General features: G+C 48.0%; 189 protein-coding genes, 4 tRNA genes and 3 pseudogenes (2 of these 196 running past the window's edge). 96 read left to right on the forward strand and 100 right to left on the reverse strand.

What is annotated here, in order from left to right; translation table 11 throughout:
* The 4 genes from rapZ to yjgA all read left to right on the forward strand — a co-directional run.
* On the forward strand, positions 1-717 hold the 3' portion of the coding sequence (rapZ, locus tag P0078_RS08115; protein ID WP_282933906.1) for an RNase adapter RapZ. The gene continues 144 nt to the left of window position 1, outside the view; the window shows 717 of its 861 coding nt (coding positions 145-861); the start codon falls outside the window, past its left edge; it ends in the stop codon at positions 715-717.
* Between the two features lie 19 nt (positions 718-736).
* The gene (locus P0078_RS08120) at positions 737-1,006 is read left to right on the forward strand and encodes an HPr family phosphocarrier protein (protein WP_282933907.1); all 270 of its coding nucleotides are present in this window, start codon (positions 737-739) and stop codon (positions 1,004-1,006) included.
* A gap of 99 nt (positions 1,007-1,105) precedes the next feature.
* Positions 1,106-2,473, forward strand: coding sequence for a magnesium transporter (gene mgtE / locus P0078_RS08125; RefSeq protein WP_282933908.1), 1,368 nt, complete (start codon positions 1,106-1,108; stop codon positions 2,471-2,473).
* Positions 2,474-2,519: 46 nt separating this feature from the next.
* On the forward strand, positions 2,520-3,035 hold the full coding sequence (gene yjgA / locus P0078_RS08130) for a ribosome biogenesis factor YjgA (protein ID WP_282933909.1): 516 nt from the start codon (positions 2,520-2,522) through the stop codon (positions 3,033-3,035).
* Between the two features lie 59 nt (positions 3,036-3,094).
* Here the strand turns inward: yjgA and msrB are convergent, their stop codons facing one another.
* From msrB to P0078_RS08170, 8 genes and pseudogenes are all read right to left on the reverse strand, one after another.
* Positions 3,095-3,637: a peptide-methionine (R)-S-oxide reductase MsrB gene (msrB, locus tag P0078_RS08135; RefSeq protein ID WP_282933910.1), complete on the reverse strand. Its 543-nt coding sequence runs from the start codon at positions 3,635-3,637 to the stop codon at positions 3,095-3,097.
* A 62-nt stretch (positions 3,638-3,699) separates the two neighbouring features.
* Positions 3,700-5,856, reverse strand: a complete 2,157-nt coding sequence (locus P0078_RS08140) for a YhdP family phospholipid transporter (RefSeq protein ID WP_282933911.1) — start codon at positions 5,854-5,856, stop codon at positions 3,700-3,702.
* Positions 5,754-7,898, reverse strand: coding sequence for a YhdP family phospholipid transporter (locus P0078_RS08145; RefSeq protein WP_282933912.1), 2,145 nt, complete (start codon positions 7,896-7,898; stop codon positions 5,754-5,756). Before P0078_RS08145 ends, P0078_RS08140 begins: the two co-directional genes overlap by 103 nt.
* A 36-nt stretch (positions 7,899-7,934) precedes the next feature.
* Positions 7,935-9,421, reverse strand: a pseudogene (gene rng, locus P0078_RS08150) (ribonuclease G).
* On the reverse strand, positions 9,418-10,029 hold the full coding sequence (locus P0078_RS08155) for a Maf family protein (RefSeq protein ID WP_282933913.1): 612 nt from the start codon (positions 10,027-10,029) through the stop codon (positions 9,418-9,420). Before P0078_RS08155 ends, rng begins: the two are co-directional and overlap by 4 nt.
* Before the next feature lie 97 nt (positions 10,030-10,126).
* Positions 10,127-10,606, reverse strand: a complete 480-nt coding sequence (gene mreD, locus P0078_RS08160; protein WP_282933914.1) for a rod shape-determining protein MreD — start codon at positions 10,604-10,606, stop codon at positions 10,127-10,129.
* Positions 10,593-11,435 (reverse strand): rod shape-determining protein MreC, encoded by an 843-nt coding sequence (gene mreC / locus P0078_RS08165; protein ID WP_282933915.1) that lies wholly within the window; start codon positions 11,433-11,435, stop codon positions 10,593-10,595. Before mreC ends, mreD begins: the two co-directional genes overlap by 14 nt.
* A gap of 136 nt (positions 11,436-11,571) precedes the next feature.
* Positions 11,572-12,606 (reverse strand): rod shape-determining protein, encoded by a 1,035-nt coding sequence (locus P0078_RS08170; protein WP_020412569.1) that lies wholly within the window; start codon positions 12,604-12,606, stop codon positions 11,572-11,574.
* A 357-nt stretch (positions 12,607-12,963) separates the two neighbouring features.
* Here P0078_RS08170 and gatC point away from each other — a divergent pair, with 357 nt between their 5' ends.
* From gatC to cysZ, 5 genes are all read left to right on the forward strand, one after another.
* Entirely contained in the window at positions 12,964-13,251 is a 288-nt protein-coding gene (gene gatC, locus P0078_RS08175; RefSeq protein ID WP_282933916.1) for an Asp-tRNA(Asn)/Glu-tRNA(Gln) amidotransferase subunit GatC, read from the forward strand.
* A 71-nt stretch (positions 13,252-13,322) separates the two neighbouring features.
* A complete protein-coding gene (gene gatA, locus P0078_RS08180; protein WP_282933917.1) occupies positions 13,323-14,768 on the forward strand; it encodes an Asp-tRNA(Asn)/Glu-tRNA(Gln) amidotransferase subunit GatA in 1,446 nt (481 codons plus the stop codon).
* Positions 14,769-14,779: 11 nt separating this feature from the next.
* The gene (gene gatB, locus P0078_RS08185) at positions 14,780-16,231 is read left to right on the forward strand and encodes an Asp-tRNA(Asn)/Glu-tRNA(Gln) amidotransferase subunit GatB (protein ID WP_282933918.1); all 1,452 of its coding nucleotides are present in this window, start codon (positions 14,780-14,782) and stop codon (positions 16,229-16,231) included.
* 65 nt (positions 16,232-16,296) lie between these two features.
* A complete protein-coding gene (locus P0078_RS08190) occupies positions 16,297-16,593 on the forward strand; it encodes a PA4642 family protein (RefSeq protein WP_282933919.1) in 297 nt (98 codons plus the stop codon).
* A 51-nt stretch (positions 16,594-16,644) separates the two neighbouring features.
* Entirely contained in the window at positions 16,645-17,475 is an 831-nt protein-coding gene (gene cysZ / locus P0078_RS08195) for a sulfate transporter CysZ (RefSeq protein WP_282933920.1), read from the forward strand.
* A 53-nt stretch (positions 17,476-17,528) separates the two neighbouring features.
* On the opposite strand, the gene P0078_RS08200 is transcribed toward cysZ, so the two are convergent.
* The 9 genes from P0078_RS08200 to P0078_RS08240 form a co-directional block, all read right to left on the reverse strand.
* On the reverse strand, positions 17,529-18,677 hold the full coding sequence (locus tag P0078_RS08200; RefSeq protein ID WP_282933921.1) for a hypothetical protein: 1,149 nt from the start codon (positions 18,675-18,677) through the stop codon (positions 17,529-17,531).
* A 338-nt stretch (positions 18,678-19,015) separates the two neighbouring features.
* A complete protein-coding gene (locus P0078_RS08205; RefSeq protein WP_282933922.1) occupies positions 19,016-21,040 on the reverse strand; it encodes an acyltransferase family protein in 2,025 nt (674 codons plus the stop codon).
* Positions 21,041-21,073: 33 nt separating this feature from the next.
* Positions 21,074-22,582, reverse strand: coding sequence for an ATP-dependent RNA helicase RhlB (rhlB, locus tag P0078_RS08210; RefSeq protein ID WP_282933923.1), 1,509 nt, complete (start codon positions 22,580-22,582; stop codon positions 21,074-21,076).
* 47 nt (positions 22,583-22,629) lie between these two features.
* Entirely contained in the window at positions 22,630-23,247 is a 618-nt protein-coding gene (locus P0078_RS08215; protein ID WP_282933924.1) for an HvfX family Cu-binding RiPP maturation protein, read from the reverse strand.
* 167 nt (positions 23,248-23,414) lie between these two features.
* Positions 23,415-25,466, reverse strand: a complete 2,052-nt coding sequence (locus tag P0078_RS08220) for a CapA family protein (protein WP_282933925.1) — start codon at positions 25,464-25,466, stop codon at positions 23,415-23,417.
* Between the two features lie 51 nt (positions 25,467-25,517).
* A complete protein-coding gene (gene ggt, locus P0078_RS08225) occupies positions 25,518-27,269 on the reverse strand; it encodes a gamma-glutamyltransferase (protein ID WP_282933926.1) in 1,752 nt (583 codons plus the stop codon).
* Between the two features lie 26 nt (positions 27,270-27,295).
* Complete coding sequence (locus P0078_RS08230) at positions 27,296-28,618, reverse strand: type III PLP-dependent enzyme domain-containing protein (RefSeq protein WP_282933927.1); 1,323 nt, start codon at positions 28,616-28,618, stop codon at positions 27,296-27,298.
* Between the two features lie 97 nt (positions 28,619-28,715).
* Complete coding sequence (gene ggt, locus P0078_RS08235; protein WP_282933928.1) at positions 28,716-30,467, reverse strand: gamma-glutamyltransferase; 1,752 nt, start codon at positions 30,465-30,467, stop codon at positions 28,716-28,718.
* A 163-nt stretch (positions 30,468-30,630) separates the two neighbouring features.
* Positions 30,631-33,576, reverse strand: coding sequence for a TonB-dependent receptor domain-containing protein (locus P0078_RS08240; protein WP_282933929.1), 2,946 nt, complete (start codon positions 33,574-33,576; stop codon positions 30,631-30,633).
* 164 nt (positions 33,577-33,740) lie between these two features.
* On the opposite strand from P0078_RS08240, the gene P0078_RS08245 reads away from it, so the two are divergent.
* Entirely contained in the window at positions 33,741-34,634 is an 894-nt protein-coding gene (locus P0078_RS08245; protein WP_282933930.1) for a LysR family transcriptional regulator, read from the forward strand.
* Between the two features lie 65 nt (positions 34,635-34,699).
* Here P0078_RS08245 and P0078_RS08250 read toward each other — a convergent pair whose 3' ends face one another.
* Together P0078_RS08250 and gltS are read right to left on the reverse strand one after the other, a co-directional pair.
* Positions 34,700-35,188 carry a hypothetical protein gene (locus P0078_RS08250; RefSeq protein ID WP_282933931.1) on the reverse strand — a complete coding sequence of 163 codons (489 nt, stop codon included), beginning with the start codon at positions 35,186-35,188 and terminating at the stop codon, positions 34,700-34,702.
* Between the two features lie 23 nt (positions 35,189-35,211).
* Complete coding sequence (gltS, locus tag P0078_RS08255; protein ID WP_282933932.1) at positions 35,212-36,417, reverse strand: sodium/glutamate symporter; 1,206 nt, start codon at positions 36,415-36,417, stop codon at positions 35,212-35,214.
* 178 nt (positions 36,418-36,595) lie between these two features.
* On the opposite strand from gltS, the gene P0078_RS08260 reads away from it, so the two are divergent.
* The 3 genes from P0078_RS08260 (at position 36,596) to P0078_RS08270 (ending at position 40,508) form a co-directional block, all read left to right on the forward strand.
* Positions 36,596-37,309 (forward strand): alpha/beta fold hydrolase, encoded by a 714-nt coding sequence (locus P0078_RS08260; RefSeq protein ID WP_282933933.1) that lies wholly within the window; start codon positions 36,596-36,598, stop codon positions 37,307-37,309.
* A gap of 180 nt (positions 37,310-37,489) precedes the next feature.
* Entirely contained in the window at positions 37,490-38,920 is a 1,431-nt protein-coding gene (locus P0078_RS08265; RefSeq protein WP_282933934.1) for an MATE family efflux transporter, read from the forward strand.
* Between the two features lie 121 nt (positions 38,921-39,041).
* On the forward strand, positions 39,042-40,508 hold the full coding sequence (locus tag P0078_RS08270; protein ID WP_282933935.1) for a succinylglutamate desuccinylase/aspartoacylase domain-containing protein: 1,467 nt from the start codon (positions 39,042-39,044) through the stop codon (positions 40,506-40,508).
* Between the two features lie 41 nt (positions 40,509-40,549).
* Here P0078_RS08270 and P0078_RS08275 read toward each other — a convergent pair whose 3' ends face one another.
* The 4 genes from P0078_RS08275 to hemA are packed head-to-tail and all read right to left on the reverse strand — an operon-like array spanning position 40,550 to position 44,726.
* The gene (locus tag P0078_RS08275) at positions 40,550-41,449 is read right to left on the reverse strand and encodes a cation diffusion facilitator family transporter (protein WP_282933936.1); all 900 of its coding nucleotides are present in this window, start codon (positions 41,447-41,449) and stop codon (positions 40,550-40,552) included.
* 42 nt (positions 41,450-41,491) lie between these two features.
* On the reverse strand, positions 41,492-42,319 hold the full coding sequence (gene prmC, locus P0078_RS08280; protein WP_282933937.1) for a peptide chain release factor N(5)-glutamine methyltransferase: 828 nt from the start codon (positions 42,317-42,319) through the stop codon (positions 41,492-41,494).
* A 50-nt stretch (positions 42,320-42,369) separates the two neighbouring features.
* On the reverse strand, positions 42,370-43,452 hold the full coding sequence (prfA, locus tag P0078_RS08285; RefSeq protein ID WP_282933938.1) for a peptide chain release factor 1: 1,083 nt from the start codon (positions 43,450-43,452) through the stop codon (positions 42,370-42,372).
* Complete coding sequence (gene hemA / locus P0078_RS08290; RefSeq protein ID WP_282933939.1) at positions 43,449-44,726, reverse strand: glutamyl-tRNA reductase; 1,278 nt, start codon at positions 44,724-44,726, stop codon at positions 43,449-43,451. The genes prfA and hemA overlap by 4 nt, the downstream gene beginning before the upstream one ends.
* A 237-nt stretch (positions 44,727-44,963) precedes the next feature.
* On the opposite strand from hemA, the gene P0078_RS08295 reads away from it, so the two are divergent.
* The 11 genes from P0078_RS08295 to P0078_RS08345 all read left to right on the forward strand — a co-directional run bounded on the left by P0078_RS08295 (position 44,964) and on the right by P0078_RS08345 (position 53,768).
* Entirely contained in the window at positions 44,964-46,781 is a 1,818-nt protein-coding gene (locus tag P0078_RS08295) for a tetratricopeptide repeat protein (RefSeq protein WP_282933940.1), read from the forward strand.
* The gene (lolB, locus tag P0078_RS08300; RefSeq protein ID WP_282933941.1) at positions 46,765-47,412 is read left to right on the forward strand and encodes a lipoprotein insertase outer membrane protein LolB; all 648 of its coding nucleotides are present in this window, start codon (positions 46,765-46,767) and stop codon (positions 47,410-47,412) included. Before P0078_RS08295 ends, lolB begins: the two co-directional genes overlap by 17 nt.
* A gap of 57 nt (positions 47,413-47,469) precedes the next feature.
* Positions 47,470-48,393 (forward strand): 4-(cytidine 5'-diphospho)-2-C-methyl-D-erythritol kinase, encoded by a 924-nt coding sequence (gene ispE, locus P0078_RS08305; protein WP_353057055.1) that lies wholly within the window; start codon positions 47,470-47,472, stop codon positions 48,391-48,393.
* Between the two features lie 11 nt (positions 48,394-48,404).
* Positions 48,405-48,479, forward strand: a tRNA-Gln gene (locus P0078_RS08310).
* A 355-nt stretch (positions 48,480-48,834) separates the two neighbouring features.
* Entirely contained in the window at positions 48,835-49,764 is a 930-nt protein-coding gene (locus P0078_RS08315) for a ribose-phosphate pyrophosphokinase (protein ID WP_282934570.1), read from the forward strand.
* A gap of 189 nt (positions 49,765-49,953) precedes the next feature.
* Positions 49,954-50,574 carry a 50S ribosomal protein L25/general stress protein Ctc gene (locus tag P0078_RS08320; protein ID WP_282933942.1) on the forward strand — a complete coding sequence of 207 codons (621 nt, stop codon included), beginning with the start codon at positions 49,954-49,956 and terminating at the stop codon, positions 50,572-50,574.
* A gap of 5 nt (positions 50,575-50,579) precedes the next feature.
* Positions 50,580-51,176 (forward strand): aminoacyl-tRNA hydrolase, encoded by a 597-nt coding sequence (pth, locus tag P0078_RS08325; RefSeq protein WP_282933943.1) that lies wholly within the window; start codon positions 50,580-50,582, stop codon positions 51,174-51,176.
* A gap of 206 nt (positions 51,177-51,382) precedes the next feature.
* Positions 51,383-52,474: a redox-regulated ATPase YchF gene (gene ychF / locus P0078_RS08330; protein ID WP_282933944.1), complete on the forward strand. Its 1,092-nt coding sequence runs from the start codon at positions 51,383-51,385 to the stop codon at positions 52,472-52,474.
* A gap of 58 nt (positions 52,475-52,532) precedes the next feature.
* The gene (locus tag P0078_RS08335) at positions 52,533-53,486 is read left to right on the forward strand and encodes a DMT family transporter (protein WP_282933945.1); all 954 of its coding nucleotides are present in this window, start codon (positions 52,533-52,535) and stop codon (positions 53,484-53,486) included.
* A gap of 91 nt (positions 53,487-53,577) precedes the next feature.
* A tRNA-Met gene (locus P0078_RS08340) sits at positions 53,578-53,654 on the forward strand.
* A gap of 39 nt (positions 53,655-53,693) precedes the next feature.
* A tRNA-Gln gene (locus P0078_RS08345) sits at positions 53,694-53,768 on the forward strand.
* Positions 53,769-53,887: 119 nt separating this feature from the next.
* Here the strand turns inward: P0078_RS08345 and P0078_RS08350 are convergent.
* Positions 53,888-54,970 (reverse strand): sulfite exporter TauE/SafE family protein, encoded by a 1,083-nt coding sequence (locus tag P0078_RS08350; protein ID WP_282933946.1) that lies wholly within the window; start codon positions 54,968-54,970, stop codon positions 53,888-53,890.
* A 139-nt stretch (positions 54,971-55,109) separates the two neighbouring features.
* Positions 55,110-55,817: a SapC family protein gene (locus P0078_RS08355; RefSeq protein WP_282933947.1), complete on the reverse strand. Its 708-nt coding sequence runs from the start codon at positions 55,815-55,817 to the stop codon at positions 55,110-55,112.
* A gap of 428 nt (positions 55,818-56,245) precedes the next feature.
* Between P0078_RS08355 and P0078_RS24540 the strand changes: the two genes are divergently transcribed.
* Complete coding sequence (locus P0078_RS24540) at positions 56,246-56,398, forward strand: DUF5993 family protein (protein WP_353057067.1); 153 nt, start codon at positions 56,246-56,248, stop codon at positions 56,396-56,398.
* 16 nt (positions 56,399-56,414) lie between these two features.
* Complete coding sequence (locus P0078_RS08360) at positions 56,415-56,966, forward strand: disulfide bond formation protein B (protein ID WP_282933948.1); 552 nt, start codon at positions 56,415-56,417, stop codon at positions 56,964-56,966.
* A 152-nt stretch (positions 56,967-57,118) separates the two neighbouring features.
* Here P0078_RS08360 and P0078_RS08365 read toward each other — a convergent pair.
* Together P0078_RS08365 and P0078_RS08370 are read right to left on the reverse strand one after the other, a co-directional pair.
* Positions 57,119-57,193 (reverse strand) — tRNA-Cys (locus tag P0078_RS08365).
* A gap of 197 nt (positions 57,194-57,390) precedes the next feature.
* A complete protein-coding gene (locus P0078_RS08370) occupies positions 57,391-58,572 on the reverse strand; it encodes an MFS transporter (RefSeq protein WP_282933949.1) in 1,182 nt (393 codons plus the stop codon).
* 409 nt (positions 58,573-58,981) lie between these two features.
* Here P0078_RS08370 and P0078_RS08375 point away from each other — a divergent pair, with 409 nt between their 5' ends.
* From P0078_RS08375 to P0078_RS08385, 3 genes are all read left to right on the forward strand, one after another.
* Complete coding sequence (locus P0078_RS08375; protein WP_282933950.1) at positions 58,982-59,995, forward strand: Vgb family protein; 1,014 nt, start codon at positions 58,982-58,984, stop codon at positions 59,993-59,995.
* Between the two features lie 299 nt (positions 59,996-60,294).
* Positions 60,295-60,894 carry a class I SAM-dependent methyltransferase gene (locus tag P0078_RS08380; protein ID WP_282933951.1) on the forward strand — a complete coding sequence of 200 codons (600 nt, stop codon included), beginning with the start codon at positions 60,295-60,297 and terminating at the stop codon, positions 60,892-60,894.
* 51 nt (positions 60,895-60,945) lie between these two features.
* Positions 60,946-61,809, forward strand: a complete 864-nt coding sequence (locus tag P0078_RS08385; RefSeq protein WP_282933952.1) for a DUF4396 domain-containing protein — start codon at positions 60,946-60,948, stop codon at positions 61,807-61,809.
* A gap of 69 nt (positions 61,810-61,878) precedes the next feature.
* Here P0078_RS08385 and P0078_RS08390 read toward each other — a convergent pair whose 3' ends face one another.
* Together P0078_RS08390 and P0078_RS08395 are read right to left on the reverse strand one after the other, a co-directional pair.
* The gene (locus tag P0078_RS08390) at positions 61,879-62,262 is read right to left on the reverse strand and encodes a hypothetical protein (protein WP_282933953.1); all 384 of its coding nucleotides are present in this window, start codon (positions 62,260-62,262) and stop codon (positions 61,879-61,881) included.
* 51 nt (positions 62,263-62,313) lie between these two features.
* Positions 62,314-63,228 (reverse strand): zinc metalloprotease, encoded by a 915-nt coding sequence (locus tag P0078_RS08395; protein ID WP_282933954.1) that lies wholly within the window; start codon positions 63,226-63,228, stop codon positions 62,314-62,316.
* A gap of 798 nt (positions 63,229-64,026) precedes the next feature.
* On the opposite strand from P0078_RS08395, the gene P0078_RS08400 reads away from it, so the two are divergent.
* Complete coding sequence (locus P0078_RS08400; protein ID WP_282933955.1) at positions 64,027-64,500, forward strand: LabA-like NYN domain-containing protein; 474 nt, start codon at positions 64,027-64,029, stop codon at positions 64,498-64,500.
* A 750-nt stretch (positions 64,501-65,250) separates the two neighbouring features.
* Positions 65,251-66,267, forward strand: a complete 1,017-nt coding sequence (locus P0078_RS08405; protein ID WP_282933956.1) for a patatin-like phospholipase family protein — start codon at positions 65,251-65,253, stop codon at positions 66,265-66,267.
* A gap of 56 nt (positions 66,268-66,323) precedes the next feature.
* Here the strand turns inward: P0078_RS08405 and P0078_RS08410 are convergent, their stop codons facing one another.
* The 3 genes from P0078_RS08410 to P0078_RS08420 all read right to left on the reverse strand — a co-directional run bounded on the left by P0078_RS08410 (position 66,324) and on the right by P0078_RS08420 (position 70,288).
* Positions 66,324-68,270: an aconitate hydratase gene (locus tag P0078_RS08410; protein WP_282933957.1), complete on the reverse strand. Its 1,947-nt coding sequence runs from the start codon at positions 68,268-68,270 to the stop codon at positions 66,324-66,326.
* A gap of 621 nt (positions 68,271-68,891) precedes the next feature.
* Positions 68,892-69,548 (reverse strand): class I SAM-dependent methyltransferase, encoded by a 657-nt coding sequence (locus tag P0078_RS08415; protein ID WP_282933958.1) that lies wholly within the window; start codon positions 69,546-69,548, stop codon positions 68,892-68,894.
* Between the two features lie 344 nt (positions 69,549-69,892).
* Complete coding sequence (locus P0078_RS08420; protein WP_282933959.1) at positions 69,893-70,288, reverse strand: DUF4345 family protein; 396 nt, start codon at positions 70,286-70,288, stop codon at positions 69,893-69,895.
* 59 nt (positions 70,289-70,347) lie between these two features.
* Here P0078_RS08420 and P0078_RS08425 point away from each other — a divergent pair, with 59 nt between their 5' ends.
* Positions 70,348-71,115: a helix-turn-helix transcriptional regulator gene (locus P0078_RS08425; RefSeq protein WP_282933960.1), complete on the forward strand. Its 768-nt coding sequence runs from the start codon at positions 70,348-70,350 to the stop codon at positions 71,113-71,115.
* A gap of 1,226 nt (positions 71,116-72,341) precedes the next feature.
* Complete coding sequence (locus tag P0078_RS08430; protein ID WP_282933961.1) at positions 72,342-72,659, forward strand: cupin domain-containing protein; 318 nt, start codon at positions 72,342-72,344, stop codon at positions 72,657-72,659.
* Positions 72,660-72,851: 192 nt separating this feature from the next.
* Here P0078_RS08430 and P0078_RS08435 read toward each other — a convergent pair whose 3' ends face one another.
* Together P0078_RS08435 and P0078_RS08440 are read right to left on the reverse strand one after the other, a co-directional pair.
* On the reverse strand, positions 72,852-73,112 hold the full coding sequence (locus tag P0078_RS08435) for an isochorismatase family protein (RefSeq protein ID WP_282933962.1): 261 nt from the start codon (positions 73,110-73,112) through the stop codon (positions 72,852-72,854).
* Between the two features lie 231 nt (positions 73,113-73,343).
* Positions 73,344-73,667: an isochorismatase family protein gene (locus tag P0078_RS08440; RefSeq protein ID WP_282933963.1), complete on the reverse strand. Its 324-nt coding sequence runs from the start codon at positions 73,665-73,667 to the stop codon at positions 73,344-73,346.
* Between the two features lie 114 nt (positions 73,668-73,781).
* Between P0078_RS08440 and P0078_RS08445 the strand changes: the two genes are divergently transcribed.
* From P0078_RS08445 to P0078_RS08465, 5 genes are all read left to right on the forward strand, one after another.
* Entirely contained in the window at positions 73,782-74,744 is a 963-nt protein-coding gene (locus P0078_RS08445) for a GlxA family transcriptional regulator (protein WP_282933964.1), read from the forward strand.
* 168 nt (positions 74,745-74,912) lie between these two features.
* Positions 74,913-75,272: a hypothetical protein gene (locus tag P0078_RS08450; protein WP_282933965.1), complete on the forward strand. Its 360-nt coding sequence runs from the start codon at positions 74,913-74,915 to the stop codon at positions 75,270-75,272.
* 888 nt (positions 75,273-76,160) lie between these two features.
* Complete coding sequence (locus P0078_RS08455) at positions 76,161-77,180, forward strand: cytochrome-c peroxidase (protein ID WP_282933966.1); 1,020 nt, start codon at positions 76,161-76,163, stop codon at positions 77,178-77,180.
* A gap of 578 nt (positions 77,181-77,758) precedes the next feature.
* Positions 77,759-78,844 (forward strand): patatin-like phospholipase family protein, encoded by a 1,086-nt coding sequence (locus tag P0078_RS08460; protein ID WP_282933967.1) that lies wholly within the window; start codon positions 77,759-77,761, stop codon positions 78,842-78,844.
* 204 nt (positions 78,845-79,048) lie between these two features.
* The gene (locus P0078_RS08465; RefSeq protein ID WP_282933968.1) at positions 79,049-79,591 is read left to right on the forward strand and encodes an acyltransferase family protein; all 543 of its coding nucleotides are present in this window, start codon (positions 79,049-79,051) and stop codon (positions 79,589-79,591) included.
* 658 nt (positions 79,592-80,249) lie between these two features.
* On the opposite strand, the gene P0078_RS08470 is transcribed toward P0078_RS08465, so the two are convergent.
* Positions 80,250-80,870: a LysE/ArgO family amino acid transporter gene (locus P0078_RS08470; RefSeq protein WP_282933969.1), complete on the reverse strand. Its 621-nt coding sequence runs from the start codon at positions 80,868-80,870 to the stop codon at positions 80,250-80,252.
* Between the two features lie 130 nt (positions 80,871-81,000).
* Between P0078_RS08470 and P0078_RS08475 the strand changes: the two genes are divergently transcribed.
* A complete protein-coding gene (locus P0078_RS08475; RefSeq protein WP_282933970.1) occupies positions 81,001-81,903 on the forward strand; it encodes a LysR family transcriptional regulator ArgP in 903 nt (300 codons plus the stop codon).
* An 11-nt stretch (positions 81,904-81,914) separates the two neighbouring features.
* Here the strand turns inward: P0078_RS08475 and P0078_RS08480 are convergent.
* The 4 genes and pseudogenes from P0078_RS08480 to P0078_RS08495 form a co-directional block, all read right to left on the reverse strand.
* Positions 81,915-82,478 (reverse strand): annotated as a pseudogene (locus P0078_RS08480) (deaminase); the annotation flags it as partial.
* A gap of 17 nt (positions 82,479-82,495) precedes the next feature.
* Complete coding sequence (locus P0078_RS08485; protein ID WP_282933971.1) at positions 82,496-82,789, reverse strand: hypothetical protein; 294 nt, start codon at positions 82,787-82,789, stop codon at positions 82,496-82,498.
* Positions 82,780-82,962 (reverse strand): type 2 periplasmic-binding domain-containing protein, encoded by a 183-nt coding sequence (locus P0078_RS08490; protein WP_282933972.1) that lies wholly within the window; start codon positions 82,960-82,962, stop codon positions 82,780-82,782. The genes P0078_RS08485 and P0078_RS08490 overlap by 10 nt, the downstream gene beginning before the upstream one ends.
* Positions 82,963-83,105: 143 nt before the next feature.
* Positions 83,106-83,648, reverse strand: a complete 543-nt coding sequence (locus P0078_RS08495) for a LysR family transcriptional regulator (protein ID WP_282933973.1) — start codon at positions 83,646-83,648, stop codon at positions 83,106-83,108.
* Positions 83,649-83,738: 90 nt separating this feature from the next.
* Here P0078_RS08495 and P0078_RS08500 point away from each other — a divergent pair, with 90 nt between their 5' ends.
* Positions 83,739-84,239, forward strand: a complete 501-nt coding sequence (locus P0078_RS08500; protein ID WP_282933974.1) for a lactoylglutathione lyase family protein — start codon at positions 83,739-83,741, stop codon at positions 84,237-84,239.
* A gap of 100 nt (positions 84,240-84,339) precedes the next feature.
* Here P0078_RS08500 and P0078_RS08505 read toward each other — a convergent pair whose 3' ends face one another.
* A complete protein-coding gene (locus tag P0078_RS08505; protein WP_282933975.1) occupies positions 84,340-85,545 on the reverse strand; it encodes a multidrug effflux MFS transporter in 1,206 nt (401 codons plus the stop codon).
* Between the two features lie 280 nt (positions 85,546-85,825).
* On the opposite strand from P0078_RS08505, the gene P0078_RS08510 reads away from it, so the two are divergent.
* Complete coding sequence (locus tag P0078_RS08510) at positions 85,826-86,929, forward strand: glycosyltransferase family 25 protein (protein WP_282933976.1); 1,104 nt, start codon at positions 85,826-85,828, stop codon at positions 86,927-86,929.
* 11 nt (positions 86,930-86,940) lie between these two features.
* Here the strand turns inward: P0078_RS08510 and P0078_RS08515 are convergent, their stop codons facing one another.
* The 4 genes from P0078_RS08515 to P0078_RS08530 are packed head-to-tail and all read right to left on the reverse strand — an operon-like array spanning position 86,941 to position 90,293.
* The gene (locus P0078_RS08515) at positions 86,941-87,378 is read right to left on the reverse strand and encodes an ion channel (RefSeq protein WP_282933977.1); all 438 of its coding nucleotides are present in this window, start codon (positions 87,376-87,378) and stop codon (positions 86,941-86,943) included.
* On the reverse strand, positions 87,365-87,820 hold the full coding sequence (gene tadA, locus P0078_RS08520) for a tRNA adenosine(34) deaminase TadA (RefSeq protein ID WP_282933978.1): 456 nt from the start codon (positions 87,818-87,820) through the stop codon (positions 87,365-87,367). Before tadA ends, P0078_RS08515 begins: the two co-directional genes overlap by 14 nt.
* 35 nt (positions 87,821-87,855) lie before the next feature.
* Complete coding sequence (locus P0078_RS08525) at positions 87,856-88,659, reverse strand: putative RNA methyltransferase (protein WP_282933979.1); 804 nt, start codon at positions 88,657-88,659, stop codon at positions 87,856-87,858.
* Entirely contained in the window at positions 88,656-90,293 is a 1,638-nt protein-coding gene (locus P0078_RS08530) for a GMC family oxidoreductase (protein ID WP_282933980.1), read from the reverse strand. Before P0078_RS08530 ends, P0078_RS08525 begins: the two co-directional genes overlap by 4 nt.
* A gap of 84 nt (positions 90,294-90,377) precedes the next feature.
* Here P0078_RS08530 and P0078_RS08535 point away from each other — a divergent pair, with 84 nt between their 5' ends.
* The 3 genes from P0078_RS08535 to P0078_RS08545 all read left to right on the forward strand — a co-directional run bounded on the left by P0078_RS08535 (position 90,378) and on the right by P0078_RS08545 (position 92,483).
* Positions 90,378-91,067 (forward strand): class I SAM-dependent methyltransferase, encoded by a 690-nt coding sequence (locus tag P0078_RS08535; protein WP_282933981.1) that lies wholly within the window; start codon positions 90,378-90,380, stop codon positions 91,065-91,067.
* 344 nt (positions 91,068-91,411) lie between these two features.
* Entirely contained in the window at positions 91,412-91,900 is a 489-nt protein-coding gene (locus P0078_RS08540; RefSeq protein ID WP_282933982.1) for a hypothetical protein, read from the forward strand.
* Between the two features lie 88 nt (positions 91,901-91,988).
* Positions 91,989-92,483 (forward strand): RDD family protein, encoded by a 495-nt coding sequence (locus P0078_RS08545; protein WP_282933983.1) that lies wholly within the window; start codon positions 91,989-91,991, stop codon positions 92,481-92,483.
* Positions 92,484-92,496: 13 nt separating this feature from the next.
* On the opposite strand, the gene lptG is transcribed toward P0078_RS08545, so the two are convergent.
* Both lptG and lptF read right to left on the reverse strand, forming a co-directional pair.
* Positions 92,497-93,558, reverse strand: a complete 1,062-nt coding sequence (gene lptG, locus P0078_RS08550; RefSeq protein ID WP_282933984.1) for an LPS export ABC transporter permease LptG — start codon at positions 93,556-93,558, stop codon at positions 92,497-92,499.
* On the reverse strand, positions 93,551-94,684 hold the full coding sequence (gene lptF, locus P0078_RS08555) for an LPS export ABC transporter permease LptF (protein ID WP_282933985.1): 1,134 nt from the start codon (positions 94,682-94,684) through the stop codon (positions 93,551-93,553). Before lptF ends, lptG begins: the two co-directional genes overlap by 8 nt.
* A 189-nt stretch (positions 94,685-94,873) precedes the next feature.
* Here lptF and P0078_RS08560 point away from each other — a divergent pair, with 189 nt between their 5' ends.
* The 6 genes from P0078_RS08560 (at position 94,874) to P0078_RS08585 (ending at position 102,510) form a co-directional block, all read left to right on the forward strand.
* The gene (locus P0078_RS08560; RefSeq protein ID WP_282933986.1) at positions 94,874-96,340 is read left to right on the forward strand and encodes a leucyl aminopeptidase; all 1,467 of its coding nucleotides are present in this window, start codon (positions 94,874-94,876) and stop codon (positions 96,338-96,340) included.
* Between the two features lie 129 nt (positions 96,341-96,469).
* Positions 96,470-96,892 (forward strand): DNA polymerase III subunit chi, encoded by a 423-nt coding sequence (locus P0078_RS08565; protein ID WP_282933987.1) that lies wholly within the window; start codon positions 96,470-96,472, stop codon positions 96,890-96,892.
* Between the two features lie 24 nt (positions 96,893-96,916).
* Positions 96,917-97,807, forward strand: coding sequence for a hypothetical protein (locus P0078_RS08570; protein ID WP_282933988.1), 891 nt, complete (start codon positions 96,917-96,919; stop codon positions 97,805-97,807).
* Positions 97,808-97,980: 173 nt separating this feature from the next.
* Positions 97,981-100,755, forward strand: a complete 2,775-nt coding sequence (locus tag P0078_RS08575) for a valine--tRNA ligase (protein WP_282934571.1) — start codon at positions 97,981-97,983, stop codon at positions 100,753-100,755.
* A gap of 557 nt (positions 100,756-101,312) precedes the next feature.
* Positions 101,313-101,858 carry a hypothetical protein gene (locus tag P0078_RS08580; protein ID WP_282933989.1) on the forward strand — a complete coding sequence of 182 codons (546 nt, stop codon included), beginning with the start codon at positions 101,313-101,315 and terminating at the stop codon, positions 101,856-101,858.
* Between the two features lie 94 nt (positions 101,859-101,952).
* Positions 101,953-102,510, forward strand: a complete 558-nt coding sequence (locus P0078_RS08585) for a hypothetical protein (protein WP_282933990.1) — start codon at positions 101,953-101,955, stop codon at positions 102,508-102,510.
* 478 nt (positions 102,511-102,988) lie between these two features.
* Here the strand turns inward: P0078_RS08585 and P0078_RS08590 are convergent.
* A protein-coding gene (locus P0078_RS08590) for an IS3 family transposase (RefSeq protein ID WP_282932108.1) occupies positions 102,989-104,127 on the reverse strand; the annotation gives its coding sequence in 2 pieces (ribosomal slippage) (positions 102,989-103,878 and positions 103,878-104,127; 1,140 coding nt in all).
* Between the two features lie 1,186 nt (positions 104,128-105,313).
* Here P0078_RS08590 and P0078_RS08595 point away from each other — a divergent pair.
* The 4 genes from P0078_RS08595 to P0078_RS08610 all read left to right on the forward strand — a co-directional run bounded on the left by P0078_RS08595 (position 105,314) and on the right by P0078_RS08610 (position 110,054).
* Positions 105,314-106,669 (forward strand): ankyrin repeat domain-containing protein, encoded by a 1,356-nt coding sequence (locus P0078_RS08595; RefSeq protein ID WP_282933991.1) that lies wholly within the window; start codon positions 105,314-105,316, stop codon positions 106,667-106,669.
* 804 nt (positions 106,670-107,473) lie between these two features.
* Positions 107,474-108,394 (forward strand): hypothetical protein, encoded by a 921-nt coding sequence (locus P0078_RS08600; protein WP_282933992.1) that lies wholly within the window; start codon positions 107,474-107,476, stop codon positions 108,392-108,394.
* Between the two features lie 59 nt (positions 108,395-108,453).
* Positions 108,454-109,616, forward strand: a protein-coding gene (locus P0078_RS08605) for an IS3 family transposase (RefSeq protein ID WP_282931542.1) whose coding sequence is annotated in 2 segments (ribosomal slippage) — positions 108,454-108,712 and positions 108,712-109,616 — 1,164 coding nt in all. Because the reading frame shifts where the segments join, the coding sequence is not laid out codon by codon here.
* Positions 109,617-109,724: 108 nt separating this feature from the next.
* Positions 109,725-110,054 (forward strand): hypothetical protein, encoded by a 330-nt coding sequence (locus tag P0078_RS08610; RefSeq protein WP_282933993.1) that lies wholly within the window; start codon positions 109,725-109,727, stop codon positions 110,052-110,054.
* Positions 110,055-110,340: 286 nt separating this feature from the next.
* Here the strand turns inward: P0078_RS08610 and P0078_RS08615 are convergent, their stop codons facing one another.
* The gene (locus P0078_RS08615) at positions 110,341-111,327 is read right to left on the reverse strand and encodes a transposase (RefSeq protein ID WP_282933994.1); all 987 of its coding nucleotides are present in this window, start codon (positions 111,325-111,327) and stop codon (positions 110,341-110,343) included.
* Positions 111,328-111,562: 235 nt separating this feature from the next.
* Between P0078_RS08615 and P0078_RS08620 the strand changes: the two genes are divergently transcribed.
* From P0078_RS08620 to P0078_RS08650, 7 genes are all read left to right on the forward strand, one after another.
* The gene (locus P0078_RS08620; RefSeq protein ID WP_282933995.1) at positions 111,563-111,985 is read left to right on the forward strand and encodes a GIY-YIG nuclease family protein; all 423 of its coding nucleotides are present in this window, start codon (positions 111,563-111,565) and stop codon (positions 111,983-111,985) included.
* A 609-nt stretch (positions 111,986-112,594) separates the two neighbouring features.
* Entirely contained in the window at positions 112,595-113,137 is a 543-nt protein-coding gene (locus P0078_RS08625) for a hypothetical protein (protein WP_282933996.1), read from the forward strand.
* Entirely contained in the window at positions 113,134-113,310 is a 177-nt protein-coding gene (locus P0078_RS08630; RefSeq protein WP_282933997.1) for a hypothetical protein, read from the forward strand. Before P0078_RS08625 ends, P0078_RS08630 begins: the two co-directional genes overlap by 4 nt.
* Before the next feature lie 819 nt (positions 113,311-114,129).
* Positions 114,130-114,729: a DUF6630 family protein gene (locus P0078_RS08635; RefSeq protein ID WP_282933998.1), complete on the forward strand. Its 600-nt coding sequence runs from the start codon at positions 114,130-114,132 to the stop codon at positions 114,727-114,729.
* 178 nt (positions 114,730-114,907) lie between these two features.
* Entirely contained in the window at positions 114,908-115,306 is a 399-nt protein-coding gene (locus P0078_RS08640) for a hypothetical protein (protein ID WP_282933999.1), read from the forward strand.
* Positions 115,307-115,863: 557 nt separating this feature from the next.
* A complete protein-coding gene (locus P0078_RS08645) occupies positions 115,864-116,409 on the forward strand; it encodes a YcxB family protein (RefSeq protein ID WP_282934000.1) in 546 nt (181 codons plus the stop codon).
* Between the two features lie 37 nt (positions 116,410-116,446).
* Positions 116,447-116,785 carry a hypothetical protein gene (locus P0078_RS08650; protein ID WP_282934001.1) on the forward strand — a complete coding sequence of 113 codons (339 nt, stop codon included), beginning with the start codon at positions 116,447-116,449 and terminating at the stop codon, positions 116,783-116,785.
* A gap of 318 nt (positions 116,786-117,103) precedes the next feature.
* On the opposite strand, the gene P0078_RS08655 is transcribed toward P0078_RS08650, so the two are convergent.
* On the reverse strand, positions 117,104-118,090 hold the full coding sequence (locus tag P0078_RS08655; RefSeq protein ID WP_282934002.1) for a transposase: 987 nt from the start codon (positions 118,088-118,090) through the stop codon (positions 117,104-117,106).
* A gap of 322 nt (positions 118,091-118,412) precedes the next feature.
* Between P0078_RS08655 and P0078_RS08660 the strand changes: the two genes are divergently transcribed.
* The 9 genes and pseudogenes from P0078_RS08660 to P0078_RS24545 form a co-directional block, all read left to right on the forward strand.
* On the forward strand, positions 118,413-118,922 hold the full coding sequence (locus tag P0078_RS08660) for a Tse2 family ADP-ribosyltransferase toxin (protein ID WP_282934003.1): 510 nt from the start codon (positions 118,413-118,415) through the stop codon (positions 118,920-118,922).
* Complete coding sequence (locus P0078_RS08665) at positions 118,919-119,155, forward strand: hypothetical protein (protein WP_282934004.1); 237 nt, start codon at positions 118,919-118,921, stop codon at positions 119,153-119,155. The genes P0078_RS08660 and P0078_RS08665 overlap by 4 nt, the downstream gene beginning before the upstream one ends.
* Positions 119,156-120,367: 1,212 nt before the next feature.
* Positions 120,368-121,132, forward strand: a complete 765-nt coding sequence (locus P0078_RS08670) for a DUF2185 domain-containing protein (RefSeq protein WP_282934005.1) — start codon at positions 120,368-120,370, stop codon at positions 121,130-121,132.
* 505 nt (positions 121,133-121,637) lie between these two features.
* Complete coding sequence (locus P0078_RS08675) at positions 121,638-121,916, forward strand: hypothetical protein (RefSeq protein ID WP_282934006.1); 279 nt, start codon at positions 121,638-121,640, stop codon at positions 121,914-121,916.
* An 82-nt stretch (positions 121,917-121,998) separates the two neighbouring features.
* A complete protein-coding gene (locus P0078_RS08680; protein ID WP_282934007.1) occupies positions 121,999-122,274 on the forward strand; it encodes a hypothetical protein in 276 nt (91 codons plus the stop codon).
* A gap of 211 nt (positions 122,275-122,485) precedes the next feature.
* A complete protein-coding gene (locus P0078_RS08685; protein ID WP_282934008.1) occupies positions 122,486-123,001 on the forward strand; it encodes a hypothetical protein in 516 nt (171 codons plus the stop codon).
* A gap of 804 nt (positions 123,002-123,805) precedes the next feature.
* On the forward strand, positions 123,806-123,946 hold the full coding sequence (locus P0078_RS08690; protein WP_282934009.1) for a hypothetical protein: 141 nt from the start codon (positions 123,806-123,808) through the stop codon (positions 123,944-123,946).
* A gap of 251 nt (positions 123,947-124,197) precedes the next feature.
* Positions 124,198-124,392, forward strand: coding sequence for a hypothetical protein (locus P0078_RS08695; RefSeq protein WP_282934010.1), 195 nt, complete (start codon positions 124,198-124,200; stop codon positions 124,390-124,392).
* Between the two features lie 271 nt (positions 124,393-124,663).
* Positions 124,664-124,900: pseudogene (locus P0078_RS24545) on the forward strand (DDE-type integrase/transposase/recombinase); the annotation flags it as partial.
* A 203-nt stretch (positions 124,901-125,103) separates the two neighbouring features.
* Here the strand turns inward: P0078_RS24545 and P0078_RS08700 are convergent.
* A complete protein-coding gene (locus tag P0078_RS08700; RefSeq protein ID WP_282934011.1) occupies positions 125,104-127,260 on the reverse strand; it encodes a hypothetical protein in 2,157 nt (718 codons plus the stop codon).
* Positions 127,261-127,895: 635 nt separating this feature from the next.
* On the opposite strand from P0078_RS08700, the gene P0078_RS08705 reads away from it, so the two are divergent.
* The 5 genes from P0078_RS08705 (at position 127,896) to P0078_RS08725 (ending at position 132,216) form a co-directional block, all read left to right on the forward strand.
* Positions 127,896-128,042, forward strand: coding sequence for a hypothetical protein (locus tag P0078_RS08705; RefSeq protein WP_282934012.1), 147 nt, complete (start codon positions 127,896-127,898; stop codon positions 128,040-128,042).
* 630 nt (positions 128,043-128,672) lie between these two features.
* The gene (locus tag P0078_RS08710; RefSeq protein WP_282934013.1) at positions 128,673-129,938 is read left to right on the forward strand and encodes an amidohydrolase family protein; all 1,266 of its coding nucleotides are present in this window, start codon (positions 128,673-128,675) and stop codon (positions 129,936-129,938) included.
* 652 nt (positions 129,939-130,590) lie between these two features.
* Entirely contained in the window at positions 130,591-131,199 is a 609-nt protein-coding gene (locus tag P0078_RS08715) for a hypothetical protein (RefSeq protein ID WP_282934014.1), read from the forward strand.
* A gap of 155 nt (positions 131,200-131,354) precedes the next feature.
* Positions 131,355-131,789, forward strand: coding sequence for a hypothetical protein (locus P0078_RS08720; RefSeq protein WP_282934015.1), 435 nt, complete (start codon positions 131,355-131,357; stop codon positions 131,787-131,789).
* A gap of 82 nt (positions 131,790-131,871) precedes the next feature.
* Complete coding sequence (locus P0078_RS08725; protein ID WP_282934016.1) at positions 131,872-132,216, forward strand: hypothetical protein; 345 nt, start codon at positions 131,872-131,874, stop codon at positions 132,214-132,216.
* A 330-nt stretch (positions 132,217-132,546) separates the two neighbouring features.
* Here the strand turns inward: P0078_RS08725 and P0078_RS08730 are convergent, their stop codons facing one another.
* Complete coding sequence (locus P0078_RS08730) at positions 132,547-132,807, reverse strand: SDR family oxidoreductase (protein WP_282934017.1); 261 nt, start codon at positions 132,805-132,807, stop codon at positions 132,547-132,549.
* Positions 132,808-133,274: 467 nt separating this feature from the next.
* Here P0078_RS08730 and P0078_RS08735 point away from each other — a divergent pair, with 467 nt between their 5' ends.
* Entirely contained in the window at positions 133,275-133,805 is a 531-nt protein-coding gene (locus P0078_RS08735; protein ID WP_282934018.1) for a DUF2569 domain-containing protein, read from the forward strand.
* Between the two features lie 195 nt (positions 133,806-134,000).
* On the opposite strand, the gene P0078_RS08740 is transcribed toward P0078_RS08735, so the two are convergent.
* Together P0078_RS08740 and P0078_RS08745 are read right to left on the reverse strand one after the other, a co-directional pair.
* Positions 134,001-135,410: a YdgA family protein gene (locus tag P0078_RS08740; RefSeq protein ID WP_282934019.1), complete on the reverse strand. Its 1,410-nt coding sequence runs from the start codon at positions 135,408-135,410 to the stop codon at positions 134,001-134,003.
* A gap of 1,071 nt (positions 135,411-136,481) precedes the next feature.
* Positions 136,482-136,913, reverse strand: a complete 432-nt coding sequence (locus tag P0078_RS08745) for a DoxX family protein (RefSeq protein WP_282934020.1) — start codon at positions 136,911-136,913, stop codon at positions 136,482-136,484.
* Between the two features lie 112 nt (positions 136,914-137,025).
* Here P0078_RS08745 and P0078_RS08750 point away from each other — a divergent pair, with 112 nt between their 5' ends.
* From P0078_RS08750 to P0078_RS08830, 17 genes are all read left to right on the forward strand, one after another.
* Positions 137,026-137,895, forward strand: coding sequence for a LysR family transcriptional regulator (locus tag P0078_RS08750; protein ID WP_282934021.1), 870 nt, complete (start codon positions 137,026-137,028; stop codon positions 137,893-137,895).
* A 416-nt stretch (positions 137,896-138,311) separates the two neighbouring features.
* On the forward strand, positions 138,312-138,866 hold the full coding sequence (locus P0078_RS08755) for a hypothetical protein (protein WP_282934022.1): 555 nt from the start codon (positions 138,312-138,314) through the stop codon (positions 138,864-138,866).
* 58 nt (positions 138,867-138,924) lie between these two features.
* Positions 138,925-139,251, forward strand: coding sequence for a low molecular weight protein tyrosine phosphatase family protein (locus tag P0078_RS08760; protein ID WP_282934023.1), 327 nt, complete (start codon positions 138,925-138,927; stop codon positions 139,249-139,251).
* A 1,595-nt stretch (positions 139,252-140,846) separates the two neighbouring features.
* Entirely contained in the window at positions 140,847-141,260 is a 414-nt protein-coding gene (ndhC, locus tag P0078_RS08765; protein WP_282934024.1) for an NADH-quinone oxidoreductase subunit A, read from the forward strand.
* Positions 141,261-141,278: 18 nt separating this feature from the next.
* The gene (locus tag P0078_RS08770; RefSeq protein ID WP_282934025.1) at positions 141,279-141,926 is read left to right on the forward strand and encodes an NADH-quinone oxidoreductase subunit B; all 648 of its coding nucleotides are present in this window, start codon (positions 141,279-141,281) and stop codon (positions 141,924-141,926) included.
* 36 nt (positions 141,927-141,962) lie between these two features.
* Positions 141,963-143,768: an NADH-quinone oxidoreductase subunit C/D gene (nuoC, locus tag P0078_RS08775; RefSeq protein ID WP_282934026.1), complete on the forward strand. Its 1,806-nt coding sequence runs from the start codon at positions 141,963-141,965 to the stop codon at positions 143,766-143,768.
* Positions 143,769-143,913: 145 nt separating this feature from the next.
* A complete protein-coding gene (nuoE, locus tag P0078_RS08780; RefSeq protein ID WP_282934027.1) occupies positions 143,914-145,092 on the forward strand; it encodes an NADH-quinone oxidoreductase subunit NuoE in 1,179 nt (392 codons plus the stop codon).
* A gap of 137 nt (positions 145,093-145,229) precedes the next feature.
* Entirely contained in the window at positions 145,230-145,730 is a 501-nt protein-coding gene (locus P0078_RS08785; RefSeq protein ID WP_282934028.1) for an NADH-ubiquinone oxidoreductase-F iron-sulfur binding region domain-containing protein, read from the forward strand.
* Positions 145,731-145,799: 69 nt separating this feature from the next.
* Complete coding sequence (nuoG, locus tag P0078_RS08790; protein ID WP_282934029.1) at positions 145,800-148,643, forward strand: NADH-quinone oxidoreductase subunit NuoG; 2,844 nt, start codon at positions 145,800-145,802, stop codon at positions 148,641-148,643.
* A 2-nt stretch (positions 148,644-148,645) separates the two neighbouring features.
* Positions 148,646-149,602, forward strand: coding sequence for an NADH-quinone oxidoreductase subunit NuoH (gene nuoH, locus P0078_RS08795; RefSeq protein WP_282934030.1), 957 nt, complete (start codon positions 148,646-148,648; stop codon positions 149,600-149,602).
* A gap of 31 nt (positions 149,603-149,633) precedes the next feature.
* Positions 149,634-150,152: an NADH-quinone oxidoreductase subunit NuoI gene (nuoI, locus tag P0078_RS08800; protein WP_282934031.1), complete on the forward strand. Its 519-nt coding sequence runs from the start codon at positions 149,634-149,636 to the stop codon at positions 150,150-150,152.
* A gap of 37 nt (positions 150,153-150,189) precedes the next feature.
* Positions 150,190-150,699 carry an NADH-quinone oxidoreductase subunit J gene (gene nuoJ, locus P0078_RS08805; protein ID WP_282934032.1) on the forward strand — a complete coding sequence of 170 codons (510 nt, stop codon included), beginning with the start codon at positions 150,190-150,192 and terminating at the stop codon, positions 150,697-150,699.
* A 4-nt stretch (positions 150,700-150,703) separates the two neighbouring features.
* Positions 150,704-151,021: an NADH-quinone oxidoreductase subunit NuoK gene (gene nuoK, locus P0078_RS08810; protein ID WP_444892930.1), complete on the forward strand. Its 318-nt coding sequence runs from the start codon at positions 150,704-150,706 to the stop codon at positions 151,019-151,021.
* Position 151,022: 1 nt separating this feature from the next.
* Complete coding sequence (nuoL, locus tag P0078_RS08815; RefSeq protein ID WP_282934033.1) at positions 151,023-152,861, forward strand: NADH-quinone oxidoreductase subunit L; 1,839 nt, start codon at positions 151,023-151,025, stop codon at positions 152,859-152,861.
* Positions 152,858-154,456, forward strand: coding sequence for an NADH-quinone oxidoreductase subunit M (nuoM, locus tag P0078_RS08820; RefSeq protein WP_282934034.1), 1,599 nt, complete (start codon positions 152,858-152,860; stop codon positions 154,454-154,456). Before nuoL ends, nuoM begins: the two co-directional genes overlap by 4 nt.
* Positions 154,453-155,997, forward strand: a complete 1,545-nt coding sequence (locus tag P0078_RS08825; protein WP_282934035.1) for an NADH-quinone oxidoreductase subunit N — start codon at positions 154,453-154,455, stop codon at positions 155,995-155,997. Before nuoM ends, P0078_RS08825 begins: the two co-directional genes overlap by 4 nt.
* A gap of 72 nt (positions 155,998-156,069) precedes the next feature.
* Positions 156,070-156,528 (forward strand): hypothetical protein, encoded by a 459-nt coding sequence (locus tag P0078_RS08830; protein ID WP_282934036.1) that lies wholly within the window; start codon positions 156,070-156,072, stop codon positions 156,526-156,528.
* A gap of 115 nt (positions 156,529-156,643) precedes the next feature.
* Here the strand turns inward: P0078_RS08830 and P0078_RS08835 are convergent, their stop codons facing one another.
* The 8 genes from P0078_RS08835 to P0078_RS08870 all read right to left on the reverse strand — a co-directional run bounded on the left by P0078_RS08835 (position 156,644) and on the right by P0078_RS08870 (position 164,940).
* On the reverse strand, positions 156,644-159,007 hold the full coding sequence (locus P0078_RS08835) for a TonB-dependent receptor plug domain-containing protein (protein ID WP_282934037.1): 2,364 nt from the start codon (positions 159,005-159,007) through the stop codon (positions 156,644-156,646).
* Between the two features lie 879 nt (positions 159,008-159,886).
* Positions 159,887-160,594: an aspartate/glutamate racemase family protein gene (locus P0078_RS08840; RefSeq protein ID WP_282934038.1), complete on the reverse strand. Its 708-nt coding sequence runs from the start codon at positions 160,592-160,594 to the stop codon at positions 159,887-159,889.
* 181 nt (positions 160,595-160,775) lie between these two features.
* A complete protein-coding gene (locus P0078_RS08845; protein WP_282934039.1) occupies positions 160,776-161,597 on the reverse strand; it encodes an MBL fold metallo-hydrolase in 822 nt (273 codons plus the stop codon).
* Between the two features lie 166 nt (positions 161,598-161,763).
* A complete protein-coding gene (locus tag P0078_RS08850) occupies positions 161,764-162,267 on the reverse strand; it encodes a protein disulfide oxidoreductase (protein ID WP_282934040.1) in 504 nt (167 codons plus the stop codon).
* Positions 162,268-162,282: 15 nt separating this feature from the next.
* On the reverse strand, positions 162,283-162,909 hold the full coding sequence (locus P0078_RS08855; RefSeq protein ID WP_282934041.1) for a thioredoxin family protein: 627 nt from the start codon (positions 162,907-162,909) through the stop codon (positions 162,283-162,285).
* Between the two features lie 2 nt (positions 162,910-162,911).
* Entirely contained in the window at positions 162,912-163,310 is a 399-nt protein-coding gene (locus P0078_RS08860; protein WP_282934042.1) for a thioredoxin family protein, read from the reverse strand.
* Positions 163,311-163,354: 44 nt separating this feature from the next.
* The gene (locus tag P0078_RS08865) at positions 163,355-164,053 is read right to left on the reverse strand and encodes a protein-disulfide reductase DsbD family protein (RefSeq protein WP_282934573.1); all 699 of its coding nucleotides are present in this window, start codon (positions 164,051-164,053) and stop codon (positions 163,355-163,357) included.
* 5 nt (positions 164,054-164,058) lie between these two features.
* Positions 164,059-164,940, reverse strand: coding sequence for a protein-disulfide reductase DsbD domain-containing protein (locus tag P0078_RS08870; RefSeq protein ID WP_282934043.1), 882 nt, complete (start codon positions 164,938-164,940; stop codon positions 164,059-164,061).
* Positions 164,941-165,074: 134 nt separating this feature from the next.
* On the opposite strand from P0078_RS08870, the gene P0078_RS08875 reads away from it, so the two are divergent.
* Positions 165,075-165,932, forward strand: a complete 858-nt coding sequence (locus P0078_RS08875) for an alpha/beta hydrolase (protein ID WP_282934044.1) — start codon at positions 165,075-165,077, stop codon at positions 165,930-165,932.
* 31 nt (positions 165,933-165,963) lie between these two features.
* Here P0078_RS08875 and P0078_RS08880 read toward each other — a convergent pair whose 3' ends face one another.
* Together P0078_RS08880 and P0078_RS08885 are read right to left on the reverse strand one after the other, a co-directional pair.
* Complete coding sequence (locus tag P0078_RS08880) at positions 165,964-166,992, reverse strand: glycosyltransferase family 4 protein (RefSeq protein ID WP_282934045.1); 1,029 nt, start codon at positions 166,990-166,992, stop codon at positions 165,964-165,966.
* 92 nt (positions 166,993-167,084) lie between these two features.
* Positions 167,085-168,242 carry an NAD-dependent epimerase/dehydratase family protein gene (locus tag P0078_RS08885; protein WP_282934046.1) on the reverse strand — a complete coding sequence of 386 codons (1,158 nt, stop codon included), beginning with the start codon at positions 168,240-168,242 and terminating at the stop codon, positions 167,085-167,087.
* Positions 168,243-169,614: 1,372 nt separating this feature from the next.
* On the opposite strand from P0078_RS08885, the gene P0078_RS08890 reads away from it, so the two are divergent.
* A complete protein-coding gene (locus tag P0078_RS08890) occupies positions 169,615-171,243 on the forward strand; it encodes a di-heme oxidoredictase family protein (RefSeq protein WP_282934047.1) in 1,629 nt (542 codons plus the stop codon).
* A gap of 70 nt (positions 171,244-171,313) precedes the next feature.
* Here the strand turns inward: P0078_RS08890 and P0078_RS08895 are convergent, their stop codons facing one another.
* Positions 171,314-171,799, reverse strand: a complete 486-nt coding sequence (locus tag P0078_RS08895) for a GFA family protein (protein ID WP_282934048.1) — start codon at positions 171,797-171,799, stop codon at positions 171,314-171,316.
* A gap of 173 nt (positions 171,800-171,972) precedes the next feature.
* Between P0078_RS08895 and P0078_RS08900 the strand changes: the two genes are divergently transcribed.
* Positions 171,973-172,761 (forward strand): class I SAM-dependent methyltransferase, encoded by a 789-nt coding sequence (locus P0078_RS08900; protein WP_282934049.1) that lies wholly within the window; start codon positions 171,973-171,975, stop codon positions 172,759-172,761.
* Positions 172,762-173,003: 242 nt separating this feature from the next.
* On the opposite strand, the gene P0078_RS08905 is transcribed toward P0078_RS08900, so the two are convergent.
* The 36 genes from P0078_RS08905 to trmJ all read right to left on the reverse strand — a co-directional run.
* Entirely contained in the window at positions 173,004-180,641 is a 7,638-nt protein-coding gene (locus P0078_RS08905; RefSeq protein ID WP_282934050.1) for a beta strand repeat-containing protein, read from the reverse strand.
* Between the two features lie 48 nt (positions 180,642-180,689).
* The gene (locus P0078_RS08910) at positions 180,690-181,286 is read right to left on the reverse strand and encodes a hypothetical protein (RefSeq protein ID WP_282934051.1); all 597 of its coding nucleotides are present in this window, start codon (positions 181,284-181,286) and stop codon (positions 180,690-180,692) included.
* A 188-nt stretch (positions 181,287-181,474) separates the two neighbouring features.
* Complete coding sequence (locus P0078_RS08915; protein WP_282934052.1) at positions 181,475-181,930, reverse strand: DUF3592 domain-containing protein; 456 nt, start codon at positions 181,928-181,930, stop codon at positions 181,475-181,477.
* A gap of 398 nt (positions 181,931-182,328) precedes the next feature.
* Complete coding sequence (locus tag P0078_RS08920) at positions 182,329-182,889, reverse strand: hypothetical protein (protein WP_282934053.1); 561 nt, start codon at positions 182,887-182,889, stop codon at positions 182,329-182,331.
* Positions 182,890-182,937: 48 nt separating this feature from the next.
* Entirely contained in the window at positions 182,938-183,477 is a 540-nt protein-coding gene (locus P0078_RS08925; protein ID WP_282934054.1) for a hypothetical protein, read from the reverse strand.
* A gap of 480 nt (positions 183,478-183,957) precedes the next feature.
* Positions 183,958-184,479, reverse strand: a complete 522-nt coding sequence (locus tag P0078_RS08930; protein ID WP_282934055.1) for a tetratricopeptide repeat protein — start codon at positions 184,477-184,479, stop codon at positions 183,958-183,960.
* The gene (locus P0078_RS08935) at positions 184,479-188,813 is read right to left on the reverse strand and encodes an RHS repeat domain-containing protein (RefSeq protein ID WP_282934056.1); all 4,335 of its coding nucleotides are present in this window, start codon (positions 188,811-188,813) and stop codon (positions 184,479-184,481) included. Before P0078_RS08935 ends, P0078_RS08930 begins: the two co-directional genes overlap by 1 nt.
* A complete protein-coding gene (locus P0078_RS08940; RefSeq protein WP_282934057.1) occupies positions 188,810-189,055 on the reverse strand; it encodes a hypothetical protein in 246 nt (81 codons plus the stop codon). The genes P0078_RS08935 and P0078_RS08940 overlap by 4 nt, the downstream gene beginning before the upstream one ends.
* A 110-nt stretch (positions 189,056-189,165) precedes the next feature.
* On the reverse strand, positions 189,166-201,819 hold the full coding sequence (locus P0078_RS08945; protein WP_282934058.1) for an Ig-like domain-containing protein: 12,654 nt from the start codon (positions 201,817-201,819) through the stop codon (positions 189,166-189,168).
* Positions 201,761-203,716 (reverse strand): hypothetical protein, encoded by a 1,956-nt coding sequence (locus P0078_RS08950; RefSeq protein ID WP_282934059.1) that lies wholly within the window; start codon positions 203,714-203,716, stop codon positions 201,761-201,763. The genes P0078_RS08945 and P0078_RS08950 overlap by 59 nt, the downstream gene beginning before the upstream one ends.
* 101 nt (positions 203,717-203,817) lie before the next feature.
* Entirely contained in the window at positions 203,818-204,690 is an 873-nt protein-coding gene (locus tag P0078_RS08955; RefSeq protein ID WP_282934060.1) for a transglutaminase-like domain-containing protein, read from the reverse strand.
* The gene (locus P0078_RS08960; RefSeq protein WP_282934061.1) at positions 204,680-205,516 is read right to left on the reverse strand and encodes a hypothetical protein; all 837 of its coding nucleotides are present in this window, start codon (positions 205,514-205,516) and stop codon (positions 204,680-204,682) included. The genes P0078_RS08955 and P0078_RS08960 overlap by 11 nt, the downstream gene beginning before the upstream one ends.
* Positions 205,517-205,759: 243 nt before the next feature.
* The gene (locus tag P0078_RS08965; RefSeq protein ID WP_282934062.1) at positions 205,760-206,155 is read right to left on the reverse strand and encodes an MBL fold metallo-hydrolase; all 396 of its coding nucleotides are present in this window, start codon (positions 206,153-206,155) and stop codon (positions 205,760-205,762) included.
* A complete protein-coding gene (locus tag P0078_RS08970) occupies positions 206,152-206,580 on the reverse strand; it encodes an MBL fold metallo-hydrolase (RefSeq protein WP_282934063.1) in 429 nt (142 codons plus the stop codon). The genes P0078_RS08965 and P0078_RS08970 overlap by 4 nt, the downstream gene beginning before the upstream one ends.
* A gap of 164 nt (positions 206,581-206,744) precedes the next feature.
* Positions 206,745-207,428: a tRNA (N6-threonylcarbamoyladenosine(37)-N6)-methyltransferase TrmO gene (gene tsaA / locus P0078_RS08975; protein ID WP_282934064.1), complete on the reverse strand. Its 684-nt coding sequence runs from the start codon at positions 207,426-207,428 to the stop codon at positions 206,745-206,747.
* Between the two features lie 208 nt (positions 207,429-207,636).
* Complete coding sequence (locus tag P0078_RS08980) at positions 207,637-209,100, reverse strand: NAD-dependent succinate-semialdehyde dehydrogenase (RefSeq protein WP_282934065.1); 1,464 nt, start codon at positions 209,098-209,100, stop codon at positions 207,637-207,639.
* 167 nt (positions 209,101-209,267) lie between these two features.
* A complete protein-coding gene (der, locus tag P0078_RS08985; RefSeq protein ID WP_282934066.1) occupies positions 209,268-210,665 on the reverse strand; it encodes a ribosome biogenesis GTPase Der in 1,398 nt (465 codons plus the stop codon).
* A gap of 146 nt (positions 210,666-210,811) precedes the next feature.
* A complete protein-coding gene (gene bamB, locus P0078_RS08990; protein ID WP_282934067.1) occupies positions 210,812-211,975 on the reverse strand; it encodes an outer membrane protein assembly factor BamB in 1,164 nt (387 codons plus the stop codon).
* Entirely contained in the window at positions 211,975-212,682 is a 708-nt protein-coding gene (locus tag P0078_RS08995; protein ID WP_282934068.1) for a YfgM family protein, read from the reverse strand. The genes bamB and P0078_RS08995 overlap by 1 nt, the downstream gene beginning before the upstream one ends.
* Before the next feature lie 70 nt (positions 212,683-212,752).
* Positions 212,753-214,015: a histidine--tRNA ligase gene (gene hisS, locus P0078_RS09000; protein ID WP_282934069.1), complete on the reverse strand. Its 1,263-nt coding sequence runs from the start codon at positions 214,013-214,015 to the stop codon at positions 212,753-212,755.
* Positions 214,016-214,073: 58 nt separating this feature from the next.
* Entirely contained in the window at positions 214,074-215,186 is a 1,113-nt protein-coding gene (gene ispG / locus P0078_RS09005; RefSeq protein WP_282934070.1) for a flavodoxin-dependent (E)-4-hydroxy-3-methylbut-2-enyl-diphosphate synthase, read from the reverse strand.
* A 98-nt stretch (positions 215,187-215,284) separates the two neighbouring features.
* On the reverse strand, positions 215,285-216,253 hold the full coding sequence (locus tag P0078_RS09010) for a RodZ domain-containing protein (RefSeq protein WP_282934071.1): 969 nt from the start codon (positions 216,251-216,253) through the stop codon (positions 215,285-215,287).
* Complete coding sequence (gene pilW, locus P0078_RS09015) at positions 216,243-217,019, reverse strand: type IV pilus biogenesis/stability protein PilW (RefSeq protein WP_282934072.1); 777 nt, start codon at positions 217,017-217,019, stop codon at positions 216,243-216,245. The genes P0078_RS09010 and pilW overlap by 11 nt, the downstream gene beginning before the upstream one ends.
* Positions 217,020-217,340: 321 nt before the next feature.
* Complete coding sequence (locus tag P0078_RS09020; protein ID WP_282934073.1) at positions 217,341-219,242, reverse strand: cytochrome-c peroxidase; 1,902 nt, start codon at positions 219,240-219,242, stop codon at positions 217,341-217,343.
* Positions 219,243-220,077: 835 nt separating this feature from the next.
* Positions 220,078-221,973: a cytochrome-c peroxidase gene (locus P0078_RS09025; protein ID WP_282934074.1), complete on the reverse strand. Its 1,896-nt coding sequence runs from the start codon at positions 221,971-221,973 to the stop codon at positions 220,078-220,080.
* 542 nt (positions 221,974-222,515) lie between these two features.
* Entirely contained in the window at positions 222,516-223,634 is a 1,119-nt protein-coding gene (gene rlmN / locus P0078_RS09030) for a dual-specificity RNA methyltransferase RlmN (RefSeq protein ID WP_282934075.1), read from the reverse strand.
* 62 nt (positions 223,635-223,696) lie between these two features.
* Entirely contained in the window at positions 223,697-224,125 is a 429-nt protein-coding gene (gene ndk, locus P0078_RS09035; protein ID WP_108731991.1) for a nucleoside-diphosphate kinase, read from the reverse strand.
* A gap of 292 nt (positions 224,126-224,417) precedes the next feature.
* Positions 224,418-224,612 carry a Fe-S cluster assembly protein IscX gene (gene iscX / locus P0078_RS09040; RefSeq protein WP_282934076.1) on the reverse strand — a complete coding sequence of 65 codons (195 nt, stop codon included), beginning with the start codon at positions 224,610-224,612 and terminating at the stop codon, positions 224,418-224,420.
* A 24-nt stretch (positions 224,613-224,636) separates the two neighbouring features.
* Positions 224,637-224,975, reverse strand: a complete 339-nt coding sequence (gene fdx / locus P0078_RS09045; protein WP_108731989.1) for an ISC system 2Fe-2S type ferredoxin — start codon at positions 224,973-224,975, stop codon at positions 224,637-224,639.
* Between the two features lie 90 nt (positions 224,976-225,065).
* A complete protein-coding gene (gene hscA / locus P0078_RS09050; RefSeq protein ID WP_282934077.1) occupies positions 225,066-226,937 on the reverse strand; it encodes a Fe-S protein assembly chaperone HscA in 1,872 nt (623 codons plus the stop codon).
* Positions 226,938-227,000: 63 nt separating this feature from the next.
* Positions 227,001-227,528, reverse strand: a complete 528-nt coding sequence (hscB, locus tag P0078_RS09055; RefSeq protein ID WP_282934078.1) for a co-chaperone HscB — start codon at positions 227,526-227,528, stop codon at positions 227,001-227,003.
* Positions 227,529-227,664: 136 nt separating this feature from the next.
* Positions 227,665-227,976 (reverse strand): iron-sulfur cluster assembly protein IscA, encoded by a 312-nt coding sequence (gene iscA, locus P0078_RS09060; protein WP_444895049.1) that lies wholly within the window; start codon positions 227,974-227,976, stop codon positions 227,665-227,667.
* Positions 227,977-228,032: 56 nt separating this feature from the next.
* Complete coding sequence (gene iscU / locus P0078_RS09065; protein WP_108731985.1) at positions 228,033-228,455, reverse strand: Fe-S cluster assembly scaffold IscU; 423 nt, start codon at positions 228,453-228,455, stop codon at positions 228,033-228,035.
* A gap of 27 nt (positions 228,456-228,482) precedes the next feature.
* Positions 228,483-229,697: an IscS subfamily cysteine desulfurase gene (locus tag P0078_RS09070; RefSeq protein ID WP_282934574.1), complete on the reverse strand. Its 1,215-nt coding sequence runs from the start codon at positions 229,695-229,697 to the stop codon at positions 228,483-228,485.
* A gap of 62 nt (positions 229,698-229,759) precedes the next feature.
* Entirely contained in the window at positions 229,760-230,236 is a 477-nt protein-coding gene (iscR, locus tag P0078_RS09075) for a Fe-S cluster assembly transcriptional regulator IscR (protein ID WP_282934079.1), read from the reverse strand.
* 106 nt (positions 230,237-230,342) lie between these two features.
* Positions 230,343-230,686 carry the 3' end of a tRNA (cytosine(32)/uridine(32)-2'-O)-methyltransferase TrmJ gene (trmJ, locus tag P0078_RS09080; RefSeq protein ID WP_282934080.1) on the reverse strand. 448 nt of this gene lie beyond the right edge of the window, so only the last 344 of its 792 coding nucleotides appear in the window; its start codon lies beyond the right edge, outside the window; its stop codon occupies positions 230,343-230,345.

Consider the following 230,686-nt stretch of genomic DNA (forward strand, 5'->3'; position numbering starts at 1 on the left):
CCGAAAGAGAATACCCCTTTGGCCTTAGGTGTCGATGCCCGCAACCTTTGGCAAGACATCAGGCAGGCTCCCGGCGTAATCGAATCTTTGCGCGAGGCGGGAGTGCAATGCGATGTTATTTATCTCGATGCGCGAGAGCCAGTATTGGTACAGCGATTCAGCGAGACCCGACGAAAGCACCCCCTCAGCAATGACTGCACCCACCTACTAGAAGCCCTCAACCAGGAAAAAGAGCTGCTCACCCCCATCTCCACCATCGCGGATATGGTTATTGATACCAGCACCTTGAGTTTGCACCAGCTGCGTGAACTGATTAAAAATCGTGTTGTTGGTGAACAATCAAACAGCATGGCGATTCTTTTCCAGTCCTTTGGGTTCAAACATGGGGTGCCAGTGGATGCAGACTTGATTTTTGACCTACGCTGCCTGCCCAATCCCTATTGGGAACCTGCTCTAAGAGAAAAAACCGGTAAGGATATCGAAGTCGCTGAATTCTTGCGCTCTCACCCAGAGACCGCAAAGATGGAGGCTGACATCACCAACTTTCTGGAAAACTGGCTGCCCTCGTACCAGAAAAGTAATCGCAGCTACACCTGTGTCTCTATCGGCTGCACTGGGGGCCGACATCGATCAGTTTATATGGTTGAACAGCTGGTAAAGAAATTTTCCAAAGAGTTTGATAACGTCCAGATACGCCACAGGGAGCAACAAAAATAGATTTTTGTCGAGCAGCGCAATGCAGAAACACCAACTGACCATCATCAATAAACTCGGCTTGCACGCCCGCGCTGCAAGCAAGTTCGCGCAGACCTCCTCCAGGTTCTGCTCCAATATTAAAGTGCATTGCCAGGGTAAAGCCGTAGATGGAAAAAGCGTGATGGCCCTGATGTTACTAGCTGCAGGCAAAGGCACGGAGCTGGAATTGGAAATAGAGGGGACAGATGAAAATGCTGCCCTGGAAGCTATCAGCACACTGATCTCCGATCGATTCGGCGAAGCTGAATAGAGGCCGGTATACTATTGCCAGGAAAAGCTCACTCTAAACATTAAATCGCTAAGCTTTTACATCGCCTCCCAAATCCACCATTAGCAGTAAGGACTTGTTGTGCCCAGCTCTCCCCAAGCCGAAATCAAATTCCGCGCACAAAGTCAGCTGGGTGAGCTGTATGCCGCGCTGGATAGCGGTACGGGACAAGAAGTCCGGCGCATGCTCAAGACCCTGACTCCGCAAAGTGTTGCGCAATTGCTGGAGAGCTCTCCACCGCGTATCCGCCAGGTACTTTGGAATTTGGTGGACAGGGAAATAGAGGGTGAGGTCCTACAGGAACTCACCGACGATGTACGCAGCCTGATCCTCGCCACTATGGATACCGAGGAGATGGTGGAGGTGATGGAAGGCCTGGATGCCGACGACATCGCCGATATACTTCAGCAGCTGCCGGAGCGAGTTGTTGCCGAAGTGCTCTCATCGATGACGGAAACCGACCGCCTCCGGGTTGAAAGTGTTCTCGCCTATGATGAGAACACGGCTGGCGGTTTAATGGATACGGACACTATCTCTGTCCGCCCCAACCTGACTCTCGATGTGGTACTTCGCTACCTTAGGCGCCATGAACAACTACCGGAATCTACCGACAGCCTTTTTGTGATTAACCGGAGGGGCCAATATATCGGTCTCTTGCCACTATCCAAACTTCTCACCACAGACCCATCGGTGACAGTTCGCGAAGTGGTCAATACCGATGTGGAACCAATACCCGCAGATATGCCCGACACAGAAGTCGCGCGCTTGTTTGAGAAATATGACTGGATTACCGCACCAGTAGTCGATGAGGATAACCGCCTGCTGGGGCGAATCACCATTGACGATGTAGTGGATGTTATCCGAGAGGATGCAGACCACTCCCTGATGAGCCTTGCCGGCCTCGATGAAGAGGAAGACACCTTTGCCCCAGTAGGGCGCACTGCGCGGCGCCGGGCCGTTTGGCTGGGTATTAATCTGCTCACAGCTCTGCTTGCCTCCTGGGTGATCAGTTTGTTCCAAAATACCCTGGACAAGGTGGTAGCCCTAGCAGTCCTAATGCCCATCGTCGCCAGCATGGGAGGCGTGGCCGGTAGCCAAACGCTGACAGTGGTCATTCGCGGTATGGCCTTAGGCCAGATAGGACGCAGTAATTTAAGCTGGCTACTTTCCCGTGAGCTGGGTTCGGCGGCACTCAATGCTCTTTTGTGGGCGCTTGTGATGGGCTTGATAACCGCCATGTGGTTTGGCGATATATGGATTGCGGTCATTATCCTTGCCGCCATGATAATCAACCTATTAACCGCCGCACTCGCCGGAGCGATATTACCAGTAGCATTGCGTGCCATGAATATAGACCCGGCACTGGCCGGCGGGGTAGCGCTTACTACAGTCACCGATGTAGTAGGCTTTATGTCTTTTCTGGGCTTGGCCACTTGGTACTTTAGCTAAACCACCTCTGAACCAAGCCCCCTTATTTACCGAAAGCGAATCAAAGATGTACGAATACGATGACTACGATGACGACCTGCCGAAAAGTAAATCTCAGGTCAAAAAAGAAATGCACGAGCTGCAGGATCTCGGCAAGCAACTAACCGAGCTCTCCAAGGCCCAACTGGCTGAAGTCCCCATAGATGAGGACTTACAGGAGGCTATTGCTACGCTACATCGGATCAAATCCAATGAGGCTCGCCGGCGCCAGATGCAGTACATCGGCAAGTTGATGCGCAGTGCCGATCAAGAGGCGATAGAATCAGTGTTGAACCGTTTTAAAGAGCGAGACCACCAATACCTGCGTTTCGATAAAATGGCCGAAGACTGGCGCAAACGACTACTGGAGGAAGGCAGTAGTGCCCAGGGGGAGTTCTTTGACCAGCATACAAGTGTCGATCACCAACAGCTGCGCCAACTGATTAGGGACTCCCATCGAGAAATCAAAAACAATAAGCCTCCAACCAATCAACGAAAATTATTTCGCTATCTTCGCGACTTCTTTATCCAGGAAGCGGACTAGGGGCTCCGGGCGCTCCAGTGTGAACTGGCTGGCAGCGCCCGCAATCAAGTCATCAGAAGTTATTGCGCTTTCTTATCCCCAGAAGCCGGTACAAAGTCCAAAGCCAAAGAGTTTAGGCAGTAGCGCAAACCAGTGGGCTCCGGGCCATCTTTAAAAACATGTCCCAAGTGTTCCCCGCACTTTGATAACACCTCAGTCCGCTTCAAGCCCCAGCTGTAATCGTCCTTTAAGACAATATTTTTTGGGTAGGCAACATCCCAAAAGCTGGGCCAACCAGTACCCGATTCAAACTTCTGCTCAGAGCTGAAAACCGGTAAACGGCAACCTGCGGTAACATAAACCCCTTTCTCTTTGTTATTCAGAAGCTTGCCACTAAAAGCGGGCTCGGTACCTTTTTTCCAGAGAACTTTGTAGCGATCCTCTGGCAGGATCTGCTTCCAGACAGACTTAGGGATCTGATCGAGATCAGTCCCCTCTGCAATATGCTTTTCAGCTTGAGCGACCGTCATATTCTGATCGCGCTGGTGGTCATCGGCCTCAGAGCACGCCGAAAGGGTGGCGGCGCCACAAAGGAGGGTGAACAATATTGAATACCATGCCATCTGCTGTGCTCCTTCTACAGGGAATCAACACTAAGATTAGATGGCTATAGGGTAATTAAAGTTCAGGCGGCAGGCGGCAGCTGCTCCTCAGGGCGGGCCTCAACCTGCGACTCATTTCCCTCATCCTCCAGGACTGCTCCCTGGCGTTTAGCACCGTCACCATCGAATAACTTCTCAAATCGCATTTGTGGATCAGCCCAACCACCACTTATTCGGTAACTGACACTGGCGACTTTCTTAACTTGCTTTTTAAATGCCTTACTGATCAGGTAAACACCTGCCGCCGCAGGTAATCCCCCTGCCAAGGCTGCAACCAGAGCGAGGTTATTCCCCACCGGCAAGGTAGCCACTAAGGTCAAGTCCAAATCTTCACGGACTAAATTCACTCGTCCAGCCATCTGCAGTTCACTGGTCGGGCCCTCTACCTGGATCGGAACCGCAATAAGGAGCTGACCATCGCCTTCAAAGACCACTTCGCCCCTCACCCGATCAAAGGCCATACCACTTTTATAGAGATCTGAAAAATCAAGGCGTAAACGTCGAGCCCAAGTATCGAAGTTAAACAGCGACAATAAACGCAACACGGTAGAGCCCGTCGCACCAGTAGAGCGCAGAAACCGACCATCGCGAATATCAATTTTGAGCTCCCCGGATAGCAGGCTGCTTTTCACCTGCGTCGGAGATCCCGCCCACTTAAAAGCGGTTTCAAAACTCGCCGACTTGCTTTCAATCAACGGCTCATGTCCCATCTCCCGCTGAATATCCGCGAGATCATCAGCCACCAACCGACCGATAAACTGTGATGATTCCTGCCCCTCAGCATCCCTCATCCATACCAGCTCGGCACCCGCTTCATTTTTGCCTTTGCCCTGCCCTTCAAGGCGGAACCCCCTCACCGTACCAAAGATGTCACTCAGCACCAGACGATCTACAGATGGCCTTAATTTAAATGACCAAGGACCCAATGCTTCCTCACCTATTTGCAGGCTTTCAGTACTGAAGTCAATCTGTGGCAAACTGGTAAAGTCAAACCCGGCCAAAGGGTCTGATACCACCTCTTCTATAAAGGGGTCCAAGGGGAACGCCTCATCGCCCAGTTCAGGCTGTTTTTCAGGCATTGGCAAGCGCAAGTGAGCGAGCTTCAAGCTCAACGGTGCAGTGCCATCCAATAGTCCAGCCAGATCCCCCGCAACCATTTCACTGTCAATTTTAAGCTTCCAGTTTGCCCCGACTCCCTCACCTTTAACATGGATATGCTCAATATCCACAGAACCCAGCTGCAACTGGTCAGTGCTGAGATCCAAGCGCACCGGTAGCGGTTGACTAGAACTCTCCTCAGCATCTACCGGTTTTTTTGTGGCTGCCGCAAAGGTATTGCCTTCTCTGTCGCCCGTTGGCTCAGAGGACTGATAGATGTCCAACAACGACTTCCAACGAAGAAAATCTACAGTGGAAATATCTCCTGTGACCGTTAACTCTCGTTTAGAAGGCAAGTTAGCCTCCGAATTCAAAGCAATCGCAGCTCGATCCAACTCCCCATCGATCAGCCAAAACTGCCCTTGTAAGTGCTCACCGTAATCCATATGGAACAAGCTACCCTGCTCCCCGATAGGCACTCGTAATACAAAATTGGTTTCCGCTTCCGCTTCCTTGCCCAAGGGCTCAGGCAAGTTAACTGCGACGCCTGTCAGATTTGAGGTAAGTTCAAATATTGCGGCGTAGGGTGTTTCAGCTGATTTCGCAGGAATGGTCACCAGGGCCTGGTAATCCATCCCACCCTCGAGCCACTGCAGCTCCGGCCGTGAACTCCATGCATGTACCGACTCAATCAGCGCATTACCGTCAATAATCACCTGGGTTTCCCTCGCATCCCCCTCACCGAAGTGCTGGATACGTGCAGTCAGCGGGCGTCCCCACAATTTGCCTTTGACCTTGGTGCCCTCAAGGCCTGTAGTACTGTCATATTTAACCAAGCCATTGAGTGCAGTCGTATCAAGACGCAGCCCCTGCAACTGAAGACCACCGTGATTCAATTTGAGTTCAACATGCTGCTTAGGCGCTACAGTTGCTCCTCCCAATGGAAGAGACAGGGACACGGCGCCATCTAATTGGCCCGTCAGAGTCCAGTCATCAAAGGCACTTCCAAGGTGATCCCTGATTGGTGATTCACGCAACAGACGCAATCCATCGGCGGCAGGACCAGCCACACCAGTTCGCACGTCCAGGCGTGAGCCTCCCCCGCTTGAGGAGTTACTGCAACCTGGATATTTTTCGCATCCATGCTCCAAAGCTTGGCTTTATTGGCGTTGACCCGCACAATTTCATCATCGAGCAACAAGCGACCATCCACTTGTCGAACTCCAGGCCAGTCACTGGCGTAATCCAAGCTCGCATTTGAAAAATCGAGCGCCAACTGAATAGTCCGGCGCTTAGAGTGAACCCCGATCGCTCGAAGGGATTCATCCTTGCCATCTTTGCTATAACTACTGCCGCGATAAATAAAAGCTGCGCTCTCAACGCGCCCTTGATTGTTTTCACCCAAACCAGTTTTCAGCCATTTGCGCAAGTCATCACTGACAACAAATGGCACCAGCTCTTCTTGAGTAACAACACCCGCATCTTTCAAAGACAGGGACAGCACCAGATCCGCCGGTCGTGTCTGGGCGTAAAAAGGTAGTGAAAGCATAAACTGTCCACCGACCTCTCCGAGCTCACCATTCAGCATCAATGGGCCCGAAAAGACGGTAACTGCATTCTGCGCCTTATCGACATTCCAAGAGATGGTGCCGCTGGCTTGCTCAAACCCAAAGGCGTTTTTGTACAGGTTGGGAAAGTGTGCCCCCAGGGGAGTGCCATCGAGCTCAACCCGACCGCTGGCGCCCTCAACTTGTAAATATCCGCTCAGTTGGGCAATAGCCGGGGCTCCACGGAATGCTTCAGCGGTAATATCTTTCAGGTTTGCACTTATCTCTAACTGACGGCCCGCACCAGTCCGAAGACGCACGCTGTGTAATTGGCCTCGAGGCTTTAGAGCGCGCAACCACTCATCAGCAGCTCCCTCGAGCAGAGACAGGCGATTTAAAATACCGCTCCATCCTGCGAGATCAACCACATCAGCCACTAGGGACAACCCTTCTTGATCGCTTCTCACCTGCAGATTGAGCGGCGGCATTTGCAGGTCCTGCCAGTCAATTTGAATATTCTGCAAAGCTAATCGCCAGTGCTCACCAGGCAGCCAACGCCCAGACAAATCCCCAGAAAAAGCTCTCAGTGGGGCCAGGCTATGCTCCTCTATATCATTTGCCTTTTGCATATCGGCCAAGCTCTCAACTTGAGCCAGATCCACCTGACCGACTATGCGATAGCCACTGGCAGCATTACTGTGAAGCCATAAGCGGCCATCTGCCCATTTCTTCCCTTTCCAATGGAACCGGTCAGGCAACGGAGTAAGTTCGTGCAGCAAGTCAATGATATCTTCGTCGAGTAGCAACTCATTAAGCTGCATATAGCCCCGCAGTGAGAAGTGCTCTTTATCTTTCGGGTTGCCCCGCCCCTCTAGCACAACCCGCAGGGTCTCTTCATCAACTTGGCTACTCTCCCCTTCACGGGAAATAAAAGCCCGTGCAGTCAGTCGGTGAAAATCTCCACTATTTTCCAGCTGGATTTCAGGCAAATTAATTTCTGCCAGCTGCTCATCGGGAAGGCGCACAGTGATCGCTGCATCACTGATTTGGATTTTGGGGCTCAATTGGAACAGGCGGGCCGGATCTGCGGCTTCGGGATTAGGTGCAGTGCTGCCTTCAAGCTTAAGTGGGGCATCGGGAAACCCCTGCAGATACCAGAGGCCATTTTCATCGCGGTTGAGCCCGGCCGAAAACTGATTCATTTGCAGGTCTTTCCAGACCAACTCTCTATTCCATAGGCTGGAAAGCAAATCCAGCTGGAACAGACCGTGCCCCATTCTCAGCTCACCGTGTTCCCCCAGGCGCAGCCCATCCAGCTGCAATGCAACTTCAAGGGCCTCCCAACGCAGGGAAATACGATCCATCTGTACAGGAACACCAAGCTGCTCACTAAGCCAATGACTAATCTGTGGACGATAGTTCTCTACCTGCGGGGACAGCAATCGCCCTGTCTGCACGATGATTGCCAGGGCAATCACCAAGCTTATCGACAGCAACCAGAATTTTCTTGCAATCCAGCGTATTACAACCATCGCTATACCCTCACCAGCGAACAGGCGTAGACCGAGTGCTGACAATAAGCTCTCGTAGCTTGCGGGCGGGTGAATAAAGGATTACACAAGAACAATGTCATACTGCTCCTGGTTGTAAATGGGCTCTACCTGGAATTGGATAGGCCGACCAATAAATTCTTCAAGGTCGGCGACATTGGCCGACTCTTCATCGAGCAAAAGATCTATTACCACCTGGCTAGCCAGCACCATTATTTTTTCACTATCGTAAGAGCGCGCTTCACGAATAATCTCACGGAAAACCTCGAAACAAACCGTCTCAGCACTCTTTAGGGTCCCCCTACCACTACAGACTGAGCAGGGTTCACATAAAATCTGTCCCAATGACTCTCTGGTGCGCTTGCGAGTCATTTCAACCAATCCAAGCTCTGAGACCCCAGTGATGCTGGACTTGGCATGATCCCGTTCCAGAGCCTTTTCCAGGGTGCGCAAGACTTGCCTCTGGTGCTCAGGATCTTTCATATCGATAAAATCGATAATGATAATCCCCCCAGATTCCTCAAACGCAACTGGCGGGCAATTGCTGTGGCGGCCTCCAGATTGGTTTTGAAGATAGTCTCTTCCAGATTCCGGTGGCCAACAAAAGCACCGGTATTGACGTCAATCGTACTCATCGCTTCTGTCTGCTCTACGATCAGGTAGCCGCCAGACTTTAAAGTTACTTTGTTGTGCAGTGCTCTTCTTATCTCCTCTTCAACACCGTACAAATCAAACAGTGGGCGCTCACCGGGGTAGTGCTCCAGACGACCGGCAATCTCCGGCGCATATTTACCGGCAAATTCTGCCGCACGACCGTGAGCCTCACGGGAGTCTATACGAATCTTTTCTGTATAGGGGCGCGCAAGGTCACGCAATGCACGCATAAATAACGGAAGATCCTCATAGATAACCGAAGGCACCGGACGCTCCTTGATTCGCTCGTCCAGCTCGCCCCACAATTTGTATAGGAACGGGATATCCCTCAACAGCTCTTCCTCGCTCACCCCCTCGGCAACAGTACGTAAAATAAAGCCTCCGTCAGCAGACAAGCCATCCTCTGCGAGGCGCAGTGAAGCCGCTTCAACCAATTGGCGCAGCCGCTCTCGTTCGCTCTCATCTTCAATACGGTTGGAGATGCCGATATGGCGGGTTTGCGGCATATATACCAGATAGCGCGCAGAGACCGATAAATGGGTAGTCAGTCGAGCCCCTTTACTGCTGATCGGGTCTTTCACCACCTGTACAATCAGTGACTGCCCCTCCCTGACCAAAGCGCGAATATCTGCTACCTCAGCATCCCGCGCCTCCATGCCTTCATCATCGAGAGGCGCGATATCCGACGCATGAATAAAGCCTGCACGTTCAAGGCCAATATCGACAAAAGCCGCCTGCATCCCGGGTAATACACGAATCACCTTTCCCTTGTAGATATTGCCTACAATCCCGCGCCGCGCGCTGCGCTCCAGATAGACTTCCTGAAGCACACCATTCTCTACCAAGGCCACCCGGGTTTCGGTTGGTGCGACATTAATTAACAGCTCTTCGCTCAAGATTGGCCCTCCTGCCAATAGGGAATTCCCGCATGATCCAGCATCGGAATCAGAGCTTCCAGGGGGAGTCCGACAACATTGCTATAACTGCCACTAAAAGCTTCTACCAAGGCGGCGCCAAAACCCTGTATACCGTAACCGCCGGCCTTATCGACAGGTTCCCCGGTCCTCCAGTAATCTGCTATTTGAGCTCTGGACAGGTGGCGAAACCTCACTCGAGTTTCCACCACGCGGCTAAACTGGCATTCCTGGGAGCGCAAACACACTGCAGTAAACACAGAGTGCTCTACACCCGACAAAGTCAACATCATGGATTCAAAGTCAGTAAAATCTTCCGGCTTTTCCAGTAATCTGTCGCCCGCCATAACCACCGTATCCGCTCCCAAGGTCCAAAGCCCTTCTGGACAGCCAGCAGCGCGAAATCCAGCGATAACCTTGTCATGAGCCAGGCGCTCTATGTACTCAAGAGTACTTTCATTAGGTTGCTTTTGTTCTATAACAGAAGGTGATAATTGGGAAAAAGACACCCCAATTTGGGTCAATAGTTCGGCGCGACGCGGTGAACCCGAGGCTAAAAGAAGTCGATTGTCAGAAGCGCTTTTTGTCACTCTAATACATATTCCCTGTGGGCCAGCGGCTGATTATAGCGATACTGTTCGAAAAATGATCGATTTTTTACACTGATTTACAGTGCTGACGAGACGGTCAACGAACGTGTAAACGCCCGGAAAGGCTCCTCAGCCATGGGGTCACCCAGGGCCAGAGCAGGGCTGTGGTAAGAGCTGGCCACAGGAAGGTCAGCCCGGGTACCGACTTCCCCTCAAGGCCATGCACCCAATTGCCCACGACTTGGTGAATACCCACCAGAACAAATACCCACAATAATTGCTGGGCGGGGTTAAATGCTCGGGTACGCTGGTATGTAAGCAGACTGAAATAGGCGAGAACCGACAGGGCTAGGGCGTGAGTTCCCAGGCTCGCCCCAGTAGCCAAATCCTGGAATATACCGATCACCCAGGCGAACCCCACGCCAAAGCTCTGAGGCATGCGAGTAATCCAGAATATCACCAGCAAGGCCGGAAATGCAGGACGAAACCAAAGCCATTGTTGCGGCAAAGGCATAACGGCAAGCAGCAAGGACAGCAGAATCGTGACCGCAATAAACCAGCGGTTATTCGCTTGCAACAGAGCGTCCTCCATCGCCGATAACCGCTAATACAAATCGACTGCGATTCATTCGTCCCCTAGGTAGCACTTCGGCCTCCGCAAAGGGTTTCCCCGGATCTCTCTGCACCGAAATAACCTCTCCAACCGGATAACCCGCAGGAAACCGACTTCCCAGACCAGAACTGAGTAACAAGTCGCCTTCACGGATATCACTTGTATTGGCGAGATGACGCAACTTCAGACGATACAGGTCACCTGTTCCCTCAGCGACAGTGCGCATGCTGTTGCGTAAAACCTGGACAGGAATAGCATGACTTGAATCAGTGATCAGCAGGATACGACTATAAGAGTCACCAGCCTCAATCACCTGCCCCAGCAAACCGCTGGCATCCATTACCGGGGTGCCAATATCAACGCCGTCATCCCGGCCCTTGTCAATCAGCAGTACATGCTCCAGAGGGTCAGGGGTAACACCCACCACCTGGGCCACCAGTACTCGGTCGTCGACCATTTCCGCCGAATTCATCAGCTCTTTTAGCTGAGTATTCTCCGCTTTGACGGCAGCCAATAACTGGCTGCGTTGTTCCAGTAACAGTACCTGCCGCTTGAGGCGACTGTTCTCTTCTTGTAACTCCTCGCGAGAGCGAAACTGTTCATCCGCCCAATCACCCACACGCTCAGGGGCACCTGTCACCCAATACAGTGGAGCGATCACCCCAGATAAGCGTTCGCGAACAGGCTGAAACCAATTGGTGTAATGATCGGAGACGATCAGCAAGATTGCGAGTATGGCGAGAAAGCCCAAGCGGTATTCAGCAGAGGGACCGCGGGTAAATAGCGGTTTCACAGGCAATTCCCTCTTAGCAGGTCAATCAAAGACAATGAGATCAGCACAAGCTATAAAAGTGCTTGCTCTGTTTTTATTACAGGGAGCCCCCGGATAAAACCACAGGCTCCCTAACTATATTACGCAATGCCGTCTGTCAGTTAGACATCAAGTAGAGGCGGCTGCGGTCCAACATATCCAGTGCTTTGCCGCCACCGCGGGCCACGCAAGTCAGGGGGTCATCAGCAACAATTACCGGCAGACCGGATTCTTCCATTAGCAGGCGATCGAGATCGCGCAGCAGGGCACCACCACCGGTCAGTACCATGCCGCGCTCAGCGATATCGGAAGCCAATTCGGGGGGAGATTGTTCCAGTGCGCTTTTGACCGCTTGTACAATCCCGGTCAGCGGCTCTTGCAGGGCCTCGAGAATTTCATCGGAGTTCAGGGTGAAACTGCGGGGGACACCTTCGGCCAGGTTGCGGCCACGCACGTCGATTTCGCGAACCTCACTGCCCGCATAGGCGCAGCCAATTTCTTCTTTAATTCGCTCGGCGGTCGCATCACCGATCACACTGCCGTAGTTGCGACGCACATAGTTGACGATAGCCTCATCAAAGCGGTCACCGCCAATGCGCACAGAATCGGAGTAAACTACACCATTGAGGGAAATAATGGCAATCTCAGTGGTGCCCCCACCGATATCCACTACCATAGAGCCGCTCGCTTCCTCGACATTTAGGCCAGCACCTATTGCAGCTGCCATGGGCTCTTCGATCAGCGATACTTCGCGGGCACCGGCGCCCAGGGCAGACTCGCGAATAGCGCGGCGCTCCACTTCTGTGGACTGGCAGGGAACGCATACCAGCACTCTTGGGCTCGGGCGCATCCAACTATTTTCGTGCACTTTCTTAATAAAGTGCTGCAACATTTTTTCAGTCACCTGGAAGTCGGCGATAACACCATCCTTCAGCGGGCGAATAGCGGTAATATTGCCTGGGGTCCGGCCGAGCATGCGTTTAGCTTCTACTCCGACAGCCTCAACAATTTTCTGGCCATTGTAGTGACGGATTGCGACGACAGAGGGTTCGTCGAGTACTACGCCGCGATCGCGAACGTAAATCAGCGTGTTGGCAGTTCCCAGGTCGATGGAGAGATCACTGGAAAACATACCCCGCAAACGTTTAAACATGGAATTCGATTACCTTGTACTAATTATCAGCCCCCAGGTCGGGCACTGCGGGCGCGGCTTCTTTTATGGATACAAATCCTAATTAGTCCGCATAAATAATTCTGAGTTCCGAGCCGCATTTCGAATCGGATTCTACGCAAAATACCGGAGTCTCTCATCACTCGGCAGGTTTCGGCAAACTCTAACAACGGCTAGGCATCAGGGCAAGGCTGAAGGGAGGTCATTTGAGGCCCACTATTCATTACAGCCCCGGCCGGTGAGAATATACCCTCATTGTGCTAAATTTGCCGGTTCTGTCCGCCACATATCATACGGGCAGCTTTCGACTCGCAACTCAAGCTGGAGGAGTCCATCACCATGACAGTGGATACGCAAACTGTAGAAAAACTTGCGGAGTTGGCCCGAATCGCCATATCCAAAGAAACCATCGATGAAGTCAGCAACCGTCTCGGGGATGTTTTGCAATTGGTAGACCAGCTGCAATCCACCAATACCGATGGTATCGCCCCGATGGCGCACCCACTGGACGAAGTTCAGGAGCTTCGCACCGACACAGTAACAGAGACTGACAATCGAGAAGACTTCCTAACACTGGCTCCCCAAACCGAAGAAGGCCTCTACCTGGTTCCCAAAGTGATTGATTAACCGGTCCAACACCAACGAAATCCACCTAAATACCCAGCCCTCAGCCCGTCTAGAGCCTTTAAGGGAATAACATGCATCAGCTTACTATCGCCGAGATCATCCGTGGATTGCGGAGCAAAGAGTTCTCAAGTACAGAGCTAACCCGCCATTTACTCGGCCGCATCCAGCAACTGGACAGCAACTACAACAGTTTTATTACCGTCACCGAAGAGAGCGCCCTAGCGCAAGCCGCAGCCGCCGACCAACGCCTGGCCAACGGAGAGGCACCGGCACTGTGCGGTGTGCCCATCGCCCACAAAGATATTATTTGCACTAACGGCGTGCGCACCAGCTGTGCCTCAAAAATGCTGGATAATTTTATCCCTCCCTACGATGCCACGGTGGTAGATAACCTCAACGCTGCCGGCACCGTCTCCCTGGGCAAGACCAATATGGATGAATTCGCCATGGGCTCATCCAACGAAAGCAGCTTTTACGGCCCAGTAAAAAACCCCTGGAATACCCGCTGTGTGCCCGGCGGTTCCTCCGGTGGCTCAGCTGCGGCAGTTGCTGCACAACTGATACCCGGCGCTACAGCTACCGATACCGGCGGCTCTATTCGCCAGCCGGCAGCGTTGACAAACACCACCGGGCTGAAGCCCACCTACGGGCGTATTTCCCGCTACGGTATCGTTGCCTACGCCTCCAGCCTGGATCAGGCCGGCCCCATAGCCCGCAATGCGGAAGACGCTGCTTATTTGCTCTCCGCCATGGCCAGCCACGACCCGAAAGATTCCACCAGTCTGAAGCAGCAGCTCACTGACTTTTCCGCCGAACTGAATAACCCGATCGCCGGGCTGCGGATCGGAGTACCCCGAGAGTACTTTGGGGAGGGGCTTAACCCTGAAACCGCAAGCCGGGTTCAGGAAGCTTTGAGAGCGTTTGAAAAGCTGGGGGCTCAACTGGTCGATATCAGCCTGCCACATACCGAGTTAGCGATACCTGCTTACTATGTGATCGCCCCCGCTGAAGCCTCTGCCAACCTATCTCGATTCGATGGGGTGCGCTATGGCTACCGCTGTGAAGAGCCCAAAGACCTGCGCGATCTCTATATGCGCTCCCGTGGTGAAGGCTTCGGTGAAGAAGTGCAGCGTCGCATCCTGGTAGGCACCTACGCCCTGTCCGCCGGTTATTACGATGCTTATTACAACAAAGCCCAACAGGCCCGACGCCTGATCAAGCAGGACTTTGTCGAAGCATTCGAAAAAGTGGATGTGATTATGGGCCCCACGACCCCCTCCCCCGCTTTCGAGCTTGGCGCAAAGAGCGCTGACCCGGTAGCTATGTACCTGGAGGATATCTACACCATCGCCACCAACCTCGCCGGACTACCGGGCATGTCTGTACCCTGTGGCCTGGTGGACAATATGCCAGTGGGCCTGCAAATAACCGGTAATTACCTGGAAGAGGCGCGCATGCTCAATATCGCCCACCAATACCAACAGGTAACCGACTGGCACAAAGCCAGCGCCGTATAAGGAGATAAATTGTGGAATGGGAAATCGTTATCGGGTTGGAAATTCACGTCCAGCTCTCCACCCAGTCAAAACTCTTTTCCGGCGCTAGCATCCGCTTTGGCGCCGAGCCGAATACCCAGGCATGCGCTGTGGACCTGGCCATGCCAGGCACACTGCCGGTACCCAATGAGGAAGCATTTCGTTTTGCAGTAATGTTCGGCCTGGCGATGAACGCAGAGATCGGCAAGCGCTCTGTTTTTGAACGCAAGAATTACTTCTATCCCGACTTGCCCAAGGGCTATCAAACCACTCAATTGGAGCAGCCGATTGTCGGCCCAGGTGAAGTGGAAATTCACCTGGAAGATGGCAGCAGTAAGAAGGTGCGTTTGCACCACGCTCACCTGGAGGAAGATGCCGGTAAATCCCTGCATGAAGATTTCCACGGGATGTCTGGTATCGACCTGAACCGCGCAGGTACGCCGCTGATCGAGATTGTCTCTGAACCGGATATGCGCAGTGCCGCCGAGGCTGTGGCCTACCTGAAAAAAATTCACAGTATCGTAACCTACCTGGGCATTTCCGATGGTGATATGTCCCAGGGCTCACTGCGCTGTGATGCCAATGTGTCTGTGCGCTTAAAAGGCGAAGAAAAACTCGGCACCCGCACAGAGTTAAAAAACATCAATTCTTTCCGTTTTGTCGAGCGCGCAATTAAAGTCGAAGCTGAACGTCAGATCGACATCCTGGAAGACGGCGGCACTATTACCCAGGAAACCCGCCTCTACGACGCGGACAAAAATGAAACCCGCTCTATGCGCAGCAAAGAAGTGGCCAATGATTACCGCTACTTCCCCTGCCCGGACCTTCTGCCAGTTGTACTCACTGATGAATATGTCGAACAACTGCGCAGCATCCTGCCAGAACTGCCTGATGCAAAAGCAGCCCGCTTCCAAGCGGAATACCAGCTATCTGCTTATGATGCAGACCAGCTGACACAGGAGCGTGCCAGTGCAGACTATTTTGAAACTGTGAGTAAATCCTGTGGCGAATCCAAGCTTGCCGCCAACTGGATTAACGGTGAACTGGCAGCGCTGCTCAACCGTCGTGAACTTACTATTTCACAATCTCCGGTTTCTGCCGACCAGCTAGCTGGACTAATCGCACGGATCAAAGACAACACCATTTCCAGTAAGATCGCCAAACAGGTATTCGAGGCTATTGCCGACGGAGAGGGCAGTGCCGACGAAGTCATCGAAAAGCGTGGCCTGAAACAGGTTTCGGATACCGGCGCTATCGAAAAAATGGTGGATGAAGTGATTGCTGCAAGCGGTGCTCAAGTAGAAAACTACCGCAAGGCAGATGAATCAAAACGCCCCAAAATGATGGGGTATTTCGTCGGGCAGATAATGAAAGCGTCCAAGGGGCAAGCAAACCCACAGATGATTAATAAAATCCTCAAGCAAAAATTGGACGCACTACTTTAATCGTCAACATTCTCAACTTGGGTCGGGCTTCGCCCGTCCCCTATTTATGTAGCAAGGATATAGTTTTGAGCCTGAAAAAAGACAAACAAAAAGTACTCGGAGAAGTTTTTGACAAGGAGCGTATTGCTGGATTCTTGATTGGCGAAGCCCCCGCTGGCGTAAACCGGGATTTTCACCTGCTCGAGCGCGCCTACCGAAGTATGAAAGCAGAGAGCTTTGCCACATTTGTAAAGTTATTTCTCGCTGAAGGCCTGGATCTGAACAGCCCCGGCCCCGACGGAAAAACCCTGCTGGCCCGTATTGGCGAACACCGCCAGGGCGCAGAGTATAGCGAGATTTTAAAAGCCGCTGGCGCCAACTAGCAGCCTAGTAGCCTTGAAATTCCTGGAATAGTTCCAGCGAGAGGTGAGAATATGACTTCAAATCCCGTTCACGGTATCGATGCACTGGTGCGCGGTATCCACTTGATTACCCGGCGTGAATTGCGCCCATTTATCCTGGTACCACTACTAATAAACCTCGTACTGTTTATTATTATCAGCGGCATTATGATTTCCCAACTGGGAGGACTTACCGATTATATCGGCAGCCTGCTTTCCCACACGCCAGTAAATACAGAAAATATGTCCTGGTGGGAAGCCATGATGGCCAAGGGGGCCGCGTGGGCTGCCAGTGTTTTTCGCTGGCTCGCCTGGATTATTGCGTTACTTGTGCTTTTCCTGTTTTTTCTCGCCTACGGCTATTTATTTAGCGTTATTACCAACATTATTGCCGCCCCCTTTAACGGTTTGCTCGCCGAGAAAGTCGAGGAGCTACTAACCGGTAAGGCTCCCCCTGCCGAGCCGATAATGCAAATGGTATGGCGTACCCTGGGCCGGGAATTACGTAAGCTGGGTTACTTTATATTTTGGGGTTTGATCGTATTCATTATTGCCACCATCACCAGCTGGACCATTATTATCCCCGCAGTGCTCACTGCAGTTTGGGGTGCTTGGTGCATGGCCATTCAGTATGTTGACTACCCACTGGATAATCACCAACGGCCATTTGATGAATTAAAAACAGTTCTGCGCCGCCGCAAATTGACCAGCCTGACCTTTGGTGGAACTGTCATGCTTGCCAAAATGGTACCGGTTTTAAATATCTTTATTATGCCTGCGGCAGTTGCTGGCGGTACGGCTTTGTGGATTGAAAGACTGCGTATTGAAGGAGATCCCGGCACTCAAACTCCGGTACTTCAGTAACTTTACCTGTAAAACAGGAAGCCCTCTTATACAGAGGGCTTTTTATTTTGATACTACCTTCCCGATGTTTTCTTCTTTTTCAATGCTCGATACCAAGGTTGTTGGCCCTTGGCAATATAAGCGCTAGCCGATAAGCACTTTGCCAAATTCTCAAGCTCCTGGGTGAGTACATCTCCTGAAAACCTTTTTCTTAACATTTGTTGGAGTTTGTCTGCCAATAATGCATCCCTCAACCCCTCTGGCTTCTGGATACCGGCAGATAGAATTTCAGGAATCCACTCAGACAGATCTCGCACCGTTATCCAATCATTTCCCTGTTCAGGGTACACAGAAAAATCAGTATCGAATGCCAGGCCTGAATCGTTACTAAGAAAGGTACTATTTAACAACTGATTGGATGCTTTGAACTGCAGGAAGAACTGCCTGGCATCATCTCTTGATGGAAGTAACTGAGTATGATCTTCCAGCATCATTGGCTTCAGCTTAATCAATTCAGACTCCGCTACCCCCAACTCCAGTAATTTATGGGTCAGCAAGAACTCCTTTCTATCTACCCCTTCATTCACCCTGCGAGCAGAAAGCTTCACATCCCCATCAAGCAAAGAGAAAAAATCACTCACAATATCACCCCCGTTCAAAGCTTCCCGACCGAAAAGCCTCACCTTGAGGGAATCAGTCCCAAATACCGTCTCCCATAGCTTCAACTTGCTAAAATAATCGTAGTAAATCTCAATATCTTTATTGAGAGTGGGAAAAGCCCCCTCACTATGGCCAAGCAACTTACTAGAGGAGCTTCGATTGGAAGCGGCCCCACGAGCTCCTTGTTTTTTAAAAGATATTGCCTGTAAATCCTGCCTGCGCAGATAAACAATCACTTTAACGTTATCGAAGTACTTGGCACACACCTGCTGAACCAGCTCAATACTCTCATGTTGATGCAAAAAGCAAAGGTGCTCCGCCGATACAATGGTTTGCTTACTGCGACTAGCTGCAAGTAGCTCATCGAGCCGGGAATTGAGCTTAAAACGGACCAGCCCTTTCTCCCGCAAAACTTCAATACACCCAGAGGAGTTTCCTTTTTTTCCAAGGGAAAGGAATTCAAAGCCCGCCTTATTCAGGGCTTGTGTCTGCTCCTTCATTGCCAACTGGAGAGAGCTGGAGCCGGTTTTATGGAAACCGATATGTAAGTAGAGGGTGCGCATCCGAGTATTTACTTTAATTCTTATTGAGTAATGGATGTCAGAATGCAAGCTAGCCCCATACTATAGGAGCAATCTCAACCTGCAGAGTCTTGACTCATGCAACTGGCTAAATCCGTTTAATTTTAGGATAGAAATGGACATTAGAAAGAAATATAAGCCATTAATGGTACATTTGTCACAACTTTAACACTAACAAAGCACAGAAAGATTGAACAGAAAAGTGGATAAGAGCCACTGCTGTCCAATTCTGGGCAGTGGCTCATAATCACAAGTGGAGGGGAGCTGGTGTGTAAGAGAGGGGTGGCTTCGATGCCTACTATTTTGAGTGCTGGTATCAGCTAACCGCTTGGCCTTATATTCGAGTTCGCCATTAATAGTCGATTCATCAAGCCTGGTACCAGCATCTCTGAACCAAAAGTGCTCAGATGATTATCGTCGCGATACAGCGACCGACCCTCCATCTGTATTTGGCATTCTGATGGGCAAAGCTCCGACACAAGACTACCTCGCTGTATTTCAAACTCCTCCGACAAGGCCTCAAGAGTCGCCCTTACCCGACTGTTACGCTCCACCACCTGTTCTAGTGTCGGCGCCGCTTGTACCCGAGCCCCAATAAACTCCGCGCTGGCAATAGCCAATGGTACGGAAAAAGAAATCTCTGGAATCCCCTCAATAATCACCACGCTGCGGCCCGAAGCACGAATTCTGGCGATAGTTTGCCGAAGCCCATAATCAAATAACTCATAGTTTCGACTGGATTGGGCTCCATTTATCTGAGGGCCATCTTTATCTCCCGCCAACCCCAAAACTGCCGACAGCCCGCCTTCTCCAGGAGATCGTGTGCCCTCGGCCAATAGGGCCCAGCGAGCCACCAAAACAACTGTGCCTAAATCAGAGCGGCGCTCCAGCATCCCCATGACATCTTCATTAAAGCGGTCACACCCATGGGATGCACCCATTTCCAAACGAATTACATCCAGAAGCGGCGCACAAGCAGACTTTGCAGCTACAATTCCACTGTACCCCTCAGCCTCAAGCCAATGCTCAAATCCCGGAATAAAAGCACCCGCATGGGAATCTCCCCAGAGTAGATAGTCTACCTGAGAGTCGTCGTCGGGTGCCCCCACCTCACAAAGCCCCTCGGAAGGTGCAAGCTTCATACAGCGGCGCTCTTCGGGTGTGCGTGATCTAGCGCTCTCATAAGCTGCATATACCGGCTCTGGCAGCCTTGAGGGCACTCCTTTTTTTACATTGATAACCAGGGAAACACTCATGATAAGTGTTCCCACAGCTCCCAGTGACAAAGCCAGGCCCCGACGGGAAAGTCCCCTCTCAGATGCACGGCGAAATGGCGCCTCTACGAATCGCCAGCTGAACCAAGCGAGAATGAAAGAGAGCGCAATCGCGACCAATGCCATTGCCAGGGGGAGCTCAGCTGATCCATTGAGAAGGCGGAGTAAAACCAGGACTGGCCAGTGCCATAGATACAGAGAGTAGGAAATCAAGCCTATTGCTACGATGATCCGCAGCCGCAACAACCGAGCAATAATTGTTTCCCGATTCCCTCCAGTCCAAATGAGCACCGCAGCTCCGATACAAGGTAATAGTGCGGCAATTCCAGGGAAGGGCGTGGAGGAGTCATAAACAAAGACGCTATAAAGAATCATTGCGATTCCAGCAGCCGCCACCAACTCCAGCAACCAAGCTTTGCGCACTTGTGGAATAGCTCCTAAGGCCAGTAGAGCCCCAAGCCCCAACTCCCAAACCCGCGAAGGCGTCAGGAAATAATTGGCGAAAGGCTGGGCTTTAGTTGCCCAAACTGAGTAAACGAGAGAGAGTATCGATAACCCAGCCACAACCAGCAATTTCGAGCGCCGGCTACGAGAAGCTAGCAGGCAAAGCAACAGCGGGAAAAACAGATAAAACTGCTCTTCAACAGATAACGACCAAGTGTGTAGCAGAGGTTGCCAGTCTGCTCCCGAACCAAAATAGTCCTCGGTACTTTGCCAAAACCAGAAGTTAGATGCGAACAATAGCGTCGCCAATGCGGACTGCCCCAGTTCTTTAAAGGGGTCTGGTGGTAATACAAACCACCCTGCAACAATCGAAGTCGCCAGAACAAAGAATAATGCTGGCAAGATACGGCGAGCTCGACGCTCATAAAAATTAGCCAGGGAGAAGCGATATTCACCAATTTCCTTCACCAGGATACTGGTAATCAGGTAACCGGAAATAACAAAAAAGATATCGACCCCAACAAAGCCACCGGAGAAACCCGGTAACCCTGCATGGGCCAAAACAACAGGAAGAACTGCTAATGCGCGCAACCCATCGATGTCTCGACGGTACCCAATACTGCTCATAGTGTATAACCGTAAGTCCCTTTATCCCCAAACTTAATGTCTGCGGGGGCGACGGTTACCACCAGGGCCACCGCGTCGTCCGTCACGATCACCGTGACTGCGCTGGACCTTTACTTTAGGAGGCTCTACCAATAGCTCTTCGGGCGGAACTTCACACTTGAGCTTGCCACCGAGCAGCTGCTCAATAGGCTCCAGGCGCATGGCATCATCTTCACAGGCGAAACTGATAGAGGTGCCCGTTTTACCTGCTCGACCAGTTCGACCAATGCGATGAACGTAGTCCTCCGGCTCTTCAGGCAAGGTGAAATTCACCACATGGCTGATACCATCAATATGGATACCACGCCCGGCGACATCGGTAGCCACCAGGACCTTGGTTTTGCCGGACTTAAAGTCGTCGAGGGTGCGAACCCGCTTATTTTGTGCCACTTCACCAGAGAGCAGGCCGGCAGAAATACCGTGAGCGAGAAGCTGTTCGTGCAAGCGGCGACATTGATCGCGGCGGTTGGCAAATACAATCAGGCTATCCACTTCTTCCCGCTGCACAATGTTGTAAAGCAGGGTGTACTTTTCTTCACTGGCAGACAGGTAAACATGCTGCTCAACAGTATCTGTGGCAACCCTCTCCGGCTCAATCTCCACAACTACCGGATCATCTGTCCACTGCTCCACCAGATCATCAACTTCAGGAGTAAATGTCGCGGAGAAGAACATGGTTTGGCGATGGGTTTTACGCGGGGTCTGGCGGACAATGCGGCGTACCTGGGGGATAAAGCCCATATCCAACATACGATCCGCTTCATCGATTACCAGAACTTCTACTTGGTCCAGGTAGCAGTCTCGATTGCCGACGAAGTCCAGCAGACGGCCCGGCGTCGCCACCAGGATATCCACCAGCCGCTCATTCAGGTTTCTCTGCTGCTTGTCGTAATCCATACCGCCCACCAGGGTATGAATTTCCAGTTCGGTATGCTTACACAGTGCCTTGGCATCATCGGCAATCTGCATCACCAGCTCACGGGTCGGAGCGATAATCAGGGAGCGGGCTTCGCCAGCGTAGCGCTCACCTTCAAACGGGTGCTTAAGCAGATCGTCAATCACTGTGATCAGGAAGGCCGCCGTCTTACCGGTACCGGTTTGTGCCTTACCCACCAGGTCGTGACCATTGAGGGTGTGGGGAAGGGAGCGACCCTGAATAGGCGAGCAATACTGGAAACCCAAGTCGTGGATAGCGTGCATCAACTCATTGGGCAGTCCCAGGTCGTGGAAGCGGACCTTGCCCTCCTGTTCTGGAACCTGGAATTCATCCAGGGACCAGGGCGCTGCGGGTGCCGCTGGCTTTCTGCTGCGCTGGCGCCCTTTTTGAGCATTTCTGCTACCGCCCCGGCGCGACTTCCCCTCCGCCTGTGCGGATTTTGTACGCCCCTTGGCAGCCTTATCAGACGGCTTTTGCCCTTCTTTTTGGCGTCCGGAGCTGTCTTCTCCCCGGCGGGAGCCCTTATCCTCTTTGGAGGAGGATCGGCGGAACAACTTTCCTATCAAGTGAAATACTCGCTCAAATGTTCAAATAATCGGCGAGTATAACATCTCTATGGGGCTCCCTGCCCGCTATAGTGACGGCACAGCCAGTAATCCACACTGAAAAACCGCCCTGCCCCACTACAAAATAGCGCCAACAACATAATGAAGTAGGTAGCGGCAAACTCAATACCATTTTTCAGGATGGTCACTCCTCCAGTTTCCACCAACCACTCATAATTGCCGTGCTCCTTGAGTAAACCGACAATCTTCTCTTTGCGCACTGAGGCTTCATCAATCAGATCCTTGCGCCACTCCCAGGGCACACTCAAGGTTTTATCCGGCAATGCAGACCAACCGTTCTCCCAGTGGGCCGTATAAGCTGCCACTGCCATCACAAACATCAGTGGAAGCGCTACCAGGCGGGTCGCAAAGCCCAAAAGTATGGCAATACCGCCCAAAAACTCGGTCAAGGCCGCCAACCAGGCCATCAATAGTGGTGCCGGTAACCCTAGCCCCCAGTCCGGATTGCCAAACCAGGCTGCCACATCATCGATATTGTTCATTTTGTTGAGGCCGGCAAGCACAAGAATTGGCGCCAAGTAGATACGCAGGGCAAGGGGCCCCAACCAGTCAATTTTTCCGGCAGCCCGCAAGAAGCAGGCATACCAGCGGCTCAAGGTAGTCATCTGCACCCCACACTCGCTCTGTTTCGCTGTATTTGTTCACTGTAGTCGAGCCAGAGGCAACATTTCTTACAGTAGACCGGTCAGACTGCTGTGTCAGAGGGAGTAAAGAGGAGAAACCCAGCTTAAGAGCGCAAGACTCCAGCCTGCGTATCTAGCGCCGCCACGCCCTAGGGCTCCAAGGCCAGAAAATCAATATTGGCAACGTCATTGCCGAATTTTGCACAGGAAGTAGGCTTATCCCAAACCACCCAGGCCAAATCATCGAGGATAATATTCGTGCCCTCGGCAACCGCCCCCTGCAAACGCAGGCGATAGCCTTTAACCGCCTGCTTATCCAGCGGTGGAAAATCTACTCGAAACGCCTGCCAATCGCCCTTTCTGATTGCGACAGAACCGAAACACTCCTGCTCAGCAGACTCCAGCGATTGCGAAAAAGCACGCGCTCGGGGGGCATATTCCAAACAAACTTGCAGCGATTGTGCCTGTGTCGAGCGGGCGTAGCCGAGCAGTGAGTGAAGTGCCTGTGGCGGCGCCTCCACCAATCGATGAAAGCCGCGGGTGACTGCTTCGGCAAGACCCCGGCTGTTCCCACGCAGCACCATCGAGTGATCTCCCGAGCGGGCAATTCCCGCATCGATACTACTGGCGGGGGACAGACGCCAAGTGGCGGGCTGCCCGGGCAGCAGTCGGTCGGATTCAAAATCACCGGTCACCAACAGATCGCGACCACTGGTACAGCTCGCCTGTGGATCAATCCCCTCGAGCGCCGGCAATTGCTGTTGCCAGGTCAACGGCAGCTTGCCCACCCACGAGCCCGTTGTAGGTGCCAACGGGGCAGTACCGGCGCTCAGTGCCTTGCGGGCCCGTTTATCACTATCAGGCAAAATAACCCCGTGTCCGCCACTGGCCGACAGGGACAGTCCTTTTAGAATGGATTGATGCTGTAGGCGGCGGAGAATATGCTGCCGCACAGCCCCAACCGCAGGTGTGGGCTGGTAGTGCTGGATATAGAGCGGCGCCACCTCAGCCCGCACAAACTGCTCGCCATCCATCCATACGTACAACAGCGCAGATCGGTGGGTCTCCTGAAAATACTGGTCAAATAAAAAATTGCCCAGGGAGTAAGCGATAAGCTTACCCCGGTATAACTCAAAGCCGTGCAGCACATGAGGGTGATGGCCAACAACCAGATCGGCCCCCCGGTCAATGGCCAGCTTCATACGGCTCTGGCTTAGTTCAGTGGGCGCGTAACTGTACTCTTCACTGCCGTGATACTGCACCACCACCGGGCGCTGTTCAGCAGCTTCGCGGGCCACTGTGCGGGCTATATTCACTTCACTGCCCAAGGCAGCCCCGGCTTTTTCTCCCTCGGCCACCTGATTGGGGGAGAAGTTACCGCGCCAGCCCACAAAGCCCAATAGGCTGTATTGCTGTGAGCCTCCTTGCAGCAGAGCACTCTCGAGCGCCTGGGGCTCATTCAGCCCGCCCCCTGAAAATTTCAAGCCGCTCTGCTGCAAGGCGTCGAGCGTGCTCGTTACCCCGGCATCGCCAAAGTCATACAGGTGATTATTACCCAAAGTGACGTAATCAATGCCCGCCCATTTCAATGCTGTCAGGGTGAGAGGGCGGGAATAGAAAGTGACACTTTTCGGCGTTTCCGTACCGGGCTTATCACCAACCAGAACCGCTTCCAAATTGACTGAAGCGATATCCGCATCGACAAGGTAAGGTTTAATCGGGGCCAGCAGCTGTTTAAACTGTGCGGCATCACTGCCCTCACGCAGCAGGGGCAGGTCCCCCTTTAGCGGCTTGTAATAGCGCCGCCCTGTCATTAAATCGCCCGCAAAAGCCAACATAACCCGGCCGGGTTTTCGGGCGACCAGGGTAACGTCGGGAATTTTTCCATCGCTGAGCGTTAATTCATGGGCGGAAAAAGTATGGGTTAACGGGTAGTAGCCGGCCGCAGAAAATTTAAGCTGATAGATATTTTCGGCAGCCAGCGTCAGGCGGAAGCTCCCCTTGCGGGTAAAAACCACTCCATCATTATTATTGATCTCAACCCCAGCAATCGCCTTACCCTGCTCATCCACTACCCGGCCGGTAATAACCGTATTGGGCGCTGCGGTTTTGGCAGACAGCCCGGTTGAGAAAATTATGCCGGCCAGTAACAGGCTGAAACCCTTGATTAATTGGTGGCCCTTTCGCCCTATCCCGTTCATCTGTTCCCCGCAACCGATGGCTTTTAGAGTGATAAATTTGGCGCGCTGCGCTTACTGCACAGCGACTGTTCCAGCATCGGGACGGCGGGGGTCAGAGGCACCATAAAACAATCCCTCCTTCCACATAATGGACTGCACACTGCCCATGGTCCGCCCCTGTTTCACCTTCTGCCCTTTTTGCAGCAACAGTTTGATCGTATCCGGACTAAAGCCAGGCTCCAGTTCCAATTGGTCCGGCAGCCATTGATGGTGAATTCTGGGCGCGTGGACCGCATCGGCAATATTCATTTGGTGGTCCATAACATTGACCAACACCTGCAACACCGTAGTGATAATACGGCTGCCTCCCGGGCTGCCAGTTACCACATAGGGTTTGCCCTCGCGAAATATCATGGTCGGTGTCATTGAGCTCAATGGGCGCTTGCGCGCGGCAATGGCATTGGCCTCCCCTCCCACCAGGCCAAAGGCGTTGGGCACACCAGGCTTCGCGGAAAAATCGTCCATCTCATTATTCATCAAAATACCGGTACCTGGGATCACGATTCCCGAACCGTAGGAAAAATTAAGGGTATAGGTATTAGACACCGCGTTACCCTGCGCATCCATAACAGAAAAATGGGTGGTGTCAGGGCTTTCATAGGGCGCGGGGTTGCCCGCATGGATTTTTGCTGAGGGGGTCGCACTCGCCAGTGAAATACCCTCGGCCAATTCCCGCGCGTAGGCTTTACTGGTGATACCGGCAATCGGTACGGCAAAGTGATCAGGATCGCCGAGGTGTTCACTGCGATCCGCATAAGCGCGCTTCATCGCCTCCGCCAGCAGGTGGGTCGCATCGGCACTGCCCGCCCCCATTTTACCGATCGGAAACTGCTCCAGAATGTTGAGCATCTGAATAATATGAACACCGCCGGAGCTGGTTGGCGGCATCGATACCACTTGATAGCCACGGTAATCGGTAGCGACCGGCTCGCGCTCTTGCACCCGGTAGTTGGCCAGGTCATCGCGGGTAATCAGGCCACCCCCCTCTTGCATCGCCGTAACAATTTTATCGGCGATTGCGCCCTGGTAAAAAGCCTCCGGGCCGTCTTGCGCCAGCTGTTTTAAGCTCCAGGCCAAATCCTTTTGCACCAATACTTCGCCGGGCTCATAGGGAATACCACCGCGCTTGTAGTAGGCTTTTGCTGTGGCCGTATTGGCTGTGAGCCAGGCCTGACGACTTTTCAGGTTCTCCGCCAAATCATAGGAGACCACAAAACCTTTTTCTGCCAGTTCTATCGAGGGAGCCACAACTTCTTGCCAACTCATGGTCCCATACTTTTCCAGAGCATGGGCCAGTCCCGCCACAGTGCCAGGCACCCCTGATGAGAGGTGGCTGAAGCGGGCTTTTCTGGTATCCACATTTCCCTCAGAATCCAGATACATATCCCGGTGAGCTGCTGCCGGTGCCATCTCGCGATAATCGAGCGCCACCACCTTATTCTCTTTAGCGAGGTAGACCAGCATAAATCCACCACCGCCAAGGTTCCCGGCCCTGGGTAAAGTTACTGCCAAGGCAATCCCTGTGGCCACTGCCGCATCCACCGCGTTGCCGCCCCGACGAAGAATATCTGCACCAATTTCACTGGCCAACTCGCGTTGGCTTGACACCATTCCACCAGTACCGATTACCGGGTGATGAATACTGTCATAGCGGATTATCGCTGCACTTTCATCCACATGACTTGCCGCCTCACCCGTCACAGACACGATCAGCAGTGTTGTCAGCAGAAATGATGATATCAATTGTTTGCTTTTCTCAACCATCAACATAATTCTTCTCGCTCTTATTTTTAACCCACTACCTGCATCATCTCGCCAAGCGTTTGCGGAGCCCGATATTGTTCAAATTGCACTGCACCTGCAGCGCTAATCCGATAACCGTAAACCGCCGGTGCCGGTAGGGAGTTATAATAAAATGGGTTGGAAAAATAATATGCACCAGTATCGTGGAGCATTACATAATCGCCACTATCAAGTTTTGGTATTACCCTCCGGTTGGCGATGACATCCCCCGAGAAACAGCAGGGGCCAGCAATATCCTGCTCAATAAAGTTTTGCGTCTTACAGACACCGCTACTATCGAAAGAGGATAGGCGCAGAGGCCAGGCCTCCGGCATAAAAATAGTGCGCGCGGCAATTTGGGCACCGGCGTGAGTGGTGACGATATGCCTTCCGCCACTGTTTTTAGCGTATTCCACTCGAGATAAAATACAGCCATTTTTTGCCATCACCGCACGGCCAAATTCAGTTTTCACCTTAAACTCGCCGGTGAATAATTCGGGAACTTCCTCTTTCAGGAAGTCGGCGTACTGCAGGTAGGTGGGTGTCACTTTATCACTGTAAAAATTTACCCGTAGCCCCCCGCCAATATCAATTGAACGAATACGCTGCTCTCCGGCACGCTTGTTGATCTCCTTTGCCAACGCCACTACTTTGGCGATCCCCTCTGCCATTAAATAAAAGGGGCAGCCCTGGGAGCCAACATGGGTATGGATTGTATTGAGCCAGGGGTAGTTTAAATAGTCATTAATAATACGCTCGCGATTGCCGCGATCATCTAGAGCCACACCAAACTTGGAGTGTAGCCCTGCGGTACTCATCGCCTTAATCTGACCACTGCCCACTTGGGGATTAATTCTATACCCCAGCTCGCCGCGAGCATGGTCATCGCCGAGAATCTCTTGCACCCGCGACATTTCATCAAAATTATCGATATGTAAAGTAGCACCCAGCGATAAAACCCGGCGAATCAATCCGAAGGTTTTTGCCGGCTCATCAAACACAATCTGATCGGCAGAAAAACCGGCATTCAGGGCCTGCTGCAATTCACCGGGACTTGCCGTTTCGGCACTCATGCCAAGTTTTTTCAGCAGTTTTAATACCGCCGACATGCCGTTGGCTTTGACTGCAAAATGATGCGTAAAATGTTTTGGGAAAGCCTGATGTAAAGATTGTACCGTGTTCTCCACCCCGGCAATATCCACAAAACCGGCCAATGGCTCCTCCTCACTCAGAAGCCCCTGCTGAATTGCTGCTTTTGTCAGCAGTTCATTATCGAGGTTTACGGCAACACCATCAGTTGCATATTCATCAATAAACTCATAATCATTCATTGCAATTCGCTCCCCCGAATTAACGCTTTATAAAAAAGCAAAAATTATTATTCACTTTATATATTCCCAGGGATCTACCCCAACAAACTGCATTTATTTAATCCAACCCAACGGTTTTGGCATTGGGCCGGCGGGGGTCTGAGGCCCCAAAATAATAGCCATCGCGCACCATAATCGATTGGCTACTGCCCATAGTCCGCGTCTCCTCAACGGTATGCCCTTTAGCTCTTAACAGCGCCATACTGTCGCGATTAAAACCCGGTTCAACCTCGAGAACATCCGGCAGCCACTGGTGATGAATTCGCCGCTCATTGGTGGCCTCAGCAACATTCATTCCATGATCAATGACATTGCTAATTACCTGTGTCACCACATTGATAATGCGGCTGCCGCCAGGGCTACCTACCAGCAAAAAAGGTTTGCCTTCTTTCAGCACGATCGTAGGTGACTGCGAACTGACCGGGCGCTTACCCGGTTCCAACCGATTCGCCTTACTTGCAGAAAAACCCGTCGCCCCTTCAACATCCGCCTGAACAGAAAAGGTATACACCTGGTTATTCATCAATATCCCCGTTCCCTCAACCATATGGCCGGTGCCAAAAGAATTAGCCAAGGTGTAGGTATTGGATACTGCATTACCTTCAGCATCGATCACCGAAAAGTGTGTGGTCGAGGGGCTTTCCTCTGGCAAACTGTGTCCGCCGAGTTGCTCCGACGGCGTCGCGCGGTCGAGTTTGATCGTTGCTGCAAGCCGGCCTGCACGCTTTTTATCGATTAACCATTGCTGTGGAACCGGGTAAAAATCTGGGTCGGCCAAGTGCTGACCGCGATCGGCAAAGCTGCGCTTCATCGCCTCGGTCATTACGTGAAAAGTCTGTGCGGATCGCCCCCATTGCTCCAGGGGGAACTGCTCGAGAATATTCAGTGTTTCAATAATCGCCACACCACCGGAACTGGGCGGCGGCATTGAGACAACCTGATAGCCACGGTAATCACCCACCACCGGGGTTCTGTACTTCACGGCATAGCCGGCTAAATCTTCACGGTCAATATGGCCACCTTGCCGCTGCATGGCCGTAACAATTTTGTCAGCAATGGCCCCCTGGTAAAAAGCCTTTGGGCCGTGTTTGGCAATTTGCTTTAACGACCAAGCCAGGTCAGTCTGAAGCAGTATTTCTCCAGCTCGATAGCTGCTGCCATCCGCCTTAAAATACGCTTTTGCAGTAGCGGCATCCTGTCGCAGCCACTCACTTTTTGCCTGCAACAGCTGGGCCAGGTCGTAATTGACTGCAAAGCCCTTGGCTGCCAGCGTTATCGCCGGCTGTAACAACTGCGACCAACTGAGCTTACCACTACCGTGATCCCGCCATGCCCGGTGTAACCCGGCCACAGTGCCAGGGACACCTATAGCGTGCCAGCTGCGGCTGGTCTCACTATTTTTGCTGCCATCCCAGTGAAGAAAATCTGCGGCCGAAGCTCCACTTGGGGCTGTCTCGCGATAGTCGATTGCAACCGTTTTTTTACCGTCGGCGAGGTGAACCAGCATAAAGCCACCGCCACCCAAATTACCTGCTCGCGGCAGTGTCACCGCTAGCGCGAACCCGATTGCAACCGCCGCGTCTACTGCATTGCCACCGGCATCCAGAATCTGCACACCGACATCGCTCGCCAGTGCATTTTGTGTGGCCACCATCGCACTGCGACCCACCACTGGGTGAAAAACATCCTCATAGCGAACAATCCCATCCCGGCCCATATTGTAAGGACCACTGGCGGCAAAGCTGAGAGGAGACAACACGGCGAGCAGCGTCGATATCAAGCTGACAGCTGTGTGCTTACGAATGGTCAAAACTACAACCTCTTCTTATGTTGTCATCGTCACTGATTGTATTTAAAGCGTCGAAGGCTCTATCGGGTACACCTAAGAAGTCGCGGTAATAGTACCGACTCAGACAGAGCTTCGAGAAAAAAGGGGGGAGTTACCCCCCGTTAATATCCATCAACAAAGCGCGTTAAAAGTTCTTTGCCACATCGAGGTAGACATAGCGGCCGCGATTGGAATAAAGGCTGCCGAAATACCCCATTTGTTCATCGGCAATATCTGGCTCTTCGTCAAAGATATTATTCATACCCAAACGAATCCTTAAGCCATCCCTCATTCCACCGACAAAGCGATAGTCCACATTAGCATTAACCGTTGTATAGCTATCGACAGGCAGTGCGGTATCCGGTGCAGCAGTGTCGCTGTCAGCCAGGGTACTGGTATCCGTCACAGCACTGGTGTACTGGGCAAAAACACCTGCTCCCCACTGATCCTGACGCCAATTCATTGACAGCGTGGAGCGCCAGCGGGGACGACCATCCTCACCGATCAGGCTGCCGGCATTGGTGGCCACTTCTCCAGCATCAATCAGGATTTGCATTTCCTCACTGGGGTCCTGATCAAATTTGATGAGATAAGCACCATTCCACTTCAGGTCAAAGTTGCCGATGTCAGTATCGAAGGAATACATCGCGCTAAAGTCCATACCACTGATTTCGCGCGGGTCCAAATTGAGATATTCATCCAGGAATAAAATAGGCTCCCCCACTGAACCATCAGTGGTTTCTGCGCGAATGACATTGGGGTTGTATGAACCCTGCTCACGCAACACCGCATCCAGAGCCAAACCATTGCTCGCACCGAGAATGCCTACCACACCCTCTTGCCTAATATCCCAGTAATCAGCGGTAAAGGTGAAACCATCAAATGGAGTTAGAACAAAACCGTAAGTATGACTCCAGTTTTCCTCTGGCTGCAGATCGGCATTACCCAGGCGCTGCTCTTCCAAGCCCACCGATTCCCCGGTCACCGGATCGGTACGGGTATTCACTACGGATATAGCCCCCTGGTGCAATTGCATCAGGTTGGGTGCACGGAAGCCTTCGGAGTAGGCGCCGCGAATTTGAAACCAATCATTGACGTACCACGAGAGGGCTAACTTGGGCTTGGTCACACTGCCCACATCTGAGAAGTTTTCGTGGCGTAACGCTAACTGCATATCCAGGCTGTCTACCAGGGGAAGGTCGCGCAAGAGCGGCACCAACATTTCCGCATACAGGGACATCACCCGGCGCGAGCCATCGGCATCCGGCGATGCACTACTGCCCATAATGTCACTGACATTCACCAACTCACCGGTCACCTCATCGGTAAACTGGATAGTGCCATCGGAACGGTCATCGCGATTCTCATCAAAGCTCTCTTCGCGCCATTCAATACCTGCAGCCAGGCCCACATCCCCAGCCTGCAGGCTGAACAGGTTGGCATTAGAGACTTTGAAATCTGCCAGGGCCAGAGAGGTTTGACTCTGTCTTTTCACATTGATACGGAATGTATCCAGTACCGCCTCAGAGTTTGGCGTGGGATCGGTGAGACTGGTTGGGTCATCCACATCCAGACCGCTGAAGAGGTTGTAGGCATCTTCGGTGTCGAGCATCAGCGACTGTTGAAACAGGCTGTGACTGACCCGGTTATCGGTGCTGTCTATGGTCTCGGCCTCACTGTAAACCAAGCCAGTATCCCAATCCCAATCACCCCAGTTACCGCGCAAGCCACTCACAAACCGATAGCTGGTGTCCACCACATTAATCTTGCGCAGCCCAACGTCGTAGGGGGTGAAGGTTGTCAGAGTAAAACCGAGCCCCTCATCCGGTACATTCTCATCACCGGCAGGTACAATTCGATTGGGATTGAGAGTGCCATCATCAAAATATACGGGGCCAAAGGGGTTCCAGTAGTAATCCGCCGGCACTTCAAAACGACTATTCGAGAGCAGGCCGGCCGCTTCACGCACCCGATCAACTTCCGCTCTGTAATAGCCCAGCTCAGTATAAAATTCCGAGCCGTTTTCCAGTTCGTGGGTCAAGAAACTAAATAAATTGATCCGTTCAGAATCTGGTGACAACATCCGCACAGAGTTTCGGTTGCCGCGCAGTGCGCGATCTCCACTGCCATCATCCAGACAAATATCAGAATCACTCAGGGAATAGGAACAATCACTCTCACCGACACTCGAGCCATCGTCCTGCACCAAATCGGTTGGACGAACATGCAGCAGACCCAGATCATCAAAATCAAAGGCACCCCAACCGTGGATGCTCGAGCGGTTATCAAGGCTGGTATCCCCCTCAAACAGAGAGTCGCCGGTAAAAAAGCCGCGAAGATCGGAATTGGCTGAATAATCGCGTTCGCTCGCATAGAAACCATTTTTGCTATAATAGGTTCCGGTCAAATTCAGCTTGGTAGCACCGTCATTAAATTCAAAACCGTTAGCACCATTAACTGTGAATTCATCGAGTTCAGTACCCACTGAAGCACCGTAGCGCATATTGAGCATAGCGCCGTCATAGTCCTTCTTCATCACATAATTGACCACGCCGGCAACTGCATCCGCCCCGTAAAGTGCGGCGGCGCCATCGCGCAATACCTCTACCCGCTCCAGGCCATTGACTGGCAGGGTATTGGAGTTCACGGTCACCACTGGAATATAGTTTTCGGTCTGCGTGCCGGGGTGCAATACCATACGGCGGCCGTTTAGCAGCACCAGGGTATTGCCGGTTCCAATGCTGCGCAGGTTAATGGAATTTACATCCCCACGCGCCGCATTTACCCCGGTTGTCACCGATTCATTAAAACCAACTTGCCCCATCTGCGGGATAGAGCGCAACAACTCATCCCCGGAAGCCGCACCCATGAGTGCAATATCCTCTTCGCCAATAACCGATACCGGCAGAGTGCCTTCAACATCGGCTCCTTTGATTTGGCTACCGACGACAGCGACCTCCTCAAGTGCACTAGACTCAGTATTTTCCTCGGCTGCTGCCACCACTAACGGTGCCATTACCAGAAGTGAGCAACTGGATACTAGGTTTTGCCTGAAAAATGAACTGAGCTTAGATCGTTTTAAAAATGCCATTTCAATCCCCTCTTATTTTTTAGCTGTTGTGGGAAAGTGTTTTACTCGGCCCTTAACCCGAAATGTAATTATGCTGAAAATATCTTTATCATCTATTGACTTTAATTAAGGCACATATAACCTGTGTCTATCACCCAAAGCTTTTATAATAATATGGGTCTGAAATGCGCCTACGTCATATTGAAGTCTTCCATGCTGTATACAACACAGGCTCCATTTCCGATGCAGCCAAATTACTGAACGTATCTCAGCCATCGGTCAGTAAAGTATTGAGCCATGCAGAGATGCAGCTTGGATTCAAATTATTCTTACGGGTGAAGGGAAAACTGGTCTCAACTTCCGAAGCCCACTCGCTAATTGAAGAAGTCCGCAAGATTTACCAGCAAATCAGTGCTATCAAGAAAACAGCAGAAAATTTAAAAGAGCACACTCACGGTCATATTCGTGTAGTTTGTATGCCTGCACTGGGCCTGAATCTCCTGCCTGATGCGATTAAGCACTACCACAAAAAATTTCCTAATGTGACCTTCGATGTTAAAACGAAGCACTACGATCAAGCGATAGAATCACTCTACGAATACGAAAATGACTTAGCCTTGGTATTTACTGACCGAGACCACCCCAGTATTGAAGCCATAGAAATTGGCACCGGGCAACTGGTGCATATCGCTCCGGCAGACCCGGCCAGCAGCGAGCGAGAGCAAATTAAACTAAGCGATATCGATAAAGAGGGCTTTATCTCAATTTCCAATACCGGGCCCCTGGGCGACCTACTGAGCCAACGTTTTTCTGCAGAAAACATTATGCCCAAGACCTCCATTCAGGCACAGACTTATTACCTGGCCAAAAATCTGGTTGCGCGGGGACTCGGTTATTCCATTTTTGATGAGTTTACTGCTGCAGCAGATAATCGTGGCGAGGTGGTCTGCACACCTTTTAACCCACCGATTGAATTTAAACTGAAGTGCTTCCATCATGCCAACCAGCCGCTTTCCAAAACTGCAGCAGACTTTGTTGAAGACATCAAAAAGGCTTTTAGCGCTCTGCGGGCCAGCTAACCCTGCAGCCAAAAAATTACGATAGCTCCACGGTAATATCATCGCGAAAGGCTATCACCAAGACGTCAATCGGCTGTCTGCTCTATGCTAGAACTCAGTGCTACCTTCAGACCATCCACCGAATCGACAGGAACAGCAGACCACCCTTTGCCACCCTGCCGATAGAGCGCGAAACCGTGCACCGAAATACTATCTCCAGGCAGGTTGCCATTGGCCTCCAACCCCTCGACTCCCCTCTCCGCTGCGTTCAACAGGTGATGCAGAGGGCTGCGCCCCTGGCCATCCCACGCCGCAAAACGCCACTCACGGCGCAATTGCAACTCCGCATGATAATAAAACACCCATTGATCGCTCTCGCCATCAGAATTTCCCATCCATGGCTGGGAGCCGTAACGCTTAAAGCGCTGCACCTCCCACAACCCATCGCCAAAGGTGCTATCGAGCTGCGCCTGCAGGTTACCCTGCAACTCCGATATCGCAGGCCCTCTCGAGCAGCCAGGCAGTACCATCGGCAACAACAGGGTAAACACCAGTGCGACACAACGTTTTTTCAAAAAGCAAATCACTCGCAGCCCCTCTAAAATATCCACGACAAGCCCATAAAGAGCTGAATAACCAGGGCGTTAGTAATATCGATAAAAAATGCCCCTACCAACGGCACAACCAAAAAGGCTTGTGGCGATGGCCCGTGACGCGACACCAGAGCTTCCATATTGGCAACAGCCGTGGGAGTTGCCCCCATCGCAAAACCACAGTGCCCCCCGGCGATAATGGCCGCATCATAGGTTTTTCCCATGACCCGAAACGTCACAAAGTAACAGAACATCATCACCGCAATAGCCTGAACACCAATAATCAGCAACATAGGCCCGGCCAGACTGAACAACTCCCACACCCGCAAAGACATCATCGCCATCGCAAGAAAAATTGACAGCGACATAGTGCCCCACAGATCAACACAGGCTGTGCTGACCCGATAGCGGCCTGTAAAATCCAACAAATTGGTAACGAACACTGCCAGTAGCAACGGTATTAGAAAAGCTGGGATAACCAGCCCGGCCTCCACTAGCAAGCCGTGCAGGCCACCTCCAGCCAACATGCACCCAACAAGCAAAAACAGGGTCTCCATCATCCGTCGTGGAGTGACCGTATCTTTGTCGTCAACGTCGTAGGTCACCATATTATCGCTATGGTCTTTGCCTGCCGTGGGCTTGAGGTTGTGCTTGCGAATAAGACGCTCAGTGACCGGCCCGCCAATTAATCCACCTAACACCAGACCGAAAGTTGCTGTTGCCATGGCGATTTCCAGCACCCCCTGCAGGTTATAGATATTGCTGAATAAATCTGCATAGGTAGCTCCATTGCCGTGGCCGCCCGATAGGGTGACCGACCCCATCACCAAGCCAAACAGCGGGTGCATATCCGCCGACTTGGCCATCAGCACCCCGATTAGGTTCTGCACTATCAGCATCACAGTGGCCACGCCGAGAAACAGCACGACTTTAGGTCCACCCTTAATCAACAATTTAACACTGGCCGCCAAACCGACTGTGGTAAAGAACATCACCATTAGCAGGTTTTTCATGCTCATATCAAATGAGAAAGAAACATCAAACAGTGTGTAACCGAGCGCCGCTAACAGTGAAAATATCAGCCCTCCCACTACCGGTTCGGGAATACTATTGCGGTTCAAAAATGGAATAACGTGCGACAGGTAGTAGCCGACGATCAGGATTAGCATTGCAATTAGCAGGGTGCCGAGAAGAGATACCTCAATGACCATATTTTCATTATCTTTCTTATACGACCGAAGAAGCCAAAATGGCAACGATGACGCCATCTTACACGACCCCGGTACCCAGCAACCTTTCTAATTTCATCCCTCCCATAGCACCAGGTTATGCCCTCCCCAGAGGTGCACATCTATGCTTGCAGAACTCAAGTAATTAGAGAGTAATCCGGTGGGAAAAACTTACGTGCTGGTCCACGGGCTATTTCATGGAGGCTGGTGTTGGAGCAGGGTCGCCCACCTTTTGCAGGAGAATGGGCACCGAGTATTCACCCCCACCCACAGTGGCCTGGGAGAGCGCAAACACCTACTCTCTCCCTCTGTTGGTCTGGACACTTTTATCCAGGACCTTATCAATACAATCCTTTGGGAGGAGTTGCAGCAAGTGACCCTTGTGGGCCACAGTTTTGGAGGGATGGCCGCAACCGGTGCCGCCGACGCTCTGCCCGAGCGGGTGCACCGCTTGATCTACCTGGATGGCGCTGTTCCAGAGCCCGGGCGCCCATTCAGCAGCCAACTCCCCAGCGGTATTGAAGAGCAGCGGCTCAAGCAGGCACAGGATATCGACGGTACTCTCTGTATTATGCCTCCACCACCAGAAGCCTTGGGGATAACCCAGCCAGATGATATCAACTGGCTAAAACGCCGTATGACCCCGCACCCCATCAAAACGTTACTGGATCCCATCCACTTAAAACGCTCTCCTGAGCAGGGCCCGCCGTGTACTTTCATTCACTGTACCCAACCCGAATACCCACCAGCCGTCTACAGTAGCCACAAGGCTAAGCAGATATCCGGGTGGACATATCGGGAAGCAGAAATAAACCACGACTGCATCATCAATAAGCCCGAAATTGTGGCCAAACTACTTGAGGAAAGTCCGTAATCGGCACTGGGCGCAGGCACCGTTTGTGCCGTAGAATGTCGGACCTTTTTGCGGTGTTGTCCCGCCTGCTCCCAAGCAGACTGAAAGCCTTTCCGAACTTTGACCCTCCGACCGTTTTCAGCTGCCTGCGTGCATTGCGAAGGTTAAGGTCTGTTAACACTCCCCCGCAGGATTAATTTTTTGTCAAAATTAGCCCAACCCCCAGAACCCTCTATCGAAAACAGTAACAAGAGCTCAGGTTTTTCATTGTTCAAGCTTTACCGAAATGCCACTAAAACCGAATTGTCGCACCTAACCACCCTGGGAGGCCCTCTGGTGGTCAGTAACCTGGCCGTGGTAAGCATGGGAGTTGTTGATACTCTGGTAGCAGGACGCGCCGGGGAAGTGAGTCTTGCCGGCCTCGCGTTGGGAGCCAGTATTTGGGCTGTTTGCGCAGTGACATTAATCGGCCTGCTCGCTGCTATCTCCCCGGTTGTTGCACACTTGCGCGGTGGCCGCGATGAAGCTGGCTGCGCCAGGCAACTGCACCAGGCGCTGTGGATCGCACTGATCGGTGGCATTCTGGTGTTTTCCGCCCTGCTAGCGGTTCCTATCTGGAGTCACTGGATAGACACGGAAGAGCCTGTTCGCAAAGTGATGGAGGGCTATGTACTGGCCCTGACTGTCGGCACCCTGCCTTTTGCACTCGGCACGGCGTTGCGCGGTTACTGTGAGGGTATGGGACAAGTGCGCCCGGTAATGCGCATCTATATCACTGCCGCAATTTTAAATATTCCCCTGGATATTCTTTTGGTGTTTGGTGCTGGCCCCTTACCGGCAATGGGAGGAGCGGGATGCGGATGGGCTACCGCAGCGGTCAGCTGCCTGATCGCATTGGCACTCTTCTGGCACGCAAATACCGACCCGGTTTATCACAAGCTTAAACTTAGGCTACTGCCACCTCGCCCCCACTGGCCAACCCTGCGCCACTTGCTCGCAGTTGGCCTGCCAATTTGTGTAGGTGCGGCCAGTGAAGTTACTTTTTTTGCCAGCCTTACCATTTTGCTTGCCCCCTATGGCGCAGCCATTGTCGCCGCCCATCAGATCAGCATGAATGTGGGATCGATTTTTTACTTGGTCGCACTGGCACTGGCCCAGGCCCTGAGTATCCGCACCGCCCAACTACTCGGTCAGGGACGGCCAAAGCGCGCGCGCTTCTGTGGCAAAGTGGGCATCAGTAGCGGCCTAATCTACGCACTGGGCACCGGCGTACTTTTGATTACCCTGCGTACCCTGTTTGTTCAGGCCTACACCAGCAATGAAGAAATTATTGCAGTGGCCTCCAACCTGCTATTGCTGTGTGCCGCATTCCAGCTGGTGGATGTCACCCAGGCAATGACCTGGGGTGCACTGCGCGGATATAAGGACACCAGTGCTCCCATGTTTATACAGCTATTTTCCTACTGGCTGGTGGGGCTTTCTACCGCCTACTGGCTGGGAGAGAGCTTCTGGGGGGTATACGGTTATTGGACCGGTGTCTGTATCGGCTTGGGAACGGCTTCAATCCTGCTGGGAATTCGCTTTTGGCGAACCAGCCGCAAAGCCATCGAGCGAACCTACGGATACGCGTAATTCGGCGCGTATCACATTCCTCGGGAACGTATTGACTATACTGGCGCTCCAAAGTCCCAATCTGTGCCGGACACAAGGCTCTCCGGCACACCCAGATATACGAAGTTGACCGGAGTGCCGAATGATCCCGCGCCAATCCTCCCGAAGGACCCGACACCTGCTAAGCCTGGCTTTACTGCTTTCATCCACCCAGGCCCTGAGCGCCGATGACAGCGCTGGAGAAGAGACAGAAGCGGTCCCCCAGGCTGCCAATATGCAGCTGGACCAACCGGTGATCACAGAGCTGGGGCCACCCACCAACGTTGCCCCTACTGAGGAGCAATCCCAGTCGACAGATGCTGGTTCTGAAGAAATCTCCCTACCCCAAGCGGAAAATCTGGAGCTGGACCAACCTATCCAGGAACTGGATAAACCGGCATCTCCCACCGAGACTGCTCCCACTGCCGATAAAGAAACTGAAACAGTTAAACCTCAACCCGAATTACCGGAGCCCGGCACCATCTCCCTGGTTCCGGGAGAGACTGCCAAGCCGCTGCGATTGTTAGGCTCAGAGGTTCCCCCTGCGACCTCCACGCGCCTGGCCTGGTCTCCCAGCCAACACTTCGAAGGCGTCTATAGTCCCACCGCTGTATTGGTGGTTAACGGCGCCAAACCAGGGCCGGTTCTCTGCCTTACAGCTGCAGTGCACGGTGATGAGTTGAACGGTGTGGAAACTGTGCGACGGGTTATGTACGACCTGGACGCAGACCATTTGAGCGGTGCGGTAATTGGCGTACCCATCGTCAACCTGCAAGGCTTCCATCGAGGCTCCCGCTACCTGACTGATCGACGCGACCTGAACCGGCACTTCCCCGGCGATCCCAATGGCTCTTCGGCTTCGCGAATTGCCAATTCATTTTTCCACGAAGTAATCAGCCACTGTAACGCCGTGGTGGACTTACATACGGGTTCTTTTTATCGCACCAACTTGCCACAGTTGCGCGGCGACTTAACCAATCCCAAGGTAGTGAAAATGACCCAGGGTTTTGGCTCCACTGTGGTGCTGCACAGCGCCGGAGCCAAGGGTACCCTGCGCCGCGCCGCTGTGGAGGCAGGTATCCCCACTGTTACTCTGGAAGCCGGGGCACCGATGGTGCTGGATGAACTATCGGTAAGTCACAGCGTGAAAGGTATACGCACTCTGCTCAACCAGCTGGGTATGGTGAGTAAATTCCGCCTCTGGGGCGATCCCGAACCGGTTTACTACACCTCCACCTGGCAGCGGACATCGACCGGCGGGGTTATCTTTAGTGAGGTACAGCTCGGTGAGTTTGTGCGTAAAGGCGATTTACTGGGAACGGTAACCAACCCAATTACCAATGTGCGCACAGAAATTCGCTCCGAGCACAACGGCCGTATTCTCGGCATGGCATTAAACCAGGTCGTGCAACCGGGATTTGCCGCCTACCATATCGGTATCCAGGCTCCCCAGGAACAAATCAGCCAGCCCCAGGAAGTAGTAGCGGAAGAATCGGTCGCTGACAAATCAGAGAGCAAAGTACCAGCCACCCCAGAAAACCGCCAGCCGCCGACAGAAGGTGAGGAGTAAATCCTCACCTATTAATCACTGACTTTATCGATCACCACCTATTAATCACTGACTTTATCGATCACCGTCACTTCGGGCATTGTCAAAGGTTCCGGCTGAAGAGTGATATGGTCGATATCGAAGCGCTTGACCAGGGTTTCCCGCAAGCGCTCCAGTACGCTGGGCCAAGCCTGCAAGTCATCCACCACAATATGGGCCGACAGGGAAATAGTGCTGGAATCCAAGCGCCAAATATGGAGATCGTGCACAGAGCGCACCCCGGTTACCGCCGCCAGTGTCTCACCCACAACCGGAAGGCTCAATTCCCTGGGTACCCGCTCCATCAATACATCGATCGCATCCCTGAGCAGTCGCACGCAAGAAACCAGGATTAACAGACAAATAAGCAATGAAAGCAGGGGGTCGATGGGTACCCAGCCGGTAAAATAAATCACAGCTCCAGAAGCCAGTGCCGCAACAGAGCCCAGCATATCGCCCATCACATGCAAAAGCGCACCGCGAATATTGAGTGTGCGCTCGCCTTTTAATAAAACCCAGGCCGCCAGAATATTAATCAGCAACCCCATGGCTGCAATCAACATCACCGTACTGCCGTGCACCGGCTGGGGATTGCGCAACCTATCAATGGCCATAAAAGAAATACCGACCACGATCAGTAGCATAATCAGGCCGTTGGTTACCGCAGCTAAGACCTCCGCTCGCCCCCAGCCAAACGACAATTCCCGGTCGGCGGGTTTTTTCGCCAGTACTGCGGCAATAGCCCCCAGTGCCAGGGCAAAAGTATCGGTCAGCATATGGGCGGCATCGCCGAGCAATGCCAGTGAGCCAGATAGCCAACCACCTATGGCTTCAACTATGGAAAAACTGAGAGTGAGAACCAGTGCAATAATTAATGGGCGCAAAGCCCCATTGCCGGTTCGGTGGTGGACATGATCATGCATAGGCTCCCTCCTCAAATCCCTGTGGCAGCTCCGCAGGTATCACTATTTTTGCCCTAAGGTAATTCGCTCCCAACCGGAATAATCCCTGCGACTTGAAACTTTATTCAATCCCGCCGCAGAAAAAATATCCCGCACGCTCTCAGCTTGCTGCCAACCGTGCTCCACCATTAGCCAGCCACCGCTTTCCAGGTAATCACTAGCGGTTGTGGCGATATGTTCAATATCTGCCAAACCCTGTCGCTCTGCCACCAACGCAGTGCGGGGCTCAAAGCGCACATCGCCCTGCACCAAGTGCGGGTCAGATGCATCGATATAGGGAGGGTTGCTAACGATCAGGGAAAACGGCTGTGGCTCTAAACTGGAAAACCAATCGCTCTGGATAACTTGCACATTTTGCAACTTGAGGGAGCGCCGGTTTTCCTCTGCCAGTGCTACCGCAGCGGGTGATTTCTCCGCTGCAATAATTTCCCATCCCGGTCGCTCCGACGCCAGAGCCAGTGCAATAGCACCAGTGCCAGTGCCCAGGTCCAATGCTCGCAACCTGCCCTGGGGGAAAAACTCCAGCGCCGTCTCCACCAATAATTCAGTGTCCGGGCGGGGGATCAGGGTGGAGGAATCCACCTTTAGCCGCAGGGACCAAAATTCGCGCTCACCGATAAGGTGTGCCACCGGCTCTCCCGCTTGCCGGCGCTCGAGCAACTGCTCATAGCGCACTTGTTCAGCTTCATTCAATTCGTATTCCGGCCAGGTATAGAGCCAGGTGCGCTCGCGCCCCAACACACTGCCGAGCAGAAGCTCTGCATCCAGGCGCGCGCTGTCGCTATTGGTTAATTGGGCGCAGCGTGCGATATTTTCCTTGACGCTGGTCATGGAGAAAAACCTATAAAAACGCCGCTCGAGGCGGCGTAAAAAATCTGGATTTATTGGGCCAGGGCCGCCAACTGGTCGGCCTGGTATTCCGTGCGCAATGGCCCGATCACCTCCCCCAGAGACCCCTGCATAATCTCATCGAGTTTATAGAGAGTGAGGCCGATACGGTGATCGGTAACCCGGCCCTGGGGATAGTTGTAGGTACGGATTCGCTCAGAGCGATCACCGCTGCCCACCAGGCTGCGGCGGGCATCGGAAATTTCCTGGGCCGCCGCCGTTTCCTGCGCAGTATTGAGCTTCGCTTGCAACAGTGCCATCGCCTTGGCTTTATTCTTGTGCTGGGAGCGCTCATCCTGACACTCCACCACAATTCCCGTGGGAATATGGGTTAAGCGCACAGCGGAATCGGTTTTGTTAACGTGCTGACCACCGGCACCGGATGCACGGTAGGTATCCACACGCAAATCCGCTTTATTAATTTCAATCGCATCGCGCTCATCCGGCTCCGGCATCACCGCTACCGTACAAGCCGAAGTGTGAATACGACCCTGGGATTCTGTTTCAGGAACCCTTTGTACCCGGTGCGCACCGGACTCAAATTTTAATTTTGCGTAGACATCTTCACCGGCGACACGGGTGATAATTTCCTTATAGCCGCCGTGCTCACCGAGATTTTCGCTGACAATTTCTATTCGCCATCCCTGCTTCTCCGCATAGCGAGAGTACATGCGAAACAGATCGCCGGAGAAAATAGCCGCTTCATCACCACCGGTTCCTGCGCGAATTTCCAGGAAAACATTTTTTCTGTCATTGGGGTCGCGCGGCAACAACAAAGTCTGTAGCTCTCGCTCTAGCGGCTCCACTTGACCTTCAGCTTCGCGCAGCTCTTCCTGGGCCATTTCGCGCATTTCCGGATCATCTTCCCCCAGCATCTCCCGAGCCGCGACCATATCTTCCTGCAACTGTTTGTAAGCGCCGTAGCATTTCACTACTTCTTCCAGCTCAGAATACTCGCGGGAAAGATCGCGGAATTGATCCTGATCAGCAATTACGTCGGCGTCGCCCAACAGCGCAGATACTTCCTCATGGCGCTCAAGCAGGGTTTCCAGTTTATTCAGTAACGATTCTTTCATTGATGCTTTTTCTCTAAATCGATATCGGTGAGATCATCCAACCCAACGACCTCGCGAGCGATACGCAAACGCTCAATATCACCCTCCGCCGTGGCTTTTTTCAGACTGACGGTGGGTGCATGAATTAATTTATTGGTGAGAGAGCGAGCGAGCTGCTCCATCAGTCGACGAGGGTCCTCGCCTTTTTCCAGCTGCAAAAGTACCCGTTCAAGTTCGGAAGTGCTCACTTCCTGGGCTCGCTGCCGGTAGCTGCGAATACTATCCACAGCCTCCAAAGAGCGGCTCTCTTTGGTAAATTCAGCCGCTGCAGCATTTACGATTTCCTGAGCGGCCTCCGCCGCTTTCTCACGGGAGCGCTTGCCCTCATCAATAACTCCGCGCAGATCGTCCACCGTATACAGATAAACATCATCCAGCTCGCCAACTTCCGATTCGATATCACGGGGTACCGCAATATCCACCATAAACATGGGGCTGTGCCGACGCTTGCGCAGCGCCGATTCGACCGCTCCCTTACCCAGAATCGGCAGCTGGCTCGCGGTGGAACTGATAACGATATCCGCGCGCGCCAGATGCTCGGGGATATCCGCAAGCAGGATTGCCTCGGCACCAAAGCTCTCTGCGAGCAACTGGGCCCGGCTCAATGTGCGGTTGGCAACAATGACCTGCTTGATTCCCTGATCGAGCAAATGGCGGGCAACCAGTTCCACAGTCTCTCCCGCACCGATCAACAGGGCAGTCTGCTTTTTCAGGTCGGTGAAGATACGCGAAGCCAGAGAAACAGCAGCGTAGGCAACAGAAACCGGGTTTTCACCGATTGCAGTTTCGGTGCGAACCTTCTTGGCGACGGTAAACACCCGCTGGAAAACCCGGTGCAGTTCACTGCCAACACTGCCGGATTCCCGCGCCACCGCATAGGCGGACTTGATCTGGCCGAGGATCTGCGGCTCACCCAACACCAGGGAATCGAGACCACAGGCAACGCGCATCATATGGCGTACCGCTTCTTCATCGCTGTATACATAGGCACAGCCCTTGAGCTGCTCCAGGGGCACCTGGTGGTATTCAGACAGCCATTGCAACAGGGCTTCTGACTCCACATTTCCGTATATTTCGGTGCGATTGCAGGTAGACAGGATGGCCAGCTCGCGGCACCCCAGTGCTTTTCGCGCATCTCCCAGTGCGCCGGGCATCACCTCGGGGGCAAAGGCCACCCGCTCGCGCACTTCGACCGACGCGCTATCGTGGTTGATACCCAGGGTAAGAATTGGCATAGACTTCCGTTAGCATTAAATCTTAAAAGGCGGAAACCGCACTGGGAGCGCATTTTCATAGGCAGCCGTCTCCCTTGCAAGCGTAAGAGGCAGTAAAATTGCCCGCCGATTTGGCAAGAGCCCCTGCCCACTACCGTTCCAAACCCGATTCACGACTAGAATTATATGGCGATAATCGTTTAAAACACGCCAGTAATACCCCGCTTTCAGCGACAACGTAACGTATGGACACGATCTATGCTCCCACCTCGCGCACATCAGCTTCCAGCCCGAATTTCCAGCCACTTGCTCAAGCTTGCCGCTTTCCTTGTAGCATCCGTAATACTTGTTTCTTGCACCCAGCACCAGACGCCGGCCACCCCCTCTACAGAAATCGCGAGCACAACACTGGAGCCGAGCAACCTTAAGGGTAAGGAAACTACTGAGTCAGAAGAGCCGGAAGCTAAAACCTTCCCAATTGATACCTTCTACACCCTTCTGGTGGCCGAAGTCGCTGGTATCCGCGAGCAGTACGATGTCGCACTGGCCAACTACTACCACCAGGCGGAGGTCACCAAAGATCCCGGGGTTGCCGCCCGCGCTACACGCATTGCCCGCTTTTTAAATGCCCGCCAGGCCGCCTTGGATTCGGCCCGGCTATGGGTAGAGCTTGAGCCACAAAACGCCGATGCACAGCTGGCCCTCACAGCCGAGCTGACTTTGTCCGGCGACTTGCACACAGCCCTGATTCACGCCAGTAAAACCCTGGAACTCGGCGGCAACCCGCCCATGCAATCTCTCGCGGCAACCGCAATCGGGCACGAGCAACTCACGGAACAAGCCAAGCGGGAGTTTGCCCGGCTGGCAAAAGTCTACCCCCTCGATGACGAGGTCGTGCTCGCCTACGCCATGGTACTGCGCACCGAAAGAGAATTCGCCCGCGCCCTGTCCCTGGTGCGCCGCGTCCAAGAGCACCATCCAGACCAACTGGATGCACCACTGCTGGAAAGTCACCTATTGGTTGATCAGGGCAAGCGCAAGGAAGCCATTTCCCTACTCGAACGACTCGTCGGCATCCATCCCTCCGAGAGTCGCTTGCGCCTTCAATACGCCCGCCTGTTGATTCGGGAGGACCTGGCCCTGGCACGCAAGCAGTTTGCTGAACTGGTTAAGCAGCGCCCTGAAGATGGCAACCTGATTTTGTCGTTGGCCCTAATTCAGTACGAGACCGAGCAAACTGACGAGGCCAAAGTCCTCTTTACCCAACTACTTGAATTACAGCAGCACGAATCCGCTGCTTATTTTTACCTGGGCAGCATTGCAGAAAAATCCGGGGATTTTTCCCATGCAATTAAATATTTCCGCGAAGTGGGGCCCGGCAGTGATTACGTAGAAGCCATTACTCGCGGTACGGAATTGCTGGCGAGCCTCGGACAGTACAGCACTAACCGGAAATGGTTTGCTGAACTGAGAAAAAAACACCCCACTCAGGAAGAACATTTTTACCTGATGGAGGTCGAATTACTTCGCAAAAGTGGTGAAGCCAGTATGGCTTTACAGCGAGTAGACGAGGCATTACAAACCAACAGCACCAGCGGTCGCTTGATGTACACCCGCGCGCTGCTGCATGACCAACTCGGCAACGCACAACAATTTGAAAAGGACTTGAGAAACCTGCTGGAAAGAAATCCCGATAACGCCACAGTTCTCAACGCGCTCGGCTATAAACTGATTGAAGATAAATCCCGGCAGACAGAAGCCTACCAATTGATTAGCCGCGCTTTGGAACTCGAGCCTGAGGACCCGGCAATAATCGACAGCATGGGGTGGATAGAGTACCGTCTCGGCAATCACGAAGCTGCGGAAAAGTATCTGCGGCAGGCGATGGAAAAGTTGCCCGACCACGAAATTGCCGCACACCTCGGTGAAGTACTCTGGGTTCAGGGAAACAGAGAAGCCGCCATGAATATGTGGAGAAAAGGCCTTCTGCTGAATCCCCACAGCAAAATTATTCCGGCTGCCATGAAGCGCCTACAAATCAAAGAGTCACTGGAACAACATGCATCAGATAGCTGACAAGACAACCGCGCGAAGATTCTATCTGTTATTGCTGGCATGTCTGGCAATAATGATTTCCGCCTGTGCCGGACAAAAAACCAAACAGGAACCGGAGCCAGGTTCCCCCACTGAAAATCAAAATCCAACACCGCAAACAGTAGCTGAATTTACCCAGTGGAATCTCAAGGGCAAACTGGGTGTTCGCTCCCCCAAAGAAAACGGCAGTGCCAACCTGGCCTGGCTACAGGGCGGTGCAGAGAATTTTCGCCTTCATCTCAGCGGTCCGCTCGGAGCAGGCACCACCGTCATCACCGGCTCAGCCGGTGGCGTCAGTTTGGTGCGCGGTAGCGAGCCGCCAATTTATGCGCGCAACCCGGCACAGCTAACCCAGGAAGCACTGGGCTGGCCCCTGCCCGCCCGGGAGATGTTCTACTGGGTGCGCGGTCTTCCCGCGCCCGGCGCCAAAAGTGGTGAGCAGCGCAACGCCCAGGGCCAGCTGCAAAGCCTGCAACAATCCGGCTGGGCTTTGAGTTTTAGTGAGTATCGCAGCGAAGGCTCCTTTATGCTGCCAACTCGGATCAAAGCACAAACCAACAGTCCCACGGGCCCGGTATCCGTCACCCTGGTGATTAAAGACTGGGGGTTGTAGAGACTCTGCCAATGCCCAAATCGCAGCATGCAGGTATTATGGCGATCCTGTAATTGATTGACTCCTTTTTGCCTCATGCTGCTAACCCTGTCCGCCCCAGCAAAACTGAACCTGATTCTGCGCATTCTCGGCCGTCGCCCGGATGGCTATCACGAGTTACAAACCCTGTTCCAACTTCTCGATTTCGGCGACTTATTGGAATTCAGTGAGCGCAGCGATGGCATTGTCAGTGTCGATGCCGGCCAGCTGGATGTAGCTGAAGAAGACAACCTGGTTTATCGCGCAGCCCAATTGCTGCGCAAACAAGCTGAGCCGGACCGACAAAATTCTCTCGGCGCCTCTATTCGGTTGATAAAGAAGTTGCCTCACGGCGGCGGCATCGGTGGAGGCAGTAGCGATGCCGCCACCACTTTGCTCGGGCTCAACTACTTATGGCAGTGCAATTTATCGATCGATAAACTGGCAGAGCTGGGACGACAATTAGGAGCCGATGTTCCAGTTTTTGTGTGCGGGCGCACCGCTTGGGCGGAAGGGGTTGGTGAAAAATTAACCCCAATAACCACCGAGCAACGCCACTACCTGGTTGTCTCAACTGGTTGCGAAGTGAGCACTGCAAAAATTTTTCGCGATTCACGTTTGACAAGAGATTCAGTCGCAATTACATTAGCGGCCCTTCGCGAGGAGCAGGCCAACGAGATGCGACTCGGCAGCGAAAAACTGGAAACATTTTCCGGCAATGACTGCCAGCCATTAGTTGAGAAGCTCTACCCTGAAATACGCGATGCCAGAGAATGGCTCGAGCAATTTGCTCCGGCACAACTCACCGGCACCGGGGGCTGCGTTTTTGCGGCATTCCCTACGGCAGAGGCGGCCACTGAGGCACACACCAAACTGCCTGAGGCGTGGCAGGGTTTTACGGCAGCGGGTGTATTGGTTTCACCGACACATCAAGCGCTAGCGAAAATCTCCTCAGATTTTTGAGGAAACATTACTGGGGCGTAGCCAAGCGGTAAGGCAGCGGGTTTTGATCCCGTCATGCGAAGGTTCGAATCCTTCCGCCCCAGCCACTTTCTTTATATGCAATGGCACAGTCAAAAACCGGTTCCGACATGATTCAGTCTACGCTGATCCAGCCGGCCCAGGCCATTCGCACAGGGCTTTACAGAGCCACTCCCCAATTTTTAAAGAATCCTGAAGGCAGGCTTGAATGCAAGCGCCCGATGGTTGTGCGAGCACGCACCCAGAGCAACCCGTTGAGCAAGGAAAAAAACTGTGGCCAAAACCCTGTTTTTATCCGCGCAACAGTGCGCCGCTCAACGCAAAAGTGTTGCAGCAAAAACCCTGACTGCTAGCAAATATGCAGGCATCTACACTTCAATTCACTTCAAGACAGAATTAAAGGAACTCGCAGTGGCTGACTTAATGGTCTTTACCGGCAACGCAAACCCGGAACTGGCACAGAAGGTTGTCGACCATATGGCGATCCCCCTGGGTGAAGCCACGGTCAAGCGCTTCTCCGACGGCGAGATTGCAGTAGAAATTACCGATAACGTACGCGGCCGCGACGTTTTCGTGGTGCAATCCACCTGCCAACCTACCAACCGCAACCTGATGGAACTGATCCTGCTGGTAGACGCCCTCCGCCGCGCCTCCGCCGGCCGCGTCACCGCTGTAGTCCCCTACTTTGGCTACGCCCGCCAGGATCGCCGCGTAAGATCCCAGCGCGTGCCGATTTCCGCAAAAGTGGTTGCCGATATGATGGTGAGCGTAGGTATCGACCGCGTATTAACCGTCGACCTGCACGCGGAACAGATCCAGGGCTTCTTCGACGTTCCTGTGGATAACGTTTACGGCTCCTCGGTCCTGCTCGACGATATCGAGCGCCAAAAATACCAGAACCTGGTGGTGGTATCCCCGGACATCGGCGGTGTTGTACGCGCCCGCGCTGTGGCCAAGAGCCTCGACTGCGAACTGGCTATCATCGACAAACGCCGTCCGGCGGCCAATGTTGCCGAAGTCATGAACATTATCGGTGAAGTCAGCGGCCGCACCTGCCTACTGGTAGACGATATGGTCGACACAGCCGGCACCCTGTGTAACGCCGCCAACGCCCTGAAAGAGCACGGCGCCGAGAAAGTTGTCGCTTACTGTACCCACCCGGTACTGTCCGGCAACGCCATCACCAACCTGAACAACTCCGTTCTGGATGAGCTGGTGGTTACCGACTCCATACCCCTAGGTGACAAAATGGAGAAGGCACCAAAAATTCGCCAGCTGACCCTGTCTGCAATGCTGGCCGAGTCCATGCGCCGTATCAGCAATGAGGAATCCCTGTCCGCAATGTTCCGCTAGGAGCTTGCCGGTCAAGGTATCCCCGCGCCCCGCATGCCGGGGCACTTTGCCTTTAGCGCTGATTCCCGTAGAATACGCGCCCGCCCGGCACTGCCGGGCGATTACTTTTGGGCCCAGTGCCCATTTAACATCCATGCCAGAGCGGTCCGGTCGCAGGTCACTCTGGACAGACAACCCGAGGTTTATCCCATGTCTGATATTAAATTGAACGCCATTGCCCGCAGCGATGAAGGGAAAGGTGCGAGCCGCCGCCTGCGTCGCCTGGAAGGCCGTGTACCCGGCATCATCTACGGCGGTGAAGCAGAGCCTGCTTCTATCTCCGTGCTGCACAAAGACCTGACCAAAGCTCTGGAAAACGAAGCTTTCTTCTCCTCCATGCTGACTGTTGACGTAGACGGCAAAGAAGAGAAAGTTATCCTGCGCGACCTGCAGCGTCACCCGGCTAAAGCCCTGCTGCTGCACATCGACTTCCAGCGCGTATCTGCCAACACCAAAGTACACGTTAAAGTACCTCTGCACTTCCTGAACGAAGACAGCAGCAAAGGTGTTAAGGCTGGCGGTATCGTTTCCCACACCCTGACCGAGCTGGAAGTTAACGCTCCTGCCGGCAAGCTGCCTGAGTTCATCGAAGTGGACCTGGCCGACCTGGAAATGGACGGCGTACTGCACATCTCCGACCTGAAACTGCCGGAAGGTGTTGAGTCTGTGGCACTGAGCCACGGTGCAGACCACGACCTGGTTGTAGCTTCTATCCACAAGCCTCGCGGCGCTGTGGAAGCTGAAGCCGAAGCTGGCGAAGGCGAAGAGTAATCGCCTTGGCTGCGGCACCGGATACTCCGATCCAGTTGATTGTCGGCCTGGGAAACCCCGGACCGGAATACGATCGGACGCGACACAACGCCGGTGCCGACTTTGTTGTCGAGCTGGCCCGCCAACAAGGCACCCAGCTCAGCCTCGACAGCAAATATCACGGCCTCACTGGCCGTGTGCGGGTCGGCAGCCAGGATATCCGGCTGCTGATTCCCACCACCTATATGAATCGCAGTGGCCAATCTGTCGGCCCACTGGCGAACTTCTTCAAGATTCCCCCGGAAGCCATTCTGGTCGCTCACGATGAGCTGGACCTGGCCCCCGGTATCGCGCGCCTGAAAGCCGGCGGCGGTCACGGTGGACACAACGGCCTGCGGGATATCATTTCTGCACTGGGCAACAACCGAAACTTTATGCGCCTGCGACTCGGCATTGGCCACCCCGGCAGCTCGAGCGAAGTGGCCCGGTTTGTACTCCAGCGAGCCCCCAGGGCGGAACAGGAAACACTGGCTGATGCGATCGATCGCTCGATCGACGTTCTGCCCACCGCCGCTTCCGGCGACTGGGGCGCAGCCATGAAAACGCTGCACACCAACAAATAGATCCCACCCGCCGGCTTGCCTTTTGCCGCGGAAATCTCGATAGTGTGCTGCGCTAAATTTGCCGGTATTTTCCCGGCTGGCCCGGACCCTGTGGTGGCCGAGACACCCCGCCCATCCAAAATCCCGCCAGCGCAACCACTACCGGACCTCAAACGCAATTAGCAGAGCGCGCTGTATGCGCCTCGGGCAAACGGAAAAATATCACCATGGGTTTTACTTGCGGTATTGTCGGCCTACCTAATGTGGGCAAATCCACCCTATTCAACGCATTGACCAAAGCGGGTATCGATGCGGAAAACTTCCCCTTCTGCACCATCGAGCCCAATGCCGGTGTCGTGCCGGTACCAGATCCCCGCATCGACAAGCTGGCTGAGATCGTCAAACCGGAAAAGGTAATTCCCACCACCATGGAATTTACCGATATCGCCGGCCTGGTTGCGGGCGCCTCCAAGGGAGAAGGCCTGGGTAACAAGTTCCTCGCCAATATCCGCGAGACCGACGCTATCGCCCACGTTGTGCGCTGCTTCGAAGACGATAACGTTATCCACGTCGCCAACAAGGTACACCCGGTAGCGGATATCGAGGTGATCAACACCGAGCTGGCCCTGGCCGATCTGGACACCGTGGAAAAGGCCCTACAGCGCTTTACCCGCGCCGCCAAGGGACAGGACAAGCACGCGATCAAGATGAAAGCGCTGCTGGAAAAAATCCAGCCACACCTGGATGAAGCCAAGCCACTGCGCTCTTTCGAGCTTTCAGAAGACGAGCTGGCGGACCTGCGCGAACTGAGCCTGCTCACTATCAAGCCCACCATGTATATCGCCAACGTGGACGAAGATGGCTTCGAGAACAATCCGCACCTGGATGCTGTAGCAGCTATCGCCGCTGAAGAGAACGCGGTACTGGTACCTATCTGCAACAAGCTCGAAGCGGAAATTGCCGAGCTGGACGACGAAGAGAAGCAGGAGTTCCTGGAAGAACTGGGTATGGAAGAGCCGGGGCTGAACCGCGTGATCCGCGCCGGCTACCAACTGCTGGGCCTACACACCTACTTCACCGCTGGCGTGAAGGAAGTTCGTGCCTGGACCATCCCACTGGGCGCCACCGCTCCCAACGCCGCCGGTAAAATCCACACCGATTTTGAAAAGGGTTTTATTCGCGCAGAAGTGATCAGCTACAGCGATTACATTGACAACAACGGTGAGGCCGGCGCTAAAGACGCGGGTAAATGGCGCCTGGAAGGCAAGGACTACATTGTCGCCGACGGCGACGTAATCCACTTCCGTTTTAACGTCTAACCGCCTCTCCTTTTTTTGCCTCCCCATCCCGGGGAGGCCCGCCACCCGTGTAAATTCTATGGCTCAATCAGACTGGAAAGTCGGCCTGCCGCTGGCACTGATTACCGTATTTATGTGGGCAACCCTGCCCATCGCTCTCAAAGGGCTTCTCGAATACATCAGTCCCGGTACCGCCACCTGGTATCGCTTCGCCGGTGCAGCACTGTTAGCGGGCGTCTACTACGGACAAGCGCGCAAATTACAGCTCAAGCCACTATTCAGTCGCGGCTTGCTGCTTTTTACCTTCCTCGCCGTTGCCGGCCTCCTTGTGAACTACCTCGCCTACGCAAGTGGACTCAATTACATCACCCCTGGTGCCGCCCAGGTTGTGATCCAGCTGGCCCCCCTGCTTCTGCTGATATCCAGCGTGCTTTGGCTGGGAGAGCGCTTCTCTCTGCGTCAGTGGAGCGGCGTGGTACTGGTAGTAATCGGGCTGCTGCTATTTTTTAACCAGCGCCTGGAAGAGCTGACCAGTGGCGCCGGCGGCGAATACCTGCTGGGGCTCGGCTATATCCTGATCGCCGCTGTCACCTGGGCGATTTACGGCTTTTTCCAGAAAAAAATATTGAGCCGCGCAACGCCCCAGGATCTACTGGTGGTAATTTATATCGCAGGGACCCTGCTCTTCCTGCCCATGGCGGAGCCAATGAAGGTTTCTCACCTGGGCTGGCTCGAGTGGGTGCTATTGGCATTTCTCACCGCCAATACGCTGATCGCCTATGGGGCTTTTAGCAAGGCACTAGCGCACTGGGAGGCATCCAGTGTCAGCGCAACCTTGTCATTAGTGCCAGTCATCACCCTATTGTTCAGTACGCTGATCAGCTCTATCTGGCCCAACTATATTGCAGTTGAGCCGCTCAACTGGATCAGCTGGGCCGGCGCCGGCGCCGTAGTACTCGGTTCCGCCCTCGCCGCAATCAGTTCCAGGCGCGGTTCTGAGCAGTCCCGGGCATCAGATGAAAAAAATCGCTAACTATCTGAAAAGAATACAAAAAAGTGTTGACACCCCCGGCCCATCGTTTAATAATGCGCGCCCTCGGGACAGCCGAGACAACAAAAGAAATGGCAAGGTAGCTCAGCCGGTTAGAGCGCAGCACTCATAATGCTGAGGTCGGGAGTTCGAGTCTCCCCCTTGCTACCATTTCAAATCACAGAGACTATTCTTTGTGAACCTTGAAACTGGGGCGTAGCCAAGCGGTAAGGCAGCGGGTTTTGATCCCGTCATGCGAAGGTTCGAATCCTTCCGCCCCAGCCATCTTCCCAAATTATCTAGCAGGCCCAAGTCTGGGCAGCAATCAAAAGCCCAACCGTTTTTTATCTGATTCTACGAATAGTTCGCCAGAGTTCGTCCGGCGAACGCAATCCAAAAATCAACTACTTGGGCAGCACCACACCATTCGCTTCCATAACGGTCGCTCCGGTTCTATCGGGCTCAAGGGCAGTAGTACCTGAAGTTGCTGCAGGCGTTCGCACTTGTTCCCTGCGCAAACCCAGTGCCCGCAGCCACTCGAAGCCCGCCAGGCAGCACAGCAATGCCAGCAGCACTAGCGGGCCGCCATATCCCTTCATAGCCTCACTCTCGGACATACAAGTCCACACAAGCTGCACAACGCACAGGAAGGCCACAATCAACAGGGTCGGCTTGCGTCCCAGCAAGCTAACAACAAAAACACCCAGGGGCGCCCCCAGGGCCACTACCGGTGCCGCCGCCAGCCAATTCCCAAACACCCCAGGCTGCCAATCTCCCGCCAGCGACTTCACTATTACTCCGAGTACCGAGCAAAATGCCATGATCACCACGGATGTAGGGATCGCCACCTTGAGATCCACCCTGCTCAACAGCACAAGAGCCGCATACACCAGCATGTCCACACCCACACCGGTAACTGCCACCACGCAAAAGCCGGCAAAAGCACCCAATAGCAAGCCGACACGAAAATCAGTCGGACACTGGGGGTCCCCCGCGTGCTCACAATCAGTAATTTCGCTGAGGCGATACAAATGAAAAATGCCAAAACTGCCCCAGAGAACGGCAAAGGAGAGTTTCACCCAGAGTTCGGGTATCAGAGGGGCAAACAGCAGGATACCGGCGGGAGTCGCCAATAGGGAGCCCAGCAGCGCCCCCCGCAACATCGACCAAGCCAGCTGCTGGCGTCGGCAGAGAATAAACAAACTGGCGCTGACCATCCCTATCGATTGAACCGCAAAACTAAAGTCACGACCCAGGCTTGCCGGCATATCAAAAAACAGCACCAGCACGGGAAACCCAACTGTCCCGCCGCCCATCGGCGTAGAACCAGCGGCATAGCTACCCAGCGCCATCGCCATCGCCATGGACCAATGCTCGAGCGCCAGGGCCAGGTTCTCACCCTGTGAAATCAGGAACAACCAAACACCGTAAAACAGAACCAACCAAGCGAGCCAATAGCGAAGAGAGAATCGCGCCACGTTTTTCATCTTATTATTTGTGAGCTAAAGCGTCAGGGGGAGACAATAGTGGTACGAGTGTGAGATGGGATCAAGATAAGATTTGGCGAGTTCGCCTATTGCGGTCAGGAGGGGCGCCCGACAGCCACAGCTGCCGGGCAAAGTGCAATTAGTTCAAACGCTTCTTGCGAATCAGGTTTTGAACCTGCATAGAGGACATCATAGAGGCGTAGATTGCCGGCAGCGCGCCACGCTTACGCAGCTCCAGGAAGTCTTCATCAGACAGATTGTTAAGCTTCTCTTCATCGATAACAAAGAAACCTGTCAGATCATAAGGCTTGTCATCTTCGCTCACACGGAGAGTTAGTTTCTTCTGGGTCAGCAAGTCCTTGGAAACCAGGAACTCGATAAAAGAGTCAGTCACTGCAACACGCTGTGCAGTTTCAACCACTGCCTGGGCACGATTCTTCAGGAAGTCAGTTTGCTCACCTTCCCCATCGAACAGCGCCTCACCTTCAGAGTCGCTCAGCATCTTGGAATCTTCGTCGATGCACAGCACAGCCTGATCGGCATTATCTGGGTTCTTCACCAAAACAAACGGATAAGTACGCACCTGAAGAGGAATGTAGCTGCCATTCCAGCCATCAGCGCCGGAGAACAGGTTTTCACCAGGGCGCAGGCCGGTGAGCGCCACAACTTTAAATTGATCAGTATTCTGATCTTTAACAAACAGGATCGGGTAGCTCTGGGCTGCCTGTACGATCTCCTGAACCACCAGCGGTAGAACATGATTACCGCTTACATGGTCAAAAGTAATGTCTTGGGTGAGTTTCAGGTTGGCATGTGCCTTTTTGTCCAAAGCTTTGATCTGTGCCATAAGTACAACTCCTAGCTACTTTTATAGTTACTAAATTTTCAGAGATACCCTAACGTACCACTCTTTTACGCATCAATGATGACAAGTGCTTCCCGACAGTCGCCGGAAACCAAAGCCAGCATTAAACAGGGAAGAAGCCCAGCTGGCAAACAAAGTCCACAACAACTACCCTAAAGACAAATTTATTTGATTGTTTTTTAATCAGGTGAGACCTTGGAAGCAAGAATAGTCACAACCCAAGCTCCCACACCTTAAACCCCCAAAAAAATAGACGCGTAGTGCCACTTGCCTATTCGTGGCAAACAGCTCACTAAAGTGGGTCCGCTCCGTATCCTCCCTAAAGCTATCGTGATAGGTAGTATCTTTTAACCGATCAAGGAGATGGCCGGAATGAGTGCCACTTCATTACTAGAAGGCGCCTCATCATGATGAGCCTCTTATTCCTCTTCTATCTCTTGGCAATGTCCCTCGCCGCAAAGAACAATCGTTCACTCGCAACAGCAACATTCGTTTTTGCCCTAGTGCTAAGTGTCCTATGGCTGAGTTACCACACCAGCGACAATGTCAACTTAGCCTTGTAAACATGGGATAGGGAGTATGGAGAGAGCACTTCGAGACCTGAACGCAATAGGCATAATTATCATATGTGGCGTACTCGGCATCGCTGCATACTTTCAATTGGTGGATGGGGAAATGCCCTGCCCACTCTGCCTACTTCAAAGAATTGGGCTCACGGGAGTCTTGTTTGGCCTGACATTAAATTTACTCTACGGAAGCCGCCCGATGCACTACAGCCTGGCCACGCTGTCAGCACTATTTGGTGCAGCCACCGCCCTACGTCAAGTCAGCCTGCACGTTATTCCCGGAACACCAGGCTACGGCAATCCACTAATGGGGTATCACTATTACACCTGGGCACTCTTTATCTTCTACATGATAATTATCGGTATTGCGATTATCAGTGCATTTGGCAAACAATATGAAAACCCCGTATTTAGCGGCTTCCGTTCTCAGGGTGCGCTTAGCAAAATAGCCATAGTTGCCGCTCTTTCCATTACCGCTATAAATACCCTTATAACTTTCGCGGAATGCGGCCCCACTGTCTGTCCGGATAACCCAGACCGCTATTGGCTTTTTGGGTCGACCTAAAAGCTGCATGTCCTTGTCCTTGGGAGAACAGCCAGGGAAAATCCAAGCTAAACCCCGCTAGACATACAAACAAAAGGAGATAAAGAATACGTACAGCTATAAAACAAATAAAACTGCCGAGCATTTACTATAGTTCGACATAATAAATAGAGTGGAGGCCAGGACCGGATTCGAACCGGTGAAAAACGGTGTTGCAGACCGTCGCATTTCCTCTCTGCCACCTGGCCATAAAAAAACCCGGCGCTTACGCTCCGGGTTTTTAAGACACTACGGAAGCGGAAGCGCTTCCGAATACATTTACAGAAGCACGCGGGTTGCCTGGCAGCAACATATAGAAAGAAGTTCTTGCGCGTATTTCATAGTAAATTGTCTTGTTTAAGTTGCCGCCAAGGATAATGGAACTAAAGCTCCATTTCAACTCTTTCTAGGTAGCCCCGGAGTACTGCCCAACCCTAACCTCATTACCGGGCAACGGCTGCTCTGGAACCAGCTGTGCCAACCCAAGAGAAATTAAGGCCATTAAAGACCCCGCAAAGAATACCATTGGCGGAGAGACAAGCCAGAGCAAGCCAAATACTACAGGGATAACTACTGCGGCAATATGATTAATAGTAAAGCTGACTCCAGCCGAAGCCGCGATATCCCGCTCGTCAACTATCTTCTGGAAGTAGGTTTTAATCGCAATTGCCATAGAAAAGAATAAATGGTCAATAATATATAGTGCCGCCGCTATCACAGCACTTTCTACCAACGCATAGCCGGCGAATATCATTATCAATCCTACATATTCCAAAGTGAGAATACGACGCTCTCCAAACCGAACTATAAGCTGTCCGATCTTTGGCGCAATATATAAATTAAGTAGGTGGTTCACCGTATAGAGAGCAGCAACCTCCCCCACACTATATCCAAATTTTTCCACCATCAAAAAACCAGCGAATACTATAAAGATTTGCCTGCGAGCCCCACTCATCATCGTGAGCGCATAATAGAGCCAATAGCGTTTTCGCAGAATAAGCTTCTTATGCTGGCTATGGGGCTGAGCAAACTGCGGGAAAAGGACCCAGGCACCTAAAGCAATGACAATGGTCGCGCCACCACCAATTAGATAAACCCAAGAATAATCCAAACCTGCGAAGTTCATTAAACCCCACACCAAACCATAAGCCAGAAGTGCAGCAAAGGAACCTGCGGCAGCCATACGTCCCATCCAAACTGCTGCTGTTTGTTTGGGAAACCACTGGAGCGCCAGGGAAGTCTGCAAGGTCTCATAAAAATGAAATCCCGTAGACATTAAAAGTGTAGTGAGTAATAACCCGGTCAATGACGGATACAGTCCCGTTAGGATCACTCCAAGGCCAGTTGCTACCAGGGCGATTATCGCCAGCCGCTGCTCCCTGACAAAAAGTAAAACAAAGACTACCAGGAAGGCTAAAAAGCCAGGTATCTCACGTACACTTTGCAACAGACCAATATCTGCACCGGTAAATGCTGCCTTTTCAATGACAAAGTTATTAAGTAGCGTATTCCAAACAGCAAATGAGAGCGGCATCGAAGCTGCCAGAATAAGCAAAAGAATTTCAGGCCGGCGAAGACGTTGTAGCATAAATGACCTCCTATAGCTAAGGCCCGCAATATACGCCCTCAATATCCAACTGTAAAATTATAAAAATAGCGCTGAGGAATGAGTTTTTCATCGAAAATATTGCAGTTCATGAAATCAAATACTAATTAAGCCATTAAATAGTGGTAACACCTACCAACAGTTTTCTCAACCGCCAGTAAAACTGGTGAACAAGAAGTACCAATTGGCAAAGTAGCAAGCAATCTATTTATGTATTAATTCCCGCTAACCATGTATTTTTAATGAGATGAGGAAGCTTAGCTCACTATATATAATGACTAGAGTCAGACAACTCTAACCAAAACTCACCTATGCTTTAACTGCTGCATATCTAGGCACCTTACTCCACAGCATGACTGATTACCGACATAGATAACTCTTGGAGGGAAAAATGCGTATTCATTTCTGGCGAATTTATCATCTTACTTTAGTCATGCTATTTACCGCACTCCCCTTCCTATTGGCGAACGCCGTTGCTCAAGAAGATAACTTACCTGACAAACTTAAATTAAACGAATGGAAGGTGCCCTGGGAGGGGCTCCCCAGAGACCCGCATGTGGACAGTAAAGGGAATGTCTGGTTCTGTGGACAAGCGGGTAACTACATCGGGAAGTTTACACCCACCTCTGAAGAATTTAAGCAGTATGAAATACCTGAAGGTACTCACCCTCATAACCTGATTGTGGATTCAAACGATATTGTTTGGTATGCAGGTAATCGCAATGCGCATATAGGGCGATTAGACACCAATAATGGGGAAATTAAACAGTATCCAATGCCTGAAGGTATCAAAGACCCACATACGTTAGTCTTCAGTCGAGAGGGAAATATCTGGTTCACAGCCCAGCAAAGTAACCGCATAGGCCTGCTAAATATACAGAGTGGCAAAGTTCTAAGTGCCACCCCAACAACCGCTAATGCCCGCCCCTATGGTATTAAGATTGATGCCCAGGGAAACCCCTGGGTAGCTCTATTCGGCACCAATAAGTTAGCTCACGTAGACGCAAAAACCATGACCATAAATGAGGTTAACCTGCCACGCCCAAGTGCTCGCCCTCGCAGACTGGAAATCGATCCTACCGGCAGTATTTGGTACGTAGATTATCCAGAAGGCTACTTGGGTCGCTATACTCCGACGACCAAGGAGTTTAAAGAGTGGAAACTACCCAGTAAGAGTCCACGCCCCTATGGAACAGCACTGGACAACAATAACCAACTTTGGATCGCTGATACTGGAGAGATTCCAAATATCATTTTTGCCTTTAACACAGAAAAAGAGAAATTCACAAGCAAGACCCCCGTTCCAAGTGGTGGAAATATAAGATATATGTATTTTAACAATATAGATGGAAGCTTTTGGTTTGGTGTTGATTCTGGATTTCTCGACCAGGGGATACCAAAATAGAAGTATATAGCTCTATTGACATCAATCGATGTATAGCGTAGCTGCAACAATTCTATATATCCTGACACAGGGCCAACTATTTAAATACGAAATTCCATGTAGAATTGTAATTTTTTCAGCAATACTTTCAGCCATTCACGGCGCTCTAGTGAGGCAACCATTGATGTATTACCTTCTTGGTAACCGTTATAGTTATAGGTGCTGAAGTATTCGCTTCAAATAAATCAAACTCTAGCGACCCTACAAAATAAAAAGCGTGCAGCAATCATTAAATAAATTCATAAACGCAATTTACAATTATGGAACCGAAACAGACCGGGATAGCATATGATAGCATCACACATCTATGGGAACGTAAAGAGTTCAATAGAAATAACGGTATTAGCCAGTATAAGCGAGCACTTGGCTTTGCAAAAAATAGAGGCGCAGCATTAGATGTAGGGTGCGGCTGCACAGGAAGGCATATCGAGCTTCTACAAACTGAAGGATTTGCTACCGAGGGGATTGATGTCTCTGAGAAAATGATAGAGATCGCCAGAGATAAGCACCCTAATGTTCACTTCTATCTTGAGGATATATGTGAATGGAAAGCAACAAAAAAATATGACTTTATAAGTGCATGGGATAGCATCTGGCATATCCCGATTGAAAAACAAGAGGAAACAATAAGGAATCTAGTGTCTTACTTAAACAAAGAAGGCGTCCTAATATTCTCCTTTGGCGGAACAGATAAAGAGGGCTATCATACGAATGATGCGATGGGACCAAGATTATATTACTCTACGTTAGGCACAAATAAATTTATACAACTCCTTATTTCATCTGACTGTATTTGTAGACATCTGGAGTACGATCAATCACCAGAATTACATGCCTACATAATTGCTCAGAGGATATAATTATTTTATATACAAACTTTGACCCCTTTCCCTCAGTCATGGGTAGCCGATATGTTAGCCGGAGCAATGCTTGTTTGGTTTATTCTTATGGGCCTCAGCATAGCTTTTGTTATTTGGGACTCAATCACTAACGCGCCAACCAGTTGGGTTCAGCGCCTAGCTTGGATATTAGTGATTCTGTATACCGGTATCATCGGTTTAATCTTCTACCTACTCACCTGTCGCCGACCCTTTCCAGGGAGCCATGATCAATTCACCAGGCCAACATGGAAGCAAAGTGTAAATAGCGAGATGCACTGCCTTGCAGGTGACGCAACAGGAATACTTATTGCAGCGTCCATTGTACCCACACTGGGTCTCACCAATGGATGGGACTCGATAATTGAGTACTTGGCTGGCTTTATTTGTGGCTTGTTCATTTTCCAGGCAATGATGATGCGAAGCATGTATCAGGGAAACTACTTAAAAGCAGTAAGTAAAACTTTCTTTGCAGAAACTGTATCGATGAATATGGTTATGACTGGAATGATACCCGCTATGGTGATTTTGACTTCTATATGGCCAAATTCTGAGGCCCCAACAAACGCTACCTTCTGGTTTCGTATGAGTTTGGCGACCATTGTTGGTGGAATTTTTGCCTACCCTATTAACTACTGGCTAGTAAAAAATCATCTGAAACATGGATGCATGACCCTTCCAGGAAGGGATAGAGCCGCACCCAATCTTGGCCACTGTTCCCATGAATGTGTCCAAAAATCAACGCCGCATATGCATGATTCCTCGCGAAAAAAATCAGATCAGATGCAAATGCATTCTCTATCGACAGTAAATTCGACCCTATGGGTAGCGGGCACATTTATTATTCTCTTTTTTGCCCTCTACATTACGAATAAAGTCACTCCACTGTATTTTTGAAATTACGAGTATATATACCCACCTTAACTATAAGCTCCGGAGATTTTCATCTCCGGCATTAATAACATTTCACTGTGATGGTAGCTGCCAATTGATCACCGGGCTTACGCCTTCAGTATTGCATAGCCAAATGACCGCCCTTACACCGGCTTTTAGCTTCCCATTACTATCAAAGAGGCTTTCCCAATCACTGGCGTGAAAGGATTTATCGCGGAGACGAAATTGCCCAAGAACTTCTTTCCAACCTGGCATAGTCAGATTGAGAACCTCATTCGTTCCATCATCAGTAGCAATCCATACCTTAACCCCTACTTGCTCTCGCTCAATTTTGGTGATCTGCCCCTGCCAGGAAGTTAACTGGTTTCGATCACAGGTCACGTAGTTTGGAACGGCAAGTCTTTGAGCCAATAAGTCCCGGTTATTCAAAGCAACTAAGCTCAGCATTAGAAACAAATAGTGTTTTCTATTCATATTAAAAAAAGGGGGGATAAGCCCCCTTAACTATTACAGGCCACGATAAGTCACACTTTGCTCATCCGCTCGTGTGGCCTGGCCTTCAGTAAACTCGTACATACAACTATCGTCGGTATAATCCATAAAGTTAGTTACAGGATCTTCCCCCTCTGCATTTCTTCCTCTGGTACAGGTATCTCGCCCTACCGGACAACCATATGCAGCCGAACTCTCCGCAGGCGTATCTGAAACATAGTCCCCCTGCCCACGACATCCTCCCTGGAACGTGTGGTATAGGCCTAACCAGTGCCCCACTTCATGAGTCAGGGTATCTCCTTCGTTATAAGGCGCAGCATCACCTCCGGGTACGGAACCGGTTAAAATCACAACGCCATCATCCAGAGGATCAGAGGAATAGCTGCTTGGAAATGTAGCCCAGCCAAGTAAACCATCACCAAGTTCAGCTACATAAATATTCAAATCCCCTGCATCACCAACCCGTAATGAGGACTTCATAGCCTGCTCAGCTGAAGAGTTGTACCCAACGTTATACCAAGAGTTATTTGCAGTAACAGTTGTTGAAACCAAGTTAAAGGTAAATGGAGTATTTGCGTAAGCATCATTCAACACATCCATTTGTGCATTGATTTCACTATTTGATAGCGCCCCATTATTACTTCTGTCAGTAATTACATGAAAATACACATCAACCTCAACTGAACCTACCGGACGCAAGGTATGCGCCACACTTTTTTCACTTAGCCCACTACGCAAAGTAGAAAAATGCTGTTCTTTTAATGCAGCTTCCTGAATGGAAGGGTGATCTGTTCCGCAGCGCTTGAGTCCACCACTATTACTAGCAGCCTCAACAGAAGAAACACTTTGAGCGAAACCAATAGTTGATGATGCAAACATGCACAATGATAACGCAGCTTTTATCGAAACACTGGAAATAGTCTTCCTCATAACCTGAGCCTTAATTTTATTATTAAATGGAACTCCCAATAAGAGCCCGCCAACTTTCCACGCTCAGGCAAACCCTTGTCAATAGAAGTAATTCTTAAATTGAGGATAATGACATCAAACTCTTTAATGCGGCGTAATGTTCAACACGAGTATTTAAGATTAAAAACAAAAATCAGAAATCGCCCCAAAATAGTTACAATTGAAATCGCCCAAAAGAATACTAGAGCCAACATTTACCATCAAAATATAAACTCAACGCACTTAAAAAACACCAAATAAATTCAAAACTTATTGACTACCCAACCTCACAGCCGACCACAAGAATGAATATCAAATATCTTCTATCAAAAGAGTCCTATTTAGCTTATGCCTAACCAAGAACAAATTGTATTTTCGAGCAACACAATTCCTCAGAGCGAAAATTCAAGTTTAAAACCTCCAAATCCAACTCAATTTTTGCGCTCCCCTCTCCTCAGCAGGGGAAACTCCTTCCAATTAGAGTAAATATTGGCACTAGCAATTCTCTTTAATCTCATCAACTTTCATCTAAAAGTCTGCATAAAATTCCCTATCTCTACTCCACACAACATCATCTTGCGAAGTATTTACTCACCACTAAGTCAGGATATGAACTCATATCATCATTAAAAGCTGCATACAAATTGAGCCAGCCCGCAACTTTAACTAACATTTGTTACTCAAATATGCAAAAATACCCTCCGAAAAAGACCACTCAAAGAATTGATATATCACATCATTACTTTGTGTATTAGATATCACAACGCACTGGATTATCAGATGGAAAAGGTTGCTATATTTGTTGATGTGCAAAATGTTTATTATACATGCAGACAAATATATAAAAGAAACTTTGATTACAATAAGTTTTGGCAGGAAATAACGAACAATAGAAAAGTAGTAAAGGCTATAGCCTACGCCATCGAACGAGGCGATAAGAAACAGCAGGAGTTTCAAAATATATTGAGATCTATCGGCTTTGAAGTGAAATTAAAGCCCTTCACACAAAGGTCAGATGGATCTGCCAAAGGAGATTGGGATGTAGGGATAACTATAGATGCCATAGAGTATTCAAGTTTCGTGGATACTGTAATTTTAGTTTCAGGAGATGGCGATTTTGACATTCTAGCTCATACTCTAAGAGTGAATAGAGGCAAGAATGTTGAAGTGTATGGCGTTCCGGAACTAACAGCTGGAGCATTAATTAATGCAGCAAGCAAATTCACACCTATTGAAACCAGATTACTACTTTAACAATTACGGAGGTACAAGAGCTCTGAATTACGGCAGTGTCTCAGTAAAAATATGTGAGGCTCATACATTAAAAATGTTCCCTGAAAGGCTTCGCCCCCTCATCAGCTTCAGCTGTTAAGGAACCAAAGAGACCACTTAATTGATCTAACCTGAACATGAAAACACCTCAGAAAGCACATAACAAAATAATTCAGGATAAAACTAAAACATTAAATAAAAACCAAAATCAAACAATGGGGCTCAATTAAGAAAAAACCGGCACTCAAACATCAACAGCAATGAAAATCAGGGAATATTTATTTCAGCCTATCGGAAAAACTATCAGTGCCAGAAAATCAAACTAACCATACCCCCAAACATAAAATCAATAAGTACAAGTAGCAGACTCATACAGACCACAAGCCCATTCACCACATAGACTTACCTGTTACTCGACCTGCAATCGCTTTAACATTATTCTACATTGCCACCACCTGATAAAACGTCCCGAAATGCAACGCCCGGAGAAAAACCTTTTTAATATTACTGCCCCAAATGATATTCATATTAAGTTACACACATAACTTTCAAGGCATTCTAGACTTCATATAAATCCTTATTCCCACGCCAACCCAAACACATAACAGCCCAATGACATCAATTTCTTTTTAAGCTTCCACATAGACAACCAACGCACAGTGATTAAATAATCAGTTAACTGCTATTGCTTCTAAGTCAATGTACACTTAATAAAACCAAGAAGAGTGAATTATGGCTATCAGAATCCTATCTGTTGATGGCGGGGGAATCCGAGGAGTCTTACCTGGTCAGATATTGGTATCTCTTGAACACAAGCTAAAGATGAAGTCAGGTAATCCAGATGCCAAAATAGGCGAATATTTCGACTTGATAGCGGGAACAAGTACCGGCGCAATATTGGGCGCTGCATATATCTGTCCTAACAAGAATGGAAAACCAAAATTTTCTGCCCAGGATGCTGTCAGCCTCTACCTTAAGGAAGGCGAGAAGGTATTTGGCTCAGGCTCATGGCCTTTTCTAGAAAAGTTAAAGTTATTGAAGGAGGAAAAGTACTGTTCCATGGAGTTGGACAGGGTTTTATCGCAATTCTTTGGGAAAATTAAACTTAGTAATCTATTAAAGCCCTGCTGCTTTGTTTCCTATGATATCAAAAAGCGGGAACAAATCATTTTTAGGCAACATTGTGCCATAGTAAAGAATGAAGACTTTCTGGTTAAAGACCTTCTACTGGGAAGCACCGCAGTACCAACCTATTTTGAGCCAGCACGCATCTTTTCACTCCCCCCATCCAACAATAAATATGTCTTAATTGATGGCGGCATGGTAGCCAGTGATCCTGCTTTATGCGCCTACTCCGAAGCCATAAAATTCAGCGGGGTCTCTGGGATGAAGGATATGGTTATTGTATCTCTGGGTACTGGCAGGCAACTTTCAGGATACAAATACAAGGAGGTTAAAGATTGGGGGATACTCAATTGGGCAAGGCCCGCCATTGATATCGCCGTAAATGGAAGCGCGCAAATGGTTCATTACTATATGAAGCAAATTTCTTCTACCGTAGAGAATTCAAATTACTACCGGATACAACCGAAGCTTTACACTGCTGATTCAGCTATGGACAATTCGACACCAGAAAACCTGAAGAAGTTAAAAAAAGCGGGAGAGAGGAATGCAGAGTATTTTGATAAAGAGCTGGAAGAAATAGCTACTATATTAGTCAACAACCAAGGGAGCCATAGGTATCAGTAATGCTACTGATCGGGACCAGCGCTGGCTTTATCAAATTACAGACATAGAAAGTCATACTACTTATCAGAGCTTAGGTATTTTTCTCGAACCTGGTTAATCATACCTCCGGCTTCAAGTACTTCAATTTCGTCCTTAGCCAAATCACTCCGCAAGTTAATACACTCTCCAGATGATTTAATTATCAATTTAATTGAACTGCTTAACTTTATCTGTGCAATTGGATTGTCCATTTCAAGAGCTACACCCTGCTCAAGCCGATCGTAATCATCAAATTCTTCAAATAGCAATGGCAGTACACCAAAGTTAATAAGATTACGCCGGTGTATACGGGCCATACTTTTTGCAATTATGCACCTTACCCCAAGAAAGCGTGAAGATACTGCCGCATGCTCACGGCTGGAGCCTTGTCCATAATTCTCACCACCGACAACAAAACAGTCTCCATTGAGCTTCACTGCCCGATCATAAAACGATTCATCGATTCGTGAGAATGTATAACGGCTGATGGCAGGGATATTTGAGCGTAGCGGTAAGATTTCTGCTCCAGCAGGTAATATTTCATCAGTGGAAACATTGTCCCCTGCTTTCAGCAATAATGGGCCAGTTAAAACTTCCGGTAGTTTTTCAAAATCAGGAAGGGGCTTGATATTTGGCCCTTTGATCAACTCAACTGCTACTGGGATTTCTTGAGGCGGCTGCAGTAACGGACGTATATCAGGTAGATATTCCGGCTCATGGAAGCTAGGGTAGTCCATATCCAGGTCACGAGGGTCAGTGATCACCCCTCTTAACGCACTGGCAGTGGCCACTTCGGGGCTGCATAAATAGACTTGGTCGTCTGCGGTGCCTGAGCGGCCACGGAAGTTACGTGGGACCGTACGCAAGCTGATACCACCACTGGCGGGGGCCTGCCCCATGCCGATACAGCCACCGCACCCAGTTTGATGCAAGCGAGCTCCCGCTTGTAGCAATTTTGTCAGATCTCCACTCCGACTAAGCTCTTCGAGCAACTGACGTGAGGTTGGGTTGATGTCAAAGGAAACGTCATCGGCTATTCTGCGACCTGAAACCACGCGTGCGGGTATCGCAAAGTCTCTCAACCCTGGGTTGGCAGAAGATCCAATATAGCTCTGATAGATAGGACGGCCCTCCACTTCACGGACTGTCACGACTTTGTCTGGGCTTGATGGACAAGCAATTAACGGCTCGAGGTTTGATAAATCAATAGTATCTTCTTCGTCATAACCCGCGCCTTCATCGGCCGTCATTTCGACAAAGTCGTTTTCACGATGCTGCTGCTTTAGGAAAGCCCTTACTGCTTCATCGGCAGGAAAGACGCTGGTGGTAGCGCCCATTTCCTGTCCCATATTGGCGATCACATGGCGATCCATCGCTGTCAATTTATCCAGGCCGGGGCCGTAATATTCAACAATCTTGTTAACACAGCCCTTAACAGACTGCCGACGCAACATTTCCAGAATGATGTTCTTAGCGCTAATCCATGGCGGCAGCTCACCTTCGAGCTTCACACCGAGTATTTTTGGCATTTTCAGTGCAAAGGGGACCCCAGCGATGGCCATTGCTACCTGTAAGCCACCGGCACCAATCGCCAGCATCCCCATAGAACCCGCTGCACAAGTATGGCTATCGGCGCCAAGTAATGTCTTACCGGGCACATCGAAACAAGCCATCTGTACTGGATGGCTGACACCATTACCGGGCCGCGAAAACCAAATTCCAAATTTACGACAGGCACTTTGCAGGAATATATGATCGTCGGCGTTTTTAAAATCCGTCTGTAACAGGTTATGGTCTACATATTGTGCTGAAAGCTCGGTCTTGATTTGAGACAAACCAAGTGCCTCAAGCTCCAACATAATAAGTGTTCCCGTCCCATCCTGAGCTAGCGTCTGATCGATCTTTATCTCTATTGGGCTGCCAGGCTCCATTGATCCACTCACAAGGTGGCTTTGGATAAGTTTCTGCGCAAGATTCATAGGCATAAAGGGATACCCGGTGAGTGAGCTGGAGCTTTCTAGTATTGATATAACTAGATCTTGATCATTGTAGCTCTAGGGAGCCTCTGAATAACTCCGTGACGCCTCTGGCATGCAGAGCGGTTCACAATCAAGGCGCGGCTTCGCAGGAATGTCTAGACCTTTCAAGAAGTCGCAACGCAGAGTGTGAATCGCTCTGCAAGCCCCGAAGGGCGGGCCTTGAAGGCCACAGCTGCTGCGTTGCAGCTCTTGCAAAGGGCTACGGCCATTCCCTGCGAGCTGCGTCTAACATCGGCAGCCTTCAAGGCCCGCAGAGGCATTACGGAGTTATTCAGAGGCTCCCTAGCCTCCTCGGCTGAAGCACCGTTATAGCTGCAGGACTATGTAAGCGCCAATGCTATATCCACGGACTCTTAGTAGCCCTAACATACGCTAGCGCTACCTGAACCGTTTGCTTCCGCAGTTTTGTAATCTCTGAAAAATGACTGAGTATATGCAGCCACATACGGTCGATAGGGGAGTAATTACTAGAAGATAGGGGTTTAATTCAATCCAGAACTTCTATTTAATCAGTCAAAATAAAAAGTATTCTTCGGAAAGATACAATTTCCCAAGATTGGCAATTGTTTATGGATTCAGCTCACACACAATTATATTAATTTTCTTCTCCACAAGCTGCCCTGTATTACTTTCTCCATACTCACTGTGCTTCCCGCGGGATACAACTTTAAACCCAGTATCAGACAATTGGGTACAAATATCACCCTCATCAAACAGCCTGAATCCATATTGAGTGAACGGTATATTTTGCATAAAAGATTTATCGCCAAAAGCCAGGCATAACTTTCCTTTAGGTGCTAGTACTCTGGAGATCTCTGCTAGATGATTTTTTAGGGTGTCCCAAAAGTATATTGTGTGTACGGCTAGAACCTTATCGAACTGTTTATCGGCAAACGGCAGGCTTTCTGAGCTACCAACTAAAAAGTCCATTTGCCCCGACTCTATATATTCAAAATTTAGACCCTTTGCGGTTGCAACCATATCGCTCGACCAATCAATACCGGTATAGCGGACACAAGATCCCTTACGAATTACGTCGACTGCAAATTTGCCATTGCCCGGACCAATTTCTAGAACAGAATCACCATCTACCACATTGAGAGCTGTTAAAGCGGCAAGATTCGTTGCTTCATTCGCTTTGTTCATTTGTTGCGCGGTTTCTGAGGCCAATGTACCAGATGGTTTTCTAAGCTGCTCAGCAACAAGCTTTGGATCTTTTGACATTACTATTCCTTCAGCGTCAAAAATAAAATACTAACCAGATAATTTATTCTTTAAATTAACCAATCACTACCTGGGTAACCGTTTTGTTTTGAACATACATGTAAAATACAACTTATTCTACACTACCCTTTTGCTCAATATCTATCTCGATTACATTAGGTAAAATAGGGGCAGGCAGAATACCTATTAAGATATTCTGCCTGCCCATCTCAGTATTTCCTACAATGCAAATCACTTCAATATGAAAATTTGTTTTTTAAGTACCCCTATCCAAAATAGATTGCAAATTAAGCAAACTAGAACTTGTTATCTTTAATTTGGTTAGATTGCACTTATAACGACATTTAAGCATCCGTAGTATGTTCCATGAGCTTGCAAGCAATTATCATAATGACAGTAGCCACAATTGTTGGGACCACTGTAGGGATAAGTTCTGGATAAGATCCATCAATAAAATAGCCTACTAATCGGCCAACCAGAACCAACATCAATGCAATAAATCCAACCATAATATAGTCCACGTTAGATCTTATCGCTCCAAGAAGAACCATTGCCCAAATTGCGATTGTTGTCCCACCCCAAAGAGAGCGAATACTCGATAGCCCACTCACAGAATCAATAGGTTCGATAAATGTGTGGGTCAGCATGACAGATGGACTGATCATAAGAACCAATCCAGTCCCCACAAAGAATAGCGCTAAGATACCTAAAATACACCGTCCAATAGTTGCCTTCGCCATATACCCAAAACCTCCAATCAATTTGTAATCATTCAAAATCATCGAACGAGGTATAGGATATGGATAAATATGACACTATATGGCATATTTTGATAACTATGCGCACATCTACCCTCTCACGAATAGATAGACTTGAAGTTATCACCGCCCGATTAAAGTCGGACGAACCCATCACGATTGGTGAAATTGCCAAGGAAGTGGGCGTTAGCATTCGGACGCTGAATCGAGATATAGAGGTGTTGAGAAGTCGAGGCTTGCCGATTGAAACGGATGTGGGGCGCGGTGGTGGAATCCGTTTGGACCAGCGCTGGGGCGTTGGTCGTGTCAACTTAAACTATACGGAGGCTGTTGACCTGATGATTAGTTTGGCTATTGCTGAACAGATGAAGTCCCCCCTCTTTATGGCACACCTAAGTAGCATCCGCCACAAGGTAATGGCTTCCTTTTCATCGTCCATGAAAAGTAAAGTGAATGGTATAAAGGCACGTATCATCATCGGAAAATCGGCTTCCGAGGTTGTGCTCTCAAATTTCTTAACTCCAAAGCGTAAAACTGTCGAGAAGCTCCACCAGGCTTTCTTAATGCTTCAACGTATAAAGATCACCTACTGTGACGAAAGCGGAAAAGAAACACTACGAACTATTGAACCCCATTACCTCTTTCTTAGTTATCCCGTATGGTACATCCTAGCCTGGGACAAGCTCCGTGAGGATATTCGGGTATTTCGCTGTGACAGGATTAGGAAAATTCAGGCTCTGAATGAAGACTTCAAGCTAATTCCACTTATTAAATTTAAAAATAAGAGAGATAAAATACCTCCATCTTAAGGTCATTTTTTTTAAACTTCATCGAAAACCACCTTAGAGCAGTATAATTAATAAGCCTTATATTTAGCCAAGGGCGATAACAAATAAATTGTATACGTTACTATATGTACTGACGATACAAGTCCAAGAAACCCACAGAGTTGACCTATTAATTTGACTTGTAGCGAGATACATATTTGCATAGCTCTATAAGTATGGCTAGGATGGCTGCCAACCATTAACTCCATCGCCTAAAACAAAGAAGCCTCTTAATTTAGGTATAGGTACATGAGGATAGCCATTTGAATCCTAGGTCACTTTTCTTTTGGTTCTGCGGCTTATCGGCAATCATTATTCTTGGATTCACACCAAGTTATGTTATGGCATACCGAAACCTATCCACAATGCATCATATCCATGGAATAGTTTCCCTTCTGTGGATTGGAATCATGTGCTTACAGTCTTATTTAATGCTCAAAGGGAGCACATCTCTTCATAAATATCTAGGTTGGCTGTCAGTTGTCGTTGCCACAATATTTATAGGCACTTCATACTGGGCATTTTTCAGCACTATTGAATCAACCTTAGAGAAGAGTGAAATATTTAAACTTGTATATTGGGTTGACTTATTCTTATTACCACTTTTTGTATTCTCTCTGTTATCCGGATTCCAGTACCGAAAGTCTCCCCAAAAGCATATGCTCTGCATGATGCTGAGCTTGGTAGCTATACTACCGCCGGGACTAGGAAGGCTTATCTACGGTTTATTCCTATTTCCCTTCAATGCTCCTATTAGGTATTTTTACGAGCCTATGATGCTAACCACCATAGGAATACTAATATACTTAGGAATTCGTGAGCAATGGAGATTTGGTCAAATAAAAGTGGCTCTTGGGGTAACTACATGCTCATTTATCACTTCCTATTGGGTAGTCAATATGGGATTTTTTGAGAGTGGGGTAAGATGGATTTTGAGCACTTAATGTTGACTCCATTTTGTTCCACTAACAATTTATCTCATTAAATATTGGGACATTCTTGACGGCATACTACTTCTTAGTTAGACGAATAATTAGCACGCTATTCCCAAAACTCCATCCTTTCGCATACCAATAGAAAAGAACAGATCAAAAATGCAACTACAAAGATAATAAAGATAGTCTTGGAACTATAAGAGCGGTGATTTACTCTACCTACAGGAACTTTAGCCCAAAGCTATTTTATACGCACTCAAAAAGGAAGCAGAGATGCCAGGCAGTTACCCAAGCAAAATTAAGGAATTACCTCCCTACGATGGTCGCTTTGATGCTTACAAGCTTAAGGCAGAAAACAGTGATGTTCTTTTCGCATCATATCCAGCTGGAACGTCCATTCCACCCCATTCACATGACACAGATAATCATGGCGTTATCACAAAGGGGGAACTAATACTCACCATGAATGGTGACACCCAACGGATTGGCATTGGACAGTGGTACCACGTACCGGCAAATGTAGAGCACTCCGCGACTTTTGAAGTCGAAACAGATGAAATTGAATTTTGGTTTAAAGATAAAACAAGCTAAATCTCTACACGCACATAAACTAAGAGCTTTAAAAGCCAAGTCGGCAACCTGTAGATGCAGTGTAATTTATCATGAAATAGAGCTGTACATGCAGCTCGAAGAAGGACTTTAGGCTTATAAAGCCTAAAGTCCTGATCGGTAAAGATATAGCAGTATCGCGTGTGGCTTAACTCTAAGATGCTGGCAAGTTAATTACTTTGCTAAGTATTCGTCAGCACTGATCACCTCTGCATAGGCAAATTGCAGTGCTGCCATATAAGCTGCATGTATATGTGCAGCAGGAACATCGACGCCATTGAAGTACATGTCCCGACTGGCACAGGCATCATGAATAACGGTATTTTCATAGCCAAAGTCACTTGCCGCTCGGGTGATGGCATCGATACACATATGGCTCATCGCACCGACAATGACCAATTTATTAACACCTAGGGAGCCTCTGAATAACTCCATGATACCTCTGGCATGCAGAGCGGTTCACAATCAAGGCGCGGCTTCGCAGGAATGTCTAGACCTTTCAAGAAGTCGCAACGCGGAGTGTGAATCGCTCTGCAAGCCCCGAAGGGCGGGCCTTGAAGGCCACAGCTGCTGCGTTGCAGCTCTTGCAAAGGGCTACGGCCATTCGCGGCGAGCTGCGCCTAACATCTGCAGCCTTCAAGACCCGCAGAGGCATTACGGAGTTATTCAGAGGCTCCCTAGCTCATCCAAGTGCTTTTTAAGATCCGTACCTTTGAAACTGTTAACTTCATTCTTGAGTACTACCGGCTCACCTTCAACAGGCAGAAGGCTTTTGTGAATTTTCGCACCCTCACTACCAGCAATAAAGAATGGAGCATCCTCACTGAGAAATTCATGGCAAACATGAATAACTGGCCACTGTTTTTTGCGAAACTCAGCCAGCACTTTTACGGCTTGGTTTGACGCTTGGCCAATGCCTTCAAGAGTCCACTTTCCGCCTTCAAAATAGTCGTTTTGCATATCGACGATGATTAGCGCTGTCTTGCTCATAAGATTGTCCTTTGGGTGTGTCTTTAAAATGTACAAGCGCATGTTAGGGCGATGGGCTAAGATACAGACGTGGCAAGACCGACATAAAACAGGCAAGAACTGACAGGGGGGCTAGTGACCCAAACAATCCACATTGCAATACTGATGATCCCCGGAGCGGCTCAGTCGGCGACTTATGGCCTAATCGACCTGTTCCAAACCGCAAACCACATCTGTCAGGAGTCAATTCCAGAACCCAAGGCGCTATTTGAGGTATCACGCTGGCTAATTAATGACGGAAAAGTCATACCCGAGAAAAAAGGGGCTGCTAAAGACCCAAATATCGTGATTGTACCGCCGGTACTGGAAGGTCAGGAGTACATGGAGCCACCGACAGATGTCAGTACCTGGTTGTTAAAGCGGCACAAAGAGGGGGCCGTAACCTGTTCCGCTTGTGCTGGGGCTTTTATGTTGGCCGACGCAGGTCTATTAGATGGACGCCAGGCGACCACTCACTGGCGACTGGCCGATGCCTTTAAGCAGAAGTTCCCGGATATAGAGCTGAATATCGATTCCATCCTGATTGCAGACCCAGATGTTGTCACCGCAGGAGGTGTAATGTCTTGGATTGACCTTGGGTTACACCTGGTCGGACGATACATGCCTCCCCATATAGTTATGGAGTTAGGACGTTTCCTGTTGGTGGATACGGGAACCCGTTACCAAAGTTATTACCGCAGTTTTCTACCTCCTGTAGATCATGGTGATAAAGCAATTTTAAAAGTACAGCAGCAAATTCACCGGGATTATCAACAACCAATCTCTGTTGCAGAGATGGCTCATCTCGCCAATCTGGGCGAGCGCACCTTTCTACGAAGATTTCAAAAGGTTACCGGCTATAGACCCGCCGAATATCTTCAACAGCAACGTCTGCAAAAAGCTCGCGAACTATTGGAAACAGGCACATTGCAAGTCGAACAGATCGCTTGGCAAGTGGGATATGAGGATGTCAGCGCATTCCGGAAAATGTTTCACAAACAGACCGGCCTCTCCCCCAAGGAGTATCGACAGAGATTTTCAGGTGGCTCTAAAATGTAATTCTCAGGGAAGGTTGAGTCTTGTACGTTCCAAATTTCTTAACTCACTGAGAAGGATTAATTCAACCATACAGCATCGAGTTTAGAGGAGTGTTGTTTAAAACAATCGAAAAAAAATTGAACCTGTAATATCCTATCAACAAACACCCATTATAAAACATGAGAAAATATGACAGTTGGATACTCACTTGTAAATAATACAAAAAAAGAGCAGATCATATTCCTTCATTTACCCGTCAATACTATGAGTGAAATTCTTAGCAACCCCTTATCTGCTTACATAGTAAAGTGGTACAAGGCCCAACACCACAATGATAACGTGGATTTTGTATCAGATACGTACGACGACTGGCCGTTTATCAACGGATCACGAAGTGACCTTAAGCACTATGAAGAAGTGACAAATAAAGTTGTTGATTCTTTGATAGCTCAAGGAATAATTCTTGATAAAGGCATTGCTTGGAGAGATGATGATGATCCAGATACAGTATTCATCAGAGACCTTTCTCTTGTCAGTGCCCCTAAGTAATTCGACAAAGATAACTTTATCTCTTTAAAGCAAGCTAGAATTACAAAGTAACTTAGAAAGACATGTGGAAATTAATACTTAATTTTATAAATGGTGCTCTTGGTATAAGTTCCATTGAAAGCGACGAAGGAATACCCCCAGAGAAAAACGCTTCCCACCAGACGGAATTGTACGCGCTCCCTCTTTTGACTCGATTCCACACAAACAAGAACCTTTGACGGGTTCAGTCCGACCAAAAGAACTTGGTGAGGTAGTAGAAGTCATGGTTGGTGTTGATTATCCAATTTACGATGGACAAATGATACTCGTTGCCGATTTTGGAACTTATACAATTGAGCTCCCCAGTCCATGCAGTGGAATAATCGAAGAAGTTTTTTTAAGTCTAGTAGTTTAATAGGAAGCGAAACTCCCCTATTTAGGGTGCGCAAATCAATACAAAAATTAAGCAGGCATAACAATACGATAAAAACCTACAAGCTCTAACTAAAAAGTTAATCACATTCAGATAGCTGGGGAACTACTTATATTCGAGCAAATAATATGCCATTACCAACCAATAGAAATACGAATCATTTACCTTTGAAGATACCGATAAGTATCCCCTAAACCCTACACCTCCTCGCCATCTTAGAAACTGCCCTGCAATTTGCAAAGGTAAATAGCAAGACTTCAATCTCGCCAAATCCAGTGTGCTCAACGTATAAGCCAAACTCTGAATAATATTTGAAAAAATATTTTGTGAACAATTCTGGATACTCTGAAAATCAACAATTTTTTTGTTGAATTATGGTATCAGCTGAACGATCTTCCCGATATAGTGGCGCCGCCTAACCTTTACTAAAATTAGGTTAACTGACATTGCTTTTGAGATATGGGAAAGATACCAAAATGATTAAGAGAATTTTTTCGAAAAGAGACCTGAAGCTTCCAATAATTGGCGGCTTGATAACGGCAGCAAGTTTGCTATCAACAACTGTATCGGCAGCGGTCGAAATTGATATAAATCAATTGCGCCAACAATCAAAAATTATGTTCGGCACTCTCTCAGAAACTATGCCAGGCAGTGAGAATGACACCCCAGCTATGGTTGAGCTTGGAAAAACACTGTTCATGGATGAACGGCTTTCAGTCAATGATAGCCAGTCCTGTAACAGCTGCCATCAAGTGGGGAACTACAATGGCACGGGCGTTGACAATGAAGCGACATCACCGGGAGCTTTACCTGGTACCAAGGGTGATCGCAACTCTCCAACGGTCTGGAATTCAGGATTCCAGATGGCTCAATTTTGGGATGGTCGCGCAGAGGACCTGAAGGAACAGGCCAAAGGTCCAATTCTAAACCCTGTAGAGATGGGAATGCCTTCGGAAGAGGCTGTTGAAACAAAGATTTCAAAAATTGCCGAATATCAAATAAGTTTTAAACACGCCTTTGGTAAAGACAATGCTATCTCTTACGACAATATTGCTCAGGCCATCGCAGCGTTTGAGCGCACACTGATTACAAGTGATCGTTTTGATGATTTTATGAGTGGTGACGATCAGGCTATGACGAAAAGTGAGTTAAAGGGCTTACAAACCTTTATCAATACTGGTTGTTCAGCATGCCACAATGGTGCAACCTTGGGTGGAAACATGTACCAGAAGATGGGGCTGGTCAACCAATATCCACACCAAGAAGACTTAGGTCGTTATAAAGTTACAGGCCTTGAAAACGATAAAATGATGTTTAAAGTTCCAATGTTACGCGATGTAAGCAGAAGTGCCCCTTATTTCCACGACGGGCGTGTAGAAACCATTGAGCAAGCAATTTACGATATGGCTTGGTACCAATTGGGACAGAAACTAAGCACACAACAAGTAGATGATATTGCAACTTTCCTAAACGCTTTAGAACATCAAACTCATTAAACTATTTCCCACCCTTCGGGGTGGGCCCCGTTCACTTTAATTATTTAGCCCTGCCTTTGCGTATCAGCCACACTCAGAAATAGCAGCCAGCAGACCAAACAGTTTCCTGATTACTAACCAGTAGATAATGTAAAGCGTTCCACCAATATTTATACCTAGTCGGAAAAATGAAACCCGTAGAAAGATGTACGGTTTTCAGCCACCGATTTTCGGCAGTTCCATTAAATTACCACTCACTACTTGAGTATTCGGTCAGTAGATTCCCTTATACGCTTTTCGCTTTATAGATAGTGTAGCTTGCTATATGAGCCTGACAAAATAGTAATTATGAACATTCCCCTTACGAATAAAAGTCACCCGTAGCGCTCAACTCCTAGCAACAATCTCAAAACAAGACAATTAAACAGCTTTATGAGTATTTTAAATAACACAAAGAAATAAAACTAATCTACTTTGCCATACTCACTGTATTAAAGGTTAAGAGTACAGGCAGATCAATGAGATTTAGGCTCGCATCAGCCATCACCATACTGGTTATAGTAGCGTTTTTAGGCTTGGTGTACGTCTACAATTATCGATTGACCCAAAGTATTCAGTTTGATGCCCGCCCTGTTGCCAAGAAGTTCATCAAAAGTAACGATTCCTTTAGAGATAAAGATACTATCAACATTCTTATCATAGATGGCGGAGGCATACGTGGCTTGATACCACTATATGTCATTCAACATATCGAAGAGCAAACCGGCAAACCTATCGATGAATTGTTTGATGTTTTTAGTGGAGTATCCACTGGCGCCATCATCGCCACTGGACTTAATGTGACTCAAAAATTATTTAAAAATGATCAGCCAAGAACTGAAAACCTTAAGTATCAAAGTGATAAAATTATAGATATTTATAAGCGAGAAAGCAGATACGTATTCTCTGTACCTTGGTATCACAAATTATTAACCTTTAATGGTTTTATCTCCCCTCGCTTTAGCGGTGAGCGCTTAAGTCAAACCATGGAAAAACATTACACTGCCAACTTGAAGTTTACGAGCCTAAAAAACTACATCATTATTCCCTCTCTCAACATTCATATGGGGCAGCTTCAATTATTCAAAAATCGTGGAGAAGCAATCAGTAAGCTGCCCACAGACACACTGTATCAACTCGTAACCGCTGCAGCTAGTGCGGAAACGCTATACCCACCTGTCGAATTCGTAACTACTGGTCAGGATATTCACCAGCGCTATTATGCCGATGCTGGTATATACGCAAATAATCCAGCCAGTATTGTTTTACGCGAAATTATTAGAGAGTTCCCTGAAAAAAACTACTATGTGCTGATTCTCGGGGCCGGTACGTCTCCACTAAGTACAATGGAAGCTAACTACAGAAACTTAAAAAACTGGGGCAGGATTAATTGGGTGAAAGACCTTATATCTAATGTACAGAGATCCATGGATGATCAACAAGTATACACCCTGGAAATCGCACAATCCCTTAGCCCTAAAGGGAGAATTAAATATAACTACTTAAATGTAGATCTTGTTAATCCATATGTTGATCCATTTGACTACACAGCAAGTAAGAATCTGAAAGTTCTAGCAGATAGGCTTCTTGAGGAAAATAAAACGGAGGTTGATCAGGTAGTAAACATCCTCAAGGACAAAGGGTAACTATAACGCTGGAGAATACTCCACCTGATCAGTTGAACTTGCCTTTCAGTGTTACCTTGGATGAGAAGCCATAGTGGGTTTGCATGCATTAAAGCCAGAAGATTTGAATTCAATCACACTGAATACAGATAGTGTGTTCAACTAAGGCAAGGTAAGATCATACCCATACCTTCTTGGATTGACCATGGATATAGGTCGTTAGCAATGAACACACGCCTTCTTAATCTCGATGTACTACGGGGGCTGGCTGCAACTTTGGTTGTCTGGCAACACGGTAGTGAAGTATTTATCCGCAACCCATCCATCGCCCAGCACGGCTCGGCACTGGCTGAATTTATCAGTCAACTGGATTTTGGCCGGATAGGTGTACTTTGCTTTTTCCTAATATCCGGCTTTGTCATTCCCCACAGTCTTCTTGCATCTAACCGTACTCTTAAGAGCTTTGCTATCCGCCGCTTCTTCCGCTTGTATCCCGCTTACTGGTTATCCCTGACTGCAATTATCGGACTTACATGGTTGCTCGCTGACCGAACATTCTCTGCATCTACTATTCTTGCCAATACCACAATGCTGCAAGGCCTTATGGGGTTTGAAAGTGTTCAGATTCTATATTGGACTCTCACTGCAGAGCTGCTTTTTTACTGTCTCTGCGCACTGATGTTCACCCTTCAACTACTAGGGAATCCCAGATATCTACTCTTAGTGTGCTGGGGGTGCTATCAGTATTTGTCAGCATGCAACTTTTAGGGCAATCATCCACTCCAATTTCCCAGCTTCCCGCTACCACTACTTACCTCCCCTTTGCTATCGCAGTTATGTTCTGCGGAACCCTACTCAGGTATTGCTACGAAACAAGGCGTGGTTATCGTTATATGCTTTGGGGCCTGGTTTCGACCTTCTCGATACCACTACTCGTTATGGCCATGCACCTATTAGGTAGGTCGATCAGCGAAACTCCCCTCCGCTTTGTATCATCTCATTTCATCGCTTTAGCTATCTTCCTTGTTTTTGTATTACTTCCACCAAAGCCAATTCGACATTTAGCCGCTCTGGGGACTATCAGTTATTCCATTTACCTGTTTCATTTAATCATTGTCTTTCTCGGAAGCTGGGCCATAAGCCAACCTTGGGGACAAGGATTTACAAGTATTTCTCTATCCACGTTTCTTGTGGCAGTAACACTACTTAGCTTTGCTCTGGCGACAGCCATTTATTGGTTGCTGGAGAGGCCCTGTATGCAATTTGGGCGCTTTTTGAGTGATCGAAACGGCGGGTTAAACAGGTCAGGGGAAATGTTAACGGGGAGTTAGTGTGGAAAACTATCGGGATAAGTAAGGGGCCAGGAATTGAAACTAGCCGTAGACTTATTAGTCTACGGCTAATTTAAGCAGCCATTATTGAGTGTCTACTGCGCCCACAACAAGCTGATAGCAATAGTCCACATCATAATGCCCACCAGTACATCGAGTACCTGCCAGGTTCTGGGGTTCTTAAATAGCGGCTGCATCATGCTGCCACCCACTGAAAGAAGGGTGAACCATAACAGGGATGCACTACATGCCCCCAGCACAAAAAACCAGGTTCCATTGCCAGCATACTGCGCCCCTACTGAGCCAATCAGTACAACCGTGTCCACATACGCGTGTGGATTAAGCAGGGTTAAGGCTACCGCAGTAATCAAGGCAGAACGGCGGGATTTCATCCACTCTTTTTGCTCTCCAAGACCTTTGTTAGTGAAGGCCGAACGGAAAGCCATGGCACCGTAGGAGAACAGGAAAGCAGCACCGAGCCAGGTCAGCCAGATCATCCAGTCGCCACCCGCTTGTGCGAGATTTGCAACCAGGAACACACCACCTGTGATCAAGGCAATATCCATCAGTACGCATAAAGCCGCGATACTAAAGTGATATTGTCGACGGATACTCTGCGTCAGCAGAAACGCATTCTGCGCTCCGATCGCCATAATCAAACTGATGGTAGTCAAAAAACCTTTTGCGAGCGGCGCCAGCAACAACCCTGAAAACACGATGCCTCCGGTGTTTCATTCTCTAATTTGGAAGTGCCCGCAGGGCTGCGGGCCTGAATAGTGGCGCGAGATTAAGAGTCAAACTAGAATAAGTAAACTTAATTATACTGATCCCTCATAAGAAATTCTTATGCTAGACCTAAAGCAACTCCAGGCCTTTGCCTTTGTCATAGAGGAGCGCAGTTTTGACAAGGCTGCCGCCCTACTCCATGTCAGCCAGTCTGCGATTTCCCAACGAATCAAAGCCTTAGAAAGCCAGGTTGGCCAAGCCCTATTGATACGCTCCAACCCTTTGCGACCCACTGAAGCCGGCCTCAAAGTGTTGGGGTACTACCAGCAAATGCACTTGTTACAGCAAGAGCTTCTCACTGATATCGATCCAGAGGGAGGCAAGACCCGCTATAGCAACCAGAATAAGGTTCGTATCGCACTGAATGCAGATAGTTTGGATACCTGGTTCCTGGCCGCCATCACACCATTGATTCGATCCCAGCAGTTGCTCGTGGATCTAAAGGTCGACGATCAGGACGCTACCCATGAACTGCTGAAGAATGGTGAAGTCATTGGCTGTATCAGTTCAACAACCAGTAACCTCCAGGGCTGCCAATCAGTACTGCTCGGTCATATGGCCTATTACCCGGTATGCACCAAGGCCTTTAAGAAGAAGTTTTTTTCAGACCCGATTAAGGTTGAAGAGCTCCACTACGCTCCCACAGTGGAGTTCAACTATAAGGATCAATTGCAGAGTCGTTACCTTAAACAGTTTTGGGGAGTGGAGACCGGTCAGTACCCATCTCATGAAATCCCCTCGTCAAAGAGCTTCCTCAGTTTCTTAACTCTGGGGCTGGGTTGGGGAATGGCGCCAGATATTCAGATCGCCAGCCTGCTAAAAAGTGGAAAGTTGGTGAAACTCGCTGAAGACCAGTATTTGAAGATTCCTCTTTACTGGCATGTTTGGAACTTAAAATCGAAATTGATTAAAGAGATCACTATCAACCTCACAGAACATGCTCGAAAAGCTCTAAGTCAGTAGTGCTCAAATACTCAGTGATGGTGCAACTGCCAGTATGGACAGTAGTCCAGCTGCAGTTCGCCATTTTCCAGCTGTTCTAGGATTGAGAGTGCTTGATGATATATTGGTTGATTTTCCTTATGTCGAACATTTAGATTTTTGAAGTCCCGGTAGGATTCCTGATAAATTTCTTTCGCATCGCCTCCCAATAAAAAGCTAACTATTTGGTCTCCATGCTTTAACTCATAAGCGAAGTAAGTTCCGTCTAGCTTTTCTTTCTGTACTAATTTCGACGGTTCAGAAGTTATACGGCGAGTGTAATAATTTCCAGGCTTATCCACGATACACTGGGAATTTTCCTTGCCACAGTTTCCATTATAACTTTGCTTTAATCGCTCTATACTTTTACCGTAGTCGGGATCAGCCTGCCCATATACAACGCGTGAAACTCCTAAGAAAATCATCATTCCACTACACATCATGCAGGGTTCAAGAGTTGTATAAATACTGACATTGGAATTAGTTAAGTATTTGGTCTGAGGCCCTAAGCATTTTGTCTCAAGACATCTTTGCATTACACGCACTTCAGCGTGCTGGGTCTTATCCTCACAGACTAAAACCGAATTAAGCTGAACCCCCCAATGCGCTTGGAAATATCATCAAATAAAACCGCACCAATATTATGGCCTCTTTTATTTTTATCAGTAGGTCTGACCCAGTCCTGGAATACTATAGAATAAGCCAACAACATCAGTATCTTATCTTGCTCATCCTTAACACTCTCGGCTTTAGCTATTCCCACAAGAGAAAGTTCTGATAGAACGAAAAATAACAGGAGGCGAAACAACCCGGTATTTTTACCAAAACTGTTCAGCTTTTTGATACTTAGGAGCCCGATTAAAGCCATTTCTCCATTTCACCAATAATAAACCTGACTCTGGCGGGTGCAAGTTGAGTGCGCCTAAGCGCCAAATACAGGGTCTCACTAGCGGGATTTTCAAGGCTATGTGCCTTAATCAATTTCGGCTTTCGAAATGCACTTACCGCATAGGCGGGTAAAACTGTAAAACCCAATCCCATACTAACGGGCTCCAGGATTAAGCTGATCTGATTGGAAAACCCTTTTTGTTGAAAATCTTCAAGACTTCTAAATTGTGGGAAGTTCGCTCCCAATAATAGACTCGCATGGTGTATACCGTCAGGATGGCCTATGTACCCCAGCGCTAAAAGCGACTCCCAGTCGGGGGTTTCACTTCAGCCGGCGTCACTAGCAATAACCTTTCACTGGCGATCGGCCGACTGTCAATCTCCTCTGCTTGTGGCGGGCTGGTCATTAATCCAATATCTGCACCGTTTTCCGCAATGGCCTTCTCCACATCCAGGTTGGGTGCGAAACGGCAGCTAATCGATAAACCCTGGTGGATTTTCTGCAGGGACAACAACTTGGGGTAGAGCTTCAGCCCCACACTCCCAGGGCACATCACTCGCACATCCCCATGGTGGGGAGGGTCTTCACCAACAATTTGCCCCAGGCTGGAAAGCTTCTGAATAATCCCCTGCCCTTCCCGGTAGAGCCGATCACCAGCATCCGTGAGAGTGAAGTGTTTACCCTGCCTGACTAACAGAGCGACACCTAAGTGCTCCTCTAACTTGCGTATATGCTGACTGACCCCAGACTGAGTCATATGCAAGCGATCCGCCGTACGAGTGAAGTGCCCCTCTTCAGCTAAAGTACAGAAGCTTCTTAACCACACTGGATTTATCATTACGAATGCTACTTAAAAATATCACAAATAATAATTATACGTAATGAATTAGAAGCTGTAACTTAACCGCATTCAACAAAGGAGACAGCTATGAGTAACGCATACCCGAGAACCTTTTCTCATATCGGTATTTCAGTGCCAAACCTTGAAGAAGCTGTGAAGTTTTACACCGAGGTACTTGGTTGGTACCTGATTATGAAGCCCACAGATATCACCGAGGACAAAAGTGCTATCGGTGAAATGTGCACCGACGTATTTGGCCCAAACTGGGGTAGTTTCCGCATTGCTCACTTATCGACAGGGGACCGGATTGGCGTAGAACTATTCCAGTTTAGCAATCAGGAAAACCCAGAAGATAACTTTGAATACTGGAAAACCGGGATCTTTCACTTCTGTGTGCAAGACCCCAACCTGGAAGAACTGGCGGATAAGATTGTAGCGGCCGGTGGTAAAAAACGTATGCCGGAGCCCCGTTATTACTACCCCGGTGAAAAGCCTTATCGCATGATTTATATGGAAGATCCTTTTGGCAACATTCTGGAAATTTACAGCCACAGCTATGAGCTGATCTACAGTGCTGGTGCCTACTGATAATAAGCACTCCAGAATTCACTCAGCATCACTCGAACGATGCTGAGTGAAATGCCGGCACGGAGTTATTAAGAGGCTCCCTAATTTATTTTGGTATTACTCAATCGCTCTGATCTGCTGTGATGCTGACTACATTACGCAAAACCAACCAAGAAACCACAAAGGCCAAAATTCCACACACCGCAATTACCCCAGCAAGCGATTCTGGTGTTCCATTAAAAACCAAACTGGTTATCAGGATAGCTACAGCCCCGATTGACAACTGCATAGTACCAGCCAGGGCAGAAGCCGTTCCCGCTATAGGGCCATGTCTTTCCATGGAGAGAATAAATGCCGTTGGAAGAACCAAACCAAGAAACATATTACATACGATAAGCATGCATATCAGTAGTACGAGATGATCAAAACCGGCCTCTATCACTAAATACATAGTCACCGAGCTTATTACAAATCCAACTACACCCCACTTCACCAGCTTCACCATCCCTAAACGGGCACCAAAATTTGCCGAAAATTGACTCGACAGGAAGAAACTAAGCGCATTCAAAGCAAAGGCGAGGCTAAATTCGGTTGGAGTCAATCCGTAGTAATTCGTATATAAGAATGAAGCTGCCGCAAAAAAAGCAAGTACACTGGCGAAGCCAAACCCACCTATACAAGTAAGCCCTATATAGATCGGGTCACGCAGCAATATCGAATAAGACTCAAGCAGCGCACCTATTTTAAATGGTATGCGCTTATTCACTGGTAAAGTTTCGTGAAGGCTCGTAATAGCAAGTATCAGACTTAAAAAAGTAGCAATGGATATCCCCCAAAATATGCTGCGCCAGCCAAACGAAATTAATAGCAGACTACCAATTAATGGCGCCAACATAGGAGAAATTGAAAGGACAAGAATTGCTGTGGTAAGAAGGCGAGTTGCTTGAGTACCCGTATAAGAATCTCGAATTATTGCCCGAGGAATCGACATTACCGAGGCGGCACCCACCCCTTGTAGGAAGCGAAAGGCAATCAACCACTCGATAGTGGTTGCCAGGGCACAACAAATAGATGCGAAAGTAAAAACCAGCAAACCAAAATAGAGCGGCGGTTTGCGGCCAAACATATCGGAAGCGGGGCCATAGAAAATCTGACACACCCCGAACGCAATAAAATAGGCCATCAGCGTATAAGACGCGACCTGGGTTGAGGTGTCGAGGGCCTTTGTCATCGCAGGCAATGCAGGCAGATACATATCAATGGCCATAGGACCGACAGAGCTCAAAAGCCCCAGGATCAACGCCATTTTTATAAAGCCTGAGTTCATCCACAGTCCCTAATGAGCCAACTCCACCTTGGCACCTCTACAAGACACCTCTCACAATTACTAAAAAGGGAGAAGGAAAGAATACACCGCGCTTGTGACCCCATGAGGCATGGATGCCGATTAGGAGCTTACAGGGATGTATTCACGGCGTGTCTCGAGTGCGGTGTATTCTTTCCTTCCACCCCAGTAGTAAGTTCCCTCATCCTTTTCGGACTGGCAGGTCAAACCTTAACCTTCAATCGTAGCAACTTAACTTAGGACCATAAGATCAGGGGAGTTAATGGCCCATGACGCTTCTATACCGTCTGCAGACGGTATAAATAAAGGTGTTTCAGCCCTGACCTCCAAGCGTCCAGGGGGCTCCTGTGGTGCCCGACTCTTCTTCAGCGCCTCCTGGTGGAAAAGCCCTGTCATTCTAGCAACTGTGGTAGCTCAGGAATTTTTGCCTGGCCTGCTGGCTGCTACCAGCCACAAGCCCAAGCGGAACCCGCTTTCCCCACCAACAAGACAACGTCGCCGCCTCCCTTTAAGCTCCAGACGCCCAATTACCCCGCGCGGCCGCCGTCAGCGACCCTATATCGCCAATACCCCCTGTTGGATTATCACTCTGCAACCAAACAGTGATGACGTTGACCTATTACTCAGCGCCGGGAAAATGCAGCGACTGCATATCAACACGATTGATGGGATTGATGGGCGCTCAGGCATTCCGGAACTGGAAGACAATGAGCATATCGCGAGTAACGTCACCCGGTGGCGCCACTTGTGCGAACTCAAGAGCTCCGAAATTGGGTGCTATCTCGCCCATTTGAGAGCAATTCGCCGGGCATACCGCTCCGGCTTGGACCGGGTCTGTATTCTGGAAGATGATGTACAGCTAGAACCCTCATTTGGCCGCGTCTTAGCGGAATTAGAGCAACTCCCTGAAAATATCGAGATGATTCGACTGATGGGACTTAAAGTCCGCAAGCGAAAAGTCGTGCAAACCTTGAATGACGGTGTTCATCAGTTAGTGCGACCAGAGCGGGGGTGGTGTGGGGCACAGGGATATTTGATTAACCGGCGCGGTATGGAGAAAGTCTTAAAATATGCCAGCCGTATTTTCGAACCCATCGACAAGGTATTCGATCACTTCTGGCAATTTGATCTAAAACTGTATGGCGTTGAACCCCACCTTCTGTGGGAAAACGAGCACATCTCCAATATTGTTAAATCCAATATCCACCGCACGAAAGTCGCCCGGTGGCTATATTGGCTGCACCCTTTCGGAAAACTCTGGCGCAGTGTGGGCAGGCACTTTTATTTAAGGCTCCACTCAAAAGAGTTCTATCCAGCAGAAAAACCCACACAACGCACAGGGCGTACGGCGCGAATTAAATCTTAAGAACCCTGCGATCAATTCTCCCAATAACGCTGCATTTTTAAAAACATAAAAGAAGCGGTCCAGGTAATCATCACCAGTCCCGTAAGGGCTTCAAGGCCAGCGGTAAAACGCAGGTGCCCCAGGGGCTCGATATCACCGAAACCCAGTGAGGTATAAGTGGTAAATGAGAAATAAGCGCAGTCCAGCAGACTGCCATTAAAATTACCCACCAAAGTGCCAAAGTAAGGCGAATTCACCATAAAGTAGTAACAGTAGGCAAACAGCCATATTTCAGCCACATGGGCGATCAGGGCGCCAAACACCCCCATCACAATCGCCAGGTTATGCTTAATTGGTATCCAGCGACCGATACGGGCAAGGGCACTCAATACTTCGTGATGAATCAGGACGACCGTGGCGACAACTATCGAATTCACCACGAAAGCAAATGCCAGATCAGCGTCGATCATGAAAGAACTCGCGCACTAAATTGCTTGCCTCTTCCGCCATGACTCCCGACTCCACCGTAATCTTGTGATTGAAAAAGCTGGCCTGTGCCAATTCCAGCTGGCTCTCAACAACACCGGCCCGGGGCTCGGTAGCGCCATACACCAGCCGCCCTACCCGCGCATGTACCATTGCGCCAAAGCACATAGTACAGGGCTCAATCGTCACATATAAAGTGGTGTTTGGCAGGCGGTAGTTTTGTTGTTTATCTGCCGCTTGCCGCAGGGCTACGATTTCCGCATGGGCACTGGGATCACAATTCCCAATCGGGCGATTACTGCCCTCCCCTATGATTTTTCCATCCTGGACCAAAACCGCACCCACCGGCACTTCACCGCGCTCAGCAGCGAGTTGTGCAAGCTCCAGGGCTCGCCGCATAAATCCAAAGTCTCTGGGAGTCGCCATAACGCTGCTCTATTACCTCTACTATCAAATGCCTGTTATTTATGTTTAATAAAACGACGAATAACAAAGTCCGCTTCCAGCTCCAGGCTGTCGCGCTCTTCGAGTTTCTGCCGTTCTTCACGGTTGCCCTTCCAGGCAAAAGGCGTCATAGCAAGGAAATCTGAAATGGCCTGCTTGCCCTTCAATACAAACGGGAAAGAGCAGCGCATATCGACTTCCGGCGTCAATTTCTCAATCACTTTGGGTGCGGGATGTTTACGCGGCTCTTTATAGAGGTAGTTCTTTAGTGTCCACAAGTGATCGGGGCCAGGGGATACATCTACCAGATGACCACCGACTTTAATCACCCGCTCCATTTCATGATCGGGGGCTGGGGCAAAGACCTTCAGCAGGTTATCCACCGACTCCGAGACCACCGGCAAATTCACATTGCTGGCAACCACAAACTGGGCGCCACTGTCGCGCTTGGCCGCCATACGCACGCCGGATTTTGAAATGTCGATACCGGAAAGGCCGTGACCATGCCAGCCAGCGGACTCAAGCTCCCGCAGGTAATACCCCTCACCGCAACCGATATCCAATAAACGGCGGCCGGGCTTGTAGGGCAAGAGCGCCGAAATACTATCAACCAAAGGCCGATAGTAACCGGCGTGAAGAAAGCGCCGCCGCGCGTGAAGCATCTCCGAAGAGTCACCGGGATCTTTGCGGCGCTTGCGATAAACGGGCAACAAATTGACGTAGCCCTCACGCGCGCGATCAAAACTATGTCGATTGGTACAGTGCCAAGTATCTTTTCCTAGAGTTAAGGGGGCAGCACAAAGCGGGCATTGCCAAATCATTCAACTTCCTGAGTGTGTCTATTCTCTTTTACAAACGAGCGCGAAGACCGCTGCATAATCAAATCTGCCGCCTTCTCCGCAATAGCGATCACAGGCGCATTGGTATTGCCACTGATCAGGGTGGGCATTATGGAGGCGTCCACAACCCTCAGTCCATCCACACCGTGTACTTTTAGCTCGCTGTCCACTACAGCCAATTCATCACTCCCCATTCGACAGGTACCTATCGGATGGTAGATGGATTCTGCATGCTGGCGAATATAGTGGATGATTGACTCTCTATCACTCAACTTCTGCTCTGGGCGCAAGGACTTTTTCTTGTAGCGACTCAGTTCCTCCTGAGCGAGGATATCCTGTGCCATTTCAAATGCTTCCACCATTACTTGCAGATCCTCGGGCTCACTCAGGTAGTTGGGTTCAATTCTGGGCAGTTTGCGTGGATCGGTGGAGTCCAGAGTGATCTCACCGCGACTCTTAGGCCTCAGGGCACAGGCATGAAGGGAGTAACCGTAGCAGGTGCGCTTATTAAACCCGTGTTGGAAAGTCGGAACTGCCGTCATGTGAAACTGAATATCCGGGTTGCCACCCGCCAGACTGGAACTGGCAAAGCCCCCCGCCTCGGCCACATTGCTGGTTAAGGGCCCTTTATTTAAAAAGATCAGTTCTGGCAGGCGCATTGCGGTGAGAAGCTTCGGCCACAGTGCCTCGGAAAAGCTAACCGCTTCAGAGGCTTCCACTACTTGGATGATATCCAGGTGGTCCTGTAGGTTTTTCCCAACACCGGGAAGGTGCGCTTGCGAAGTCACTCCAGATTTACGCAATTGGTCCTGATCCCCAATACCGGACAGCATTAATAGCTGTGGCGACTGGATAGCACCGGCACTTAAAATCACTTCCTTGTTCGCCAGGATTTTAGTGCCATCAAGCAATTCGACGCCGGTCGCTTTCTCTCCCCTGAGAATAATCCTCGCCACCTGACTGTTGGTACGAACATGTAGGTTAGAACGGCTGGAAACTGGGTGCAGATAAGCTGTAGCGGCAGAGCAGCGGCGTCCGCGCCGTTGGGTTACTTGGTAAAAACCCACGCCATTTTGCTGGCTGCCATTGAAATCATTATTCGGCCGGTGTCCCAGGGACTCAGCGGCGCGTAAAAAAGCATGGCCCGATCGGGTTTTCCACTTTAAATCCGAGACCGACAGAGGGCCGTAGCCACTGTGGTGCGCATCAGTACCCCGTTCATTGCCTTCCGACATTAAAAAGTAAGGCAACAAACCCTTCCAACCCCAACCGGGATTACCCTCCGCTTCCCAGGCATCGTAGTCATCGCTATTGCCACGGATATAAACCATGGCATTGATAGAGCTACTACCCCCGAGGGTCCTACCCCTCGGCCAAAACAGTTTCCTGTCATTCAGGTGCTTTTGTGGCGTGGTATGGTGGTGTAGGTTATAGCGAGTACCCGGCAGTAACTCGCCAATACCCACAGGGATGGAGATCAGGGGGCTCCGATCTTTAGGACCCGCCTCCAGAAGACAAACTCGATTCTGCTCTTCGGCACTGAGCCGATTTGCTAAAACACAACCGGCGGAGCCGGCACCTACGATCACATAATCAAAAATCATTTGAGTGGACATGGGACCTCAGCACCTTTGTAGCTGGATGGTCCACTGACGGTACACTCAAGCTGTGAATAATGACAGGCTGGAGGTCACCCAAGCATGCCCAATTCCGAATTCAGTGATGATCAGGTACTCACCTGCTGGCATAAGAATGCTCATGAGTGGACTAAAGTAGTAGACAATGCCGCCATTCCCAGCCGCCGACTGGTCACTGATGCCGCCATTGTCAGCACAATCATGGCGTACCAACCTGCAAGCATTTTAGATATCGGTTGCGGTGAAGGCTGGCTCAGTAGAAAACTGGCGGAGCAAGGTATTCGAGTCTGTGGTGTCGATGGCGTTAAAGATTTAGTGGATATTGCCAGCGCTCGAGCAGGCGCCAATGAGTCCTACCGGCGATTGCAATACGAAGAAATTTGCGCCGAAAAACTGGAACAGCAGTTTGAACTTATCGTGTGCAACTTCTCTCTCATCGGAAAGGAATCTGTCGAGCAACTATTCAGCAATGCACGCGAGTTAATGCTGCCCGGTGGGCACTTTGTCATCCAAACTCTTCACCCCCATCAAGCCTGCGGTAATAAGCCCTATCGAGATGGATGGCGCCCAGGATCTTGGGAAGGTATTGAGGGAGATTTTGAAGAGGCCGCTCCCTGGTATTTCCGCACCCTGGAAAGTTGGGTCCAGCTATTTCGCGACAACGGCTTTGCCATAGAAGCGATTCACGAACCCAGGGCCGATACCCAACCAACCCCATCTTCACTGATTATTTGTGGGAGAATTTTGCGGTAGCGCATTTTGGAACTCTTTCCTGGCACCTAAGCCCCGATCCGGTGGAAAGAGGAGCTATTCAAGACAATTTTTTCATCAGCGTAAGCACAGAAATACCAAAACAATAATAAAAAAACATTGGCGGGCCCCTGCTCACGCTCGCGACCACTTAGACAAAAATGAAAAAGTATCCATTTCATGCGGCCTCCAAGGAAAGAGATGACTTTTTCGGACTGTCCAGTAAGTGGAGTTGTATCAGCCGCCTAATTTATCCAAAAAAATGCTTTGTTACGGGTGACCCATAATAAATTCAACGACCGCTTGCGGCCATCGAAATGAGAAGTTGACACCCAGGGGTAAACAGAATGCTACTCTGCAGTTTCCGATTCAGCGCCAATCAACTAGTGCCAAAGACCGTTGGCCTATTTCTTCTGCCCGCGTGCTGTGTCTGTTCTGCCGATGAGTTATTTATCCCAGATTCCCATGAAACCCTGAATATGGAATCCGGCAGCCTGTTTTTTTCCGACAGTGCATTTGCAATGGATAACGAAGCCCTGGTCCAGGCCGCCGAGTACTTGCGCACCAATAGTATGAGCAACGTACAGCGACGCCTGAATTACCAGTGGCTGCAGATGCACACCAATCCAGACAAGTTTAAGCCCCTGAAAGGCGGCAAAGCCCTATCCAAAATCCTGCGAATGGGCCTTGAGACTTACAAAGCACAAAACTCCCGTGCCGCACGTACAGGCTTGCTCAGGTACACCAACAACGAGGGCAAGATCGGCAGCTCGGTGGACTACGGCATTTCTCTGTCCGACGACAAATTCAAGTTCTCTTTTGAGCTGGAGTTTTAGGAAGCCCCTGAACTCAGGCGCGCTACCTCTCCTTCCCCGTTTACAGGTTTGTTAGAATCTCCGCCACTAAAAATCAGCGGAGATAAGCGTGAGTAGCTCGAACACCCCCAAATCCTTTCCTGAACTCCCTGTTGCCGGGGTGGGTCCGCGCCTGGCCGCACTGCTCTACGACCTGCTGATACTGATGGGCCTACTGGTGGTTTACGGCTTTATCGCGCTGATGGTTGCCTCTACCGTGGTGGGTCTCAACTGCCAGCCCGAGGTAAATGACTACAACCCCTGTGTCAGCGGACCATTCTTCCAGCTGGGCGCTCTAGCGGTTATCGTAGGGTATTACTTCTGGTCCTGGAGGGCTGCGGGTCAAACTGTGGGGATGCGCGCCTGGCGTCTGCTGCTGGCGAGCCCAAACGGAGCCCAGCTCACTTGGCGCCAGTGTATCCTTCGCGCCATCGTAGCGCCGCTATCTATTGCTTGTTTGGGACTCGGTTACTTCTCTGCCTGGGCCAGATCCGACAAGGCCACGTGGCATGACCTTATCTCCGAGTCCGAGGTGCGCGTACTTCCCAAGAAGTCTAAAAAGTAGAAGGCCAGGGGCCCTAACGGGCCCGCTGCAGTAGATACCATCCCGCGCCAAAGCACAGCAATATCGGTAGTAACACCGCGAAGAAAGGCGGGAAACCAAATACCAGGGAAGATGGCCCCAGCATATCCTGGACAAACTGGAACACCAGGCCAACCACCAATCCGGTAAACACACGCAGTCCGGTGGTTACCTCCCGCAGAGGGCCAAAAATAAAGGAGATAGCCACCATCACCAGACTCGCGATAGTGAGTGGCTGCAATACTTTTTTCCAGAACTGTAACCAGTAGCGACTGGAATCCTCGCCCTTGCGATCGAGGAACTTACCGTAAGCCCACAGATTGCGCGGCGACAGATCCGCTGGCAAAGGCACCACCAAAGCAAATAACTCTGGCGAAATCTCCGCCTTCCATTCAGTCGTAGGCAATACCTCACTCTCGGTATGCTCACCGGTGAAGAGAGTCGTGCGGCTATTCTCAAGCTCCCAGCGCTTACCATCAAAATGACCGCGTTCAGCAAATTCTACCCGCTCCAGTTCCCGGCCTGCACCAAAGTGATATCGGGTTACACCGTAGAGCTCTCCATCCGGCAGTGCCGCGTTGAAGTGAACAAACTCACCGCTGTCTTTCAGCCACAGGCCACTTTCCAAGCCGCTGGCCTCCAGCTCACCCAAAGCTCTGGCTTTATCACTCTCCGCAATCACATTGGTTTTGGGAATAACAAACTCAGCCAAGGCCAAGCCCAACAAAATCAACAGCATGATGGGTTTCATCACCGCCCAGGTGATTCGACCAATTGAGACCCCGGCAGCACGAATAACAGTCAGCTCACTGGTGCCGGCCAATGAACCCAGCCCTACCAAGCAGCCAACCAAGGCGGAAAAACCCAGTTGCTCATAAATGCGTGCGGGCAAAGTCCAACCCACATACTTCAGGGCATCGACAAAGCCGTACTCATTCTTCAACTCTCCCAACTGGTCCACCAGCGCAAAGACCACGGTAAGACCAAGAATAATCATTAATGCGCCACCCACGGCGACCACAACCGTACGGGCGATATAGAGATCGAGCTTACTCACCTGGCAACTCCTTCACACTCTCGGGCAAACGCTTGGGCGGCGCCTTGCGCCAATTTCTTCCCGCTAACAACAGCAAGCCGAGCAGTAGGAACGGTGGGTGTACCAGCCAAATCATTGCCGGGTTGGAAATCTTGCCGTCCTCAATCGCCCCTCTAACGCCCTGCAGGATTACCAGGTAGGTGATATACAACAAAATGGCCGGGATCATCTTCGCAAAGCGCCCCTGACGAGGATTGGTACGGGATAGTGGCACCGCCAGCACTGCAACCACCAACACCAATACGGGAAGGCTGAAGCGCCAATAGAGATAGGCCCTCTGCTGCGGGTCATCGCCTTCAAGCAGATCCAGGGTTGAAGCCGATTCCATCTGGTCTTGCTGGCGGCTTCGTTCGCGGGGCACCTCAAGAATCACAGAATAGCTGGCAAATTTCATTTGACGGTATTCCCGCTCACCGGGCACACCCTCATAGCGATAACCATCGCGCAACACCAAATAGCGCAACCCTGTCTTTGGGTCGATCTCCTGCACACCTTCACGAGCGCGGATAACAATCTGCTGGTCTGCCTCGGTTTCCTCTTCCGCACCACCCAGTTCTGCCAGGAACACCCCCAACATGGTGGACTTGTCCTCGCTCAACGCATCGGCGTAATAAACCGCGCGACCGCCTTGAGAGGAAACAAATTTCTTTGGCACCAAATGATCAAATTCGTTGCGGGCCTTTTCTGCATTTAACAGGCTGGTGGAACGCGCCATACCGGCTGGAGAGAAATACAGGCTCATGGACGCCACCACCAGCGCCAGCATCAGTGCTGGAATCATGGTGTAGCCCAGCAAACGCCAATCACTAAAGCCGCAGGCGTGCAGAACCGTCATTTCGCTTTCTATATAGAGGCGGCCATAAGCGAGGAGAATCCCCACAAACAGACCCAGCGGTAGAACCAGTTCCAGGAATCCCGGCAAGCGGAACCCCATCAGGGAGAACAGGATATTCGCTGAAATATCACCGGCGGCAGCCTCCGCCAGGTATTTCACGAATCGGCCGCTCATCACAATTAACAGCAAAATTGCGCTGACCGCTAGCGTGGCAAACAGCAGCTCGCGGCAGAGATAGCGAAAAATAATCACAGGGCGAACAAATTCCTTGGTGACAGCGGTGTGACGGCATCTGAATCAATAATGAGTAAGTTTCCCACCGGGTACAGCAATCCATAGACAGGCGGGTTAAACTTGTGCGACGCATTATCACTAAAAATTCTTGCTATGTCTCGGCCCTGAGGCATGCAATCTATTGTCAGATTTTAAGGAAAGCGAAAAATGCAGTTCTCCGCCAAGGTTGCAGATATCAGTAAACAACGCAGCGCCTGCTCAATTATTTCAGCAGATGCCAAAAATAACCTCAGCGAAAGTGGCAAAAGCCTGGATAAATTGACTGGGGGAATGATCGCAAAAATCCTCAAGCGCGGGGACTTGGGGGCCAAATCCGGCAGCACCCAGCTGATCAATCTTATCGACGTTCCCAGCGAGCGCGTTCTGGTCGTGCGCACCGGTAAAGGCACCATCAGCCAGGCGGAATTCCGCAAGCTGGCATCCAGCAGTGCCAATGGAGTAAAGAATTTTAAAGAGGCAGCGAGCTACCTCTGCGAGGTAGAGGTTGAAGGTGCCGATAATCGCTGGAAAGCACAGCAAATCGCCATGGCTGCCGGCCTGGCAAGCTATCGCTACACCCTGTCCCGCACTGATGCAAAGCCCCTGCCCCTGGCGAAATTCACCATCCACGCCCCAGAGAAAAAGCAGCTGAAAGCTATTCAAGGCGGCATGGAAGTGGGTGCCGCTCAAGCACTGGGCAGCAATGTCGCCCGTGATTTGGGGGATCTCCCAGGCAATATCTGTACCCCCAATTACCTGGTTGCCCAGGCGAAGGCACTGGCTAAAAAACACGCAAAGCTTACCACCAGCGTGTTGGACGAAAAGAAAATGAAAGCCCTGGGCATGGGTGCATTCCTCAGCGTCTCCAAAGGCAGCGACGAGCCCCCCGCACTGATTGCCATGAACTACAAAGGTGGCAAGGCCAGCGAAAAACCTGTGGTATTGGTTGGTAAAGGCATCACCTTCGATAGTGGCGGCATCAGCATCAAGCCGGGCCAGGCTATGGACGAAATGAAATACGACATGGGCGGTGCCGCCAGTGTCTTCGGCGTGATGAACGCCCTGGTTGAACTGCAGCCTTCTATCAACGTAGTAGGCCTGGTTGCCGCTGCTGAAAATATGCCCAGCGGCCGCGCCAGCAAGCCCGGTGATGTTGTGACTTCCATGTCCGGCAAAACCATCGAAATCCTCAACACCGATGCCGAAGGCCGCCTGGTTCTGTGCGATACGATCACCTACGCAGCCAAGTTCAAGCCCAGCGCAGTGATTGATATCGCCACCCTCACCGGTGCCTGTGTTATCGCCCTGGGCCATCACGCTACCGGTCTCTACGCCAATAACGAAGAACTGGCCAAGAGCCTTCTCCAGGCTGGCGAAACTACTGGCGACCGCGCATGGCAAATGCCACTGTGGGACGAGTACCAGTCCTCCCTGGATTCCAATTTTGCCGATATCCAAAATATCGGTGGGCGCGAAGCCGGTTCAGTAACCGCTGCCTGCTTCCTGGCGCGTTTTGCCAAAGACTACAAATGGGCACATATGGATATTGCCGGTAGTGCTTGGAAGTCCGGCGCACAGAAAGGTGCAACCGGCCGTCCGGTTCCCCTACTGGTTGAATATCTACTGGGCAAATAAGTAGCCAAAGCGCACAATAGCCGCCGGCACCATCGGTGCCCGGCGCGCCGGGCGGTCCATTGATTAATGGGCCGCTTTTGTTTTTGGCAGCGTATCAATATGGCCGGGATTATTTGACCAGTATCTGTAATGACTCGCATTGATTTCTATATTCTCTCTTCCGACCAACCGGAACACGCCGATGTTTTCGCCTGCCGCCTGGCTGAGAAAGCCTTCCGCGCGGGTATGCGGGTATTAATCGCGGTAGACGACCCGCAACGGGCGGAGCAGATGGATCAACTGCTGTGGACTTTTCGCGAGGACAGTTTTCTGCCTCACGCCCCGCAAACTGAAAACCAGCAGGCGCAAATAGAAATTAACAGCGGAGAAGACCCCGCAGATCACCACGGCTTACTGATCAACCTCTGCTCCAAAGTACCCAAGTGGTTTAGCCGCTTTGAACGCTTGGCAGAAGTTGTGATCCAACAACCGGAACCATTAAAACGGTCCCGATTGCGATTTGGTCACTTCCGCGATCGCGGATATCCGTTACAATCCCATAAGATCAATTAGAGCCTTTAACTACGTCCGAGAGTCATGTCCGGCAAAAAAAACAAACACAAGCAACGCGGACAGCAGCGCAAGCAGCCCAGTGAATTTCTGGATGAACTTAATTCACTGCACAACTTGCTTGTCACCGACGAGAACAATGAAGAAATCCCCGTGCTCAGCCAAGTGGCCAAGCAGGGTAATCCTGTAACCCCTGAGCCCCCCACACTTCCCACTATTGCCGACATAGCAAAACCCGGTGGGACACCGGCTACCAGTGAATTCGAAGATATCGACACCTCACTGGAAGATATCGACTTGCCGATTTTATTTTCACCGGTTGAAGAAGAGATGCTGGCCCAGCAATCCCTGTCGCTGGCAGAGTCTGACCTGGCTCTATTGCGCCCGCTTCAAGAGCTGGCTGTAGAGGATGAAGAACCACAGGCATCCGCAGAAACCGGGCAAATCGAAGAAGAGCCCGTTGAAGATAAACCGGTTGAAACACCGTTAGAGCAGATTTCCCGTGAAACCAAAGTTGAAGATTTCCCAGAGGCCGAACTGGAGAAAGAGCCCGAACCGCAGCCGGAGCCCCGGGCGGAAAACCCATTTCTGCCAAATCATATTCGCTCCCGCCTCACCGGTGGACGGCCCCTGCCAGTTGAAGAAAATACCCAAGTAACCGAAGCAACAGTGCCCCCGGAAACAGAAGCCCCAGCAACAGTGGCCCCGGCCCCTGAAGTAAAGGAAGAAGCTGAACTTCCAAGCACTGAGGCCCAAGCCGCCGAAGAAGATCCGGCCGCAGACCCTGAGCCTTCCGCCAAAGAGCGCCAGCGCCAGGAATTGATCGAGCAACTCGTCGCCCAGCAGCTGCCCAAACTGGAGCGCCGCCTGCGCGCCCAAATAGAACACGTGGTCGACGAGCTCGGCGTTTGGGATTAAGAGACGGCCTAAGGGAGCCTCTGAATAACTCCCTAAGCTCAAATACCGCCTTTTTCCCACCAGACCCCGGCGGTATAATTGCCGCCTTTTCCGCGCAGCCCGAGCAAGCACCAGACTATCCTGAGCCAAAACGCTGTGCACGCAGTCAGTTAAACACAAGGTTTCCCGCCCGCATGGACAAAACATACCAGCCCAACGCCATCGAACAGCAGTGGTACAAAACCTGGGAGGAGAACGGCTACTTCAAGCCTTCCGGGGATACTGAGGCCAAGCCCTACAGCATTATGATCCCGCCGCCGAACGTCACCGGCAGCCTGCATATGGGCCACGGTTTCCAGGAGTCCATCATGGACGCCCTGATTCGCTACCACCGCATGCAGGGAGACAACACCCTGTGGCAAGTGGGCACCGACCATGCCGGTATCGCCACCCAGATGGTGGTAGAGCGCCTGCTGGGCGCCGAAGGCGTATCCCGCCACGACCTGGGCCGCGACAAGTTTATTGAGAAGGTCTGGGAGTGGAAAGAAGAGTCCGGCGGCACCATTACCCGACAGCTGCGTCGCCTGGGCGCCAGCCCCGACTGGTCCCGCGAACGCTTCACCATGGACGACGGCTTCTACAAAGCGGTGCAGGAAGTCTTTATCAAACTGTATGAAGACGGCCTAATTTATCGCGGCAAGCGCCTGGTGAACTGGGACCCGAAATTCCACACCGCGATCTCCGACCTGGAAGTATTAAACGAAGAGAAGCAGGGTCACCTGTGGCACTTCCGCTACCCGCTCTCCGACGGCTCCGGCCACTTGGTAGTTGCCACTACCCGCCCGGAAACCATGCTCGGCGATACCGCCGTAGCCGTACACCCGGAAGACGAGCGCTACCAGCACCTGATCGGCAAGACCATCAAGTTGCCCCTGGCGGATCGCGAAATTCCGATTATTGCCGACGAATACGTCGATCGTGAATTCGGCACCGGCTGTGTAAAAATCACCCCGGCCCACGACTTCAACGACTACGAAATGGGCCAGCGCCACAACCTCGAGATGATCAACATCCTCGATGCCGACGCCCACCTGAACGACGCAGTGCCGGAAAAATACCGGGGCATGGAGCGCTTTGCCGCGCGCACCCAGATTATCGATGACCTGGACGCCCTCGGCCTGCTGGAAAAAGTAGAGCCCCACACCCTCAAGGTACCTCACGGAGACCGCTCCGGCGCCGTGATCGAGCCCTGGCTCACCGATCAATGGTACGTAAAAACCCAGCCCCTGGCCGATGAAGCCATCGCAGCTGTTGAAGATGGCCGCGTTGAGTTCGTACCGAAAAACTACGAAAACATGTACTTCTCCTGGATGCGCGATATCCAGGACTGGTGTATTTCCCGCCAGCTGTGGTGGGGCCACCGCATCCCCGCCTGGTACGACAACGAAGGCAAAGTCTACGTTGGCCGCAGCGAAGAGGAAGTGCGCGAGAAACACAACCTGGGCGCCGATATCAGCCTGCGCCAGGACGACGACGTACTCGACACCTGGTTCTCCTCCGGCCTGTGGACCTTCGGCACCCTGGGCTGGCCAGAAGATACCGAAGAGCTGAAAGCCTTCCACCCCAGCTCCGTACTGGTCACCGGCTTCGATATTATTTTCTTCTGGGTTGCGCGCATGATGATGCTGACCCTCTACTTCAAAAAGGAAGTACCGTTTAACACCGTGTACGTGCACGGCCTGGTGCGTGACAACCACGGCCAGAAGATGTCCAAATCCAAGGGCAACGTAATCGATCCCATCGATTTGATCGACGGTATCGACCTGGAGACCCTGGTAGAGAAGCGCACCTCTGGTCTGATGCAACCGCACCTGCGCGAGAAGATCGAAAAGCAAACCCGCAAGGACTTCCCCGAAGGCTTCTCTGCTTTTGGTACCGATGCCCTGCGCTACACCTACTACTCACTGGCATCCACCGGCCGTGATATCAAGTTTGATGTGGGCCGTATCGAAGGCTTCCGCAATTTCTGTAACAAGATCTGGAATGCCTCCCGCTACGTACTGCAAAACTGCGAAGAGCACGATTGTGGACAGGACGGCAGCACGGATTTTGAACTGACCATCGCCGACCGCTGGATTATTTCCCAGCTGCAGCGCACCGAAATCACCGTACGCGAAGCCATGGACACCTACCGCTTCGACCTCGCCTCCCAGGCCCTGTACGACTTTATCTGGAGCGAGTACTGCAGCTGGTACCTGGAACTGTCCAAGCCGGTACTGTGGGACGACAACGCGTCCGACGCAGTGAAGAAAGGCACCCGCCGCACCCTGATCCGCGTACTGGAAACCATTTTGCGTCTGGCCCACCCGCTGATGCCGTTTATCACCGAAGAAATCTGGCAGCGTGTAAAAACCCTCGCCGGCTCCAACGGTGACACCATTATGCTGCAGCAGTACCCGGAAGCCGATAACAGCAAGATCGACGAAGAAGCGGAAGCGGCCGTTGCCTGGTTGAAGCAGGTTATTGAAGGCGTGCGTAATATTCGCGGTGAAATGAATATTTCCCCAGCGAAGAAAATCCCACTGATCCTGCGCGGCGGTTCCAGCCGTGACCAAGAACTACTGGAGCAAGCCCGCAGCCTGTTGATCAAACTGGCCAGCCTCGAAGAAATCACCTGGCTGGAAAGTGGAGAAGCTGCACCAGCCTCCGCCACCGCCCTGGTAGGCGATATGGAATTGCTGGTACCCATGGCCGGCCTGATCGACGTTAAAGCCGAAAGCGCCCGTCTACAAAAAGAGATTGATAAACTTTCCAAAGAACTCGCACGAGTTGAAGGCAAACTCAACAATCCTAAGTTCGTAGACAAAGCCCCCGAAGCCGTTGTTGCCAAGGAGAAGGACAAGCTTGCAGAAATGAAAGGTGCTCACGAGCGTCTGCAACAGCAGCTTGAGGAAATCAGCAATCTTTAATGGTTCTGGTAATCTGCTCCGATAAAGAGCGGATCTGAGTTTTAAAAAAGGGGGCTCTGCCCCCTTTTCTTTTTTTGATATAAATCACACTGCCCCTTCTTGAACTAGTGCCTTTTGATTTTCTATCAACTCTAGAACCCGAGTATGTACTCAATGTACCTGCATCACTTATGGGTTTATCAGCTCCAAAATCAGCTCAACCGAAGTGGTATACACCTAAAGTGCGCTAAAACGCTTCAAGCACCGCTCCATTTTTCAACCCTCCTAAATGCCTGATAAGAAATCAGCATGATTTTTGATCGGTTTGGCTGTTATTTTTTATAAAGATCCCGATTGATTGAAAGCTCCAGGCATAACCGTGAGTTGGAGAAAGTCTATTCGTTGGGGATAGAGACCAAAGTAATTATTTTTGAACTTGGGACAAGAGTTCCGGCTTGTATGTGATTTATTGATGCCTCAAGGTTCTTACGCACTTCTTCGTTAGATTGATACCAGGGTGGTAATCATGATAATAGTGGTCAGAATGATTACTATATAAATTTTAAATGGAATCAACAATGTGTTATGAAAAGAGATTCGAATTGGCGTTAGATAAAACGCTAGAAATATTTGGGGAATCTGAAAGTGTCAATTTAAATTTAGATAACCGATATATATCGGAAAAACCATTATTCGCACTATTTAAAAAAGTGTATGAATCTGCTAAATCTAGGGGTATAAAGCTCGCAGGGAACTGTACTACTATCCACTGGAATACAGTTGATGAGCTTTCTAGAGCATTAAACTGCAAAGCTTACTTTACTGTAGGGTATGTGGTAGATGCAGGGCATGAATACTTTAAATTCACTTATGAAGATGTTCAGGAATGGCTAAGGTCAGGGCAGAGTTCAAAAAAAGTAATGCTTCATGCTTGGCTTACATTGGACTCAATGGAAATAGTTGATTTCACTTTGGGTCCAACAATAGCCGATGTGCGCCCCGACCAAAAGCACTTAGAAAAAGCCATAATAGCCCTATCTCCGGAGGAGCAAGATGAGGGTTTCCATTATATTCCTATGATCGTAAAAGATGATTTCTTAATGAGAATTCAAGCTTATGGCTAGCAAGTCATTTAATAAAGCAATTAGAAACCGCCCACAAAAAACTTGGGTTGGACTCGCTAACGCTTGCCTTTTATTGCGACGTTAAGGATCCCCGATGGATGAAGAGTTGAACAAACTTAAGGAAGAAAAGAATCTCGTAACTATTAAGAGAGAGGCTATTGATGGGCATAAAATACAAGGATTTGTATTGGCACACTCAAAAGAACTCGTTCTGATTCAATACGTATATGATTTTAATCTTGATGGGCTTATGGTTCTTCGGTTGTCTGATGTCAGTAGTATTGAATCAACCAAAACAGATCTTTTTCAGACCCAAATCTTCAAAGATGAAGGATTGTACTCCAGGATAGACTTCTCGAAAGAGTATGATGTAACCAACTGGTATACGGTATTATCTACTATCGGGAGAGAAAATGGGTTTTTCATAATCGAGGATGAAGATCCAGAGTATCCAATCTTCCTACTTGGGGAGCTACGTATCATTGGCGAAGATTCAGTCTCAATGCTGGGTTTTAGTGGGGCTGCTAACTGGGATGACGAATACTCGGAAATGAGTTACGAAGATATAAGCTCCTTCCAGGTGGGTAACAAATACTCAAATATGTATAAACGGTACTTCGAGAGGAATGTCTTAACAAAGCCATCAATTTGACCGCCTTACGCTGCGCTTGAGACGGCAAATTTTGGCGGCGTTATAAGTATTAATTTATGAACTCGATTCAGCTGGAAAGCCCACGATTTTATAGCCAGGAGGATGAAGACCTCTTTTTTCGATGCATCTATAACATGCCAGGTTACGAGGATGTAAAAGGTAGGGGTACAGTGCTCACGATCATTTTCTCTGATCAAATTTCCGCTGAAACACATGGCCTAATTAAGGCACTTTGCGCGAGATGGGAAACAACTATATACAGGTAAGGAGACTCATTTCAAACCGTACTTATAACAAGTCACTCAAGTACGCTCCGGCCAAAAAAAGCATGGCCTCCTCAGAACGCGCTAGCGCTCCTCCAGCAAGACTTTAACCCTATCGCCCGGCAGACTGTGCACGCAACGCACGCCCTTGCTTCGCGCGTTCCGAAATCTCAACCACCTCCATCTGTTGTGGTCAACTCCAACCGGACACTTTCCTAAGCACATTTTTCAAATTCGATAGGGGTTACGTCCCCCAGTGTTGTATGTATCCTGCGTGAATTGTAATACGCAATATAGGCCCTCACGTCTGTTATCGCACCCTCCCTTGTCGGATAGAGGTTTCCTGTTAACCATTCCCGCTTCAGGCTACTAAAAAAACGCTCAGTAGGTGCATTGTCCCAACAATTTCCCTTGCGGCTCATTGAGCACACCATTCCATGCTGCTTTAGTAGCGCTTGGTAGCTATGACTGGCATACTGGCTACCTCGATCAGAGTGATGCAGCAGACCTTTTGTTGGGGTGCGCAAATTGATAGCCATAACCAGTGCACGACTTGCCAGGGCCGTCTCCATCTGGCGGTCTAAGTGCCAGCCAACAATCCGGCGTGAATAAAGATCAATTACCACTGCTAGGTATAACCAACCCTGCAAAGTCCAGATATAGGTAATATCCGTAGTCCAAACTTGATTTTTAGCACTCGGTGAGAAATCCCTATTTAGAAGATTCTCAGCAACTGGCAGTTGGTGCTTGCTATTTGTGGTTAGTGTAAATCGCTTCTTCTGTTTTACTACCAAGCCGAGCTTTTTCATGAGTTTGCGGACTCGATAACGCCCAATTTCAAAGCCTTCTTTGCGCAACAGCTTCATTAACCGACGGCTTCCGAGACTCTCACGAGATTCTGCAAATAAGGCCTTCAATCGATGGCATAGTTGCCAAATCTGGCCATCTATTGGGCTATCACTACGACGACACCATTCGTAATAGCTGCTCTTATTTACTTGCATTACTCGGCAGAGCACTCTAACTGGAAAGCTACCTTGCTGCTTTTTAATAAATTCGTACTTTATTTCATTTCTTTCGCAAAGAAGGCGCTGGCCTTTTTTAGGATTTCCTTCTCCATCCGCAATTGCTTTACTTCACGTCGCAGTTGATCCAGTTCAGCTCGTTCGCCCGAATCCAACCTTACTCCGCTCTCTTCCTGCTCCAGCTCCTTTATCCAGCGTCGCAGATTGTTAGCAGTGGTTCCTACAGCCTCTGCGGCCTTGGAAATCGAATACCCTTGTTCTGAGACAAGAGCTACGGCGTCTTTCTTGAACTCCGGCTTGAATTTCCGGCGTGTACCTTTTGTTGTCATACTTCACCTCGCTAGGTAGTTTTACCATCTTAACGAAGTGTCCGGAAGGATTAGACCACTACACTCCACTTTATTGAAGACGAGCGGGTTTCTAGCGTATGATCCATATAGCCATTTTGATAGTGATGATATCAATTTGGTTAGCTGGCCCCAGGTGTTAGCGCACCTTGGGTCAGCGCCTTTTACTTACTCTTACGTCACGCTACCGTTCTCCTTTGAGGGAATGGTTCTTTTAGAAAATTCTTGGGTTTCTTGAAGCTCTTTGGTCATCGGCCTTTAGAAGGCTGTTCAATGACGACCCAAATATCGACAAATATCCACCGATTTTACGCAGCTTTGACATTAAAACAAACTCTAATAAAATCCAATAAGATTATTTTTGTGCCTATATTTTTTGCTGCTCACGCTTTGGAAATTTCGATTGTGCATAAAATTGGCTGTGAAAATTAATACCCCCAACGACTCCCACACTGGACTTCAGAAAACAATAGATCATCAATACCGCTGAAATGTCTTCCACATATCTACAGAAAAGATCTATCGATAAACCAAAGTAGTTTGCAGACTTTTGGGATATTACTGCGGGGTTTAGGAGTCTCTGAACAACCCAGTGATGCTTCTACTTACAGAGCGGTCACAATCAGAACGCAGCTTCGCAGGAATGTCTAGCTAGACCGTACAAGCAGTCGCAACACGGGGCATGAATCGTTATGGAAGCCCCGTAGGCGGACCACAACTGCTCCGTTGCAACACTTGCAAGGGACTACGGCCATTCGCGGCGAACTGCACCTAATATCTGTAGCCTTCAAGATCCGCAGAGATATTACGGAGTTATTCAGAGGCACACTTGATACCTTACCCCCAATTAGACCCAACCTGCTAAAGTTCGCGAATGCTAGCTTAGGGGTTTACGATCATATTGACCGTTATATTGGGGAGCAAGAAGATAGATCTAACAAAAGTCGTTAAATCAATGGGTTAAGGACTAATGTTAAAATTGAGATAGTAGGCAAAGTGATCGCTTTTCCAGTTTGTACACATGTATCAGGTTACTTTAAGTCTACAGTATTAAATAGAAATTTAGGCTATGGAGTAGAAATTGATTCTGAGACAATAATCATGACAATAGTGGTCAGAATTATTATTACTATATAGCTGCTAAGCAAAATATGTAGAGACTATTTGGATGAATGAAAAAAGAAAACAAATCCTTAGATCAATTTATCGAGACTTGCTACTTTCCGCCGGGTTAGATCCGGATGGCCGATGGTGGGAAGAAGATGAAGTTCAGCACTTTGTAGGCCTAGAAAAACGAGAAGAAATAATCGCTTTCCAATCTATATTTAATGTAACACGAAATCATCTCGCGGAATTGAAAAGTAAGAAAGAAAAAATATCTGTCTTGAGCGATTATTCACAAGCTGCTATTGAATTCGCAAATAGCGGTGCAACATCAATATGTGACGCTTCGGGGTTTGCTGGTTTTGGAGGCAGACCAATTTGGTTTGCAGCAATTTCGCTGATTGAAGATGAATTTAATGCTTCAAATAATTTGGATGAACGTCAAAAATATATAACGGAAGTCTATAGTGCGTTTATGTCATCAGAAATTGATTTCAATCCTAGAAATCAGTCGTCATATACTGGCTTGGCATTAAAGGCTGGGCGCTATGGTTTTGCCTCCTTGCTTATAGCTAATGATAAATATGCAAGCTCTTCCCCCGAACCAATCTGGCAATTTGTGATTAATTCTTCTAAGCAACCGAAACGTGTGGATATGCTTTTGAAATTAATGGATAAACTATACGAGCTTGACGAAGAGGTAGATAGGTTAGGCAGTCATTCTGGTCGTTCTGCGTTGATGCAGGCTTCGGCGTATACTGCGATAGAACAAATTAACTGGCTCCTGGAACGCGGTGCAGATATTAATAAGCGTGATATACGAAGTGGAGCTACACCTTTAATGCATGCGCTTAATCGATACTTTGGAGTCAGTGATAATAATACAAGAAAAAGACTTCGAGAAACGATCGACCTTCTAATAAGTCAAGGTGCTGATATTTCAATGTGTGCGTACACAGGTCAGGACTTTGGAGTTTTACTTAGGGATACGAAAGCGCTCAAGCCTGCAGATAAAAAGCATTTCCGAGAGATGTGGAAAACTTATAAGAAGAAAGGTGCAACTAAGAATAAACGTGTTCTTTCTGACGATGAAATCTCTCCAGATCTTATAAAGAAAATAAATATGCAGGGAGAGTTTCTGTTACATCCATGGAATGTTCTTCTTGAAACATTCTTTGAAATACTGAAAGCGCATAAAATTAGTAGATTTACAGATGAGGACATCTTTCATTATTTAAACCCTGGTTACCACGGGGTAAATTTAGATGGCATTAGAAAAATTGACCTAGCTTCTATTAATCATTGGTTAACTAGATTCGTTTGTAGCTGTGCCAGATCGAATGTTGAATTGCATTGCTCTTCAGAAGGTGTATACAGTTTTTCTTCAACGGAAGGTCAAGCGCGACTTAGGCTTTTATAAGTATCAATGCCTAAATCGGGTAGCCGGTAGTTTCTAGCTATCGGCCCCCACACCACTCATCGTGCGGGTCCGCAATGGGCGGTTCCCTATCCGTAATGAATCTCTACCCAACGATAGTGTCGAGCAGCTCTTCATTTGAGTTTAATGTCATAGCAGTGCTCTACCTCAACTTTATATCCGACTGGAAACATATCGGTAGGCTAGCCCTGTCTTTTAACTTGTGGAGTTTGGGTTCAGGCCTTCACCCTGTCCAAGCTATTAATCTTGGTATTTGGCTACTTTACCGTCGACTGACTACTGTTTAATCACCGTGGTCATTGCTGACCGAAGCACTAAAATGTCCCACCACGTTTTTCTATCCCCGCGATGGTGGCAAGCGGATTGGGCATAGTTATGAGTCAACGGCCACCCTGACAGCTCCATAGATACAAGTTAAACATATCTCCTCCGATAAGAACGTGAACGTTTGCTACATAGCTGAATCATTGACTCTACCCGTTAGACCACATAGCTTCGGTGACCTTGACCACCTCGCCTTCAGGCTGAGCCTTATAGGATGTTTCTGTTCTTCAGCTTGTAGTTTTCCTAGCGGCCTCCTCCCCACAAGATCTCGCGGTGTTGCAGTTGCCTTTCGCTAGTAGTTAGCATTTAATGGAACCCATTAAATGGTGATCTTCCCAAAGGGGACTTCCACCGCACTAGTTCACGCCCATACTGGGCGTACCAAGCGCATATTGTCGGGCTGGTTTTCCACCTCGCTCCAAACCACCCACAAATGCGACTGTTAAATGCACAAGGAATCTCGTGGATATTCTAAATAATCGAGAAATTGCAATTGCCATATGGCTACTGATAATTTCTGTTTATATCTATTCATCCTCAAAGATGGCTGATGTCAGAACCGCTTTTAAACGTGTGTTATCGGCCTTCTTTGTAAGACAAATTATTTCTGTCCTTTGCCTGATGGTTGCTTATATGGCAATTGTCATTTATTGGCTTGCTGAGTTGGATCTATGGAATGCTGAGCAGCTCAAAAATACTGTTTTTTGGTGTGCATCCGTTGGGTTCATGTCAATGTTTAAGCTCGAACAGTTCAAAAAAGACAAAAGCTTCTTCAGACACTCAGTCTTAGATAATTTAAAACTGCTGGCAATCCTTCAATTTGTCGTTGGCGTATATACTTTCTCCCTTTGGATCGAAGTTCTTCTAGTTCCAGTTTTGGCGTTAATTGCGGCTATGCTAGCTATTGCTGAAACCGACAAAAAATATCATCAAGTAAAGGTTCTTTTAGAATATTGCCTGTCTTTATTCGGAATAGTCTTAATTGCTTATACCTTGTACATGTTAACGACCAAATTTGGCGAGTTTGGGAAAGAGAAAACTGCATACGACTTCTTTGTTCCCCCATTATTGACTCTGTGTTATTTACCGTTTGTTTACATTATGTTGGTTTATTCATCATATGAGCAGGTCTTTATCCGTCTTAAATTCTCAATAAAAAATAGATTCAATAGATATGTAGCTAAACTCTACGCAATTGCATTGTTTAATCTTCGTGTAAATCTACTAGAAAGATGGTCATATCAAGTCGCCAGAGTAAACATAGAATCACATTCTGATCTGGTGGATACCTTTAAGCACGTATTTAAAGTGAGATCTTCTGAGAGAAATCCAAAGGAAGTACCAATAGAGCAGGGTTGGAGCCCTTATAAAGCGAAAGACTGATCCTACCCACCAACGACGGACACTCTCTTAAGCGATAAACTACGCAGCAGAGGTGCTCTATGACAAGATCAAATAAACCAACCAAAACCACTCGTAAACAGTACTCAGAGGAATATAGAAAGGATGCCCTAGCACTTGCGCTCAAAGTTGGGGTAAGCGTTGCCGCTAAACAGCTTGGGTTACATCCTTCTCAGATTTACGGATGGCGAAGCAAGGCTAAGTTACATCAGAGCCGAGGGGATGCCGAGAGAGAGCTGGCCACAGAGAATGCTCGCCTTAAGCGGCAGCTGGCTGAGCAGGCAGAGGAGCTAGCGATCTTAAAAAAGGCCGCAGCGTACTTTGCAAAGAGCCTGAAATGAGGTACGCCTTCATGCAAAAGCACAGGCATGAATTCAGCATCAAAGCGATGGCCAAGGTATTGAACGTATCTCGCAGTGGGTTTTACGACTGGGTGTCAAGATCGGCCGGCCAATCCAGGTACCAGCAGTACCGAATGCAGCTCGATAGCTTGGTACAGCAGCGCTTTATAGCCAGTAAAGAACGTAGTGGCTCTCCTCGCCTGACGAAGGAATTGGCCAGTGAGGGGAGTAAATATAATCAAAAAACAATTGCTGCCAGCATGCGTCGACAGGGCCTACGGGCTAAAGCCGCCAAGAGATATAAAGCCACAACCTATTCAAAACATGGTCTGCCAGTAGCTCCAAATCTGCTCGAGCAGAACTTCAATGCTGAAGGGCCGAATCAGAAATGGGCTGGGGATATAACCTACCTGCGAACGGAAGAAGGTTGGTTATATCTGGCTGTAGTGATAGACCTATATAGTCGGCTAGTTATTGGTTGGGCGATGTCAGAAACGATGACAGCTACATTGGTCTGTGACGCTCTTCAAATGGCTTTATGGCGACGTAAGAAACCTACGAATGTTATCGTGCATACTGACAGGGGAAGCCAGTATTGCTCTAAAGATTATCAATCTTTGATTACAGCTTATGGTCTGCGGTGCAGCATGAGCGCCAAAGGTAATTGCTATGATAACGCTTGTGCAGAAACATTCTTTCACTCACTTAAGGTAGAAGCAATCCATGGTAACCGCTTTCCCACAAGGTGCCTCATGCGAGAGACCGTATTTGAGTATATAGAGATAGACTACAATCGAAATCGCTTACACAGCGCCAATGGCTATCTCAGCCCTGAGGCGTTTGAGGAACAACTAGTCGCTTAGTGGTGTGTCCGTTGTTGATGGGTAGGATCAGACTTCCTGGTAAACAAAGGATTAAATACGGGGTTCTATAATAGGATTTTCGAAGAGGAGTGGTCAGCATCATCTCGAATGGAGGAGTTTAACGATGGCATTATCCCTGACAACATCGCTTACTACGTTGAGGGTTCTGAAGAGATTGCAAATGTACTAAAGCTTAAAGTTAACGTGAACGATGCTGCCAGATCCAAGCAGGCTTGTGAAAAGCTAGAGGGTATGGCAGAAGCTTTGTGCAACTCTAGTTTAAACTTGTCTTTGCCTGAAGGTATGAAAAACGCTATTTCAAATTGCGAACCATATTCTGAGAAATGTAAAGATAAAACAATTTCATTAGTTGTAGAGAGTTGGCCTAACCATAGGTTTAATGGGTATGACCTCAAATTTGTCATATCAAGCATTTAAATCGGGTAGCCGGTTGTTTCTAGCTACCGGCCCCCCACACCACCCATCACAAGAAGCAATCTAGGACAGCCAATGACTGGAGGGTGGTGCAGACGGCAAGCTAGGACGACAACCAAAGACTGGGGGAGGCCGGCAAAAGAGCTAGCTCCCTCTCTGGCGGCTCTTTCTCTTTGGTTTACAGGTAAAGGAGATTAAATACTTGGAATTGGTCTTCAGGCTATTGGGATCGCTGTTTTTTGATAAAAGGGCGGTAATCGTGCTGTTGAGTACTTGAGGCCGGGGTAGATTAGCAGGGCGTAGCTGAGAGGAGGCGCCGACAGTCGCTTATACCGTGTACCCAGCGCTTATCGAGTTGAGCACAAACTTTTTGTACAACCTCTACCGATCCAACCAAGCCTTTAAAGCGACTTTCAAAGTTCCGGCTGAGATAGAGCCAGTGCTTGGGTGAAATACCGAGTCGCTCCAGAATAGGAGGTATGTTTTCGGCAATACAACCCCGTTTTCTTGAGTCTAAATGCCGGCCGCTCCAGTCCACTAACTCCAAATAGTGATCCAGCTGGAAAGGAAGCCCTTTCGGCATATTCAAACGCTCACCGCCGACAAACGGAAGTAGATTTTTGGGCTGCTTACCTGAGACTGCCGCACGAATACGCTGTTGAATCGAAGTGTAATCAGACTCTTCAGGTGTCTTGGCAATATTGGCACGGATGGGGTTTAGGTCTACATAGGCCATACAGGCGGCGAGTGCTCTTTCATCCAGTAAAGCCTGAGACTTGAACCGGCCTTCCCAAAAACGGCCGGTACAGTTGTCTTCAGCATTGGCCTGGCGGGCGATGGATTCATTTAAACAGCGCATAAACCAGCTGATATCCATTAGACGCTCCCGCCATAGGGAAACGACCTCTTTTAGCCTGTCTTCCTCAGCGTGATCGAGAGTATCGCCCTGAAGATAGCGCTGGGCCAAGCTAGAGGCTTTGAAGAGCTGTTGCCAGCGAGTAATTACCTCTGTAAGAGACCACTTGTTAGCCGATTTTGTGTCGATATAGAGCACTATATGGTAGTGATTACTCATTACTGCATAGGCAGCAATATCTAGCGCAAACACCTCGGCTAACTTATGCATACGGCTTTCATTCCATTCGCGCCGATACTCGTAATCTTTTCCGGATTTACTATCTCTGCCACAGAGAAATGCACGGCGTACACAGCGGGAGACACAGTGATAGTACGGTGTTGTATCAAGAGATATCTGGGTGCTTCGCGGTAGAGTCATCGGCTGCACACGCACCTAGCTGTATACATATACAGTATTTTGTGGGATTTCAATCTTTTGTCAATAGGGATGGCGGTTTATACTTTCTATTTGGTGGGTGTCCAGGATTAACTGACCCCATTAGTTCACGCCCATACTGGGCGAAGCACGATCGCCCACAAAACATGCGGACTGGACAGCCCACGCTTCACCTCGGCCGCTCGAGTGTTGAGCATTATGCGGGAAATCTAATACGATGAAGAGAGAAGGGATTTATTATATAAAGCTAAAAAAGCCGTATTTCGACTTATCAAAAGGCGATTTATTGTATATCGGAAAAGGCAATGATGTTGATTCTCGCCTTAAAGCTGAGTTGGGTTTAAAATCCAGCCATGCAACCTTTTTTAGATCTTTAGGCTTATTATTAAATAAAGAGGTTGCTGAAAACTCCGGAAAGAAAGGCACTGGTTACAATTTTAAGTTTAAAAAACCACATGAAATTGTTAAGTGGATCGAAGAATATGTTGAGCATGAAGTAAAATACTGTAAATGGAGGGAGGTAGAGGAAAAAGAAATACGCAAGCACAAACCTTTGCTTAACATTGTATACAATACGCAACATTGCCATTCAGAGCTAACCAGCTTAAGAAAACAAGCTCATGAAATTGCCAAAAAGTAAAGTATCGCATAAATCGGGTAGCCGATAGTTTCTAGCTACCGCCCCCTGCGGGTCCGCAATGGGCAGTTCCCTATCCGTAATGAATCTCTACCCAAAAGTGAGGCGCTGCTATGTTCTACCACTTTTTTCTATCTCCGCGATGGTGGGGCTAGCGGGTTGGGCCTACATATGAATCAGCGGCCACGCTGACAGCTTGACAGTGGAAAGCTAAACAAATCTCCCCAGATAAGAACGTGAATTTTCACTACACAACTGCATCATTGACTCTACCGATTAGATCACCCGGCTTTGGCTCCCCTGGCCACCTCGCCTTCAGGCTAAGCCCTATAGGATGTATCTGTCCGTCAGCTCATAGCTTTACTAGCTGATTCCTACCCACAAGATCTCACAGTATTGCAGTTGCCATTCGCTAGTAGTTAGCATTTAATGGAAACCATTAAATGGTGACCTTCCTAAAGGGGACTTTTAGCCCACTCCCATACTGGGCGTACCAAGGACCTGTAATTTGACCTCCGTCCGCTGTCACCTTTTTTGCAAAAAAACTGCACAATAGGTGTCAATATCCTCCGACAATTGAAGGGCCGCTAGCGAATATCACAAGGAAGAAACATGTTAGCAACACATCAGGATGCCGAAAGGCGATATGAATCATTTAGAGAAATGGCTAGAGACGCCATATTGAAAGAGCTTCCCTATACCGATAGAAACAACATTCGTCTCAGTAACATTTGTCAAAAAGCCCTAATGCAGGCAAAGCTATGGGATGAAGACCCCAATAGGCGAGTTGATTGGCCTTGGGATAGTGGCTATCAGGATTATTCATATAGAAATCCCAAGCGATTTGAACTGGCCACCTGGTATGGAAATACCCTTGCAGGCCTAAGCTTAGGTAGACCTAGCTACGCAGGCACACGACTTCGCCTAGAATTTATCGAATCTAGGCCGTCTTCAAGTCCTCTTAGAGGGCGGATTGTTCCTATAACCATCTCAGTTGCCGAGTTGTATGCAAATGTTATTGGAGCTGATGAATTACGCATAATTGACCCAATTGATGAAAAATTGATCGAATACTATTCGTCATTCGGATATACATACAGCAAAGCTGCTAGTGAAAAGAATCACAAGCACTATCTTGTGAAGGCCATCTCATGAGCAAGAACGAAAGAAAAAAACCATTAACTCCTGAAGAGCTTAGAAAGAGAGCTAAGAAGATTCTTCAAGATAACCCAACATACATAAATGATGAACCATCGGTTGTCGGATCACCAGAGACACTAACTGAAGAGATTGAGGATGATGATGAACCAACAAACGACAAAAAGTGATAAAGAGGCTAAATCGGAAGAAGAAGCAAAAAGAAAGATCGCCCAAAAATTGCATTCTTTGCCGATTAAATCAAAACCGCAGGGCCCACCCCAGCGCTAAATCGGATAGCCGGTAGTTTCTAGCTACCGGCCCCCACACCACCCATCATTCGAGTCCGCAACGGCCGGTTCCCTATCCGTAATGAGTCTCTACCCAACGAAGTTGTCGAGCAAGTCTTGGGTTGATTGTCACGGCAATGCGCGCCCCCAACTTTAACCGACTGGAAACATATCGGTTGGCTAGCCCTGTCTTTTAAATCCTGGAATTTGGCTACTATGCTGTTGGCTGACTTCTGTTTAATCACCTTGGCCATTACCGACTGCAGCGCTGCTATGTCCCACCACTTTTGCCTATCCCCACGATGGTGGCTAGCGGTTTGGGCCTACTTATGAGTCAACGGCCACGGTGATAGCTTCACAGCAGCAAGCTAAACGGATCTCCCCAGATAAGAACGTGGACTTTCACTACACAGCTGCATCATTGACCCTACCCGTTAGATCACCCGGCTTCGGTGCCCCTGGCCACCTCGCCTCCAGACTGAGCCTTATAGGATGTTTCGGTCCGTCAGCTCATAGCTTTACTAGCCGCTTCCTCCCCACAAGCCCCCCAGTGTTGCAGTTGCCATTCGCTAATAGTTAGCATTTAATGGAACCCATTAAATGGTGATCCTCCTACAGGGGACTTTCACCCATTAGTTCACGCCCATGCTGGGTGTACCAATCAGCCGACCGCAAAAGCCTCGGCTGATTGAGGCGTTACATATACAATGAGGTACAACCTTGAAACTACTCTTAATCATTGGCATATGCTTAGCTTCTTATGCTCTCTATGCCAGCATGAAGAAGGCTGGTAACCCAACACATCCATTAAGTAGCTTGGCATCATTAATTTCTAACTCTAGTGAGAAGGTAAGTACCGATATAAATCTGTATTTAAATTCACCTGAATCATTCTTGAAAAAATATGAGTTCGAACTCAGAGAAAGAGATATTGAATCAGTAGATGAGATGTCTGATTCCGTCGTTGTAGTAGAAATTTTACTGAAGAATAAATTTCTTATATACGTAGATGGCGATCATGAACCAAATGATGCATTGTTACAATTAAACATCCTTTCAAAGGAAAAACTACAGACAGCAGACTCATACAATGAGATCATGGATTCCTATAGATCAAGTAAGTATGGCATTGCAACTTTCCTACAGGATGGTGAATGGCCCTCTTTGTTTAAATGCGCAAACGAAGCAGGCTTTAAGCTTCTTGCTGTTGATGAAGATTCTGATTCTTTGCCATTAATCCTTGTGCCACTTGAGAAATCTCAAGAAATTCTAAAGGCGTTTAGAGAGGCAAGACTTAAGACCTATTTTTCAAGTAAATAAATGTAAATTGGGTAACCGGTAGTTTCTAGCTACCGGCCCTTAGACCACCCATCGTTCAGGCCAGTAATGGCCGGTTCCCTATCCGAAATGAATCTCTACCCAGCGATAGTGTCATGGCAGTGGACTCTGGTTATTTGCCTACCCATTTGCGGTCTTTTTTGATAGGAGTTTTGAATTAATGATCTCAGAACTTAGATTGAGTGTTCTACTTCGAGGAGAGAAGTTTTCTCCAAGGGAAGCAGAGAATGTCACAGGGCTTAGACTTCAAGACAAATTAGAGCTTGGTGAGATTTCTCCGAGGGGGCGCTATCGAGGTAAGCCTGTACCCTATGGTACTGCTCAGCTAGAAGTTCCCGCCGAAATACCATATGAAGATAGGTTGATGTGGATAATTCGAGCCCTCGAAGTAAACCTTAAACAGCTATATGAATGTGGTGCTGAAGAGACAAGAATTTATGCAGGTTACTTCTATAAAGATCAATGCAATTTTGGCTTTAGCAGGGAGGAGTTGTCGTCAATAGCAAAACTTGATATAGATTTTGCTATATCGTGTTACGACATGTCAGATGAGGAATAAATGCACTAAATCGGATAGCCGATAGTTTCTAGCTACCGCCCCCGATACCACCCATCGCGCGAGTCGTTATTGGGCGGCTCCCTTTCCGTAATAAATCTCTACCCAACGATAATGTCGAGTAGCTCCTCATTTGAATAAAGTATCATGGCGGTGCGCAACTTCCGAGTCAGTGGCCACGCTGACAGCTTCACAGCAGCAAGCTAAACAGATATCCCCAGATAAAAACATGAACTTTCACCACACAACTGCATCATTGACTCTATCCACTATATCACTCGGCTGGGTGTCCTTGGCCACCTCGCCCCCAGGCTAAGTCTTAAAAAATACTTCTATTCGTCAGCTCGTAATTTTGCTAGCGGCCTCCTCCCCACAAGACCTCACGGTGTTGTAGTTGCCATTCGCTAGTAGTTAGCATTTAATGGAACCCATTAAATGGTGATCTTCCTGCAGGGGACTTTCACCCCATTAGTCTACGCCCATGCTGGGCGTACCAAGTTGCCACACAATCGACCTCCGATCTATGGGCAAAGCGTTATGCAAATTAAGGATGAGTAGAATTGAATATAGATGTTAATATAACGAAGGAAGATTTTTTAACTTATAGTCGGTTTGCTTGTTCCAGGATTGTCTCCCCAAAATCTTCGAATAGTAAAAATACTGGGGTTAACTTAATTATTTGGATCTGTATCGCCTTTGGCTTTTTATTTCTGTTAAATTACTACGATATAAAGTTGAGTCAACTTCACTGGCCGTCGGCTATCTTTGCCACAATCCCGTTTTTAATTTTTACTTATCTCTTCATGCGTAACATGAAGAGAATTGAACTGGGATCTATTCCAAGGGATGATGGCCTTGTTGTTGGCAAGAGAGTTCTAGAATTCAGCAATGATGGAATCAAAGATACTTGTGAGTTAGGTCACTTCTTTTACAAATGGAAGGCCGTACAAGAAATAGTTTCTCACAATGGCAGCATTTATTTGTTCCTTGATACCCTCTTAGCTCAAATAATCCCAAAAAGTAGCTTTAAAAATGAATCAGAGCATAATGAAATTTTAGAGTATATAAATACAATACATAATAAAGCAATTAATAGAGTGCAGTAAAATTCTCCTATTATTGTGGCTTTATACATAAATTATTATGAGAAAAAAACTTGCAAATTTAACCATGATGCTGGCAGCTTTCATCGCCTCCATCGGTTCAATTCTATTTTACTATGGACAAAGTATTACGTTTGAAGTACTGCTTAGTGAAAACATTGAAATCGGACTTCACCTCATTATTGGCTTTGCTCTCTCTATAATTATCTCCGCTCTATTATTGTCCAATATTAAGTTCAAAAAATCGCATAAGTTAGCTTTCTTTTTGGCATTGCTTACCTACTCAATCTATGGAGTATCTGGGCTCTACATAACTTTGATTGGTTCCCTCATTCCGACATGGCTTGCTTTTCAATACTGGCGCGCAGAAAAAGCCTAAATCAGGTGGCCGGTAGTTTCTAGCTACCGGGCCCCACACCACCCATCGTACGGGCCCACAATGGGCGGCTCCCCGGAGCAATCTAGGACAGCGGACAGCAATCTAGGACAGCAATCTAGGACCGACAGCAATCTAGGACAGCCAATGACTAGAGAGTGGTGCCGGCAATAGAGCTAGCTCCCTCTCTGGCGGCTCTTTCTTTTTGGTTTACAGGTAAAGGAGATTAAATACTTGGAATTGGTCTTCAGGCTATTGGGATCGCTGTTTTTCGATAAAAGCGCGGTAATCGTGCTGTTGAGTACTTGAGGCCGGGGCAGATTAGCAGGGCGTAGCTGAGAGGAGGCGCCGACAGTCGCTTATACCGTGTACCCAGCGTTTATCGAGTTGAGCACAAACTTTTTGTACAACCTCTACCGATCCCACCAAGCCTTTAAAGCGACTTTCAAAGTTCCGGCTGAGATAGAGCCAGTGCTTGGGTGAAATGCCGAGTCGCTCCAGAATAGGAGGTATGTTTTTGGCAATACAACCCCGTTTTCTTGGGTCTAAATGCCGGCCGCTCCAGTCCACTAGCTCCAAATAGTGATCCAGCTGGAAAGGAAGCCCTTTCGGCATATTCAAACGCTCACCGCCGACAAACGGACTTAGATTTTTGGGCTGCTTACCTGAGACTGCCGCACGAATACGCCGTTGAATCGAAGTGTAATCAGACTCTTCAGGTGTCTGGGCAATATTGGCACGGATGGGGTTAAGGTCTACATAGGCCATACAGGCGGCGAGTGCTCTTTCATCCAGTAAAGCCTGAGACTTGAACCGGCCCTCCCAAAAGCGGCCTGTACAGTTGTCTTCAGCATTGGCCTGGCGGGCGATGGATTCATTTAAACAGCGCATAAACCAGCTGATATCCATTAGACGCTCCCGCCATAGGGAAACGACCTCTTTTAGCCTGTCTTCTTCAGCGTGATCGAGAGTATCGCCCTGAAGATAGCGCTGGGCCAAGCTAGAGGCTTTGAAGAGTTTTTTCCAGCGAGTAATTACCTCTGCAAGAGACCACTTGTTAGCCGATTTTGTGTCGATATAGAGCACTATATGGTAGTGGTTACTCATTACTGCATAGGCTGCAATATCTAACGCAAACACCTCGGCTAACTTATGCATACGGCTTTCAATCCATTCGCGCCGATGCTCGTAATCTTTTCCGGATTCAGTATCTCTGCCACAGAGAAATGCACGCCGTACACAGCGGGAGACACAGTGATAGTACGGTGTTGCATCAAGAGATATCTGGGTGCTTCGCGGTAGAGTCATCGGCTGCACGCATGCTTATATGTATAAACATACAGCATTTTGTGGGATTTTAATCTTTTGTCAATAGGGCTGGCGGTTTATACTTTCTATTTGGTGGGTGTCCAGGATAGTTGTTCCTTTGGTGGGTGTCCAGGATAGTTGTTCGTTGCCATTCGCCAGTAGTTAGCATTTAATAGAATCCATTAAAAGGCGATTTCCCTAAAGGGGACTTTCGCTCCATTAGTCCGCGCCCATGCAGGGGCTACCAAAGCGTGCAACCTGACGGTTTTACCGCCGGCTCGTTAGGCGATCGCGCCATCAACAATATTACAAGGAAGAAATAATGATATTGGAAACTACACTAACCAAACATGAAGCTATTTCTAAATTTAGGGAGCAAAATAGGATAGCTAAGCCGGTTATTTATCTAAAGCAACTTGATAAACAAATGATTTATCGAATGGGAAAAAATGATACTACAAGAATAACCAGATTAAGACATCATGAAGATAGCCGCCCAATGAAGAGTGTTAATAAAAGAACGGGGATTGAAACCTCGAAGAGGAATGAAATAATCACCTTCAAAGAAAACGATGAGCTTTATGTATTAGAAAAATCAGGCGGCGTCTCTTTATTTGATGCTATGAGCCCAAAACTAAAAATGGGAAAAAATGATTGCTGGTATTATGTGCCAAAGAATGTCGTTATACCAGAGGGAATTCTTATCGCCAAGGATGTTGAGCCTGACGCATATGGACATTTTCACTATGCTTTCCAGCCTGCATACAGCATGAAATTATCAGAATTCACTGATAAACTGAGTGAAATTGGAACACAGATGAGAAAGGTATGAGTGAGTTAAGAGAATTATCTTATAAGGAAATATCATATATCCGTTCAGCTTTGGAAGGTTATATTGGTCTTTTGAAGCTAGATATTGAATCTGAAGATACAGATGATGATGAAAGAATGGATCTTCAAGAAGATTTACTGTTTTATGAAAAACTTCTGTATACTTTTCAGAAATCTGAGAAGCAATCTGTTGATTTAAAACAAATTCAATCTATCGCCATCAAGAAAAGGTAGCGCTTAGTATTTAGTTTCGCCACCTAAATTGGGTAACCGATAGTTTCTAACTACCGGCCCCCACACTACCCATCGTGCGAGTTCACAATGGGCGGTTCCCGATCCGCAATGAATTTCTATCCAGCGATAGTGTCGAGCAGCTCTTCATTTGAGTAGAGTATCACTGCGGTGCGCTACTTCCAAGTCAGCGGCCACGCCGACAACTTCACAGAAACAAGCTAAACTGATCTCCGCAGATAAGAGCGTGAACTTTCACTACACAACTACATCATTGACTCTGCCCGTTAGATCATCTGGCTTCGGTGATCTTCCCCACCTCGCCTACGAGCTCAGCCTTATAGGATATTTCTGTTTATCAGTTCGTGGTCTTACCAGCGGTTTCCTCTCCACAAAACCTCACGATATTACAGTTGCCATTCGCTGGTAGTTAGCATTAAATGGTGATCCTCCTACAGGGGACTTTCATTCCATTAGTTCACGCCGATGCTGGGAATACCAAGTGTAGGCAGCACCGCCCCTTTGGGGCTGGACAATCACGCTACGCTCCAGCAACTACTGGTAAAATCGTTATGTGGAAGTATATATATTGAAGAAATTATCGGTACTGTTGAGTACTATTCTTTATATATCTTGTACGAATAACATCCCATATATCCCCATCGCGAAGGATAACTACGGGGATGATACTCCTGGCTACAAAGAGAAAAACTTAGGCAGTGGTCGCTACGATATTGAAGTGTGGGGGTACGAAAATACTAAAGAAGAATTGTATGTATATTATCTGCATAGGCGATCCCAAGAGCTCTGTAAATCTGGATATACATATATACCCAGTGAAGTTGTAGAGATCGTTATGGTATCTAGTGGCAGGCAACCCAAAGTGAATTCAGGTAGATTGTGGAGTATACAGTGTGTAAATCCATAGCTGCCACATGAATCGGGTAGCCGGTAGTTTCTAACTACTAGCCCCCACACTACCCATCATGCGAGTCTGCAATGAGCAGCTTCCAATCCGTAATGAATATCTACCCAGCAGAAGATCTAGGACAGCCAAAGACTGGGAGGTGGTGCCGCCGAACCTGCACAAGCTTCCTTTGAATAGACCGCTGAATCTGGCATTATGCACTTAAACCATTATCGTTAAACTAATAAAGGATAAGCTTAATAATCGCGTTTTTATCCTTTCATGATTCGTACGGAAGTGAAATTCATATGGAAAAAAGTTACAAATTAAAACCTGACCAAATAGAACGACTGGTTCCAGACATTGGATTCGCTTTTGCTACAGATATGATAACCGTAGAAGGAAAGAATGTTGATTATATGGTGAGACAGCAGCCTGATCGTGAAGATGATAGTGGCTGGATATTCTATGGTGGCGGCGAAACACAAGAGTATATGGATAATTCTAATAACACTTCTCTTTTAAGTATTAATACAGTCGCAAATTATGACCCAGAAATTATCGGATTTCTTACCTACCCTCCCGGAACCGAGATAGAACGAAATAAAGACGGACGATTGCAAGTCGTAACATCCACAGTTAATGAGCCGGAGGTGGTCTTTCTTCCTCCTGTCGATAGAGGCCCTATTAAGATTTCAAAAAACTGGAGCTTTAATATTTCAGGCCATATGCTAAAACGCCTCGATAAGGGAAGCCTCGTAATTTGGCGCCCGGAGTTTACTATCTGGTTAGGCTCTTATGATGCAAATGGTGCTGGAATAGAAGAAAGGATTAGCAACGTAATCAAAACTGCGTCACCAGATAAAACTGACTTTCTAGAAATTCAAGAAGATGGCGTTCACAAGATCAAATATCACTTACAAGAAGTTACAGATGGAAAAGAACAAAACGCTGTATATATTTTCGCCTTAACTGACAATCAAGAAATACACATGGCGATATATTATGACAACCCTAACGATTTGCTAGAAATTGAAGAAATTTGGAAAACACTCAAGTATACAGGCATATAAATCGGGTAGTCGGTAGTTTCTAGCTACCGGCCCCCACACCACCCATCGTACAGGTCCGCAATAGTCAGTTCTCTATCCATCATGAATCCCTACCCAACGATAGTGTCGAGCAGCTCTTCATTTGAGTTGGGTGTCATCGCTGTGAGCTACTTCTGAATCAGCAGCTACGCCGACAACTTGAAAGCAGCAAGCTAAACAGATCTCTCCAGATAAGAACGTAAGCTTTCACTACACAACTGCATCATTGACTCTGCCCGTTATCGGTATCCTTAGCCACATCGTCTCCAGCCTAAGCCTTATAGGATATTTCTATTTGCCAGCGCGTAGTTTTGCTAGCGGTTTCTTCCCCACAAGACCAGGTGGTGTTGCAGTTGTCATTCGCTAGTAATTATCATTTAATGGGACCCATTGGTCCACGCCCATCAGGGCGTACCAAGCGTGGGCACGCCGACGAAACTGGCGCTGCGCTTCAATTTTGCTCTTGCTACGAGCGTGAGGGGTACGCATGGATATTACGATTGATGGGCCAACTTTCTACGACCAAGAGGATGAAAATATTTTCTTTTCCTGTATCTATCAGCTTCCTGATTACAAACAGGTGCGAGGTCATGGAATGGAGCTAACTATCAGCTTTAACCACTCACCTTCAGATGAGGCCATAATTAAGTTATTGGTAATCTGTAGGCGCTGGCATATTAATGCAAATATACTTGAGCGCTTTAAACGTAAAACAAATTTAGAGTGCTACTTGTGGCAAAATGAAATCCCACAATCAAGCACCTAACAAATAAAAGCTGTACGCCCTACGGGCTGGACGTGCTAACGTGCACCGCTGCTTTGGGCATTATGTGTAGTGGCGAGAAAAAATGAAAACCTTTGCATTAGGCTTGATTATCATTGGTAGTGTCATTGGTCTGTTGAACTGGGGATCAGGGCTCAATGCTTTAATAAAGGAAGGTAGTACATCATTTCTCCCATATATAGGCGGTATAATTTGTTTGGGTGGGGTATATTTACATCCAACATTGAACTTGTCATATTATTGGTGGGTTGCTTTAATCATAGACTTTACATTGCTTCCATTAATATTAGTGTTAGCTTGTCAAACTGCTAGAAATATAGGAAGACATGAAAACACATAAACCGGGTAACTGGTAGTTCTTAGCTACCGGCCCCCACACCACCCATCGTGTGGGTCCGTAATGGGAGGTTCCCAGGTAATCCTCCTACATGGGACTATCACCCCATTAGTTCACGTTCATGCTGGGCTTACCAAGCGGCAGTAATACGCCGCTGGACTCGCAACAAGTTACTCACCAATGTAGCGGATATTATGTATCTTAGGAGAAATAAATGCTAAAGAAATTTTTATCAGGAGTTATTTTTGGTTCAGGTTTTGCTGTAGCAGCTTTATCTTTATATACAGCTTGGATGTTTTACGTAATACCACCATTAGTTATTCAAAACTTCGATTCCGAGATGACTATTACAGAAGCTTCTTCCATAGAAAACAATAAATATCCTAATACTCCAAATTTCCATGAATTATCTGTGGATGAGATGATCGAAAAGGCTACTGTAATCCTTACTGTGAGATATGAGCCTGGTGAAGATGGTAATTATAAAAGTGTGGTTGAAGATATCTTGAAGCAAGAAGATGGAGTTGACTTATATTATGGAGTCGGTGAAGTGTATGAAGAAAATACTCATGACAAAATGTCAGATGATTTTACTCCAAAGAAAGCGGTAGTATTCATGCAAGGCAATCCTGCAAGTATGAGATATTCAACCGCATATAGTGGGGAAAGAATCAGGGGGCTGGGTGGTATTTCTTTAGATTTGCTTAAAGAAAAATGCAGTAAAACCTAAATCGGGTAGCCGGTAGTTTCTAGCTACCGGCCTCCACACCACCCATCGAGTGGATCCGCAATGGGCTGTTTCCTATCCATAATGAATCTCTACCCAACGATAGGATCAAGTAGCTCTTCATTTGAGCTGAGTGACATAGCAAAGAACCACCTTAACTTTATTCGCCTGGAAATATATCAGTAGGCTACCCAGTCTTTTAACTCATGAATTAAGGTTCAGGCCTCCACCGTGTCCAAATTATTAACCTTGGTATTTGGCTACTATGCCATCGGTTGACTTATGTTTAATTACCTTGGCCATTACTGACCGAGGCACTGCCGTGTCCCACCATTTTTGTCTGCCCCACGATGGTGGCTAGCGGATTGCGCCTACTTAGGACTCAGCCACTACACCGACAGCTTCATAGCAGCAAGTTAAACAGATCTCTCCAGATAAGAACTTGAGCTTTCACTACACAACTGCATCATTGACTCTCCCCCCTAAGATAACACCGCTCCAGTGCTCTTGGCCACCTTACCTCCAGGCTAGCCTTATAAGATGTTTCCGGTCATCAGCTCGTAGTTTTGCTAGCAGCTTACTCCCCCACAAGACCTTACAATATTACAGTTGTTACCATTCGTTAGTAGTTAGCATTTAATGGGACCCATTAAATCGTGACCTTACTATAAGGAACTTTCACCCCATTAGTCCATGCCCATGCCGGGTATACCGAGACCATCACCTTCAAGCCTATCGGCAAAGGTCAGCCTACGCTGCACTCCGGCTGCCGGCCATCGCAGCGTTAGGACACATGAGATTCTGAACATGGATGATGAAGTAATCGAACATAGCGATGAAGAGAAAAAGCTTCCCGGCGGAGGAAAAATAGTGAAAACTTCGCACAGGGCGCTTCAAGCTGCTGGCGGCCAGTTTCAGTATTCGATGAAGAGGGCTTTAGCGAGCTAACAGGGCTAGGTCAGCAGTTTAGTCACTACGCAATGACCGACCTTCCGATACGAATAGAGTTTAAACATGAGTATTAGCACTAAATAAATATATATTGAAAAATCCTCAGTGGACGAGATTAAACAATTCAAATCGTTGGATGATTTAAAAAAGATCCTAGATTCCCACAATAATCGACACACATGGCGATAGCGAAGGAGACCAACTGGCTGTAGGCTAGTTAGCCTCCACACAAACAAGCCAGGAACCTAATGGGAACCCATACCAACCAGCTGACCTCGAAAGAACGATACCAGATCGAAGTCCTCAATGGACAGAGCTATTCGGCTCGAGCCATTGCACTACAGCTCAATCGCTTTATCCATACTATGCTGAGAGCGCTCATCTCCAGGCATTACAGCGGCGATATGGGGCTCGTAAGTACATCAAGTTTGACTTCGTCATGAAGGTACAAATCAACCGTCAGCTAAAAAACGTTAGCCCCGGACACGTTGCTAGCCCGGAGAAACTTGAGAAATGTGAGAAAACGATCAGTTGTTCTACTAGCGTCGCTGGATAGCTCAGCTTGGTTGGAGCTTGCAGCTTCCACGAAAAGGCAAAGTTTACCGAAAGCGTGCGGGAGCAAAGCTCATTCCGGAGCGTATTGATATTGAAGAACGACCTACGATTATTAATGGAAACACCGAGCTCGGCCACTGGTAGAGCGATACGGTTTACAGCCAAGATAGTTCACTTGTGACTTTAGTTGAGCGAGTCTCTAAGTTGTTGCTCACTCGCAGGGTGCCCAACAATAGTAAGAGCACAATAAGTCGGACGATCAAGCAGATGCTGAAGCCGTATCAGGCAATATATAAAACGATAACCTTCGATAACGGAGGGGAGTTTGCTGATCATCAATCGATTGCGCAGAAACTTGGGTGCGAAATATATTTTAGAAGGCCTTATCCCTTTTGAGATCTTGGATTGAACGAAAATACGAATGATCTACTGAGAAGTTTCTTCCCGGAAGGTATAAAATTTGACAAAATACTCAAAAGCCGTATAAACACTCATCCATGAAAGATTCTAAATTACTTGAGCCCACTAGAATTTCTAGCGGGCAGACGTGTGCCACTTATGTTGGCAATCTACGATCTTGGACAACAATATCCTTCATTTTACCTTCTACGAGGTACAGTCAATTTTATCTCTTCCAGAGCTTTAAGTATAATTTTTGTTAGCTGAGTTTGCTTAGGGCGAGTATCATGAAGAATAGACTTCCCCTTTTTCAAATCCGCGAACTTCCTCTTTGCATCACTGTAAGATAAGAATAATTTTTCCTCGTATTCATACCTTAGCGCAGAAATAGTAGCAAAAAAATTATGACAGCACATTTTATCGTTTACTCGATAATGACCGCTGGTTGAAGAAACCCACTTTAGCTCTCCTTCTTCAACGCCAAAGTTACCTGCCGCATAAACCGATTCACGCTTGGCCAGTGCTGCATGTGGTAAATACTGGGCAAAATGTTTTAGCTTATGCCCTCCTTCCGCATACCCATCGTCAGTAGGGAAATAACGAAGCCTGCCATCTTCACCAATCGTAAACATGTATGATCCTGTAGGTAAAGGAAAGCCATTAGCACCAAGTAATTTGTTTTCATCACCATGCTTAGGCAAGATATACATAAATTCATAATAGCCATCGTATCTAACATGGTCAGCAGTAATACGCAAACGCGTACTTTCCAAACAATCCGAGGCGATATGGCCGTAATTAAGCTCTTTTAAAATACTGCCCTTTCCAGAACTCTTGGATTCCCTGTACCAGCCCTGGTTAGATGTCCACCGTACATCACCGTTCAGTTCTCGGATTTTATCACTGGTGCTCTTCTTCCAGGCTGGCTCCCCAAAGTCTAATTGCCCTAGAAATGCTTTAACGGCATAAGCAGCATTCTCGTTCTCAGGATTGGGAAAACTTCTTGTATTTTTATATTTTTTTAAGTGCTCAATAAATGTTTCCCACTCATTTACTGGATCTGAACTCACTGCATTTGCAGAATCACTTTCACAACCCTTGTCTAAATAGCCTTCTATATCCTTATAAGTGAAAGGGTTATCATAGATACCTGAAAGATAATCTTCGGCGGGGTCCATGACTTCGTGATAGGTGTGTACTGGCGTTAACATTTTTGGATAGCCATTACTTCCATTCCAGTAACCAAAAATTCCAAAAGCCATTGCTCGCATCCTTTGCTCGAACAGCACCCATTCGGATTTGGACGCATTTTTGCTGGGTTTTAATAGGCACACCATCTCGAATAACCTCGCAGCAGTATGCGAGCGACCGGTCTCAATGGGCATAAAATGATTCCGGGCAGTAATGGTATCAGGTGATTTTTCATTTCTAGTGCCCGCCCCCAATCTGCCCTGATCCCATTTTATTTCAGTGTTAACATCGTCTTTTTCTTTCGGTATGCCATTTTTCTTTAAAACATCGACTCGATGGAGTCCTTTTTTCGTACACTCCCAACGACGTGGCTTATCGGGACTTTGTTTACCTTGGTATGGATGAGGAACGATTTGGCTATGCCAAGTGGGAAAAAGGCGGCTATTTCCTCTGGGACTAAAAAGTTCTTTGATATCATGTAAGATAGCAATATTCTCTGAAACCGTAAAATTACGTTTATCAAACATCAAACTGAGTCGATCTTTACTGCGTGTCGGATATTTCCAAATGGATTGGCCTAATTTAAGGCTTAAAACGCCTTCATCTTCTCTATATTCCTTATAGTCTGGATATGAATTAGCTTCGTTATAGCTACCCGTCCAGTTTGGGAATAAGTTAAGGGGAGTATAGGTCGAAAAATAGTGGCTTAGTATACCAGCCCTGCCATCCCTATCCCAAAAGATACTGCCTAACGCCCGGCGCAACTCATTAAGCACCTTAGCTGTTGATGTATGCTCGAGTATTTTATTTGCGAGCTCTAATTCTTTGTTACGATTTTTTAGCACTCGGCTATTCGACTCATAACAAAGCTGTTTTTTAAAATCATCTTCCGACTTAAAGCCTTTCCACCAAGCTTTAGGTTCTTTACTTTTAAAACCCAGGGTCGGCCAGATTGAGCCTAATTTAAGCCCGCCGGTGAATTTGAATTCATGAGGCCTTGAAACAACCCAATTTTTCAACACCGTTCTAATTTTATTATACGTAAGTTTTTCTTTGTCTACCTCACCTTTCATTTTTGAATCTGATTTAGCAAATTCAAAGGCTTTTTGAGCCAAGCCATCTATCTGATTCTCATTTATTTTAACGCCGTCAACTGAAACTACCATGGATACCCGCTATCTCGATGATATTTATTTCCTGAAAGGGTATCGGAAGTTTGATGCTAATAATATTTCAAAGCATTACAAAGGATTGCTAAATATTGCAAAACCTGTTGTTGCGTTGGTATTGGCGCATGGGGACTGCTATAGCAGGGCTGTCCCACATAAATTAGAACAGCCATCCTTTTGATGAGTGGCGTGTTTTCATACTAATTGGATAGCGTTATCTTTTACATAACTTTGAGGATATAGAATATCCACGGGTTGATCGGCAAAAGCCACACCCCCTACCCGATGTTTTAGTTATCATGTTTTGTGGTGCGGAAAGCTGTAGAGGTTTTGTTGATTTCGCAGAATCTAACAAAGATCATCTAAAAAATTCACATCTCCAAATAACGGAACACCCTAAAAAACACATTTAGTCGGGTTATTCCAAGCTTAGACCCCAAACAATTAAAGTGCTGTTTTCTGTAATAGGTTCATGGTATTCAGCAAGAGTTGGGCAACTTGATTGCGACTGATGAGAAGATGTTAAGGTACAGCTTCGATCAAGCTAAAAAACAATTTCCAAACATATAGTGAGTGCTTTTGCATCTGAAGCTCGGCTTATCCTTGTACAGCAAAAGGTAGAAAAAAATAGAATGAGATTACGGCCACACGTAAATGCTCTGGCCGATGCCGAGGGCCAAACCATCATGCTGCAGCAGTACCCAGAGCCCAGTGCCCAGTGCCCAGTGCCAACAAAATCGATGAAGAAGCGAAAAGCGCTGTCGCCAGCGCTGAAGTAAACCATCGAAGGAGTGCGCAATATTCGCAGTGAAATGAATATTTCACTAGTGAGGAAAGGCCCGCTGATCCTACGCAATGGCTCTACACGCGATAGAGAGTTTCTAGTTCAGGCGCAAACCCTACTAACCAAGCTATCCAGCCTTTAGACGGTCATCTGGCTAGAGACTGGTGATTCAACAACATTTTAGTTCGCGCCCATGCAGGGCGTGCCAAGGGGCTACACCATACAAATTCGAATTGTCACCTTTTATGTCAAAATATGTACAAAGCCGGCATCAGAATTTGCTCGGTGAGCCAGGCACTTAGTTTTATACACAAGTATTTTTGTTCATATCGGCCCCGAGTTATGCTCTGAACTAGTAGACGAGATATTACCTAAATCACTTAAGATCCAATTTTGATGTAAGATAGAGGGTCTTATTTGTACTATAAGAATACTAAATCAGAGCGAATTCACTATTTGTTATAGGTTTTATGGCCCTCAGGTCTGCAAACGGTACTGTTGGATATAGTCTATGCGAATTTTAGGGCTACATTAAGCTAGTGCTGCAGTGTAGGGACATTGAGTAATACTTAAAAGGTGTGTATAAAATACAGGCCGAGCTTTATAAAAATAAGGGAGATTCTAATTGATAAAATTCCTAAAATATTTTGCCAGCTTTGGTGTCCTTGGTGGGATCGCATTTATAGTCGCCTACAACCATAATCTATATGTTTGGGAGCAACCAAGTAGAAGCATGTGGATTAGCAATGGTAGCTTATTTGATGGTACAGGTACGTTGCCCATTGAGAACCCTGGAATCCTTGTAGAGGATGGTAAAATTTCTTGTCTGGGAGATACTTGTGAAGTACCAATAGATGCTATTCAAGTTGATGCAGCAGGTAAATCAATTGTACCTGGCCTCATAGAGCTTCACGGTCATTTTTTCAGTGGTAAAGCTGATTCTAGCGAGAGCAGCTTACCTGTAATGATTTGGAATTCGATCCGATTGCAACCAGATGTTAGGCGGAAGCTGGTCGAATCAGGTATTACAAGTTATCGTTCCGTCGGCGATCCCAGCTCGGGAATTTATAAGCTAAAAAAATCACTTGACGACCAGGAGGTCGCTGGACCACATATGTTTATTGCAGGGCCTATATTTACTGCTCCTGGTGGACATCCGGTTCAAAGAATACCAAATCGGATGATCGAGCAAATGGTCGTGCAATCCGATGATCCAAAATATGTAAAGGAGAAAATCGCTGCTCTGGTTGAGCAAGGCATTGACGGTATTAAAGCCGTCTATCAGGGCCATACAAATGAACAGGGCGAAATCACGTTACCACGCATCTCAAAGGAAACCTTGCAGACTATTACGACGGAAGCCCGCAAGCATGGGCTTTGGGTTGCGGTACACACAGGCTCTCCACAAGAAACTAATGAAGCTATTAAAGCTGGTATAACTACCATTGAACATGGTGTGCGACATGGCAATCTCATTAGCCCAGAATCAATGCAATTAATTGTCAAGCACAAAATAGTTTATGTACCAACTTTAGGTCGAGAACCCAAGGGACACCTGAATATACCGGCCTTACACGAGGCTGGTGTTCAATTTGGTGTTGGCACTGATACACAAGGCAAAATGATTGTTGGTGACAGCTACCACAATGAATTGTCACGCATGGTTGAAGCTGGATTACCCGATGTAAAAGCACTTTTAGCCGCCACTAGAAATGGGGCCGAAGCTTTGGGGTTAATTGATCAAATGGGGACCATTGAAGTTGGTAAATCTGCTGACCTACTACTTGTCGATGGTCAGCCTTGGAGTGATATTCGTGACCTTAAAAATATCAAGATGGTTGTTTTATCGGGACGAATCGCGTTGGATAAACGTGAACTGACATCTATGTAAATACTCTGTTCCGCCTTTAACGATCTATAAATCGGGTAGCCGGTAGTTACTATCTACCGGTCCCCACACCACCCATCGTGCGAGTCCGCAATGTGCGGCTCGCTATCGGTAATGAACATCTACCCAGCGATCACGCAACGATATCAATCGAGCACACTGAAGGTTAACTACAGCAGGTTAAGCAGATCTCCACAGTTAAGGACGTGAACGGTTTATACACAACTATATCATTTACTCTACCCGTTAGATCATATGGCTTAGGTGTCCTTAGCCACCTCACCTCCAGGCTAAGCCTTATAGGATGTTTCTATTCGTCAGTTCGTAGTTTTGCTATCGGCTTCCTCCCCACAAGACCTCTCAGTATTGCAGTTGCCATTCGCTGTTAGTTAGCATTTAATGGAATCCATTAAATGGTGATCTTCCTACAGGGGACTTTCACTCCATTAGTTCACGCCCATGCTGGGCGTACCAAGTCAATCAATGCTACCCCTTCGGGGCTGGACCTCCAAACTAAGTGCTCCGGCCCATTATTGAGACGATAAGTGAAATAATGAAATACATTCCATTACTCTTACTATTGTTGTGGGCTATATCAGAAAATGTTTTTGGGTGTATGAAAGTTTCTCCCTTCATGCTGAAGGAGTATGAGGGTATGTCAGTCTATGAATCGAATTTGGCGTCGAGTGATATTGCTTTTCGAGGGTACTTAATACAAGCAGAAACTACAGCACGATCAGCTCAAGATGAGGGCGGTGTAAGAATCTATAAGTATCTCATAATTGAGCCATTTAAAGGGAATATTAAAAAAAATGAGATTGTGGAGGTATCACAAAATCGTACTTATTGTAGTTTTAACTATAGTATCGACAAAGAACATTTAGTTTATCTTACAAAAGATAAAAACGGATTATATCAATTTGGCATGGCTCACTCTGGCCCACTGTATGATCAAACTCTTGATATGGAAAAGAAGGAAGATGTAGAGCTTTATCAAGAGATCGTAGAAGCCGGTTTAGGATCTGATTATGTGGTCCGATCATATTTTCCCGACGGGACGCCAAGAATTTACACGTATAGTATTAAAAAAAGCTGGACAAAGTTCGTGCCGCCGGTAGTTTCTAGCTGCCGGCCCCCACACCACCCATCCTACAGGTCCACAAGGGATGGTTACCCATCCGTAATGAAGCTCTGTTTTGCTTGCGGCTTCGTCCCACAAACCTCACGATGTTGCAGTTGCCATTCTCTGGTAGTTGGCATTTAATGGAATCCATTAAATGGTGATCTTCCTACAGGGGACTTTCACCCCATTAGCTCACGCCCACGCTGGGCGTACCATGCGCAGACTGGCGGACCAGTTATCCAATCGTTCCTCACTACAAACTGCCCACAGCTATGGGCGTTATACTAGGTAGGGTCTTGAAGAAATCTTACAGTTACAGCCCTGCAAATGGGAAAGGACAACCCGATGGAGAATACTCTATAGTGGTTTCCGATGGTACACGTAAATTAGTGTTACCGGGAGATGAGCTGCGCCATGAATATTCATGTGGTGATCTTACTCTGCTGATTTCTAGTTATGATTATTACGATGGTGTAAGTTATTGGTATAGCCTGCTTGGTAAAAATGGCAGCATCATAGATCGCGTTTCAACACCAGATAGATTCGGATTTATTGAAGATCTCACAGTCGAAGGTGAAGACCTCTTGGAGTTCGGCATCTTTGATAGTAATGAGCGTTGGCGGCTACGTATTTGCGAACTTGGCTTCAGGTCTTTCTCTTGGGAGGCCATTTTTCAGAGAGAGCCTAAATTTTGGTTTCGTCGGCATTACCTAAAACTAGAAAAGGTATAACAAGGCATTTCACACGTTCCAGCAGTCAAAGCTGTGCTTTGCCTGTCGGGTAAAAATGGCATTCGGCGTTCAAGGAAGAGCAGTGAAGGTAGCTATCATATTAGTACTAGCAATAATTGGTAATCCTGCTTGGGGTAATAGCCTCAATACTGTCGAAAAAATACAGAAGAGTATTTCTGAAAATCTTTCGCAAGGCGACAGTCAGCAAGTAATTGAAGAATACTTAACTTCAACCAACATTGCGCACTCTTATGACAAGCATTCTTTTAGGTATCAAGCCATCGTACGAGAAAATGAGGCTGACTGTAAATTTGAATCTATATTTCTTTGGCTACTCTATGACTGCACCATTCAAATATATATCAACTTAAACGAGCAAGGAGGCTACAAAGACCATGAGGTTTACCAAAGTTATTCTGGCTTGTAGCATTGCAATGCATAACAAGTAACTATTGTTGCCGGTCAAATTTTCAAACCATACTTTCACCCCATATATCCATGGCATTGGCTCAGATTCCGTCCGGGCATTTGTCACAAGTTTCGCGGAGAAATTTCTATAAGCTCTTAAGATTATTTGTCAGGTTGCTCTTACGCTGCCCGCGGCTCCCTTTATACAACACTCCCGAGCGTGATATAACCAGGCACACCGTGAACGGCCAGAAAGCAGGCCAGGGCCTCGCTAACGCTCGCCCCGTGTACGCGTCACTATGCATTACAGTTGACAGAAGCTTATACTCTCCCCTGAGGTAAAGCACACTTAATAACGAACCGCCCGATTCATGGCCCCATCAGACAAGATACTTTGCCCATTAATGTATCGGGCTTCATGAGAGGCGAGAAAGACACAGGTCTGCCCGATTTCTTCGAACGTCGCAGTGCGCTGTGCAGGTATGGACCTGCGGGCAAACTCCGACAGGTTTACATTTTCACAGAAGCCCGGCATTAGATTATTCATGCGAATATTGAATCTTGCATAGCGATCACCATAGAACGGAGCCTTAAGTGTTAAGCGAATCATATCAATATGCTAAAAGAATATTTAAACCTTAGAATATTAGGGGCTTTTCTATTAATTTCAGTATTTTGTCCATGCATGTAGGCTATTACGATACTGTATTATTTATTCCACTTATAATTAGCATCCCCTTTCTTGGATACAAAACGGAATCAAACGATAGAGCTGAAGTGTGGCCGCACAAGTTGTTATATTTTATATACGCTAGTTTGGGCACACTCCTAGGACGGCATGTTGATCCCCATGCTTTATTATTCATTAAGTCAATATTTGACAATATTATTATTGTTTCATTGCTATGTTTAGGTGTATTCTTAATTTATTATGGTAACACGATTAAAAAATTATCAGAGAAAAGTGAAGCATAAAAAACAGAATAAGTATAAGCAGGTTACTACGAGCTTTTGGCTCTTCTCGGGAAGACCCACACTCCACACCAACCTCCCTGTTGTAGTCATTAAGGAGATATCATGAGTAGCAAGGAAGACCCTAAAGGGCTATCCGGTTGGCTTATATTAGTCGGAATTGGTGTCGTACTAGGCCCAATCAGGCTATTTACAACTACCTTCCCTATATTTCAACCAATATTCGTTGATGGTACATGGGAAGCTTTAACAACCGTGGACTCAGAAGCCTACAATCCACTGTGGGCGCCAATTTTAATTGGTGAGATTGCATACAATGTAGCAATGTTCGTAGCTCTAATATATTTAGCATTTCTATTTTTCAGCAAGCACTATCTTTTTCCATCAATTTATATCTTAATAGTAGTTATTTCATTGATTATTATACCTTTAGACGCATGGCTAATACAGTTTGTCATGCCTAATGAGCCGATTTTTGATCCAGAAATAGCGAACGAATTTTTTAGGGTTCTGATAGGTGGAATCATATGGGTCCCATATATGCTGCTCTCCAAAAGGGTTAAGGCAACCTTTGTTGAGGGAATGCCTAACAAATCAGGCCAGCTGGACGCTAGTGGAACTGGTGCCTCTGCTTGAAACATTAGATGTAAGAGATGATCCAAGGATACTTTCAATCTGAAAGCAAATGCTATCTTAGAGGCACTTTAAGCACTTCTTATTATTTGATGGTTCTGGTGGCGCGTATAAAAGGGGAATAAACAGTCAGTATGAGAGAGGAAAGAATGAAGTGGCTTAAGATAAGCCACTTCTGTCACAAACGGCTAATATCTGCTAAAGCGGCAGTGGCATAGGTTTTTCATTCACCTTAAGCTCGCTGTCTTTCAGGCTGACATTTGAAATGTAGCCGTCATTGGTAGACACTAATAAACCTTGTTGTTCAAGGGACTCTAATATGGCCGGTACTTGTTGAGCAGCTATTTGCTCCAGTTGCTCTTCACTCATGCCTTGAGTCTGAGGATTATTTTTCAACTGAGCTTTCATCACTTGTACGGCCATAAATTCAATCACGGCTTTATCTCCGCTTAGATTGCCGTCAATTAAGGCATGTGACAACCAGAAGGCAGGATCTAGCGGTTGCTCTGGTAACGCACTGATGCCGACTAAGCTAGTATGAAGGTTACTGTTAAAGCTGCCTTGTGGGAAAGTACCACGTAAGCTGGTAATGTTCAGCTGAGGCTCGCCAGCCACTAAAGACAACAAGTTATCACTCATAAACTCCATTGTCTTAGCCGTTGCTTCTTCCGTAGGCAGTTTATTGAGTGAGACGGCAAAGTCCTGATAAGACTTCAAAAATTCCTGGCTGATATTGGTGACTTCAAGCTCAAGGGCCAGATCTTCACCGTGGAATTCAGCTATATCGACCTTTTTAGTTCCATAGGCAACTTGCATATTCCCCAGCTGATTTTCTGGGTTGAGCTCAGTACTGGCCTTTATGTATAGATCAGCAATGTCAATATTTTCGTTTTGCTCTTTATCATTTAACTTGATGGCGCCAAAGTTAATTGTTGTATCAGAGTCATAAAAAGCACTTTCAATGATTGCTTCAAGGGAGGAAGGCATGGTCATATCCATAGTCAATCTTTCAACCTTGACGTCCCTTAGCTCGGAAGTAAAGGTAACGCTTTCGGCACTCCCCAGATAAGTTATTTGCTTACCCTGATATTGCCCATTACCCTGAAAACCACTAAAAGTTAACTGTGCTTTTTGATCCTCAACATCAGTAGTAAATGGCGTAATTCTATCGTTATAGTAATAACCACCTAAGGCATTCATATTGCCGTGAATCTGGTAAAAAGGAGCTTCCTCAGCCCAAACCAAGTGTTCACGTAATTGATCACCGGCAACTTCTAACGTCCAGCCGAGCCAACCAAAACCAGCATGCTCGCCGAAACGGAAGGGGCCGTGGGAAGCACTAAAATCTATTTCTACAGAAAAAGGTTCAATTTCAGGGGCACCTGATACATCCGAGAAAGCACTGACATCCATGCTCACCAAAAAGGTGGCCTGGGTTGAAAACCAGGATGTATCCATGTTTTTTACTTCAACCGTATATGCCAAATTTTCATTCGCGGTAGCGACTATTTCATCAATAGATGACTCGAGCTGAGTGCCTACTATTTTGGGCCCAACAATACCGGTAAGCACTGCTGCCGGAAGCAATACACTTAATACTTTTTTCATTAAGATAAATCCAAACTACATATGGGATGGGAAATAAGTCTATTATTGCTGTTATTATCTCATACTTACAGTTAGCTGTAAGTCAAAATGTAAAATATTTATTCTTTTCACTCTAAACTATAAAACGGACGTCCCACAACAACAATATGTAAAGCCGACTCTATGAAACCCACCACATTAACTATCTTGACTGGCGCCCGTGATGGCAAAGAGGGGGACCTCCCTCGCCGACAATGCGAACGCCGTGCTCAACTGTAATTGGCACAAATTCTTATGTTCTTTAAGGGATCGTGTAAATGTAACCGTTGGCGAGTTGAGGTTCAGTTTACTGGACCACTCGAAGGTTTAACTCCACGCGTATGCGATTGCAATTATTGCCAAGCCAACCCATCACGTATTATTAGTGATCCAAATATGTTAGTAACTTTCATTGGCGATGGAATTTCAACTAGACAAAATGGGGATCAGCTCGCTAATTTCTATCATTGTAAAAGTTGTAATCAATTGTTAGCCGTAGGCTGCGATATAAATAGTCAGCTTCGCGGAGCGGTAAATCTCAACATATTGAACGACACGAATGAAATTGGCAAACCTGTTCAAGTGCAGCCAAGGCTGTTAAGTGCCGAAGAAAAACTAGAACGCTGGGACAAGTTGTGGGGCTCCCTCAGTGGGCTTTAAAGGCATAATGAGATACAACAATGGGTCCCGTTGATCACAGAGGTAGCCAAAATGTCGCCTCAACCAAAGTGATCTTGAAATTTCAGGATATTAACACTAATACCGCCTAACCCAGCTTTATTCGTCCGGGTAAATAACCATAGCGCGTAATAGAAGGTTTACCATCCTTGGTTTTCAATGAGTGGTGTTGGTCAAGCAATTCAACTTGCTCAGCCTGAATCGCCTGCGCCTTCTTTAGCGTTATTCTGAATCAAGTCAGATGAGATCGTTTTCCACAGTAACGCAGCATGATTATCACTCATGGAAAAGCACTCCTCTTGGTTGTTAATTAAACCGGATCAATCAGTGCACCGCATCACAGTCTTTCTATCTCAAACATCAGAAACGTCACATCTAATTAGCTTCTGAAATGTCTCTTTGAGATTGAGAGACATTGTTGAGGTCTCCTCCTAAAGAAAGGTTAAGGCGAGTCAGTTTTGCATTCAGAGTTACCACAATCGCTAAAACGGCCAATAGGACAGTAGCTGGTAAAGCAGTGCTGAGCGCTTGCCCTGCCAATAAGTGCGATCCCGCAGCTCCGGTCAAAGCGATGGAGAAACCTGCATATCCCCACTGTTTAAGTGTTTCAAACTTTGATTGAAGAATTGCAATCGCGCCAATCAAATAGGCGGTTCCTAAGATTTTCAACAAATAAAGCGGGTAGCCTAAATCAACCGTTGCCTGAACAATGGCTTCCTGTCCTGTTAGTTTGGCCATGCCTGATATCATCATCAGCACCGCGAACATAGATGAGGCCACGTAAAAGATGACTACCTGTTTTCTCATGAAGGGAACCCTATTTCGTTAATGACGAGCACAGACTAGGTGTTCTCTTATTGCAGTTATATAGACAAAAAGGCAAACTTATATTGCATGAATGCAACGTCAGGGTAATGTCATGGATTGGAACGATTTGAAGGTCGTTATCGCGCTTGCAGAGAAAGGAACCTTAAAGGCGGCTTCTAGCCAGTTGAATGTTAATTCAACCACTGTTTGGAGGCGGATCCAGCAGCTTGAAAGCGAGCTTTCAACGCAGCTATTTATTGTTAGTCGTCGCGGCTACCAACTGACTGAGGCGGGGCGAACTATTTTGGATAGTGCCAAGCGAATGGAGTCATTGGCCGATGGCATCCTCATTCAAAGTTCTCTGCAACATGAAAAAGTTCAAGGTTTAATTCGTGTTACCGCACCCTCAACAATGGCAACGACCACTTTGCCCCAGTGGGTTAGTGAATTCCGGAGGCCATTCCCCGACGTTGAGTTTGAGATCCTTGAAAGTGAGCAGGCTCTGGATATCGAGCATCGCGATGCGGACATTGCCATTAGGGCAAGTCATACAGCACCGGAAAACCTTATTGCACGTAAAATGAGAGATGTAAACTTAAGCATCTATGCCTCTGAAGTCTTTTTGAAGGCTAGAGGGTATAACGCTCCTTTCAAGTTGTCCGAAATTGAACACCTAACAGCTATTGACTACGTGCACTTAGATAACCCTGCAGTGCACTGGTATCAGAAACAAATTAAGAACAACGCCAAATCTATATACTGTAATTCTATAACTACGGCTCTGAACGCGGCTCTCAATGATCAAGGGATAGCTTTGTTACCAACTGATGATTCATACGATCTAGTTGAACTCTATAGACTGGAAACTAAGTACAACTCATCTTTGTGGATTCTGGCTAACAAGGATTTAAGAAACACAGCGCGCATCAAAGCATTTTGGGACTTCTTAATTACTAAAGTAGATAGCTATGAAGGCCAATGATTTGAATATTTCTATATATGAACAATGATGGGCAATAAAAATCTTGTGTATGACAAACTTTTGCAACGCCAAAGGTTCCTCGATCCCTTCTTCACTTGCTTCTTGTCTTGTTTTTCTGCCTCAAAACCAAATCTAACTATGTAGCTATGCTTATTGCGTCTCTGACACATCCCTATTTATGTGGCCTAAATGGACCGATAATCAAACAGTATGTGATAATCAGGGCTTTCGATTACCGCTAAATGTGGGCTTCAATTTCCCCATTAACGAATGGTGATTTTTAGTGTCATAATCAAACAAGAACAATCGTACAATCATAGTCAGCAAGGCTACCACCCTTCGGCCCCGCCCGGGGCGGCTTATCTTGTGGGCGTTTTCCGCAGTCGCTATGCTGCGAGATTTAGACAGGAATTAGAATGATCTACAAATTGTCACCTGTATCAAAAGAGGATGGTAATTTTACATGCGCTTGGTTTGATGATGATGAGCATCTATGGCACGATCCTCGCATTGGCATGCCAGGATCACTTCTGTCAGACTGGGATGTTCCCGAGCTTCGCATTTATTCGAAATCAGGGTCGACAAGTGTCTTATTTAACCCAGGCGCTTACGCTGTGTCTGAGCTAGTAAAAGAGAAGATCAATTGTATTCCGGGAGTTGAATTTCTCCCGATTTATCTTCAAGGTGAATGCGTATATTACCTACTTCATGTGACCACTTGTATCGAACTTCCTAAAGGCACTGATCATCGATTAGCAGCAGGGCCTTCAGGCAACATAAGCAATATTTATTCTTTTCCCAGAGGGTGTTCTGTACCTAGTGGTTTTTTTCGTATTTTACATCCTTCAAATTCGGCTGCTGGTAAAGCCGGATTTTATACAGCTGAAACTTACTTATCTGGTGATGAAAGTAGAGTGGTTGAAGTTGCATGCGAAGGATATTTAAAACTTGAGAGCGTGCAAAGTTCCTAACAAGTAGTGGCCCTGATAGAGCCCCCTACGCTAAGCATTATGTATCCTAGAGAATATTATGAATTTACTGTTCGTATGTAGTGAAAACAGACTTAGAAGCCCGACAGGTGAAGAGGTTTTCTCAGCCTATCAAGGCATCAATGCCATCGGTGCAGGCACAAATAGTGATGCTGAAACAGTGGTGAGTGGCGACCTAATCGAATGGGCTGACATTGTCTTTGTTATGGAAAAGTCCCACCGGAATAAAGTTTCAAAGAAATTCAAAGACCTCCTAAAAGGCAAGAAATTGATCTGTCTAGACATCCCTGACAATTACGCTCGCATGGACCCGGTATTGGTTCGTCTACTTGAAAGCAGGGTATCCAGACATGTCCGATTTCGGTAACCTCTATAAAAATAAACGGTCCGTAAGACCGGCGATGGGTGCCGAGCCCTGCGGCCTACACATCGTTTCGCCCTGTTTCAGTCGCCCATATACTAAAAATTAAGTTTCCATGAAAAATAGACTGATATTTACGAAAAAGCTTGATGTTAGCAGTGATCCCGAATTTGGCATATGCATAGAGCTTTGTAGCTGAGACCAGCTTGATTACATCGAAGATGTGTTGGCTGAGCACTTCGATATTGAATATGATTTCAAAATAGATAACTCCGAGAAAAACAGATACGCACTGTTTTTTAACGAAAAAGTCGATGAATTTTTTGAGAAAAGCGGTATCAGAAATAAACAATTATCATATTTATTCCAACCAGCTCTACACCACGTTATAGTGTGGCATTTAACAAGTAAAGACTCTCGACACCAAAGACACCATTTGATTTTACCTGGAGATTTTCAGACTTATACAGATTTGAATCAAGTATGAGCATTCAAAAAAGGCTACAGAAGTTAAATAGCAATCACGACAACCAAAATAGGATAAAGATACACCTTCTAAATTTTTACTTAAAATATATTAAATATAGATTTAATGAAAATCTAGAAAAGGCATAAAAGCAGTCAGAAAAATCAATACAAAACGCACAACTTGGAAACAACTCCACGAACATGGGTGGCTTATAGAAGGAGAGGCATTTTAGTGATAATGGAAATTAAAACTCACCTTAACTTTTGAATTGGGCACACCAATTTCCGATCGATCATTTGTAGAGTGATACGAATTAAGATCCTGCACCAAACCAAAAACTGAAAGATAGTCGGAAACAAGCGATGACTACCACTATCATACGAACAATTTTCATCTTAATTTTGGTTTCCGGGATTATGTTCCTCCTTGGCTTTATAAAAATCCACAACCCAGATGTTAGCTTTGAAAGCTCAGATGGCCGCTGGGGGGACTCTGAAGTTCAGCTCAAGGGGCGAGATTATTCCGTAATAGAAGAAGGGTTCCGTAGGTACAAACTTCAATGTAACGCAAGCGATGTGTACCTTGTTAGAAATACCGAGAAGAATTGGATAAATGTACTTGCTTGACCAAACTACCTCTCTCATGAGAAATGGAAAGTCCCATACAGAACCGCAAGTGGAGTGCGCTATGATGGCATTATTAGGTGCCAGACAAGCCAATGACACCACACCCTAAGTCCAGTACTGCGTAACCCTAAAAACTTCAATCTGCTTTTGATCAGAGGAATAGTTTAAGAACAATAGGCCCCTCCTTCACCTTCTGGAAGCTGGCGCACATTTTCATTTATTGAGCTGTCGCAAGACATTACATAACCCTACCGAATAAAAAGTATATACATAAGAATTAAACGTTCCTTCGCACCACTGGCGCTATCTCCCGCAACGATTTATAAATCAGACAAGCGAATAGGATTACCGACAACTAAAAAATTTCTCAGAAAAGCAATAATCGTTTTTCAAATTATCTCTTCTTGCGTGAGAGCACCCTCAAAATCAGAATTCTTGATTTGCCCTTTTACTGCAAGACCAGTGATTGATACGGGCTTCGCCCGCAGAAACATGGGAGAGCGAAGTTGAATTACCCGGATCAGTTCACTCCTCAGATTTGGCCATTGATTGTCTATTGTCTGGCCGTATTTGCCCTAATTACCTTAATGCTCAGCCTTTCCTATTTTCTCGGTCAAAAACGCAGGGACCCAGCTACCGATGAGCCCTATGAGTCGGGTATTGTTTCCCAGGGCAATGCGCGCCTGCGCCTCTCTGTCGCCTATTACCTTGTTGCCATCCTGTTTATCGTCTTCGACCTGGAGGCGATTTACCTGTTTAGCTGGTCCATCGCATTTTATGAAACTGGCCTGCTCGGATTTATCGAGGCCACCGTATTTATCGTGATACTGCTGGTGGGGCTTATTTATCTGTGGCGCCTGGGTGCACTTGACTGGGGCGGATACCAGAAGAGTTTGGAGAAACGCCAAAAACCCCGATAACAACAATGAGAATTCATAATGCGCTGGAAGCTGAGCAAGGCCGACGACCTGATTGCTACCGAACACGGCAATCCTTCTGAAGAAATAAGCACTCAAGATTTAGAAAAAAATATTCTCCTTACCAAACTCGAAGAGCTGGTTTCCTGGGGCCGTTCAAATTCCCTGTGGCCATTTAACTTCGGGTTGTCCTGTTGCTATGTAGAAATGGCCACCGCCTTCACCAGCCGCCACGATATCTCCCGCTTTGGCGCTGAGGTCATCCGTGCAACCCCTCGACAAGCGGATTTGATTGTAATTTCAGGGACGGTTTTCCTGAAAATGGCACCAGTGGTACAGCGACTCTACGAGCAAATGATCGAGCCCCGTTGGGTCATCTCCATGGGCTCCTGTGCAAATTCCGGCGGTATGTACGATATCTACAGTGTGGTTCAGGGGGTCGATAAGTTTCTCCCGGTCGATGTTTATGTGCCCGGCTGTCCACCACGCCCAGAGGCCCTACTGCAGGGATTGACCTTACTGCAAAAGTCGGTGGCTGCGGAGAGACGAGCCTTCAGCTGGGTTGTGGATGATCAAGGAACTCACAAGGTTCCAAAGCCCAGTCAGCGTGATCTCCATAGGGAGGAACGTATGAAAGCTGACATGCTACGTGCGCCCGACAGTGTTTAGGCTTCATGGAATAAGAAAAAAACAACGGAATAGCCAATGACTGGCGTAATTGCGAAAACTGTCCACACAGCAACTCCCTACAGGAAAGCAGCAGAGGCATTTATTCGGGACCTCGACACCGGATATAAGCTTCACTCGTTCTGGTGGCAGCCACACTGTGATGATATTCCCACACTGTGGATCGAGAAACATGCCTTGATCCCTCTTTTGCTCTTTCTCAAGCGGGATATCGCCCATCCATTTGAAATGCTGTATGACCTGAGTGCTATCGACGAACGGCTGCGGGTCAACCGTGGGGAGGGAACCGAAAAACAGCCTTCCAGCGATTTCACCCTGGTATATCAACTACTTTCATTTACCCGCAATTTATTTATCCGTATCAAGGTGGCTCTTCCCGAGAGTGATCTTAGTGCACCGACTATTACTACCGTTTGGGAGAATGCCAACTGGTATGAACGGGAAGTGTGGGATCTATTCGGTATCGACTTTCCCGGTCATCCCCATTTACAGAGAATCATGATGCCGCTGACCTGGAAGGGGCATCCACTGCGCAAGGATCACCACGCCCGGGCTACCGAAGTCGACCCATTTAGCCTATCAGAAGAGAAGGAGCGCAAGGAACAAGACGCCCTGCTGTTCCGGCCGGAAGACTGGGGCATGGCCAGGAGTAATGAAGACTCAGAGTTTATGTTCCTCAACCTCGGCCCGAATCACCCCAGTGTGCACGGGGTATTCCGTGTAGCCCTTCAGCTGGATGGTGAACAGATTATCGATGCAGTGCCAGATATCGGTTACCACCATCGCGGTGCAGAGAAGATGGCCGAGCGCCAGGCCTGGCATACCTATGTGCCCTACACCGACCGTATCGATTACCTCGGCGGTGTCATGAACAACCTGCCCTATGTAATGGCACTGGAGCAACTCGCCGGCATTAAGGTCCCTGAACGCGCACAGATGATACGGGTGATGATGTGCGAGTTCTTCCGCATATCCAGCCACCTGGTATTTTTTGGCACCTTTGCCCAGGACGTGGGGCAGATGTCTCCCGTGTTCTATATGTTTATCGATAGGGAAAAACTGTTTGGCATTGTCGAGGCCATTACCGGCGGCAGGATGCACCCGGCATGGTTCCGTATCGGCGGTGTAGCGCAGGACTTACCCCAAGGTTGGGACAAAATGGTGCGGGAATTTCTTGACTATATGCCCGCACGCTTAGCCGATTACGACGGCATGGTAATTAAAAACAAACTCCTGCAACGCCGCACCCGTGGCATTGGTGTCTACGATACGGCGGAGGCGTTTGAGTGGGGGGTTACCGGGCCAGGGCTTCGCGCCACGGGCCTGGATTGGGATCTGCGCAAAAAGCGCCCTTACAGCGGCTATGATCAGTTCGAGTTCGAGATTCCCAGCTACGATGGTGGGGACTGTTTCGACCGCTGCCGGGTCCGGGTGGACGAGATATGGCAGAGCCTGCGGATTATCCGCCAGTGCCTGGAAAATATGCCGGCAGGCCCTTATAAGTCGGACCACCCTTTGACCACCCCTCCGCGAAAGGGGCGCACCATGGAGGATATCGAGACTTTAATTCAGCACTTTGTGAATAACAGCTGGGGACCGGTAATGCCAGCCGGCGAAGTGTGTTATCCCATTGAAGCCACCAAAGGTATCAACAGCTACCAAATCGTTAGTGATGGGGGGACCACCTCATACAGGACCCGAATTCGCACCCCTTCATTCCCACACCTGCAAATGATTCCGTTAATGTCCAACGGACTGTTGATTGCTGACCTTATTGCCATTATTGCCAGCATCGACTTCGTCATGGCGGATGTGGACAGATAACAATAAAAAACTACGGCAGGCACAGGGCCGTACAGCAGCGGAGTAGAAAAGTGCACGGAAATACACCCAGCGTTTCAGCCATCGCACACACAGATGGCGGCAGCGCCTCAACGAAACCTCCGCAAGTTCTATCTCGGGGGCGACTATGTCCAGCTTATTAGAACCGGAATTGATTGAAGTAATGGAGCAAGGCAATAGCAATTCAGCAGACAACCAGGCGACCTTAACAGTACAAGAAAAAGAGGAAATTGATCAGGAAGCCACCCACTACCACGAAAAAACTTCAGTGGGGCTCGAGGCGTTGCGGATTGTACAGAAACATCGCGGCTGGATTTCCGATGAGAGCCTCCAGGCAATTTCCAATTATCTGGATATTCCCGTTGCAGAACTTGAGAGTGTCGCCACCTACTTCCAGTTGATTTTCCGCCAACCAGTAGGCAAGGAAGTGATCTACCTTTGCAAAAGCTCCAGCTGCTGGATTATGGGTTGCGATAATTTGCAGAAAAAAATATCTGAGCGCTTAAATATCCAGCCTGGAGAGACCTCCGAAGATGGGATTTTCACCCTGCTGGAAACGCCTTGCCTGGGAGATTGTGACAAAGCCCCGGTCCTTATGCTCGGCGAGGAGATGCATCGCCATTTGGATGAAAAAGGTATTGATGAATTAATCGATAAGAAGAAAAATACCATGCTGACAAATCCACTGACTAAGAATATTTCCAGTGAAAATATTGCCGCCACTATTGAGCAATATGTGGAAAACGACGGCTACCAGGGCTGGCGCAAAGCCATCACCATGGTACCGGACGATATTATCAACGAAGTAAAAGATGCAGGCCTGCGTGGACGCGGTGGAGCGGGGTTTAACACTGGGCTGAAGTGGAGTTTTGTACCTAGGGGTGAAGATTCGCCCAAACAAAAGTACGTTGTCTGTAACGCTGATGAAATGGAACCCGGCGCCTTCAAAGACCGATTGCTAATGGAGCGAGACCCTCACCTCCTCCTTGAGGGAATGGCTATAGCCGCCTATGCCATTGGCGCCTCTCACGCCTATATTTTTATTCGTGGTGAATACCACCTGGCTGCAAACCGTCTCGAACAGGCAATCGATGAAGCCAAGCAGCAGGGCATGATTGGCGAAAACATTTTCGACAGTGGCTTTAATCTGGAGATCTGCCTGCACCGCAGCGCCGGTAACTATATCTGTGGTGAAGAAACCGCACTGCTAAACGCCCTTGAAGGCAAGCGGGCCATTCCCCGTGCCAAGCCCCCTTTCCACAGGTCAGCGGGCTTTGGGGCAAACCCACTGTCGTTAACAATGTAGAGACCTTGTGCAACCTCCCCCATTTAATTAGCCACGGCGTGGAGTGGTACAAAAACCTTAGCCGGGGTGACGATGCGGGAAGCAAAATATTTGGTGTTAGCGGAAAGGTTAATAATCCAGGGGCTTGGGAACTCCCAATGGGGACGCCCATTCGCGAAATTATTGAACAACATGCCGGTGGCATGAAAGATGGCCTGCAACTGAAGGGCATTCTTCCCGGCGGAGGGTCAACCGATTTCCTCGGCCCAGACCACCTCGACCTTCCCATGGATTACGACGTTATCGGCAAGGCCGGCAGCCGTATGGGGACCGGCACGATTACCGTGCTCGACGATAAAACCTGCCCCGTAGGCCTGGTACTGAACCTGACCCAGTTCTTCGCGCGGGAATCTTGTGGCTGGTGTACCCCCTGTCGGGACGGCTTGCCCTGGGCCGTCAAAATTCTGGAGAGAATAGAGTCTGGCCAGGGGACTAAAGAAGACTTGGAACTCCTCAGGGAACAGTGCGAGCGTATCGGCCCCGGCAATACCTTTTGCGCCCTGGCTCCCGGTGCCGCCGAGCCGATACAAAGCGCGTTAAAACTCTTTGAACAGGATTTTATCGACCATATTGAAGGCGGTTGTTGCCCCTACCAATAAATTAGCGCGACTAAATTAGTACAACAACCCTGCCCCTGAAAGCATTAATAAAAAGAAAATGGATTTCAAATGCCAACCATCACAATAGACGGTAATAAATACCAGGTTGATGGAGATCAAAACCTGCTCACTGCCTGCCTGTCCCTGGGTTTGAATGTCCCCTATTTTTGCTGGCACCCCGCCATGGGTTCTGTTGGCGCCTGCCGCCAGTGTGCAGTTATCGAGCATAAGGACAGCGAAGATCAACGGGGCCGTTTGATTATGAGCTGTATGACGCCGATAAAAGACGGCGGTATTTACAGTGTCAGTTCGGAAGCTGCGAAAGATTTTCGCGGTTCTGTGATAGAAGACCTGATGACCAACCACCCTCACGATTGCCCGGTTTGTGAGGAGGGCGGCGAGTGCCACTTACAGGATATGACTGAAATGTCCGGTCATACCATGCGCCGCTATCAGGGTACCAAGCGCACCCACCGAAACCAGTATCTCGGCCCCTTTATCAATCACGAAATGAATCGCTGTATTACCTGCTATCGATGTGTCAGGTTCTATCACGACTATGCCGGTGGCGAGGATTTACAAGCACTGGGTCGCAATCACCAGGTCTTTTTTGGCCGCAATACCGAGGGCATGCTGGAAAATGGTTTTAGTGGGAACCTTGTCGAAGTGTGCCCCACCGGAGTATTTACCGATAAGACTTTCAGCCAGCACTTTGTCCGAAAATGGGATTTGCAAACAGCTGCCTCAGTCTGTGAACACTGTGCCGTGGGTTGTAACACCGCGCCTGGAGCGAGGGAATCCGGCAACAACCAAGACCCGATGTTGCGCCGTGTGGTCAACTTATATCACCACGATATCAACGGTTATTTTCTCTGTGACCGGGGGCGTTTTGGATACGAATATGTCAACAGTAAGAGCCGGATAACCCAGGTACTTTCTGCGCGCAAAGATGATGTGATCAGCTCTACAGCAGAAACTGATGAACGTCTGCACAAAGAGGTTTCCCCCAAGGATGCAGTATTCTCACTTTCAGAAAAACTCGCATCAGCACAGAGAGATGAGCACCGCTTGATCGGCATTGGTTCACCCAGGGCATCATTGGAAAATAACTTCGCCCTATTAAAATTTGTAGGGCGGGATAACTTCTTCTCTGGCCTCAACCAGCGGGATATGCAGCTACTACACCTTGTAGACAGAATTCAGAGCGATGCCAATATCCACAGCCCGACCATCCCTGAGATAGAAAATTCAGATGTTGTATTGATACTTGGGGAAGATATCTACAACACAGCCCCCAGGGTTGCCCTGGCAGTTCGCCAAGCAGCACGGAGCCGCCAAAAAGAACAAGCTGAATCACTAAGAATACCCTTGTGGCAGGATGCTTCCGTTCGGCAATTGGAGGGTGATCCCAGCCCGATTATTTTTATCGGCACCGAACTCAATCAGATCTCAGATATTACCTGTAAAGCGATCTATACCCTGCCGGAACAGGCTGCCCAAATCGGCCAGGCAATTGCCAATAATATTCTGGAGGTAAAAAGCAACAAAACTTCACTTAGTGCAGAGAATCTGGAGGAAGCTGAAAGAATCTCAGCAATATTAACTGCGGCCAAGAACCCAGTGATTATCTCTGGAACCAGTAGCAAGAATATCCACCTTACCCACAGCGCAGCCAAAATCGCCTGTGCACTGGCGGAAAAAAACGGCAAACCCACTTCTCTATACTTGTGTTGTGAAGAGGCTAATAGCTTGGGAGTTATTCAGCTGTTTGAGCCCGAAACCGGTTCCCTTGAGCATCTGATCACTGAACTCAAGAATGACAAAACCGATATCGATAAAACCCTAGTGATTCTGGAGAATGACCTCTCCTTAAGAGTCGCGAGTGAAGAGTTAAACAGTCTGTTTGCCAGCGTCGACCATATCATTCTGCTGGACACCCTGCTCAATGAAACCGCCAAACATGCCGACTTAATCTTTCCTGTATCCGCAACGGCCGAATCCCAAGGGACATTTGTTAACAATACTGGTTTGGCACAGCGATTTTATGCGGTCTATGAAGGCACTGGGTATATCCAGGAGAGCTGGCGCTGGCTGGTAGATGCCGCTGGTTTTTCCACAGAACACTCCGAGAGTATCGACACTATTATCAATTGGAATCACTGCCCAGATATCACCGATTCCCTAGCAGAAAGTGTTTCTTCACTCAAGGTCATCAAAGATTTAGGGCCGGATGAAAACTTCCGAATTGACGGGCTCAAGGTTGCTCGACAGACCGCTCGCTACAGTGGGCGCACGGCTATTCACGCAGAGGAACATGTCTCAGAGGAGCCTCCACACCAAGACCCCGATGCTCCTATGAGCTTTAGCATGGAAGGTGTGCACAACCCAAACCGGTCACCGCTGCAAGCCAATATCTGGTCTCCCGGATGGAACTCCAACCAATCAATTTTCAAGTTTCAGCAGGAAGTGGGTGGCGAACGCCGTGGTGGTGCCTCGGGCAAATACATCCAGAGACAAGAGCAAGTACTTTCGGATTGGTCCTTGCCCACAGCCTCCGATGGCGATAGAGATAGCGATAACCACAGTCTAACGACACTGCCGATTTACCGAATGTTTGGTTCGGAAGAGCTCAGTAACCGCGCAATGGCCATCGCTACAGTAATCGATAAGCCATTCTTTACATTAAATCGCGGTGATGCCGAAAGTGCCAACCTAAACCAGGGAGACACAGTGGCATTAGACACCAATAGCGGTGTTTTCCGGGGCAGTGTGGTTATCTCCGATAGCCAACCTTCGGGCAGCCTGGGTGTGCCCTATGGTCTTCCAGGGCTGGAAACTCTTGCCCCCGTATTACCGGGTGGCGCCAATCTGTTGCCAGTGGAAGAAAGCTCCGCAATCGGGCAAGAGGACTAATTATGAGCACAAATATCTGGATCATATTGCTCAATATTTTCGGCGTATTGATAGTTACCGTGCTGCTAGCAGCCATTTTAACTTGGGGCGAGCGCCGCCTATTGGGCTTTTGGCAAGATCGCCCGGGCCCTAACCGGGTCGGAAAATTTGGCACCCTGCAAGTTATTGCAGATATGATCAAGCTGTTCTTCAAGGAAGACTTCACTCCGAAATTTGCAGATATTCCCGTATTTGTACTGGCACCCACTGTAGTTATGGCAACCATGTTGATTGCCTTTGCCGTAGTGCCCATATCGCCCAATATTGGGGTCACAGACCTGAATATCGGTTTACTGTTTGTGCTGGCAATGAGTTCTATTGCGGTCTACAGCGTAATCCTTGGGGGATATGCATCAAATAATAAATATGCTCTGCTCGGTGGGCTAAGGGCTGCCGCTCAAACCGTGTCCTATGAAGTATTTATGGGTTTGAGCCTGATGGGTGTTGTTATGCTTTCTGGCAGTTTCAATCTGCGCGAGATTGTTAATGCCCAGGCAGATGGTTGGTTTATCATCCCTCAATTCCTGGGGTTTATTGTTTTCTTTATTGCCGGTATTGCCGAGAGCCGCAGAACTCCATTTGATCTTCCGGAAGCTGAGCACGAACTGACAGCGGGATTCCATACCGAATACTCCGGTATGAAGTTCGGCATGTTCTTTGTGGGTGAATACCTGGCAGTGATTCTAATTTCAGCGCTAATCACCACCCTGTTTCTCGGTGGATGGCATGGCCCCCTACTGCCCCCATTTATCTGGTTTTGCCTGAAGACTGCCATTCTGGTTGGTGTGTTTATTCTTTTAAGGGCGGCGATTCCACGCCCCCGCTATGACCAATTAATGAAATTCGGCTGGAAGGTCATGCTACCTCTGGCCCTGATCAATCTACTGGCTACCGCAGCGGTACTTTTGTGGACTGCCTAGAAAATTAAAATAAGCGTGCGAGGCCAAAGAAATGATTTCAAGCCAGATTCGCAGCATGTGGTTGGTATTTAAACACCTGTTCCGGAAGAACGTTACCGTACAATACCCTGACCAAAAGCCCTACCTGGCTCCCAGATATCGCGGCAGGATCGTGCTCACCCGAGATCCCAACGGTGACGAGCGCTGCGTTGCCTGTAATCTCTGCGCCGTTGCCTGCCCTCCTGATTGTATTTCACTGCAAAAAACAGAAGATCCTGACGGCCGCTGGCGTCCCGAATATTTTCGTATCAATTTTTCCCGCTGCATTATGTGTGGGCTTTGTGAAGATGCTTGCCCAACTTATGCCATTCAGCTAACACCTGACTTTGAAATGTGCGAGTACGATCGGCAAAACATGGTGTACGAAAAGGAAGACCTACTAATCAGTGGCCCCGGTAAGTATCACGACTACAGCTTTTATCAAATTGCAGGAAAGGCCATCTCAGGCAAGGACAAGGGCGAAGCTCAAAATGAGGCCGAGCCCATTAATGTAAAAAGCCTAAATCTCTGATTTCAAAAGGGCTAATAACTAAAAAGAGGTTGTCCCAGTGAATTACATTTTCTACTTAACCGCTGCGGTTGCCATTGTCTCAACCGCCATGGTTATTTTTCATAAGAACGCGGTCCACGCGCTACTTTATCTTGTCACTTCACTTTTATCGGTTGCCGTTATTTTCTACCAATACGGCGCTCCCCTGGCAGCAGCTTTGGAAGTTATTATTTATGCCGGCGCCATCATGGTATTGATAATTTTTGTCATCATGATGCTCAATCAGGGAGATGCTTCAGTTGCACAGGAGCAAGCCTGGTTGCAACCCCACACCTGGATTGGCCCAGCCCTTCTATCAGCAATTTTGTTAATCCAGTTACTTCTGCTGGTTAGTAGCGGGCAAATTCCTTCAGAGCAAACCTATCACTATATTGGGCCCAAACAGGTCGGTATCGCACTTTTTAGCCATTACGTTCTCGCTGTCGAACTCGCTTCAATGCTGCTTTTGGCAGGGCTTGTTGGAGCTTTTCACCTCGCCCGACACAGAAAAATAGTTAAACCGGAGTGAAGCTATGCCTATCGAATCTGCACCTGGTTTGGAGGCTGGCGTGCTGTTGGCCTCCATTCTGTTTTGCTTGGGGTTAGCCGGATTACTCATCCGAAGAAATATTATTTTTATGCTGATGTGTATTGAAATTTGCACCAATGCCGCAGCATTAATGTTTGTTGTCGCCGGCGCTCATTGGGGCAATGCTGATGGGCAGGTGATGTTTGTTTTTGTTGTCACCCTGGCCGCTGCCGAAGTAGCCATTGCACTGGCGCTGGTCTTGCAATTTTATTATCGCAAACACACGGTCGATATTGACCAGCTCAATGGATTGAGGGGTTAATATGAACGGATCACTAGCCTGGATACCATTGCTTCCCTTTCTTGGTTTCCTGACCCTCATCAGTATTCCACTGTTTACACAAAAGGAACCCTCACAAAAGTTAGTGAGCCTGATTGGTGTGGGCAGTGTGGGAATCGCAGCGATTCTGGTTTTTAACCTCGCACTCTCCACCTTTCTGGGCAACCCGGAATCGGTCGTTACACTGTCAGTTTGGCGGTGGATGCGGGTATCAGACCTCCAGCTCGGCTTCACCTTTCATGTGGACTGGCTAACCCTGGTAATGCTGATGATCATTACCGGAGTAGGCTTCCTTATCCACTTATACTCAGCCGGATATATGCGTGAAGATCCGGATTTCCGCCGCTACTTTTCCTACTTGAATCTATTTGTCTCTGCCATGTTAATTCTTGTAATGGCGGACAACCTGGTACTTCTCTATCTGGGATGGGAAGGCGTTGGTCTTTGTTCCTACTTGCTCATTGGATTTTGGTATAAGGACCCTGCAAACGGCGCGGCGGCACAGAAGGCATTTATCGTCACCCGCGTCGGCGATACCGCCATGGCGATCGGCTTGTTCCTGCTGTTCTTTGAGTTCTCAACACTAAATATACCGGAGCTCATCACAGCGGCAGGGAATCCCGGGGTCAATACTCAAATTATCACTATCGCTATGCTGCTGTTACTGGGTGGCGCTGTGGGTAAGTCAGCACAGATTCCACTCCAGACCTGGCTTCCCGATGCGATGGCAGGCCCCACTCCCGTCAGCGCCCTTATCCACGCTGCCACCATGGTGACGGCCGGGGTCTACTTGATCGCCCGTATGCACCCGCTTTATCAGCTGTCTGGAACCGCCATGACAGCTGTAGCCATTGTCGGCGCTCTGACTCTATTAATCTCCGGATTCAGTGCTATCGCACAAAGTGATATCAAACGGGTCCTGGCCTATTCAACCATCTCCCAGATTGGATATATGTTCCTGGCCCTGGGTGTGGGTGCCTGGTCAGGAGCCATCTTCCATTTGATGACCCACGCCTTCTTCAAGGCTCTGCTCTTCCTCTCCGCAGGGTCAGTAATCCTGAGCGTACATCACGAGCAGAATATCTTTGCCATGGGCGGCCTCTATCGCAAAATCCCCTTTACCTTTATCTGCTTTACCATCGGTTGCGCCTGCCTGGCAGCACTCCCATTTACATCCGGTTTCTACAGCAAAGATCATATTTTGCTCAGTGCTTATGAATATCATCAAGGAGTAAACCTGCTTTGGCTTGCCGGTCTATTAGGTGCGCTGGTCACAGGGATTTATAGCTTCCGGGTTCTGTTTCTTGCATTTCTGGGCAGTGAGGGCAGCGCCTCCTCACACTGTAAAGACGCCAATAACACGGTGATGATGCTTCCCTTGGGCCTCCTCGCTGTACTTGCCCTATTTGGTGGAATTCTCGCTCCACCTCTCCAGGGAGTCTTTGGCACCCCAACCGATGAACACCACTCCTGGGTCATTGAAGCCATTGCCATTGCCATGCCGCTGATCGGCCTGTTTATCGCCTGGAAAATGTTCCTGTTCGAGAAGAAGGTTGGGGAGCAGCGCTCTCCACTAATTCAGTTTTGGTTTAAGGGATGGGGTTTTGACTGGGTCTATGACCGGGTTTTTGTAAGACCTTTTAAATTTATCACCGCCCTTAACCACAAAGATATTATCGACAGCATCTACAAGGGTACCGCTTCGCTGAGTGCACATCTAAATAACGCCCTCAGCTCTTCACAAAATGGCCAAATACGTTGGTACCTGGCCACCTTTGTAGCCGGATCAATTTTATTCCTAGCCCTGTTGGTGGCTCTATGACATTACTGGCAATAATTATAATTTTATTTGTTGGGGGAATATTAGCCTGGCTGGCAGAGAAACATCTCTATGAGGGTGGACGCTTAATCAGCCTGGTTTCCCTGATTATCGCATCCCTACTCTTGATCAGCTATTTCCCCCAGGCAGAGTCCACAGCTGTTACAGGTGACAGTCAATGGTGGGATAACCTTTTGATATCCTGGATACCCAGGTTCGGGATCAGCTTCCATCTGGCAATTGATGGGCTCAGCTTTCTTATGCTAATGCTCACAATGGGGATGGGGATCTTTGGGCTAGTAATGACCTGGAATGATATCACCTTCCGGCGCGGCTTCTTTTATTTTAACTACCTGTGGACACTGGCCGGTATTGTCGGTGTGTTCACCGCTATCGACCTGTTTTTATTCTTTTTCTTCTGGGAAGTCATGCTGATTCCCATGCTGCTGTTGATTGCAGTTTGGGGCTATGAGGGCAGAGTCTACGCTGCGATAAAGTTCTTTATTTTCACCCAGGCAAGCAGCTTGTTAATGCTGATTGCCATCGTTGCCTTGGCATTTATCCACTATCGGAATAGCGGGCAACTGACCTTTAACTATATGGATTTGTTGGGTGCTCAACTGTCTGCAACAGCAGCTTATTGGTTAATGCTCGGATTTTTTATTGCCTTTATCGTCAAGTTGCCAGCGCTGCCCTTCCATACCTGGCTACCTGACGCTCATACCCAGGCTCCTACTGCCGGCAGTATTCTACTGGCGGCGATTCTGTTGAAGACAGGAGCCTATGGTTTACTACGTTTTACACTGCCCTTATTCCCGGAGAGTTCACAAGCTTTTGCACCGGTTGCAATGACCATTGGAGCCATCAGTGTGGTCTACGGCGCATCGCTGGCATTCGCTCAGAAGGATATGAAAAGGCTTGTGGCCTATTCAAGTGTGAGCCACATGGGATTTGTTCTATTGGGACTCTACGCACTGAATACTATCGCCCTGCAAGGCGCAGTGATGCAAATGATCGCCCACGGCTTGAGTACCGCTGCACTCTTCGCATTAGTAGGCGCACTACAGCATCGTCTCCATACTCGGGATATGAGTCAGCTCGGCGGTGTCTGGCCTCTTCTGCCAAAGCTATCCGCCGTTGCACTCTTCTTTGCCATCGCCTCACTGGGACTGCCTGGGCTGGGTAATTTTGTTGCTGAATTCCTGGTACTTGTTGGTAGCTTTAAAGCTAATCACTGGTTAACGGTTATTGCAGCAATTGGGCTTATTGGAGCAGCGCTCTATGCACTATTAATGATGCAACGTGTCTTCTTTGGCAAATTTAATGACAAATTAAAACCAGCTACAGAGGGGAAAACTGTCAGTGATCTAAGCCTCAGAGAGATCTCTGCGCTTCTTTCACTGGCGGTGCTTCTCGTGATCTTCGGGCTCCGCCCCCAGCCTATCTTTGATATCGCCGAACCTACGATAGCTAAATCAATGCAAAAATTTCAGCCCCCCGAAAATGAAGAAGTCGTCATAGAAAAGACAGGGCCGGAAACTTCAGCAAGCTTATCCTCTCCTACTGCTAAAAGCGCTAAAACAGGTACATCTCTATGAGTGCCCAAGAACTATTTTCTATCCTACCGCTTTTACTGATTAGTGCCGGTATTGTAATTTTGCTGCTCCAAGTATCATTCTGGAGGAATCATGCGGGCGCTCTGGTTACAACTCTTATCACCTTGGTAGCCGCTATCATTGCCTGTTTCTGGGTTGGAGCCAGCCTATCGGGCAATAACGGGTCTATTCAAGTGACTGCCCTACTCTCGATTGACTACAACTCATTGTTCTTCTGTCTGCTGATATTAGTTACCACCATAGCCGTCAGCGTTATGGGATACAACTACTTAAAACTTCGGTGTGACCTGAATAGAAATCCGGATAGCTATCCAGAAGAGTTTTATATACTACTTTTACTTGCCATTTTGGGAGCAAGCACCCTGGTATTTGCCAGCCACTTTGCCACCTTTTTCCTCGGTATAGAATTAATTAGCCTCGCACTTTATCCACTGTTGGGATTTGCGGTTACTGGCAATTTATCCTCAAGCAAAGATCAAGTAAATTCCCTGGAATCTGCCTTTAAATACTTAATCCTTTCAGCACTTTCTACCGCTCTCGGGCTATTCGGTATCGCATTAATTTATGCGGCGTCTGGGGCACTGGACTTTGGCAGTATCGCTACACGGATACAGGATCTTTCACAGACTTCTGCTCTTTTTGCAACCGGCGCCACTCTGCTGGTCATTTCTGTTGCTTTCAAGTTATCACTGGTTCCATTTCATATCTGGACACCCGATGTATTCCAGGGCGCACCTACGCCTACGACGGCGTTGATCGCCACAGTGGGAAAAACAGCCGTAATTGCCTTTCTGTTACGATTCTTTAATACCTTAAATCTCTACCAGAGCCCTATTCTTATTGACTTACTGACAATCGCCGCCATAGCTAGCATGCTGATAGGAAATTTATTGGCCCTGATGCAAAACAATATCAAAAGGCTGCTGGCCTACTCCTCAATCGGCCATATAGGCTATTTAATTGTGGCGTTTATCATCGGCAATAGCGCGTTTGGTACAGAGGCGGTTATTTATTACATGGTCGCCTATGTCATTACTACACTCGGAGCCTTTGCAATCGTTGGCCTGATAGCTGATTCAGTGGAGGCCGCACAACTAACCAATGGAACAAATGTCAGTGACGTGACCAACAGTGCAGATGATCCTTATCACAGGGACTTTTACCGGGGATTACTCTGGCGTAGTCCATGGCTGGCGAGCTGTCTTGCGCTAATGCTGTTATCTCTGGCTGGAATTCCCTTAACTATTGGATTTATTGGGAAGTTTTACGTCTTTACCGCAGGTGTTGAAGGAAAAATGTGGGCTCTTCTCGCTGGGGTGGTTATTGGTAGTGCATTGGGCCTCTTCTATTACCTTCGTCTTCTACTTACGATGGTACAAAGAGATGCCATTGACACTAGCAGTAACAGCGAAGCGTTACAAATCACCACTTCAGGGCAGTTTTTAATCGCAATTCTCGCCGCCGTACTGGTTTTTTTCGGAATATTTCCACAGGTCCTTATTAACTGGATAAATGCTATATAAAGTAGAGAGCGAGTGCTGATGTAAAAATATTTTAAAGCCCAGGCAATAGCCTGGTATCAGAGGGTACTTACTATGAAGACTTTCAAACAAGCATTTGAAGTCATCAAGGATGCTGAGAGATTTCACCTGGAAATGGCAGCTGTTTACGAGACCTTACTGGATAAATCAGAGGACTACCGAACCCAATTGCTATTAAAACACATGCTTGAGCATGAGCAGAGAATGGCGAAAAACCTGCAGAACTACAATGATGTAGCACAAAATAAGGTGATGAAGACATGGCTGCAATACACCCATGAAGAAAGTGCCAATGACTTTATTCGCCGCCTCAATCTGAGTGATCCACCGACAATTCGTGAAATTAATAATATGGGACGAGAGGTAGATCGCTATTTCTCAGAACTCTATCAGGCGGTGTATGGGGCAATTGAGTCGATGGAGGTGAAAGAAGTGTTTGAAGACCTGAAACAAATACAAGATAAGGAAAGAATTACCTTATCTATGGCCACAAATTCACTGTGGGATATGTAAAAACCCCGCTACTTACAGCGGGATCTAATCGTCACATAATTCTGCAGTCGGCTAACCCGGTATCAAGAAACACCAGGTTAGCCAGCTACAAAATTCCAGCTACAGCTGGGATTACTTAGAATTCATACTGCGCTCTTACGTAGTACAGAGCTCCATTGAATCCCATAGGTGCCGTTTCCGGATATTCCGCTCCAGCAACACCGGACCAGGGGTTTTTATCTGGATAGTTGTTGAATACGTTTTCCGCACCTGCGATCAAGGTCATGGAATCATTGAAGTCATAAGCAGCCTCAATATCCACAGTCCACTCATCACCGGCATCAATGGGCAAGCTGTAATCGTCCAAATGTGCTTCCCAGTAGCTACCGTAGTAGTTAAGTCGCACTAGGCCCCGCCAGCTGTCACCACTATGGGTGACAGATGCATTACCGCGCACCTCTGGTAAGCCATCCTCCAGCTGCCTGATACGCATTTCATCCATGGTATCCGTACTGAAATCGGTAACTTCCGTTTCCGTCCAGTTGAAAGCCAGGTTGAAATCTGTTGCATCACCGAGTGGGTAAGTCGCCACCAAGTCGATACCCTGGGTTTGGGTATCGAAGTCATTGGTGTAGAAACGGAAATATTCAAGGGAATCAGCACCACTGATGCCATCCTGAACCAACTGATCGCGCTCTTCATCAGTCAGTTCCTGGTTAGCAGATTGAGTGATTCGATCTGTTACCTCAATGAGGAAGTAATCCAGGGTAATATCCCAATCACCTGCGGCAATAATTGTACCGAAAGTAAAGCTCTGAGACTCCTCTGGCTGCAGCTGCTCACCGCCTTTCAATACGGCAATGGGGTTAGTTGGAGGAATGGTTCCCCGATTAGCCAATGCACCATTGGTATAGGCGGTAGTGACATTGGTAATGTTGGATTGGCCCGGTGTCGGGGCACGGAAACCGGTGCTCAGCGTAGAGCGCAGGGCAATCACATCGTTGATTGTATAGTGGGCTGACAATTTGAAATTGGAAGTGTCGCCGAAATCAGAGAAATCTTCCCAACGCAGTGCCGCACCTAACCGAAGAGCTTCGACGACTTCGAGTTCGAAGTCGGTGTAAAGCGCAATATTATCCCGGTCAAAAGTACCTACAACCTCTGGACCAAAACCAGAGAACCCATTCGAACCAATCAAGAAACCCTGCTCTGCCAGATCGCCGACTTGCCAGGAGGCTGTATCACCCTGTTTAACTTCAAACTCTTCCTCACGCCATTCAAAGCCCGTGGCCATGAACAGTGGCATTCCGGCAAGTTCAATGCTCTTAGTCAAATCTATATTGAAATTGGTTTCTTCCTGTACATAACCGCCAGGGCTAAATCTGGTCGGGCTGTCAGGCCCGAGCGTAGCGTTAACGGTGTTGTAGATTAGGAAGTCTACTTCGTTGTGACCGGTACTGGCACTTACGTCGTAGCCAATGCCATTTGCAAATTCACCACGAACACCAAATACCGCTGAGTAGTCCTCTAGCTCACCGCCAAAGCGCGGAGTAAATCCGCCAGGGAACATTTCGGTGTATGAGAAGCACTCATCACTAGACTGTGCTTCCTCGTGGGTCATGCCAATACAATCATAGATACCATTGCTAGCATCCAGATCACCAATTAAGGGCTCATCATCAAGCGCATAAACGCCGGGACGAGTTTCCGGGTTCCGGAAGTAAAAGCCCCCATCTGTTTCGCGGCTGGCATAGTTACCAAAGGCATACAGCTCAGCAGTATCATTTATCTCTATGGCACTGTTAACAAAGAACTTGGTGTCGTCATTAACTTCTGGCTGGCCCCAGATCTGCGCAGGATTGGCAACATAGGTATTGCCATCGGCGATCAACTGGGCTGCATCATCCCGCTGCACACTGCGGCTGGTAGAATCCTGCTCACGATACTCGAGGCTGACATTCACAAAACCAGAATCCGTCAGAGGCAGACCGAAATTCGCCGCTATCGTACTCTGATCACCATCACCTTCAGCGGTAGTTGCATACTTGGCTTCAACCGTGCCGCCCTCAGCTGCATCCTTTAACTGAAAGTTGATAACGCCGGCAATCGCATCGGAGCCATATTGGGCTGCGGCACCGTCACGCAGGACTTCAACCTGTTTCAGAGCAATCGCCGGAATTGCGGAGATATCTGGCCCCTGAGCACCATCTGAAACACCACTTCCGAGGAAGGAAATGACGGCAGCGCGATGGCGACGCTTACCATTTACCAGAACCAGTGTGCTATCGGGTGGCAGTCCACGCAGGTTTGCAGGGCGAACGATTGAGGCAGCATCAGAAATTGGCTTTGCATTAACGTTATAGGATGGAACAACGTTTCTAAGCAGATTACTGAGATCTCCATCACCCTGGTTTACAAATTCTTCTCCGGTCACGATATCGATGGGAGCGGAGGAATCTGTAGCGGAACGCCCTTCAACACGGGTACCGATTGTTATCACTTCCTCAAGGAGTGCATCTTCAGCAAAAGTGGGACTGCTTAATGCAGCAATCGAAGCTGCAAGCAGAGAGGGAGCGCCACAGGCTGTAAGCCAGCGCTTCTTTTTTCATTCATAGGAGAAATACCCTGTTTTAGTTATCTCTTATTTTCTTCCGAGCCAAATCAACCAGCTTTCACTTAAACCAACTTGTGCGTTAAAGCAAAAATAAATTGGCTAATTGAGGTAGTGCTCCAGGAGATCAATAAAAATTTTTTACGCACTTGAAAGCTCGCTTATGCAGAGGGAGGTTACCATCAATACATTCACTGCAAGAAGTGTGACAACCAGAGAAAATGCCAGAAAAACTACAATTTGCAAGAGCAAAAAAGGCAATTTAAAAATTAAGAACGACTAAAAATGTAGATACTGACAAAACTGCCAAAAATAAAATAAATCTAACTAGATGATTAAATTAAATTTTATTACAAGAGGAAGCAAAATAGAGCGCACATACACAAGCAGGGTATATCCCAAATAATAACTTCTACAGAGGACAAATGAAACTTATTTGATGATTTGAGGTGAAAAAACAACCTTAGCTTGCGGTAATAAACATGATAATTATCATTTCCACAAACAAATACTGTGAAGATATTTTATCTTGTCAGCTCTAACTCACAGACAAACATCCACAGAAAACCCACTTAACAAAAGAGATTAATACTAAAAAACTAATAAATATGGGACAAGCAAGCCTAACAAGAGTGTATTTGTGTTATAAAAAAACCACCCACTGATACACTTCGAAGCAAGTAGAGTTGCTTTAATGGATGTCACAGTGGAGCATCAGTCTAACTTTTGGTTGACAAAGATATCTCTAAGTAAACCTAGCAACACTATTCAACAATCAAGTGCGAACTTTATTGCGGCTTGAGCGTGAATCTCTGTGGAGTTCATCAGGTGAGTAGAGGTATCCTCTTGCGAAAGCAACATGCAAATCTCTGTACAACCTAGGATCACACCTTCGGCACCTTGTTTGGATAGCAAATCCACAATACGAATAAATTCCATTTTTGAACTATTAAGGACTCTCCCCTTACAGAGCTCTTCGTAAATAACCTGGTGGACTATCTCTCTATCGCTGGGCTCCGGAATCAAAACCTCAATCCCATACTTTTCCTGCATATAGCCACGATAGAAATCTTGCTCCATAGTAAAAGCTGTCGCCAACAAGCCGACGGTCTTTATCCCTCTGTTCTTAAGTACTTCAGCTGTAGCATCACCAATATGTAAAAAAGGTACATCAAGAGTCTCGATAATATCTCCAGCTACTTTATGCATAGTATTAGTGCACAATAAAATGCCCTCAGCACCAGCTTTTTCCAGGCATATTGCCGCCTCAACCAATAGCTTACTTGCCTGAGCCCAATCACCCTCCATTTGTAACCGTGCAATTTTTTCAAAATCGACGCTATAAAGTAGAATTTCGGCCGAGTGCAGCCCTCCTAACCTTTGAGCAATTCCTTCATTAATCAGGCGATAATAAATTGCTGTACTCTCCCAACTCATTCCACCCAAAAGGCCAATCTTCTTCATCTTTGAGCTCATCTAATATCCCTTAATACATGTTGCGAATACTAACATGAGAGAGTCGAAAGACTGATTGTAAATTGAGGGCATTCAGGAATAGCGACAACTTAATTAAAAGTACCAATTTATATAAAATCGGTACTCACTTATAAATTACATACGGACGTGATTTAATACTTTTCTTATTCTTAGTGAAAGATCAATAATCAGACACTTCTGTAGGATCAACCCGCATACAGGAAGCTATTAAGTTTCTCTTACTGAAGTTGTAACCGGACACGACACTCATCAAGTTTTCCCTTCCCAATAGCCGGTGGGTAATCTCACCAAGAGGCAATCCTTGCCGGTCCAATTCCCGTGCTTCAGTTGCAAGATTTAACAAATAATCATACTTGGCTTGTAAGCGGATTTTTCCTTTTTCTACAATCCCTCTATGAGGACAAAATATAATATCAAAATCATAGGTGAGCACTTTTTTGATACTGTGCATTAAAGTTGGAATACTTTCATCTTTACGCAATAGCTTTAACTTACTAGCTACATACAGATCAGCAGTGAATATCCACCCTCGATCCTGAACCAGATAACAGGTCATGTCTTTGGCATGCCCTGGTGCGGGGATAACAACTACCTTTTCGCCGGAGAACCTTAAATCTTCCGGTAGTGGCGCAGCTTCCGCACGCCCGGCCCTCCCCCAAATCAGCATCTGTATTGGCGGTATCCGAAAACCTCTCTTTAATATCTCTACTGTCGCCTTAGGAGCTCTTGGCTGTATACCAGTAAGCTTATAAATTGCGCCGGCGTTACCACTATGATCTTCGTGGTGATGGGTGAGGACTAATTGCCGAAAAGGTTTATTTTTTACAAACCACTTGACGTATTTCCACTGGTTACTGGGGCCGGCATCGATAATAGTGTCACCCAACCGATATACAATAAAGGTTGTATTGATACCAAAATCGAAACGGCCGACCCTTTGCGCATCCAGATCTTGATAGTCAAAAGAATCAATAACCGACACGCCACTCTCCAGCGCAAGAGACAGACCTTTAAGGAATTATAGAAGCATATCTATAAGGGCAGTCCTCCCTGGCAATTAGGAAATTTTAACGCCAACCATCGCAGGCTCAGGGAAAGAGAGTTTGATATAAGCTTAAATACGACACAGTGACCTTAATGGTGACAAGCTACTTTGTCATCTTTAAACGCAACTGCAAACCCAACTTGGATGTGGCGCCAGTGGTGACCCAGGCAACGCGCCCGTCAGTGTCGACAATCAGCAAGGTTGGCGTCACTTTAATGCCCCATTGGGCGCTTAAAACACCATATGGATCATTTAGAGAAGGAAAAGCAAGTTTGTGATTCCGCATATATTCAGTAACCACCTCTTCTGTTCCAGACTGCATCGCAACACCAACAACCTGGTAATCCCGAGACAGGTCAGTCACAGCGGGGGAAACTATCCGGCAATAGGGGCACCAGGTTGCCCAAAAATAAATTAATACTGGACCTTTAGAGTACATTTGCTTTAGGTCAATAAGATTTCCCTGCAGCGATTGCCCCTCTAACTGAGGGGCCTGGTTCTCAGGGATATCTCTTTGGTGGAAATAACCCACGGCAGTAACCATTAGTACCGCCAAGATGATAAATATCAACGCCTGAACCAGGAAGCTATAACGAGCTTTTTTCACCCCAAATAAACTCCTTTAGTACTTCACACTACACCCATAAGCCCGCGACGAAGACTTGGGCACAGCCAGTCCCTTCAGTGAAGCATCCAGTGCAGCAGAAACATAATTGTGTGAACTGCCTAGAACCGCAGGATTGGCTGAGTCATTATCATCAATGGCTCCAGCATATACGACTTCCCCCTGAGGATTAATGATAAACATATGTGGGGTAGTTTTAGCTCCATAAGCACGCCCCATAACTCCAGAGGTATCCAGTAAGAAGGGTACGCTTGCGCCGAGGTTATGACTCTGTGCAACTGCCATAGCCTGCTCTGGCTCCAAATAGCCCTGCTTTCCTTTAGCGGAAGAAATTACCGTGAGCCAATTTACTTTCTGTGCTGTATACCTTTTTTGTAGGGACTGCATATTACCACTGCCATAGTGTTTCCTGACATAGGGGCAATCTTTATTAAACCATTCAATAACCAACCATTGGCCTGTGTAATCGGAGAGATTGTGAGTTTTTCCAGCAGCATCCACTACTGAGAATTCTGGCGCTTTTTGTCCAGGAACGGCTGCTGCCAATACAACACTCGGTAACATCAGGAATAAAAGCAAAATTCCTTTAAGTATCGAATTATTCACGTTGAAAAATAATTTCATAATTAACCATCCTCACTATTAACAGTTAAGTGCTTACTAAACAGTGCTGCAATTAAAGACTCTTGCAGCAGTGGTGGAAGTAACTCTGGTTTTTTCTCTCCTGCAGGATACCATGCATATACAGGTACAGAGTTCCGCCCTAAATCCTGCAGAGCTTGGGTAATTTCAGGGTTATAACGCGTCCAGTCGGCCCGAATAAGAAGCACGTTATTCTTTTTAAATAATGCTTGTACACTTGGGGTATCAAGCACCAGCTTTTTATTTACCTGGCAGGTAATACACCAGGCTGCGGTATAGTCAATAAATACAGGGCGCCCATTATCCAAGGCTTCCGTCAAAAGTGCCTTGTCATAACGATGCCAGTCATACGCCATTTCTGCAGGTTGCTCACCACCCTCCATACGGATTGCCGGTAGAGATATTAGCAAAATAGCAGCGACACAAATCAGACCCGCTGCTCCCCCTTTTTGGAAAAATTTTTTACTAGCCAGATTGCAAGAGTAACAACGAGCAACAGGCTTAAACCGGCCAACCAACCAGAGTCCCCAGCTAGGCGCCCTAAAATCCATAGTAGCCATATCACCGTTGCGTAAAGCGGAAATGCCAGAAACTGACGCAACTTCTCCATCCATGGACCTGGAGCTGGCAGATGCCTCAGTATTACAGGACTTGCACACATCAAAATAAATGGCGCAGCGAGCCCTAAACCAAGGCATAAGAAGATGAGTAGAGCCTGAAGTGGAGGAATCACCACCGCTGCTCCCAGAGCTGCTCCCATAAATGGACCGGTACAGGGGGCGGCAACAAAGACAGCTAAAACACCGGTGGAAAAGGAGTCACGGCTACTGGAGCTAGCAAGCCCCATTAATCGGTGCCCAAACTCAAAAAAGCCGCTAAAGGATAGGGCCATCAGCCAGAAGAGCATAATTAACCCAATTACCACAACCGGTGACTGAAGTTGAAAACCCCAGCCAACGGCCAACCCTCCCCAGCGTAGCGCCAATAAAGCAAGCCCCAAAGCAAGAAAAGTCACCATAATGCCGGCACTATATAGGAAAGATTCACGCAAACGTTCGGCTCGGCGATTACCACCGTTAATCAGTCCAAATAGCTTTATGGACAGCACCGGGAAAACACAGGGCATCAGATTCAATAGGAGACCGGCAATAAATGCTGACAGAAGTAAAAGCCATATAGAGGTCGCGCTCTTCTCAATTTCCACTTGGGATAAGAGGGGGCAGAAACTTTCCAGGCCCGGCTCGAGTCTGTAATCACAAAATCGCTACTTTCAATAATCTCGGAACCTGGCAGACGCTTGAACTTGTAGAGGAGAGTTTCATCTTCGCGCTGAACTTCTGGCTCAGACGCAGAGTACAAGTCACCATTTACGGGGAAAATACTAGGTATCTCATCGCTACGATTCCCACTGAGCTGCAAAGTAATATGCTCACTACCTCGTGCTGAAATGGATACTGGTTGCCACGGGCTCTCACTTTCTCCCCCTGGAAGCCTGTTGGCAAAGTAATTCCTTAACGCCAGATCTGTAGCTGGCCAAGCCGCCTGCTCTGCAACCGGCCGTACAAGGCTCATAGTGGCAAAGCCCGGTATGCAATCCACTTTACAAACCAACCACTCCAGGTCCGCATGCAGGGTCACCTCTTGCGTGCGCTTATCTGGGAGGAGCTGGAACAGGTAGGCAACATTCCCGGAGTACCCTAGGTTAGTAAGATGCTCTACCCGGAGGCGCGTTGGGAATGGCCATTCGATCGGCCCTAATAAAGCGCCCTGAGCCTCCATATCAAACCGGGGAGCCGCCCCTGAATCTCCAGCATTACGCCAATACACATGCCATCCAGGATCTACCTCAAAGTAGAACCCAACCGTCTCTCTCATTCCTTGGCGAAATGTATCAGGTGCCAGCCAACGCACCTTGACGTGATCACCAGATGCCGTCTCCTGTGCTACAGGGAGACCCGCAACCAACAGTAACGTAAAACAGCAGATGTTGATCAGCGTGGTCTTTATTTTCAATGTGATTCTCCTTCTCGCCTAATCAACTGGTACTCCCCCTTTGGGTCAGATACAAGTTACAACATTGGCCTCACCCATCACAAAACGAAGTCTCACTATACTCCGATCATACCTAACCTAAAGAAGCGCCCAGAATGCCTGCCTTGCAGATAAGTGACGGCCGTATCCTTACTTATGATGACTATGGTGATCCAAATGGCTGGCCTGTGCTTTTCAATCATGGCTTCTCAGATTCGCGACTAATTCGCAATCCTGATAAGGACCTTACCGCATCTCTTGGCGTAAGAGTCATCTCTGTAGATCAACCTGGTGTGGGGGGATCATCTCCCCATAGAGGCCGGCGAATGGTTGATTGGGGGGCCGATATCGAAGAACTGGTTAATCGTCTAAATATCGAGACATTTTCGGTAGTCGGCCATTCAGGTGGTGCCCCTCATGCACTTTCTATCGCTAACAAACTTCCCCACAGAGTCTCTAAAATTGCCCTTGCAGCCCCTGTTGCGCCACTGGACTACCCAGGAATGACTGACCTGCTAAAAAACCCGGATATCAGACTTATCGCAAAGATTCATCGTTGGCAATTTCTTACTCGTTGTCTGTGCCGATTAAGTGCATACCAAGCCAATAGCAATATACAAGATTATATTCAGCTCTTTGCAAAGAAAGACGCCTCTGATGCCGCACTGTTTATTCGAGACCCGGCTCTTAAGAAAATGTTTGAAGAATCATTCTCTGCTGGAGCAACGCAGCATGGGGAGGGTTTTTTTGAAATGATAATGGCGCTTTGGGATTGGGGGTTTGATCCTCGTGAAATCACCACTTCCACCAAAATATTTTATGGTGATGCCGACGATATAATTGATATTAAAATGCCAGAATATCTCTCAAGTATAATGCCAAATAGCTCAACTCAAAGCTGGCACCAGCTGGGACACTATGCCTTTGTTAACAAGTACTGCTGGGTTGAGTTGCTCAAGTCAGCTCGCAAGTAAGCCTTGCGAACTTTACGAGCAACGCTTTTATCTAGCCATCAACAGGCAAAGCCTCTACTGCACTTACCGGAACCAGGCTTGAAATAAAATCCTCAGTGGCCACATCCCAGGAATAGGTCCTGGCATGAGTAACACAGTCCGATCGGTCCAATAATAGTGCCTTTTCTATGGCCACTTGCAGATTGCTATCCAACGCTCCAACGGGGGCATCACCAATGATATCTTTCGGACCTGTCACAGGGTAGGCGGCAACGGGCAAACCACAGGCTAAAGACTCAAGATTAACCAGACCAAAAGTGTCAGTTACCGAAGGAAATACAAAAACATCTGCAGCGCTGTAGCATTCAGTTAAGTCCTTACCCTCTTTAATTCCCAGATATACCGCCTGTGGAAACTTCCTCTTTAATTCATTGAGTTGAGGACCATCCCCCACGATAACTTTTGTTCCCGGTAACTCAAGAGATAAAAACTTATCCAGCGATTTTTCCACTGCAACACGCCCTACATTGAGCATGATAGGTCGAGTTAGGCCCTCAAAAAGTTTTGTCTCAACCGGGTGGAATTTTTCTAACTCTACGCCTCTTCGCCAGCGGGTGACACGGGCAATCCCCAAGGTTCGAGCTTCCGCTGCCATACCATCTGTAGTCACCATTGTTTGTGCTGCGGAATTATGAAAGCGACGAAGGAGACCGTGTAACCACTTCAGTGGAACTTTATAGCGAATCGATACATATTCAGAGAGACGGGACAGCCAAGATGTCGTAAAACGCAAATTATTCCGCTTGCAGTAGCCACGAACAGCCCACCCCACAGGACCTTCACTCATAATGTGAATAGCGTCCGGTGAAAAATCCTCAATAATTCGGGCAGCTTTCACACCAGGAAATACTGCAATTTTCACTTCTTTATAGCCCGGCCAGGGGAAATTAGTAAAATCAGTAGCAGAAACAATTTTTACTTGGTGCCCCCTTGCTATGAGTTCTTTCTCAGTTTTTTCCAGTACTCTGGAAACACCATTTAGTTGCTCCGGATATGTATCCGTAGCAATCAAAATCTTCATATTTTGCACTCTTCAGCTATAGACATTAAACCTCACCTTCCACAGGCAGCCTTGATTTCATATAAAACCAGGACCATTGAAGTATAAAAAAATCACCACTTCGACACACAAGGGATTTTAGCTTGGTCACATCGATGTGAATATTTTTTGGCAATACCCTCAACTTCAGTGAGAAGATTATCATTCAGAGTTATAGGCTTGAGCCCCATCTCGATAAGCTGATCATTATTTACCAACAAATCATTTTCTGCTGACTCTTTTCTGGGGTTGTCCAAGTAGGCAATTCCCACCCCTGTCTTGTTGGAGATTAAATTTGCTAGATCCCTGATACGATGCGTCTCTGTCATTTGATTCAGAATTTTGACTCTATCGCCTATCTCTGGAGGATTTTCAATAGCTAACTGAATACATTGACAGGTATCCTGAATATGAATAAATGCCCGCTTCTGGCCGCCAGTGCCATGAACGGTAAGTGGGTAATTAATCGCCGCTTGCATCAGGAATCGATTGAGGACTGTTCCATAATCACCATCATAATCAAATCGATTAATCAGAGATTCATCCCTCTGTGTTTGTCGGGTCTGGGTACCCCAAACGATCCCTTGGTGTAAATCAGTGACACGTACCTGATCGTTCTTGTTATAGAAGGAAAATAACAATTGATCCTGAGCCTTTGTCATATGATAGATAGAACCTGGATTACTAGGGTAAAGAATCTCCTGTTCATTCAAATACCCTTCAGTCTCTACCTGGATTTTTAAATATCCTTCGGGAATAGTGAGACCAGCTGTTCCATACCCGTATACACCCATAGTACCCAAGTGAATCAAATGTATATCCAATCCGCTTTCTACTATAGCCGCCAGGACATCATTGGTAGCATTCAAGTTATTATCAAGTGTATAACGTCTATGCCGGACAGATTTCATCGAATAGGGTGCGGCACGCTGTTCAGCAAAATGTACAATCGCGTCTGGTTTTTCCTCTTTTAAGAGAGTGACCAATCGCTCAAAATCCTGTCCGAGGTTAATATAAATATGCCTGATGGACATACCGGAAACTTCACGCCATACACGAAGCCGCTCAGACAGGTGCCTGATTGGTGTCAATGAATCAACTTCAAGCTCAATATCAATTTTTCGCCGTGATAAGTTATCAACAATAATAACTTCATAACCCACCTCTGAAAGGTGGAGAGATGTAGGCCAACCACAAAATCCATCACCTCCCAAAATCAATACTTTCCTCACCCTACCCCCTAAAAACTCTTAGGAATTTATACAATTCGAATACACTAATATTTTTATCAGCTTCGAATTAACCTACCTCATTCAAAAGTACCAGCCACAGTTAAACGAAGCCATACGGGCAAATTTATTCGATTTTTTGTGACATTGTCGTGACAATCCATATCACTATCCATGTTCCTTGTACGCCACAATGAGAAAAAACGAACCACTCGTTAAAAATATCTCTCAGCAGCTTTGTAGTTGATAGTAAGTTGGGGGCTTCCTCGCCTACAGGCGCAATGATAGAACTATCTCATTGTTTCTATATTGAAATATATGGCGACAAAGATCTTTATCGCGCCATTCAAAAGAATAGTGCGCCAATTTTACTTTAAGCCTAAATACATTGAGCACTCGAACGGAAACACCATTGTTTTAGACCGATCACTCTATCCCTCTACTAGAAAGGAAAATACGCCAATAATGTTTTCAATAAAGCTAAACTTTTTTGACAGTTATACGGTTCACATTAGTCGCCCCCCCAAAGCACCTTTCTGTAAGTAAGAGAGCGATCAAATACCCTTCATCTCTGTATCTACGCTCACAAGCGCATGCTGAAATTTGATCTGGTATAACGAACTGGCACGCACCGAAGGTAAGAAGTGTTTCCATAAACCCTATCTACAAAGGTGATATTAAATTCCACAAACAGATAAGTTATTAGCCTCCAAACCATGTGTCACCTGAAGACAATACGAATTCACAATTGGGGAATTCACTCTCAATCGAAAATAATTATAAGTTTTTCAAAATATCCATTGCCTTCAGTAACGTTAATAACCAGCACTTTTTCCTAAATCTAATGTCACAACCACCAGGAATAGGGACTTTCCGTGAAGTAGGAAAGCCTGTCACCGAAAGGCAAATATGCAAATACCTACCCTTTCAAAGGAACTTATTTATCACAAACGGCAACTAAAAAAGCCGAAAAACAAAAACATAGCCGCGTACTAGCGCGGTAGGTTATGGGCAAAATCGACACAATCGGGATCGCATTTTAGATCTTTAGGTCAGTTAATCTGAGCTTTAAAATCTGCTATCGCAATACTGTATCTCCCGTGGTCTTGACGCCTGCCATAAGTGGCAGAACAGGCACAGTTCTACCTATAAGAAGCTTGCAAGGATGCTGTTAAACCTTCACTGGATGCACTTTGCGAGATAAAAATGTTATTACCAAAATCTCTATCAATTTTTCCTCGTAGCACAACTGATAATAAGTTTTTTGGGGAATCGTGCTTAAAAGAAAAGTGGTCGAGTGTCTCCGCATCGAGTGCATTTTCGTAGAAGAACTCACCTTACGTCCGCTCAATATCAGTACCCGGAGATATAGCTGATGATACTTAAAAAACACCTATTGCCTCTCGCTATGGCAATATCGGCTTTAACATTTAATGCCACTCCAGCGCTTGCCGACTTTGGTTCCAAGCACGATAAAAACCGAGTTCCCAAGCACGCAAGAAAAAACCAAAGACAGCAAAGGACCACTCCCTTCGATTTTAGTGAAGTCTTCGATACCGTACAGATATTGCATGCTGGGGCAATTGAAATTCACCTGGGTGGGCATTTAGAGCAATCTGATCTCGAATCCATGGATACCTTGGAAGCCTATGTTCATGCTTTTGAGGAGGGCGATGAATTATTCGAGATGAATTACAACGCTCTCGACGGGGTCGGCGTAAATGTGGGCAACGGCAAACGATTCACCAGTTTTCCTCGACCCGACCTGAAAGGGCCAAATGCATGGGCTAACGTCCTACCCCATCGAACGACAGGCCCCAATGGTGATTCCTGTATCAGTTGTCACAACGTACCCGTAGCCGATGGCGGTGGCGGCGTTAATGACAATGTGATTCGGATGGACCCCGAGCGCCAACAAAAAGGCTTTATCGAACGTCAGTCACCCCATCTGTTCGGTATGGGGGCTGTACAATTGGTAGCAGAAGAAATGACTGCCGAACTGCATACCCAACGGGATGAAGCTATCAGTGAGAGCTGCGCCTCCGGTACAGATACCACTGTCACACTCACTGCAAAAGGCGTTAGCTTTGGTGAGATCTCCGTATCCTGTGATGAGGTTAATTACGATAACGTTGAGGGTCTCGATACTGATCTGGTAGTCAGGCCTTTTGAGTGGAAAGGCCTGACGGGATTTGTTCGTGCATTCGTTCGGGGAGCAGCACATCAGGAGCTTGGTATGCAGGCGACTGAATTGGTCGGTGATGCAGATAGTGACTTTGATTCGATCACTAACGAGCTCAGTGTTGGTGACATCACCGCGTTAACTATCTACAACGCAGCACAACCCCGTCCGGTGACAAAAATCGAGCTTAACAGCGTGATTGATTCACTAACAGAAGAAGAGCAGGAAACTTACGGCCTGCCCCTAAGTGATGAAGAAATCACCAGTATCGAAAATGGCGAAGAACTGTTTAGCTCTATTGGCTGCGCCTCATGCCATTCTCCCGAGATGGAAGTTTCATCACCGGTATTCTATGAACCTTCTCTGCACGCCAACTACCGCGATGAGACTTATCCCGCAGGCGATATAGCCGGCCTACCCACTCAGTCCCTGCAGTTCAACTTACTTACAGAGATCATGGATAATCCTCAGGAGCTTCCTTCTGGACAAACGCTGGGGCAATTTGAGGAATCGGAAAATGGCGGGGCTATAGTCCGCCTATATGGTGACCTTAAGCGTCACGATATGGGAACAGCCATGGCCGAGGAAATTGATGAGGGCAATGTGGGAGCCTCAGTATTCCTTACAGAAAACCTATGGGGCGTTGGCTCTACACCACCTTATTTACACGATGGACGCGCCACCACTATAACTGAGGCGATTGTCTATCACGGTGGTGAAGCTGAATCCAGCAAGGAACAGTTTGATGCCCTGAGTGACACTGAAAAGGCAGACCTGGTCAACTTCCTGGATAACCTGGTGCTCTATCTCGCGGAAGAATAAACGGAAGACTAACTCTATAAACCTGAAGCGGGGCGGCCACAGGCTCGCCCCGCCTCTCTTTATCCCCTCCCTAATCGGGAACATTTCGCTGGTGCCATTCAGCCAGGGTCTCCTCTGGGTAGCTTCCAAATATTTCGTCCCCTTCCCGGATATCTGGCTGCACCCAACCCGGAGCATAATCCAGCATCATATGGCTACGGACCGGCGGTACCGGCAACTCAGAATCAATCGCAGAAGCGAAAGGGTGTACCAGTTCTGGCCAGCGCGGGTCCCAAAGCCATAACGCACTGCCACACTTTGAACAAAAATGTCGCCGTGCCGGACTCTTCCCACTATTTTCCCGACTTTGTATCCCAATTTCAGCCTGATAAACACTTAAATAATCCTCGCCCTCCACTTTCAGGGTTTGGAAATCTGCCCCCAGGTTAATAGCAAAGCCCCCTCCTCCAGCAGTTTTTCTGCATATTGAGCAGTAACAACGGTTGAAGGGATAAGGTTGCCCGGAGTTCAAACTGAACTTAACCGATTGGCAGTGGCAAGATCCTTTGAGTTTCACAGTATTCCCCCAGACTTTTACCTTTCGTTCCGCAGGTGGTCAGAATGACGGTTTTACAAACCGCACAGATTCCTGTGCCATTTTTGTCGATGGCTGAAATTGCTACACAAATCATAAGTGTATCCGGGCTAAACTGATTCACCATCCACAATGAGACTCAGGGCGTCACACCAATGAATGAACCTATCAGGCATGATAAGTGGCAGGCTCAAGAGTACGTAAACGCCTCTGACATGCAGTGGCGCCACGCGATGGAAGCCATACATCGCTGCGATTATCGCCAGGCAGCCACTATTCTTGATGTGGGTTGTGGCGATGGCAAGGTGACCCGCTATTTAGCTGAGCGTATGACGAATGGCAGGATTATCGGTATTGATCTAACCGAGGATATGATTTGTTATGCCAATAAAAATTACGCCAATATACCCAACCTATCCTTCGAGCAAATGAGCGCAGACGAAATCCTTTTCGACTACAAATTCGACATTATTTTTTCTTTTAGTTGTTTACACTGGGTAGCGGACCAAGCTCAAGTCTGGAATAGTTTTTACAAATATTTAAAAGATAACGGTAAAGTAGTTTGTGGTTTTCAGGTTGATCATGAAAATTTCTGGGAGACTGTATACGAGGAACAAGAAACAGCTACATGGAAACCCTATTTTGAAAGTTTTCACGATCCTTATAATCACTATACGCTAGAGGAAATGCGGAACTATGCCGAAGAAGCAGGCTTCTACTTACCAAGATTCGATGAAATCTATCATGTGGAAAATTTTCAAACCTGGGAAAATCTCACTACCTTCTTTCTATCATGGGTTCCCCAGTTCCGCCATCTAGGCCACCCAGAAAGAGAGCAGTTTGCCGACCAGGTAATGAACAAATACTATAAGAAAATCCACCCGGAAATGCGAAAGGATGCTGGGGTAAGAATCAAACGATTTATTATTGAGGCAGAGAAATAGATTCTCTTCAAGCTTTCCTCATAGCACCAACACTCTCACCTGCTGCCGTAGAGAATTTGTATATATTTCTATAAATAATACTGGCACCAACTATTAACCTAATCAGCTCAATTAAGTAGTGAGCGCCTCTTAAAGCTAAGTACGCAACAGATTCTTCTGGGGATACCGCATACACTTTCCTTCCGTATCTTCAGCTTTTAAGCTGGCTGCACCCGAAGGCACAGCCAATCAACTTCTACAAATTACTCCCAAGCATCAGCTAACGCTGAACTCCATTCAGCCTGCTGATCCGTATTGAGATTAATAACACCATTTACAGGCGTACCAACACCAGTCATGAACTCTGCAAGCCCGGTAACATTTTGAAATGGCAGCTGAGCACCAGTTTCCACAGCAAATACTTCTATCGCACTTTCGCTCGACTGCCAATTACGTACCTGTATCTTTTCAGTCCCAGCGAGCAGATAGATATCCAGGTGCTCACCATTAATTACCAACCAGAGATCCTCTGGAGCAATTGCACCCTCAAAAAGTACTACATCTAAGCTACTACTGCCGTTATCGATAATTACATCTGTACCGTCACCTCGGGCAAATAGATAGCTATCATCTCCTGGGCCTCCCTCCAGGGAGTCATTACCTTCACCGCCACGAATAGTATCTGCAGTGTTGGAACCTATAACGGTATCGTTGCCTTTCTCAGCACTGATTTCTTCGATGGAATCCAGTACTGTGGAGGAGAAATCCAGAGTGTTGTTACCTGTAGTCCCCTGAATTTTATCCACCCCCTCAAGCCCATCAATAATTTCCACAGTAGCCGTACCGGAGTATGCTGATAAACGAATTAAGTCATCGCCAGTGGAGCCTCGGATCTCATCGGTGCCTTCACCACCGGAGTAACGGTCATATCCCGTGTCACCCGCAGTTAATAAGAAGAGGTCATTACCCGCTTCACCATAGAGGTTATCACTGCCGTAACCACCTTCTATCGTGTCTGCAGCTACTGAACCATAGATGGTGTCATTGCCATTGCCCGCCTCGATAGAAGCAATACCAATCAAAGAGGTATTGCGGAAATCCAGGGTATTGTTGGCAGTGCTACCCACAATACGATTCATCCCCTCTTTTCCATCAATTACCTCGACAGTTGCAGTACCAGAGAAGACGCTAAAGCGAAATTCATCATCTTCATCAGTCCCTTGTAAAGTATCACTACCCTCTCCCCCTTCATAACGGTCATAGCCAGTATCACCGGAGGTCACCTGGAAAATATCATCGCCACCATTACCATAAAGAGAGTCACTGCCAATACCACCAACAATAAGGTCTGACTCTTCAGAGCCCTTTATGGTGTCATTCCCCGCAGCTCCATCAATCAAAGTGATACTCTTTAACTGAGTCACAGTGAAGTCCAGGCTATTATTGGCACTGGTACCTAAAATACGGTTTTCACCTTCAGCACCATCAATTTCTTCCAGGATATTAGCTCCAGTAAAGCTACTGAAAATGAAATCATCGTCCTGATCAGTGCCCAGTAATCGGTCTTGTCCTTCACCGCCGTTATAGGTATCCGACCCCGTGTCTCCATTGGTAAATACAAAGGTATCGTCACCATCGCCACCGGACAAATAATCACTGCCCAGACCACCAACAATAGTATCCGCCTCGGCAGTACCATAGATGGAGTCGTTACCCGCAGCGCCATCAATCTGTGCAATACCGATTAGTTCCGCCTCAGAGAAATCCAAAGTATTATTGGAGCTGGTTCCCACAATTGTGTCGATACCGCCCTGCCCATCAATAACTTCTACAGAAGCATCACCGGCGAAAACACTGAAAATAAATGTATCGTCGGATACAGAGCCTTTTAATGTATCTCGGCCTTCGCCACCTCGATAAGAATCTGAGCCAGTATCACCTTCAGTTACCAGGAAGATATCATCTCCAGCTTCACCATAAAGTGTATCGCTACCGATACCCCCCTCAATAATATCCGCTTCACCGGAACCATAAATTACATCATTCCCTGCAGCCCCATCAATCAAACTTATATCGATCAACTCTGTTTCGCGGAAATCCAGGGTGTTGTTAGAGCTGGTACCCTGAATGGTATTAGAGCCTGCTCCACCATTAATCCGCTCTACCGTAGCGGTCCCACTAAATACAGAGAAAGTGATGGTATCGTCAGAAGAAGTTGCCAACAGAGTGTCAAAGTCATCTCCACCATCAATACGGTTGGAACCGGTATCTTCGCCACTGAGTACAAAAATATCATCACCGGCATTACCGTATAGGTTATCGGAGCCAGCCGATACGACAATTCGATCCGCCTCGGAGCTACCGTAAACCGTATCGTTACCAGCACCCGCATCAATTTCAGAAATATTATTGAGTTGTACTTCAGAGAAATCCAAGGTGTTGTTGGAAGTTGAACCGACAATTCGGTTGTTGCCCCCTGCACCATCAATAACTTCTACCCTGGCATCACCACTAAAGACACTTAAGCGAACTTCATCATCACCATCGGTCCCTAGTATCTGGTCACTTCCTTCACCACCTCGATATTGATCAAAGCCAGTATCACTGGCGGTCAGCACAAAGATATCGGCTCCACTATTGCCATACAGCACATCAGAGCCAATTCCCCCTTCAATCACATCCGCAGCTGCCGAACCATAGACGACATCGTTACCTTCAGCAGCATTAATTAGATTGATGGAAAGCAGCTGAGTATCGGTAAAGTTCAGAGTATTGTTGGAGGAACTACCTATAATCTGGTTATTCCCACCATCTCCATCAATCACCTCTACCGTCGCAGTACCAGAAAATACACTAAAGCGGAATTCATCATCACCGGAAGTCCCCAGCAGCCAGTCATTGCCATCACCACCGGTATAAACATCGAACCCGGTATCTCCACTGGTTAGTAAAAAGCGATCGTCACCGCCTTCACCATAAAGACGGTCACTGCCAAGACCACCGACAATTTCATCGGCTACATTAGAACCGTAAAGCGTATCGTTCCCGGCCTCTGCATCCAGACGTGCAATATTGATTAAGCTCACATCGCGGAAATCTAAAGTATTGTTAGATGAAGTACCTAAAATCCAGTTATTACCTTCAGCACCATCAATCGCCTCTACTCGCGCATCACCACTGAACACACTAAAGCGGAACCAGTCATCGCTATCGCTACCGATAACCTGATCAAAGCCAGTACCACCATTCACACGGTCAGAACCGGAATCCAAGCCGCTGATATAAAAAATATCATCGCCAGCATTACCGTACAGGCTATCGCTTCCACTATTACCGATTATCTTATCGCTGGCGGAACTACCATAAATAGTATCGTTGCCGCCGAGACCATCAATAAAGTCGATATTCAGCAACTCGGTATTGGAAAAATCCAAGGTGTTATTCGAGGTGGTGCCATAAATTACGTTATAGCCAATGGCACCATCAATTCGCTCAACTGTATTTTCATCACTGAAGACACTAATCCGGATGCTGTCATCCCCAGTGCCCCCTAATACCTGGTCAAAGCCTTCACCACCATTAAAGCGATCCGCACTGCCATCATTATCCTCTACCAGGAAGATATCGTTACCACCCTCACCATAAAGCGTATCGGCACCACTACCACCGATAATGACATCATCACCGTCACCACCATAAATTGTGTCGTTACCCCCCTTACCATCGATTCGATCGGCGGTATCGGTACCCTGTAATGTGTTATTACTATCGGTACCTTCCAAGGTAGTTTGCGACTCACCGGCAACAATATCCCAGACAAACTTGGAAAAATCTAAGGGTTGCCCTGCGGTATGGCGAATAACTAACAGCTCATTACTGAATGCGCTACCATCAGATCCGATATCGGCAAAAGTTAGAGTTGCACCACTGACAATCGACGCGCTGTAATTTAAATCGGGAGAATCGAGCAAACTTAGACTTGCACTGGCGTCCTCCAAGCCTCCACCCAGATTATCCAAACGTGCCCGATAGCTGGATTCCAGTTCTGCCCCATCATTAACCGGTACCTGGCTTTCCAGGGAATAATCACAAATAAACAGAACCTGCCCAGTTGTTTCATTATCCAGGTTGAGCAGGCTCACACTGTCCAATAACTGGCCGCTGTAGGCATTATCATTACTCTGTACTGGTTGGAATACCAAGCTGTAAGCCATATCCCCATCCACAGAGCAGTCATCCAATCCCACCAGTTGGATCAGCTGCGGAGTCTGCCAATTATCTGCGGTAAACTGGAGATAGTTATTACCAAGAATTGCCGCCTCAGAATCATCAGAGACCCCAAGATTCAAAGTCAAACTGGTATCTGCCGCCAGGGCCTGGTCCAGGCTAACCTCAAGCACAGCGATACTAGTACCCGCTTCATCGGTTTCAAGGTCTGTAAGTGCCTGCACCGTAATGTGACTTTCCCGCTCAGGAACTTGAATGGTGCAGCAACCACTGGTTGTTACCGTATTTTCTCCATCGGTAATTTCCAGCTCCAGGCTATAACTACCAGCTAATAAATTAGAAACATCCCAACGGTACTGATCGGAGTCCCCATCCTCATCCTCACCGATACCTTCAGCGATCAGGGTTCTACCGCCACCTTCATACAAGTAATAAAGGGCAATATCTGCATCGCTGTCGGGATCACTGTCCTGCCACTGAATAAGTAATTCAGCTTCGCTGACGGTTATATCACTCGCCGGCAATACCAGGGATATTTGCGGAGCATCGTTAACCCCGTTCTCATTAATAAAGAAAGTATTGGCCGCACTCCAGTCACTAGCCTCACCCTTGCTGTCCTCAGCCTGAGCACGCCAGTAATAGTGGCTATTGTCATTGAAATCAAACACGGGGGTCCACTGGGTAGACGCCTGAACCTGGCTTGCCACTAACAGAGTCAAATCCGCATCGGAGTAGACTTCAAAGCGATACTGTACGCTATCGCCATCGGCATCAGTGACTGGGTTAACTTCAAACAGAGGACGCAGGCTCTCTACTACCGCAGCAGAACCAGGATTTTGCAGGCTCGGAGTTGGCGGTGCCGTGTTATCGGTATCCACACTAAAGCTGGCAGTTACCCAACTAGTCTCTACCTCGCCATCGCTGGCTTTAGCGCGCCAGTAATAAGTAATATCCTCTTGCAGACCTTCAGCTATCCAAGATGTCTCCAGCTGCCCTTCTGCAATTGGACCTGAAACCACTTTGCTATCACTGTCAAAACTCGCCAGAGTGTCCAACTCAAAGTAGTAAGTAAGCGACTGCCCCTCTGGATCGCTCCCGTTAGTTAAACGTAGCTCTACATCATTATTATCAAGCCAGCTCGATAAGGCACCATTGGGAGACACTACAGCGGGCGCTATAGGCGCATCGTTTAATGTACTAACAAGGAAGGAACCCAAATCGCTTTCAGTGCGCAAACCGTGCTCATCTTCTACCCAAGCCCGCCAAACATAAGCATTGTCTTCAATTAAGGGGTTGGGTACCTGCCAGCTAGTCTGGAAATTACCACCGGGCAGCAGACCGGAAACCTGGGCACTGGGATTATCCAGATCGGACTCATGGAAAAGATCAAAACCATAAGTCAAAGTATCCCGGTCCACATCGAAAGCGTGAGCCACAATCAACTCAGGACGGATTTCAGCAACAATCCCATCCAACTGGGGGGCATTGATTGCCGGTGTAGTGGGAGCATCGTTAGCTGTATTTATAAAAAAGCGGCTCGCCTCCCAATTGGACGCGACCGAGACATCTCCGCTTTCAGCATCCACAAGGGTAATTGCACGGGCACGCCAATAATAAAGGCTGTTATCGAGAAATACCTGGCCGGAAACCAAGTCATCGGCACCCACCACCCATGCCGTAGTATCGACGCTCTCTTCCAAAGTAGCACTGGCGACTTTAGTTAACATCGCCTCATCGGCATAGACTTCAAACTCATAAGCAACACTTAAATCCGCCGCATGCTCACCATTGCTGAGGGTAAGTACCGGTAACAATTCCGCAGCACCAGAAAGTACTTCAGCATCAAATACCGGGCTAGCCAACTGGGGCTCGCCTGGGGCTACCTCTGGCACAGTGGGGTCACTGCCTACGTCCTCCTCTTCCGCATCGCTGCGGCCGTCTTCATCGTAATCGCCACTACCATCCCGATCCAGGTTACCGAAGTGCTCCATTTCCCAGGCATCATCTAGGCCATCACCATCCGTATCAGAAGAGGGGTTTATTTTCAGGTTAACCGCACGAGAACTAGAGAGAGCACCATCACTGGCTGCAAAGGAAACGACATAATTGCCCGCCTGACCAACTGCCGGTTCCCAACGAAATATACCGGTACCATCGCCGCCATCGGTGAAAATAGCCCCAGAGGGCAAGCTGCTGGAAGAGAGTTGCGGCACTGTGCCATTGGGATCGGAGGATTGCACCAGGAACCCGACCTGCCCTCCTTCGTGAGCGGATCGGTCTAAAATTGCTTGAATCACCGGCGCCTGGGGCAGCGCAGCAGAATCGGTAAAATGTAGGGTATAACTATCTGCACCCTCATAATCAAAGACATTGATAAAGTAATCAAAGTCCACTTTATTAGCCGCACGCTTTTTGGATAACCAGTAATTATTTTTCTTTAATTCGCGGCCATCCTCGCCCACAACACGCTGTAATACTTTCTCTCCAGCATAGGGGTCACTGACCTGGATATAACCAAAGCCCTCGCCGGCAGTACCAGTTAAACTGCGGGTTCCATCATTTTCAGAACCCAAAGTGTAGGAAAGCGTATCCACCTCCGCACAACTACGACACAGGGCCAGATCAACACCGGTATTTTCACTCTCATACACCGCAAGACTGCTATCAGCGGTATAGGCCAGATAGTCCAGAACGTTATCGCGCCCCGGTAAATCCACTTGTACATCTTTAATTAACAAGTGTGCATTGGTGGCATCAATCAGCGAGGTCAACTCTCCGCCCAACTCATCATCGTGGGTAAAGCTGGCCTCAAAGCTAGTGAACTGACCGGACAGAGAGGACTCCATCACCCAGCGCCCAGCCTTCATTCCCTGAGGAGTGATATCACCAAAATTAATCAACAGGCTGGGGCTTTGTGGCTCGTTCTCCACAAAGCTATTAGTAATCGCAAAATCGATCGCCAATCCCTGTTCGTTATCCACAATTTGGGGCTGGGCAGATTCAATATTGACTGAACGTGCAGTGCCATACCCGTTATTATCGACACGCACGCCAAGGGTATAAGGCTCTGGGGGCTCGATTTCTGTGGTAAAGGCATCATCACCTACAACCTGCTCAGTGAGGAAGTAATCCAAGGTCAATAGAGGTTGGGGTTTTACCACAATAGAATCCGGTGCAACTTGCACCACTTCATCCTTACCCCCGTAAGAATATGACAAAGTAGCGCCGACAAAAAATAGTTCGCCGTTATCAGTTTGCCCAGCAGCATTGGCAGTGGGAACAATCAACCAACGAAATTCCCCGACATTGCCCGCGCTGATCTCTCCATCAGTAACTGTGCCATCCTCTGCCGTTACTAGAGAACCAATATTCTGGGTATCGTCAATACGAATAAAAAACTCTGCATCAATGGCAGAACTATCGGAGGTTGCAGTGACCTGATTACCCTCATCATCGGCAAAATCCACCGTGATTGCGATATCCTCAATCGCAAAGGTATCCAGGCTATTGGTAATCCGCATAATCGCTTCAAAGCCTTGACGCTCAAGTGTCAGCTCCTGCAATATTTCAATACGCACTTCTGCACAGAGCGACTCTTCTTGGGCTACTGCAACCAGTGGTGTAGTAAGAGTACAACACCAAACTGCAGCCCATCTCCCCCAACCTTGTAACATACTCAATATTTCCAGATATCACCTTAAAATTAAGGTGTTTTTATAAAATCAAAAACCCAAGTCGTTTTTATCAGCCTTACTATAAGAGCGAGCATCTTTATGTATTTTAATAGGCACACCATTAGCATCCATACTATCTTTAGCATCAGACAACTTATTTACTATATATTCCTTTAACTCCAAAAAATCTGAAGCAAGTATATCTAACTCACCATCCCTAAAGCAGAGAAAACTATATATTTTTATATCACCATGAGAAGTGTGAAGCACTAGAGCGGGATAATGAGCTTTATAGTTAAAACTGTAATCCAGAATATCATCCCATTTACAGCTGGCATCCGAAGTAAAAGGTAGGAAAATACTAGGCACATAAACACCAGAATCATTTGCGATGACTTTACGGTTACGTGGACTTACCATCAAAAAATAGGCAACAGAACCGAAGAAGCACCAGAGTGACAGTACGTTAATGCTTCTTGCTTGATTAAAAGAGTCACCAAGGTACCCAAAACTTCCGAGCACCATTACAAAAGAACCAAGCAAGATAAGCTTTATGTAACCTATTGGGATTTTGTAACTTATTTCCATTTTTAACGAATAAAACCTCAATCCAACACCGAGTACAACTCCATAAAAATCGAGCACCAACAACTATATAATTTTCACCCACTGAAATCTTCGCACCTTCAACAAAAGATAGATTCCTAATAGTCAACTCATACCCCAACCTTAAAAATCAACCAGCATAAAGATCAAAAAAACGTAAGAAACTTACAACGACCTTTACACCTCAAGACTCAATACATCTCCAGCTTAAAAACCACCCAAAATAATCAAACAATATAAAAACCATAAAAAACAAAAAGTGGAAGACCAATGCATATAAAAAGATAAAAAAATGATAAGAATCCTGGCTTCTCAACCTCTATAGAGGAGCAAGATGGTCGCTCTTTATCGTAATAAACCAACACCTCACCATCAACTGGATACCTTGACATGATTGTATCAACATCCTCCCGCCAAGCAGAGTGGGTCCTTGCCTCTGAGGTATAATACAGCCCACCAACAAAATACCCATACCCAAAAGAATAATGAGTTTCACCACGACGATGGTAACCTTTAGAAGAGGTGATTACCCCTGGGACAGAACTATCTAAATCACAGAATACAGTCTTTGCCAAAGGTGAAACAATACCCCAAGCAAATTCAGCAAAAGCTACCATAAGGGTTAACGTCAGGACACAACCAAACCAATTAAATCTTTTTTTTACAGGTAACCCAGGAAGCATATATTACTCGTCCACATTTTTAGAAACTTAAATCAGACAACTATCAGCCTAGTCCTATATTTTTTATTACTTCGCACTTTATCTCTTACACCATCCGCCTATTCATTCACTCACTACACCAATCAAATATCCCACAATCCCCCATAGAAATTCCATTAAGACGTAGGGATGACGCTTTATTCTTGCAATATTGTCTATTTTTCTCTCTCCTCAATGGACCTCTATTCATATTTTTTGAAGCTCTCTCAGAGGCTTTGCCATACCTATCTGCCATATTCTTTTCCCCAGACTAGCTAAAGTATCAGCTCTATTAGCAACCCATCCTTTATTAGCCGTACGTTTTTTAGACAGCCAGTATTATTTTTATTTAACTAGCGATCACCTTCACCAACAACCTGCTAAGTAATGAAGTAATCCAAGATCAATAAAGATTGGGGCTTTACCACAATAGAATCCTGTGCGACTTGCACCACTTCATCCTTACCCCCGTAAGAATATGACAAGGTAGCACCGACAAAAAACAGTTCGCCGTTATCAGTTTGCCCAGCAGCATTGGCGGTGGGAACAATCAACCAACGAAATTCCCCGACATTGCTTGCGCTGATCTCTCCATCAGTAACTGTGCCATCCTCTGTCGTTATCAGAGAACCAATATTCTGGGTATCGTCAATACGAATAAAAAACTCTGCATCAATGGCAGAACTATCGGAGGTTGCAGTTACCTGATTACCCTCATCATCGGCAAAATCAACCGTGATTGCGATATCCTCAATCGCAAAGGTATCCAGGCTATTGGTAATCCGCATAATGGCTTTAAAACCCTGGCGCTCAAGTGTCAGCTCCTGCAATATTTCAATACGCACTTCTGCACAGAGCGACTCTTCTTGGGCTACTGCAACCAGTGGTGTAGTAAGAGTACAACACCAAACTGCAGCCCATCTCCCCAAACCTTGCAACATACTCAATATTTCCAGATATCACCTTAAAATTAAGGTGTTTTTATAAAATCAAAAACCCAAGTCGTTTTCATCAGCCTTACTATAAGAGCGAGCATCTTTATTTATTTTAATAGGTACATCATTAGCATCCATACTATCTTTAGCATCAGACAACTTATTTACTATATATTCCTTTAACTCCAAAAAATCTGAAGCAAGCATATCTAACTCACCATCCCTAAAGCAGAGAAAACTATATATTTTTATATCACCATGAGAAGAGTGAAGCACTAGAGCGGGATAATGAGCTTTATAGTTAAAACTGTAATCCAGAATATCATCCCATTTACAGCTGGCATCCGAAGTAAAAGGTAGGAAAATACTAGGCACATAAACACCAGCATCATTTGCGATGACTTTACGATTACGTGGACTTACCATCAAAAAATAGGCAACAGAACCGAAGAAGCACCAGAGTGACAGTACGTTAATGCTTCTTGTTTGATTAAAAGAGTCACCAAGGTACCCAAAACTCCCGAGCACCATTACAAAAAAACCAAGCAAGATAAGCTTTATGTAACCCATTGGGATTTTGCAACCTACTATCACTTATAAATCCTAAGTTAAACTTAATAACATTTTGAGCCGCTCATAACCACACCGTCAAATTACCCATGAGAACAACAATGTGGGTTTACCTTCTTTCCCATCAGGAAACCCTACATTCACCGCCACCCTTGACTTTAAAACTACTAAGCCTGTAGTTGAAAAAACCCACAGAAACATATACCAGCATGAGCCATATTATTAAATTCAGCTCGATTTCAACCAAAATAGATTTGCAAAATATTTAATTATCGTAAAAAAGTTTTGCATACTTTTTAATATAAACAGCCATAAGAGAACCCTAGACCCATCCTGAACGCTCAATGAAGCACATAATCGGCCTATCAAAGGAGGGTACAAATATCCCATAAAATCCTTGCATCAACCCCAACACACATTAAAAGACGTATAAATCACGACAACATGTGGAGCATAGCTTTTCTGGATTCAGCCTAAACCCCATATAAAATACTACAACAGTAATTACTCCAAACTCTTCAATAATTTTTTTGCTTTCTCTAAAGCAGGAAAGAAAACTACTCGCCCACCACTTTTTGCATCAAGATCTTTTTCAACAATAGAAATCCCCCGCTTTAAGAAAATTATCGCAGACTCTCTATCCCCACACCCCATCAAAATTTTAGCTCCATCAGTATATAACGACATACCATCACGCCTAACATCTACTGCCGATCTAATAGCTGAACTTACTCTTGAACACCGTTTTGTATTAGCATAAATTTCGGCCAGAATTATGTACATATCCGCATCATCGCCTTCCAACTCTAGATATCGATTAACATCTCTCTCTGCGAGATGGTAATCTTTATCACCAATAAGACATATAATACGTTCATCTAAAAGATGCTCCTCTCCGAAACCAATTTTTTCATCTAAATCATTTAACTTCTCCGCTGTACAACCAGCGTAAGGAAGGTCAGCACTTGCCTCTTCGAAACAACAAAAAATCACAAAGAATATTAACAACAAAGCAGATTTAATCATCAAATTTTACCTTTAAATACCTTGCATGCAGGCCGCGGTCCAGACTCAACAAAATTTCCAGTTTCATAAGGATACTCAATAGGACACATTATATTATCTTGGATAGGTTCCATTGAGGGAGAGGGCTCTAGTAAGCGAGGTGAGTGCATACAGCCCTTCTTATCAACACTATAAGAAACTGAAAAGTTAAGTGGTGCATGGCACATGCTATTAACACCTTCTCGCTTGTTTCGAGCCCTTTCTTTTATCTCCTCAATAATTAACTGCAAATCCATTAGAGCTCTTTCCCTACAAACTGCAGATCCAACTTTATTTAAAAAGTCTAACGCCCCTGCCAAATTTGCCATACTCCCATTGACATTATTATTGTTAATCATATTATTTCCAGGAGTAGGCTTCCATGTAGCATAATTCTGATAAAACTTCACTCTCTCCCGAGAATAATTATATCTAGTTTTTGGCGTGATTGGACGCCCTGTTTTTTTACTCCTAGTCAATCCAGCTCTAGACAAGTTCGTTGACGTCTCAAGCCCATATGGATCAACCCAAAATGTAGGGGAGCTTTCCGCATAAATGTAGGTATTAATGCCTGCAGACAAACCTAAGGGGTCAGACTGAAGATACCTGCCAGTTGAAGGATCATAGTCTCGATGAAAATTATGCAACAATCCAGATTCAACATCAAAATACTGACCAGGAAACCTTAAATTATTTTCCTTGCTTTCCTTATCAATATAAGCTTGACCAAAAATATCATATTCAGCACTCCAAACTAATTTACCGCCACTATCAAACAACCTCTTTGGAGCACCTAAAATTGAATTTTGGTAATAATATACGTCACCACCTCCATCTCTTATAAAAATGGGATCAGCCATCCAGATAGAATTGGGCTTAAACATATACTCACTTATCAGATGGCCATTCTCATCATATTCAGCTTGAAGCCCCTCTTCTCCCCAAAGAAAATATACTGATTTATCTGTGGATTTTTTTACTCTCTGCCCATAAGGGTTATACTGATAAGAACCAACTGACACTCCATCTTTTTCAACATTAATAAGACGCTCTTCATAGTTATAAGAGTAATCCCAAGTAATGCCGCCCCTTACTTTCTGTACTGTATGACCATTATCATTGTATTTAAAGCTGGCACTAACATCACCACTTATAGCTTTCAATTGGTTATGCGTATTATAATTACTTTGTGATTCTAAGCTGTCAAACTTATCACTTACACTCCACTTATGATTAATACGATTTCCTGTACCATCATAGATAAAATTTTCATTATTAGCAGAACTACCTAACGGATAATCTACTTTAGTCAGGCGATACAACAGATCATAATCAAAAACATAGTCACCGTGTTCCGTAGTAATCTTCCTAAGATTACTCTCTAGATCATATTCATAAATAGCTCTCGCTTGATTGTTCTCTGCGCCATCCAATAAAATACTTTCTTTAAGGCGCAAAAAATCGTCATAAGTCAAGGTTATTTTGTTGCCACCAGGAAAGAGTAGAGTCTGCGGAGCGAGCCAATGAAAGTCCGCCCAAACCAACTGACCTTCACCAGGAACATGAACCGCTGCGATTTGATTATTATTATTGTAATAATAAGTATACGTAATACCTTCCGGGTTACTATATGTCTTTTTTAAACCATTGCTATAGTAGGTGTAGCTGTAACTTTTTGAGAATGCAACTGATTCAGCCTGATCACCCTCACCATAATAGTCTACCTTGACCTTTGCAAGCCGATTCAAATCATCATAGATATAGGTTTCACCATGACGGACAATATCAGGAGTAACATTTTCCGTATCGCCACCTGGATATTGAAGGTAACCAGTATATTGAGCTTTATCATTATAAAAATAATCCACGACCTTAACAGGCTGCTCACTATCTCTACTTGAGAATAACCTAAGTCGGACCAACCTATTTGCATCATCATAATCAAATACCTGTTTTTCTTGTTGAGGACTTATTATCGTAGTGAGATTTCCTTCGCCGTCGTAAAAGTAATTTCTTTTTTTATCGGACCCAATAAACTCCTGTTTAACTTCCGATTTTAACCAATTATTTTTATCATAGGCATAAAATGTTAAACGACCTTCAGGGTCTTCCACCTGTATCAAATTATTGCGAGCATCGTAAATAAATTTGGTTGTATTACCACCATTAACAGGATCAATAATAGCGATTATACGATTCAAGTTATCATATTCATACTTTGTGGTATTTTTGTTCGCATCGGTATCACTATTAAGGTTGTTCGAAGAATCATAACCATAGGTACGAAGGTATTGAAGGTTATTCGCCTCCTGTTTGCTACCCACAATTCTATTGCGCTTATCATAGCTTAACACTTCCGTATAGGTAGGGTAACTTATCTTAGTTAGCAATTGTTGCTGATAACTATATTCTATTCTATTTTGCTCTCCGTCAACGGCTACCCTAAAGTTACCTTGTTCATCATATTCGAGTTCCATTGATGAACCTTGTGAATCAGTTATGGTGATCAGTCGATTTCCCTTGTCATAAACAAGAGCCAACTTACCACCAATATCATTTAATACTGCTAATGGTAAACCAGAAGCATTATTTGTTACATGTAAACTATTTCCACTAGCATCTATAACTTTAATTAAATCACCTGCCGGATCATATTTGTAGCGATAACCTTGACCGTAAGGATTAAGATCTTCGAGTAAGTTTCCTACTGAATCATACTCTCGACTCCATAGTTTCTGATGATCATCCACAATAATTTTAGTATTTCCATTAATATCATAATCCCGATATTCAGTGCTATAGTCTTCCGGATCAGTAACCTTGATAACATTACCATAGCCATCATAACCCCAAGTGGTAGTAGCCAAGGCAGTATTACCTGCTACAGATTCTCCTGTAGTCTCAGTAATCATCTGGCCATACTCATCGTAGGTATAGCGGGTTGTGCGCTGATCGGGAGTTCCCAACGCTTCGGTTAGCGTTAGTAAATTACCCTGCTCATCATATTCATATTCAGTAATAACTCCTCGCTCATCCCGCTCTCTGAGGGGCAAGGTTAATTCGGTATTCCAATCGGTAGTGGTATAACTGCCATCGGCAAATTCAGTACGGGTGATATTACGAAAGGTATCGTAATAGTATTTGGTTTCCAGACCACGGGCATCTGTAGTGGTACTACTGATTAGCCTAACTGGCTCCAAACTAAAACTAGTATAGCCAATGCTATTTCCCGTTCCCCGTCCCGATCCACTGCTGGAAACTCGAAACTGATCGGCAAAATCGGACGCTGTATTATCTTCCGAATACTCATAGGTAATCTCGTACTGAAGCTCTCCACCGATAGTTTCCTTAATTGGCATACCGGAAGCGTCATACCAAGTCTCAGTTACAACACCAGAAGTATCTCGCTGGGTGAGTTTATAAGTTTCATTTGCGCTGCTATAGCTATGGCTATAGCTGGTACCTACTCCGTCAGCATTGGCGTAACCACTAATATCACCGTCAGAGTTGGTGGAGTATGTAGTGACGCGCCCATTAGGATCAGTAATACTATTTAAGGTCCGCTCACCGCTAGACAAGGTTCTATACTGTATTGTCCAGTCGTAACCTCGCATGTCGGTAACAGCGATCAATTGTCGATAATTTAGAGGGTCACTGCTATCTTCACCGTAGTGATAAGTTATTATCCGGCCAGAATAATCCTCTAACTTTTCCAGTAGGAAGGTAGAGACTAGTTCCCCGTCAATCTCGTCTTTCAGTTCTTGCCAATGGTAGGTAATAACAGTATTACCATGATGATCTTTGACATATTTAACCCGATCCTCAACGTAATCGAGAGTAACCCGTACCTTATTTTTATCTTGGTAATATTTAAGTTTTCCTTGCTCATAATAAATCAGGTTGCCTTGCTTATCAGTCCAAGTGTAATTGCTGTCACTTTTCTTCAAAGTTAACCGCAACATAGAGTGATATTCATCTTCTTCTGGCTTAGGGCAACTCACAGAGCCAGAAAATTCATAGGGGCGATACGATTGACCATTTCGGAATAGAAAGTACTCATAGGGCAACTTACAACTCTCCCCCGGGACGATACCAGTGCGCCCCGCCAGTCCGAAGCGCCCGCCACCGCCGCCACTCCCCACTCTAAAACGACCTTTTCCCAGGGCGCGCAAGGCGCCTACACGGATTTCGTTTTCTACTTCCTCTAGCTCTTCCTGCTCCTCACCGTCAAGCTGAGCTTTATATTCATCATAGGTAAGAATTGGATTCCATCTGCTGTTCCACTCCCAGCCGTTACGGGTCCAGCGGCGGGTCATACGGACATCCCCCCTAAGACCTTTACCCTCATATCCTCAAAGTCTTCGCGATTGCCGGAGCTCACTGCACGCGGCGATGCACGATCACTACTAATACCAGGTTTTGCCCATGCTCCAGGTACAGTAACTAAAGTACATAGAGATAATGACAGCCCCAAGCAAATAGTACCTACTAGGCTTTTACTTTTTCCCCACAAATTTTCCGTTAATCCCTGGGTAGGTTCCCCGGTAAAAAACTGCATGACGATTTCCTGGTCTTAAAATAGGCAGGTGCAAAACACCGGCCAAAACTCAATTCTTTGTTTTTTATCAGCGGCCTCCCTAATTTTTTACTAGGAAAGCCTTAGTGCAATTATTGCGGGCTGCCGTTGTCCTTATTACAGTCATCGCAAGCCGGGTCTGGCGCACAGCGTAAGGTTTCATCATCACTGATTGATGAGTAACCACCTCCATAGCTAGTGCCGCCTCTACCACCACCTACGCTTCCTCCATAGTAATAGCTACTACCACTACCACCACCACTGCCGCCACCGCATGAGCCGTAAGAAGCAGTGCTCCAGTGCGTGGACGTCCCGCCGGGCACGTTCTGCCCATTGGCACACTGGCTTGAATACCCAACTTGATATTGGAATTGATAAGTACCACAACCGGCGCCACTGGCATCCCCCTCTTCTGAAGGATTAAAGTCACGCAGCGCGGTGATCCGGTAAGGGATATAAACTACTTCTCCTGCTTCGAGAATTTCCGGTACATCGGCGAGGAATTCGAAGGAAACCACATCATTACCACTGGGTAGGTTGCTACTCATCGATTCCGCTTTAATCAGGCCGTAGTTAGTGAGACTCAACTCCCCGCTAAATACATCGCCTTTTTGCATATCCGGCAGAGTCACACTGATGGGATCAAGCATAACTACGGCTACGGGGACCTGGGTTTCAAAGGTAGCTTCCAAGGTAATCTCGTAGCGGTCTTCCAGGTTAATTTCATTCACCTGCCATTCCACGCTAACGATTTGATTCATCAGGAAAATATCTTCCGCAACTGTGACCCCGGGTTTAATCCAGAGTCGACCGGATACACTTTCATGATCAAAGGCAGTGACACGATAGGCATAACGACCTGCAGGCAGGTCTTGCAAGAAAGCTTCACCGTTGGCATCACTATTGATAGTGCGGGTTTCAGATAGTACCTGCTCGTTTTGCAGCTCGATCTTGGCACCAGTCAAACCTGGGATGAGCGTATTATTTTCATCCAGGGTTGCCGTGTAGATATCACTGATATGGAAGAACGCATTGCCGATTTCCGATGTCACTACAGCCACAAACAACTGCAAGGTGAAGCTATAACCACCATCCCCTTCAACTACCAGGCGATATTCATAATTTCCCTGAGGCACAGTATTATCTGGGCTGAATGCGATATTGATATCGCGGCCTTCACCAATTTCCAAATCCCCCAGTGCGGCCGTACCCTCAACTCTTACCCATGTAGGTGCCGGATTACCTTCGCCATCTACTAAACTCAGGGTGGTATTGCGCAGCGTATCGAACCCTGTGTTTTTCAACTCGATGGTTTCTGTCGTAGTTCCCCCCAAGGCAACACCGCTGTCCACATAAGAGGGAGCGAAATTTATAGCAGGGCGGCTCTCCGCCAAGTTGTATTCCAGGGATACATTTTCCAGGGACTGCTCAATACCATTTACTGATGCCAACACCTGAAAATATAGGTAGCCCTGGTCCGGGGCCAGGTTATCACCAGAGAGCGAAAGATTTATAACTCCTTTCTCCTGCTCCGCCAGCTCAATGACAGACCCCAAGTCCAGATGCAAGCCACTGGGAATTTGTATTTGCTCTTCACCCGGTGCAGCCACCGATACCAGACGCACATCACTCAGCGCTGTACCGTGGCCAGCCGTCACTGTAATCGGCATTTCCTGGGTGTAGTTACGTGGAATATTTACGCTCAGTTGCCCAGGCGTTACTGAAGAAGTTAGTACTGCAAACTCACCTTGAACAGGACGAGAGAGACTGTCCGGATGGATAACGGAGACCTGCCAGTTACCGCTTTGTCCTTGCGGATCAAACTGGTAAGAGAAATTACCAGTAGCATCGGTAATAACTGAAGCACTGCGCTCAAAGCCACGCAATTCCATAACCAAAGACAAAGGCACATTACTCAGGGCAGCGTCACTATCGCGGTCGAGGGCTCGCCCGGTAATAGTGATAACTTCCTCGGTCCCATAAACTTGCTGCGGAGCTACAGTATCCAACTCACCATAGTAAGCAGTTTCCTGAAGTGAAGCCTGGACGCGAGTGCCATTACCTTGAATTGCCACCTGGGTATCTTTTCCAGTGTGGTAACGGAACTGGTCAATTTCTAAAGCGATTATGACATCATCCGGTGCAGCTGCAGGGATAGCCACTTCAATCCAGTCAGAAACAAAAGCCTTACCTGGTTGAACACGTGCCACGGTTTCACCAGTGGCTACCGTAATCACATCACCGGTGAATTGCTGTACCGATTGAAGTGCAAGCAGGTTGCTATCCGTGTCTTCAATTCGTACACGTACTTCATCAGAAGTCACACTGCCGTTACTGCGTGCCACCAGCACCTCAGTTTCTACTGCCGATGTGTTTTCCAGAGTAAAGCGGACTTTCCCAACACCACCGCGATAGAGAGTGTCGGTTTCCAGATCCAAGCGCAACGCCGCATCCCCAACGAGAACCTGATCGGCGGTATTAATAAATATCGTCTCTCCTGGAAGCGGGGATTGTTCCAGACGCAATTGAATATCACTGAGAGTATCCAACTTGTCGTAACCACCGACAATTATAGGAATTTCTACCAGCCCACCTGCAGCCACACTAAAGGCTACAGACTGGTGCTCTCGGACCGTTCCATTATCATTAACAGTCGCAAAGAGTTTGACACCGTTAATATCGCCACTACCGCGATTTTGTACGCGGAAACGCACCTCATTCATCACACCGCGCTTAATGGCTGACTCACCTTCCTGCGATTCCACCACTTCCACTGAGAGTGCCGGTAATAACAAGCTGTGGCCAATACTTGTAGCTCCCAGGCTATCTTCAGCCACTACGGTGTAGCGTCGTTCAGCATTTACACCCTGCTCCGCCGCACTGAAGTCACTATCTACAAAACTCGTAGGATTGCCACTATGGGAAATTAATCCACTGGTGATTTCCTGCAGACTTCCCTCTTCTCCAACATAAACTCGATAGCCAGAAATTGCGGTACCAGTGTGATTCCACTGCAATTGGGGATTGCCATTGGCGTTTACCTGAATACTCAAGTCGGAGACCGGTAAAAGACCAAAATTGAGATAGGCCGTCACACTGGGAGCAGATTCATTACCCGCCTCATCCAAGGCGGTAATCACATAGGCATGCTCACTTTCACTGGGTATATTATCCAAGGCAATGGTATCGGGGATGTCCGTTTGCAGGGGACCTACCGATTGCAGAGTTTCCTGAGTAGCATTTTCCCCTTCAGCCAACGCCAATCGATAGAGGTTATAAGTCAGTGTTTCTCCATTTTCGGAGCCACCCTCAATGTCGACACTGGGGGCCTGCCAAGTAGCAACGATACCTGCCCCATTTAACTCCAGTGCCAGCTCCGTTGGCGCTGCCGGTGGAATGCTATCGGCACCCACTTTGACAGGTACGCTCATTGAACTCACTGCGATCTGGTCGTTACTACGACGTTCACTGGCAATACCGTAATAGTAGTTACCATCAGTGGGCAGCGTATCCTGAGTACTCGTTTCAGAAAGACGCAAAACTTCCGTAAAGTCTGCATCTCCTTCTGCCTTGCGGTACAAAACATAACGAGCATCTTCAACAGAGTCCCACTGTAGCGCTACCTCACCGCCAGGTAATGCAGTAGCTTGCAAACTCTGCGGAATTTCAAGAGGTGGTAAGTCACCCTGATAAACCTGGAAGTAGTTTGTCACTCGAATTTTATCGCTCTGGTTCTCCAGATCATCCTCTGCCAGGAAACTAAAGCGCAGCGTATCTACAGTGGGATTGCCCTCCTCGTCCTGGCCGGCAGAGGCTGGCAGGGTAAAGCTGCCCACCCACAGTGGCTGTCCTTGAGTAGACTGGGCGTCGCGATTAAGGATAATTCCAGATTCCAATCCGGGCACTACGGTGTTGCCCACCAGTGGTAGCAGCTCAGGCATTGCCCCAGCTTTAACTTCATCACTCAGCTGCAATATCACTTCCACTTGCAAACCATCCTGCTCGTGGACTTTTAAGGGCTCTCCAGGATTTAGTGTAAGAGCAATAACTTCAGGGCCCTCGGCATCAATCAACAGGCTGGTACCCTGTTCAATAACGGTCCCGCGATTACCCACATTATCGTGGGCAGACATTACTGCATAAGCAGTACCTGACATCATGCCCGGCTCGATAATAAAGCTACCGGTATATAGAGTGTCATCGCTGTAGTCTTTACTGAGTTCTACTGCGACAGGCACACCACCATCTGGCGCCATAGCAAAATAGGGTTGATTGCGTAATGGCTCATCAAATTGCACGGTTACTTCCACCGTACCGGGCCCATGGCGACCACTAGCGCTATCCACCAAGCCGTTTGTCTGGTAGCTCACTTGCAGCGCATGGGGGCCTTCACTATCTGCTTTTGCTTCTACCAAACTGGATAGACTGCCCTCAGTAGCCGCTTCATTAACCGCAGTGATAGCATAAAAGTATTCGCCATCCTCTGTCGGTAAGTCACTGTATTTCAATTCGGCTAATAGCTGTGTATTAATCCGTTCTGCTTCAAGTACCGAGGTAAATTCAGCATTGGAACGATAAACGTTATAGCCCGCTATTTGGTTATTGCTGTCATCACTGCTTACTGCGTCCCAGGAAAGGGAGATCTGGCCCAGCTCTCGCTCTATCACCGTCACGTTACTTGGCGCGTCGGGGATGTCGGTATCCAGGTTAACTTTACGCACATCACTTTGGGCACCATACCCTCCACGACCTGGGTATTCAGCCGCTACCGTAATTGAGTTTTCACCTTCTTGCAGAGAAACATCTACCTGGAAGTTGCCGTAATTATCGACAGTATCGGAATTACCGGTAGGTACACCCTCAAGATAAACCTGAACTTGGGTTTGTTTTTCAGCAGTACCATAAATTGTTACCTGCTCGCTGTTAGTTAACCAGCCTTCAGATGGACTAGTAATTTGCGGGGCAGTAGGTGCAGCCAGGGCCACACTAAATTGATACTGCTCAATTATTACATTTTCCCAAATATCATAAATCTTTACGGTTAACCCATGATCACCATCAGCTAAATTAAGCAGCGCAATATCATGGGTGAAGACATTGGTTATGGCTGTGTACTCTGTCCCTTCCAACTTGCCATCCAAGTAGAACTCAACACGGGCAACTCCAGAATCGTCAGTTGCCGTGATTTTAAAATTACCATCCTGCGATAATTCCGGTGCAGCGTTTAGATCCAAAACCTGACCACCCTGCTGGTACTCCGCAACACTAATTACTGGTCCGTCGGTATCTGCTACGGGGGTTACCGCAACCGGTGTCACCAGTTGTTCAGAGCCATTGGAATTATTCACCGATACCACTGCCACATAATAGGTCTTGTCATTTTCCAAACCAGCCATAGACCAGCTGTGCTCAGTATCAGATTCACTCCCTTTACTGCGCAGTGATTGATAATGCAAACCCGAAATACTACTGAAAGTATTTTCTTCTACATATACAGCATAATTTTTTAAAAGCGAATATGGGGAAACACTGGACCACTGAAGATCAATTCGGTTGCTCTTCGCCTCAACAGTGACCGATGACGGATTAGGCAATAGGGTAGTACCGGAATCGGTAATACCGCTGGAGGTGTTACCATCATTATCGTAAACGTAAACACGTAACGGATATGAAGTAGCCGCACTTAAACCAGTAACTTGATATTGAACCAGTGCCTGGGGATCAGCCAAAGACGACAGTGGAATATCATCCACTCGATCACTCTCAGTAAATGCCACACGGTAGCCCGCCAAATCTTCGGCAGAATTAGCAGAAGAATTCCAGCTCAGCATCAGGTTATCTGCACCTGGTGTCACAACTAAATTAGTAATTTCATCTGGAGCAACGGTATCTACCGGTGTCACTGCAATAGAACTTACCGATGGATTAAATAATCCCTGGGAATCATAAGCCACAACAGCAAAATGCATCGCCGTTCCGCGTGGCAACCCCTCAACCCGATACAACTTAGATCCCTGCGCTACCGTAGCTACCGGGGTTTTACTGGCGATATCAGTAAAGATTGCTGCACTTTGATAGATTCGATACTCAGCTATGTCATTGCCATTATCGAACTCGTTATAGTTGCTCCAATCCAGGGTCACCTCAGTACCACTACCGTTGGGGTCAATTACCGGGCTTACTACCCCGGGAGGAGTATTATCATAACGAATCTGTGCAACTGATGGATCACTAACATTTCCTGCAGCGTCGCGTACCGTAAATGAAATTTCATTATCCCCTTGCAAAAGAGCAACTTGGGTACTCCAGCTGGTGCTAGATGAGTTAACAACGGTCAGGTTGCCATTCACCAATATCGCACTATCCGCTTCTTTAGTACCGGAAAATGCTTGAGCATTAACGGTAGTAACCTGCGGATATGCATCCAATACTGGTGCCACTGGCGGCGTGTAGTCCAGGGTAAAAGTATAAGTACGCTGTGAAGAAGTATTACCTAACTTATCAGCTACTTGAGCAGTAATCTCATAATCACCATCAATAAATGGTGCTTGGGGAGTAAATTGAACCTGACCATCAAAGAGGTCAATAGAACCAGATAGGGATACGCCATTGCGCTTTACCTCTAACCGGCTATTTTCCACGTCTATCCCGCTACCTTCCTCTGTTACAACAAGAGTTATATATGGAGGAGCTATATTATTACTGCCTGTAGGATTGACCCCGGTAATATTCGGTGCCTTACTATCTACATTAAAAATCAGTGACACTGGATCGGATAGATTACCGCTCAGGTCTTTAGCTCTAACCTCAACTGTGGATTGACCCTCTGGTGCATAATATTTTCCACTCCAAGAACCAGTCCCGTTAGCAGCAATCTCAGTCTCACCAATAGTGATTGCAGTATTATCTTCTCTGTTACCTGATAAAGTTACCCAGCGACTATTCGAACTGATCACTACTGGTGAAATAGGTTGGTCAAGAACGAGGGCCCGAGGAGAGGTTACATCAAGGATAATCGTAGCAGTAAAACGGTCATCCTCTGCTTCTTGCTCAACACCATCCTGATCCTGGTCCATGCCTAAACCGTTAGAACCAAAGATATCGGGACCAACAGAAAGGGTATAAGCTCCTTCGACCAGGGTCTTTTCAAAATCAACTTGATAGCGAATATCGTCAATAGATGTAATAGCTGTTGCAGCTATAGAATTGTTATCACTATCCAGAAGCTGAATATCGTTGAGATCAAGCGTATCAGTATCAATTCCAATACTAAACTGGACAGTGGCACTTGAAATAAGCTCACCGTAATAGCCACTTGGGGTTATTGAGCGAACTCGAGGAGCTGCTGTTTTTTGTGCGATATGGACAGTGCCCGGTTCTCCTGCGACTCCTGAACCATACACACCACCACTATTGGCGCTAACTCTGGAATCAATATCTCCTTCAAGGGACTCATAATAAATAGCAATTCTGCCACCACCTCCAGCTCCTGCGTATCTACCGGTACCACCATTTGCAAATATTCCACTATTATCGCCAAGCAGTAATTCACTAGTATCTATCCACAAAGAGCCACCACTCCCGCCACCTAGATAACTATAATTACCTGCTCCATTGGCGTATATATTACCATCAAGCTCTAACTTCTCTGTAACAAGTTTTAAAGCACCACCACCTCTTGAACCCTCTATATCTTCATTCTGATATCTTCCACCAACACCGAAATCAAGTGGAGAGGTTGCGCTTCCATATACAGAGTTTGTACTACCGCCTGATAATAACCCCCCTAGGCCACCATAACTTCCACCAGATTTAGCAGTTACATCATCTGTGGGTAATAACCCTTTACCACCAACACTTATACGGGAATCTTCACTTACAAAAATATCTCCAGCCGTTAACACAATACCGGATACAAATTCTTCAGATGCTACAGGTGTAGAAAGTCTGCCATTATTTTGGATGATAACCGAGTCAAACTCGTAGTCACGGGGTAACTCTAGTGTTAACCCATCAACTATAAGAAGATCATTGGCAACAGAAAATTCACCGCCTGCTTGCAGAAGGGCATTCGCATATCCATTCCCGGAGATTACCCCTTCTAGGTGACTCCCAACCGGAATGAAGCCAATTGCATTATGGATACGAATCGGGATATCACCATAACCAGAAATCGGGAAGGGTGAATAAATATCATCATCGGAGTGGTTAGATATTAGAAGTGTAGCGTTATTATTAGGTAGGGAGCCATCATAAAGATACACCGTCCCAGGTGCGCCATATGCAGTGGTTGTACTACCATTACTGCTGCCTGCTTTGGCAGAAATATTTGAAAACGGGTCAAACCCACTTAGAGAATCATAATAAACGGCGATTCTACCACCACCACCAGAAGCCGCTGACCAACCTCGGCCACCCATTGCTTCAATTAGTGTTTTACTACCGCCAATAATTTCCTTTGCATCAATCCAGATTGATCCACCACTTCCAGCACCAATATACTGTCCGGGATATGCACCATTCGATAGAACCTCACCGTATAGTTCAAATCGATTTTCTGCCACAAGCTTGATAGCACCACCGCCACGACTCCAGGTCCCATCTGAATCACCACCATGACCTCCACGCCCAAAATCCAATGGCGCTGCATAAGAACCATAAGTTTCACCAGTCGTTCCTGAAGATGGATCTAAGCCACCAATCCCTCCGTAACTACCTCCAGACTTCCAGTGATTACCTTCAACAGGACCAAATCCTCTATAGCTGACATCGATAAGTGAGGAAGAATCAATATAGAAGTTATTTGCAGAAACGGTTAAAGCTTCAGTAATTTCATCAGAAGCCCAGCCAGTGGTTAATCTGCCAGAATTCTTTATTAAAACCCCATTAAATTGGTGGTCTTGATTTAGCTGAAGAGAAAAACCATCGATGACAAGATTATCATCTTCAACATTTAAATCTCCTTCAGCTACAACGTATACATTTTCATGCCCATTCCCAAATATGGGGCTATTAATTTTTACCCCATCTTCTATATAGACACGCACATTGTTTAGGGACAATGGAGTATTAACATCTTCTGATATGCGATATACCCCATCGCTGGCGGAGTCTCCATTTCCAGCAATTTGTAGAGTTGCATTGTCATCAACTGCAGATTTATCATACAGATACACAGTGCCTGGATTCCCTGAGACTGTCATATTACCGCAGCCATCCCCCGGTGGAGCCGAGACCTGATCATTCAAGTTAATACCAGTAACCGACTCATAGTAAATAGCAATTCTACCACCACCCCCGCCTGCAGCATTTCTACCACCAGCTCCAGATGCTTCAATCTTAGTATTGCTATTACCAATCAGCTCACCAGCATCAACCCAAATTGATCCGCCGCTTCCACCACCAGCAGTATTGGAGCCTGAACAGCCGCCGTTTGCCAAGACATCTCCATATAAATAGAACTTATCTTGAACAACTAGCTTTATTGCCCCGCCCGAGTATGTATACCAACTAATTCCCTCTTCTGGATATCCCCCTGTTCCAAAGTCAGAAGGCCCGGTAATTGACCCATAAATTGAGTTGGTGGTTCCAGAGTCAGGATCTACGCCCCCTAATCCGCCATAACTACCACCAGACTTATAATGTGCGTCTTTAACTGTTCCCCATCTACCTTTATAAGTCACATCAATTGAAGAAGAGGAGCTTACATAGAACTCATTTGCAGTAATTGTGATTCCAGATGTAAATGACTCGCTTGGCCTTGGAGTAGTTAATTTGGCCGAATTGACGAGCCGAACGGACTCAAATATATAGTCTCGGCTTACCTCAAAAGTAAACCCATCAATCACTAGCTTATTATCAGAAACGGTAAAATCACCTTCTGCGACTATATACACATCGTCACTGCCAGTTCCTTCAATTGATGCATTAATATATACACCATCCTCAATTACGACACGCACATCATCCAGCAGAAGAGGTGTTTTTAATTCATCATCAATATAAAAAGATTCATAAGAAGTAGAATCTGATGCATTTGAAACTACTAAATATTCAGTATTGGGCTCTGCAGATTTGTCAAGCAAATATAAAGTTCCTGGTCCACCAAGAGCACTACCCGAAGTACCCGCTTGCGTATTTACATACGACTTTGATTTTGGATCAAATCCTGTTATGGATTCATAGATCAATGCGATTCGACCGCCTCCACCAGACCCGCTATTCGACCCATTTGCTCCATTTGCTTGGATATCGGTATTTGTCCCACCCACTAGTTCAAGCGCTTCAAGCCAAATAGAGCCTCCACTTCCACCGCCTACATTAGCCTTATAACCGCCATTTGCTAATACATCACCATAAACTTCAATTTTACCTTCAGCTACTAAGCTAACAGCTCCACCACCTCGAGTACCTGCAACTGTTGCATCTGCCCCATACCCGCCAGTTCCAAAATTACTCGGTTCTTTAAAATTGCCGTAAATAGGATCATTCGTCCCTGACGAAGGATCTCGTCCACCTAAGCCACCAAAGCTCCCGCCTGACTTCCAATGCTCCCCTGAAGTAGCAAGATATCCTCTATCACTTACATCAATTTTTGAATTTGAAGCTACAAAGATATTTTTGGCAGAAATAGATAAGGGTAGTATGTCATTTTGAGCATAATCATGCGATACAGATGAACCATTCAGAACAGCAAAATCAGAGCTCAACTCAATAGGAAAATTAACAATCAACTCGAAACCATCAACTATAAAGTCGCTGTCTCCAAAAGAAATATTTTCACCCAGGTAAAATCTAGAGTTATTATTTCCGCGCACTGAAATTCCTGTTAGACTTACATCATCAAGTACCTCAACACTTGAATTCCGTAAGAATAAATCAGATTCCATCACCCCAGACAATATGAACTGTTCATAATTCATTGATCCATTGTCGATCAGTAATAGACCAACTGATTCCGGATCATTTGTTGAGTCATATTCATCTAAATGAACATACAATTCGATATTATCAAAATGGCCATTAGCAGCTACTCCTGAGTTTCGGACACTATGTACCACCAGCCTTAAGGAAACAGCACCTTCAGGTACTTTAGCAATGTGACGCCTTGATTCCCAAGCGCCATTTATGGGTGAACTCAATCCACTTTCGCTACTAGATATTAGATTGTTTTCTATATCAAGAAATTCAAAAATTAGCTGCCCATCATCAGAGCCATCATAGGATGATTGTAGCCAACTGGCTGATATTGAGACCTTACCGCCTGATATTTCCTGCTGGCTTACAGAAGTCTCTAAGATATTTATAATCTGGTGGAATTTAGATTCTGCTGTATCACTTCCACCATATAAATAGTAAGAGCCCCCCAGTTCAGCAGGAGATGGATCTGATGACCTAGTTGATGTGGGACTACCACTTTCAATCACCCAATCTGACAGATTCCCGTATTCTGCATTACCATTCTTCAGATATAACCTAGCCAAAGAACCATTTTGAAGAAAAATACTACCGGGCCCACCACCAATCTTACCCGCACCGCCTTTTGCGGAGCTATTATTTATAAACTCGTAACTGCTATCTAACCCATAGTAGATTGCTATGCGGCCACCACTACCGCCATTCGCTTGAGATGTATTTCCTTTACCTCCATCAGCATTAATAGTGCCGCTACCATGAATTTCATTTGCACTAATAAAGATAGAACCACCAGAACCACCGCCAAAGTAACCACCATTTACAGCGCTAGTAATTGAAGCCCCATTGGCAAGGATGCTTCCATTTAAAATAATTTTCTGCGCACTCAGTGAAACGGCGCCACCACCTCTAACTCCCTTAGCCACTTCAAGAGTATGGCTGCCACCACTGCCATTTGATAGTGGCTTACGGAAGTCCCCATAGGGATCTTGCCCTCTTCCTCCACCATAACTTGCATAGGCTCCGCCACATCCTAAGCAGTTATCAACTACTGGTAGGTTCCCGGTGTAGGAAACATCGATCTTTGATGTTGAATCAATATTTATTGTATCAGTTACTAATAACTCTAAATTGGAAAAAGACTCTTCAGAGTAAGTGATAACTGAACCATTTTCCATTGTGATATTTGAAAATGTATGACTTCCACCTAGATGTAGTACAACTCCGTCAATAGCAAGGTTACCATCAGGTACTGAGAAATTATTCTCAGGAATTACAATTGCATTTCCACTATTACTGCCAGAAATAGGCACATCTATATTAGTACCATCTTCTATTAATACATTTGTATCTTCTATATATAACGGTATATTCCAGGTTCCAGATATGTAATAGGGCTCAGCATCTTCAGCTGTATCATGATTGATAATCTGAACAACTTCGCTACTCTCAAGTGACTGGCTTGACAGGTAAACTGTACCTGGTCCACCTAATCCACTTGCATTTCCTGTATCTAGCCCACCAAACGCGGCAATCTGCTTTGTGGTGTCTATTCCAGAAATGTCTTGATAATAAATTGCAATTCTACCACCGGATCCTGATGCAGCTTCATTTCCCTCTCCCCCGTTGGCACTAATTGCACTTCCACTATCTCCAATTAACGCATTTGTTTCTATCCAAATGCTTCCGCCACTTCCTCCACCTACGCCTACTTCATATGTACCGTTGGCGTAAACCCCTCCATACAGTTCAAAGGTATCAGTTGCGATTATCTTAACAGCGCCTCCCCCTACTCCCTGGCTCTGAAATATCTGCCCCGTAACCTCCAACACCAAAGTCAGTTGGTGATTTCAAGCTCCCAAATGTAGTATTCGAAGAGCCAGATAATGGATCTTTACCTCCTGCTCCCCCAAAACTTCCACCAGATTTCCAGTGACCGCCTTCCAATGGAGGCAACCCCGTGCCACTCATATCTATTTTTGCGGTTGGAGCTACATATATAGTAGATGCCTCAATTAATCTCTGGGAAGATCCACTATTAGCAAGAGAGGAGGTAATAACACTATTACCTTGCACTGAAATATGCCCAGAGCTAGACAATATCCCCGAGAGCTTAAGCAAGTATCCATCTACTATAAAATTATCTGAAGTTAACCTGGTTGTTTCAGGTATAACCAGTCGAGAATTGCCAATACCTCTTATGTCAAAACTTTTCGTATTCCATTCGCCATCCAACTCTACGGATGCATTTCTTATAACTAAATTATTATCCAAATAACCTGATACAAAAAACTTCTCTACATACTCATCTGAACTAAAATTATCTATAATAATTTGATCAGAAGAAAAGCTACCAGCGTCATCTATACTTGAACCATCCAATAGCTTAAGTTCAAAGTTATCAAAGTAGCCGTCACTATTACTCCCTGCCTTACGAGATGAATGGACTACCAGATCTACAGATCTCGCACCACTAGGTACATTTATATTAAATATCCGATCTTCCCAGGTTTTTTCAGCCGTGTCGGTCAGACCGCTAGATTCTTCAATAATCGTACCGCCTGACTCATTTAGAAAGCGTAAGATTATCTGACCTTCATCATTCCCCTCATCCCATGCGGATTGAATCCAACTAGCATTTATACTAATTTTCCCATCATCAATTTTTTGTTCAAGATTACTATCGGCGTCAAAATCTATATTTTGATAAAACTTAGACTCTGCAACATTCGCACCACCGTAAAAATAGTAAGCTCCACCCAGGCTCACATGGGGGTCAGGGCCTCCGCTTCTTAATGCTGGAGCACCTTCTTCAACAACCCAGGGGGCGAGGGTTCCATTTTCAGCATTATGGTTTTTTATCTCTAACTTTTTTACTCCATCTTCGGACAAGAAAATTGTTCCTGGACCACCCGCAAGCCTACCATCACCACCAACAGCAAATATTCGATTCGAAATATCAAATTCATTTGAAGATTGGTAATGAAGTGCTACTCGCCCTCCACTTCCTCCATCAGAATATCCTGTATTGCCCTGGCCACCACTAGCACTGATACTACCGCTCCCTGATATTACATTAATGCTAAGTAAAACTGCTCCTCCCGATCCGCCACCAAAATAGCCGCTATCACTATTTCCTATTATTGACTGACCATTAGCATCTATACTTCCATCAAGTAGCAGACTTTGAGCTTGAATCTGTACTGCACCACCACCACGAGTTCCGCCCATTCCATCCGAAGAGTGATTGCCACCACTTCCCAAGCTCTTAGGATTTACATAGTCACCATAAGGCTCTTGACCTCGTCCACCACCGTAACTGGCGTGGGCTCCACCACAGCCAGAACAATTTAGCTGTGTCGACAATGTACCTCGGGCGCTCACATCAATTTTTGATCCGCTTTGGATTTCAATATCGCCATTTATTGTTAGCGATAATAACTCTACAGGTGATATCGAATGAGTTAGAGTTGCATTATTCTCCAAAATCAAACTCGAAAATGTATGCGCTCCATCTATGGTTAAAATTGCTCCATCAATTCGTATATGCCTGCCATCCAACGATTTATCTTCAGGCGTTATCTGGGAATCGCTACTAATTGTAATGGTTTCAATCTCAGTACTACTGACATCTCCACTACTCTGTAAAGTACTTGTATCAGCTGTATATGCCAACTCTCCCAAAAAAATAGTAGCTAAAATACATACCGCAGATAGATAACTCTTCACAGTTCCCCCAGGTATTCAGCAACGCACTGAATTAAACATCACTTTGTTTTTAAAATAACAAAATATGAGAAGCTCCATCCGCTTCCCATATAAATCCCTTTTTACTTCATCTGTACTATTAATCGTCTATCATAAGTCAAGAACCTATGACTATTTTCCAAGCGCGAGTACTTATCGAAGTTATAAAATGCAACATAAGAGCCGTAGCCGGCATTCAGTATATTGTTCTGCGGATCAGCAATTTCCCACTGATCATTAGCCTTATATTCAGCCCAGTTGTGATAATTTTCAGCAAATAAGCGGCCTGAACTATCAACAGTGAATCCCCCAACCATACGGGCTGGAATATTTGAAGATCGAGTTAACGCAACAAAGGCCGACGCGAATTCGGTGCAGTCTCCTTGCCGAGCTGTTACTGCGTAGCTTGCTCCTCGGTCTTCGGCAACATAGCCGATATCTCTGATATTGTGATAAAGCCAACTACTAATGTTCTTTGGATTACCATTGAGCTTAGAGGCTAGAGAGACTATTTCTGGTGCATTTGTTTCAATTCCCGGCTCACTGCCAAGGTAGCGTGGGTCTTCCAAAGTAGATGGTTGAGGTTTATCGGCCAGCTTTACTACAGCGGTTATATTGACAACCTGGCTGGAAAAGGGAGGCAAACCAGGCAATTCAAATAACAACGCCTGGTTACCTGACTGGTCTATTTTTAACTCAAATGGAAAGTTAGCGTTAATAGATTCCGTTTTTTGATAGGAATTTTGCTCTACCGGTGCAAACGCACTGAAAACGGGGCTCGCTATATATCGATTCGACCGATTACTAACTTCAAAACTATAACGTATGGTTTGGGTAGTTTTATATATTGCATCATTTGGTTCAACTTGCTTATATACCCAAAAGCAAGCAAATACTATCGCTCCCAGTAAACAGGCGAGCAGACTAAAATTAACTTGGTACTTCTTATCTTGCACAGCCCGGCATCCCATCCACTCCCGCTCGTTTAGCTGCACCTAATGCACTATTCCTTACGGCATTCTTTAAAGCACTTAATCCACCGGCAATAACAAAAGCCTCACCTTTAAAGCCTAGTTTTAACTTTTTTGCTATACGTTGTTCTTGCCCATCTTCCGCAACAACAAATATTGGCAAGTAGCCATTTAGTGAATAACTAATAAATGCACTGCGTATTCTGGTATTCAGGTCTTCATCTACCTGGTGAGGTACAACTGAGATTCCCATATTTACTAGCTCTTCACCAATACTGGGAGTAGCTGCAAGAGTAACTGCGCCAAAGTGACTGAACTCAACCAAATAATCACTCGCAGACACTATGGTGGTCTTCGCTTGAGACAACTCTTCGGGTCTCTTGCCAATCAGTACTTTTGGCTTTTCAAAACCTGAACTCACAAGCTCCTGACATAGCTTTGCCAAGGAGTGCCTCTTGTGGGGTTCCGAAAAAACTAGAATGGCCTTGGATTTAAGGAATTTCTTAGTCTTAACTCTAGAAGTAGTAATTGAAAGGATATCTTGGGGTACATTTTGATCAGGTAAATTTTCAGATACATCAATCAACAAAAACTGATCAAGCGTACCAGTTAACTCTTCACTGCGAGTAAAACACAATTCAGACGTGTTTTTAGCAACCCCATAAATTCCGGTAAACGACTGACGGTCGGGTAGGGATATGCAACGATGATGATCATCTGCAGACTCATCTACAGCCATTGCTAATTGACTACCGAAGAAAAATATCAGTAATCCAATCAGCTGGATTCCTAATCTATAACATCCTGTCAAGGTTAATCGCCCGTACTATCCAGCCCCATAAAGCCATAATGAGACTAACTACTCAAATTGGCACGCATGATAATAACTATCTAAAACAGTCGTCAACCTTAATAAAATTTTTTAATTTTTTATGTGTAGATAGCTTTTTGGCACAAAATTTACTAAACACAAGAATGTCACGAACATTTTTTTGTGCTAAAAGTCAAACAGGCGTGACAGGCAGCTTAAGCTACCCTGAAACCTGAACTGAATTTAGAGGCGGGGCATCTCATCCAAGTTAACCTGCAAGCATGAAGCAATCAAATTTCTCTTGCAGAAGTTATAACCCGTCAAAGTACTGAACAGCCCTTCTTTGCCCAATAAACACAAAGTAGTCTCTTCCAAGGTCAGCCCCTGTTGTTTCAACTTCTGTGCCTCTCCGGATAGATTAAGCAGGTACTCATATTTTTTATTCAACTGCTGCCAGCCATCCTCTACCACACCTCTATGAGGACAGAGGATAACGTCAAATGAATGATCCAGGACCCCTTTAATACTTTTCATCAATGTAGGGACATCTTCATCAATACGCAGGAACTTCAAGTAGTTGGCAATAAATAAATCAGCACTAAACAGCCAACCACGCTCAGGCAATAAATAGCAGGTCATATCCTTTGCATGCCCGGGGCTAAATACTGGCACCACTTTTTCTTCACCAATGTAGACCTCCTCTGGAAGAGGTGCCACCTCAGCTTTTCCGGCAGTTCCCCAGAACAACTTTTGCATGGGGGAATTCGGAAGCCTTTTTTTAATATACCAATGGTCAAATTGGGAGCAACCGCTTGTACACCGGTAAGTTTCTGGATAGCGCCGGCATTGCCACTATGGTCTTCGTGGTGATGAGTCAGCAATAACTGCTTTAGCGGTGCGCTTTGTATAAACGGCTTGACATACTTCCACTGATTGCTGGGACCTGTATCAATTACGGTTCCATTGAGGCGATAAACAACAAAGGTTGTATTAACACCCATATTGACTCGGCCGACGCGAATAGCATCTAAGCCTTGATAATTAAAGGTTTCACGTACTGGCATAGCTGTGCCCTTGGATAGCTAGGCGTTATTTTTAGGCGAATGCCGTATCTTGGGGAATTGTATTTCCCATGAAAATGAATGACATATCCGTTCCGAATCCTAGACAGTTACGGAGGAAACACATCCTGACTTACTGCAGAATACTGAAACTAGCTGATCGAGGGTTATTCCAGTGCCACCACTTCTATTCCTATATCGGTGTAACGCCAACGCAAATTGAATTCACACAATTGCATGCCATAAATGCGCTGAGGATCTGTCTTTTGGTATGCCGGTCTTGGATCCTGGGATAACACCTGTTCAATTAAACGGGGGAGATCGGTACCCCAGTTATCGCGGTAGTCCTTGGCTTTATTCAGAACTGGCTCGGGGATAGCAACGGGAATTTGCACTGGAGCTGCGTCGGCAAGTTCACTTTGCGCATGCGTTAACGCATCCGCATAGGGAACATAGGGTTTAATATCCAATACCGGCGTACCATCGACCAAATCTGCCCCAGCAACTATCAACTCCACTTTAGGAGAGGTGCGTACTTCCAGAAGTCGAACTACTGACAGCCCGATATTATTGGGGCGAAAAGGCGAGCGAGTGGCGAGGACACCCAGTTTCTTATTGCCGCCCAAACGGGGCGGGCGCACTTTAGCTGACCACTGCCCAGCGGCTTGGTGAAATTGGAACACTACCCAGATATGGCTATTTTGCTCCAGACCGGCAACTGCATCTGGCGTATCCAGGGGAGGTAACAACGCAATACTGGCGCGACTGGCATCCGCCAATAGTGGCTGGCGGGGCACTCCAAACTTTTCTCCAAAGCAGGAATGCACCCGCGCAATAGGCTCTACAACCATTTAAAATCCAACACTTTATAAGGAAGCCTCTAAATAACTCCGTAATACCTCTGCGGGTCTTGAAGGCCCGCCCTTCGGGGCTTGCAGAGCGATTCACACTCCGCGTTGCGACTTCTTGAAAGGTCTAGACATTCCTGCGAAGCCGCGCCTTGATTGTGAGCCGCTCTGTAAGCCAGAAACATCACAGAGTTATTCCGAGGCTCCTAAACTACTTATCAATACCGCCGACACACAGATATTTTATTTCCAGGTAATCCTCAATACCGTACTTTGAGCCCTCGCGTCCCTGTCCGGATTCTTTTACACCGCCAAAGGGTGCCATTTCGTTGGAAATAATACCCTCATTGATACCGACCAAACCGTATTCAAGCCCCTCTGCAACACGCCAAATACGACCGATATCCCTGGAGTAAAAATAAGAAGCCAGACCAAATTCCGTATCATTGGCCATTTTAATGACTTCCTCTTCAGAGGAGAATTTATATAGCGGAGCTACCGGACCGAAGATCTCTTCTTTGAACAGGTTCATTTGATCGGTGGCCCCACCCAATACTACGGGAGAATAAAAGCATTCCCCCATAGTACTGGGACCACCAGCAACTAGAGTTTGCGCGCCTTTTTGCAGCGCATCTTCCACCAGAGATTCCGTTTTCTTCACTGCTTTGGTGGTAATCATAGGGCCCATATCGACAGCGCTATCAAAACCACTGCCCATGGAAAGCTGGTTTACCGCGGCGGAAAATTTCTGTGCAAATTCATCATAAACACCTTCTTGCACGAAAATGCGATTGGCGCATACACAGGTTTGACCGGCATTGCGATATTTACAAACAATTGCGCCCTTTACGGCTTCGCCAATGTCAGCATCATCAAAAACAATAAATGGGGCATTACCGCCCAACTCCATAGAGGTTTTTTTCATGGTTGCTGCACACTGGGCTTGCAGCAATTTTCCGACAGCGGTAGAACCGGTAAAAGTAAATTTCCGCACTAAGGGATTGGCCGTCATTTCTGCGCCAATCTCCGGTGCCTTATCCCCTGCGACAATATTAAAAACACCTGGGGGAATTCCCGCTTCCTCAGCGAGAACTGCGAGAGCCAGTGCGGATAGAGGTGTTTCGGAGGCGGGCTTGGCAATAAATGGACAGCCTGCGGCAATAGCGGGAGCCATTTTGCGTGCGATCATAGCGCTGGGAAAATTCCATGGCGTTACAGAACAGGTCACACCAATCGACTGCTTGATAACCAAGAGCCGTTTATCACTGGAAGGCGGGCTAATAACATCCCCGTAGACGCGCTTGGCTTCTTCCGAAAACCATTCGACATAATTAGCACCATACACAATTTCGGTACGGGACTCTGTCAGTGGCTTGCCTTGCTCTGCGGTCAAAATAATGGCTAGATCATCGGCGTTAGCAATTATCAGCTCATACCAGCGCCTGAGTATTTTCGCTCTTTCTTTTACCGGAGTATCGCGCCAGGCAGGCCAGGCTTTATCAGCAGCTTCTATAGCACGGCGAGTCTCATCTGCCCCCAAGTTGGCGATACTGGCAACCGCCTTGCCAGTTGCCGGGTCCAACACATCGAAGGTATCGCCAGAATCAGCGTCAATCCACTGGCCATTGATATAGGACTGGTTGCGCAGCAATGCAGGATTCTTCAGCTTCAACATCGTATTCTCCTTGTGGTTTCTTCCCTGGCCCCGTCAAAAACGGGATCACTGGTACGATAGAAATCCCACAATGCCATTCCACTGTGGGTTAAGGCTGTAGAAGCTGGAGTGGTGCGCAAACCGGCAGTATCCCTTGCCGGCTTACAGGTAACCTAAGTTACCGCCTCTTATTTTTTCTTCTTTTTAACAAACTTCATCAGGCGGCGTTTCTTGGCCTTCTGGCGGTCACTCAGCTTGTTCTTTTTGTCCGCGTAGGGGTTAGCGCTGGTGCGGAACTCAATTTTTACCGGAGTACCGTGCAAATCCAGAGCCTTGCGGAAAGTCTTCTCCAGGTAACGCACATAATGTGCCGGTACCTGCTCAGTCTGGTTACCGTGGATCACAATAACCGGCGGATTTTGTCCACCGGCGTGAGCGTAGCGCAATTTGATACGATGTCCGTGCACCAAAGGTGGTTGGTGCTCACTTACCGCCCACTCCAGAATACGAGTGAGGTGATTAGTGGACAGTTTGTCTGTAGCGCTCTGGTAAGCACCCTCAATGGACTCGTACAGATGCCCAACACCGGTGCCATGCAGTGCAGAAATAAAGTGCACATCAGCAAAGTCCACAAAGCGCAGGCGGCGCTCCAACTCGGCTTTCACATAGTCGCGATGATCCGCTTCCAGCCCATCCCACTTGTTCAGAGCAACTACCAGCGCGCGTCCCGCCTGTACTACGCTGCCCATCAGGTGCATATCCTGGTCCACCAGGCCTTCGCGGGCATCGATCACCAGCACCACCACGTTGGCATCTTCCACCGCCTGCAAGGTTTTGACGATAGAGAACTTCTCCACCGATTCCTTGATATTTTTCCGGCGGCGAATACCCGCAGTATCGATCAGGGTGTAAGGCTTTTCGTCGCGTTCATAATTGATATAGACGCTATCGCGGGTTGTGCCGGGCTGATCGTAGACAACAACCCGGTCCTCACCCAAGAGGCGGTTAACCAGGGTGGATTTACCCACATTGGGGCGGCCCACAATGGCAATCTTGATTCCGGTCGCTTCTTCGGCTTCCTCTTCAACCTCCTGCTCGGGCAGGTCCTCGATAACCCGCTGCATCAGGGAGCGAACACCGCGCCCGTGGGTAGCAGTCGTCGGGAAAAGCTCACCAATACCCAACTCATAGAAAGGTGCCAGGGCAATATCCGGGTTTACCCCATCAACTTTGTTGGCCACCAGGAAAGTGGGCTTGGAGCGGGTGCGCAAGCGTTCGGCAATCATCTCGTCGGCTGGGGTCAGGCCAGCGCGGCTGTCCACCAAAAAGAGTACGAAGTCTGCTTCTTCGATGGCCTGCATAGATTGTTCGGCCATAGCCGCATCGATGCCTTCTTCGCCACCGGAAATACCACCGGTATCGACCAGTAACAGCTTGCGCCCGTCGATCTCCGCCTCACCGTACTTGCGATCGCGGGTAAGCCCGGCGTAGTTGGCCACCAAAGCGTCGCGAGACTTGGTCAACCGGTTAAAAAGTGTGGATTTGCCCACATTGGGGCGCCCGACCAGGGCAATTACTGGCAGCATACAAATTCTGGTTTTAGCCGTATAAAAAAATACAAAAGCCCGCGCGAGGCGGGCGATTTCAACTTGCCTGCACAGCAGGCTCCATTTGCGGGCTCTAAGCCCTAAGGCGGACAGCCTGTCCGCCTCTCGTCAGTTGGCTGCGATTATCAGGAATCAGCGAGGCGCAGAGCTGATAACTTGCCGTCATCCGACAGCACAAATATCAGATCGCCATCAACCAGAATGGGGATGCGAATCGCATCACCGTCCACCTGCTCGCGGCCAATAAATTGTCCGGAATTAGGGTCCAGCACATGCAGGTAGCCTTCCAGATCTCCCACAACGACCACGTCCTGGAAGAAAGCCGGTCCGCTCAATTCGCGGCGCAATAGTTCGTTATTACTCCACTCGATCTGGCCGCTGCCCACATTGTAGGCATAGACGCTACCGGAGGCATCACTGAGGTAGACATGGCCACCACCTACTGCCACTTCGTGGTGGGTAGAGGCATCGCGAGCCCAGAGGCCGCGGCCATTATCTTTGGACAGGGCGACAACACGGCCCTGGTAGCTGGCGGCAAACACCAAATCACCGCGCACTACTGGAGCACCGTCGATATCAACTACCCGCTCCAGCTCCGCAGAGCCCTGGGGAATAGCGACTCGCTGTTCCCAGCGCTGAATGCCATCGCGGGCGTCCAGGGCCAGCAGCTTGCCGTTATCCAGGCCGGCAATCACCATACCACCGCTAATAACAGGTGCTGCAGTACCGCGCAGGGTCAGTACTGGCAAATTGGTATTGTGGCTCCACAACTCTTCACCGCTGGTAGCGTCGAGGCCAACCAGCTTGCCATCTACGGTCTGCAGGACAACCACGCCAGCACCGATCGCTGGAGCGGCAACTACTTCGCCGGAGACTTGGTAATTCCATAGCTCAGCGCCGTTTTCGAGATCCAGAGCCACAGCGCGGCCGCGGTAGTCGGAGACTACCGCCATGCCCAGGCCAGTGCCCACACCACCGCTCAGATCTACATCCAGATCTGTCTCCCAGAGCTTGCGCCCGGAGCTGCGATCAAAAGCACTGATTTCACCATCGCTGCTGGCAGCTATCAGGCGACCATCGATAAGGCTCGGCTGCAGCATCGCGTAACGCTTTTGGTCAATACCGCCAATATCGGCAGACCACACCTCTTGCAGGGCAACAGTGGAGTTAATATCCACCAGTTCGACGGGGTCGACATCTTCCTTCTCGTCATTAGAGGCACAGGCAGCCAGGGCCACCGCTAGCGCCACCGCTGCAGTGCGACCCGCAGCGCGATTCAGAAATCCCATTACTCGTCTCCCTCAGATACAGGCTCGGTTTGGTTCTGAGCGTCACTGCTCTCGGTTACCGCCAGGCTTTCAGCCTTCAGGCGCAGAAGTTGGGTGTTGCCCGCTTGCTCTGGCAGAAGCTCTGTCAGTGCTTGCTCGTACGCGGCACGCGCACCGGCGATGTCACCCTTTTGCTTCAGGATATCACCACGAGTCTCAGAATAAAGGGCCGCGAATGCCGGGGGTATGGTGCCCTCGAGCAATTTCAGGCCTTCATCGGACTCACCACGGGCCGCCAAAACAGCGGCCAGGCGGCGTTTAGCGAGCAACTCCAGGCTTGCTTCACTGGTGTTGTCGAGTACCCACTGCAGCTGCTGCTCGGCAGCTTCCAGGTCATTGCTCTCCGCTGAAATAGCCGCGAGACGCAGTGCAGCCTGGCTGGCGTAGATACGCTTGGCAAAATCATCTTTCAGCTGCTCGGCCACATTCTTGGCAGTGGTAAGCTGCTTGTTATCCGGTTGATTGTTGTTGGCGGAGACCGCTTCAACGAAAGTCTGGTACAAGTCAGAGGCCGCTTCAGCCTTGGTGCGCTGATCTCCCTGCCACCACTGATAACCGAAGTAACCGGCCAGGGCCAGCACAATGCCAGTCACAATTCCCTTGCCATTTTCCGCCCACCAGCGCTTCAGCGTTTCTATTTGTTCTTGTTCGGTAAGATGCTCAGCCATTGGGTAATTTGCCTTTCCTGTAGATTACTAACTTTCCCGGCGGGGGCCTCCGCCTCCCTCAGTGTTTCTTTCAGCCTTGCAGCAGTGCTGCCAGCTCTTTCGGTGCCAGCGTTTGCTGCGGTTGGTCAGCGCGAAGGTACTTCACAGTTATCTGACCACTTGCAGCCTCATCTTCGCCGATAATCAGCGCATAATCGGCGCCGCTCTTATCAGCTTTCTTCATCTGGCTTTTAAAGCTTCCTCCACCACAGTGCAACTGCAGTCGCAACCAGGGCAGCTCGTCGCGCAATTGCTCGGCGGCTGTCATGGCAGCTGATTGTACATCACCAACGGCAACCAGGTAGGCATCTACCTGTTGCGAAAGGGACTCAGGCAACACTTCTAGGGTTTCCAGCATCAATACAAGACGCTCAACACCCAGGCCAAAACCCACTCCCGGAGTGGCTTTGCCACCCATCTGTTCTACCAGGCCGTCATAGCGGCCACCGGCACACACAGTGCCCTGGGCACCGAGGCTGTCGGTCACCCACTCAAATACGGTTTTTCCGTAGTAGTCGAGACCGCGCACCAACTTGGGATTGATCTCATACTTAACGCCTGCCCCGTCCAAAAGTGCCTTTAACTGACTAAAGTGGGCGGCGGATTCCTCATCAAGGAAGTCCAGTAGACAGGGCGCATCCGCCAGCAGTTCCTGAGTTTGCGCATTTTTGCTGTCGAGAATTCGCAGCGGATTGCGCTCCAGACGGCGCTGGCTGTCCTCATCCAGCTGGTCACGACGCTCACTTAAATAAGTGACCAGCGCATCCCGATAAGCAGCGCGGCTCTCAGCGTTACCCAGGGAATTGAGCTGCAGGGTCACATGCTCGCTGATACCCAGCTGACGCCACAGTCGCGCAGTCATGATCAGGATTTCTGCATCGATATCCGGCCCTTGAATGCCAAACACCTCGACACCAAACTGGTGGAACTGACGCAGGCGCCCCTTCTGTGGGCGCTCATAGCGGAACATAGGGCCGAAATACCACAGGCGCTGTGGCTGGTTCAGCAAGTTGCTCTGGATCGCTGCACGCACAGTGCCCGCTGTGCCCTCAGGGCGCAGGGTAACGCTGTCACCGCTCTTGTCATCAAAGGTGTACATTTCCTTCTCGACAATATCGGTAGCCTCGCCCACCGCACGGCAAAATAACTGGGTCGACTCCAGGTAGGGAGTGCGAATTTCGGTGTAGCCGTAGCGACTAGTAAGTTCACTCAGTGTGGCTTCCACGTACTGCCATACCGGGGACTGTTCCGGTAGCAGATCGTTCATGCCGCGAATTGCGCGAAGCTGTTTCAACGCTGTTCCTTAATTTTTCACTCAATTAATTGGGGCTTGCGCAGGGAGCTGTTGCCCTCTACGCCTTGGCGATGATATCCGCTTCGCGCTCGGCCTTGGCGGCCGCCTTCTCGCGAATCAAACGCTCTAAATCATCCACCAGATTTTCATTCTTAAACTTGCGGTCTGGCTGCCCATCCACATAGATGGCATGGCTCGGGGTACCACCAGTCAGGCCTACATCGGCTTCTTTCGCTTCGCCGGGGCCGTTGACGATACAGCCAATTACTGCCACATCCAGCGGTGTGGTCACATCTTCCAGGCGCGTCTCCAGCTCATTCATGGTTTTCACCACATCGAAGTTCTGGCGCGAGCAGCTGGGGCAGGCAATAAAGTTAATACCTTTACTGCGCAGACGCAGGCTTTTGAGCAGATCCCAGCCCACTTTGACCTCTTCCACCGGGTCTGCAGCCAGGGAAACCCGCAGGGTGTCACCGATACCGTCGAGCAGAAGGGCACCGAGACCAATCGCCGACTTCACTGTGCCGGCACGTAAGCCACCAGCTTCGGTAATACCCAAGTGCAGCGGTTGCTCAATCTGCTGGGCCAGCTTGCGATAGGCAGCCGTGGCCATAAAGATATCGGATGCTTTTACACTGACTTTGAAGTCCTGGAAGTCCAGGCTGTCGAGGATCGATACATGGCGCAGCGCCGACTCTACCAGAGCATCCGGCGTGGGCTCGCCATACTTTTTCTGCAGGTCTTTTTCCAGGGAGCCCGCATTGACACCAATACGAATCGGGATATTCAGATCGCGAGCTTTATCCACTACGGCCCGAATACGCTTCTCTCGGCCAATATTGCCGGGGTTAATACGCAGGCAATCCACCCCCAGGTCTGCGACCCGCAGGGCGATACGGTAATCGAAGTGAATGTCTGCGACCAACGGGACATTCACCTGTTTTTTAATTTCTCCAAACGCCTCTGCGGCATCCATGCTGGGCACAGAAACCCGCACTATATCGGCTCCAGCCTGTTCCAGGCGCTGGATCTGGCCAACAGTAGCTGCTACATCGCAGGTTTCGGTGTTGGTCATACTTTGCACCGAGATCGGGGCATCCCCTCCGACCGGTACATCACCCACCATGATCTGGCGCGACTTGCGGCGGACAATGGGAGATTCAAATTGCATAGGCTGACCTGGTGGTATTACTGATAAAAATCGAGGGGAGATTATAGAGAGATTGGGCGCAAACCTACAGGGTTCGCGCCCAAACGGGGAAGATCATCTTAATCGCCGACAATCAAGCGGCGGGTGCGGCGGTCGCCAATAGGCTGGCTGTCGATAGTTTCATCGCGGTAAACCACATGGGTTGCACGGGCATTTCCCAACATCAGCTCAAATGGAGCGTCTCCATCTAACGATTTAGCACTGCCAGCAGCTTGGACCCCGGCCAGTAAAATCACACCTTGTGCGTCTTTCACCTCAACCCAGGCATCTTCATCAAAGCGAAGCCGCAATGCGCCTTTCAGGGCCTGGTCCAACTGGGCTACTTGGGTGGGTACAGGCTCAGTCACTGTTGCTACAGAAGAAGTGGGTTGAACTTCCACCAAATCAACGCTGGCAACCTCAGGTCGGATATTCACAGAATCATTGGCTGCGGACTCTGAGCCAAGGTTTCCAGCTGCTACCGTCATCTCTTGCTGCTGGATTTCAACTTGCTCACCATTAGCGACTGAATTATCTATAACTGCATTGGCAACCGGGGACTCAGCTACTTGCTCAGCACCATCTTCGCCAAGGGGCATACCGGGAATATTGACCGGGGTACCGTATTTCCACCAAAAGACACCAGCGGCAAGCAGCAGAGGTATTAGAGCCAAAGCCCCATGCCCTCTTCTGCGTTCGGGCCTGAATGCTTCAGCCTTGGTGATTCGCCGGGATTCGCTACGCTGTTCCGGCTGTGGCCGGTCTCTATCATAGGCTTCCAAAACAGGTTCAACGGGAATACTCAATTCACGGCAAATATTGCGAATATAGCCTCGTGCATAGACAGCTTCCGGCTGCCGCACGTAATTGTCACTTTCCAGCCACTCAACAGTGTTGTCGATAATACAGAGGCGCTGCGACAGCTCCGCACGGGAGAGCCCCGCCGCTTCTCTAGCCGCCAGCAAGAGACGGCCGGCAGAGTCTTTAGAAGTTTGCGTACTGGATACGAGTTCACCACCATCGCAGTGCTCGGGACTACTATCCGTCATTACCACTCAACTCCTGATATTTCAGTGTCTCCGCAGAGTACGGGTACAAATTTTTCAAAGCAAGGGCGTAACTGCGCTCCTTGTCACGATTGCCAAATACTTTTTCTATTCGAATTCCAAGCCATAGTGACTGTGGAGTCTGGCGGTTTTTTTCACTAAACTGATCCAGGTAAACTTTGGATTTAGCATAATCACCGGCATCGAATTTCAGTTCGGCCATTTCAATCAGAGCCAATGGCAAATCGGGGTTCAACGCCAACGCCCTGGCATAAGCCCCTTCCGCCTTGTCTTCAAGTCCAAGACGTGCAGCCGTGCGACCATAGTTGACCAAGGCAAAAGAGCGGCGGTTGTAAGTGAGATCGGTGGAGGCATGCTCAAACTGCTTGAGGGCTTCTTTATAGCGCTCTTGCTTATAGAGAAAAACGCCATAGTTGGTATGAGCCATGGAAAACCCATCGCTATAGCGTAGAGCTTTCTTGAAATGAGACTCGGCAATATCCAACTCACCATCCACTTGATAGAGCAACGCCAGGCCATGATGTGCCAATGGATTCTTTTTACCCAATTCCAAAGCACGGTTTAAATGGCGACGGGACTGCTCTCTGTTATCAGGATCTCTCAAGTAGCGAAGCCCCAACTGGACATGGGTTTCCAAAGCTTTATCCAGATTAACTGCCTTGCGCTCCGCCCCTCCAGAGGTTACACAGCCTCCCAAAAGGGTACCGAGTAGCACTAGGAGCGGCAGGCTCTTAAATTTCGCGGACACTACACCACCTGTATCTTTATTTTTCACTTATAGGCCCAGCGAGATTATGCGGATGACAGTGCTACACCAGTCAATGCCGCCGCCAATCCCTGGACAAAGCAAGCCCGCAAAACAAAGAAAAACCGTCTACAGCCACCAGCATCCTTTGATAGTGATTCGGTTTTTCTGTTAGAAAACTGTTTCCGCCTCAACTGGCGCTTCCCAAGCCCCTATACTGCCGGAAAGCCTTACCAGTTGCAGCCCTAAAACCCAATCAATTCCATTTAGTGACGACTTTGTCCAACATTGCCATCACACCAGCCACAGGGGTCTATTCAGTGTTTAGAGTTGGTTACCCTCCTGGTCTTCTGCATCCAACTGCATCCCATCCGGACCACTGTCTCTAGGTGGAATCAGCGATTGAACTGCATTAGAGCCAATATTTGCCGCATCTGGGTCAGTTAGAGCTTCAAGGAATGCCACAAGTAAATCAACCTCATCATCGTCCAAATTAACAGCGCCATCACCATTTTCAGCCAGCAATGCTTCAGTGAGAGCTTGGCCATTAGGCGCAACTTTTGCCGCGCACTCGTCCACTCCTACAAATTGATCCAAATCACACATTTCACTATTGGTGAAGTACTGGGAAACAGAATCGGCACGACCTGTATAATGCTCCACATTTCTCTTCAAACTGCCGAACTGGCCGGCATGTCCCCAGGGGCCAGTAAGCGCTACGTTAAGCAGGGTTGGAGTTCGGAAACTACCACTTCCATTCCCGCCGAGATCAGCTCCGTTGCCACTCTCGTCCTTGCCAACACCAATTTGCGGATAGCTGACTGCTCTCAACCCCTGATTAGAGAAAAAGGCACCTGAGTGGCAATTAGTACACCCTGAATTGCGTGTCATAAAGGTGATAGCCCCACGCTTTTCATCGTTATCAAGGGCTGTTAGATCACCGTCGACATAGTCGAAAAAGGGGTTGTCGATAAAAATTTGTACCGCCTCGTAGGAGGCAATAGCCTGCGCAATCCTGCTAAAATTAATTGCCGAGTCACCGAAAGCTGCGGTAAACATCGCGCCCCAAGAGTCCTGGGTTAATTTTTCAGCAAGAATATCCTCACGGTAATCCGTAAACCCATCATCGCTGGTATCATCGTAACCAAACTGGGTTATATCTCCCATCTCCGCAGCTTCAGTGACCGGAAAATGAGCCTGGGCCATCATAAGTGCCAGAGTGCCGGTGCCCACCGCGTCTTCAGTATTATTCATAACATCCCGGGAGTCTGTTCTAAGTCCTCCATTACCATTTATTGCGACCCGATTATCCCAGAATAAGCCGCTATCCCAGAGCGCCACATTACAGATAGGTTGGGCATTGCGCGGCACAAGTGGAACCTCGTTCTGACCGTCAGAGCGACCCGGACCTAACAAATTAGCATCAATGGGGTCGACACCAACCGGCATCGACAAATTATCACCACCACAGCCCATTGACGGGTGATGACAAGAGGAACATGAAACGTCGTTATCAGCGCTCAGGCTTTTGTTGTGAAATAAACGCATCCCCAACTCCACCATAGCTGGGTCCTGCTCGCTCCTAACCCGAGCTGCAAAGGCACGCATATCCTCCAACTGCTCAGCCATGCCAACGTCATCCAGCACCGCCTGTAAACAGCTGTCCAGACTGCCAGCAGCAATATCTACCGCTGAGCGTGCATTTTGACATTCATCAAAATCAGATACCCGGTTATCTGCACCATCGGCATCGGAGCCATTATTTAGGCCCGCATTCGAGTTATTAACTAATGTTCTAGCAGTAACACTGGAAGTTTCATCGCCGTTATCAATATCACCAGTAGTGACCCAGTATGTGTACTCAGTATCTACCGAAAGGCCTTCATCGACATAGTATCCTTCGGTGGTCTCCGCAATTCTTTCACTGCCACGATAAACCGCATAGGTATCTCCAGTACTCTCCCAGGATAGGCCGATACTGGTGCCTGAAAATGCATTGCCAATCAATTCTGCAGGGATGATTCCCTGCCCTGAGCCTGTACCAGTATCATCACCTGTACCAGAATCATCATCGCTTCCCGTGTCGCCAGTCTCCGTTGATGAATCACTATCGCTGTTGGAGGAACCACCGCCTCCACAGCCGGTCATCACAAGAATTAAAGATAGAAATAACGACTTTATCAGCGCCGTTTGCTGTTGAGTTAATTTATTATTAACAGAGTTCATAGTTCTTGACCTGCCCGTCAATGACCTTTTCTTGTTCCGAGTTCTTGACAGCAAATACAGATCTAAGTGCCAGTACTGACACCAAAGGGTAAGGAAACACTTGCTGTAAAACTAAAAATAAAACGGTGAATTAAAACTCACTCAAATTAAAGCGAAGGAAATTTCGGCCTTACTATAGATAAGGGCCAAATACCCAGGAAGCCCCTGAACAGCTCCGTAATATCTCTGCAGATCCTGGGAACTACAGATTTTGAGCGCAGCTCGCCACGAATGGCCTTATTGCAAGTGCTGCAACACAGCCAAGGCCCGCCCTACTGGCTTTCAGGGGCTCCTTGGATCTACTCTAACCATCAAACGCAGAAATAACTGCTAAGAAAGTCGCAGTAATCTATTACACCTGTTCTCATTGCGTGAAAATTAAAGAAACTAGTCACCAAAGTGGAATTTAATGAAATCGAAAAATTTAATTCCTTGGTATTAACGGGTGGTGGTCCTGCTTAAATATTTTGATTGGCTTTAACCTAAAGATGAAAAAGCAAAAAGCATTTGAAGCAACCCAGTTCTTATTCAAACTATTACATATAAACAAAAAATGGCCTGTAAGGACTGACAGCTTGAATAACGGAAGCAAGGAAGAAATGTATAAGAACCCAGAACAGAGTAGAGAAGTAATTAATAGGGCTTTATGAGTACAAACCAAAAACTTGGGAAGGGGGATAGATAGAAAATCGATCCCCGAATAAAAGGTTCGAATATGAAAACATTTCTTCGGAGAACGGCGCCTCGGTGATAGTCGGCTATAAAATGAGGCGCCAAAATTTATTACAGGGAGTGCTTAGAGTTCATTGCCGTCCTCATCCCAAGCGTCCAACTGCATCCCATCAGGACCACCATCACGAGGTGGGATTAGGGACTGGGTTGCGCTTGAATTCACATTCTCTGCATCCGGATCGGTAAGTGCTTCAAGAAATGCTGCAATAAACCCCACTTCATCGTCATCTATGGGGAGCGCTGCATCACCATCTATCTCCAGAATAGCCTCCGTCAGTTCCAGGCCGTCTGGCGCAACTTTCTCCGCACAATCTTCAAGCTCGGCAAACTGATCCAGATCGCACATTTCGCTATCGGCGAAATACCGAGATACCGAATCCGCTTGACCAGCGTAGTGCTCGATATTTCTCTCTAAAGTACCGAACTGCCCCGCATGGCCCCAGGGACCAGTAATTCCCGCATTGAGCAGTGTTGGAACACGGAAGCCACCCAGTACGGCCCCGCCCCAATCCGCGCCATCATCCTCTTTACCAATACCAATTTGTGGATAGTTAACGACTCTCAACCCCTGATTGGTAAAGAAGGCACCCGTGTGGCAAGCAGTACAACCAGAACCTGGCGTAAAATAAGTAATAGCTCCACGCTTCGCATCGTTATCAATTGCAGTCAGGTCACCATCGACATAATCAAAGAAGGGGTTATCGATAAAGATATAGACCCCTTCATAGGCAGCGATTGCCTCTGCGATCCTGCTGAAATCAATTTCAGAATCGCCATAAGCAGCAGTAAATAAAGCTCCCCAGGAGTCTTGATTGAGCTTTGGTATGAGATACTCTTCACGGTAATCTGTGAGATCATCGTCGCTACTTTCATCATAGCCAAATTCAGAAATATCCCCCATCTCAGCGGCATCAGTTACTGGAAAGTGTGCTTGGGCCATCATCAGTGCCAAGGTGCCAGTACCAACCGCCGCTTCGGTATTATTAGTTACATCCCTGGAATCCGTTTTAAGGCTACCATCATCGGTAAACAGGACCCGGTTATCCCAAAACAATCCGTTATCCCAGAGCGCCACATTACAAATAGGCTGGGCATTACGTGCTACCAACGGCACTTCATTTTCACCATCGGAGCGCCCAGGGCCAAGCAAATCGGGATCAACGGCATTAACCCCAACAGACATAGAGAGGTCATCACCAGCACAGCCTATTGTCGGGTGGTGGCAAGAAGAGCAGGCTGTATCGCCGTTAGCACTTAGACTTTTACTGTGGAACAGGCGCATGCCCAACTCAACCATCGCAGGGTCTTGCTCACTTCTAACTCGTGCAGCAAAGGCGCGCATATCTTCGAGCTGCTCTGCCATGCCTACCTCATCCAGTACAGCTTGCAAGCAACTATCGAGGCTGTCATCGTCCACATCGATCGCTGAACGCTCATTTTGGCATTCATCAAAATCAACTATTCGCTTATCAATAGCCTCTGCATCCGTACCATTACTGAAACCATCATTAGTGTTATTAACCAGCGTCTTTGCAGTAACGCTACCTGATTCACTGTCAAAGCCTCCGACACCAACCCAATAGCTATATTCGGTATTGACTGAAAGACTTTCATCCACGAAATAGTTATCAGTGGTTTCTGCAACCAATTCACCATCTCGATAAATGGAGTAAGTCTCTTCAGAGTCTTCCCAGGAAAGCCCTATGCTGGTACCTGAGTAGGCGTTCGCGATCAACTCAGAAACCACGATCCCCTGCTCTGAGTCCGAGCTAGTATCATCATCCGAATCAGAACTACCTTCCGAGCTACCATCACTTTCAGTGGTCTCTGTAGATGAGTCGTCATCGCTACTGGAGGAACCGCCCCCGCCACAGCCCACCATAAAAAGAAATATAGAGATGACCAACAGCTTCATTAGTGCCGCTGGCAATCGAGTTAATTGGTTTTTTTCAACGTTCATAATAATTGAACAGTCCCGTCGATGATTTTTCTTAATCTTGGCCAGGGTGATAAATAAAGTGCCGCGTGCTCCAGTCTCCCATGTACATGGAAAAACACCTTAATAAATTGTTATTCCTGAACCCAAGCCCACTGCAACTACTCCAGATCAAACGAAAAATGACTGGGCAGTACGCTCTAACGGCATGTTGTTTTGATAAACAGTGGAAATTACAAGCGCGGCCACTCTATAGTTTCAGTGCCACAATATCTGTTGAAGGTGTCGCACCAGTGGATATCCACTGTACTTACGGTTGAATTATTACAGGCAAACTGCAGATTAAAAAAATATGATCGTTCTAACTTAGCGATATACATATATTTAACACTCCCTTCCCGGGTAAATTTTCCTCGAGCGTTAAACGTTTGATAAAGCAATTTCGTTGACACGAAAAATAGAATAGAAAGGAAATTTCAGGCTGAACAAAGTTTTTTTGAGAAGGGGAAAATCGAAGCCAATAGGCTGCCAACAATTTGGCAACCTATACAAAAAATTACCAGCGACTAGTTAACAATACGAACGGGGCGCTCTGCGTTGCGGTAGCGCTCGGAGCGGCGGGTGCGGTCGTTAACACTGCCGGCCAACTGGCCACAGGCCGCATCAATATCATCGCCGCGTGTAGTGCGCACAGTTACGGTATAACCTTTGTCGAGCAAAATCTGCTGGAAGCGACGCAGTGCGTTATTACTCACTCGCTGGTAGTCGGACAACTCAAACGGGTTAAAGGGAATCAGGTTAATTTTCACCGGAATCTCTTTAAGCAGCTCTGCCAATTGCTCAGCGTGCTCCGGGCGGTCGTTAACCTCGCGCATCAGCGTGTATTCAATAGTCATTTTACGGTGCGTATCCGGCATGCGGTCGATGTAGCGCTTGGCGGAATCCAGTAGCACCGCAATAGGGTATTTTTTATTGATCGGCACCAACTCGTTGCGCAATTCATCGTTGGGCGCATGCAGGGAAATCGCCAGGCTCACATCGGTCACATCGGCGAGGCGGTCCAGTGCGGGCACTACACCGGAGGTCGACAGGGTGACGCGGCGCTTGGAAATGCCATAGGCGTTGTCTTCCATCATCAGGTTCATGGAATCAACCACATTGTCGAAATTGAGCAGTGGCTCACCCATGCCCATCATCACCACATTGGTGACCTTACGCGGTCCTTTCGGGTCTAATTGACCGAAAGATTTACAGGCAATCCAGACCTGCCCGATAATTTCTGCCGCCGTTAAATCGCGGTTAAAGCCCTGTTTGCCAGTTGCACAAAAACTGCAATCCAGGGAACAGCCCACCTGGGAGGAGACACACAGGGTGCCGCGATCGCCATCGGGGATATAGACAGTCTCGATAGCATTGCCACCGGAGACTTTAATTAACCATTTCCGTGTGCCATCGGCGGAATCCCACTGATTCAATACTTCCGGGGCACGGACTTCGGCCACTTCCGTCAGCTTTTGACGCAGGGCCTTGCTGACATTGGTCATCTCAGCAAAATCATCAACCCCATTCTGGTGAATCCACTTTAAAACCTGAACAGCGCGGAAGCGCTTCTCGCCCAATGATTCAAAAAAGGCGGCCAGCTTTTCTACCGAAAGGCCGAGCAGGTTGGTTTTCTCTGTGGTCATTCATTTCACCTCGGGGAAGAATTGCACCGGTCCGGACAGACCGGTGCGATTTGTGGCGCGGATTAAGCGCGCGCGCAGATTTCGTCGTCGGCGAAGAAGTAGCTTACTTCGCGAGCAGCGGACTCTGCGGAGTCGGAACCGTGTACAGCGTTGGCGTCGATGCTGTCAGCGAAGTCAGCGCGGATGGTGCCAGCAGCAGCTTCTTTAGGGTTGGTAGCACCCATCAGGTCGCGGTTTGCCAGGATAGCGTTCTCGCCTTCCAGAACCTGTACAACAACTGGACCGGAAGTCATGAAGTCAACCAGGTCTTTGAAGAAAGGACGCTCTTTGTGCTCAGCGTAGAAACCTTCAGCTTTTTCGCGGGACAGTTGAACCATCTTCATGGCAACAATGCTCAGGCCAGCTTTCTCAAAACGGCTCTCGATTTCACCGATTACATTCTTGGCTACTGCGTCCGGCTTGATGATAGAAAGGGTACGCTCCAGGGCCATGGTTATCTCCAAATTGATTTTTTGTAACTTAACTTAGGAACCTCTAAACAACTCTGTAAGCCCCGCAGGGCAGGCCTTCACGGCTCGCAGAGGTGTTGCGGGATTGTTGCGGAGTTGTTCAGAGGCCCCCTACATAAAGAAAGAGCAACCTACTCAGTTGCTCTTCCCTGATATTCCTTTCATACCCACCGGGGGTACTCAATTTTTGATCACCGCATTTCGCGGCCGGCGGATTATACGGGGTATTGATCGACTTTTGTACTCTCTTGCCAATACTGCCCCCGAAGGCCGGTTACTCCTGCTCTTCGATCCAGGCAGCCTGGATCGCTTCGAGGATTTTCTCTCCGCAGCGATCGGGATCGTCATCAAATCCGGGCAGCGCCATCACCCAGTTGCGCAGGTCGACAAAGTTGACCGTCAGTGGGTCCACATCCTCGTGAGCTTCGCTCAACTCTATGGCAATATCGTGAATATCAGTCCACTTCATGATTCGGCTTCCTCAGCGTGCAGGTCAGTGCTTTTCCGACACCTGGTTGATGGTGTACTTGGGAATCTCGACCACCAGGTCTTCATCCTCCACAATCGCCTGACAGGACAGGCGAGACTCCGGTTCCAAGCCCCAGGCTTTATCCAGCAGGTCCTCTTCAAGCTCGTCCGGCTCTTCAAGAGAATCGAAGCCCTCGCGCACAATGACGTGGCAGGTGGTACAAGCACAGGCTTTTTCACAGGCGTGCTCAATTTCAATATCGTTGGCCAGGGCCGCGTCGATCACGCTGACACCGCTCTCCGCTTCCACCACTTTGCCCTCAGGGCACATTTCCGGATGGGGTAAAAATACTATCTTCGGCATGGGGTACTGAACCTCTGTGGTCTCAATCCGACGGGGAGAAAGTAACGACTCCCCGGCCGCCGGCAGCGCAGAGTCTGCGCTTGATCATGGTTATTTATCAAATTCATCCAAGCTGTGGCCCTGCATAGCGCGCTTAATGGAGGCATCCATACGCTTGGCAGCAAAAGGCTCAGACAGCTTATTCAAGGCTTCGATACGACGACGAATTTCCTCTGCGTCGCCGCCGTTATGGGCCAGGCGCAGAGCTTCCATCGCGTGCTCAAGCTCGTTTAACTCACCTTCGTCCAGCAGCTGGGCACCGTTCTCACGCAGGGCCACCAACATGCTTTCCAGGGTTCTCTCCGCTTCTACCTGGGCCTCGCGCAGGGCACGCAGGGCGATATCCTCAGCGGCGTGGGTGTAGGATTCCTGCAGCATTCGCGCAATATCCTTGTCCTCCAGCCCATAAGACGGTTTAACCGTAATATCGGCACTGACACCACTGCTTTTTTCCATGGCTGTCACCGACAAAAGACCGTCAGCATCCACCTGGAAAGTCACACGGATATGGGCGGCACCGGCCACCATCGGCGGTATGCCGCGCAATTCAAAGCGCGCCAGTGAGCGACAGTCACTCACCAGCTCCCGCTCGCCCTGCACGACATGGATCGCCATGGCAGTCTGGCCATCTTTAAAAGTGGTGAACTCCTGGGCTTTGGAGACGGGGATGGTCGTGTTGCGATCAATCAGTTTTTCCGCGAGGCCGCCCATGGTTTCAATCCCGAGGGAAAGGGGAATAACATCCAACAGCAGCAGTTCTTCGCTGGACTTATTGCCCACCAGTACATCAGCCTGAATCGCGGCGCCGATTGCTACTACTTGGTCGGGGTCAATTTCCGCATGGGGGGGACGGCCAAAATAACCCTCAACCCGCTCCCGCACGCGCAAAGTACGAGTGGAGCCACCCACCAGAACCACTTCCTGCACCTCATCGGCACTGATACCGGCATCGCGCAGGGCGCGTTTACAGGCGCGTAGGGTTTTGTCGATCAGGGGGTCCAGCAGTGAAGCCATGGTGTCGCGATCGAGCACGCCTGACCAATCGCCGTATTGCACTTCCACCTGCTCGACACTGGACAGGGATTCTTTCGCAGCACAGGCGCTGTCTAACAGGACTCGCTGGGTCGCGGCGTCGAGATCGGTACCCAATCCCACTTGCTCGGCGATCCAGGAAGCGATAGTGCGATCGAAATCGTCGCCACCAAGGGCTGTATCGCCGCCGGTAGACATGACTTCAAACACACCCCGGGACAGGCGCAGAATAGAGATATCGAAGGTGCCGCCACCGAGATCATAGACCGCGATCACACCCTCTTCGCCTTTATCCAGGCCGTAGGCAACAGCCGCTGCTGTGGGCTCGTTGAGCAGGCGCAGGACTTTCAGGCCCGCCAGTTGGGCGGCGTCTTTGGTCGCTTGGCGCTGGGCATCATCGAAGTAGGCCGGCACGGTGATCACCGCACCATCCAGCTCACCGCCCGCTTTGCCATAGAGCGCTTCGCGGCCGCGCGCGGCCAGTTTTTTCAGGATTTCTGCCGATACCTGCACCGGGTTTACCGGTCCGGCTGCAGTTTCAATCGAAGGCATACCGCCACTGCTCTCGGCCAGGCGATAGGGCAGCTGCTCACCAAAACTTTTGATATCCGCAACACCTCGCCCCATCAGGCGCTTGATAGAAATCATGGTGTTGTAGGGGTCTTCTACAGCGCACGCGCGGGCTTCAGCACCCACGGTAATCGCCTCGGCTCCGTAGTGCACCGCTGATGGCAGGATCACTTCACCCTGCTCATCGGCAATGGCCTCTGCCGATCCACTGCGCACGGTCGCTACCAGTGAGTTAGTGGTCCCCAAATCGATACCCACTGCATGCTTGCGCTGGTGGGGAGCTGGGCTCTGGCCCGGTTCAGAAATCTGCAGTAATGCCATTAGTTATCTCTTCTTTAAGCGGGGCGCGGTACCGTCTGGCCCTCTCAGTCAGTGCTCTCGCAACTAGTCGTTGAAAAGGTCTTCTTCCAGCTCGTCAATTTGTTTCTCAAGCTTGGCCAGGAACTGAAGCTTGCGCAGCGAGTCCTCTGCTGCGCCCAGATCGCCCCCGTCATAAGTTTCGGCAAAGCGCTGTTCCTCACTGGAGATCAGCCCCCGCGCCTCAGCACTGAGCTCATCCAGCGCAGCCGCAGGATCGGGCTGCTCGCGCACTTCTTCCAGGCGCTCGCGCAACATCATCTGCTGCATCAGAAATTCAGTATCTTTGGTGGTCTGCTCAGGTGGCACATCTACCCCGGCCAACTTGAGTAGGTAGGCGGCGCGCTGTACCGGGTCGCGCAAAACGGTGTGCGCCTCATTAATCTGAGCCGCCATTTTGATGGCCAACAATTGTTCGCCCTCGGAATGGGAAGCGTATTTATCCGGGTGGAATTCCCGCTGTAACTCCCGGTAGCGGGTCGCCAGGGCACTGCGATCGACCGCGAACGCGGGTTGCAGACCAAAAACTTCGAAATGGTTCAGGTTGGTTGCCATCTGAATATACCTACTGGGGCACAGCCTGGGACGCGGCTGAAGTTGCCGCTTACTGCTGCACGGCCCCCAACTGTCCGAGGAGCCAATAAAAAGGCCGGTATGCGCAGCGCACCCGGCCTTGTGGGGCGAGAGCGAATCAGACGTGGAAACTCTCGCCGCAGCCACACTCATTTTTTACATTGGGATTCGAGAAGGTGAAGCCTTCGTTCAGGCCTTCCTTGACGAAATCCAGCTGGGTGCCGTCGAGGTAAACCAGACTCTTGGGGTCCACCACCAACTTAACGCCGTTTTGCTCAAATACCGTATCTTCGGCTTCGAACGAATCGACAAATTCCAGCACATAGGCGAGACCGGAACAGCCGGCCGTCTTGACACCGACCCGAATGCCGATTCCCTTGCCTCGCTTGGCCAATTGACTTTGAATGTGGGCCTCAGCGGCCTCGGTCATACTAATAGCCAAAATAACACCTTCGCTATGTTTGGACGCTACATTTGGACGAGAAGTTAACCCGCCGCAGATTCCTTGGCTTCTACAGCGTCATCGGACTCACCGCGCTTTTCGCGGATATCGCGAACCGCAGCTTTAATCGCGTCTTCGGCGAGAACCGAGCAGTGGATTTTTACCGGCGGCAGCGCCAGCTCCTCTGCAATGGCAGTGTTCTTGATCTGCTCCGCTTCGTCGATCGTCTTGCCTTTCACCCACTCGGTCAGGAGGGAGCTGGAGGCAATGGCGGAACCACAGCCGTAGGTCTTGAACTTGGCGTCTTCGATAACGCCCTCGTCGCTTACCTGAATCTGTAGGCGCATCACGTCACCACAGGCGGGCGCGCCCACCATACCGGTACCTACATTGTCCGCCTTGTCGTCCATACGTCCAACATTGCGGGGGTGCTCGTAGTGGTCAATTACTTTATCGCTATAGGCCATGACTTTTCTCCTAACTCTTGCGCGCGCTTAGTGAGCGGCCCATTCAATCTTGTTCAGGTCTACGCCGTCTTTGTACATATCCCAAAGCGGTGACAATTCACGTAGTTTCTCCACTGCCTTGCGCACTTCTGCGGCAGCGGTGTCGACATCACTCTCGCTGGTAAAGCGACCAAAGCTGAAGCGCAGTGAGCTGTGCGCCAGTTCGTCGTTAACACCCAGGGCTCGCAGTACGTAACTGGGCTCCAGGCTCGCAGAGGTACAGGCGGAACCGGAGGAGATCGCCAGGTCGCGCAGCGACATGATCAGGCTCTCACCTTCTACAAACGCAAAGCTCACGTTCAGGTTGCCCGGAATTCGTTGCTCGGCGGAACCGTTGATATGGACCTCTTCCATATCCTTGATCTGATCCCAGAAGCGGTCGCGCAGAGAGCGCAGACGCTCGGCTTCCTGAGCCATTTCTTCTTTAGCAATACCAAAGGCTTCGCCCATACCGACAATCTGGTGAGTCGGCAGGGTACCGGAGCGCATACCGCGCTCGTGGCCGCCACCGTGCATCTGGGCTTCCAGACGGACGCGGGGCTTGCGGCGTACGTAAAGGGCACCGATACCTTTGGGGCCGTAAATTTTGTGGCCGGAGAAGGACATCAGGTCAACTTTCATTTCCTGAAGGTCGATCGGCAACTTGCCCGCGCTCTGGGCCGCGTCCACATGGAAAATAACTTTACGCGAGCGACACAGTTCGCCGATCGCAGCGATATCGTTGATCACCCCGATCTCGTTGTTAACGTGCATCAGGCTCACCACAGTGGTGTCCTCGCGCATGGCTTCCTCAACCTGCTCCGGATAGACGATGCCGTCTTCGCGGGGATTCAGGTAGGTCACTTCAAAACCTTCCCGCTCCAGCTGGCGGCAGGTATCCAAAACCGCTTTGTGCTCAATTTTGGAGGTAATGATGTGCTGGCCGCGACTCTGGTAGAAGTGGGCCGCGCCCTTGATACCCAGGTTGTCGGACTCGGTGGCACCGCTGGTCCAGACAATTTCGCGCGGATCGGCGTTGATCAGCTCCGCCACTTGGCGTCGGGCATTCTCCACTGCCTCTTCCGCTTTCCAACCAAACAGGTGGGAGCGGGAGGCCGGATTGCCGAAATTGCCTTCCATCGTCAGCTGCTCTGCCATTTTCTTGGCGACGCGTGGGTCAACCGGACAGGTAGCCGAATAGTCCAGATAGATGGGAAGCTTCATAGTCATACCGTTTCCGCTTAGTAAATCTCTAATATCTGTCTGCTGGCCCGTTTGGGCCCCAATCACAGGCCGCCGAGTACAGCGACCCTCTCTTCCGGCGCCTCGCGCATATCTTGCCGACGCGCAACTTCCTGCACCTCAGCTCGGGAAACCAGGTTGGCCAAGCTGATACTGCTGAGGAAGCTATGAATCTGATCGCTCAAATCTGACCAGAGGTAGTGGGTCAGGCACTGTTCGCCATTGGCGCAATCCGCATTGCCGCCGCAGCTGGTGGCGTCTACAGACTCATTGACTGCATCAATGATTTGCGCCACAAAAATCTCTTCACCATCCCGCGCCAGGCGATAGCCACCGCCGGGTCCACGCACACTGGACACCAGCCCAGAATGCCGCAACCGGGAGAACAACTGCTCCAAGTAGGACAGTGATATACCCTGGCGCTTGGATATGTCTGCCAGACTGATCGGTCCGCGATCAGCGTGCAACGCCAGGTCCAGCATGGCAGTCACCGCGTAGCGGCCTTTGGTTGTCAAACGCATATCAGCTCCCAACTGATGTACAGCCCTTTTCCGATCGGGGCGCGAGTATGGAATAACCCACTACTGTAGTCAAGTATATAACCCAGCGGGACACTCGGGTACTCAACTAGTCGGGTCGTCCTTTACCACCAGAGCGATGAATGTAATTCTGGATTGAGGTCAACATACCGCGCAGGATGCCCAGCTCCATATCGTCGGGGCGCACCCGACTATACAGTCGGCGCAGGCGGGTCATTGTTTGACGGGGGTTATCCGGGTCAATAAAGCCCAGCTCGCCCAGCGCCTGCTGCAGGTGATCGAAGTACAATTCCATATCGCTGGCCTTGGCCGGTGGACGATCCCAATCGGTGTAATTCACGGGCTCACCCTTTTCCGCTTCCAGGGCCGCCATACGCACTTCGTAGGCAAGTACCTGAACAGCAGTCGCCAGGTTCAGGGAGCTGTATTCCG

Origin of the sequence: Microbulbifer sp. VAAF005, from assembly GCF_030012985.1 — a bacterium.
In the GTDB taxonomy this organism is placed as follows: domain Bacteria; phylum Pseudomonadota; class Gammaproteobacteria; order Pseudomonadales; family Cellvibrionaceae; genus Microbulbifer.

What these genes read in the sequence shown, in the direction of transcription:
- P0078_RS08980 (WP_282934065.1), bottom strand. Translation starts at nt 209,100, where the DNA reads ATGTTGAAGCTGAAGAATCCTGCATTGCTGCGCAACCAGTCCTATATC.
- P0078_RS08360 (WP_282933948.1), top strand. Translation starts at nt 56,415, where the DNA reads ATGGAGAGAGCACTTCGAGACCTGAACGCAATAGGCATAATTATCATA.
- P0078_RS08825 (WP_282934035.1), top strand. Translation starts at nt 154,453, where the DNA reads ATGAGTGCCCAAGAACTATTTTCTATCCTACCGCTTTTACTGATTAGT.
- P0078_RS08615 (WP_282933994.1), bottom strand. Translation starts at nt 111,327, where the DNA reads ATGACTCTACCGCGAAGCACCCAGATATCTCTTGATACAACACCGTAC.
- P0078_RS08680 (WP_282934007.1), top strand. Translation starts at nt 121,999, where the DNA reads ATGAAAACCTTTGCATTAGGCTTGATTATCATTGGTAGTGTCATTGGT.
- P0078_RS08755 (WP_282934022.1), top strand. Translation starts at nt 138,312, where the DNA reads ATGATCTACAAATTGTCACCTGTATCAAAAGAGGATGGTAATTTTACA.
- nuoH (WP_282934030.1), top strand. Translation starts at nt 148,646, where the DNA reads ATGAGCACAAATATCTGGATCATATTGCTCAATATTTTCGGCGTATTG.
- tadA (WP_282933978.1), bottom strand. Translation starts at nt 87,820, where the DNA reads ATGGCGACTCCCAGAGACTTTGGATTTATGCGGCGAGCCCTGGAGCTT.
- P0078_RS08485 (WP_282933971.1), bottom strand. Translation starts at nt 82,789, where the DNA reads ATGGCTTTAATCGGGCTCCTAAGTATCAAAAAGCTGAACAGTTTTGGT.
- bamB (WP_282934067.1), bottom strand. Translation starts at nt 211,975, where the DNA reads ATGGGATTTCTGAATCGCGCTGCGGGTCGCACTGCAGCGGTGGCGCTA.
- iscU (WP_108731985.1), bottom strand. Translation starts at nt 228,455, where the DNA reads ATGGCCTATAGCGATAAAGTAATTGACCACTACGAGCACCCCCGCAAT.
- yjgA (WP_282933909.1), top strand. Translation starts at nt 2,520, where the DNA reads ATGTACGAATACGATGACTACGATGACGACCTGCCGAAAAGTAAATCT.
- nuoK (WP_444892930.1), top strand. Translation starts at nt 150,704, where the DNA reads ATGCCTATCGAATCTGCACCTGGTTTGGAGGCTGGCGTGCTGTTGGCC.
- P0078_RS08560 (WP_282933986.1), top strand. Translation starts at nt 94,874, where the DNA reads ATGCAGTTCTCCGCCAAGGTTGCAGATATCAGTAAACAACGCAGCGCC.
- P0078_RS08335 (WP_282933945.1), top strand. Translation starts at nt 52,533, where the DNA reads ATGGCTCAATCAGACTGGAAAGTCGGCCTGCCGCTGGCACTGATTACC.
- P0078_RS08500 (WP_282933974.1), top strand. Translation starts at nt 83,739, where the DNA reads ATGAGTAACGCATACCCGAGAACCTTTTCTCATATCGGTATTTCAGTG.
- P0078_RS08880 (WP_282934045.1), bottom strand. Translation starts at nt 166,992, where the DNA reads ATGAAGATTTTGATTGCTACGGATACATATCCGGAGCAACTAAATGGT.
- P0078_RS08570 (WP_282933988.1), top strand. Translation starts at nt 96,917, where the DNA reads ATGTCCGGCAAAAAAAACAAACACAAGCAACGCGGACAGCAGCGCAAG.
- P0078_RS08940 (WP_282934057.1), bottom strand. Translation starts at nt 189,055, where the DNA reads ATGCAGTTTTTTACCGGGGAACCTACCCAGGGATTAACGGAAAATTTG.
- P0078_RS08465 (WP_282933968.1), top strand. Translation starts at nt 79,049, where the DNA reads ATGAACACACGCCTTCTTAATCTCGATGTACTACGGGGGCTGGCTGCA.
- P0078_RS08220 (WP_282933925.1), bottom strand. Translation starts at nt 25,466, where the DNA reads ATGAACGGGATAGGGCGAAAGGGCCACCAATTAATCAAGGGTTTCAGC.
- P0078_RS08505 (WP_282933975.1), bottom strand. Translation starts at nt 85,545, where the DNA reads ATGAACTCAGGCTTTATAAAAATGGCGTTGATCCTGGGGCTTTTGAGC.
- ggt (WP_282933926.1), bottom strand. Translation starts at nt 27,269, where the DNA reads ATGGTTGAGAAAAGCAAACAATTGATATCATCATTTCTGCTGACAACA.
- P0078_RS08420 (WP_282933959.1), bottom strand. Translation starts at nt 70,288, where the DNA reads ATGGCGAAGGCAACTATTGGACGGTGTATTTTAGGTATCTTAGCGCTA.
- P0078_RS08595 (WP_282933991.1), top strand. Translation starts at nt 105,314, where the DNA reads ATGAATGAAAAAAGAAAACAAATCCTTAGATCAATTTATCGAGACTTG.
- P0078_RS08750 (WP_282934021.1), top strand. Translation starts at nt 137,026, where the DNA reads ATGGATTGGAACGATTTGAAGGTCGTTATCGCGCTTGCAGAGAAAGGA.
- prfA (WP_282933938.1), bottom strand. Translation starts at nt 43,452, where the DNA reads ATGAAAGAATCGTTACTGAATAAACTGGAAACCCTGCTTGAGCGCCAT.
- P0078_RS08425 (WP_282933960.1), top strand. Translation starts at nt 70,348, where the DNA reads ATGGATAAATATGACACTATATGGCATATTTTGATAACTATGCGCACA.
- gltS (WP_282933932.1), bottom strand. Translation starts at nt 36,417, where the DNA reads ATGGTCATTGAGGTATCTCTTCTCGGCACCCTGCTAATTGCAATGCTA.
- ispG (WP_282934070.1), bottom strand. Translation starts at nt 215,186, where the DNA reads ATGCAATTTGAATCTCCCATTGTCCGCCGCAAGTCGCGCCAGATCATG.
- P0078_RS08385 (WP_282933952.1), top strand. Translation starts at nt 60,946, where the DNA reads ATGTTAGCCGGAGCAATGCTTGTTTGGTTTATTCTTATGGGCCTCAGC.
- P0078_RS08920 (WP_282934053.1), bottom strand. Translation starts at nt 182,889, where the DNA reads ATGTTGCAAGGTTTGGGGAGATGGGCTGCAGTTTGGTGTTGTACTCTT.
- P0078_RS08515 (WP_282933977.1), bottom strand. Translation starts at nt 87,378, where the DNA reads ATGATCGACGCTGATCTGGCATTTGCTTTCGTGGTGAATTCGATAGTT.
- P0078_RS08450 (WP_282933965.1), top strand. Translation starts at nt 74,913, where the DNA reads ATGACAGTTGGATACTCACTTGTAAATAATACAAAAAAAGAGCAGATC.
- ychF (WP_282933944.1), top strand. Translation starts at nt 51,383, where the DNA reads ATGGGTTTTACTTGCGGTATTGTCGGCCTACCTAATGTGGGCAAATCC.
- nuoM (WP_282934034.1), top strand. Translation starts at nt 152,858, where the DNA reads ATGACATTACTGGCAATAATTATAATTTTATTTGTTGGGGGAATATTA.
- P0078_RS08585 (WP_282933990.1), top strand. Translation starts at nt 101,953, where the DNA reads ATGGATGAAGAGTTGAACAAACTTAAGGAAGAAAAGAATCTCGTAACT.
- P0078_RS08630 (WP_282933997.1), top strand. Translation starts at nt 113,134, where the DNA reads ATGAGCAAGAACGAAAGAAAAAAACCATTAACTCCTGAAGAGCTTAGA.
- P0078_RS08970 (WP_282934063.1), bottom strand. Translation starts at nt 206,580, where the DNA reads ATGCCAGTACGTGAAACCTTTAATTATCAAGGCTTAGATGCTATTCGC.
- P0078_RS08350 (WP_282933946.1), bottom strand. Translation starts at nt 54,970, where the DNA reads ATGAAAAACGTGGCGCGATTCTCTCTTCGCTATTGGCTCGCTTGGTTG.
- P0078_RS08580 (WP_282933989.1), top strand. Translation starts at nt 101,313, where the DNA reads ATGTGTTATGAAAAGAGATTCGAATTGGCGTTAGATAAAACGCTAGAA.
- P0078_RS08575 (WP_282934571.1), top strand. Translation starts at nt 97,981, where the DNA reads ATGGACAAAACATACCAGCCCAACGCCATCGAACAGCAGTGGTACAAA.
- P0078_RS08965 (WP_282934062.1), bottom strand. Translation starts at nt 206,155, where the DNA reads ATGACCTGCTATTTATTGCCTGAGCGTGGTTGGCTGTTTAGTGCTGAT.
- P0078_RS08735 (WP_282934018.1), top strand. Translation starts at nt 133,275, where the DNA reads ATGAGTAGCAAGGAAGACCCTAAAGGGCTATCCGGTTGGCTTATATTA.
- P0078_RS08565 (WP_282933987.1), top strand. Translation starts at nt 96,470, where the DNA reads ATGACTCGCATTGATTTCTATATTCTCTCTTCCGACCAACCGGAACAC.
- P0078_RS08540 (WP_282933982.1), top strand. Translation starts at nt 91,412, where the DNA reads ATGCTACTCTGCAGTTTCCGATTCAGCGCCAATCAACTAGTGCCAAAG.
- P0078_RS08320 (WP_282933942.1), top strand. Translation starts at nt 49,954, where the DNA reads ATGTCTGATATTAAATTGAACGCCATTGCCCGCAGCGATGAAGGGAAA.
- P0078_RS08610 (WP_282933993.1), top strand. Translation starts at nt 109,725, where the DNA reads ATGGAGGAGTTTAACGATGGCATTATCCCTGACAACATCGCTTACTAC.
- gatA (WP_282933917.1), top strand. Translation starts at nt 13,323, where the DNA reads ATGCATCAGCTTACTATCGCCGAGATCATCCGTGGATTGCGGAGCAAA.
- P0078_RS08665 (WP_282934004.1), top strand. Translation starts at nt 118,919, where the DNA reads ATGAGTGAGTTAAGAGAATTATCTTATAAGGAAATATCATATATCCGT.
- P0078_RS09010 (WP_282934071.1), bottom strand. Translation starts at nt 216,253, where the DNA reads ATGACGGATAGTAGTCCCGAGCACTGCGATGGTGGTGAACTCGTATCC.
- P0078_RS08855 (WP_282934041.1), bottom strand. Translation starts at nt 162,909, where the DNA reads ATGAAATTATTTTTCAACGTGAATAATTCGATACTTAAAGGAATTTTG.
- P0078_RS08230 (WP_282933927.1), bottom strand. Translation starts at nt 28,618, where the DNA reads ATGAATGATTATGAGTTTATTGATGAATATGCAACTGATGGTGTTGCC.
- P0078_RS08400 (WP_282933955.1), top strand. Translation starts at nt 64,027, where the DNA reads ATGGAAAAGGTTGCTATATTTGTTGATGTGCAAAATGTTTATTATACA.
- iscR (WP_282934079.1), bottom strand. Translation starts at nt 230,236, where the DNA reads ATGCGTTTGACAACCAAAGGCCGCTACGCGGTGACTGCCATGCTGGAC.
- P0078_RS08530 (WP_282933980.1), bottom strand. Translation starts at nt 90,293, where the DNA reads ATGTCCACTCAAATGATTTTTGATTATGTGATCGTAGGTGCCGGCTCC.
- P0078_RS08650 (WP_282934001.1), top strand. Translation starts at nt 116,447, where the DNA reads ATGAGAAAAAAACTTGCAAATTTAACCATGATGCTGGCAGCTTTCATC.
- P0078_RS08475 (WP_282933970.1), top strand. Translation starts at nt 81,001, where the DNA reads ATGCTAGACCTAAAGCAACTCCAGGCCTTTGCCTTTGTCATAGAGGAG.
- P0078_RS08655 (WP_282934002.1), bottom strand. Translation starts at nt 118,090, where the DNA reads ATGACTCTACCGCGAAGCACCCAGATATCTCTTGATGCAACACCGTAC.
- P0078_RS08410 (WP_282933957.1), bottom strand. Translation starts at nt 68,270, where the DNA reads ATGCCTATGAATCTTGCGCAGAAACTTATCCAAAGCCACCTTGTGAGT.
- cysZ (WP_282933920.1), top strand. Translation starts at nt 16,645, where the DNA reads ATGACTTCAAATCCCGTTCACGGTATCGATGCACTGGTGCGCGGTATC.
- P0078_RS08170 (WP_020412569.1), bottom strand. Translation starts at nt 12,606, where the DNA reads ATGTTTAAACGTTTGCGGGGTATGTTTTCCAGTGATCTCTCCATCGAC.
- P0078_RS08705 (WP_282934012.1), top strand. Translation starts at nt 127,896, where the DNA reads ATGAGATTACGGCCACACGTAAATGCTCTGGCCGATGCCGAGGGCCAA.
- P0078_RS08760 (WP_282934023.1), top strand. Translation starts at nt 138,925, where the DNA reads ATGAATTTACTGTTCGTATGTAGTGAAAACAGACTTAGAAGCCCGACA.
- P0078_RS08270 (WP_282933935.1), top strand. Translation starts at nt 39,042, where the DNA reads ATGATCCCGCGCCAATCCTCCCGAAGGACCCGACACCTGCTAAGCCTG.
- P0078_RS08995 (WP_282934068.1), bottom strand. Translation starts at nt 212,682, where the DNA reads ATGGCTGAGCATCTTACCGAACAAGAACAAATAGAAACGCTGAAGCGC.
- P0078_RS08355 (WP_282933947.1), bottom strand. Translation starts at nt 55,817, where the DNA reads ATGGCACAGATCAAAGCTTTGGACAAAAAGGCACATGCCAACCTGAAA.
- P0078_RS08430 (WP_282933961.1), top strand. Translation starts at nt 72,342, where the DNA reads ATGCCAGGCAGTTACCCAAGCAAAATTAAGGAATTACCTCCCTACGAT.
- P0078_RS08375 (WP_282933950.1), top strand. Translation starts at nt 58,982, where the DNA reads ATGCGTATTCATTTCTGGCGAATTTATCATCTTACTTTAGTCATGCTA.
- P0078_RS08535 (WP_282933981.1), top strand. Translation starts at nt 90,378, where the DNA reads ATGCCCAATTCCGAATTCAGTGATGATCAGGTACTCACCTGCTGGCAT.
- hemA (WP_282933939.1), bottom strand. Translation starts at nt 44,726, where the DNA reads ATGCCAATTCTTACCCTGGGTATCAACCACGATAGCGCGTCGGTCGAA.
- nuoI (WP_282934031.1), top strand. Translation starts at nt 149,634, where the DNA reads ATGATTTCAAGCCAGATTCGCAGCATGTGGTTGGTATTTAAACACCTG.
- nuoE (WP_282934027.1), top strand. Translation starts at nt 143,914, where the DNA reads ATGTCCAGCTTATTAGAACCGGAATTGATTGAAGTAATGGAGCAAGGC.
- P0078_RS24540 (WP_353057067.1), top strand. Translation starts at nt 56,246, where the DNA reads ATGAGCCTCTTATTCCTCTTCTATCTCTTGGCAATGTCCCTCGCCGCA.
- hscA (WP_282934077.1), bottom strand. Translation starts at nt 226,937, where the DNA reads ATGGCATTACTGCAGATTTCTGAACCGGGCCAGAGCCCAGCTCCCCAC.
- P0078_RS08875 (WP_282934044.1), top strand. Translation starts at nt 165,075, where the DNA reads ATGCCTGCCTTGCAGATAAGTGACGGCCGTATCCTTACTTATGATGAC.
- P0078_RS08730 (WP_282934017.1), bottom strand. Translation starts at nt 132,807, where the DNA reads ATGATTCGCTTAACACTTAAGGCTCCGTTCTATGGTGATCGCTATGCA.
- P0078_RS08490 (WP_282933972.1), bottom strand. Translation starts at nt 82,962, where the DNA reads ATGGGATTGGGTTTTACAGTTTTACCCGCCTATGCGGTAAGTGCATTT.
- P0078_RS08370 (WP_282933949.1), bottom strand. Translation starts at nt 58,572, where the DNA reads ATGCTACAACGTCTTCGCCGGCCTGAAATTCTTTTGCTTATTCTGGCA.
- P0078_RS08675 (WP_282934006.1), top strand. Translation starts at nt 121,638, where the DNA reads ATGGATATTACGATTGATGGGCCAACTTTCTACGACCAAGAGGATGAA.
- P0078_RS08200 (WP_282933921.1), bottom strand. Translation starts at nt 18,677, where the DNA reads ATGCGCACCCTCTACTTACATATCGGTTTCCATAAAACCGGCTCCAGC.
- P0078_RS08395 (WP_282933954.1), bottom strand. Translation starts at nt 63,228, where the DNA reads ATGAGGAAGACTATTTCCAGTGTTTCGATAAAAGCTGCGTTATCATTG.
- P0078_RS08685 (WP_282934008.1), top strand. Translation starts at nt 122,486, where the DNA reads ATGCTAAAGAAATTTTTATCAGGAGTTATTTTTGGTTCAGGTTTTGCT.
- P0078_RS08620 (WP_282933995.1), top strand. Translation starts at nt 111,563, where the DNA reads ATGAAGAGAGAAGGGATTTATTATATAAAGCTAAAAAAGCCGTATTTC.
- P0078_RS08205 (WP_282933922.1), bottom strand. Translation starts at nt 21,040, where the DNA reads ATGAGCAGTATTGGGTACCGTCGAGACATCGATGGGTTGCGCGCATTA.
- nuoL (WP_282934033.1), top strand. Translation starts at nt 151,023, where the DNA reads ATGAACGGATCACTAGCCTGGATACCATTGCTTCCCTTTCTTGGTTTC.
- P0078_RS08240 (WP_282933929.1), bottom strand. Translation starts at nt 33,576, where the DNA reads ATGGCATTTTTAAAACGATCTAAGCTCAGTTCATTTTTCAGGCAAAAC.
- P0078_RS08245 (WP_282933930.1), top strand. Translation starts at nt 33,741, where the DNA reads ATGCGCCTACGTCATATTGAAGTCTTCCATGCTGTATACAACACAGGC.
- P0078_RS09070 (WP_282934574.1), bottom strand. Translation starts at nt 229,697, where the DNA reads ATGAAGCTTCCCATCTATCTGGACTATTCGGCTACCTGTCCGGTTGAC.
- P0078_RS08900 (WP_282934049.1), top strand. Translation starts at nt 171,973, where the DNA reads ATGAATGAACCTATCAGGCATGATAAGTGGCAGGCTCAAGAGTACGTA.
- iscA (WP_444895049.1), bottom strand. Translation starts at nt 227,976, where the DNA reads ATGACCGAGGCCGCTGAGGCCCACATTCAAAGTCAATTGGCCAAGCGA.
- P0078_RS08890 (WP_282934047.1), top strand. Translation starts at nt 169,615, where the DNA reads ATGATACTTAAAAAACACCTATTGCCTCTCGCTATGGCAATATCGGCT.
- P0078_RS08770 (WP_282934025.1), top strand. Translation starts at nt 141,279, where the DNA reads ATGCGCTGGAAGCTGAGCAAGGCCGACGACCTGATTGCTACCGAACAC.
- P0078_RS08840 (WP_282934038.1), bottom strand. Translation starts at nt 160,594, where the DNA reads ATGAGCTCAAAGATGAAGAAGATTGGCCTTTTGGGTGGAATGAGTTGG.
- P0078_RS08930 (WP_282934055.1), bottom strand. Translation starts at nt 184,479, where the DNA reads ATGATTAAATCTGCTTTGTTGTTAATATTCTTTGTGATTTTTTGTTGT.
- P0078_RS09025 (WP_282934074.1), bottom strand. Translation starts at nt 221,973, where the DNA reads ATGAACGTTGAAAAAAACCAATTAACTCGATTGCCAGCGGCACTAATG.
- P0078_RS08120 (WP_282933907.1), top strand. Translation starts at nt 737, where the DNA reads ATGCAGAAACACCAACTGACCATCATCAATAAACTCGGCTTGCACGCC.
- P0078_RS08510 (WP_282933976.1), top strand. Translation starts at nt 85,826, where the DNA reads ATGGCCCATGACGCTTCTATACCGTCTGCAGACGGTATAAATAAAGGT.
- P0078_RS08785 (WP_282934028.1), top strand. Translation starts at nt 145,230, where the DNA reads ATGGGGACGCCCATTCGCGAAATTATTGAACAACATGCCGGTGGCATG.
- P0078_RS08905 (WP_282934050.1), bottom strand. Translation starts at nt 180,641, where the DNA reads ATGTTACAAGGTTGGGGGAGATGGGCTGCAGTTTGGTGTTGTACTCTT.
- rlmN (WP_282934075.1), bottom strand. Translation starts at nt 223,634, where the DNA reads ATGACCACAGAGAAAACCAACCTGCTCGGCCTTTCGGTAGAAAAGCTG.
- P0078_RS08405 (WP_282933956.1), top strand. Translation starts at nt 65,251, where the DNA reads ATGGCTATCAGAATCCTATCTGTTGATGGCGGGGGAATCCGAGGAGTC.
- P0078_RS08275 (WP_282933936.1), bottom strand. Translation starts at nt 41,449, where the DNA reads ATGCATGATCATGTCCACCACCGAACCGGCAATGGGGCTTTGCGCCCA.
- nuoG (WP_282934029.1), top strand. Translation starts at nt 145,800, where the DNA reads ATGCCAACCATCACAATAGACGGTAATAAATACCAGGTTGATGGAGAT.
- P0078_RS08495 (WP_282933973.1), bottom strand. Translation starts at nt 83,648, where the DNA reads ATGATAAATCCAGTGTGGTTAAGAAGCTTCTGTACTTTAGCTGAAGAG.
- P0078_RS08695 (WP_282934010.1), top strand. Translation starts at nt 124,198, where the DNA reads ATGGGAACCCATACCAACCAGCTGACCTCGAAAGAACGATACCAGATC.
- P0078_RS08830 (WP_282934036.1), top strand. Translation starts at nt 156,070, where the DNA reads ATGAAGACTTTCAAACAAGCATTTGAAGTCATCAAGGATGCTGAGAGA.
- P0078_RS08690 (WP_282934009.1), top strand. Translation starts at nt 123,806, where the DNA reads ATGGATGATGAAGTAATCGAACATAGCGATGAAGAGAAAAAGCTTCCC.
- P0078_RS08455 (WP_282933966.1), top strand. Translation starts at nt 76,161, where the DNA reads ATGATTAAGAGAATTTTTTCGAAAAGAGACCTGAAGCTTCCAATAATT.
- P0078_RS08380 (WP_282933951.1), top strand. Translation starts at nt 60,295, where the DNA reads ATGGAACCGAAACAGACCGGGATAGCATATGATAGCATCACACATCTA.
- P0078_RS09020 (WP_282934073.1), bottom strand. Translation starts at nt 219,242, where the DNA reads ATGAACTCTGTTAATAATAAATTAACTCAACAGCAAACGGCGCTGATA.
- P0078_RS08625 (WP_282933996.1), top strand. Translation starts at nt 112,595, where the DNA reads ATGTTAGCAACACATCAGGATGCCGAAAGGCGATATGAATCATTTAGA.
- P0078_RS08935 (WP_282934056.1), bottom strand. Translation starts at nt 188,813, where the DNA reads ATGACCCGCCGCTGGACCCGTAACGGCTGGGAGTGGAACAGCAGATGG.
- P0078_RS08295 (WP_282933940.1), top strand. Translation starts at nt 44,964, where the DNA reads ATGCTCCCACCTCGCGCACATCAGCTTCCAGCCCGAATTTCCAGCCAC.
- P0078_RS08700 (WP_282934011.1), bottom strand. Translation starts at nt 127,260, where the DNA reads ATGGTAGTTTCAGTTGACGGCGTTAAAATAAATGAGAATCAGATAGAT.
- P0078_RS08740 (WP_282934019.1), bottom strand. Translation starts at nt 135,410, where the DNA reads ATGAAAAAAGTATTAAGTGTATTGCTTCCGGCAGCAGTGCTTACCGGT.
- msrB (WP_282933910.1), bottom strand. Translation starts at nt 3,637, where the DNA reads ATGGCATGGTATTCAATATTGTTCACCCTCCTTTGTGGCGCCGCCACC.
- P0078_RS08715 (WP_282934014.1), top strand. Translation starts at nt 130,591, where the DNA reads ATGTCAGTCTATGAATCGAATTTGGCGTCGAGTGATATTGCTTTTCGA.
- P0078_RS08860 (WP_282934042.1), bottom strand. Translation starts at nt 163,310, where the DNA reads ATGGAGGGTGGTGAGCAACCTGCAGAAATGGCGTATGACTGGCATCGT.
- fdx (WP_108731989.1), bottom strand. Translation starts at nt 224,975, where the DNA reads ATGCCGAAGATAGTATTTTTACCCCATCCGGAAATGTGCCCTGAGGGC.
- ndk (WP_108731991.1), bottom strand. Translation starts at nt 224,125, where the DNA reads ATGGCCCTGGAGCGTACCCTTTCTATCATCAAGCCGGACGCAGTAGCC.
- iscX (WP_282934076.1), bottom strand. Translation starts at nt 224,612, where the DNA reads ATGAAGTGGACTGATATTCACGATATTGCCATAGAGTTGAGCGAAGCT.
- nuoC (WP_282934026.1), top strand. Translation starts at nt 141,963, where the DNA reads ATGACTGGCGTAATTGCGAAAACTGTCCACACAGCAACTCCCTACAGG.
- gatC (WP_282933916.1), top strand. Translation starts at nt 12,964, where the DNA reads ATGACAGTGGATACGCAAACTGTAGAAAAACTTGCGGAGTTGGCCCGA.
- tsaA (WP_282934064.1), bottom strand. Translation starts at nt 207,428, where the DNA reads ATGGTTGTAGAGCCTATTGCGCGGGTGCATTCCTGCTTTGGAGAAAAG.
- prmC (WP_282933937.1), bottom strand. Translation starts at nt 42,319, where the DNA reads ATGACCAGCGTCAAGGAAAATATCGCACGCTGCGCCCAATTAACCAAT.
- P0078_RS08215 (WP_282933924.1), bottom strand. Translation starts at nt 23,247, where the DNA reads ATGACTACCTTGAGCCGCTGGTATGCCTGCTTCTTGCGGGCTGCCGGA.
- P0078_RS08640 (WP_282933999.1), top strand. Translation starts at nt 114,908, where the DNA reads ATGATCTCAGAACTTAGATTGAGTGTTCTACTTCGAGGAGAGAAGTTT.
- P0078_RS08435 (WP_282933962.1), bottom strand. Translation starts at nt 73,112, where the DNA reads ATGGAGTTATTCAGAGGCTCCCTAGGTGTTAATAAATTGGTCATTGTC.
- lolB (WP_282933941.1), top strand. Translation starts at nt 46,765, where the DNA reads ATGCATCAGATAGCTGACAAGACAACCGCGCGAAGATTCTATCTGTTA.
- P0078_RS08915 (WP_282934052.1), bottom strand. Translation starts at nt 181,930, where the DNA reads ATGCTTCCTGGGTTACCTGTAAAAAAAAGATTTAATTGGTTTGGTTGT.
- P0078_RS08525 (WP_282933979.1), bottom strand. Translation starts at nt 88,659, where the DNA reads ATGATTTGGCAATGCCCGCTTTGTGCTGCCCCCTTAACTCTAGGAAAA.
- P0078_RS08415 (WP_282933958.1), bottom strand. Translation starts at nt 69,548, where the DNA reads ATGTCAAAAGATCCAAAGCTTGTTGCTGAGCAGCTTAGAAAACCATCT.
- hscB (WP_282934078.1), bottom strand. Translation starts at nt 227,528, where the DNA reads ATGGCAACCAACCTGAACCATTTCGAAGTTTTTGGTCTGCAACCCGCG.
- P0078_RS08670 (WP_282934005.1), top strand. Translation starts at nt 120,368, where the DNA reads ATGGAAAAAAGTTACAAATTAAAACCTGACCAAATAGAACGACTGGTT.
- P0078_RS08745 (WP_282934020.1), bottom strand. Translation starts at nt 136,913, where the DNA reads ATGAGAAAACAGGTAGTCATCTTTTACGTGGCCTCATCTATGTTCGCG.
- P0078_RS08315 (WP_282934570.1), top strand. Translation starts at nt 48,835, where the DNA reads ATGGTCTTTACCGGCAACGCAAACCCGGAACTGGCACAGAAGGTTGTC.
- P0078_RS08660 (WP_282934003.1), top strand. Translation starts at nt 118,413, where the DNA reads ATGATATTGGAAACTACACTAACCAAACATGAAGCTATTTCTAAATTT.
- P0078_RS08865 (WP_282934573.1), bottom strand. Translation starts at nt 164,053, where the DNA reads ATGCCCTGTGTTTTCCCGGTGCTGTCCATAAAGCTATTTGGACTGATT.
- der (WP_282934066.1), bottom strand. Translation starts at nt 210,665, where the DNA reads ATGCTGCCAGTAATTGCCCTGGTCGGGCGCCCCAATGTGGGCAAATCC.
- P0078_RS08440 (WP_282933963.1), bottom strand. Translation starts at nt 73,667, where the DNA reads ATGAGCAAGACAGCGCTAATCATCGTCGATATGCAAAACGACTATTTT.